This window comes from Saccharococcus thermophilus (assembly GCF_011761475.1).
GTDB lineage: Bacteria > Bacillota > Bacilli > Bacillales > Anoxybacillaceae > Saccharococcus > Saccharococcus thermophilus.
Genome location: NZ_JAASRS010000001.1, coordinates 287,114 through 517,799, shown reverse-complemented (window position 1 = coordinate 517,799; position 230,686 = coordinate 287,114). Strand labels below are relative to the sequence as shown.

Sequence of the window (230,686 nt, the reverse complement as noted above, 5' to 3'; positions counted from 1 at the left end):
TCTTTCTTTTAAATACGCTTTTACTTCTTTCACGGATGTTTCTTTATAGTGGAAAATCGAAGCGGCCAGCGCGGCATCTGCTTTTCCTTTTTCAAACACTTCAAGGAAATGTTCCGCCTTCCCGGCTCCGCCGGAAGCGATGACCGGAACCGGCACCGCTTCGCTTACTTTCCTCGTCAATTCGATATCAAAGCCATTTTTTTCACCGTCACAATCCATGCTTGTCAATAAAATCTCTCCGGCACCGCGGCGAACCGCTTCTTTTGCCCATTCGACGACTTCTAAGTCCGTCGCCTTGCGCCCGCCATGCGTATAAACGCGCCACGAACCGATCGCTTCATCGTATTTCGCATCAATCGCCACGACGATGCATTGCGAGCCAAAAAAGTCCGCGCCTTCCGTAATCAGCTGCGGATTGCGAACCGCGGCCGTATTGAGCGATACTTTATCGGCGCCGGCGCGCAAGATCGTTTTCATTTCTTCCAACGAATGGATCCCACCGCCGACCGTAAAGGGGATCGCCAGTTGAGCGGCAACTTTCTCGACGACTTCGACCATCGTTTTCCGCCCCTCGTGCGAAGCGGAAATATCTAAAAAGACAAGCTCATCCGCTCCTTGTTCATCGTAGAACTTCGCCAGCTCGACCGGGTCGCCGGCATCGCGAAGCTGCACAAATTGCACTCCTTTGACGACACGGCCGTCTTTCACATCTAAACATGGAATAATCCGTTTCGTAATCATTCGTCTTTCACCGCCTCAAGCGCCTCTGCGACGGTAAATTGTTTCGTATAGAGCGCTTTGCCGACAATTGCACCAACGACGCCATCACCGGCATGTCTTTTTAACGATACAAGATCGGAAAGCGAACTGACACCGCCGGAAGCGATAACCTGTTTTCCGGTTGCCCGCGCCATTTCAACGACTGCCGTAACATTTGGACCTGACAGCATTCCGTCGGTGGCGATATCGGTAAAAATAAACGTTTGCGCCCCAGCTGCGGCGAGCTCTTTCCCAAGGTCTGTCGCTTTGACATTGGAAGTGCGAAGCCATCCTTCCGTCGCCACCAATCCATTTTTCGCATCAATCCCGATGGCGATGCGCTCGCCGTATTTTTTCAGCATTTCTTTGACAAACGGCGGATCGGCGATAGCGGCGCTCCCTAAAATGACGCGGGATACGCCGTTTTCTAAATAATACACAATATCCTCTTCCGTGCGGATGCCTCCGCCAATTTGCACTTTCACCGGCAGCTGCTTTGCCACTTCGACGACGAACCGGTCATTGACACGTTTCCCTTCTTTCGCGCCGTCAAGATCGACCATATGAATCCATCGCGCCCCTTGCTCGGCGAATAAGGCGGCCATTTCGACCGGCGAATCGCCGTATACCGTCTCTTTCTCATAATCGCCTTGCAACAGGCGGACGCATTTGCCGCCGCGCATATCAATCGCTGGATAAACCGTAAACGCCGCCATCATCCGTTCCCCTTTCCTTCTACGATCGCCACATAGTTTTGCAATATCTTCATGCCTACCTCGCCGCTTTTTTCCGGATGAAACTGGGTGCCAAATATGTTTTCTTTGCCGACCACGGCCGGTACTTCGACATTATATGTGCTGCTTGCCAGCACCGCCTTGGAATCGTCTGTCACGACATAGTAGGAATGAACAAAATAGACATGCCCTTCTTCTACATGGTCAAGCAGCGGCGAAGCATGATGAAACTTTAGCCGGTTCCAGCCCATATGCGGCACTTTATAGCGCTCGCCGTTCGCCCCCGCCTCAGGAATGCGGACGACGCGGCCGCGCAGCAGTTTCAATCCTGCCGTTAACCCATTTTCTTCGCTCTCTTCAAATAACAGCTGCATGCCAAGGCAAATGCCAAGCAGCGGGGTGCCGCTGTCCGCAGCGGTGCGGATGAAGTCGGACAAACCTGTTTCCCGCAAAATATGCATCGCGTCTTTAAACGAACCAACACCTGGCAAAATCAGCCCTCGCGCCTGTTTCAGTTCATTTGGATCGCCGGAAATTATATACGGATAATCAAGACGCTCTAACGCCTTGCTGACACTGTATAAGTTTCCCATTCCGTAGTCAATAATACCGATCATCGTCACAACATCCCTTTCGTTGATGGAATGCCTTTGACGCGCGGGTCGATCATCGTCGCTTCATCGAGCGCGCGCCCCAGCGCTTTAAACACCGCTTCAATCATATGATGCGTGTTGCGCCCGTAATGGACGATGACATGCAAATTCATGCGCGCTTCGAGCGCCAATTTCCATAAAAATTCATGCACGAGCTCGACATCGAACGTTCCAACTTTTTCGCTTGGAAACTGTCCGCGAAACTCGAAATGCGGACGGTTGCTTAAATCGACGACGACTTGGGCGAGCGCCTCGTCCATCGGGACAAACGCGTTTCCATACCGCTTAATCCCTTTTTTATCGCCAAGCGCCTCGCGCAGCGCCTGCCCGAGGCAAATGCCGATATCTTCGGTCGTATGATGGTCATCCACTTCCGTGTCGCCTTGCGCCTTGACCGTTAAATTAAAATGTCCGTGCTTCGTAAATAAATCGAGCATATGCGTTAAAAATGGCACGCCGGTATCCAGCTCCGCTTTCCCTTCCCCGTCAATGACAAACTGCAGCTGAATATCCGTTTCCTTTGTCGTTCTCGAAATCGATGCATGCCTTACCATAACCTATGTCCCCCTTATTTTTTAAAACGTTCTTCAACGGCGCGCGCATGTGCTTCAAGCCCTTCAAGTCTGGCAAACGTCGCGATTTTTTCCGCGTTTTGCTTTAACGCCGGCTCGCTGTAAAAAATGATGCTCGATTTTTTCACAAATTCATCCACGCTTAATCCGCTCGAAAACCGGGCTGTACCGTTCGTTGGCAGCACATGGTTTGGACCGGCGAAGTAATCGCCAACCGGCTCCGAGCTGAAGCTCCCTAAAAAAATCGCTCCCGCATGGCGGATTTGGCCAAGAAGTTGCATCGGTTCAGCTGTCATTACTTCCAAATGCTCCGGTGCCAATTCATTGACGACTTCCACCGCTTCCGCAAGCGTTTCTGTGACGTAAATGGCTCCGTAGTTCTCGAGCGACGCAGCGGCAATCGCTTTGCGCGGCAGCGTCTCCAGCTGTTTTTCGACCTCGCGTGCGACTGCAAGCGCCAATTTCATCGATGGCGTGACAAGAATCGCGGAAGCGCGTTCATCGTGCTCGGCTTGCGACAACAAATCAGCGGCAATTTCGTTCGCCTTTGCCGTTTCATCCGCCAACACGACGATTTCGCTCGGTCCGGCAATCATATCAATCGCGACTTGCCCGAACACTTCGCGTTTCGCGAGCGCCACGTAAATGTTGCCTGGCCCGAAAATTTTATCGACCGGACGAATCGTCTCCGTTCCGTACGCAAGCGCGGCAATCGCCTGCGCACCGCCGACTTTATAGATTTCTTTCACTCCTAATTCGTTCGCCGCCACTAACACGCCGGCCGGAAGCGTTCCGTCTTTATTTGGCGGAGAGGTGATCACAATTCGTTTGACCCCTGCCACTTGAGCAGGAATGACATTCATAAGCACCGATGACGGGTAGGCGGCTGTCCCGCCTGGAACGTACAGTCCAACCGCATCAAGCGGCGTTATTTTCTGACCGAGCATCGTGCCGTCTTCTTTTGTCATGATCCATGACTCTCTCTTTTGACGCTCATGATAATCGCGAATGTTTTCCGCCGCCTCTTGGATGATCCGAAGCACTTCTGCGCTTACGTTCTGATACGCCCTTTTGATTTCTTCGTCTGTCACGCACAGCGAATCAAGGCGGACGCCATCGAATTTTTCCGTATAACTTTTTAGCGCTTCATCACCGCGAGCGCGCACATCGGCAATAATCTCCAGAACCTTACTGCGCTGTTCTTCCGTCCCTGATTCAATCGTACGGCGCAGTGATACACGGTTTGTCACTCGTTCGATTTTCACGTTTGCTCTCTCCTTCATTGCGGAATGACTTCGGATAAACGATGAACTAGCTCATCAACCGCTTCGTCTTTCATGCGGTAGCTGACCGGGTTGACGATTAATCGCGATGTGACATCAGCGATTTTCTCCAATTCTACCAGCCCGTTTTCTTTCAGCGTCCGTCCGGTTGAGACAATATCGACAATGCGGTCGGCAAGACCGATTAACGGCGCCAGCTCAATGGAGCCATTCAACCGAATAATTTCGACTTGCTCGCCTTGTTCGCGAAAATAGCTAGAGGCGATATTTGGGTATTTCGTCGCTACGCGCGGCGCGATTTGATTCATGCGCACACCCGGCAATCCTGCCACCGCTAAATGACATTTGCTAATCTTTAAATCTAACAGCTCGTACACATCGCGCTCTTCTTCCATCATCACGTCTTTACCGGCAATGCCTAAATCGGCCACCCCATGTTCCACATAGGTGACGACGTCCATCGGCTTGGCGAGAATAAAGCGCATGTTTTCTTTCGGAACTTCAATCATTAGTTTTCTTGACTCGGCAAATTCCGGAGGGAGCGTGTAATCCGCTTTGCGAAGCAGATCGACCGCTTCTTCGAAAATACGCCCTTTCGGCATCGCAACAGTGAGCATCGTTTGTCACTCCTTATGAGTGTTGATTATCAAGATATAATAGTGTAGCAATAAGCCTAACAAAGAATGAACTCAGCTTTTCTGCCAGCATGCTACACTTGCCTAGCCGGTAAGCATTAGCTTGCCGACTCCGGCAGAAAAGCTACATATAGACCAATGGCAACTGTTTTTTTGCTGGTCAATCATCGCGCCTGATTACTCTTTTTCTTTGCTTCCAAGCAAATACGTCATCGACGGATACCGTTTGCTGTAGGCATCAATATCCCGAATCCCGGAAATGTGCTGCAAAACGACGCGTTTCCCTTCGCGGCGCTTGGCGACAGCCAATTCAATCGCCTCGGCAAACCGCTCTTGGCTAAATACGATGCACTCGATGTTCGGCTCCGCTTCTGATTCGCCAAGTGCTTCGATAAGCCGATCGACGCGAATGCCGAAGCCAGTCGCCGGAGCTTTGCGGGCAAACTTCTCCAATAGGTCGTCATAGCGGCCGCCATTTCCGATCGGAAAACCAACCTGTTCGGCGTACACTTCAAATAAAATGCCCGTATAATAGCTCATATGGCTGACAAGCGTCAAATCGAATTTCACCTCATCGGCGACTCCGTACATGTTCAGCGCGCGAAGCAGCGAGTCGAGCTCCTCTGCAGCGCGCTTTCCTTCTTCGCAATGGATCACTTCTTTCGCCTCTTCCAGCATCATGCCGCAGCCACGCAGCGAAAGAAGCTGAAGCAGGCGTTTTTGGTCAATGGAGGAAAGCGGCAGTGATTGGACGTGTTCGCGATAGCCAACATAATTTTTTTCATATAAGAAGCGTCGCAACACGCTAGCCCGCTCTTCATTTCCTAAAATCTCTAAAAATAAAGCGTTGACATAGCCAATATGGCCGATCGTAACAGTAAAATGCTGCAGTCCGGCGCGTTTAAGCATGGCAATCATTAAGCTAATCACTTCCGCATCGGCCGCGATCGTCCCATCCCCGATGCATTCAACACCGATTTGTTCAAACTCCGCCGGACGCCCTCCCTCGTGCTGCTGGGCGCGGAACACGTTTGCGTTATAGGCAAGGCGGAGCGGATTGCCATCTTTGTAAAGCCGGGAAGCGGCCAGCCTTGCGATCGGCGCCGTCATATCCGGGCGAAGCACCAGCGTATGCCCTTGCTGATCGAGCAGTTTAAACAGCCGATGGTCCGCGATCGCCGAAACCGAACCGACTGTTTCGTAATACTCCAGCGTCGGCGTTTCAATAAACTCATATCCCCACTTTTCGATTTCATCCGCCATCGCTTGGCGGACACGTTTTTTCATTTCATATAAGAACGGCAACGTATCGCGCATGCCTAACGGTTTTTCAAACATAAACAACTTTTTTGACATGTTCACACGTCCTTTATAATAAATGCTTTAGTTTGCTAATATGGTAGAGAAGTGAAGTTATTAGTAGTTTACTCCTCATTGGCCGTGACGTCAACCATAAACTTTATGCCGACTGATTCAAAATGTTGGAGGAGAATTTTTGAAGGAAATGTTATTTACAGATTTAGTCAAGCGTTTTCCCTCACCAGTACCACGCTAAACCACGCCAAATGATCCCCATCTCCATTCATTTTGCGAAGCATTTCCGCAATAACCGGAACAATTCCCCTTCTTATTCTTTTAGGCTTGGCGACAGGCGGAGAACGGTATTATCTTTTTGCATAGGCATCTGTTACCCCCTGTTTGTTTTTTGCCATCTTACAAGAAGGGAGTCCTTTTTATGCGATTCGCTTTTACCCATCTCCTCCGATGAAGAAGGGAACGGATTTTCCCTAACAAACCTTTTACTCATACGAACAAAATAAAGCCCTACAGCATGCACAGATCCCCCATCCGAACTATCATTGGGCTGTTTGTTCGCATACGCATACCCATTCTGCATGAGGATATCGTCCACATCCCCTGAATCTCGATTCAAGGAAAGGAACACGCCATGCGTTGGATGATAGTATCGGGTAATTAAGTAATAGAGAGCCGCTTCTTGGTCATATTGGTATCCCACATATCGGTATGGGTTTTCCTCCGCCAAGGCGTCGGATTGGGAAAGAATGTTCCCCCACGAATCATATTGGTAACGGAACACAATGTTTCCTTGTTACTCATTTAGAGTGTGAATCGTCTATTTCTTTTGTTTCAATTTCTTTATTGTGATTTTGATATCGTCTAATAGTGCGCTTTCACTTAGCCATTTCCAAAATTTCTTTTTTGTTAAATACTTTTTTTCCTCAACAATTCTTTCAAGCCTTGATGCATCATCAGTATTTCCATATCTACCTATTGCAAGTATGGCATGATTCTTTAGTGTTGTATTAAAATCACCCGTTAAAATTTCAAAGAACTTATTTACTACATCCCTGGTAACTTTATCCTTAGGAAATTTTCCCGCGAAAGCAAGTAGAGTAACGGCACTAAAAATACGCTCAAATTCCTCACTAAAGAGATCTTCTATTATAACTTTTGATGCTTCTGGATGATCAAATGAATGATAAATAGCCTCTGCTAATGCTTTATGAGAATAACGGGAATCTGGTTTTCTGTACTCCTTGATTATTTCTTCTATTCCACACATTATTTGTAATTTTGCTACCTTGATTTGTTCCAGTACCTCTTTGTTATTCGTCTTGATTTTGTCTAATTCTCTTATAGCATTATAATTGCTAATTACTCCTATCATAGCTATGTCTGCGATTAAATTCGTACCACTTTTTTTAGATAAATTGTGAATCTTTCTTTTTAATTGAGTTTCCTTACCCTCTAAAAAATCCAATACACTTTCTGCATAAGCTTTAACAAAAAATATCTCTGTTTCATCTTCAAGAATAGTTTTCAAAAAAGGGATTACACTACTGTCATTTAATAATTTCAATGTTTCTAATATACCAATCTTGCCGATGATGTATAAAAGTTTGTGTAAAGCATTTTGCTAGAACAAAAGAAAAAAGGTAGGGTATTCTCTGATTGGACCAAAAATCTTAGAGAAAGGAGTACCCTACCTATGTCTAAAAGAAGTATACCGAATGTCGACTGGGCAAATCAACTGGAAAGTGTCATTCGTCAGTTTGTGAAGGAAAAATTAGAGCTGATTATGCGGGAAGAAATCAAACATTTCCTCGAAATCGAACAGGCTGGAACGCCGAATATGAGAAACGGCTACTATCAGCGAAATCTAGATACGCAATATGGCCGGATTGAGGGTCTTTTGGTTCCAAGAGACCGAAACGGGGAATTTCAAACACAGTTGTTTGCCCCTTATCAACGCCACACCGGCTGGCTGGAGGAAGCCATCATTAGGATGTATCAAAGTGGCATGAGTACACGGGAAATTGGCAAGTTTATCGAACGAATTCTAGGAAATGCTTATTCTCCAGCGACGATCAGCCGTATTACCGATGTCGTGAAAGAAGACATCGAGAAATGGCACCATCGTCCACTATCCAAACGTTATTCTGTCTTATATTTGGACGGCTTGTACGTGAAACTTCGCCGCGATACGGTAGAGAAAGAAGTCATTTATGTGGTGTTAGGAGTGAATGAAGAAGGGTATCGAGAAATTCTGGATTTCTTCGTGGGAGGACAAGAAAGCGCCTATGGATGGCAGGAAATTCTTCAACACCTCTACCAAAGAGGCGTCAAGGAAGTGCTTCTTGGCGTCTTCGATGGCCTTCCGGGGCTGGAGGAAGCCTTTAAGGCGGTGTATCCGAAAGCCGATGTGCAGCGCTGTGTCGTGCACAAAGTCCGCAACACCCTCAGCCGTGTTCGGAAAAAAGACCAATTCGAAGTGGCCGAGGATCTCAAGCTGATTTATCGCGCGCCGAATAAGGAGATGGCGTTACAAATGTTTCAACAGTTTGAGTCGAAATGGTCCAGCAAATATCCAAGAGAAGTTCAATCTTGGGCCAATGAGTTGGATGTCCTCCTTACATTTATGGATTATCCAAGCAGTATTCGAAGTGTGATTTACACGACGAATGTCATCGAACGAACGATCAAAGAGATTCGGAAACGTCTAAAGCCGATGAACAGTTTGAGCAGTTTAGAAGCCGCGGAAAAAGTCGTGTATTTGACCATCCAAGATTTTAATGAGAAATGGGCAGGGCGAAAGTTAAGAGGATTTGCCGAAGCGCAGGAAGCCCTTCAACGAATGTTTGAAGAACGTTATTGTTAACCAAATATTGTAAATAAACAAAATAAGGGGATTCTCCCTTTCCACACAAGAGACTGAATATTCAGTCTCCTGTGTGGAGAAAATCAGTCCCCTATCAATTCAAATCCATTTCAGAGAAACCCTACCCCATTTACATTACACAAAATTCTTGACGGTACCATCTTGCCAGTAGGATCTACTTTATAAAAGTATTTTTGTAGGATAGTAATTATGTCTCTTCCCATCTTAACTAAATCTTGAGCAACTATATCTATATTATGCTCATTAAAATTATTAACTCACATTTCGCACCCTCTCGACGAAAATCGGGAGGATTTTTTCGTTCCGATGTCGAATGAATCCTTGACACACAAGGAACGTAAAGGAGTTTTTCACTTATGAACGTTCAAGTCAAAAAGGTCTATCGCAATTCTTATTTGAATATAATAAGTGCCCTATTCAAGAAACTGGGTCTGCCTCAATTGATTGACCATCTCGTGCCCGTCGATCCGCAGTGCCAAACGCGAGTCAGCGATGCCGTTCAGGCCATCCTCTACAATGTGTTTGACGGCCGGCAAGCCCTTGTTCACTTGGAACATTGGGCTCAGGAGGTCGATTGTGAGAAACTCATCCGTCCCGATCTCCATCCTTCCTGGTTGAACGACGATGCGTTGGCCCGTCATCTCGATCGCCTGTATGAGGCTGGCATTCACAACGTCATCAGCACTTGCTTGATTCATATTTATCGAAAAGAAGGCCTTTCCCTCCGAGCCTTCCACGCCGATACGACGGACAAGACCGTTTACGGCGCGTATGAATCGGCCTCGTTAGAGGCCTTACAAATCACACATGGCTACAACCGCCATCATCGTTGGCAAAAACAGATCGGTTTCGGACTGGTCGGCAACGAGGACGGCATCCCGTTTTACGGCGATGTGCACGATGGCAACCTGCCCGATAAAACATGGAATCCCGAGGTGCTGTCTCGTGTCCATGAACAGCTGAAGCAGGCCAAAATCGAAGACGAATGGATTTACGTGGCCGATTCCGCCGCGATGACGAAAGAGACCCTGGCGCAAACCAAAGCGGCCAACGCCTTTTTGATCACCAGAGGCCCTTCGTCGCTCCGGATCGTGAAAACCGCGCTGGCCGAAGCGGATGCTGAGGACACGACATGGAGCGATCCCTTTACGTTGGCGGAGAGAAACGGCGCCACGTACCGGGTATGGGAAACGGCCTCGACGTATGAAGGCCACCCCGTTCGGCTGATCGTTGTTGAATCGAGCGCGCTCGACCAGCGAAAAGGAAAGACGCTTGAAAAAGAACGAACCAAAGAAGCGGAGCTTCTTCGCGAGGAACAAGCCCGTTGGGAGCGTCACCCCTTCTCCTGCCGGGAAGATGCCGAACAAGCCTTGGCGTCCCTCAAGGCGTCCCTTCGCCCCCGGTTTCATCGGGTTGAGGCCGCGGTCGAAGAGATCGTACGCCTGAAAAAACGGCGCGGACGGCCGAAAAAAGGGGCGGAACCCGAGGTGGAGACGCTGTATTTCTTGCACCTTGACGTCGAATTCGACCAAGACGCGTGGGAACAGGCGAGACGGAAAGCGTCCCGGTTTGTCCTTGTCACGACCGTTCCGAAGGAATGGAAGGGCCAACCCATGGATGCCCAAGAGATCTTGAAGCTGTATAAAGGGCAGATCTCGGTGGAAATGAACTTCGCTTTTTTGAAAGATCCGTTTTTCACGGATGAGATTTACGTCAAAAAACCAGAACGGGTCGCAGTATTAGGCTATTTGTTTCTGTTGGCCTTGGCTATTTACCGCGTTTTTCAGCGCCGAGTGCGTCAGTTTATTACTCCAGAACACCCGTTGAAGGGTCCTGGAGGCCGCAAGCTGACCCGGCCGACGGGACAGGCGATTTTTCAGCTGTTTCAATATGTGAACGTCGTCCTGTTCAAGCTGCCGGATGGGCGCATCCAACGCTCACTGGATCGCTCCCTTACCCCTGATCAGCGAAGGATTCTGCAGGGATTGGGCATGGATGAGAGCATCTACGTGTAACGTGATACGGAACGACCAGCGATGGTAAAAAAAGGATTGCCATCGCTCGTTGTGTTGGTCAAAAAGTTATTCTGAAAAACTAAATAAAAAATCCTTTGTTTTGACCTTGTTAGGGTGCGAAATGTGAGTATTAACTAAATTTCTAACCGTCTCCTCATATTGATTCATATTTTTCACCCCTAAAACTATCAAAGAGGGACACACTCTGAGTGTGTGTCCCAAAATATCTTTAATAACTTGCCTAATTATAATCCATGCGCCGGCTTTCTTATAATTCTTGAGTTGCCTTTTTACATTGCTTCTTTTCCAAGAATCTTTTGGTTTTAATTCAACGTCTAAAATTTCTTTTCCGTCCGCCGTACCGACCGAAACGCTTTCCACTAAGCCACGGTCATCATACGTAAAGGTCGAACCGGCTCCGTTTCCTGTCGTGAAGGTGCGAACGTTTCCTCTCTCGTCATAATCAATGTTTTTTGTTTGGCTACATTTCTTTATTAGTTGTTATTCTTTCTCACTCTGAGATAATAAAAGCTCACAAACCTTAAAGTAGGTCGTGAGCTCTAAATAAAAATTTTTCATAAAAAGGCTTCATCAATATTCTGTGTTTCTGTCAAGATAGGTTTGAAAAATTCTATCTTTAAAGTACCCCCACGTTAACCAGACGACATGTTAGGAAAATAGATTGGATTTATATATCTAAAAAATTTCCAATTATACTTCGATTTAGTTTTCATACTCCCAAATAGCGTACCGACTAATAGCTAAAGCTGTTTCGTTCCAGGTTTTTCTTGAACAATGGGCAAGTATTTTTTTGAGACGATCCTCTACACTTTTTATATTAAAGTCTTTCATTATAAACAATCCCCTAGCTATCTCCAATCCTGACTTTTCCACCATATCCCCTAACCTTCTTGGACTTGTAACATAGATAGTAAATACTTCAGCAGAATCTGAGTCCCCCTTGATACCAATATCCGCTTCAATTTCTATCCAAAAATCATCAACCTCCTCTCCCCAGTCTTCATCCATTATCGTTAAACAAAATAATTCAGGAATTATCATTTATATAGCTCCCTCCATGCTAAAAATTCAGGTGTGCATTTCGTAACTTATATGTCTTTTTGTTGATAGGACTCTTATAAAATTCCTCATAATTCGCTTGATATATCCTGCTTGTTTTCTTATACTGCATTCTAAATACTTTAGATTTATCTTTACTTCTATATCCTATCCATTTACCATTTTTGTAAAGTGGCTTAGCCCCTGATCCAACCCATGCTTTCCCAGCCTTTTTGGCTAGTCTCTTACTTACTCTACCTACTTCTATAGTAGTGTTACCTTTTCCATGCTTAGCCGCCAATAAAATCCTCATAATCTTGGCTGTTTCTTTCGCTTTATAAATTCTATACGCTTTAAAAGCAGCACCACCAACAAGCCCTACACCTACCGCAATCGCCGCAGCCTTCCATCCACCTTTTTTAAATGCCTTATATCCATTATAAACCGCAACCCCTGCATTGATGGCCAGCCAGACCCAATGCCCATCTGGATCCACCAACATCACTGGATTGTTGTTCGCATACGCATACCCATTCTGCGTGAGGATATCGTCCGCATCCCCTAGGTCTGGATCCAAAGAAAGGAACACGCCATGCGTTGGATGATAGTATCGGGCAATTAAGTAATAGAGACCCGTTTCTTTGTCATATTGATATCCCGCATATCGGTATGGGTTTTCGTCCGCCAATGCGCCGGATTGGGAAAGAATGTTCCCCCACGCATCGTATTGGTAACGGGCCACGATGTTTCCTTGCGCATCCGTTAGGGCGATGACATCGCCATGGGCGTTATAGTGGTAAAAATACGTCGCTGCGCCTTTTTTCATGGCAAGGAGCTGGCCATTCGCTCCGTATATATAAGATTTTGCCACATTTCCACTTGCGTCCGTTTCATACAGGACGTTTAAGCTGTCGCCTTAGTAATGGTCATTCGTAATGACGCCATTCACATTCTTTTGGATGCGCCCGCTGTCTTCACTGTACAATAAAAAGAGGCTGACTCAAAAGGTCGTTAAACCGACCTTTTGGGGACAGCCTCTGTTTCTTTTCTTTACTATTTGGTTATTTATTCCTTTTTTGAAACGAGAATTTCTCCTTATTTCTGAATTTTATCCTGTTTTTTCTTTGTTGGATCGGTTGTGGCCGCCCACTTTCTCAAATTGTGAGCAACACAAATAAGCCCCCATTCCAAGGTAATTTTGGGAGCCCTCTTAACAAAAAGCGCTGAAATTGCTGGTTGTGCTTGATTTGCCCAAACACCGGCTCGTTTTCGATTTGTCGTTTTCGGTACGTCGCCGCCCCTTCTTCCGTGGACAGCCGTTTACGGATCTCTTGCCGTTGTTGTTGATTTCTCAAGGAAACGCGGATGGTTTTCGTGTCTTTGCCTTTGGCGCATGTCGCCTGAAACGGGCATCCGGCACAAGCCGTACAACGATACGTCCGTTTGACGGTAACGTACCCGTTGTCGGTCGTTTCCTTCCGTTCATACACAAACACCAACCGTTCCCCTTTGGCGCAAATCCACTCATCCAGCTCCTCATCATACGTCATGTTCTCGATTCGGCCGATCTCCTTCGCCCACGCTTTCGTTTGTTCCCGATCCAACGTGTTGTACTCGATCAGGGCGACTATCTCCTTTTTCTCACAGTACGTGTAGTTCTCCTCACTCCCATAGGCGGAATCCGCAATGGCTTGTTTAGGCATTGGACGCCCATAGGCGGCCAATTGCTCCAAATGCGGAATGAAACATCCGGCATCCCCTGCCCGTTGATGCACGCTAAATCCAGTGATGAATTGGTTCTCTGTCCCAATCTGCACATTGTACCCCGGTTTGAGCTGGCCGTTTTTCATATGGTCGTCCTTCATCCGCATAAACGTGGCATCCGGATCCGTTTTCGAAAAACTGTTCCGTTCGCCTAATCTTTTTTTGTATTCTTCATATTTTTTCTTACGGGGGAGAAGATCTTGTTCCAATTGCCGTTTGGCTTTCTTTAACGTACGATTCTTCGGCTCTTTCTTTAGGCGCTCTTCCACTTGTTCGATGACGGCTTCGATCCTTTCGGACGTGATCGGTGAAGCTTCCAGCTTTTCTTGAAAATCCCCCTCTTGTTCCGCCTCTTCATCTTCTTTCGTCACCTGTTCGATCGAGGCAACGATTTTCCGGAATTTCTCCTCCAGTTTCTGATCGTACTTTTCCGTTGATTTGCGCCAAACGAATGTATATCGGTTGGCATTGGCTTCGATTTTCGTTCCATCCAGAAAATAATCCTCTAACTTGACCAGCCCTTCTTGACGCAGAAGATCGACAATAGAGAAAAACGTTTCGTAAATGACGTCCTTCATCCGTTCCGACCGAAATCGGTTGATCGTGCGAAAATCCGGTGTTTGATGGCCGGATAGCCACATAAAGTAAATGTTTTCTTTCAACTGCTTGGCGATTTGGCGAGAGGAGTAGATCCGATTGGCGTAGGCATACAGGATGACTTTCAACATCATTTTCGGATGATAGGCTGGACGCCCTCCGCCAGGATAGAGGGAAACGAACAGAGCCGGATCCATTTTTTCCACTGCCAGATCCACAATCCGGCAAAGATGATGTTTGGGAATGAAAATTTCAAGATCCATTGGCAAAATGAGTTGATCTCGGTTATAATAAATGTACATAAGAAAACCGTCCTTTCTTTGGTAGGGTTGTGGTGACTCTATTATACCAAAAGAGGAACGGTTTTCTTCTTTTTTATCCAAAAAAGTGTCCCAAAAGCGAACGCTATGCGAACACTTTTGAGACATCCTCTTTTTGCGTATGCCTCTATTAAACATTTGTACTTCCAAAGTATGCAGAGCATCTTCAGAAACACTGTATACAGGCATTTTTATCATCATATGAGATATGAATGTTCGATATTTAAAAAATACCGGTAATTTGAATTTGAGATACAATGTCTTTTAATTTTTCTTCACCAATCAACGCATTATTTATAAAATCACTTACATTTGTATATTCTTGATGATTTAAATTATAGTACTTTGTAAGGCAAATGCCTACTTGAGTATTAGTTATTGAATAACGTTCACCCTTATAGATAAATTCTATATCATGTCCAATCTCTATAAGCTCTATTAATTTTTCTAAACTCATATTTTATCTTCCTACTTTCTTCTACCTTTATTCATTGGTTCTGCTTTCCCTCTTTTAGGTTTTTTCCCATCCCATTTCCATTTATGTCGATGTGGTCCCCAAGGATGATGTTTCGGATTTCCGTGATCGCTATAGTCCATGTCTTTTTTCGCTCTTCCCGCACTATCATAATATCTTCGTTGTATTACTTTTCCTTTCTCATCCCTTAAAGTTAAGCTTCCTTTTCTAGGGCCTGTTAGAGGTAAAGAACCTTTACTAGTCAAACTTTTTACTTTCTTTCCTAAATACCACGCTCCATAGGCCCCGACAACAGCAGCAGTACCAATTAACATTACTTGTCCAACACCAGGAACAAAATAAAGCCCTACAGCATACGCAAACTTCCCATCCGGATCCACCAACATCACCGGATTGTTGTTCGCATACGCATACCCATTCTGCGTGAGAATATCATCTGTATCCCCTGGATCTGGATCCATCGAAAGGAACACGCCATGCTCTGGATGATAGTACCGGGCAATTAAGTAATAGAGACCCGTTTCGTTGTCATATTGGTACCCTGCATATCGGTATGGGTTTTCGTCCGCTAAGTCGCCAGATTGGGAAAGAATATTTCCCCATGCATCGTATTGATAACGGGCAACGATATTTCCTTGCTCATCCGTCAGCGCGATGACATCTCCATGCGCGTTATAGTGGTAAAAGTATGTCGCATTGCCTTTTTTCATCGCAAGGAGCTGACCGTTTTCTCCATATATATACGATTTTACCACATTTCCACTCGCATCGGTTTCGTATAAGACGTTTAAACTGTCACCTTGATAATGGTAATTTGTCACGACGCCATTTACATTCTTTTGGATGCGTCGGCCGTCTTCATCATATTTGTATGTGACAAACGGCGTGCTTTCTCCTTTTCTCGTAATAGAAACCAATTGGTCCGCTTCGTTCCATTCGTATTGATATTTTCCATCTTCGAGACGGTTGCCGTTGGCATCATACGTGATCGTCTCGGTTCCAAAACGAATGAGCTGATTGGCGGCATTATAATCGGCATCGGTGGTCGTCGACTGCCCATCCTTGGTTTTCACGATTTGCTTCCGGTTTCCGAATCCGTCATAGGCATACTCGATTTTCGTGCCATCTGGAAGCTGCTCTTCCACTAATTGGTCTAGGGCATCGTAACGGTAGACGGTCGTTTCCCCCGTTGGGGATTCCACTTTCGTCCGGTTGCCGTTTTCATCGTAATGGTACGTTTCCGATAAAATTTCTTTTCCGTCCGCCGTACCGACCGAAATGCTTTCCACGAGGCCGCGGTCATCATAGGTAAAAGTCGAACCGGCTCCGTTTCCTGTCGTGAAGGTGCGAACGTTTCCTCTCTCGTCATAGTCAAAGCGATACGTATACGTTCCATCTTGGACGACCGTATTTTGATCCAAGGCATTGTATTGGTAATTGATCGTTTGGCTAAAGGACCCATGAGAGAACATGAACTGCTGCAATTTATCCGATGTGGTTGGGTACAGCCATTTTTGCAGCCCACCACGGTCTGACAGTTCCGTCAGCCGGTTTGCTTTATCAAATGTTCTTGTTTTGGTGGTGCCGTCTTTTAGATATTGAACAGAAAGTTCGTTCCCATTTTTATCATAACTAAATTCGTAATACGGGACGTTGTTGTAGGAAATGGTTTTTACTCTTTCCGTTCCGTCATACGTCCATTGAATCGTGTTTCCTTTCGGCAGAACCGTTTTGATTTTATTTCCGTTGGCATCATATTCATTCGTTGTCACATCATTCAGCGGACCGACAGTTTTAATGAGTTTTCCAGTCTTATCATAAGAATAACTAAACCCTTGTGACTGACCGCCACTAGTTTGAATGACTTTGGAAGTCATGTTGCCGTTCAAGTCATAATCATAGTTGACGGACGTTCCATTCGCCAATAGGAGCTGTTTTAAACGATTTGATGCGTCATACTTGTACTCTTTCTTATTTCCTTTCTTATCGTACTCGCTTAACAGGTTTCCTACGGCATCATAATTCTTTTTCGCCACATAGCCTTCTTCATCCACTTCTTCCGTGACATAATTTCCGCTTGCATCATACTTGTTTTTCGTCACCACGTTTCCTTCCATTAAACGGATTGCGTCAAACCATACCGTTCCCGTATAATTGCCGCTAAAGACAGCGGATACATCAATTTTATCGATTGGCTTGGAAGGCTGAATCGAAACGGCGGCACGGTTCCAATCTTGCTTGCCAGTAGGGAAACCGGCGGTATACGTTTGGGTAGTTCCATCCACAAAGTATACTTTAGCCGTAATGGAATAATCGCTTGCGCTCACTGTGCCATTGGCTTTTACATTTTCAGCTTTCGAAACCCCAGTAAGCGTAAGGTTAATTGGTGCATCACCAGATGTTTGGCCAACGATGATGGTCTGCTTATATTCACTAGCCGACTGCGTGGTACTTGTTCTCGATACTTTGAGAGAGTAAGCCCCATCAAACGATTCTGCATTATCTACGCTTCCGCCTGTTCCGCTCCAGTTCGTGACGGTTCCTTCAAAGCTGCTATTTAAAACCGGGTTGTAACTAGAAGAAACCTGCGCTTCTTCCAATTGAACATTATCAAACCAAGCTTCTCCTGAAGCATCTGAAGACTTATGATCGACTTCTAAATAGACGCGAATTTTAGCTGCGTTCGAAGGAGTGGTAAAAGTGACTTGTCGTTCTGTCCAAGGTCTTGTGCCTGTGAGTTGGCTATAACGATTATCCGCCCAAGAAATCGTTTGATTTTGACTATTCATGAATTGAACATTGAAAAAGGCATTGGCTTTGGTCAAATTCGTTTTGATCTTCCCACTTAACGTGTACGTGGTATTTGGTTTCACCGCGATTTCTTGGGTAGCCGCCACATAGCCAAGTTCCGTGCTAGGCGAAGTAGAGTCCGCAATGACTTTTAACGTTTTTCGTCCGGTCAATCCATTATATACATTCGTGTCTTCCTGTAATTGCCCAGTATCATAATGACTGAGCAGATTCCAAGCGGCGATTCCTTGTTCAAAGCCACTATTAGAGAGTAAATTCGTGGCACTGCCTAATGTATCACTTTCCTCAATAATGTTCCCATAGGAATCGTACTTCGATACAGAAGACGTCTTCCCAGATTGATCCGTTTCGGATACAGGATTTAAGCCATCGTAGGCAATCGTGGTGGTATCGCCTTCCGTATCTTTCATAAAGATAACATCATTATTTTGATTATACTGATACTCTTCTGTACCGTAACTATCCGTCGCTGTTTTCACATTTCCATTGGCGTCATACGTATACGATTCAGTAGGATTCGCTGCATTTTGATCATTCGGATCTCTGGATTCTACTAAATTATTTCCCTCATAAACGTAGCTTGTCGTAATTTTTAAGCCATCTACGTCCTCAATGATTTGAATAGGATTCGCTGCTTCATTAAAGGTATACTGAATTTTACGGCCATTCGGTTGCGTTACGACAAGTTGTCGTTTTGTTTGGTCATAGTTCATCGTATAGATGCGGTTTTCAGGATCAATCGCTTGGCTTAGCCTGTCGCCATTATAAATGAACTGATTAACGACCGGTTTTTCTTCCGTATGCGTCGGTTCAAATACTTTCTCTAACCGACCAAGTGCATTATATTGGTATCTCGTTACTTCCCCGCTCGATTGAGTCACTTTGGTTAATAAATCATTGTCATAATCATACTGGATTACTCGATTCATTGGGTCGGTAATTTTCTGGATTCTGCCGCTTGCGTTATACTCAATACTCAGTTTTCTGCCTGATGCATCGGTAATGGACACTAGCTTTCCGTTAGAATAACTATAGGTAGTTGCATTCCCATGTCCATCCACGATTTTCGTTAACTTGCCATCACTTTTTTGAAAGTGGATTTTCGTTTGATCTTTTGTCGTCAGTATATATTCATCGGCTGTTTCGCTTAACTCCAGGTAAACACCTGTCGGGGCTTTATACGTGCCATCGGATAATTTCGTGAATATATGGAGCGTGCCATCCTCATCCGTAAATCTTGCTTCATTTCCTTGGGCAACGATATTCATTTCCGCATCGCTATGCCATCCTTTTCCGAACAATCCAACCGATGTGGATAAACTATTGTAGGTTCTTGTGATTCCAAGCTCCGGGCCTCTTCCGGAAATCGAAACATCGTCTTCGTCTATAATCAGATTACCTGTAGCGGCATTCACGCTACCATAAGGAACATCAATAATGGACCAGTAATCTTCCTTTCCTAAATACTCATTCGCCTCAGGAATTTTCACCGTCAATGCATTGCTGGAAAATACCGTTTCCCCATCCGCATTGTATGCACTGAGTCGGAACCAATAACTGGTGCTTGTGGCGTAGTTTGTCCCCATTTTCGCATACATTGGGGAAGGATCTTTCGGGAGTTCCAATCCTTGTCCATCATGATGCAACGTTAAGGTACTAGAGTTCTCTTGTTGGATTTCCTCCGGAGTTGGCCAAATTCCTTTGTTTTGTGTGGTCCAATGATCCACGTCTCCTACATCAAATGCTTCATAGTAAAGTCCATTGAAAATCCATACTTTGTATCCTGTTGCACCAGGGATTTTCTCCCAGTCTAACATGACATAACCAGAGTTGCTTCCTAATTGGTTGCTGTAAGCAAACCCCGAAGGCGCTGGCGGCACTGGCAAATCCGGAATACTAGGCATATACGCATCCGAAAAGACGGTTTCCCCTTGAGAGTTATAGGCACTTACTCGAATCCAGTAGTTGGTAGCCGTTGCGTATTTTGTTCCTGCATTGGCATAGACCAGGGACGGGTCAACAGCTAATTCTGTGCCAAGACCATCGTTTAAATGCAACTTATATCTACCTGCATTAATTTCCGTGGATGTTGGCCAATACTTTTTGTTTTTCGTTGTCCAAGAAGTGACGTTCCCGACATCTAACGATTCATAGTAGGAACCGTTAAAAATCCAAATTTTATACCCCGTCGCTCCACTCACAGGATTCCATTTGAAATCGATATATCCTGTTCCATTTCCGGTTGTATAACTTACCCCCGTCGGAGCAGATGGTTTTGCCAAATTCGGAATGGTCGGCATATACGCGCCTGACATGGCGCTTTCGCCTTGAGGAAAAATCGCACTGACTCGGAACCAGTAGTTCTTGCTATTCGGATAGCTTCCGCCTGAATTTCGATAGACCGGGGAAGGATCGACAGCAAGCTCCGTCCCTAACTGATCTTGGTGCAGGTCATATCTTCCGGCACTAATTTCAGAAGGGGTCGGCCAGATTTTTTTCCCTTTTGTACTCCAAGAAGTGACATTTCCTACATCAAACGCTTCATACGATTTCCCGTTATAAATCCAAACCTTATAACCCGTAGCGCCAGGAACCGGATCCCATGATAAATTTATATATCCTGTGCCATCCCCATTACTGTAGGCCGTTCCTGTCGGTGTATTTGGAACTGGTATCGTATACGTGACAGACAAATATGGTTTATAATTACTGTTCGTGGAAGAGACAACTTTTTTCCAATACGTTTGTCCATTGCCATTCGTATGAAGTTTAAATCCGTAATTCGGTTTTGTACCAGATGCCCATTCTTTTACCGTATTCGTTACATCAAATTGCGCCCATTGGTCTCTTGCGACATCGACCTTGCCAATGTTGGTGGAGGAAGGTTGATTATTCCATGTTAACGTACTCGCTGACCATGGACCGTTGACAGCATCTAGCCATAACCCTGTTGGTGTCGTTGCATAGTACGAATGGGTGACATAGACATGGAATGTGGCACTCGTCACATTCATATTCCGGATGGCGGATAGATCCGGGTTTAAAAAACCGTAACATGTGCCGGTCGTTCCGTCGTAATAGCCCACTTTTAACACGTATTGCCCTTGCCCAGCATCCCATTTACTTGATGAAGAACTATAGTTCGTTGTCGGATAGGCACTCATGACAAATGCGTCGTTAGACACATTAATAGAAGTACTCGGGTCAATATAGACAGGGTATACACGTTTAGAATCTTTCAGCCATTCCGGATCGGCTTTAACCGTTAAAATATATCCTTGATCATCCTGTTGTAATTCATACGTTACATTCTCTGAGCGTTGCACTTCACCAGAGTGTTCATCGACATTCGAATCCACCATAAACGGCTTCGGCAGCTCAAAAACCTTTTCATTTTCTTTATTTGTAAATAAAATGGAGCCATCGTCTTGAATATCTGCATGTAAATCCGTTTTCAGACGAAATTTGAAAATATGATAGCCAGTAAAAGAATGAAGAACTAAATCCTCTTTCGTTGACTCGTTAAATGTAATATTTTGCAGGTCTATGCTCGGAAAAATGTTTTTATGGAGAATTTTGTTGTCTTTTTTCTTATAGGTGGCGGTAACATCCTTGGCCTTTATCGGTTGTACGTCATTACCCGATGCTTCTAAAATAGAGTAAGAAATCGAATATCCATTGTAACGGAAAGTGGCGTATTCTCCATCGACCATTTTTTTATTAAAGTTTGTCTCCAAAATGGTATTCTCTGTTTCAACGTAATTCGTATTATTGGTACTATCCGTTAGACTAGAAGATACTTCCTCAAATATTTTTTGTCCCTTTTTCTTCACATGAATAGGCTCAAAGTAAATCTTCTTGGTAAACGTGCCATCGCCGTTGTAGTAAACCTTTGTATTCTCGGTCCTTTCTTCTATGATTTCTCCTTTCTGCAGATTCATAGATGGTGCTTCCGGTACTTCTAATGAGCGTTGATTCTTTTCCTCATGGTTCGTCCCCTGAGAAGGAAACGTTCCCGCAAGTCCTTCGAGAGGAACACTAGAGAAAACTAGTAAACAAACCAAAATCCAGACAAACCACTTTTTCCAACAAGCTTGTTTCATATAATCCCCCTTTTTTCTTGATTCAAAAAAATTTTATGGGATGGGGGGAGTGTAAACAACATATTTTGACAAATAAATTTTGATAATTTTCGACAATAACCAACCAAATTTTACCTTATTAGCAAATTATATAACTGCCTAACCGCACATCAACAATCGGATGTAAAGCAGATTTCACACTATTGATGCAGACTTTTTCACTATCACAGCCACTGTTAAGAAAAACGAAGCGTCCTTTCCCCGCTAACATCGGGGAAAGGACGCGGTTTGGTAACTCTTTTTTCATGGCTCTTTTCTAAAAAATTGTTGCTATTGGCCACAAAAGAAATAGAGAGAAATAACATAATAAAAAGGGAGAAATTAACGTAATGATAGGGATTGTAATTTGACTTGCAGGATTGTATTTATATTTTATGGTTCATCACCAAATTTTGTGATTTAGTGACAAAAAAGAGAAAGCACTGACGAGATCCTGGCAATAATGTTAGCGGTGAAATAAACATTAAGGAGGTCTCGTAAGTGCTTTCTATACCACTAGGATTGCCAGAATTTAAAGTTATTAAACAAGAACTTCTTTCCTATGGTTATGCGATTCATGTAGAGAAAACAGAGACACAGGAACGTTGCCCTCATTGTGGGTTTGCCACTTCCTCTGTCCACGACAGACGGACAAGAAAAGTACGGGATTTGGCGATTTTCCATCAACCGGTGTACTTGTTCGTAAAGGTAAAGCGCTATCGGTGCTGGAATTGTTCCCAAGTGTTTTCCGCCTCTTTGGAATCGATTCCACCCAATCAACACTACACCAATCGATTTTGTGAGTACTTGTATGAACTTTGTGAAGGCTCCACCATTCAAGAGGTTAGCCGAAAGCACCGCATCCCATATACGACATTGGAACGCATCTATTACTCCATCGCATCGAAAAAAGCAAAAGAGCGCCAAGCAGCAAAGGGGGCATCTTTTCAGGAAGGGATGGTGCTTAGCTTAGATGAAATCGCGGTAAAAAAGGGACATCAGTATGAAACCGTATTGATGGATGCCAAAGCCGGATCGGTCATGGGAATGCATGCCGATCGCCAATGTGACTCCGCCATCAACTTGTTGAGCCAAAATGTCCTGTCGAAAGAAATGGTCCAAACGGTGATTCTTGACATGTGGGAACCTTATCATAAGGCGGTTCGTGCCCTGTTTCCATCTGCTTCGATTGTCATCGATAAGTACCATGTGGTTCAAAAAGTGACACAAGCCTTGGATCAAGCAAGAAAGGAATTTTCTCCATTGAAAAAGGCTCGATATCTTCTCTTAAAAGGATGTGAAAAGCTTCGTAAGGACCAACGGCTTCGATTAGACGATATCTTGGAGGAGTATCCGGCACTTTCCATTGCTTATTATCTGAAAGAGTTGTTTCGGGATTTTTACCGAACCGATGGATATAACGAAGCAAAGGAACGCTTGGAAGAATGGATTAAGTTAGCCAAACAGAGCCCTTTTGCTTCTTTTCAGGAAGCAGCCAACACGCTTGAAAGGTGGAAGGAGCCTATTCTTTCCTACTTTTTGTGCCCATATACAAATGCCCGGATCGAGGGGACGAATCACAAGATCAAAAACATCAAACGCCGGGCATATGGCTATCGAAATCTAGAACGGTTTCGTTTGCGTGTATTTCTGGAGTGTACAGGGAACACTACAGGTAGTCAGGCTGCTTAAGCGCTCCCTTCTTCCGCTATCGGTATGATAGTTGGTAGAATGGAACCCGTCAAGGAAAGCACTTGACTGTTTCCATTCTACCAACTTCGTGGTCTGTATGCGGAAGAAGGATACTGACTGATGAACCTATTTCATCCAGCTAACATGTTTCTAGGATTGAGTAGAAATCACAGAAAATGGTGAAGACCCTAAAAAAGTAACCCATCCTCTTGAAACAGCAATTCCACCAAGCATCACTTTAGAATGATCAAACAATGGATTTAATATTCCAATTCCGATGATTAAAGGCTCAATAAGCAATATCATTTTTAGAATTGGCGCAATTGGTATCTCTGCAAAGGCAAAAATTAGTATAGGATAAAAAATAAAAGGCAAAAGACCGCTTATTTCATATCTTCCAAATGACACAACCACAGTCAAATAAACGACTGTGATCAACAGCTTTATTAGTGGATGAATTCTGTGTATAAAGGTCTCTTTCCGCGCCAGGTCATCCAGAAGCCTTATATTAGATATTGAATTTATCATGTTCGCCATTTAAATCAATTCCTCTTAAAAACTAAAGGTAGTTTTTTACATCGTCATAAAAATAATTAAACAATTAAATGGTAATTTTTCTCTTTTTCCTTTTAACCACAATGATGATCCAACCCGTAAATACGGCCAGTGCAAGGGTCAATGCTCCTCCTACTATACCCGAAACACTTGTTCCGACACTAACAGCAGGCCACGCATTTTCAGCTTGTGCAGCTGTTTTTTCTTTATTTTCACCTTTATTTGTCTTAAAGTTATAATCAGGTAATAACTCACATTTCGCACCCTAACAAGGTCAAAACAAAGGATTTTTTATTTAGTTTTTCAGAATAACTTTTTGACCAACACAACGAGCGATGGCAATCCTTTTTTTACCATCGCTGGTCGTTCCGTATCACGTTACACGTAGATGCTCTCATCCATGCCCAATCCCTGCAGAATCCTTCGCTGATCAGGGGTAAGGGAGCGATCCAGTGAGCGTTGGATGCGCCCATCCGGCAGCTTGAACAGGACGACGTTCACATATTGAAACAGCTGAAAAATCGCCTGTCCCGTCGGCCGGGTCAGCTTGCGGCCTCCAGGACCCTTCAACGGGTGTTCTGGAGTAATAAACTGACGCACTCGGCGCTGAAAAACGCGGTAAATAGCCAAGGCCAACAGAAACAAATAGCCTAATACTGCGACCCGTTCTGGTTTTTTGACGTAAATCTCATCCGTGAAAAACGGATCTTTCAAAAAAGCGAAGTTCATTTCCACCGAGATCTGCCCTTTATACAGCTTCAAGATCTCTTGGGCATCCATGGGTTGGCCCTTCCATTCCTTCGGAACGGTCGTGACAAGGACAAACCGGGACGCTTTCCGTCTCGCCTGTTCCCACGCGTCTTGGTCGAATTCGACGTCAAGGTGCAAGAAATACAGCGTCTCCACCTCGGGTTCCGCCCCTTTTTTCGGCCGTCCGCGCCGTTTTTTCAGGCGTACGATCTCTTCGACCGCGGCCTCAACCCGATGAAACCGGGGGCGAAGGGACGCCTTGAGGGACGCCAAGGCTTGTTCGGCATCTTCCCGGCAGGAGAAGGGGTGACGCTCCCAACGGGCTTGTTCCTCGCGAAGAAGCTCCGCTTCTTTGGTTCGTTCTTTTTCAAGCGTCTTTCCTTTTCGCTGGTCGAGCGCGCTCGATTCAACAACGATCAGCCGAACGGGGTGGCCTTCATACGTCGAGGCCGTTTCCCATACCCGGTACGTGGCGCCGTTTCTCTCCGCCAACGTAAAGGGATCGCTCCACGTCGTGTCCTCAGCATCCGCTTCGGCCAGCGCGGTTTTCACGATCCGGAGCGACGAAGGGCCTCTGGTGATCAAAAAGGCGTTGGCCGCTTTGGTTTGCGCCAGGGTCTCTTTCGTCATCGCGGCGGAATCGGCCACGTAAATCCATTCGTCTTCGATTTTGGCCTGCTTCAGCTGTTCATGGACACGAGACAGCACCTCGGGATTCCATGTTTTATCGGGCAGGTTGCCATCGTGCACATCGCCGTAAAACGGGATGCCGTCCTCGTTGCCGACCAGTCCGAAACCGATCTGTTTTTGCCAACGATGATGGCGGTTGTAGCCATGTGTGATTTGTAAGGCCTCTAACGAGGCCGATTCATACGCGCCGTAAACGGTCTTGTCCGTCGTATCGGCGTGGAAGGCTCGGAGGGAAAGGCCTTCTTTTCGATAAATATGAATCAAGCAAGTGCTGATGACGTTGTGAATGCCAGCCTCATACAGGCGATCGAGATGACGGGCCAACGCATCGTCGTTCAACCAGGAAGGATGGAGATCGGGACGGATGAGTTTCTCACAATCGACCTCCTGAGCCCAATGTTCCAAGTGAACAAGGGCTTGCCGGCCGTCAAACACATTGTAGAGGATGGCCTGAACGGCATCGCTGACTCGCGTTTGGCACTGCGGATCGACGGGCACGAGATGGTCAATCAATTGAGGCAGACCCAGTTTCTTGAATAGGGCACTTATTATATTCAAATAAGAATTGCGATAGACCTTTTTGACTTGAACGTTCATAAGTGAAAAACTCCTTTACGTTCCTTGTGTGTCAAGGATTCATTCGACATCGGAACGAAAAAATCCTCCCGATTTTCGTCGAGAGGGTGCGAAATGTGAGTAATAATGCTGTTTTGCTTTGAATTTCAGAGAGTATTTTATGAATGCCATCAGGAGCTTTCAGTTCTGTCGTACCTGCTATTTTTTCGATAGACCATTCCAGGCCGTCAGGATTTGCGGAAGCAAACCAAGAAAACAAACCGCCAACCACAACTACTGCGATGGAAAGGCCTGTCAATACTTTCTTCATGGATATATTGCCAAGGGCTTCCCCATTCACTGCCTTTTCCAAAATTTCAGGTCTGGCTCTCCATACGAAAGTAACAATTGCTGCGGTTACCAGCCCTTCAACTATCCCAATTGCAAGATGTATCGGCAGCATCAGCAGTACGAATTTTCCAAAAGGCAATTCGGTCTTTCCTGATAAAAGAGTCTCAAGGACAACGCTAAAAGCACCCAATTGGAGAGCAACCAGCGCTGAAGCCATTGAACCTGCAAAAATCCTTTTGGAAGTAACCCCTTTACGTATAAACCATTTATATATTAAAGGGTATGCTATAAAACAGGTATAAAAACCAAGATTAAATACGTTGCAGCCATAAGCAAGCAATCCGCCGTCACCAAAGAACAATGCTTGTATCAACAAAATTGAAGCCATCGTCAAAAATCCAGCATAAGGGCCCAATAATATTGCAAGCAACATTCCTCCCCCGAGGTGTCCGCTTGAACCAGTACCCGGTATTGAAAAATTAATCATTTGTGTTGCAAAAACAAATGCCCCCATAACCCCCATTAAAGGAATTTTCTTTTCATCCATCTCATTCTGGAGTTTTTTGATTGAATAAGCTGCAACTCCAGTAGTGGCTGCCAGCATAGTTCCACCAACAGCTGGTGAAATCAAGGCATCAGCCATGTGCATAATATTCACTCCTCGCATAGTATTTTTTGAATCCGCTTTCAAGGTAATTCCAGTTAGATTTTTGTTCTTTGATAACTTCATAGGATTCGTTCAGATAGTGGAGGCTAGCCCCACTATCTGAAAAATCTCATCTTTAGGGGCGTACTTTTCGTGATGTCTCTAGATAATGGTCTTACGATCATTTGGGGAAATCCTTATCTCTCCTGTAGCTTTGACTACTATTAAAGTAAAGTATGTTTCCCCATCTCTTGTTTGAACTTCTAACCCGCAGACTGTTCCCTCTGGCAACCCTTGCTGAAAGTGGCAGCTTCCAGGTAGCTCATGGAAGTGATCGATCAACAAGCGCGCTGGGGGCATAAATTTTACTAGATTTCTTTAGTATTGCCCTTTTTAGAACTTTTGAGGATTAGAATTTCCAATTCCTTTGATTTTGGTATTTGACATATTACCGCAGGACTTTACAAAAAATTAAAATAACCCTATTGTTGGAGAAACCATGGTTTCTATTCCAAGTCGAGCGTATCACTGCTTATCAAGAATGGTCAAGTGAACGTTATGTTACAGGATTTTCGTCGGTTAGCAACTTTCAACTTCGCAGGACGCGATGTGCCTTTGTTCAGTCATAATAATCCCTTGCTATCCAACCCTTCCCCACCCCGCATTCTACCATTCATATTAAAGTCATTTACGAATCGCTCATTTTTTCGATTTTTGCTTCGATTTTTTCTGCCAAAACTTTATTTTTGTTCAAATAATCTTTTGGCATAAAAAAAGGGAAAAGGCTTGTGGGAAAACGATTCCTCCTTTTCCCCTAAACCCTTTCCCCTGCCCTTTTGCACCACTTTATTTTGGCAAGAGTTTATTTACGCTCTACGTCTTTAACGCTAATCGCGCCACACTTTCCACATGCGCCGTATGCGGAAACATATCGACCGGCTGGATGTAGTCGACATGATAACGCTCTGCAAGCATATCGATATCGCGCGCGAGGCTGGACGGGTTGCAGGAGACGTACACGACCGTTTTCGGCTGGACGCGGAGAATTGTTTGCAGCAGCTCGTTGTCACATCCCGTGCGTGGCGGGTCGACAACGATGACGTCCGGCTTCCAGCCTTCCTTCACCCATTTTGGAAGCAGCGTTTCCGCTTTGCCAACGACGTACATCGTATTGGCAAACCCATGTTTTTTCGCGTTTTTCTTGGCATCTTCAATCGCTTCTGGAATGACGTCCATGCCGCGCACTTCTCGGGCGTCTTTGGCGAGCCAAAGCCCGATCGTGCCGACGCCGCAATAAGCATCGACGACTTTTTCCGTTCCTGTTAAAGCGGCGGCGCGCTTCACTTCATCGTACAATTTGACCGTTTGAATCGGGTTTAACTGGAAAAACGCCCGCGCCGACAGTTCAAACGATAAATCCCCTAACACTTCTTGAATGTATTCTTCTCCTTCTAAAAGCAGCGATTCTTCCCCAAAAATAAGCGATGTTTTTTCTCCGTTAATATTTTGCACGATCGACTTTACTTCAGGGAGACGGCGCTTGATTTCAGCGATGAGCAGCTCTTTGCGCGGAATTTCTTTTTTTGTGGTAATAAGCACGAGCTGGACGTCTCCTGTATGAAAGCCGACTCTTGCGACAATTGTACGGACAAGCCCTGTTTGTGTCCGTTCATTGTAAATCGGAATCCGCAAATCTTGTAAAATCATTTTCACGATGTTGGTAACGCGGTTTGTGGCCGGGTGTTGGATGACGCATTCGGGAATATCGATTAATCGATGAGAGTTCAATCCATACAAACCGGCGATGACCTCCCCTTTTTGGATACCGACTTGAAACTGGCTTTTATTGCGGTAATGCCACGGGTCATCCATCCCGATCGTCGGGCGAATCGACAGCGTTTCCACCGGCAGCCGGCAATGCCGCTCGAGCGCCTGAATGACGATATCACGCTTTTCGCGAAGCTGCGCTTCGTAATCAAGATGTTGCAACTGGCAGCCGCCGCATTGCTCGTAAACAGGGCATCTTGGTGTGACGCGGTACGGGGAGCGCTTGCGAATTTTTTTGATTTTCGCTTCCGCGTATTTCGGATGAATATTCGTCGCCTCTACAACGACTTCCTCCCCAGGAAGCGCTCCGGGGACAAACACCACTTGCTTTTTAAAATAGCCGACTCCTTCCCCGTTAATGCCAAGCCGTTTGATCGTGAGCGGAAACTGTTGCCCTTTCTTGATGGTGATTGTCTGCTTCGTCATTGTTTGCCACTCCTCTATTCGATGCTTCTCCATAAATATAAGGACGCATAGCTTAAATACGGCTCCCAGCGCTTGCTTAGCTCTTCCATTTGTTTTATCGACGGCTTTTGTGAAAGGCCGAGCAGCCGCTGGATCGCCCGCTGCAAACCGATATCTGCTTTTGGAAACACGTTCGGTTTCCCAAGCCCGAACAGAAGAAAATTTTGCACCGTCCATGGCCCGATGCCGCGAATCGATAACAATGCTTCCATCACTTCCGCCTCGCTTTTGTGCGCAAGTTCCTCTAATGAAAGCTTCCCTTCGGCAATAAGCCGTGATGTATCAATGATATATTCCGCTTTTCGTCCGCTTAACTGCAACTGTTTCAGTTCATCATAGGAAAGAGCGGCAATGTCTTCCGGACGCGGATAAAACCAGACGCCATCGATTTGCGTTCCGAACGTTTTCACAAACCGCTCTGTCAGGCGATAAGCAACTGTAGATGAGCAAATTCACTAACATAAATTTACATCCATACAAAAAAGGAGACATGAACCCGATTCCTTGATTAGAATAGATGTGTCACCAAACCATTCTCAAGGAGGTTCATGTCTCATGAATAGACTACCACATCACCAAGGAATCGACAAGTTTTTCGCAATGTTGGGGCTGGCCCTTTATTTCTCTAAGCCGGTCATGAAGCATCTCATTCATATTATCGATGCGCTGACAACGAAAGGATTTGCGGGAACCTTGACCGATCTGCATCACGAGAGCTTTCATCCCAACCATCGAACGACACTGAGCCATTTTTTCACGAAAAGCCCTTGGGATGAAGAAATCTTGCTTCGCAAACTCCAGCAGTGGATGCTTCGTCATGTGGAACGAACGGCCAAGCGAGAGAATCACCCCATTTTTGTTTCGATCGATGATACGATCTGCCGAAAAACGAAGCCTTCGTCACAGGCGAAACACGCTATTGAAGGGTGTAATTGGCATTATTCTCACGCGGACAAAAAGTCGATTTGGGGACACTCTCTCGTCTGGCTCATGGTTCATACGATGACGCAAGCCTTTCCCTTTGCGTTTCGCCTCTACGACAAGGCGGATGGGAAAAGCAAGGGTCAATGGGCCATCGAGATGCTTTCTTCTTTGGATGTGCACGGTTCTGTTTATGTGCTGATGGATTCTTGGTACCCATCGAAAACACTCGTGGAAGCCTGCCTGAAAAAAGGATTCCACGTCATTGCGATGCTCAAGACGAATCGGGTTCTCTATCCAAAAGGCATTGCGATCCAAGCCAAGCAGTTTGCACGCTACATCGAACCGGAAGACACCCATCTCGTCACGGTGGGAGAAGAGCGTTATCGCGTGTATCGCTACGAGGGAGCGCTGAAAGGTCTCGATGATGCCGTTGTGTTGTTGGCTTGGAAAGCCGATCAGCCGATGACACCTGAACATCTTCACTGCGTCTTGAGCACCGACCGGGAGCTAAGCGATGAAGAGATCTTGCGCTACTATGCCCAGCGTTGGTCGATCGAATGCTTTTTTCGACAAGCGAAAGACCAGCTGAAGCTCGATGGGTACCGCGTTCGTCAACGTCGGGCGGTGAAACGGTATTGGATCTTGGTGCAACTCGCTTATGTGTACAGTATGGTCGAATCCAACAGCGATTTCTCTACCGGGCTTGACTTCCTTCGAAAGAAGAAAGGACATAGCCTCGTGGAGTTTATTTACGATGCAGCCAAACAAGATATTCCCATTGATGTCGTTAAAAAACAGCTTCATGTGGCATAAGGGGTACTCCGTTTGTCTCTTTTTACATGGTAATTATTGTAATGAAAATTGCTCAACTACAGTAAGCAACTTTCAAATGCAATTGCTGGTGAATGAGACATTTCATTAAACAAAAATAAAGGTCAAAATCTAAAATAAGCGGCATTCCTTGATATTCAGCAAAAAGCGGTTGTAATTCGGTCCGCTGAAAATGTTCATGAATCGGAGCAAGCGGCGTATTCCATTGAAATAGATGGGAAATCCGCTCCATAATTTCATTTTTTCGTTCTGGATATGGCGCCGTGACAAGAAAACTCGGCTTATCCTTTGTCCCAATGCTTTCGACCGTAACAGCGGCCGGGATCTGTTGAACATAAAACGGAACAATGACTTTCTGTTGCGCTATATCCACCGATGTAAGAGGATCGAGCGCAAGCCGCTCCAGCGCGTGGGAAAAATCATACGGAGGGGCGACCTCAACTCGCTGTTGCCACATAACTATCACCTTTTTGCCATCGTTAATACCCACATTATAACGAAAAATACCCCTTTGAACAAAACTTTCAAGGGGTAAAAAGCCATGGATGCAAATTCATTTTTTCGACCATCAGATCATCAAGGCTTTTAAACGTGTAGCCTTGCTTGCGCAAATCGTCAATCACTTTCGCCAAGGCGTCGGCGTTATCTTTCGAGACAGTATGAAGCAATAAAATCGCGCCTGGATGAATTTGTTTCATAATGTTATCGTATGCGTACTTCCACCCTTTTTGATTGTTCGTCTGCCAATCAACAAACGCAAGCGACCAAAACACATGGTAATAACCAAGCTTGCGGGCGACCGCCATCGTCCGTTCGCTGAAAATCCCTCTTGGTGGGCGAAGATACATCATTCCTTTTTGCCCCGTCAGCTCTTCCGTTTTTTTACGGACAGATTCCAATTCCTCTCGCAGCTTTTCATTGCTCACTTGCGTCAAATCAGGATGATGCCATGAGTGATTGCCGACAATATGCCCTTCTTTTGCCATTCGTTTTACTAAATCAGGAGCCGTATTTAAATAGTGCCCCGTAACAAAAAACGTCGCCGGCACTTTTTTTTCTTTTAAGACATCTAAAATTTTCGCTGTATAGCCGTTTTCATAGCCGTTATCAAACGTTAAATAAATTTCTTTTTTGTTTGGATTTCCTAAATAAAATGCGTCATATTTGGCAAGCAGTTGATCCAGCTCTTTTCCCGCGGAAGGAGGCTCGTGGTTCTCGCTTCGCTTAAACCCCCAATGAATCGCTTTATTGCTTACGGCTTCAGCGGGAGCAGGAACAAACGATAAGATGACGACACATATAAACAGCCATATTGTCCATTTTTTCATCCGTCTTTCCTCCTTGTCGTGCTGCTAACCATTAGTTTTTTCCACCATTGCCGCTTTAACCGCGCCATTTTTTGCATAAAAAATCACCGCCAGCATCTAGCTGACGGTGATATGCTTTTCTTATTTAAAAACTGGCTCTTTAAATTGCGCGAGTTTTTCTAATGACGATTTTTCTACATCTTCATGCAGGCTGTTGCCGTGAGAGTCCATCGTGACGACGGCGGTAAAGTTTTCGACGCGCAAGTGCCACATTGCTTCTGGAATGCCGAATTCCAATAAATCGACTCCTTCTACCGACTTAATACAGTCCGCATAATATTGCGCCGCGCCGCCGATCGCGTTCAAATAGACGCCGCCGTGTTCTTTTAGGGCTTGCAGCGTTTTCGCGCCCATTCCCCCTTTGCCGATGACCGCGCGGACACCGAATTTTTTCATAATGTCGCCTTGATAAGGCTCCTCGCGAATGCTTGTTGTCGGACCTGCCGCTTTAACTTGCCAATTGCCGTTCTCATCTTTCAGCATCACCGGACCGCAGTGGTAAATAATTTGTCCGTTCAGATCGACAGGCGCATCATGATCCATTAAATATTTATGAATCGCGTCGCGGCCGGTATAAATAACGCCGTTAATGCGCACGACATCGCCGACTTTCAGCTGGCGGATTTGCTCTTCTGTAATCGGCGGCTCGAGTACAATTTCGCGCACTTCGCCAAGCTCCGCTGTCGCGGCTGTTTCCGCTTTTTCCAGCTCTTTTTCAAAGTCGACGTCTTCGCCTTCCTGATACAGCCATTCGATAATCTCGCCGGTCGCTGGATCAATTTTTACGCCAAGGCGGCGGAACGCCCAGCAGTTATAGGCGACAGACACGAAGAAGCTGGCCGGAATGCGGTGCATCACGCCGATTTTACAGCCTAACAGCGTCGATTCGCCGCCAAATCCCATTGTGCCGATACCAAGCTTATTGGCGTTTTCCATAATATATTCTTCTAAACGGCGCAAATCTTCATTCGGATTGATATCGTCGACGGAACGGAAAAGCTGGTCTTTCGCCAGTTCATAACCGGAAGCGCGGTCGCCGCCGATGCCGACACCGATAAACCCAGCGCTGCATCCTTGTCCTTGTGCTTGGTATACCGCGTGCAAAATACATTTGCGGATGCCGTCTAAATCGCGGCCGGCGCGGCCAAGACCTTCTAGCTCGCAAGGCAGGCTGTACTGAATGTTTTTGTTTTCACAGCCGCCGCCTTTTAAAATAAGACGGACATCAATGTAATCGTTTTCCCATTGTTCAAATTTAATAACCGGTATGCCAACGCCAAGGTTGTCGCCGCTGTTTTTGCCGGTTAGCGAATCAACGGAGTTCGGACGGAGCTTGCCGTCTTTTGTCGCCTGCACTACCGCGGCATAAATTGCTTCCTTCATTTTAATTTGGTTGACGCCGACCGGCACTTTAATTTTAAATGTCGGCAGCCCGGTATCTTGACAGATTGGCGACACATTTTCTTCCGCCATTTTGATGTTGCCGGCAATCGTCGTCAGCGCCATCGCCGCGCGCGTTCCCGCATTTTCCCGCGCTTTTGCCCGAGCGATCGCTCGACGCACGTCCTTTGGCAGTTTCGTGGACGTTTCCACGATAAGTTGATACATGCTCTGTTGGAACTGTTCCATGTTCAACGCCCCTTCCCCTTTTGGTCGTCCTATGTAGTTGGCTATCACTACAATCTTTATTTATTATACTCCTTTTCACTCTCTTGTGTAAAAACAAAAAGTTGTTACCATATTATTTATTCGTAAAATTCCACTTATTTTTAATACTTTTATTTCCTGTTCCTTTCTAGCGGAATTTTACATATTCCCGTACAATGATAAATAAGTTAATTTTAAGGAAAAACGAGATTTGTTATTTCTTAAAATGAATGACGGGACGCAACTTCGATGAAGGAAGAGGAGAAGGCTATGAATTCACTTACACTTCAACCGATTACCCCATCCTTTGATCCGTGGGAAGCGTATTTGGATGTCGAACAATACGGAGAACTTCAGTTGACAAATGTGGAATTCACCACAACTACATTATGCAATATGCGCTGTGAACATTGCGCTGTCGGCTACACACTGACAACGAAAGATCCGAAGGCACTCCCGCTTGACTTGCTTATCAAGCGGCTCGAGGAAATCCCGCATTTGCGTTCGTTGAGCATCACCGGCGGCGAGCCAATGCTATCGTTGAAATCGGTAAACGACTACGTCGTTCCCCTGTTAAAATACGCCCGCGAGCGCGGGGTGCGGACACAGCTCAACTCTAATTTGACGCTTGATTTAGAGCGCTATGAAAAAATTATTCCTTATTTGGACGTCTTGCATATCTCCCATAACTGGGGAACGATCGAAGATTTTATCGAGGGCGGGTTTGCGATGATGGAGCGCAAGCCAAGCATCGCCCAACGCGAAAAGTATTTTCAACACATGCTCGATAACGCAAAAGCATTGGCGAGGGTGGGAGTAATGGTTTCCGCAGAAACCATGCTAAACAAACGGACCGTCCCTCATTTAGAAGCGATTCATCGGCAAGTGGTTGAGGAAATGCAGTGCAAGCGCCATGAAATCCACCCGATGTACCCGAGCGATTTCGCTAGCGCGCTCGAGGCGTTAAGTTTAGATGAATTGCGTCAGGCGATCCATCACCTTTTGGATATTCGCAATGAAAATGTATGGATGCTGTTTGGAACACTGCCGTTTTATCCTTGCAGCAGCAACGAAGAGGACTTAGCATTATTACAACGGCTTTACGCAAGCAAAAACGTCACGGTCCGCAACGATCCGGACGGACGGTCGCGCCTAAATGTCAACATTTTTACCGGCGATATCATCGTCACCGATTTCGGCGACGAGCCGGCACTTGGCAACATCAAGCATCATACGCTGCTTGAAGCATACGAAAAATGGCGGAAATCTTCGCTTGCTAAACAGCTGCTCTGCCATTGCCCAGCCGCTCAATGCCTAGGACCAAACGTGCTCGTCAAAAACGCTTATTATAAAGATGTCGATTTTACAAAACGGAAAGCGCGGATCAAAAAATAAAACGTCAAGGGTCTCCCCTTGACGTTTTATCTTGGCTGCTCGCTGACAATGTATGAAAAATAAAGGCGGTCTTGAACAGGAATCCATGCGCCAACACCACGCGTCGTTACGTTTTTCACGACAATTTTCTTTTTATTGCCTTTTAGCACGATATACACTTCGCCGTACGTTACTTTTCCTTTTTCATTGACCGCTGGCGCATATGCATATAAATAGCCGATCTTTTTCGCCGGCACTTGATATGGTTTATCTTTTTTCGTTCCAATCCCTACTACCGTACTAAACGCTAACGGTAAATTCGTCTTTTCCATCGCCTTATTTAGCATCATTTTTTGCACCGCTTCTTCGTTTGGAATTTGCGCCGTCAGCCCGCCGCGTACATGTTTTTGTGTTTCCTGTTTATAGTACAGTCTTTGTGAAGCATTCCCGCCGCGGTTATCGAGAAAATTCGTATTGACTTTTTGATATTCCCAATTCGTTGACGTTTCGAATGACTGATAATTGAGCGGCCATTGGCCTAAATAAATCGTCGCCCGGTACCCGATCGCAAATGGCGTGCTCGAAACAGAAGATTCGTTAAGAAGATGAATCAATTCTGGGTTTTCAATTTTTACGTTAGCTGAACGAAGGAGCTCCTTTGTGAACTTGCTTGGCTCTAGGTGCGGCAAATCTTGCGCTGGATTTGGGTACGTATTTTCTTTTGTAATATCCACCACCGTGCTTGGCTGCATCGGTTTCGAAACGGCATCAGCGGTAAAAGCGGCTGCATATATGATCAATACGCTAATAAAAAGGGAGAGACTCCATTTTTTCATCCTATTAACTCCTTTCCATTACTATCTTCACTGTTATTTTCTTCCCAAAAAATAAGTTTATCCGCATAGAAAAATTTATTATTTTTGTTCAGAATATTTATAAATTTATAATAAAATGGTATACTAATATTGCGCTAATTTGTTCATGACATTCTGCATATGTTTTTCCTCCTGCTATGTATGTTTTGTCAAATGGAAAAGGCTCTGCAACCAAGCAGAGCCTCTTTTTTATCTCCCACTAAAGCAAATAAAATCCAATTCCCATAATCGTATAAGCGGCAATCAATGTTGCCCCTTCAAACCAGTTCGTATCCCCGTCGTTAGAGAGGATAATCATGAGCAACACCGATGTCACCATGGCAATCAATTCCGGAAGCGAAAAAACAAGCGGCATCTTCTCCGGAAAAAGCAGGGAAACCAACACAAGCACCGGCGCCACAAACATCGCGATTTGCAAAGTGGAACCGACCGCGATTTCGACCGCAACGTTCATTTTGTTTTTATATGCCATAATAACAGCAGAAGCATGTTCCGCCGCATTGCCGACGATGGCGACAACAATAATCCCGATAAACAATTCGCTCCAGCCGAACGATTTTGCCACCGTTTCAAACGTATGAACAAGCCTTTCCGATATGTAGGCCACCGCAACTGTGGCCAACGCTAAAATCAAAATCGATTTTCCTTTCGTCCATTCCGGTTCCTCATGTTCCTCTACGGTATCCGATTTTTGCTGATAGACGCCGCGATGCGTGACAAGCTTAAAGTATAAGGCAGCTAAGTACAAAATCACCATAATGATCGAAATGCCGACGCTAAGCGCCAGCTTGTTTTGATGGGACATGTTCATCGTAAACACTTCAGGAATGACAAACGCTACCAAAATGGCAAACGTAAGCAGTCCCGCGTTATGGCGGGCATCATATATGTTAAATTCCTGCCGTTTGTACTTCAAACCACCAATAAAAAAGGACAACCCTGCGACTAACAGTAAATTGCCGAGCACCGAACCGGTGAGGGAAGCAAGCACTACTTCCACGAGCCCCGCTTTTAACGCGAAAATGGAAATGATGAGCTCCACCGCGTTGCCAAACGTCGCATTCAACAGGCCGCCTATGCGCGGGCCGGCCACAATCGCCAAACTTTCCGTAGCGCGACCCATATAGCTGGCAAGCGCAATAATCGTCAAGCAATAGACCGCAAACATCATCACCTCCGGCCAATGGAGGAAACTCCCCGCGACAGATAATGGAATGCCAACCCATGCCATCAGCGCAAATACTTTATTCATTTTCCACTTCTCCACCTTTCTCCTCTGACGTTTGTCCAATAAATTATGAAACCGTTAGTATAAGAAAAAACGAGCGATTTTTTCTTCATCATTTTTTGGCTTGCCTTACGCATGCATCCTATGTACCATGAATACGGATACTTATGTTCGGAAACGAGGTAAACACGATGCGCTTTTGGATTTTAATCACCATTGTTGCCATTTCCGGCCTTTCGCAAGGGATGCTGCTGCCATTGCTTTCGATGTTGCTTGAAAAGCATGGCGTTTCTTCTTCGGTCAATGGTATGCACGCAGCGGCGCTGTACATTGGTGTTTTATTCATCTCGCCGTTTTTGGAAAAACCGCTGCGCAAATATGGATATCGTCCTATGATTCTCCTTGGTGGTTTTATTGTAATATTATCCCTCGCTTTATTTCCAGTTTTTCATTCATTTTTTCTTTGGTTTTTCTTGCGCCTTTGCGTTGGAATTGGCGACCATATGCTTCATTTTGCCACACAAACATGGATTACTGATTTTTCGCCGCCAGAACGGCGCGGGCGTAATCTTTCCTTATACGGATTCTCTTTTGGCATCGGTTTCTCAGCAGGGCCACTGCTGGCATCCCTCGCTTCCTTGCACGAATCGCTGCCTTTTTACTTATCATCGCTATTTAGTCTTGTCAGCTGGTGCGGTGTCTTTTTCCTGCAAAATGAACAGCCAAAGGAATGGCAACGATCGGATTCGACGAATGTTGCTCAACGTTTGCTCCATGTGTGGAAATACGCATGGATGGCCTTACTGCTTCCGCTTACTTACGGTTTTTTAGAAGCAACGATCCATACGATTTTTCCGGTGTACGCTTTACGGGAACATATTACGGTAGAACATGTAGCGTTTATTTTGCCCGCCTTCTCATTTGGAGGAATCGCATTCCAGCTGCCGCTCGGGGCATTAAGTGACCGCTTCCCGCGGAAACGGGTGATTGCCGCTGCCTTGTTTATCGGCAGCGCCAGCTTTTTTAGCGCTTATCTGTTCCATCATTCCCTCATTGCGATTGCCATTTGCTTTTTTATTGCCGGTATGTTTGTTGGCTCTTTGTTTTCCCTTGGCATCGCCTATATGGCCGACTTGTTGCCGAAAGAGCTGCTTCCCGCCGGGAATTTGCTATGCGGCATGCTATACAGCCTTGGCAGCATGACCGGCCCGTTTACGACCGGCCTAGCGATTCAGATCGGCACCAATCACAGCTTTTTCTTTATGATGTGCAGCCTTCTCTTTCTTCTTTTTCTTATCATGCTTTCAAAGCAGCCAATGAAGCAGAGCGATTGATCTTCTTCTTTTTTATTTTTCAAAAAATTATTGACCTTTTTCTTTGTTCTGTTATATAATAATACCAACAAATAAACATTCTGTTTTAAAACAGAGTAAACATGAAGAGGAGTGTTTGTTTATGATTAGAGCAGAACGGAAAAATATGATCGAATTTATTGAGAAAGTGAGAGGGATTACAAAAGAACAGCTTGCGTATATGACGGATGCGGAAATCGAGTATATTTACGAACTGTACTACTACAATCACGAAGAAATCGCCGAGTAAACAGAGCCGCTGCTGGACCGTCCTTTATTTTCATCTCATCGACTTCGTCCATCATCGAAAAATCCTCACCAAGAATCCCAAAAGTAAGTGCAAAAAGGTTCTCGCCTTCGCGAGAACCTTTTTTGTCAAAACCGTCCTGCTTTCCATGCTAATGATACCCGTTTTGGCCATTAGCACTGCTGCTTGTTTTATGCTTCGGCTTATTTTTTCCTTTTTGTTTGGTGCCTCCGTCTTTTTTTGTATGTTTGGTCATGGAAATCCCCCTCTCATCCTCAGTAATCCCCCTTACAATCGTTACTATTTCCCCACTGCTTCTGTTTATGAAAGGAAGTTTATGCATCATTAACGCTCTCGTCTTCTTCCTTCCCGCTCGCAATCAAAAATCGCGTTCATTTCTCCGCCTAACACAATAATCATCCCTGATAAATAAAACCACACCATTAAAATAATCATTCCACCAAGACTTCCGTACATCGCGGTATAATACACAAAATTGTTGACATAGTAAGAAAAAGCGAGCGACGTGATAATCCAACCAACCGTCGCGAAGGTTGCACCGCGGACGACATTTGCACAACGCAGTTTCTTATTTGGCGCAAAATAATACAATGCAGTAAACACAACAAACAAAATTAATGAACTGTAGTTGAGCAATTTTAATTACAATAATTACCATGTAAAAGAGACAAACAGGGTACCCCTTATGCCACGTGGAGCTGTTTTTTCACGGTATCAATGGGAATATTTTGTTTCGCTGCACGGTAAATGAACTCCACGAGGCTATGTCCTTTTCTCTTGCGCAGAAGATCGAGCCCATCAGAAAAATCGCTGTTCGACTCGAACATGCTGTACACGTAAGCAAGCTGCACCAAGATCCAGTAGCGTTTCACCGCCCGACGTCCGCGAACGCGGTATCCATCGAGTTTCAGCTGGTCTTTCGCTTGACGGAAAAAACATTCGATCGACCAACGCTGGGCATAGTAGCGCAAGATCTCTTCATCGCTTAGATCCCGGTCGGTGCTCAAGACGCAGTGAAGATGTTCCGATGTCATCGGCTGATCGGCTTTCCAAGCGAGCAGCACCACGGCATCATCGAGACCTTTGAGAGAGCCTTCGTAGCGATAAACCCGATAACGCTCTTCTCCCACCGTGACGAGGTGAGTGTCTTTCGGTTCGATGTAGCGGGCAAACTCCCTCACCTGAACCGCAATGCCTTTTGGATAAAGAAGCCGATTGGCCTTGAGCATTGCGATTACGTGGAATCCCTTTTTCAGACAAGCTTCCACGAGCGTTTGCGATGGATACCAAGAGTCCATCAGCACATAAACAGGACGGTGTACATCCAAAGAAGAAAGCATCTCGATCGCGAGTTCCCCCTTGCTTTTCCCAGCCGCCTTGTCGTAGAGGCGGAACGCAAAGGGAAAAGCCTGGGTCATCGTATGAACCATGAGCCAAACGAGAGAATGTCCCCAGATCGACTTTTTCTCTGTGTGAGAATAGTGCCAATCACACCCTTGAATGGCGTGCGTTGCCTGTGACGAAGGCTTGGTTTTTTGGCAAATCGTATCATCGATCGAAACAAAAAGGGGTTGACTCTCCTGTTTGGCGATGCGTTCGACACGACGAAGCATCCACTGTTGAAGTTTGCGAAGCAGCGTCTCTTCATCCCAAGGGCTTTTCGTGAAAAAATGGCTGAGTGTCGTGCGGTGGTTCGGATGAAAGCTCCAATGATGAAGATCGGTCAATGTTCCCGCAAATCCTTTGGTGGTCAGCGCATCCACGATATGAACGAGATGCTTCATGACAGGTTTTGAAAAATAAAGGGCCAACCCCAACATCGTGAAAAACTTGTGGATTCCTTGATGATGTGCTAATCTATTCATGAGACATGAACCTCCTTGTGAATAGTTTTGGTGACACATCTATTCTAATCAAGGAATCGGGTTCATGTCTCTTTTTTTGTTTGGTTGTAAATTTATGTTAGCGAATTTGCTCATCTACAGTAATGAACTAATGACCCAACGCAACGCATTCCAAACCGTTAAAAACGTTTTGGAAAAACCAAATGCAGAAAATAAAAATAGTCCTATCATTTTGCCGAATACGGGTAAAACTAAAGCGACGATAATGACAAAAATCATCCCGATTGTAAGTAATACAGATACCCCACGAGCGATAAAAAAGGGACGATTTTCCTCGACATCATAGGCGCGGTTAAACGCCCGGACAATCGCATTCATTCCGTTCGAGGCTGACCAAATCGCACCGATAATACTAAACGATAACAATTTCCCGTTTTGGTACCCCATCACTCGATGAATGCTTGCCTCAATTAAATGAAGTGCTTCTTTTGGAGCATATTGGCGTACTACCGAAAGAATATCTTCATGTGGAATTGGTAAATAGGCAAGTAATGTAAATAAAAAAATAAGAAATGGAAACAGGGAAAGGAGAAAATAATAAGCTAATTCCGCTGATAGGCGAGGAATTTCATCCTCTTGAAAACGCCGCACCATTTCACGAATAAACATTAAATTGATTATCATTTATCGTTTCCCCTTTCATTATTTTATTCGGGGACGATCATCCTTTTTCCAGTTATATACTTCTTTTGCAATTTCGATAACTTCCGGCGTTTTTTCTGCAATATCTTTTATTTTTTTCATAATAAACCCTACATCTTCTTCCATCTCTTCTATTGATTGGCGCCATTGTTTAAGCTTCATTGGAAATGAAAGGCGGTCTTGTTTCTCTTCCTTTTTGAACAGTAAGGAAAATGCAGCTCCTGCTGCCGCTCCAATCACCACACCTTTCCATACATTTCTTCTCTTCACTTATTGTTCCCCCTTTTTAAAGTTTTTTCTCTTTTATAATCGTTTCTAATAAATGTTCGCACCCTTTTCGGATAAGCTCATATACTTCTGTAAAATTCCCTGTGTAATACGGATCAGGTATATCAGCCATTTCACTATCTGGAACAAAATCAAGAAGCCGGCCAATAAAGCCTGTTTGATCATATCCAGCTAATCGCCGCAGATTCCCGACATTTTCCGCATCCATGGCAATAATGTAATCAAACGCTTGCAAATCCTCTTTGCAAATTTGCCGAGCGCGAATTCCTGAAAAATCGATGTTATTTTTCTTTAATATCGTCCGTGTCCCTTCATGTGGCGGTTCACCAACATGCCAATTCCCTGTTCCTGCTGAATCAACGATGATTTTTCCTTCCAATCCTCTCTCTTTTACTAAATGTCGAAAAATCGCCTCCGCCATTGGAGAACGGCAAATATTCCCTAAGCAAACAAATAATACTTTTACCATTGTTTCACATCTCCCTTCGACCCCATTATATACAAAAATATTAGCGCAATGTATTCCTCTATGTGTTACAATACATGTAAACTTTACAAAGGAAGGAGCAAAAAAATGGATTTATCCAAAAAGTCGGCAGAAAACGTAGAGTACATGGTGGAAAAAATAAAAGAAAAGCTAAAAGTATTAAATTTTGAGGCGATTAAACCTTCCCACTTCTCTGAGGATTGGTATGATGAGTTAAAAGACATTTATGAAATGGTGATGAGAAAAAATACGTTCAGCCCAAGCGAGATGCAGGCAATCGCCGAGGAGTTAGGAAACTTGCGCAAAAAATAAAGGGCACCGTCTTTAAGCGATGTACAGCCCATTCTTCTTTGTGTATATTTTCATTTGATTGGAGGATGGGGGTTCCCATCCTTTAAACAAACGATGCAGGCATCGAGTGGAAGGAGGCCGCCTTCTTCTGCGCAGAAGCTTCTTCGATGGAAGTGGTAAGAAACTACCGTCTCTCAACGAAATATAGGTAAGAGGTTCATTTGGTTCTACTCAATTTGTCTTTATTTTCGTATAATTTAAACTAGACTAGAGATAGAACTAAACCAACTATGAATTTATACATATTTTTGTTTTGAGGTCGGAGAGGAGAAAAAAATGTTTTATGGCAGTATTGATCACTCATTATTTATCATTTTGTTGTTCTTCATTACTGCTATCATTTCCTACACATTACTGAAAATACTATTCAACCGTACACACCCTATTTACATCGTAGCGGGCATATGCATCATCAGTCTTGCATCTTGGTCAATACATTTCCTCCTTTCATTAGACACGCTCCATATGTCGAAAAAGACAAACGTTTTGTTTAACCCTATCGCTGCTGTGCTCAGCGCCTTATGTGTTACAACGATCGCACTTACCATTAGACACTTATTAAAAGAAAATAAACAATATGATAAATGTCTCTTTTTCCAACATCCTGATATGATCTTTCTGTTAGACATAAATGGGGTATTTCTATCTGGTAACCCTGCAGTGGAAAAAAATGCTGGATACAAACCTAGCGAATATATTGGCAAACATTTTACCCAGCTTATCGTCCCAGACCAAATTGAAAAAGCAAAAAAATATTTGAACGAACATTAAAAGGAGAAACTTATGAATGTGATTTACAAGCATGGCATAAAAATAAAAAAATTATTGATATACATATCAAAACCGTCCCATTGATTCGTGGCAATCGCTTAAAAGGAATTTATGTGATTATCCAAAACCTTACGGAACTCAATCGATTCCGAAAAGAGCTGGAACACTTATATTATAAACATACACTCATATTAAATTCTATCGCGGAAGGAGTTTGCGGGATCGATCAACATCAAAATATCGTTTTCTGGAATCCAGCCGCAGAACGAATGACGGGATATAAAGCGGAAGAAGTCATTGGAAAAACATCGCATGCGATCATTCACCACACGAAAAAAGATGGAACTCCTTACTCTTTTGGTGAATGTCCAATTGATCGCGCCATTCATGATGGGAAAACGTATCATATTTGTGAAGATATTTTTTGGAAAAAAGATGGTACCTATTTCCCTGTTTCCTATACGGTAACACCTATTTTGGAAAATGGGGCCGTTGTTGGCGGAGTATTGACGTTCACCGATATTACCGAGAAACAAAAAACAGAAGAATTCATTCGAACATCGGAAAAGCTCTCAGTTGCCGGCCAGCTAGCGGCTGGGATCGCCCATGAAATTCGCAATCCGCTTACAGCCATAAAAGGATTTATACAACTATTGCAATCCGAACTTGACGAGAAAAAACCTTACCTTCACATTATTGAATCAGAAATTCAGCGCATTGAACTTATTTTAGGCGAACTATTAGTGTTGGCAAAACCACAAGCAACCAAATTTACAAAAAGTGATATTGGCGTTTTGCTTCAACATGTCACCACTTTATTAGAAACACAGGGTATTTTGCATAACATCCAAATTATTACAAAAACTGATCCATCTCTTCCTCTCATTGAATGTGACGAAAACGGATTAAAGCAAGTATTTATTAATTTCTTAAAAAATGCAATGGAAGCGATGAAAAATGGCGGACATATTTTCATTGAAGCACAAAAAAAGGATGAACATTCCGTTCTTATTCGCTTTATCGACGAAGGTTGTGGAATTCCAAAAGAACATCTAGAAAAAATAGGAAATCCATTCTTTACAACTAAAGAAAAAGGCACTGGTCTTGGGATGATGATCAGCAAAAAAATTATCGAAGACCACGGCGGAACGATGTCGATTATGAGTGAAGTGAATAAAGGAACAACAATCGAAGTAATATTGCCAATCCGCGTTTCTGCCTCACCTGTTTTACATACCTCTTCGTCATCCCATTTACATGCATAGAAAAGGGCGGAATAGCAAGCCGCCCTTTTCTCTTCTTCTCCGATTTCGTTATTCCTCTAACATGTTACTCACATTTCGCACCCTAACAAGGTCAAAACAAAGGATTTTTTATTTAGTTTTTCAGAATAACTTTTTGACCAACACAACGAGCGATGGCAATCCTTTTTTTACCATCGCTGGTCGTTCCGTATCACGTTACACGTAGATGCTCTCATCCATGCCCAATCCCTGCAGAATCCTTCGCTGATCAGGGGTAAGGGAGCGATCCAGTGAGCGTTGGATGCGCCCATCCGGCAGCTTGAACAGGACGACGTTCACATATTGAAACAGCTGAAAAATCGCCTGTCCCGTCGGCCGGGTCAGCTTGCGGCCTCCAGGACCCTTCAACGGGTGTTCTGGAGTAATAAACTGACGCACTCGGCGCTGAAAAACGCGGTAAATAGCCAAGGCCAACAGAAACAAATAGCCTAATACTGCGACCCGTTCTGGTTTTTTGACGTAAATCTCATCCGTGAAAAACGGATCTTTCAAAAAAGCGAAGTTCATTTCCACCGAGATCTGCCCTTTATACAGCTTCAAGATCTCTTGGGCATCCATGGGTTGGCCCTTCCATTCCTTCGGAACGGTCGTGACAAGGACAAACCGGGACGCTTTCCGTCTCGCCTGTTCCCACGCGTCTTGGTCGAATTCGACGTCAAGGTGCAAGAAATACAGCGTCTCCACCTCGGGTTCCGCCCCTTTTTTCGGCCGTCCGCGCCGTTTTTTCAGGCGTACGATCTCTTCGACCGCGGCCTCAACCCGATGAAACCGGGGGCGAAGGGACGCCTTGAGGGACGCCAAGGCTTGTTCGGCATCTTCCCGGCAGGAGAAGGGGTGACGCTCCCAACGGGCTTGTTCCTCGCGAAGAAGCTCCGCTTCTTTGGTTCGTTCTTTTTCAAGCGTCTTTCCTTTTCGCTGGTCGAGCGCGCTCGATTCAACAACGATCAGCCGAACGGGGTGGCCTTCATACGTCGAGGCCGTTTCCCATACCCGGTACGTGGCGCCGTTTCTCTCCGCCAACGTAAAGGGATCGCTCCACGTCGTGTCCTCAGCATCCGCTTCGGCCAGCGCGGTTTTCACGATCCGGAGCGACGAAGGGCCTCTGGTGATCAAAAAGGCGTTGGCCGCTTTGGTTTGCGCCAGGGTCTCTTTCGTCATCGCGGCGGAATCGGCCACGTAAATCCATTCGTCTTCGATTTTGGCCTGCTTCAGCTGTTCATGGACACGAGACAGCACCTCGGGATTCCATGTTTTATCGGGCAGGTTGCCATCGTGCACATCGCCGTAAAACGGGATGCCGTCCTCGTTGCCGACCAGTCCGAAACCGATCTGTTTTTGCCAACGATGATGGCGGTTGTAGCCATGTGTGATTTGTAAGGCCTCTAACGAGGCCGATTCATACGCGCCGTAAACGGTCTTGTCCGTCGTATCGGCGTGGAAGGCTCGGAGGGAAAGGCCTTCTTTTCGATAAATATGAATCAAGCAAGTGCTGATGACGTTGTGAATGCCAGCCTCATACAGGCGATCGAGATGACGGGCCAACGCATCGTCGTTCAACCAGGAAGGATGGAGATCGGGACGGATGAGTTTCTCACAATCGACCTCCTGAGCCCAATGTTCCAAGTGAACAAGGGCTTGCCGGCCGTCAAACACATTGTAGAGGATGGCCTGAACGGCATCGCTGACTCGCGTTTGGCACTGCGGATCGACGGGCACGAGATGGTCAATCAATTGAGGCAGACCCAGTTTCTTGAATAGGGCACTTATTATATTCAAATAAGAATTGCGATAGACCTTTTTGACTTGAACGTTCATAAGTGAAAAACTCCTTTACGTTCCTTGTGTGTCAAGGATTCATTCGACATCGGAACGAAAAAATCCTCCCGATTTTCGTCGAGAGGGTGCGAAATGTGAGTTATAACCTGACTCGAGCATAAACTTTAAAATTCCGATTCTATTACCGACAAACAGATATTTTTTCAATCACTAGTCGACTCCTTTTATAAATATTTTCGGTATTCTAATATAATATTCGAGTAGTACTTAACTTACAAATTAGATGGTGTTACAAAATTATCGTTTGCATAAATATACATAATTGCACATGCAGTAAATAGCGGTTAAACCCATACCAATGTAGCTGTTCTAATCTGTCACTCTTTAACCTTTAACTGATTGAACGTCTGTTCAATCGTGTTGTGGAAATGAAACAGCCATTTTCCCAATTCTGTCTTTAGAAAACCAAGGAATCATCCGATCGTAGCATCTTTTCACGATTCGAGAATAGAGCAGCAAAACGAAAAAGATATTAGCTTGTTCGATCACTTTCAATTCGCAGTAATACAGACGTGAGACAAAATAATCCCCTCCACGCTTGTACAAAGATGCAATTTATAACCTCTCAACCAGTTGTACAGAGTGGAAATTCTTCATCTAGCTTGAGAATCATAGAAACTGCTTTGGAGAGCCATGCTATCAATCATGACAATTTCGGGATACTAAGTCCCTAAATTATTCAAAAGTTGGGCATTAAAAATGGTAAATCCTTTTTCTCGAAACCATTTACCCACACATAAAAAGTAGAAAAAAAGTAGAAAATATGAAACTTTATTGAATTCGTAAATACAGCAGAAATAGCCAATTGAATATGTTGATTAACTGACACAAGGACTCAATGGAAAAATAAGTATTTAAAAACGAACATCTCAATAGCATTTTTTCAAAATAGGCGAACGACCTGTCACATAAAATTCTTCTGCTAAAGAAAGTCGACCAATATACTGAAATAGAGCTTGTAAAAGTGGGACACTTTCGCTATTATTGCATGTTCGATAACTAAATTGGAAATCATGGTAGTGTCCCCCTTGGAATTGTATTTTTAGTCATAATTCCAGGGGGGATTTGTTAGTGCAGTCATTATAAATTTTGAAATATTATACAAAAGTATACTGCTTTTTATAAAAAGAAACTATATTTTTCACATACATATCGTAACTATACAAGCCATTTAAAATCTGTAATTGTTTTTTATGATACTTTTTAACTCACATTTCGCACCCTCTCGACGAAAATCGGGAGGATTTTTTCGTTCCGATGTCGAATGAATCCTTGACACACAAGGAACGTAAAGGAGTTTTTCACTTATGAACGTTCAAGTCAAAAAGGTCTATCGCAATTCTTATTTGAATATAATAAGTGCCCTATTCAAGAAACTGGGTCTGCCTCAATTGATTGACCATCTCGTGCCCGTCGATCCGCAGTGCCAAACGCGAGTCAGCGATGCCGTTCAGGCCATCCTCTACAATGTGTTTGACGGCCGGCAAGCCCTTGTTCACTTGGAACATTGGGCTCAGGAGGTCGATTGTGAGAAACTCATCCGTCCCGATCTCCATCCTTCCTGGTTGAACGACGATGCGTTGGCCCGTCATCTCGATCGCCTGTATGAGGCTGGCATTCACAACGTCATCAGCACTTGCTTGATTCATATTTATCGAAAAGAAGGCCTTTCCCTCCGAGCCTTCCACGCCGATACGACGGACAAGACCGTTTACGGCGCGTATGAATCGGCCTCGTTAGAGGCCTTACAAATCACACATGGCTACAACCGCCATCATCGTTGGCAAAAACAGATCGGTTTCGGACTGGTCGGCAACGAGGACGGCATCCCGTTTTACGGCGATGTGCACGATGGCAACCTGCCCGATAAAACATGGAATCCCGAGGTGCTGTCTCGTGTCCATGAACAGCTGAAGCAGGCCAAAATCGAAGACGAATGGATTTACGTGGCCGATTCCGCCGCGATGACGAAAGAGACCCTGGCGCAAACCAAAGCGGCCAACGCCTTTTTGATCACCAGAGGCCCTTCGTCGCTCCGGATCGTGAAAACCGCGCTGGCCGAAGCGGATGCTGAGGACACGACGTGGAGCGATCCCTTTACGTTGGCGGAGAGAAACGGCGCCACGTACCGGGTATGGGAAACGGCCTCGACGTATGAAGGCCACCCCGTTCGGCTGATCGTTGTTGAATCGAGCGCGCTCGACCAGCGAAAAGGAAAGACGCTTGAAAAAGAACGAACCAAAGAAGCGGAGCTTCTTCGCGAGGAACAAGCCCGTTGGGAGCGTCACCCCTTCTCCTGCCGGGAAGATGCCGAACAAGCCTTGGCGTCCCTCAAGGCGTCCCTTCGCCCCCGGTTTCATCGGGTTGAGGCCGCGGTCGAAGAGATCGTACGCCTGAAAAAACGGCGCGGACGGCCGAAAAAAGGGGCGGAACCCGAGGTGGAGACGCTGTATTTCTTGCACCTTGACGTCGAATTCGACCAAGACGCGTGGGAACAGGCGAGACGGAAAGCGTCCCGGTTTGTCCTTGTCACGACCGTTCCGAAGGAATGGAAGGGCCAACCCATGGATGCCCAAGAGATCTTGAAGCTGTATAAAGGGCAGATCTCGGTGGAAATGAACTTCGCTTTTTTGAAAGATCCGTTTTTCACGGATGAGATTTACGTCAAAAAACCAGAACGGGTCGCAGTATTAGGCTATTTGTTTCTGTTGGCCTTGGCTATTTACCGCGTTTTTCAGCGCCGAGTGCGTCAGTTTATTACTCCAGAACACCCGTTGAAGGGTCCTGGAGGCCGCAAGCTGACCCGGCCGACGGGACAGGCGATTTTTCAGCTGTTTCAATATGTGAACGTCGTCCTGTTCAAGCTGCCGGATGGGCGCATCCAACGCTCACTGGATCGCTCCCTTACCCCTGATCAGCGAAGGATTCTGCAGGGATTGGGCATGGATGAGAGCATCTACGTGTAACGTGATACGGAACGACCAGCGATGGTAAAAAAAGGATTGCCATCGCTCGTTGTGTTGGTCAAAAAGTTATTCTGAAAAACTAAATAAAAAATCCTTTGTTTTGACCTTGTTAGGGTGCGAAATGTGAGTTTTAAACTCTCTATCATCATCTAAAAATTCTATGTCTTTACATATTTCATTTAATAAATAGGTATAATTCTGATAAACGGTCTTCATAGATTTAAATTCACTCGTAAAAAAGTTCGAATTATATACAGCAAAACTTATGCCTCCACTAAATACAGTTTCAACAAAATATCCATCTAATCCTTCACCAAAAGTTAAAGCCCATTTTGCTCGTGAAATAATATCCTTATATTCCTCGTATTTCAAATTTCTTATTATAACTATTTCTAATGAAGGAAACCTTTTTTTGATTCTATTCAGTATCTCTTCTTTTAAAGGATGCGGATCTGGAGATACAACCATTAAGTTTTCTTTATCCTCGTAGTTTTTAAATTTATACTGTTCTTGACTTACCCAAACCGATAAATAATGTAAAGGTATTCCGAATCTTTCCCTATATTCTCTAGTTGAATACTGTCTATGTGCAGTTGTACAAGTAACATCCCTAGTATATTCAAAAAGTTTAAAAATTATATTTCTAGCAGGTGCTAAATCAACATTTTGGATTAAAAGATTTATTTGTAACGATGGAATTTTCTTTAGTTTTTTTTGGTGAACCGCTGATATATTGTTTAGAAAATTGACAGTATAACATTCTGGAATGTGAATTATACATTTTTCAATATGTTCAAAATAATTCATAACTAATTCAAAAGGATAGATTGATACATTATTTTCAAAGTTTGTATTCTTCAATAGAATTGAATCATTGGGAAGTGTACACATAATAGTTTCACAGTTATGAATATGTTTTAACTTTTTCGTCTCCTCGTATATTGAATAAATGGATAGTATTCCACCTGTTATTCCATCTTCTCCTGGTACAAAAAAGATGATTAAATTTTTTTCCTTTGAATCATACGTATTCTGTAGCGTTTCAAGAGCTACAGATACCTTAGGTTGAATAAGCTTATTATATTCTTCTTCCATTAGTAAGTAATAATTTTGTAATTCATTAATTCTATCTATATTGTTTGAATTTATTATGCTATTTGCAATTGTTTGTGTATAATTAAACCAATTCTTTAACGTTAATTCATAGTCTCTATCTTTTTGCAATAAGCCTTTTTTTCTAGATTCCATAATCATATGCGCATAATCTATTGTTCCATTTAACAACATCTCAGCTGACTGCAACTGTTGATTGTCGTGGATTCTAAAATAACTTAGTGTTTCACTAATATAAACTGCTTTTCCTTTAAATAAAAGGTTAAACCATGATGCTAAGTCTACATTACATAAATATTCCCTTCCACTAAAAGTACCGAAAGGCTCATCCAAATCACGTTTTCTAAACAATACAGTAGTTGGTTCACCGATACAATTTATTAACGTTTTTAATATATATTCCCCCAACACTTTCCCATCTATAATAGTGTCGGTTTCAAAAAGCCTTTTAGTACTTGCAAAATCCTTTAATAAACTTCCATTTCCATCTATTAATTGTCTATGAGATGTAACTAACGTTATTTCATTTTTTTGATCATTTAGGTAATAATTCATCATTTTTTCAATTTTTTGAGGATGAAATAAATCATCATCCATTAAATAATTAATATACTCTCCTTTAGCAAGGTTAAATAACTTAATATCATTTTCAAATTGTCCCAGCCTAGTTCGATTTTTAATATAGGTTAAATTATCATATTTAGAAGTATATTTTGTGACTAACTTTTCTGTTTCATCATTCGTACTATCATCACATACAATAATCTCAATATTTTCATAAGTTTGATTCAATGCACTTTGTAAAGCAAGCTCAAAATAATGCGGGCGATTGTAAGTAGGAATTAGTATGCTTACAAGAGGAAGAAACTTCTTATTTAATCTCTGAACATTTTCCCCATAAACATCAATAAATTTTTTTCGATCATCATCAAATCCGTTTTTCACATTCACTATACCACAGTCATGAACACACCACGGTTCGTTTTGGCACACAACTCCTACATCATAACCGGTTAATAAAAATTCTTGACACTGGGAAAGATCATAAAAATGCCAACCAGTAAACAAATCTTCTCGCCAAGGAATATCGTATTGAGTAATCATTATTAACCCGTCGATAGCTTGAACGGGTTCATAGTCTAATTCTGTATCCTTAAAGCTTAATAGTTTCATTTCTCCAGTATGACTGTCATAAACCTTTCCAAATCGTTGAGTGCTCTCCCACCAAATTCCATTTTTTGGGATTGTTTTAGCTCCAGCTACTCCAATCATCCCTAATTTAGGATACTTTTCAAAAAGTGCAATAATATCATATAAGAAATTTTTGTTAACTATAAACACATCCTGATGCAAATACACTTTATACTTTGCGTTAGTCTGCCTCATTCCTTGGTTGTACCCTGAAGTAATACTTGAAGCACCTTCAATAGCAATCAATTCAATTTCATATCCCTCTGGCACATGAAGAGATTTCACATACCGTACAGATTCTTCATATAAAGCCCGATTATTAACACAATAAATAAACGCAATTTTTTTGTCATTCATCACAAAGACTCTCCTCTTGCAACCTTTAACAAATCTAATACTTCTTCGTCAGGTTGCTGAATTTGCTGTAAAAATCTTTCTGCCAATTCGTTTTCTCCGTAATATAGCAATACATAACCGAGATTATAGAGAGTATCCTCGTCAGTTTTATCGAGTTCATAAGCCGCTTGCAAATATGGTAATACTTGTTCATGAAGTCCCTGCTCAAAACAGATAATAGCTAGCGATTGCAGTGCTTTGATTTTGTCAATGATACTTGCATTGATCACTTCTTTAATTAATTGTTCTTCTATTTCATTTTGCGCAAGTTTATGAACAATCATCTGTTTTGTTTCTTCTAAATCTTTGTCGAATTCTAGTCGACGCAATAAAAATTTTAGCTCTTGAATCTTTTTTAATGGCCTTTCATTTATTTCTTCAAATAATTTTTGAACTTCATCGTCCGGATTTTTAATTAGAGAAAGATATCGGTTAGCTAATTCTTTCTCACCATATGCATTTAACACAAACGCTAAGTTATAAAGAGTATCTGTATGATCTGGTTCTTCCTCAAAAGCAGCTTGCAGATAAGGAAGAACGTGTTCATGATATCCTGCCGCAAAATTTTCAATAGCAATTTGATTAAACATGGTAACAGATGAATGATAATTTTCTTTAACTGTAGTGATAATGTGTTCAGTTGGATAATGATTCAACTCTTCTAATACTTTTTGATTATTACTTTGTTCTGAAGCTAATTTATTTAGTAAAGACAAAAGTTGCCCATTCTCTAATTGACCAGAAACTAAAAAGTAGCTTGATTCTAACATCGGGCGAATAGCATCTCCACGCACAGAAATGAGTTGATTGATAAATTGCTGCTGATCATCGTTAATAAAAGGTTTTAAGCCAGATATTGAAATTTTAAAACCAGCATCCTTTAGTAAATTTTCAATTTGTGAAAAACTATACATATTACGTTTCACAAAAGGATTATGACCATTTAATAAGTCTTGAATCACTAAATAGTGACCGATATTGGGAACTTTAGCAATAAATATCCCATTTTTCTTAAGATGTTCTTTAACGAATTTTAATAACGATTCATCTAGCTTAACGTCATTATCACTAAATAAAATTACGTCAAACTTTCTTTCCCGTATTTCTTCATCCTCAAAACTGCTAGTAACTTTAGCAAATCTACTTGCTTCTTCAATTGAAAATGGATTGTTCTCTATACCATATAATTGTGCTAAAGGATATTCATATTTCACTTTTAATAAAGTGCCGCCCGATCCACAGCCAATATGGAGAACTTGAATGGCTTTTTCTTTAGAAGCAGTAATCAACCCAATCATTTCATAATCAATTCTGTATGAATTTGAGTCTGTTCCCCATTTTTTCTTAAATTTCTTTTCATTTTCAGTCAAAACTTTGGAATATGCATTTACGTCTTTTTTCCAAGATACACTCCCATAATGATGAATAAACGTATCTTTACAAAGCATCAAACGGTATCCAGCTTTACGCAAACGGACAGAATAATCGTCATCTTCAAAATTCCCTGGTGTAAACCGTTCATCAAGTAAACCGACTTTATCAACTGCTTCTCTTTTAATCAGCATGCAAAAACCAATGAGTTTTAACCGTTCTTCCCATTTATCCGGATTTGAAACATTATAATTTGCGGCAAATTGGTGCATTTCATCAATAGACGTATAGTTTACAGGAATGGTTGAATAATAAGCTGCCGAATTGGTTACTGGTCCTACTGCTCCAATATCATCAGAGCTATATAAACATGCCAATAAATTATCCAACCAATTTTCCGTTACTATTGTGTCATTATTTAAAAGAAGAATGTTTTCTCCTGTTGCAATCTCAATTCCCTGATTACATCCTTTTGGAAAACCGAGATTTTCATTATTAAAGATTACCTTTATGTTATTTTGTTGTTTTAACCATTCTACCGTACCATCAGTAGAGTGGTTATCGACAATAATAATTTCGTAACTTCCTTCTTTTGTATATTTAGCAATACTTTCTATGCACTGTTTTGTATAATCCAGTTGATTATGAGTGAGAATAATAATACTAGTTTTCATGTAAGTCTCCCTCTTAATTCCCCTGTTGCATCAACCATTTACTATCAGGGTAAATATTTTTTGCTTTTTCCAATATATTGTTTCTTTCCGATGTCATTCCGTTTAGTTTCATTAACTCTAATACATATTTATATAATCGAAAATCGTTATGACCAAAATGAATCCCTAATAATCCGTACTGAATCGCTTCTGTAATTTGGTTTCTTATTGCTAATCCTTCGATAATATTTGCAAAACCTTGTGCATCTAAATCCTTAAAATCCTCAACACTTTGATAAAAGTCTAGAGCGACCTCAATAAACTCGTAACGATGGAGCAGATGACCGAGATAAAGATTAATTTTATTTTCAAACTTATCTTTCAGGGATATTAATTGTTCGAATAAATCATATTTTTTAAGCTGGAGCGTTCGTTCAATCAACTGCAAATAAAAAGTCTGTTCTGGGATATAATCTGATTCATTTATGACAAATAATAAAAATTCTTTTTCTTTATCATTACGAACAATATTGGTTAACAGCCGGATAACCTCTGATTTGTCAGCACTTAAAGGATGATGTATAAAAGTTTGTGTAAAGCATTTTGCTAGAACAAAAGAAAAAAGGTAGGGTATTCTCTGATTGGACCAAAAATCTTAGAGAAAGGAGTACCCTACCTATGTCTAAAAGAAGTATACCGAATGTCGACTGGGCAAATCAACTGGAAAGTGTCATTCGTCAGTTTGTGAAGGAAAAATTAGAGCTGATTATGCGGGAAGAAATCAAACATTTCCTCGAAATCGAACAGGCTGGAACGCCGAATATGAGAAACGGCTACTATCAGCGAAATCTAGATACGCAATATGGCCGGATTGAGGGTCTTTTGGTTCCAAGAGACCGAAACGGGGAATTTCAAACACAGTTGTTTGCCCCTTATCAACGCCACACCGGCTGGCTGGAGGAAGCCATCATTAGGATGTATCAAAGTGGCATGAGTACACGGGAAATTGGCAAGTTTATCGAACGAATTCTAGGAAATGCTTATTCTCCAGCGACGATCAGCCGTATTACCGATGTCGTGAAAGAAGACATCGAGAAATGGCACCATCGTCCACTATCCAAACGTTATTCTGTCTTATATTTGGACGGCTTGTACGTGAAACTTCGCCGCGATACGGTAGAGAAAGAAGTCATTTATGTGGTGTTAGGAGTGAATGAAGAAGGGTATCGAGAAATTCTGGATTTCTTCGTGGGAGGACAAGAAAGCGCCTATGGATGGCAGGAAATTCTTCAACACCTCTACCAAAGAGGCGTCAAGGAAGTGCTTCTTGGCGTCTTCGATGGCCTTCCGGGGCTGGAGGAAGCCTTTAAGGCGGTGTATCCGAAAGCCGATGTGCAGCGCTGTGTCGTGCACAAAGTCCGCAACACCCTCAGCCGTGTTCGGAAAAAAGACCAATTCGAAGTGGCCGAGGATCTCAAGCTGATTTATCGCGCGCCGAATAAGGAGATGGCGTTACAAATGTTTCAACAGTTTGAGTCGAAATGGTCCAGCAAATATCCAAGAGAAGTTCAATCTTGGGCCAATGAGTTGGATGTCCTCCTTACATTTATGGATTATCCAAGCAGTATTCGAAGTGTGATTTACACGACGAATGTCATCGAACGAACGATCAAAGAGATTCGGAAACGTCTAAAGCCGATGAACAGTTTGAGCAGTTTAGAAGCCGCGGAAAAAGTCGTGTATTTGACCATCCAAGATTTTAATGAGAAATGGGCAGGGCGAAAGTTAAGAGGATTTGCCGAAGCGCAGGAAGCCCTTCAACGAATGTTTGAAGAACGTTATTGTTAACCAAATATTGTAAATAAACAAAATAAGGGGATTCTCCCTTTCCACACAAGAGACTGAATATTCAGTCTCCTGTGTGGAGAAAATCAGTCCCCTATCAATTCAAATCCATTTCAGAGAAACCCTACCCCATTTACATTACACAAAATTCTTGACGGTACCACTTAAAGAAGCAATTAAAACATCATATAAATCTAAACAGCCATTTTTTATATAAGTTTCTAACAAATATAAAGAACTACTCATTAATTGTTTAATTGCTTCTTCGTATTCCCCTTTTAGAATATTTAGTTTAATTTGAAATCCTTTTCTAAAAGCTTCTTCTTTTAAGCTTGAAATATAATACTCAGCAATCGTTTCCAGACCCAGGCTTAGAACGATTCTTAACAACAGTGATATATCTCTTTCATTAATAAACCAATTTCTTTTTTCCAGGAATTGAATAATCTCATCTTCAGAATGAAATTTAGCCAATAATCCCAAAACATTATATAACGCTTCATAGCTCTTATTATTTATAGACAAAGCACTAGTATAATGATGAACAGCCTCTTGGATATTTCCTTTATATTTGTAAATATGCCCAAGTAGAATGTGCGGGTCATACTCTAAATACTCAATACTCTTTATAAATTTTTGATACTTATGTTTATTGTTCACTAGCTCTGTTAAAACTTCTAAGGCGTCATCATATCTATGCTGTAAATAATAAATTTCCCCTCTTAAATATTTGAAATCAGGAGTTTCACTATAAATATGCTCGGCATCGCTTATAACTTTTAACGCATCATTAAATCTTTCCAAATATTTCAGACATAAAATAATTTGAACAATACAAATTGAAACCCAGCTAAATCTAAAATCAGGCTTTAACTTATAGGCCTTTAAGTAATATTTTAGCGCTTCTTCTACTTCCGCTTTAGAAAGGTACTCATTCGCTAAATTAAAGTAATCAAACCCTTTACTATTAGAAGAATTCAATTCCTTTTTAATTAATTCCGCATTACGTTCATTCTTATTCTTTTCTTTGACTGTTTGAGTCATATACCCCGAATGGTAGATGATAAAAGGAATCGTTTCTGTTGTTAACTCTTGGTTTTCATTTTTTCTTAGTTGTTCATGAATGGAGCGATAATAGCAAATATTAGGGTCATTTCGATATATCCTTGTGCTTCTATGTTGAAGAACGCGCTCTCCATACGTTCCCATAAAGTTATAGATTGTTACATCATAACCATCTATATCTTCTTTTGAATTTTTTAATATCGTTACTAATTGTTGCAAACTTTCCCTATCGACATACTCATCTGCATCAAGAATTAAAATCCATTCCCCGTTTGCCTGCTTCTGTGCGTAGTTTCTGGCATCTGCAAAGCTATTTGTCCACTCAAATTCATATATTTTATCTACATACTTTAGAGCAATTTCTTTTGTGGAATCAGTTGACCCAGTATCAACAATAACGATTTCATCAACAATACCATATACAGAATCAAGACAACGTTTTAATACTCTTTCTTCATTTTTCACAATCATACATAACGATAATAACGGTTTCATGGTACACATCCTTTTTTTAATTAACTCGCTTAAAAAAATATCGTGTCATTCTTATCGCGGGAAAGACACGATACTTTTTTAAACGTCCCTCTTCTAAGAAGAGGGACTTGATTATATTATCGGAGTAATTGAAGAACTGCTTGTGGCTGCTGATTTGCTTGAGCCAACATAGCTTGTGCTGCTTGAGTAAGGATGTTGTTCTTCGTGAACTCCATCATTTCTTTGGCCATCGTGCCACCCTCACTTTCGTGATGGGACCAGACTATATCTTCACCTGCTAGCTTATCCGCTAGTGAAGGGCCGGGCGCTTCGAATGATACAGGACGATGGAGAAATCCTGTTCACCCTACGGACTTCATCGCCATAGCTTCTGGCCTTAGGCGGTATGTCCTAGTCGTTGAACCTTCTCCACCCTTTCGGGACAGGAGCTTGGCTGCTGGTTGCCCAATCCTTTGGCTTTTCCAGCCATCACGCTTGCCGTTTCCAGCTACGTTGTGGCGTCAAAGGCTCTAAGGGGTTTCCAGCAATTCACCCGGTGATACTCCTAACCGTTTCCGGCTAGGACGACTGTGCCTGTCACTGCTTATGCAGCTAAGGCATAATCTACGTCACGGATACGAGATTCAGCAGCAGTTAGGTTTTCAGATGAAGTTTCTAAGTTATTAATAGTATGTTCTAGGCGATTTTGATATGCACCAAGTTTAGAACGTTCTTGAGATACCAAGCTAATTGCGTTATCAATGGATGCAATGGCTTGACTTGCTAAATCGTTCGTAGCAACAGAAATGCCAGCCACGTTAAGAGCGCCTGAACCAGTACTCATTGCATTAATAGACAACGTAATAATTTGACCATCGTTTGCGCCTACTTGGAATGTGCCTGTGAATGAACCGTCTAGCAAGTTTTTAGTGTTGAATTGTGTCGTTGTAGAAATACGGTCAATTTCAGACAGCAATTGGTTTAACTCGTCTTGAATGTTATTGCGGTCTGCAGTAGTGTTTGTGTCGTTAGCACCTTGAACAGCCAATTCACGCATACGCTGAAGGATTGCGTGTGTTTCGTTTAAAGCTCCTTCTGCTGTTTGGATCAATGAGATTGCATCTTGTGAGTTTTTGCTAGCCATTTCTAAGCCACGAATTTGCCCACGCATTTTTTCAGAGATGGCAAGACCTGCTGCATCGTCACCAGCACGGTTAATGCGAAGACCGGAAGAGAGTTTTTCCATGTTTTTCGCAGCTGCGCTTTGACCGATCGTTAGTTGACGGTACGTGTTCAACGCTGCAATGTTGTGGTTAATTCTCATCTTCTTTTCCTCCTTGAAAATTTTTTCTTCCACATCCCTGTGGAATGGTAGATTTCGCGGATAGGAAGAAAGTCGGCCGCCTTTCTTCGCTATGCCGCGTTCATTTTTTATATCGGTTTGTTTTTTGGAAGTTTAATAGGTTAGCGCAAATTTTTTAGATTTTAATGTCGAGAAATTGGGAAAATGGCGAAGGCTGCTGGATTTCTTTAATGATATGGGCTGGGTCGTCTTTATGCTTGTTGATCATTTCGTTTAGAGCTTGTTCAGCAATTTGCTTATTGTCTTGAACAATGCGAGCGACGACGCCTTGGACTGGCACTCCGCCGATGCTGACGCTCATGCTTGTTTCCCCCCTTTCCAGTGTTTCAATTGCTCGTTCAACCGCTCGAGCGATGATTTGGAAGCGTGGGAGGCGGCGTTGTTTTCGGCTTGGATGGCGAGGTAAATTTCTTTGCGATGGATTTCGACGTGTTTCGGTGCGTTGATGCCTAGCTTCACTTGATCGCCTTGGATGGCGAGGACGGTGATCTCGATGTCATCTCCGATTTGAATTGCTTCTTTTAGTTTGCGCGTGAGTACAAGCATGCTTGCCGCCTCCTTTATTTCGCCACTTTTTCGGGAAAGAGGCGATGTTTTGTTTTGTAGTTCGTGTTTGTTAAAATGACTTGCTTTCCAAGGCGTTTATGAACGTTAATGACAATCGGTGCCTGCAAATTCGCCGTCGTGTCGTCGAACGGGTCGGCGACGGTCAAAATGACGTATAAGGCGACGTCTTGCTCGTCAGTGATTTGCAGCTGCTCGAGCGTGTTATCATCGAGGTCGATTTCGTATGATGGGAAATATGAAAACGGTTCAATTAGCACAAATCCAAGCGCAGGGGTTTTTACCGACTGCATAATGACAAACGGCGTATCAGCAAGCGGCAACAACACGAATTGTTTTTCTTCCAAAAACCCTGGAATTCCTTGTTCAAAACGGACGATATCCTTTTCATCAATGTCGATGTCTCCGTGATATTTTGTCGCGATTTTCATTCGTTCATCCCTCGATTCGTATTTATGTGACTACATCGATGTGGAGCGAGTTGTGCTGCGCCAAATCGATGTGCACCGCTCCTGGCTGGTAATGAATGACTGGGCGGTGTGGTTTGATGTCAATCAGCGGCTTATGCATTTTCCAATCCATCATTAACTTGCCCGGTTCGTAGTCGATTTTGACACTAAATGGAGATGGTACGAATCCAATGTTAAATTCGAGCGGCGGACCTTCGCTGTTTGCTTGCGCCTGCTCGGCAATCACATCGCCGCCATTTTCGATTTTCATCAGCTCGTCTCCTTGCGCAGAAACAGTCTCTATGTACGTCAGCCATGTTTCATATCCATCCTTAGCCGCGTCCTCGATAAGCCGAAACACATGTTTTAAATTCATCTCTGCCCACGCCTCCGACTGGTCGATCGTCAGTCGCGGACGGATGGCGTTGATCTCCAGTTCTGGCTTTGGCTGTTCGATCGTCATTTCGGCTGGCGGCTGGGTGATTTCCAGTTGCGCGGGTGCGGTCGAAATCGCGAGTTTCGCGAATGTCGCTTCCATGCGCAGCTGTGGAATGCGCATCAACAGTTCCTCCTTATCAAAACCGCTATATCAGGCTGGCGGAGTCGAAACATGATAAGAAAAAAGCCAGCTAAAAAGCTAGCTTATCGCAAAAAGTCGACCAACGTCGGCTGGATGATGCGCGCACCGACGGCCAGCGCCGCGCGGTGAACGCTTTCTTGCGTTTTTAAGTCGGTAATGACCTTTTCCATATCGACATCTTCATTATCGGACAACATTTTTTCCGCAATGACTTGTTGGGAATCGATGCGATCTTCCATTAATTCGATACGGTTCATGCGTGCTCCTAATTCGGCACGAGCGCTTAGTAAATTGTTAATATGTTGGTCAATATAACCGAGATATTCGTTAATATCTTTTCCCGTCTTGGCCGGGTTGTCCAAATCATTGGCAAGCGACTGCAAATCGCTGAACAATCCTTTCCCTTTTTGCGAAGCGTCATAATGGAACACTTTTGTCGGATCCACGTTGACACCGATGTAGATGCCTTTGGCTAATTCGATTTTCACTTCTCCCGTATTGTCCGACGTCGTGATGGAAGTTCCGTTCATTTGCACGGGTGGCTCGAGCGTGTTGGTACCGTTAAAAATATATTTGTCTCCCACTTTCGTATTGGCGATCGTCACCAACTGTTCGGTCAGCTGCTTAATTTCTTGCGAGATGGCTTGGCGCTGCGTTTCTTCATACGTATCGTTGCTTGCTTGAACGACGAGCTCGCGAATGCGTTGCAACGCCTGCGTTGCTTTATCAAGCGCCGCATCGGAGTTTTCTACCCAGTTGTACGCTTCGGAAAAATTGCGTTTAAACTGTTCGACTTCCGTTAAATTCGTCCGATACGCGATTCCTTTCATTGCCACGACGGGGTCGTCCGATGGGCGGTTAATTTTCTTCCCTGTGGAAAGCTGTTCTTGATATTTTCCTAAGTTCGCGTAGCTAGTGCTTAAATGTTTCAACATATTGTTCGCTAGCATATTTTGCGTGACGCGCACGTTCCATCACCTTACCTTCCGACGATTCCCATGCCGTTGATGATTTTATCGAGCATTTCATCCACGACGGTAATTTGCCGTGCCGCCGCGTTATAGGCGTGCTGGAATTTAATCATGTTCATCATCTCTTCATCGAGAGAGACGGAACTGACCGATTGACGGCGTTCATCCACCGATTGGAGGAGGACATCGCTGTTGTTTTTCATCCGATTCGCCTGCTCGCCATCGACGCCAATTTTGCCGATCCAGCCTTGGTAGTTCGTTTGAATCGTACCAGAAGTCAACGGCAGATGGAGCGAGCTGATCTGGATCGTGTTTGTTGTACCAATTAAACTGATCGTATCCGCAGAGAGCAACATGCCGCCGACATTCGCAAGGTTAATCGCATTATTGCCGTTTCCTGATTGTTTTTGCTCCGTAGAAGCAGCGATATTAGCGAGATCGTTGATATCATCAGAAAGTCGAATCGTTTTGGCGGCGTCTGTCACTTGTCCAATGCCATCAAAAAAAGCAACTCCATGTGAATTATCCTTAAGCCCGTATCCTTGCTTATGTACTTCGTTAAACAATGTGCCAAACGTATAAGCAAGCTTATCCAAGTTATTTAACATATCTGGATAAATGCCTGTCACGATTGGCTGACCGTTGCTATCTTGACCGTTTACGTAGCCGTATGCTTCGATAAGACCGCGCAGTTTGCCCATCGGAAATGTGACTTGGTTGTTACTAGTGAAGGAAACGGACGTACTACCTACTTGGGACGTACTACCTACTTGCAATTCTGTGACTCCCGTAGCTGGCGGCATTTCTTTTATACCGTCTCCATCCACATCTTGACCGTTTGGAAACGAAATCGATTGAAAATTCCCGCCTTGGACGAGATAAATTTTCGTATTTCCGTTCATGAAATAAATGTTATACGCCCCTTCTGCGGTAGCTAATGCGTTGCCGCCGCTTGGTACTTTTTCGACTTGCACATTGACAAGTTTGGACAGCTCATCAACCAGGCGATCGCGTTCATCGTATAAGTCGTTTGGCAAATAGCCGTTCGGTTCGACACTCGCAATTTGTTGGTTAATCTCGCTTATTTGTTTCGCAAGCGAGTTGATTTGCGTCACCGTCACACCAACTTGTGTACCGATGTCCGTCTGAATTTGTGATAACGAGTTTGCTAAATAATGGAACGTTTCAACAACGGCGAGTCCGCGCTGGCGTACGACGGACCGCGCTCCTTCGTTTTCCGGGTTGGTGCTTAAATCTTGAAGTGCCTGCCAAAACTGATCCATCGTTTTTGCCAATCCGTTATCCGATGGTTCGTTCATAATGTCTTCCATCTTGGAGACGGCGTCCGCACGCGCTTCCCAATAACCGAGCTTGTTGTTTTCCTCGCGATATTGAATGTCTAAAAAGTATTCGCGTACACGTTCAATAGAGCCCGCTGTTACACCTGTTCCCATCTGCCCAGGAATTTGCGGGCGGTTGAGGGCAGGGGCGGGAAATGGCTCCGTCGTCACAAAATTGACGCGTTGTCTCGTATATCCAGGAGTGTTCGCGTTCGCAACGTTATGCCCTGTGACATACAGAGCGGCCTGCTGGGTCATCATGCCGCGCTTGACGACTTCTAATCCATGAAATGTCGAAAGCATCATTCTCCTCCTTACGCCTTGGACTCAAAGATCGAACGATTGGGCGGCGTTTCATATTCGTTCGCCTTATTGTAAGCAATCGGCTGGGCCGATGGCATCATGACATCGAGCATTGCGGTGACAAACTGCAAAGACTGCTCGAGCAGCTGCTTATTTAGCTCATTGACTTGCCTTAGTCGCGTAATCGCTTCGGCCAGCCGCCCGTGCCATTGGCGAAGTTGTTCCCGCTCCGTTTCGTCAGCCAGCTCCAAACAGCGCGTGATTGTCACCGTTTCGTTTGGAAATGTTTTTTTCAGCCAGCCGATGCGCTGTTCTTCCAATTGCCGAATGGCGAAAATGTGTTTTTGTTCATCCTTCATCAACGTCGACAATGCATCGATATCGTTCTTTTTCAACGCTTCCGTTTTCCGCTCGGCAAGCTTGTATAAACTTTCGTGCAACTTGGCATGCGCCTGCAAGATCGAAATAAGCTCCGCGAATTTCATCATCGTTCGCTCCATGTTTATTGGTTTCGATAATATCGAATCATGCTTTTGGCGATTGCTTTTGGATCAATCGTATACGTGCCGTTTTGTACTTGCTGCTTTAGCTTTTCCACTTTTTCCTGGCGCGCGCTTTCCCATTTAGCCGCTTCCTGCAGTTCTTTCGCCGCTTCGGAAATTTCGACTTGGTCTTTTTTATTTGCGGACGATGCTTGCTTTTCGAGCCTGTTATATTGCCGTTGATACGGATTGACGTTCATCGGGCCGACATGATGAATTTTCATTTCGTTCACCTCGCTTTTTCACTTAAACGTTCTACCTTTGCCTATTCTTTATATCGGAACGATATCGCGAATGTTTAGCGTCCTTCCCCTTTTTGTGTGTAATAAGTCTTGAATTTTAACCGCTCCCGCTGTTTTTCTTCTTCGGCCCGCTTCAACTCTGTTTGCAGCTTCGTTCGGCATTTCGGACAAAGTTGCCCTTCGCGGATCATTGCCCCGCATGATTCACAAGGATAACCGAGATTCGGAAAAAGAACGAGCTGGAGGCGCCCCATTCTAATCCACTTCGTGATCAGCGACTCGCTCACTCCCGTCGCTTCGACCACTTGTGCCATTGTCGCGGTGCGGTTTTCGCGTTTACGGAGAAACGAATATACTTTTTCAAACAATTTCTCTTCTTCCTTATAACACTGGTCACACACATCACGAATGGACGACTGCTTGACAAACAGCCGCCCGCATTTTGGGCAATTGGTCAGTTCTGCCACCGTGCTCTCCTCCCTATACGCCTTATGTGTAAATGTTAATGATCAGCCCCTGAATTTCCCCAACAAGCCGCAAGATGTCCAATCTTTTTTGTTCTTTTTGCAGCACCTCGTTCGTTAATTCAATTAATTTCCGATCTACTTCTTTGACAATTTTATAAATGCGCGCCCGTCCGCCGCGGCTGAATCCGCGCTGTTCCTCAAGCTGCAGCCCGTTTTGAACGGCGTCATCTAAAAATTGCTTCACAAGCCGTTTATATTTTTTCAAATCCTCGATCGTGCGCGATTCAGCCAGCTTTTTTCCCTGCTCTTCGATTTGCTGGACTTGTTGCCGCACGCGTTCCCAGACGATGTCGCTGCGGGTTTTTGCCATCACTTCGGTAAATGACACCGATTCCATCGCCGTTTCTTCTTTACGGCTGACGCTTGCTACGTTCGCCCTTGTTACTTTTTGCACTTCCATCACGATCCCCCCTTGTTACCACCATTATCGCACAACTACAAAAAAAGGGCGAGGCCTTGTGGACCCACCCCTTCATCAACGAGCGTATTAGCTTTTCAACAGTTGCAAAATTCCTTGCGGCAGCTGGTTTGATTGCGCTAGCATCGCTTGTGCTGCCTGGGTTAAGATGTTGTTTTTCGTAAACTCGGTCATCTCGAGCGCCATGTCGGTGTCACGAATGCGCGATTCCGCAGACGTTAAGTTTTCGTTTGCCGTTGTCAAGTTGTTGATCGTATGTTCGAGGCGGTTTTGGATGGCGCCTAGTTTTCCGCGTTCGGTAGAGACTAATCTGATTGCGTTGTCAATTACCGTAATTGCTCGACTTGCCGATTGAGCATCAGAAACGTTAATGACATACTCAATTTTATCTCTATTTTTAACAGTATTTGTAGAGTAATACGCAGTAATATTGCTGCCATCTGCCCCGGTATACGTATACGAACCGGAAGACTCGCTTGTAATTCCTAACGCTTTTGCTCTCATATCAGCAATACTAAACGACAAACTCTGGCCTTCATTTGCTCCAATTTGAACACTAATATCCGCGTTTAGAGCATCCTGTCCTTTTGCTTCACGTGTTGCCAATCCTAAGTCTGCATTGGCAGAGGTAATTTCAAACGTTTCATTTGCACCAGCAGAACCCGTTTCAAATACGAAATAGTTACCCGCTGCCTTTACAGTTATATCTGCTTCTCCATTATTGGTAGCATTATTAATCGCATTTTGAATCGTTAATGCCAACACATTGCGATCAGTATAAGTACCATCAGGAATTGTGACTGTATATGGATTGCCATTTAATTTAAAGGAAATTTGGTTGTTGGCATCCAGCCCCTTTATTTCTTGGGCGTTAATTAACCATAACGGAGCAGCAGCAGAACCTCTTACGTTTGTAATGGAACTATCCGAGCCAGCATCATTTGCTTGAAGCACAATTTTCCCATTATCGTTTAGTGCAGTAATGTTATAATTTCCAGAAGCTAGTTGATTGTTTATTTCCGCAACAATGTCATCTACTGTATTATATACCTTATTTGTAAGGGTAATGGTAACTGTACTGCTACTTCCACTAGCACCATCAGTAAAATCAAAAGTAAGAGTATTATTTTTTGGAATTCCGTCTACTTCTGTCGCTGTGCCAATTAATGTTCCTAACGCATTTCCTCCGTTAACTTTAACGTGACTACCATTACCAGCGCTAGATAAATCGGTAAACATTAGGTGGCCATTGGCATCAACACTTGCTGCTACCTTTCCATTTAAATTAGAATTTGCAATAGCATTGTTAATAACAGCCAGTAAGTCTGCTTGGCTTTGATTTGTCGACGCATTACCATTAAATGTTAATTTTGTCCCTCCTTGAGCCGTTATATCTAAAACAATTGTGCCAATGGTTCCGTCTCCCAATTCTAGAGTCAATTCATTATTTGAGCTATCAATAGTAATTGGTGAGGCCGCTAAAGCACTATCAGATAAATTGATACTACCCGTAACATATCCTGGTTTATCATCATGGATTTCAACAGCTTCCTCAATTGGTTTTCCAACTACTTTTGCGTTTGTTTCTGTACTTCGAATTTCAATATTTCCCGCAACAGGATCACTAATATACTTTGCAGGTAGCGCCTCCGTTTTATAAATACTGCCATCCAGCAAAGTTATTTTGTTAAATTCCGTACTATTTCCAATACGATTTAACTCATCTGCCAACTGATTGATTTCACTTTGAATATGTGTGCGGTCTTCGTCAGTGTTTGTATCATTCGCCGCTTGCACCGCCAACTCTCTCATGCGCTGCAAGATGCTGTGAACTTCGTTTAAAGCTCCTTCCGCCGTCTGAAGGAGGGAGATGGCGTCCATCGCATTGCGCTCGGCCATTTCCAGTCCGCGAATTTGTGAGCGCATTTTTTCCGAAATCGCGAGTCCCGCCGCATCGTCGGCCGCACGGTTAATGCGCAATCCAGATGATAGTTTTTCTAGGTTTTTGGAAAGGTTAGATTGGTTGGCTGCTAAGTTACGATACGCATTTAACGCTTCAATATTATGGTTAATTCTCATTTATATTTCTCTCCCTTTCTATTATTCTTCGTAAGCCGTAATGAATTGTTCATATGCCGACAATTTTTTCATCAATGGCGAAGAAGGCTGGGCAGAAGTTTGTTTTTTCATCGCGACATTCCAGGCTTCGGCGATTTCGGTTGCGATTTTTAATACCGTTTCCATGATCGCGATGTCTTTTTTGATGTTTGCTTCAATGAGTTGTTCCGCCATGTAGTTATATAGCGCGTCTAGCTGGTGAGCGATAATTCCCGCGTCGTATTTCAAGCCAACGCCAAGGCGGCGCAGAATGTCATTGCCCTTCTGCAATCGTTTATTCGCTTTTATATAATCTTTTTGTTTCGTGTAATGAATGGCCTCTTCTATACTTTCTATTAATCCTTCATATAAAAGCGCGGTTAATTGCTGCGAGGTTTTTTGATAGACCGCTTCTTCGGTAAGAAAATCCATCTTCCTTCCCACCTCTAATGTTCATCTACTTTACTTATCGACACATTTCTCGTGATGTTTAATAATTTTTTTCTATTTTTTCAATTAACACTAAAATCTCGGCAATGACCGCATATAATTGCGGCGGAATATGATCGCCTAAATCAATATCGAGTAACTGTTGGACGAGAGAAACATCTTCTTCGATCGGAATATCGTTTTGTTTTGCCAGTTCAATAATTTTTTCGGCGATGTAACCGTGCCCATGGGCGATTACTGTCGGGGCACGGTCTCCTTCCTCATAGCGGATAACTGCGGCCGATGGTCCGTTCCACTCTTTTTTCCGTTTTTGGTTAAAGTACATCATATCGTGATATCATATCCTTTCTCCGTCAATATCGGGTGCGTTTCCTTTACAATTGATTTTTCTTCTTTCTTTTCGGACAATGGCGCAAACTGAATGGATTGGACGTTATATCCGATTTCCTCCATATTTTGTTTGGCTGCTTCCAAAAGTGGAGATACTTTCTCAGAAAAATCGGGACGATCATTGCGGAGTGTAATTGATAAATTCCGTTCATTGGCAGTTAATAAAATGCCAATGTCGCCTAGCTTCCGTGTTTCTAATAGAAAATAGAGGCTGCAATTCTCCCAATCTATCCGTGTGCCGCTATTGCGGGCGTTGACGTAGATTTTCACGTCTTTTACTTGGTTCTGCAGTAAAATCGGAATCGTAAAAAACAGTGTCTGCATCGCATTGGCGCCGTCCCATTTGTTTAACAGCTGTTGTCCCGTTATGCTCATCGCTGCTTGTTCCGCTTGTTTCGCGGCAGGATTTCCTTCCGTCTGCGCCAACTTCAGCAGCCATTCTTTCGCCGTTTGCTCTGCCTCCCCCTGTTTTTCATCTTTAAACACAAGCGCGTTCGCTACATCTGATTCATATGTAAGCCCTAGGCGGCGAATCGTCTCCAATACGTGGCGGGCAGACGGCTCCGGATGGATCGTTTCACTCCATTTGTTCCAAAACGCATGTGCAGGATCATTCGACTTCATGCTTTCTTGGGAAACAAAATGTTTTATTTTCACATCGGATGGTTTAAATTGCAGTTGCGCAAGCATATTTTTCACTTCTTGCACCACTTTCCGCGCTTGTTCGTAGTCACCTTTATCAAGAAACTTCTTCGCTTCCGCAAGCTGCGAACTCGCTTGCAGCAGCCGCTTTTCTGTCACCATATCGGCAAACAGCATCATATCGCTTTTTAATATCGCCTGATCCAACATTTTAATTACCGACTCTACCAGCTGTTTCGCCTGCGGGCGGGCGGACTGGCGGTACTGTTCAATTAAATGGTCTACTGTATTCAAATTGCGCATCATATCCCGCTTCGCTCGTTGAAACTCGAGCGCCGCTTCCGCCATTCGTTTCGTGACCGTTTGCACCATGATATCTTTCGTGTTGAGTTGTATAGGCATCATTCCGTCGATGTCCATCGCTGGCACATCTTTTGGAAGCGCAGTTTCGATTTTCTCCAGCTCCATGACCACCGTTTGCCGCGCTTTCATTTCGCGTCCTTTCTCGGAAAGCTGTTCCGCTTCGGAAATCGCTCGCATCATGTTTTGCTTTTGATGATCTTCCCGCAGCTTTGGAACCACTTCTGTCTTTACAATCTCAAGCGCTTTTGTAACATCCGGTTCTCTCTGTATGGCCTTCAGAGCACGCCGAATCCAGTCGCGAAGCAAAGAAATTTCTTCTGTGTTATTCACCATTGGCGACTCTGTTGGCACTCGGTCTGAAAACGCCTCCGATGCGGCCATCGGTGCAGCGGATGTTGCTGAGACCGTCCTTGTGTCGGTGCTGCCTGTTTGCAAGGATAGTTGGAAATGATGCATCAACTGCGCCAAATCCTTTTCGAGCGAAGATAATGCTTGCATAAGCCGCAGGCGTGCCGATTGAGCCAATCCTAGTGTTTCCAACCGCAAAGCTTGGTCTAATGCCTGCACTACCTTTTCCCCCAGCTCAGCGGGAAGTTCCCGCGCCGCTGTACGTATGGCTTCCTGTACGTAGCGTACACTAGGTGCACTCTCCACCTGACGATGAATTTCTCGAATCTGGCTTAAGCTTGGAGATTCCACTGCTTCCGGATGCATGCCTCTTGTTACTTTTGCCGCTCCTATGGACAGCTCGTTTTCTATCTCAGTCAGCACCTGAACCAACTGATGTCGCCCTTCCGCACTGCGTTCGATGCTCTCCAACCGCTGCGCTTGATTCAATGTACGCAATACTCTCTCCCTCAACTCTAACGGAAGCTCTTGTACTGCCATGCGGATCGCTTCCTCCACACTCCGAACATTCACGGCATTCTCCACTTGACGACGGACAGACGAAACCAGTTCGATCCCATTGGACCGTTCGCCCACTGCTTCCTTTTCTGCCTGCCCGCTAGTACGCTCCACCTCTTGTCCTCTTTCTTGAAAAACAACCGCTTCGCGGGCAACACGATCTATCGTTGGATTCTTCGTTTCTGCCGCATATGGCTTTACTCGCTCCATATCGGCTTCCGCCTGAAACTCAACGCGCAAGTCGGCAAGGCGTTCTTGGCTTGCTATTGGCAAATGTAGTTGTTTTGCGATGTCTTCGAGCGCCGCACCGAGTGGTTTTCCATGCAGTGCTTCATGAATCGCGGTTAACTCTGGAAGGCGGATGGCAATTCGTTTATTTGCTGCCGCTTGAATCGTTTCTAGTTTTTGTTCTACGGTCCCCGTTCCTTTGTGGAAAAACGTCCGCAACGCTTCAAGCGCTTCTTCTGTGAGTGGAATGCTTTTTTCCGCTAGTATCGCTGCCGCTTGACGAAGCTCTGGCGTTTCTGGCTTTGGAGATGATGCGCTTGGTGGTTTCGCAACGATGCGCCCCTCTACCACGCCGTCTTGCACATGGTCGATTTCCAACATAATTTTTCCTTCGTTTGGGAGGCGTTGATCGACTCGTACATGTACTTCCATCCCACGCAGCTGCACGATCGCTTCTGTATCACTGATTTTCTCTTTTACCAGCGCTTCGTAAATATCTCCTTGTTTCAACACCGTCGGATTACTAGAGGAGAAAATGACTCCTTGGCTGCTTCCATACCCTTTAATCTCCATCACTTCTCACTCCGCTCTTCGTTTTTCTACTTTATATATCGGCGCGAATTGTCGATCTATCAATGGAACTTTCTTACTAATCACGCCCGAATTAACGTAAAAGAAGAGACGGAGCTGGCGCCATATTGGCGGAGCTGCGCTGCGGCGTGGTACACCGTGGAGCCGGTGGTGTAAATATCATCGATTAATACAATATCTTTTCCTTGGATGGCGGACGCATCTTTCACGCGAAACTGCGGGGCGCTCATTCTCTCCTTTTTTTGTTTTTTCGATTGTTGATGATGATCAAGTCTCTCTAACACGTTTTGCATGGGCAGCGGGAGAAGAGAGGCAAGCGCTTCGGCTTGGTTAAATCCCCTATCTCGCAAGCGGGCTTCGCTTAACGGAATGGGGACGATGAGGACATCGCGGGAAAAATGGCGGAAAAAGGCGGCGGGAAAAACCGAACGGAACGCTTCTACCATCGCGTAGTCGCCGCGGAATTTAAAGCGGGAAAACAATTCCTGCATCCATTCGTTGTATTGATAAACGGAGCGGTTTTTCTCCAATACGCCGCCAGTCTCCTGCCATCGTTGGCAGTCATCGCAAAGGCTGGTGGAATGCGGACGGCCGCATCGTTCGCAAATTGGCTCCTCAATGAGGGAGAAGCGGCCACGGCAGCGTGGACAAACGGGATCTACCTCATCCAATGTTAGCAACAGTCGAAAAGTAAACGGCGGGTCAAATGATTCATGACAAACCAGACACCTCATCGTCGGATCATCCCCCTTTCCGCCGCTTCTTTATTCATTCTCTCAATGTGCCGTTTCGCCGCAACCATCTCCCGCGTCTTTCCGTAATGGAAAAAGCGGATGTCACCGCTCGGATGCTGGGCGCTCCTCCCGACGCGGCCCGCGATTTGCACGAGCGCGCTTTCCGTAAAAATACGGTCTTCAGCGCCAAGCACGGCGACATCGATGTTCGGCACGGTCACGCCGCGCTCTAAAATCGTCGTCGTGACTAAAAGCGGAAGTCGTCCGTCGCGAAACGCCTGCACTTTTTCGGCGCGCTGTGGATCTTCGGCGTGCACGCCTTCTATCCGTTCATCTAGCTGCTTGAATATACGTACGACTGGATCGATAACTTCAATATGGGGAATAAAGAAAAACGCTTGTTTGCCTGCTTCGATGCGGGATTGGACCCAGGCGAGGACATTGCGGGGAAGGCGCCTTCGCTTTAGCTGTTTGCGCCAGTTGCCGCACCATTCGAAAGCGGGAACGGGGAGCGGAAAGCCGTGATAGCGGGCGGGAATCGTCACCGCTTGGCGTTTGCCATGGCGGACGTCCCGCTGCCAGGAGCGCTTCGGAGTCGCGGTTAAATAGATAAGGCTGGACGTTTCTTTGCGCGCCTTGGCGACGGCGTATTCGAGCATTGGTTCGACAGAATACGGAAACGCATCGACTTCATCAATGACCATCACATCAAAAGCGCGGGAAAACCGGAGCAGCTGATGGGTGGTGGAAATAACAAACGGGGCGAATTTGCCGCGGTCGTCGCTGCCGCCGTATAAGGCGATCAATGGGACGCTTGGAAACGCTTGTTTCAAACGCGGAGCCAGCTCGCGGACGACATCGGTTCTCGGTGTGGCAATGCATACGCGTTTCCCGATCTCGAGCGCCCGCGCGATTCCTTGGAACAATACTTCCGTCTTGCCCGCACCGCAAACTGCCCAAACGAGCAATTCGCCATTTCCCATGATCGCCTTTTCCACCGCTTCCGCCGCCCGCTTTTGCCCTGGCGAAAGCGTCCCGCTCCAGGCAAGCGGATTCGGATAAGACACAGACGGAAAACGAACACGGGAAGTGACAAGCGGCGTGCATTCACTGACGCGCCCCATTGTAATGCATTTGCGGCAATACGTGCACATCGCCTGGCAGCGGGCGCAAGGGAACGTTGCGAAAAAATGCGGGTCTTCGTTGCCGCACCGCGCGCAGCGCCATCCATGCTTGGTTTTCGTCAGTCCTTTTTCATAGGAAAGGTAGCCATGTTCATGATGCGCTTGAATGAGATCACTTGGAAAGGGAATTTCTTGCGGGAGAAGCTGTTTTCCGTCTAAAAAAGAGAGAAGTTCGCTGGAGTAGGAAAAATCGGTGTGGAATAAAGCGGAAGAGGAAGCATCAAGATGGGCGGTCGGTTTTGCCTCATGACCATGATAATGGGGGTGTGCCTTGGGAACACCTTTTTTGCCACTCGGCATACGCATTGGATCCCTCCTTGTCTAGCTGGGCATTCCCATGCCCACGGCACGGGAATGCGCCATTACGGCTGGTACCATGTTAATCCTAACGCGCCTTCGCCAAGATGGGTGCCGATCACTGGACCGAAGTAGCTCACCATCCATTCGACATGGGGATACTTGCTTGCTAGCTCCTGTTTCCATTGCTCGGCTTCATCAGGACGGTTGGCGTGAATGATCGCCGCTTTGAGCGGCACTCCTTTGGCAGCGTCTTCGGCAAACAGCTCTTCAATGCGTTTCACTGCTTTTTTGCGCGTGCGAATTTTTTCGAACGGAACGATCACTTTGTTTTCAAAGCAAAGCAGCGGTTTAATTTGCAGGAGTCCACCGATAAACGCCTGCGCACCCGTCAGCCTGCCGCCGCGCTGCAGATGGGATAAATCGTCAACCATAAAATACGCGCGCAGCGTTTTTTTCACTTCATCGAGCCGTGCGATAATTTCCTCGGGCGTCTTTCCATCGAGCGCCATTTTCGCTGCTTCGATCGTGTAAAAGCCTTGGGCCATGCAGCTGATTTCGGAATCGTAGGCATACACCTTCAAACCTTCGACCATATTTCCCGCCGTCAGCGCGCCTTGATACGTGCCGCTAATACCGCTGGAGAGATGAATGCTGATTACCGCGTCATACCCTTCATCGCGCAACGCTGTAAACAGTTCGACAAACTCGCCGACAGGAGGCTGGGACGTGGTCGGCAGCTCTTTTTGCCGCCTTACCTCTTCGTAAAACTGCTCGGCCGTCATATCGATTTCCTCGCGGTACGTCTCGCCGCCAAACGTTACGCTCAGCGGAATCATATGAATCTTGAATCTATCGCGCACTTCTTTCGGGATATATGCGGTGCTATCGGTGACAACGGCTGTTTTCATCCATTTCCTACCTTCCTCGTCCATCATAGTCTTTAATGCCTATTATATCGAAAAATGGAACGAATTTCATTATCATCTATCGATAAAAATGGACAATCTTTGCTGCATGTTTACCCATTTCGACGAACGCAAGCAGCGAAAAAGACACGATGTTTACGCATTAACGAACTTCGACCCATCCGTTTTTGATCGCCACAACGACTGCTTGCGTACGATCGTTTACATTTAGTTTTTGCAAAATGCTGCTTACATGGTTTTTCACCGTTTTCTCGCTAATGTATAGCGCTTCACCGATTCCACGGTTGCTTTTTCCGTCTGCGAGCAGCTGCAGTACTTCGCACTCGCGGCGCGTTAGCAGATGGAGCGGTCGGCGCACTTCCTGCTTCCCAACTTTGCTTTCTCCTTTTCCGGATGCGAGACGGCGGTATTCACGAATCAAATTATGGGTCACTTTCGGATGTAAGTACGAGCCGCCTTCTGCGACAATTTTCACCGCTTCAATCAACGTGTCGGCATCCATCTCTTTTAATAAATAGCCCGTGGCACCGGTTTGCAACGCGCGCATGACATAATTTTCATCATCATGAATGGAAAGAACGACGACTTTTGTATCAGGATATGCTTCAATCAGCTGTTTCGTCGCCTCGACTCCGTTCGTATTTGGCATGTTAATGTCCATTAGGACGATGTCCGGCCGATGCTGTTCGACAATGGAAAGTGCTTCACATCCATCCGCGCCTTCGGCAACGACTTCAAATTCTTCTTCAAATTCTAAAATGCGTTTAATCCCTTCACGGAATAGTTGATGATCATCAATGATCGCGATGCGAGTTTTCATTCATGCCTCTCCTCCCTTTTTTGGTCATGTACATGCACGTTCAATGGAATGCGGATGAAAACCGTCGTGCCAAATCCGACTTTGGAACGAATCGTTAACGTTCCTTCGAGCAATTCGACGCGTTCTTTCATGCCAATCAGTCCAAAGGCGTTCTCTTTTTTTACGGTGGTGTCAAATCCCTTGCCATCATCTTTTACCATAACGAGCAGCTGATTGTTGTTGGTCTCCACCTTTACCTCAATGTTTGTCGCTTCCGCATGTTTGAGGGCATTTTGCACTGATTCTTGAACGAGGCGAAATACCGCCACTTCCATGCGGGACGGCAGTCTCATTTCTTCGCCGATGTATGTGAAGGAAACAGTAACCCCTTTATTATACTCTTCGATCGTTTGTAGGTATTTTTTTAGTGTAGGCACTAAACCTAAATCGTCAAGAGCCATTGGTCTTAAATCATAAATAATCCTGCGCACTTCATAAAGGGCGGAACGAACCATTTTTTTAAAATCGCGAATTTCGGCAATCGCGGCATCGATGCCGCGGTCTTTTAACACTTTTTCCACTAAATCGGAACGGATAATGACATGCGCCAGCGTCTGCGCGGGACCGTCATGAATCTCGCGCGATAACCGCCTTCTTTCCTCTTCTTGTGCCTCAATGATTTTAAGGCCAAACTCCTGTTTTTGTTTCGCTCCTTGAATAAACTCGCCAACTTGGCGGAAATCGCTGTTTAAATAATGAAGCACAACGGTAATTTGTCCGACTAAATGCTCGGCACGTTCAATGATCGCTTTCAATCCTGCTAAGCGCCGCTCAAGCTCATCTCGCCGCAATCGCAGCTGCTTTTCCCGCTCGCGAACCATCGCCAGCTCCATGTGCAATGCATGCGCCTCTTCGTATGCCTTGCGAATTTCTTCCTCGGAGTGGGAAGAAAAATTTTGGCTCACCTCGGAAAGACGACGGCGGGAAAAGCGCGCTTTTACTTCGAGCTTGTCCGCTTCTTCTATCGTCTGCTGGGTCAGCCGTTTAATTTCCATTAGTTCTTGCAGCAACTTTTCGTGTTCCTGACGCGATTGTTCGCCGATTTGGAAAATTTCATCCTTGCTATGTTGAACGGTGTCGATCATTTTTTCGACAATTTTATCTAATTCTGTCGCATCTAGCTTTTTGCTTACAGACATATCAATCCCCCGTAAATGCCTCGTTCTGGCGTCGCCCAGTTTTATGTATCCGCGCCAAAAAAATTTATTTGAAGGAAAAATGTTGTCGATTTATAATAAGAAAAGCATCCACTATTTTTATGGATATAGATATAAATCTATAAAATTAGTATAACATGTTTTGGTCATAAATTAGCTAAACTTTTGTTAAAAAGTAAAGCCCGTTTCTCTTCCAGCGAGGTGATTTTTGTTTTGTTACAAAAATATTACACTGTAAAAGGATACGGGGAAAATGAAATAGTTATTGAAAAATCCCGTTTTATCTGCTATATCAATAGAGCAACGACGGAAGAAGAAGCCGTTCAGTTTATTCAACAAATCAAAAAAAAGCATTGGGATGCGACCCATAACTGTTCCGCTTATATTATCGGCGAGCACGATCAGATTCAAAAAGCGAATGACGATGGTGAACCGAGTGGAACGGCGGGCATTCCAATGCTCGAGGTGCTGAAGAAAAAAGGGCTAAAGGACACGGTTGCCGTCGTCACCCGCTATTTTGGCGGCATTAAGCTCGGAGCCGGTGGCCTTGTCCGCGCGTATGGAAAATCCGTCTCCGAAGGCCTGAAAGCAGCGGGCATTGTCGAACGCCGCCTTATGCGCATCATGCATGTGGTCATTGACTACACATGGCTTGGAAAAGTGGAAAATGAATTGCGTTCCTCGGTGTATACTATAAAAGATATCCATTATGCTGAAAATGTGGAACTAGAAATTTTTGTAGAAGAAGCAAACAAGCAACTGTTTGTGGAATGGATGACAGAACTCACCAATGGAAGAGCGGAAATAAAAGAAGGCAACACGGAGTATTTAGAGGAATTAATCGAAATATAAATGATATAAAAAGCCTGTTGGGACGGTAATATTTTGCAAAAACTAACTGAAAAGAGGGTTACTGTATGATGGAACCACGAAATACAAGAAGATTAGTAAAAAAGAAAAAGAAGAAAAAGAAAAAAATCCGCCTACTTTTACTCATGATATTTTTCCTGTTCATCGGGTCAATAAGTGTGTTCGGATACAACATATATTCGGCAACAAAAAAAGCTTCAGAGAAAATATACCAGGCGCTCGGTTCGTCAAAACGCACTCAACACATTGAAATACGAAAAGACCCTTTCACCGTTTTATTGGTTGGGGTAGAAAATCAGTATCACGATGAAGAGGGCCGTTCAGATGTCATTATGCTTTTAACCGTAAACCCAAAAACAAACAAAGTTTATTTGTTAAGCATCCCTCGTGATACGCGCGTTTATATTCCTACAGAAGGCAGAAAAGATAAAATCACGCATTCCTACAGCCATGGTGGTATAGAGTCCACCATCGCTGCGGTCAACGAATTAATTGATGTCCCAATTGACTATTACATTACCACCGACTTCGATGGTTTCCAAAAAATTGTCGACTCCATTGGCGGAATCACAGTGGATGTTCCGTTTACGTTTAAAGCTCAGTTGACCGGCTCATTAAAATGGCACACCTTCCATAAAGGGAAACAAAAACTGAACGGAAATGAAGCACTTGCTTATGTACGAATGAGAAAATCCGACCCAAGAGGCGATTTTGGAAGAAACGAACGTGAGAAACAGGCAATCAAAGCAATCATTGAGAAAAGCACTTCTATCACTTCCTTGACGAAACTCGACGATATTATTTCAGAGTTAGGCGATCACGTGCGTACAAATATTCCGCCTTCCGATTTGTTATCTTTTATTTATTTTTACCAAGAAATGAATAAAGCGCATGTCGAAAATCTCCATCTAAAAGGCTACGATGACACGATCAACGGAGTATATTACTATATCCCAGACGAAGAATCTGTCAGCACCATTACAAAAACGTTGCAACAAGCGCTTGGCGAAGCAAACACTTCTTTGACTAAAAACGACTCAGCTGCCAATACTGCTGCGTCAAATTAATGACAAAGCTTCTCTCATGGCATAAGCTTATGAGAGAAGCTTTTTTATTTCATCGTATCCCCTCGATAAATCCCCCCTTTTCCAATACGTAAGGGAAATATCTACAAATATCTTCCCATAATTCTTTAAATCTCCATAATTGTTCAAATTCTAGCGTATTCCTCCATTTTCTTTCATTCTCTTAAATTATAGCACTTAATTCGTATTGGAAATTACGACAAAATTCGCTATCATAGTATAGAAAATACCAAAGCACGGGGGGATACCATTCGTGAAAAAACTCATCATTTCTACTATTCTCCTCACATTTCGCACCCTAACAAGGTCAAAACAAAGGATTTTTTATTTAGTTTTTCAGAATAACTTTTTGACCAACACAACGAGCGATGGCAATCCTTTTTTTACCATCGCTGGTCGTTCCGTATCACGTTACACGTAGATGCTCTCATCCATGCCCAATCCCTGCAGAATCCTTCGCTGATCAGGGGTAAGGGAGCGATCCAGTGAGCGTTGGATGCGCCCATCCGGCAGCTTGAACAGGACGACGTTCACATATTGAAACAGCTGAAAAATCGCCTGTCCCGTCGGCCGGGTCAGCTTGCGGCCTCCAGGACCCTTCAACGGGTGTTCTGGAGTAATAAACTGACGCACTCGGCGCTGAAAAACGCGGTAAATAGCCAAGGCCAACAGAAACAAATAGCCTAATACTGCGACCCGTTCTGGTTTTTTGACGTAAATCTCATCCGTGAAAAACGGATCTTTCAAAAAAGCGAAGTTCATTTCCACCGAGATCTGCCCTTTATACAGCTTCAAGATCTCTTGGGCATCCATGGGTTGGCCCTTCCATTCCTTCGGAACGGTCGTGACAAGGACAAACCGGGACGCTTTCCGTCTCGCCTGTTCCCACGCGTCTTGGTCGAATTCGACGTCAAGGTGCAAGAAATACAGCGTCTCCACCTCGGGTTCCGCCCCTTTTTTCGGCCGTCCGCGCCGTTTTTTCAGGCGTACGATCTCTTCGACCGCGGCCTCAACCCGATGAAACCGGGGGCGAAGGGACGCCTTGAGGGACGCCAAGGCTTGTTCGGCATCTTCCCGGCAGGAGAAGGGGTGACGCTCCCAACGGGCTTGTTCCTCGCGAAGAAGCTCCGCTTCTTTGGTTCGTTCTTTTTCAAGCGTCTTTCCTTTTCGCTGGTCGAGCGCGCTCGATTCAACAACGATCAGCCGAACGGGGTGGCCTTCATACGTCGAGGCCGTTTCCCATACCCGGTACGTGGCGCCGTTTCTCTCCGCCAACGTAAAGGGATCGCTCCACGTCGTGTCCTCAGCATCCGCTTCGGCCAGCGCGGTTTTCACGATCCGGAGCGACGAAGGGCCTCTGGTGATCAAAAAGGCGTTGGCCGCTTTGGTTTGCGCCAGGGTCTCTTTCGTCATCGCGGCGGAATCGGCCACGTAAATCCATTCGTCTTCGATTTTGGCCTGCTTCAGCTGTTCATGGACACGAGACAGCACCTCGGGATTCCATGTTTTATCGGGCAGGTTGCCATCGTGCACATCGCCGTAAAACGGGATGCCGTCCTCGTTGCCGACCAGTCCGAAACCGATCTGTTTTTGCCAACGATGATGGCGGTTGTAGCCATGTGTGATTTGTAAGGCCTCTAACGAGGCCGATTCATACGCGCCGTAAACGGTCTTGTCCGTCGTATCGGCGTGGAAGGCTCGGAGGGAAAGGCCTTCTTTTCGATAAATATGAATCAAGCAAGTGCTGATGACGTTGTGAATGCCAGCCTCATACAGGCGATCGAGATGACGGGCCAACGCATCGTCGTTCAACCAGGAAGGATGGAGATCGGGACGGATGAGTTTCTCACAATCGACCTCCTGAGCCCAATGTTCCAAGTGAACAAGGGCTTGCCGGCCGTCAAACACATTGTAGAGGATGGCCTGAACGGCATCGCTGACTCGCGTTTGGCACTGCGGATCGACGGGCACGAGATGGTCAATCAATTGAGGCAGACCCAGTTTCTTGAATAGGGCACTTATTATATTCAAATAAGAATTGCGATAGACCTTTTTGACTTGAACGTTCATAAGTGAAAAACTCCTTTACGTTCCTTGTGTGTCAAGGATTCATTCGACATCGGAACGAAAAAATCCTCCCGATTTTCGTCGAGAGGGTGCGAAATGTGAGATTTTAAAGGTGCAAAAGTTTCTTATTAAAAGACGGAGCATGCTTGGCGCTATTTCATAACATTTAAGGCAAAAAAAGAAACCAGTGTGACCAATATGGACACGCTGGTTTCTTTTTTATCTTTTATTCGGAAAGATGTTTTAATAAATCATCGACAATACGACTCCACGAATATTCCTCTACCGCCAATTTTCTTCCATTTTCCGACATAGTACGGTATTCCTCTTCGGAAATTTGCATTAGCTCCCGTATGACGGCAGCAATTCCTTCTGGTTGCTCTGGAGGTGCGATTCTCCCACAGTGATACGTTTCCAAAATTTTGGCGCTCTCTCCGGCTCCACAATAAAGAACCGGCGTTCCTGTAGCGATAGCCGGAAAAATTTTGGATGGCCGCGCCCCTTTAAATAAATCAATATTACGCAGCGACACAATACTGTAATCCGATATGGAAAAAATGTCAGGCATTTTCGATACAGGCACGGAACCGTAAAACGTAACATTATCAAGACGCAGCTCTTCTTTTAACTGGATTAGCTTTTCCCGCTCCTGGCCATCGCCGACAAAGAGAAAGTGAACATTTGGATATTCGTCTTTAATTAAAGCGGCCGCCTGCAAAACAGAGTCCAATCCTTGTGCATATCCCATCGTTCCGGCATAAGTAAACACCACTTTGTCTTCTAATCCTAACTCCCTTAATAGCTCTTGATTTTTTGGCAAAGGTTTGAATACATCTGTGTTTACCCCGTTTGGCAATAAAAAGACATCCTGCGGCGCTTTCCCTTGTTCAATCATATAATCACGAATGCCTTCTGTCGCTGCTGCGATTTTCCATGACTTTTTGTATAAAAACAACTCAAGCCATCTTGCCATCCGGATAAATGCTTTATTTTTCAAAATTCCTAGCTCTACCGCGGATTCCGGCCAAATATCGGCGACATTAAATACAAATTTTGCCCTTTTTAGCTTTGCCCCAAGATAGCCGGTAATTCCTAAAAACAAAGGCGGGGAGTTGCAAATAATCACATCTGTCGGCTTCGATTTAAAAAGGGAATAAAACGAGCTGAATGTAAAAGAAAAGTAAGAAGCCAGCCTTTTCCAAAAACTCCCTTTTGGGGACGGATAAATCCATGTACGGTGAACAGGAATACCATCCCATTCTTCAAATAAATAAAACATTCCGCGATATTCTTCTGGAATGACTCCTTTCGGATGATGCGGAAACGCCGTCAACACTTCCACTTGATGACCTCTTTTGATCAGTTCCTTGCTCACTTCGTATACTCGAATTTGCGGTGCGCCCGTCTCAGGTGGAAAGTGTTGGCACAAATAAATGATTCTCATAATTGTTTCAGCTTTTCCTTTAAGTATTGTTGCAATTTATCTTTTAAATCCGGGCGCTTTAACGCAAAATCGATGGAAGCTTGGAGAAATCCAAACTTATCCCCCACATCGTAACGCATCCCTTTAATAATGTAGGAATATACTTTTTCCTTGGACAATAATCGGTCAATCGCATCCGTTAACTGGATTTCCCCTTTCGAATCAGGAGACACTTGTTCTAGCATATCAAAAATGGTTGGGGTTAAAATATACCGGCCAATGATCGCTTGGGTGGACGGCGCTTTTTCGATGGCTGGCTTTTCTACTAATCCTTTTACCGCAAACAATTCACCATTTTGTTCGGCATAGTCGACAATCCCATATTTGTTTACTTCCGAACGCGGTACTTCTTTTACGCCAAGAATGCTTGATTGCACCTCATTATATTGTTCAATCATTTGCCGCAATGCTGGAACATCGCTATCAATAATGTCGTCTCCTAAAAGCACGGCAAATGGTTCGTTACCGATAAATTTCTTCGCACATAAAACAGCATGTCCAAGACCAAGCGGTTCTTTTTGGCGAACGTAATGAATATCGACTAAATTCGAAATCGACTCAACGATTTTCAGCATATCATGCTTTCCGGTCCGTTCCAAAAGCAATTCTAACTCGACAGATTTATCAAAATGGTCTTCAATCGCCCGTTTGTTTCTCCCTGTCACAATGATGATGTCTTCAATGCCTGAATGGACAGCCTCTTCTATAATATATTGAATAGTCGGTTTATCAACAATTGGCAGCATCTCTTTCGGCTGCGCTTTTGTAGCTGGTAAAAAACGAGTACCAAGACCTGCTGCCGGAATCACTGCTTTTTTAATCATCCTTCACACCTCGTTTAATGTTTGCTTGTATAAGCGAAGCATCTTCATTGCATTTTCAATCCAATTGTAATGTTCTTTCACATGAAGAACCCCGTTTTCTCCCATTTTCGCGCGTAACTGTGGGTCACGCAAAAGTGTTTCAAACGCTTCCGCCAACTTTTCCGGGCTCTCTTTCGGTACGACGAATCCAGTTATTCCGTCTTTCACCACTTCCGGCAATCCCCCTACATTGGATACGACTACCGGAACCCCGCAAGCCATTGCCTCTACCGCTGCCACGCCAAAACTTTCGCTATCTTCCGTTGACGGTACAGCGAAAATGTCCATTTTGTTAATATAAGTTGGTACGTCTGTATTCGGAACTCGTCCGGTGAATGTCGTCACACCGCTAATCCCCAATCTTTCTGCCAATTCCTCGTATTCTTGACGCTGCGGACCGTCACCGACAATGACTAATTTCGTATTCGGATAACTTTTATGAACGATCGCAAACGCTTTGATCAAATCAGCGATACCGTATTTGTCGGAGAGCGCTTTGACCGTGCCGATTGTGACAACGTCTTTTTCGCGCTTTTCCAGCGGTTTAAACTTTGTTAAATCAACACCAAACGGAGTTACTTCAATATGCTTATTCGTGTATTTTTTCGTTTCCATCGCCATGACATGGCTCGTCGAGCAAATCATATCTGCTCGCTCCAAAGCAAACTCGACAATACGTTTATTCATATTGTTTTGTTGCGGAAATTGATAAATATCTCTTCCCCACACGGAGACATAAAATGGATGATAATTGGAAAGAGCACCGACAAACCCATAACTCGACACATAATGAGCATGTAAAATGTCAGGTTGAAACGATGTCAACAGTTTTTTTATGGCGAATATGCTCGAAATATAGGATAATTTCCCGGGTAACAATTTCGGTAACACTATTGTTTCGACTTCTTTCGCGTTTTCTGGCGAATAATGGTCTTTAAAAGTGACCACTTTGACATCGATGCCGTTTTCTTTATAAAACAATGCCCATTTATGGGTGTGAATCGATTTGCTCGGGGCCAACAGCAATACTTTCATTCGTCTTCCCCCATTAACGTCTTTTTCACTTTTTCTACTCTTGCCACCCATGAATGCTTTGCCACAAACGTTTGTGCAATATTGTCACGGTATCCATCCAGCGATTCCATCATCGTTTGAATGGCCTCCGCCATCGAATGTTTATTATCATCACAAATAATACCGTATCCATCCGCTTCAATAAAACGCTTCTGCGCCAAGCAGGACGTTGCCACCACCGGCAGTCCGTTGGATAAATATTCGACAAGCTTGACAGGTACGGAAAAATCGTTATATTCGCTGCGAATTCTTGGAATAAAAGCAAAATCCATCTGTGCATACAAGCGATCTAATTCTTCTCCGCTCACATGCTTTACCTCTGCTTGCAGCTGTTGGATTCGTTCTTTTTTCGAAACAGGCAAAGCATCATATTCATCCTTACGGCATACGACCGTTAAATGGACAAAACGTTGATGGCGGTTGACGACTTCCAATGCGTCAAGAAGCAACGGCAATCCATAGTCATCATTATTAATACCGCCGACATAAATTGCTTGGAAAGTACTGTCATGATGCCGTTTAGAAGGGAGCGCTTTTTTCTTTCCCCCAGGCGGCAAGTCGACCATTGGCCGCCGGATGGAAACATATTTTCCCATTTCTAAACTAGGCAAAAAAATGACATCACAATATTTTTCATAAAACCGCTCTTCCCACCGATAAATCGTTTGCATGATCTTTTTCTTCCACCCTTTAAGCGGGTAGAGCTCATCAAATTTCCAATACACATCACGATAAAAAACCCCTACAGGAACATGGCGCTCCTTTAAATAGCGCAGCACTTTCCAATCAACCAATGGCCGTTGCGGTTTATGTCCCGGATCGGTCAACCATAAAGGAATGGTTTGATTCTCCATATAGCAAAACAAAAGATTTGTCAGCTTCCCTTCGTTCCGGAGCTGACAAAATTGCTTCTCTCTTTCCGCTGAGGTTCCGGAAATAAGAATCACTTCTATTCCCTCTTTTGCGCCCCATTCACAAAACGCGTTGTACATTTCATGCGGCCTTAATTTCGAGCCGCTATTCCGTTGTGCAGCGAGCGGAAAAGGATAGTAAACAAGCACCTTTTTCATCGTAAACCCCTCATTGAGCATTTAATTTTTAAGTATGCCGCGCTTTCGTATGAATGACATGAAATCCCCTTTTACGCGCAAGAATAATACCATTCCGCCAAACAACACCATAAGCAATATCCAAATTGGGTTGAATAGAAAATCGGTAAAACCTCCGACAATCGTGCGCGGAATATTCACTGAAAAATAGACGAACAAGCTAAGGAAAACTGGATTTTTTGGTAAACGAATAAAGCAAATATAGAGAAGTTGAATGATCATTCCCACATAAAACGTGCCGATGATAATGCCTAAGTAACCAAAATTGGCATATGCTTCCGCGACAAAGAGCGTATTTAACACGCCGCCTGTTCCATCCTCGATCCGCTCTGGAAATACATGGGCCATTACCATCCGCGCAGAACGAATATTCTCTAAATCAAATAAGCCCGTAATGAACGTAGGCAGACTTCTTCCATGCAGAAACGGAAGCGCTTCGCCAAATAAATTCAAATGCAAAAAGGTTGGGGTAATTTGGGCAAAAAGGATCCGTCCAAGCGGTCCTTTATTGTATGACAGAAATGCCCCTACGTCATTAACACCTTGAATGACGACATACATTCCAATTAACAAAATACTTCCTGCCAGTCCATATATTAATACTTTGGCAGAAGACAATCTCGTTTTTCCGATGTAAATACGCACAAGCAAAAACATAATCAAGTAGAAAAAAATAGGCGATTTTGCCAAATCATATATATTAATAAACACCGCTGCGGCAAACAGCACGAGAAACAATAATTTCCAGCGCGCTTCATTCGTCAATACAGTAAAAATATAAGCAATTATTGATAAAAGAGGAGTTAACGAAATCGCAAAAATATTACGAAACAGTACATTTCCCTTAAAATAGCGAGATGCTTCAATGCGCAATTCCGCTAAACTGGTATGTCCATGCCCTTTTAATAATGCAAAAATCGGAACATGAGGCGTTTTCCAGATAGTATAGACAATCGCCAATAAGCTTACGCCTGAAAGAAGTAAAAACAAATAAAAAAACTCATTACGATTAGCGGTGATGTGCTTAATCGGGCTTTCTAAATAACGGTGAAATTCCTTTTTTGCCTCAAACCCGCATAACCTGGAAACCAACAGCATCGAAAGCGGCAAGAAAACCATCACAAAACAAACAACGGCAAAGCCAATCACACGATATTCTTCTGGCCTAAATAGTTTCTTCGTCATATAATAATCATCAATGCCCAACACAATAAACAGTGAACCAATAAAGCTAGAGACAAGCAATGAATAGTAATAGACAATGGAAACAAGATTCGGTTGGACAATCGAAAGGCTTCCTGAAACATAACGAAACAATGCCGTCGATATCAACAGTACAATAATCCAGATTAACACATATAACATCGGACTACACCCTTATGCGCGTTCAATAGCCTCAACGATTTTCTCAGCGGCTTTGCCGTCACCAAATACGTTAGAGTACACAGGATGTACTTCCTTCTTGACCGCTGCAACAATTTTTTCTACATCCGTACCGACAAGAATATTTGCTTCTGTCTCAAGCGTTTCCACCCACTCGGTTTGTTCGCGAACCGTAACACATGGTACTTGCATAAAGTATGCTTCTTTTTGAACACCGCCTGAATCCGTAATAATCTTCTTCGCGTTGCTTTCAAGCGTCAACATGTCAAGATATCCGACAGGTTCAATCACTTTTAAGTTTGGAATGTTTTCCACGCTTAAACCGTATGCCGCCAACTTATTTTTCGTACGCGGATGAATTGGCCAGACTTTCATCTCTTCAATTTGCGCAAACGCTTCTAAAATATTTTTCATGTTTTGGACATCATCCGTATTTTCGGCGCGATGAATCGTAATAAGATGGTATTGCTTTGACTCTAAGCCAAGATCTGAGAGAATCGTTGATTTTTGTTTAGCCAGCTCTTTATTGTACAACACCGCGTCATACATCACATCGCCAATATTGATGACATTTCGCGTGATGTTTTCCTTTTTCAAGTTTTCAACGGCCGTATCCGTCGGGCAGAATAAAAACTCAGAAACGTGGTCCGTCATAATACGATTAATTTCTTCTGGCATTTTTTTGTTAAAGCTGCGTAATCCCGCTTCAACGTGAATGACTGGAATATGCAGCTTTGCCGCCACGAGCGCGCCGGCAAGCGTTGAGTTCGTGTCGCCATACACGAGCACATAATCTGGCTTTTCTTTTAACAAGATTTCTTCAATTTTGATTAACATTTCTCCCGTTTGCTTTCCGTGACTGCCAGAACCGACGCCAAGGTGATAATCCGGCTTCGGTATATTTAACTCTTCAAAGAAAATATCAGACATATTCGCATCATAATGTTGTCCAGTATGAATAATAATCTCCGTATGTTTTCGTCTCAATACGCGCGACACTGGAGCCGCTTTAATAAACTGTGGTCTTGCCCCTAAGATTGTTGCGATTTTCATACTATCAACCCTTTACATTTTTGATATAGTCTTTTACCAAAAAAGAATTAATATTGTATGGATTATAGTAGTGAGTACCATTAACTTTAAAGGATAAATTCTTTAAATAATTTAGATAGTTGCCTTGGATTCCAAACCACTCCATCGGGTCTTGATAATATTGCAACAAAACCCTTTTCTTATTATATATTTTTTTCAAAAAAGGATAAAGGATACCGTATTTCTGCTTTAAGGACACGTTTTGATGCCCAGGCATTTTCGGCTCATGAAAGTAATCAGGGAACATTTTATAAAGCGTGTAATTATACAAATATTTTTTATAACGAAGATGAACAGGAATCTTAAGGAAAAATTGAACGATCTCATCATCCCAAAGAGGGATTTCCCAAGATTGTCCATAGTATTCATACACTCTCACTGAATTGATAATAAATTTTCCTTGACGTTCCTTCCAATCCCAATATTCAAATAATGCACTAGCTTCTTCTTTCGTCTCGTAAGGAAAGTCCTTAATCGCAGCAACGATTTCTTCCTTCACGGAATTTAGCGCTTTCTCATCATCTGTCATCCACAAACGATGATGTTTTTTCATAACTTCTTGAGTGATGTCCTTTAACTCATATTTTTTGTCCAATGTTAACTCATAAGAAAGATGGCTCCCAGCTATAAAATCTCCTGAATGTCCCGGAATAAACACTGAAAAATCATGTTCGTTTTGTAAAATGAATTGTTTAACCGCAGGCCAATCTTGTAAATGAGGAATCGCCGCATAATTCGCGGCATATTTCACATAGTCTTCCCACTCTTCTGAGCTATACCATGCCTTCCATGCTTCTCGTGTATACGGATATATCGTCCATTTCAAACCAAGTCTTTCAGCAATGCTTTTACTTACTTGAGCTTCAGGATTATTGATATTTCCGTAAGTAAATGCTTGAATATTTTCAAGCCCAAATTCCTTAAGCATTAAGGCAATAATTCGAGAATCATATCCTCCACTTAAAGGGATTACAATATTCTTATTTTTGACCCGTTCATATAATCTTGAGAATACACTTTGAAAAACTTGCTGTAACTCTTCGGATGCCGTTTGTAGATCTATGTTAACTGGGCTATGGAAAAAGGAAAAATATCGTTCCTTTTTTAAATTTTTATTTTTCACTTGTACAAGTTGGCCAGCTTCGATTTGATAAACTCCTCGAAGCAATGTTCTTTCATTTGCCACATAACCGGTTAAAAGCATTTCCACAATGGAAGTATCATCTAAAGGAGACAAAGGCTCCGATATTTTATCTGTAAAAATCCATTGTTCATTCGCCTGATCATAATAATAAAAAATAGGAATACTTCTTTTTCTATCTACTGCGGCGATTGCTTCAGAATCCTTTAAGTAAATAAATGCAAAATCTCCTGTTAATGCTTCCAGTTGCCTTGGTTCAAATCCATTAAATAATTCGTTAATATTGTCCAATCTCTTTCCGTTGTAATAACAATAACCCGCAAAATAAAGTTCTGCTTCGGCCAACTCGTATTTTTTCCAAACAGATGAGTTTTTTATATTTACATGAACAGGTTTCAATATAATCACCCTAATTTGTTTGTGTGATTGCCTTTTTAAAGTCTTTATCCACTCTGCACACGCCTATGGTTCCTAAGTAACCTAGCCAAATTGCCGCAATATACAACCAAGAGAAATGATGTTCCTGAATATAAATAATCAAGAAAACCGCTATTAGCATCGTGACAAACAGCGTCGACATTTTCCCAAAAGAAACTGGCACATAGTATATTTTTTGGCTTTTAAAAAATATATAAACAAAAGCAACGACATAAGAAATTAAATATGCTGCTACACTTCCCCAAATGGAAAATAGCGGTATAAGAGTCAAGTTTAAAATCACATCTAATACTGCCGCAATCCCAAAAGCGTATGAAATATATTTTGTTTCTTTCTTAATAAAAATTCCTACAGAAACAATCATATAAAAGAAATTTAAGAATGTAACGGCTGAAATTGGAGCGACATATTCATAGGCATCATAATAATTTTTATGTAAAAGCAAAATAACTTTCGGCATAATTGTTGCAACGATTAAAACACCGATCATTCCTAAAAGCCAAATCGCCATAAAAATTTTGGCAAAAATATCTTTACTGTTTGGCTTATCTTTCATCGACATGGAATATGGTCTCCAAGCCATTTGGACACCGCTTGTTAACAGAGTAATTAGTGATGCAAACCTCGTTGCCGCACCGTAAATACCCACTTCCCACGATGAAGTAAATTTTTGCAAAAACATGCTGTTGGAGTTAACAATAACCCAAAAAGCAATGGAAGCAGGAACGGATGGCGCCGCATATACCAAAATTTCTTTAATAATTTCCTTATCAAATGTAAACTTGATGAACTTAACCGTTTCCCTCAGTATAAATACAGAAATAATAACGGCAGCAACCCATCTTGAGATAAGAATTCCTTTAATAGACGGATCTAAAAAGCGAAGAAACAGATAAGATAAAACGGCAGTCAGCAGCATTTTTGCTAATGTAAGAGTAACTACTTTCACTGTCTTAAATTCATAACGCAAAACAGTTAAAACAAGTGTAGTTACTGTATCAAACAGCAAGGTAAACATGCTCCAACTCACATTTCGCACCCTCTCGACGAAAATCGGGAGGATTTTTTCGTTCCGATGTCGAATGAATCCTTGACACACAAGGAACGTAAAGGAGTTTTTCACTTATGAACGTTCAAGTCAAAAAGGTCTATCGCAATTCTTATTTGAATATAATAAGTGCCCTATTCAAGAAACTGGGTCTGCCTCAATTGATTGACCATCTCGTGCCCGTCGATCCGCAGTGCCAAACGCGAGTCAGCGATGCCGTTCAGGCCATCCTCTACAATGTGTTTGACGGCCGGCAAGCCCTTGTTCACTTGGAACATTGGGCTCAGGAGGTCGATTGTGAGAAACTCATCCGTCCCGATCTCCATCCTTCCTGGTTGAACGACGATGCGTTGGCCCGTCATCTCGATCGCCTGTATGAGGCTGGCATTCACAACGTCATCAGCACTTGCTTGATTCATATTTATCGAAAAGAAGGCCTTTCCCTCCGAGCCTTCCACGCCGATACGACGGACAAGACCGTTTACGGCGCGTATGAATCGGCCTCGTTAGAGGCCTTACAAATCACACATGGCTACAACCGCCATCATCGTTGGCAAAAACAGATCGGTTTCGGACTGGTCGGCAACGAGGACGGCATCCCGTTTTACGGCGATGTGCACGATGGCAACCTGCCCGATAAAACATGGAATCCCGAGGTGCTGTCTCGTGTCCATGAACAGCTGAAGCAGGCCAAAATCGAAGACGAATGGATTTACGTGGCCGATTCCGCCGCGATGACGAAAGAGACCCTGGCGCAAACCAAAGCGGCCAACGCCTTTTTGATCACCAGAGGCCCTTCGTCGCTCCGGATCGTGAAAACCGCGCTGGCCGAAGCGGATGCTGAGGACACGACGTGGAGCGATCCCTTTACGTTGGCGGAGAGAAACGGCGCCACGTACCGGGTATGGGAAACGGCCTCGACGTATGAAGGCCACCCCGTTCGGCTGATCGTTGTTGAATCGAGCGCGCTCGACCAGCGAAAAGGAAAGACGCTTGAAAAAGAACGAACCAAAGAAGCGGAGCTTCTTCGCGAGGAACAAGCCCGTTGGGAGCGTCACCCCTTCTCCTGCCGGGAAGATGCCGAACAAGCCTTGGCGTCCCTCAAGGCGTCCCTTCGCCCCCGGTTTCATCGGGTTGAGGCCGCGGTCGAAGAGATCGTACGCCTGAAAAAACGGCGCGGACGGCCGAAAAAAGGGGCGGAACCCGAGGTGGAGACGCTGTATTTCTTGCACCTTGACGTCGAATTCGACCAAGACGCGTGGGAACAGGCGAGACGGAAAGCGTCCCGGTTTGTCCTTGTCACGACCGTTCCGAAGGAATGGAAGGGCCAACCCATGGATGCCCAAGAGATCTTGAAGCTGTATAAAGGGCAGATCTCGGTGGAAATGAACTTCGCTTTTTTGAAAGATCCGTTTTTCACGGATGAGATTTACGTCAAAAAACCAGAACGGGTCGCAGTATTAGGCTATTTGTTTCTGTTGGCCTTGGCTATTTACCGCGTTTTTCAGCGCCGAGTGCGTCAGTTTATTACTCCAGAACACCCGTTGAAGGGTCCTGGAGGCCGCAAGCTGACCCGGCCGACGGGACAGGCGATTTTTCAGCTGTTTCAATATGTGAACGTCGTCCTGTTCAAGCTGCCGGATGGGCGCATCCAACGCTCACTGGATCGCTCCCTTACCCCTGATCAGCGAAGGATTCTGCAGGGATTGGGCATGGATGAGAGCATCTACGTGTAACGTGATACGGAACGACCAGCGATGGTAAAAAAAGGATTGCCATCGCTCGTTGTGTTGGTCAAAAAGTTATTCTGAAAAACTAAATAAAAAATCCTTTGTTTTGACCTTGTTAGGGTGCGAAATGTGAGATATAAACATAAAGATATATATATGCTCATTGAAAAGTTGGTACCGTCAAGAATTTTGTGTAATATAATGGGGGTAGGGTTTCTCTGAAATGGATTTGGAATGAATAGGGAACTAGTTTCCTCCACACAGGAGACTGAATATTCAGTCTCCTGTGTGGAAAGGGAGAATCCCCCTATTTTGTTTATTTACAGTATTTGGTTAATGATAACGTTCTTCAAACATTCGCTCGAGGGCTTCCTGTGCTTCGGCAAATCCTCGCAACTTTCGCCCTGCCCATTTCTCATTAAAATCTTGAATGGTCAAATATACGATTTTTTCAGCGGCTTCTAAACTATTCAAACTGTTCATCGGCTTTAGACGTTTCCGAATCTCCTTGATCGTTCGTTCAATGGCATTCGTCGTGTAAATCACACTTCGAATACTGCTTGGATAATCCATAAATGTAAGGAGGACATCCAACTCATTGGCCCAAGATTGAACTTCTCTCGGATACTTGCTTGACCATTTCGACTCAAACTGTTGAAACATCTGTAACGCCATCTCCTTATTCGGCGCGCGATAAATCAGCCTGAGATCCTCGGCCACTTCAAATTGGTCTTTTTTCCGAACACGATGGAGCGTGTTACGGACTTTGTGAACGACACAACGCTGCACATCGGCTTTCGGATAAACCGCCTTAAAGGCTTCCTCCAACCCTGGTAGTCCATCGAATATGCCCAGAAGCACTTCCTTGGCGCCTCTTTGGTAGAGGTGTTGAAGAATTTCCTGCCATACATAGGCGCTTTCTTGTCCTCCCACAAAGAAATCAAGAATTTCGCGATATCCTTCTTCGTTCACCCCTAACACCACATAAATGACTTCTTTCTCCACGGTTTCGCGACGAAGTTTTACGTATAAACCATCCAAATATAAGACGGAATAACGCTTGTGCAGTGGACGAGTGTGCCATTTCTCGATGTCTTCCTTCACGACATCGGTAATACGGCTGATCGTCGCAGGAGAATAGGTGCTTCCTAGAATTCGTTCGATAAACTTGCCAATTTCCCGTGTACTCATGCCACTTTGGTACATCCTAATGATTGCTTCCTCCAGCCAGCCGGTGTGCCGTTGGTAAGGGGCAAACAACTGTGTTTGAAATTCTCCGTTTCGGTCTCTAGGGACCAAAAGACCTTCAATCCGGCCATATTGCGTATCTAGATTTCGTTGATAGTAGCCGTTTCTCATATTTGATGTTCCGGCCTGTTCTATTTCGAGGAAATTCTTGATTTCTTCCCGCATGATCAGTTCTAATTTTTCCTTTACAAACTGACGAATGACACTTTCCAGTTGATTTGCCCAGTCGACATTCGGTATACTTTTAGACATAGGTAGGGTTCTCCTTTCTCTGGAATGTTTGGGTTCAATCAGAGAATACCCTACCTTTTTTATTTTGATCTAGTAAAATGCTTTACACAAAATTTTATACATCATCGAAAAGTTAACCTTCGTATAAGTGGTGCCCACTCCGGTTATACTGCTCCTAAGGAAAAGAATGGAAAAGGAGCGGAATTCTGCATGAAACGTCTCAAAATCACCAACGATCACGGATGGACACCTCGGACACTTCGCAAACAGGAACGGAAAATCAAAAACACCCTTCTTCGCCAACGGGTGATGGCGGTTCGCCTGGTCATGGAAGGCTATTTGGGCAAAGAGGTGGCCTCCATGGTCAACGTGTGCCGACAAACCGTTTCCCATTATGTGTCGCTGTTCAACGAAGGCGGTCTGGAGCTCTTGCTTCATCGGGATTTCGCCCCCGGGCGGGAGCCGTTTCTCACCGAAGAACAGCAGGAAGAGATCAAACAGCTTGTGTTGACCACCACTCCCGCGGAACTGGGCTGGGACGTCGCTTCGGCGTGGAACACCAAACTCCTGCAATCCTATGTCGAAAAGCACTTCGGTGTTTCCATTTCCCGCGAAGCGTTGCGAAAACTCCTGCACCGCAAAGGGCTGTCGTGGACACGGCCGACCTACACATTGGCGAAAGGCGATCCGGATCGACAAAAGAATTTTGAGAAACAGATCGACTTCATAAAAAAAACTTAATGGATCCTGATTCGGTCTTGTTGTACCTTGATGAAACACATATCCGCTCTTACCATGTCTTGCGGTCCACATGGTCGGAAGTCGGCCGCCAAAAACAAGTGCCGACGTTCGGCCATCATGCCCACGTATCGCTGTTTGGCGCGGTCAACATCCACGATGGCGAAACGGTGCTTCATCAAACGACCGCTGCCAATGCCGCGACGTTCTTGGATTTCTTGAGAATGCTCAAAGAGCGCTATCCGGACCGTCTCATGGTCTTGGTGTTGGATAACGCCCGCATTCACCATGCCAAAATGGTCAAGGAGTTTTTGCAGGAAGAAGGGCAGTGTTTTCACTTTATTTACCTTCCTCCCTATTCGCCACAGCTGAACCCGATCGAACGCTTATGGAAATGGCTGAAAGATACGGTGATTGCCAATGTATTTCACAAGGATCGCAACGATATCATTCAAGCCATTACTCGGTTTGTCAACTACATCCACGAACGTCCGGAGGAAGTGCTGCAGCGCTTAGGGTGTGCAGGATGACTGAGAAGTTAACTCTTCATGTTGCATGTATATAGATTTGTTTAAAGAAGATTGGTGTTAGAATTATAGAAAATGGGGGTGTGGTAATGAGTAAAGATAAAGAAACTCCTGAAAGAAGAAGAGAAAGACTAAGGCAAGAAGAATTAAAAAGAAATCCAACTGGAAATATGAACGATGCGTTTAATAGGGCTGAAAATGGAAACCTTGCTGATTTAGTAGGTAGCTTAGGTTGGAAAGGCACTGGAATACTTATTCTTGTAATCATAATAGGTTTTATAGTTGCATCGATATTCTTAAAGTAAGGAGACCTCTTTTTATGCACTTCTTAACATTTCAACTGTTGTATTATTCGATTTCTGATACACTGAAATAAGCATTTGTTCTGTTCTACTCGTTTGTCAAATGCTAAATTCTTTTTTAAACAGCCAAAATAAAAAAGCGCACCGTCAGTGGTACGCTTATCTTGCTTACTTGCTCTATGAATTCGGAAAAAGGGGCCGTGAGGATATCCCTGCCGCTGCAACACTCCGAAGCAAGCCGCTTCACGCATCGCGTGTGCTATTCAAAATAATTCCGATTACCAGACATCACTTTGCCTATATATTTGATTTTCCTTTCTATCAATCAATTTAGTTAGAAAAATTAAAATCGAATTGTCTTTTCCCACGATATTACCGCATTCTGTCTCTTCGCTTTTAAATAATAAAACAGGCTGTGGAAAAACAACACAATAAACAATGCGTACGAGTAAGCGAATTTTTTGCTCATTTACCGTTCTGACGTAACCAACCACACCCACTGCTCTTTTCGTTCGTTATTCAAAATAATTCCGAACCCCATTCACAATCGCATCGGTGACTTGCTGCTGGTAGGAATCGGTGGCAATGATGCTTGCCTCGGTCGGATTGCTTAAATATCCAAGCTCCATCAGCACCGACGGCAGTTTGTTTTCGCGAATGACGTAATAGTCCCCGAAGCTGATGCCGCGGAACGGAATCGCCATCATGTGCGAAAACGGCTCACGAAACGAACAGGCAAACAAGTAATCAGAAAACAGATCGTAATAATAGATCGTCGTTCCCGCCACGTTCGGGTCTTTTGCGCTGTTGTAGTGAATGCTGATAAACGCATCGGCGTGATAGCGGTACGCCGTTTCCACCCGCTCTTGCAAGGTGAGGTAACGGTCGTCGGTGCGCGTCAACACGACATTCGCTCCGTATGGTTCGAGCTTTTCCTTTAATAGCTGCGCCGTTCTTAATGTCAACGTCTTTTCCATCAATCCTGTTTTGCTGATCGTGCCGCTGTCTTTGCCGCCGTGGCCCGCATCGATCACGATCGTTTTTCCTTCCAATGTTTTCGAGTCGCGTTGATCCCCCGTACTAGCGGAAACAAGCCAGCCGGCAATATAGCCTGTCGTCCCGCTTGGCAGTTCAATTTCATACCAATTGCCGATTTTCCCAAGCACGCGGTAGCGCTCACCGTTTTGCGCTATCGCCTGGACAGGGCTTTCGAGGGACGGAAGCGCACGGATGTTTACATTAGGATACAATACGGTCACAAAAGAAGACGCCGTCTTCGAAGCGGTAGAAATGTATTCGCTCGCCACCCAGCCGACCTTGCCGTCGTCCGTCCGAATTTGATACCATTTTCCTTGTTCCGCTGTAATGGCGACTTGCTCACCGTAAGCCACTTTTCCAACCGGTTCCGCCGCAAGTGACGGCTGCGCCCGAACATTGAGCGAATCTGCCGTGATCCAGCCAGTTTTCGTTGTTGTTTCTTGGTGCTGATACGAGGAAAGATAAGAAGAGGAAACCCAGCCAATAAGCGAAGAGGTGACGACTTTCACCCAGTCATCCTCGGTTTCTACCACATAAACAAGCTGGCTTTGAGAAAGACGGCCAATAACATCTCCACTAAGGCTTGGGGCAGTCCGCGCCCGCAGCCCATCCTCTGCCACTACAGCCTGCTTGCGGACATAAGCTATATATGGTTTTGCTACCCATCCTGCTTGATTTGGCTTTACCTGTACTTTCACCCATCCATCTTTTTCCTCAACGACACGATACGTTTCTCCTTGGTCAACCTTCATGATAACGCGATAGGGCGTTCCCGGACCTTGGCGAACGTTCACTTCCTTTTCTGTCACGACTACCGTCTGTCTCTCATCTTTTGCCGCGAGCGCCGGCAGCGCCAACCCCGCCATCATAGCGAGGCAAAACAAAAATAATAGCAATCTTATCCGCCGTAAACGCAACAACGATCCCCTCCAGCTCGTCTATGTTTCTACTAAATAGTTCGAGGGGGCAAACTGTTTTCCTGTCTATGCGTCCGGAAAACCTATCGACAGAAATAGCGCTCCCTCTTGTACAGAAGAAGCGCTTCTCGCGCCGCCAAAGCCGTTTCTTTTCGCTTTAGTGGCGGGCCCGCCGTTATCGCCAAAAAGCGACACGAAATGGACTTTCACACATTTTTAGTAATTTGATTGATTTCACGAACGCAGCCATACATCTAAAAAAAATAAAGGGACGTCCCTTTTTTGGGATATCCCTTTTCCTTTGTTTATAATTCAGTTACAAATTTCAGCAACCTTTCTAGCTGTTCCTTCCTGGCCAACACATAGCCATTCCCTTTTTCATCATAACGTCTCGGCAGCCCTTTCGTCTGCCGCGCTATCCTGTCAAACATCGCTTTTCCATCGTCCATGCGCTCTCGATTTCGGCCGCGGCTAGCCTTTGTGTTGCGCCCGTATCACCTCGAGCGCCAGCGCTTGCATCGCCTCACAGACTAGCTCGGCATCAGCTTCATCGATCTCCCCTGCATCGACCCATTCGGCCACGAGGTTTTCGGTTAATTTCATCACCTTTTTCTCATCCCAGCCTTCCCGCTCGAGCAGCTCCTCCATTTTCGCCATCAGCTCGTCAAACAATAAGTCGATTTCGTCCTCTTCCATATCGTCATCAAAGAGCCACCCGTCCTCATCGGAAAGGTCCCAATAATCATTAGCAGAATCATCCTCGTCATCAACCAGCTCCCAGTCGTCATTATCAAGAAAATCCAAATCTTTATCGTCCCATTCGTCGTCATCATCGATCATGCTGTCGAAAGAAAAGAGCATCAGATCGTCCACTCTGGCGGACATCTTGTCAAGCGGCACTTCGTATAAGAAGGCGACCTCCTCTTCCTCCAACTCTTCCCCGCCCGCTATGGCGCAGACGAAATAATGGAGGGCGGCCGCATATACTGCTGGATGGCCGATACGCGGATGCTCCTTATTGCAATACGCGCGCCAGATGACATGCGCCCGCACTAGCGCCTCCTCCTGGTCATTCGGGAAACGGCTCCTTAGCTCCTGCATCACCGCCTCGTACTCCGGCTTTTCCCATTCCATTTGCCGCACGAACTCCCAAATAAGCTGGCTCACCGCAAGATCCATCGCTTCTGGAAAAGCGTGGCGCAAAAACGCGCGGCCATCGGTTTCCCCGTGCTGCTCCTGCTCCTGGCGCAGTGTAGCGATCAACCGTCCGGCACCAGCGTGCGGAAACACAAGCAGCGTTGTGAAATACGTATACGCTTGTCCATATGGCACTAATAAACCGATAAGGATATCCCCTTCTTCCATCTCCGGCACTTTATCGGCCTCGAAAATATGGACCTGCTTTTCTTCCCCGGTCAGCACATCCCGGACGAATAAATTCCGTTCCCCATCGCGGCCGATGAGTTCGTCGAACGACGGCACCGCGCCTTGCCACGACTCAATTTGCGTCCGCACCGACGGACGCCAGCGCGCACTGCGACGGTCTTGCAAATAAGAGGCAAAAATCGTTGTGTCTTCGCTTTCTAGCGGTAGGCAGAAAATCGCCCAGTTGGTGACAAACAGTTCGATTCCGATCGCCAGCGTTTCCGGTAGCCCTTCCGTCTGCCGCTCTTCGAGAAACGGAACGATCTCATCTTCATAACGGTCTGTTGCATACGCCAATACATCGCGCATACATTCCCCTAACTCCCGTTCCAAAACCGACTGCAGCGAAACGGTTTTTTCCTTGCCGCAGCAATGCTTATACTTTCTGCCGCTCCCGCACGGGCACGGAGCATTCCGCGAAATCGTTGCCAATAGTTTCACCTTCTTTACAAATTCGGCCATGCCGTTATTTTCTTAATTGTACCATAAACACCAATTGTTCTATAGCATAGAAAATGAAGTCACACCGTATCGATTTCTTGCGGTCTCGCTCCTGTTTGTCCTCAAGCAAAAATGAGAGTGGGCACGAACATCGCGGCTTGGCTTTTCCTTTTTGCACCAGTGATACAAGCCAATCCCATGTCCTATAAATCGCACCGAAACACGTTATATCCATTTCAATACGGATATTGCAGCTTGTCGACAAAGTCGGCAGGCTTATGATGTTGACAAAAATGAACATGTGTAATATTATTCTTACATGTAAAATATTTATTACACGTGTTATCAAATTTTTAACTATTAAATGTCCCAAAATGAAAGGAGGGTGCTGAGTACCGTAAAAAAAACACTTGAAACTTAAAACGGGGGTTATAGCAGTGAAAAAGATTTTGTAAGATGCGGAATCAAAAGGGAGAGACATAGAGATGGTCAATAAAAATTCGAGCTTTTCTGGAGATGAATTGTCTGGAGATGAATTGCTTGCTATATTAGAAGCTCTGTCGAACCCTCATCGCTTAAAGATTATTTCCATATTGGCGAAAGAGAGGCAGTATGTGAGCCAATTAGCAAGAGCCGTCCAGATGAGCCGGCCCTTACTTTATATGCATTTACAGAAACTAGAGGCAGCAGGGGTGGTAACGAGTGAATTAGAGCTGTCGGAGGACGGCAAATCCATGAAATATTATGAATTGAAGCCCTTTGATATTCGTTTAACGAAAGAATTGATTGCAAAATCGGTCAGCACACTGACGATTAAGAAGAAAGGAGAATGAACACGATGCATACGGATATATTTTATGGTTTAACGGTAATGACATTAGCAGTAATCATTATCGTCTATTTGATCAAAACATGGCAGATCAAAATACAAGCAGGGAAAGAACAAGCTTATCAAAAAATGTCCGAAGAATTGCTTGCTTTACAACGAAACACAAGCGAACATCAAAAGCAAATTCTCCAAGAACTTCAAGATCTGAATAACCGAATGAAAAATGTTGAAAAAATACTTCGAGAGGTAGAATAAGGGCAGAGCAAAGCGTTTGAACCAATCACTTTATATTTTAAGAACCATCTATAAGAAATGCCAAAACCAGGGGGAACCCTAGTTTTGGCAACAACCTTTAATAGTAAGTAAGGGAATTCAAAATTTCGCTTAAACGAAGTTCCGCGCAAGCCATGGAAGTGTCCGCTACCCCATAGTACATTTTCACCATATCTCCTTCGACAATTGCCCCGCATGAAAACACGACATTGCCGAAAAATCCGTTCGTTTCATAATCTGCTTCCGGCTCTAAAATCGGCTGTTCCGAACGGGCGATCACTTTGGTCGGGTCATGCAAATCGAGTAAAACCGCTCCCATACAGTAACGGTTATCTTTCGAAGCGCCGTGATACAATTCAAGCCAGCCCCGATCGGTTTTAATCGGAACCGCTCCGCCGCCGATGCGGCCACTGTCCCACTTATCTTCCCGCAATCCTAGCAAAAACTGATGGTTCCCCCAATACAGCAAGTTATCCGACTCGGCGATCCATATTTCTGGTGCACCATTGCTCTTCGGTACCGGGCGATGCAATGCATAGTATTTTCCATTGATTTTTTCCGGAAAAATCAACACATCTTTATTCTCTGGCGCAAAAATCATCCCATGATGCGTGACTTGCTGAAAATCTTTTGTCGATACCATCGCTTCTCCTACCCCGTTCGGAGAAACCGCGCTGAAGTAAATATAATACGTGTCGTCAATCAACGTAATGCGCGGGTCTTCTATTCCGAATACTTCGAGTTTATTAGATGGATAGACAAACGGTTTATCCTCTACCGTAAAATGTCTTCCATCCTTGCTGCGGGCAATGCGCAAATAAGACAAGGACGTTAAGTAAGCAAACTGCCCTGTCGAAGCGTTCTGAATCACTCGCGGGTCGGAAAAATCATATCTTGGATCATCTTTTCGAAATTCGTATATTTCTACTAATCCTGTATCGGGATTAAAAACAGGCGCTTGTACGATATTCTCATCATGCGACACCGGCCGTTCCGCCACGCGAAGCAACAAAATAATCTCGTCTCGAAACTTCGTTACTCCTGCATTAAATGTTCCGATTACTTCAAACCCTTCATGATAGGGCGGAACATCTTCCGGCGTAATGAGCGGATTTTCTTCATACCGATAAACGTGCATGCCTATCTCTATCCCTGCCTTTCGTATTTTATGAATGGGTCGACAACGGTAATTTTTTGTGCTTCCGCATCGCTAATTCCCGCATAAAGCTCCGCCGTTCCATCCTCTTTTCGAATTAACCCGCCGCTAAATACGACATCGACAAGGTCTGGCCGCTTTGCGGGACCTTCGAGGAAATGCGAACGCGTCGCGATCAACTCGATATTCGAAATTTCCATCGTATCCGGATTCAACACAAACACCATCGGATAATAATGGCGGTTTCCATCCTTATCGAAACGGGCAATATGCCCGAGAACACCGACAAGACCGTTAGAAAGCAAGTGCGGTTCATTGACCCCGCCCCATTCCTCATCGATGAACTGATTATCCAAGAGCGGAGCGCCTTCGATGACCTCCATCGTCAAATCGTCCAGTGACGTGATGCGGGTAAATCCAATTTTCCCACGTCCTCCTTTTTCTCCTTGCGGGCGCGTAAACACGCCAATCGACCCGTCTTTCAGCTCGACTAAGCGAATATCTTTCATTCCATCCGGGCCTTTCGCAAACTCTGCTAAACTAGCAATATTCTTCCCTTTGTAAAAAACCGTTCTCCAGCCTAAAGTGTTCTCGATGCTTGGATGGGAGAAAGTTTCCACCCCACCGAAAACTAAATCGCCATGAATTTTCGAAACAAACGGATCCTGCAGGGCAAAAACAGGCGCACCTTCCCTTGGCGTCCATTTTCCATCCCGATGGACAAAGAAATATACTTCCGATTGCTCGCTATCTCTCGACTCTACTCGGCCGGCAATGACCATCTCTCCCTCATCTTCAAACGGCGCGGAAATATTATACACATCTCTTTCCCCTACGCCCGTGAACACTAATTTTTCCGCCTCAAACGGCTGCGCCGCATATCGGAACTCTTCCAATAACGCCTCGCATGTCTTGATCGTAGGTGTCCTAAATAACATAAAAACCAAAATCCTCCCTAAATCTATATGATGAACGCCTCATACGGTTGCAAAGTGATCTGTTCCATTAAAAGAATGTTCTAACATTGACTAGATGCCAAAAGGCGAGAAGGTGGAGCCAAATCCTTTTTACATCCCCAGACAGCCTCCTGCCCGCTGAAATTTAACACCACCAATTTTTCTTCCTGATCCTTGTACCAAATATAGTAGATGACTTCCCCATCCTTTTCAAGCATCCAATATCTCCCTAAATAGAAAGCACGATATGTCTTTCTTAACCGAAATGCTTCCTAAATGAAGGATATCTCCGAAGAACGGATAAGTCTTCGGAGCCAACTTCTCCCGTCAAAAATCGGTCAGGGTAACGCCGCACTATGGACGCAATGCCCCTGATCACATCTTTTCTGATCTTTGTCATACAGATGAACTTGTTCGTTTTTTCATTATAATATGATATGGATTGTCAGGAAATATGCCATCGACTTTCAAGAAATTCTTCTTTCAACGAAACTGATCAAGCGGGAATCCACCGCCTTAGCTCCGAACAAGCGCGAATAAACATATCAAAGGAGCCGAGCACCAAAGAAGATGCTCGGCTCCTTTTAGTCAACATTGCCGCTTCCAGTGAATAAGGCGATAAATTCTTCGTCAATATCAACAACGATAAATTCAATATCTTTCACCGGTTCCAACACTTCTTTGAAGATGGCGGCGACTTTTGCTTTATCCAAATTTCCTACCCCTGTTCCCAACGCTGGAAGGGCCACCTTGTCAATTCCATGTTTTTGACAGTAAGCGACTAAATTGTTTAAGCATGTTTTGACAATGTCATAAGAAGTCGCCCCTGCTGGCTCTTTCATCGTCACTAGATGAATAATGCGTTGAAACGGAAGGGTTCCCGCATGGGTGACATAAAGGTCGCCTGGCATCGGATTTTGCTCCTGGCAAACTTTGATCGCTTCCGTCTCAATCTCTTTGCCGCCGGCTTTGCGAATCGCGGCCGCCACTCCCCCTCCCATCGGACCGATTCCGTTTGCCGCGTTGCAAATGTACGAAACATCTTGAAGCTTGGTAATGTCTCCACGCACGGCTTTGATCATAACGATTCCCTCCTCCTATGTCATCAGTGGTGACAGGCGCCGAGCCCATCTAGACCTCTCCCCTTATCCGGCAGGGAGAAGGCCTTTTCTAGCGTTCGCCTATTAAAAAGTTTCGTAACACAACGGCATGATTGCATTCTTGATCCTTAGCCCCGTAAAGGAGGGTTACTTTTTCTTTTTTTGCCATCGCAATCAGTTCCCTGACAAGCATTTGTTTTTGTTCCTCCGTTTCAAGCTCCGTCACATAACGCTTTGAAAATTCTTGAAACCGCTCTCTTTTATGATCAAACCATTTTCTAAGTTCGGGGCTTGGGGCAATCTCTTTCATCCACAGATCAATTTTTGCTTCCGTTTTAGAGATGCCTCTCGGCCAAATCCGATCGATTAAAATTCGTTTTCCATCTGCTGAATCATACGGTTCATAAATTCTTTTTAAAAAATAATCTCCGGCCATTCCACCCACTCCCTCTTGAAACCCTCTTAAAATTATCATAGCGCATCTTTCCCAAAACAAAAAGGGAAGCAATCTCTCTGTTTTGCCGGGTCGCACTCCGGTATTTTTAATCTGGCTGACAAGTGACAGGCACCAAACCTAAAGGCTGCACATCATTTTCATATTCAAATGACAGAGATGACACGCACTAAGACGGGGGAATATAATAGTAAAAACAAGTGAGGATGGAAAAATGGCAGGTGGTATATCGTATCATGCGAAAGACGAAATGAAAAAATAGATAATGACACGATTATGGACCACATTAATAACTGTCGTTGGTTATCCTCTATATCAAAACTGATTGAATCAATTAAAGAAAGAAGTTAAGATATAAAAAAGGCTGCTTTTAGATGGAAAAATCTCAACTAAAAGCAGTCTTCATTTTAGCTCAACATCGTGATGAACTGTTATGAAGAAGCGAAACGAGTTGTTCAAACGAAACAGGAGGGCTAAATAAATAGCCTTGGATTTTATCGCAATGGTGCTGCTCTAAGAAGCCTAACTGTTCTGCTGTTTCTACTCCCTCGGCAACCACTTGCAAGTTTAAGTTATGCGCGAACGTGATCAGCGCAGACGTCAAATGAGCGGTATTTGGATTGGTTGTTACATCGAAAATGAATGATTTATCAATTTTCAATGTGTCAACGGAAAAGGTTCGTAAATATCCGATGGAGGAACGGCCGATTCCAAAATCATCAATCGCGATGCGGACACCTATATCTTTTAATTTCTGAATGCTATGGATGACGTGTTTTTCGTCGCATAGGGCAATATTTTCCGTAATTTCTAGTTCTAAATAGTTTGCTTGTAATTTATTCTTTTGTAATAATTGACTGATCAACGCGGCAAAGTCATGATGCCGTAATTGCCGTAAGGAAAGGTTCACGCTGACGTACAAATGATCAAATCCGATTTCGTGCAAATGTTTTAAATCTTGAAGAGCGGTTATTAATATATGCTTGCCAAGCGATACAATGAGACCGTTTTCTTCTGCAACCGCGATAAATTCATTGGCCGGAATCTCCCCGATCTCTGGATGGTGCCAACGAACGAAAGCTTCTAAGCCGATAATCCGTTTGGAAACCGTGTCAACGATCGGCTGATAACATAAAGAAATCTCTTCGTTTTCTAATGCGGTACGAAGCAGCTGTTCAATTTTTGATTTTCTTGTTCTCTGTTGTTCTAGTTTGGTCGTATAGAATGAAAATTGGTTTTTTCCTTTCTTTTTCGCATCATACATTGCCATATCGGCGTGTTGGATTAAGGTCATTTCGTCATCCCCGTCTTTTGGATACACGCTGATACCTATGCTTGTCGTAATAAAGACTTCTTTATTTTCAAGCTTAATCGGCTGGGTTAATATTTGAATGGTTTTGCAGGCTATTTCCTCGACATTGAGATCATTTCCGGATAAAAGAACGGCAAATTCGTCTCCTCCCAAACGGGCGATAAAGCAATCAGGATGAATCATTGTCAAGCGTTGCGCCACGTTTTTTAATAATAAATCTCCCATGACATGGCCAAATGAATCATTAATGTTTTTAAAGTTGTCTAAATCCAAGTACAGTATAGCGATTTGGCTGTTATGTTTTTCTGCCCTTTTCAGTTCGTTCTTTAGCTTCTCAATCAAGTAGCGGCGATTTGGCAAATCAGTTAATGCATCATGGTAGGCTTGATACTTAATTTTTTCATTGTATTTTTTTCGCTCAGTAATATCACGAAAGACAACGACAGAGCCGATTATTTCTCCGTTATCGTCGATCATCGGCGTAGAGACATAAGCAATTGGCAACAGCGTCCCATCTTTTCGAACACAAAAATCCTCTTCTACGCGATATGCTTTTTTTAATTCCATCGTCTGATAGATCGGGCATTCACAAAGAGAAGCGCATTGATTTTCATTGCCGCAATGAATTTTTTGGAACAATGCTTTTCCTAACAATTCGTTTTTTTGATAACCGAGTAAACGTTCCGCTTCTTGGTTCATAAAAGTTATTTTTTTGTCTTTGTCTAATACGATGACCCCCTCACCTAATGACGAGGTGATCGTTTTTAGATGTTTCTCTCGTTTTTTCAATTCTTCCTCTGCCTTTTTCCGGGCATCGTATGGTTCTTTAATCGTAGCAATGTATATTCCTTTCATAAAATAAATGTAACTGATTCCTTTGTACAAATGACCTAAAAAATTTTGTACGTCGTACACGTTTTTATACAATGTAAACAAAAGTTCGCTTAAAACTAAAAATACAAACGCCAATATGAGGTCAAGATAGGATTTTTTGGGCTGTTTTTTGTAAGAAAGCAACGTCATAAAAGCGGTGAAAGCATAAAAAAGGATAACAATATATTCTAAGAAATTTTTTAAATTCGTTGTGCCTTTCCCATCGATAACGAGAAGCGGAAGTTTTTGTTCATAGCGAACGATAATATAAGAAATAACAAATACATAGAGAAGAGAAAAAATAAACACCGTCTTTTTCTGTGAAAATCCATAAAACCCGGTCAACTCTGTATATCCTGTGATCAGTTTGGGTACACTACAAATGGCCAAAAAAGACAACAGGAAAGCAGAGGTGCCTTATTTTTAGGCATCTCGTATATTCTGTATTCATTTTGGCTATACTAACTTACTTGTGGTCCTCGAAACGGTTCTTTTCGGGAAAGCATGCAGTAAATGGTGACAAGCATTCGGTGCGCGATCGCAACGAGTGCTTTTTTCTTTCCCCGGCGAGCCGCCAATGACCAAAATTTCGCCGCCAACGGTTGATTCCTGCATCGGGATAACGCCCATGCCGCCTCGCATAACGCGGATTTAATATGTGGATTGCCCTTTACCGTTCGTGTACTTTTGCGTTTTCCAGCGCTTTCGTGATTTCCCGGGGCCACTCCAGCCCAAGAAGCGAGGCGCTGCGGCGTCGGGAACTGTCCCATATCCACTCCGATTTCGGCGATGATGACGGCGGCGGTTTCCTTTTTCACTCCAGGGATCGTCATCAGAAGATCCATTTCCTGTTGATACGGCTGTAAGAGATGGTCGATGCGTTGGTCCATCTCCTGAATCAAGCTTTCCAAATACTCGATATGCTTCCACGATTGGCGAATCATGAATAACTCATGTTCGGTTAATGTCCCAAAGAGCGATTCCTGAATTTGTTGCTTTTTCCCTTTCATTCTCCCGTGAAGGCAAGCGTCGATGTCGGCTTCTTCGATATACCCCTGCTCCATTAAACGGTTCAAGAGTTTTCGGCCCGATACTCCGAAGATGTCGGAAATCACCGTACCCAGCTTGATATTGGAACACTCTAATACTTTATGGATTCGGTTTTTTTCCGCGGTCAATTGCCCCACCCACTTTTTGCGCAAACGGGTCAAGTCCCGCAATTCCCGAATTGGCGCGGGTGGCACAAAACTCTTTTCAATCAGTCCATAACGCAATAATTTAGCGATCCATTCCGCATCGGATACATCCGTTTTTCTCCCTGGGACGTTCTTGATACGCTGAGCGTTGGCCAAGGTAATGTCAAAGTAGTCTTCTAAAATGTTAAAGACCGGTTTCCAGTAAACTCCCGTGCTCTCCATCGCTAGATGAGTGATTTTTCGATCCTCGAGCCATTTCAGGAGACGAAACAAGTCTTTGGTGAACGTCGAAAACGTCTCGATCTCCTTTTGAATGTGGTCTTCTTCTCCCCAAAGCGCACAAACGACAATCGTTTTGGCATGGATATCTAACCCTGCGCAACGATGATAAAGCACATCCATGATCCTGACTCCTTCCATTGATGAATTCGCAAACAGTGAGTCCACTTGTACGTTAGGCATTTTTCTGTTCGTAGTCACCTTTTCACAGGAAAAGGGCTCACAATGGGTGGAACACCAAATGGACTCAAACAGTTTTTTGTACAGGGTCGAACCACCATTAAAAAGCACGTCTTTTCAAACTGTTTGCGTTCATCATTCATTATGGGAAGGAGAGATGGATTTTCATGCCTGGGTGGGGAGTAAAATTTACTCATGGATGTTTTTTGTCTGCTTTGTACTTGTTTATCTGGAAAAAATATGATTAGAAACAGCATGCACGCTTGCGTTAATCTAGCGGCAATCCAAAACCATGTAGCTTTTTGCGCAGAACTTTCAGTAATGATTAAGCCAGGCATGCCTTTATATGAAAGCGTGTGCAATAAATCGATGATGCCGACTATGAGAAATACACCCGAATACCATAAGCGATATCTAGATAAATGTTGCGGAAAAATCATCCACCCTTGAATCGCGATGGACAACGAGACGGTGATGCTGAGGAATTCCAAGATGGTGTGTATGGATAAATATTGTTTTGCTTGGGCGACAAAATACAGTTCATCACGAAACAAAATGGTGGCCAAAAAAAATAAGGTGGCAATGCCTGCAATCATTATCGTTTTTTTCTCTTGCTGATTTAACATGCCAGGACTGTTCGTCATCGCTATCTCCCCTCCCCTTTTTAATATTTAACTATGACAATTTTACTATATATAGATAGTGTTGCAAAACTAGAGTAAAAGTTATGTATAAGGAAACAGCATCACACATGCAGTAAAATCGATGAAATCCATACCATCGCGGCTGTTCCACCCCTCCACTCTTTTACTTTAAATCCCCCTCCCATTTCGCGGCGAAGTTCAAACACAACCATCGAGCCAGGAAGAACCCGGCCATAGGCATCTTTTCGTTCCCCGCTATTGCAGCGGTTGATGGGGGAGATGAATAGGATTCCTGCTTGTCCGACTGTTTGTCGAACCTAAAAACTGCCTTGTGAAAAAGTTCCTCACTTCTACTCATACTTTTGTCACCTAATTTTCTATTTTTCCCATCCAAATAAGTATATTTTAACCAATGAAATCAGAGGATTTTGTCGAAATTAGTCGTATTAGCAAAATTTTTGGTATATATTTTTTATTTAAATAGCCTAATAGAGTGAACATCGGCCGAAAAAATCGATCCACAAAAAAAGCTTCTCCCTGTTTCGCGGTGAGAAGCTTTCCTAACAAATCATTATTCGATCCACATTTTCATTTCACTGGCAACGCAACTGACATGAACAACGCACTCACTCACCAAATGAATGATTCTAAACGGCCACAACTCAACGATCCATGTGCCCTTTTACCCGATTACCTCATCAAGCGGGGAGAAAAATAAAGCATCTTGCTTCGTCTCATGTTCTTTATGCCAATATAACAGTACCCGCCGCAGGACAAATTGTAGTATCTTGCTTACTATATTCCATACTGCCTCCAATGCCCTTAAAGCAAATCCTAATAATTCCGTTAATACTATATACGCTTTCGATGATTGGTTCCAACGAATATTCCGCTTTCCAACCAAAGTTCTTCGTAAATTTTTTTATGATGCGACAGGCCGCGCCGGGGCGCCCAGCGGCGGTCAGTGTGTCAATGACGCTTTGCTTCATATGTTTCAATGACTTCTTTCACGGAACAGTCTAAACCGCTTCCAAGATAGTAAAATTTCAGGCTGGCAAGTGACAGGCACCAAACCTAAAGGCTGCACATCATTTTCATATTCAAATGACAGAGATGACACGCACTAAGACGGGGGAGTATAATAATAGTAAAAACAAGTGAGGATAGAAAAATGGCAGGTGGTATATCGTATCATGCGAAAGACGTTTTGTTTAAGTCGTTAAGCGAATTGTACCAAAATCAAGCGCTCGATGTGTACGGACTACATGGACTGCCGAAAATTAAGACACTGTTGCCTAATGAATATCCAGCTGTACGAGCGGATGAAAAGCGTTCAGACACCTTGTTTCTTCTCGAAGACGATTCGATCCTTCTCCTTGAATACGAAAGCAACCAACGATTTATTGAAAACCATTTAAAGTACCTCGATTATGCTTACCGAATTTTGCACACATACTATAGACAGCAGAAACAAATCAGGCCTATTCATATCGTTGTCATTTATACGAGCGAAGTCACAAGCGCTCACGAACAATTGCACGCTGGAGATGTGTTGATTTCTTCGAAAGCCGTATTGCTTTGCGAATACAACGGAGATGCGATTTTCCATGCCATCGAAGAAAAAATTCTCAACAACGAACCGTTAACAGCGGAAGAAACGATGAAACTCATTCTCGTTCCACTTATGAATAGTCGTTTCGACCGGCAAACGATGATTGAAAAAACGATCGAGCTCGCAAAAGAAATTCGTGACGAACCAACGCAACTACACGTCATCGCCGGCATCTTAACCGCTACCGATAAGTTTATTGACGAAGAATATGTCAAAAAAGTAAAGGAGTGGATCAAAATGACAAAGGTCATTCGGCTTTTCGAACAGGAAAAAGAAGAAGCAGTGAAAGAAGCAGAAAAACAGAAGGCAATTGAAATCGCAAAAAACTTACTAGATGTCCTGCCTATTCATGAGATTGCGAAACGGACCGGATTAACCGTTGCTGAAGTGGCAGACTTAGCGAAAGAAATGGGCAAATAATCTGTCGCGCGACACGACCATCCCCAACAAAGAGCCGTAACGAACAGGGGCGGCTCTTTTCATCGGCCAGCGGCGACAGGCTCTCTCCGTCATTCGATTGGGCGAGGCTGTTTGGCGCTGAGGAAATGAGTAGTAGCCGGGATTTTATCATGATGCCCCTTGTACTTTTGCTGCTAACAATGGACGCGCTGATAACTTGTTTGCCCCTATTCGGCATGCTAATGGCCATAAAACACCCGCAAAATGAATTCTCGCACGCGGCACCTTTTTCTGCTCAAAAGCCAGCAGAAAAGAACACGAATCATACGGTACTTGGCGAAACGCCACATGTATTGCCGGGTGATCGATATGTAAAACCTTATACGGGACGAGCGGTTTTGTATTACATCCTAACGGCTGCCTATCCAACCAAAAATGATGAAGCGGGTGATGATGGCCAAAACAATCCATATCTTGATATTGCTCATCCAGCTTTTCAGCTTAACAGCGCAACGGCAGCAAGGCTACAGCACCGAGAGATCTATCGACCATTCTCGGCGCTTCACAGAACCTGACCCTTTTCCTTGTCTAACAAATGATAAAGACGTTCACGCAGTTGCTTATAGAGAAGCGGACCCTCTATTTGTGTCTTTTTCGGAACTCCTTTTAACGAAAACGGAACACTCATGTACTTTTCCGGATGCAACCGAAGTTCGTGGCTAAATGCATCTCTTGGCTCTGAACCGACCAATATGACCAGTTGGGGATTTAATAAATGTATTTCGTCCATTAACAGTTCCTTGCACTTTTTCATATCCCGGATCCCTCTATGATTAGCTACTCTAGCAAAGTCCGTCACATATGCCGACAAGTGACAGGTACCGAGCACAGCGCTTTCGATTTCGGCCGCGGCTAGCCTTTGTTTTGCGTCCGTATCACCTCGAGCGCCAGCGCTTGCATCGCCTCACAGACTAGCTCGGCATCAGCTTCATCGATCTCTCCTGCATCGACCCATTCGGCCACGAGGTTTTCGGTTAATTTCATCACCTTTTTCTCATCCCAGTCTTCCCTCTCGAGCAGCTCCTCCATTTTCGCCATCAGCTCGTCAAACAATAAGTCGATTTCGTCCTCTTCCATATCGTCATCAAAGAGCCACCCGTCCTCATCGGAAAGGTCCCAATAATCATCAGCAGAATCATCCTCGTCATCAACCAGCTCCCAGTCGTCATCATCAAGAAAATCCAAATCTTTATCGTCCCATTCGTCGTCATCATCGATCATGCTGTCGAAAGAAAAGAGCATCAGATCGTCCACTCTGGCGGACATCTTGTCAAGCGGCACTTCGTATAAGAAGGCGACCTCCTCTTCCTCCAACTCTTCCCCGCCCGCTATGGCGCAGACGAAATAATGGAGGGTGGCCGCATATACTGCTGGATGGCCGATACGCGGATGCTCCTTATTGCAATACGCGCGCCAGATGACATGCGCCCGCACTAGCGCCTCCTCCTGGTCATTCGGGAAACGGCTCCTTAGCTCCTGCATCACCGCCTCGTACTCCGGCTTTTCCCATTCCATTTGCCGCACGAACTCCCAAATAAGCTGGCTCACCGCAAGATCCATCGCTTCTGGAAAAGCGTGGCGCAAAAACGCGCGGCCATCGGTTTCCCCGTGCTGCTCCTGGCGCAGTGTGGCAATCAACCGTCCGGCACCAGCGTGCGGAAACACAAGCAGCGTCGTGAAATACGTATACGCTTGTCCATATGGCACTAATAAACCGATAAGGATATCCCCTTCTTCCATCTCCGGCACTTCATCGGCCTCGAAAATATGGACCTGCTTTTCTTCCCCGGTCAGCACATCCCGTACAAACAAATTCCGTTCCCCATCGCGGCCGATGAGTTCGTCGAACGACGGCACCGCGCCTTGCCACGACTCAATTTGCGTCCGCACCGACGGACGCCAGCGCGCACTGCGCCGGTCTTGCAAATAAGAGGCGAAAATCGTTGTGTTTTCGCTTTCTAGCGGTAGGCAAAAAATCGCCCAGTTGGTGACAAACAGTTCGATTCCGATCGCCAGCGTTTCCGGTAGCCCTTCCGTCTGCCGCTCTTCGAGAAACGGAACGATCTCATCTTCATAACGGTCCGCTGCATACGCCAATACATCGCGCATACATTCCCCTAACTCCCGTTCCACAACCGACTGCAGCGAAACGGTTTTTTCCTTGCCGCAGCACTGCTTATACTTTCTGCCGCTCCCGCACGGCACGGAGCATTCCGCGAAATCGTTGCCAATAGTTTCACCTTCTTTACAATTTCGGCCATGCCGTTATTTTCTTAATTGTACCATAAACACCAATTGTTCTATAGCATAGAAAATGAAGTCACACCGTATCGATTTCTTGCGGTCTCGCTCCTGTTTGCCCTCAAGCAAAAATGAGAGTGGGCACGAACATCGCGGCTTGGCTTTTCCTTTTTGCACCAATGATACAATCCAATCCCATGTCCCATAAATCGGATGGTGACAGGCACCGAAAAAATGAAGAAATAGATAATGACACAATTATGGAACAAATTAATAACTATCGCTGGTTATCATCTATATCAAAACTAATTGAATCAATTAAAGAAAGAAGTTAAGAAAACATATTTGAACAGCCTCCCGCTAAACGCCATTCAGCAGGAGGCTGTTTTCTTCACATTTCGACTATGCCATTTCCACGCGCTTTCAACGATTTGTTCCAAAGAATATTCCGCTTTTTATGCGAGTTCTTCATAAATTTTTTGCGATGAGGCGACAAGGGGCGCCGGGTCGTCCGGGCGGCGGTCGGTGTATTCAATGACGCTTTGCGACCGATTACTTTTTCATCTGTTTCAATGAATTCGTTGACGGAATAGCCTAAGCCGTTGCCAAGATTGTAAACAGGTATCGATTTAGCTGTCGACCGGCTGCCAAGGGACAAGCACCCATAAAACCTCCCGTCAGCTTTCCGTCTCGGCAAGCGCCTGCGGCTCTACCTTCCTCAAAAAGAAAATGCCAAGGAGCACCATCACTAGCAGCGATCCCATCGCCAACCGATTAGCAATGTTACCATACGAATGAAGAAGAAGGGTAATGCTTCCGTAAATCCCCGGGCCGATGATGGCCGACACTTTTCCGGAAAAAGCGAACAGCCCGAAAAATTGCCCTTGCTTATCTTTCGGCGAAAGCTCGACAATATATGTTCTCGAAGTAACCCACATCGCTCCTAAACTAACGCCGAACAAGCTTCCAGCGATCCAAAAAGAAAGCTTGGAAAAAGCAAGCGACCCTATCGCCAGTGCGATGCACATCATGACGCCGACATACAAAACCGCTTTTTTTGCCCCTTTGCTTCTTGTAATATAGCCAAAAAGAAAGGAACCGATAATGCTAGAAACGGTGGAAACTAAATATAAAAGGATAAATTCTCCCGCCGTAAACCCGGCAATCGCCTTGGCATAAACGGACATGATAGCGATTGTCGTCGCCACCGCATCATTTAAAAAGAAATAAGCAATCATGAAAGTAAAAATGTGTTGATACTTTTTCATTTCTTTCAACGTCGCATAAATATCCCGATAGCCCGCCAAAAATCCGGCCTTTCGCTTTAGCAGAGCGGCTTCTTCTTTGACAAAGAAAAAAAGCGGTAAAGAAAAGAGGAGAAACAAAAGGGCGCTTGGAATAAAAGCCCGGTAGTAATCCTTTTCGCCAACAAACGGATACACGGCAAGCCCGACAAGCGTTCCGACATATCCGACGGCAACACCAAAACCGGAGATGAGCGGAATTTCCTGTTTATTCCCCAAAATAGAAATCATGGAATCGTAAAACACGAGGCTCGAATGATAAAAAAACTTTGCCGCGACAAATAAAAGCACGGTGATGATAAAAGATGCCGGCAATCCAAAAATGAAATTCGCAGGATTCGAATATCCGGCAACGCCCATAAGCAAAGTCGCCGCAACCGAAAGAGCCGTAAAGATCCCAAGCCATTTCTTTCTTCTCCCAGTCCGGTCAATCCATGTGCCGTATAAAGGAGAAAATACAACTAAAAAGAAAGAGGCTAACGCATTCGCATAAGAAATAAATGTACTGGCTATCTGGTTCAAGCTCTCGCTTTTTCCCACCGCTTCCGAAACATAAAGCGGGAAAAAAATCGTATTCACATTCGAGGAAAAAATCGTATTCGCAAAATCATACAACGCCCACGATAAAATCGGCAAAGAAACATACAGTTTCCAGCCCGGCCGCCTCTTTGTTTCATACGAAGGCAAGGCATCTTCTAACTTCTCCACTGCCCTCTCCCCCATTCTTTCAGTTATGGAACGGTCGGCAAACCGCTTATTCTAATATATAGATTACTTTACTTATTTAGTCATTTTGTTTCGTTGATGTAAATTTTTATGAAAGAACACCTCTCCGACTTCCGAAAAACAGCGGTTTTAATTTTACAGAATATACATAAAATTTTAACAAATTTTCACGCATTTGTGTATCATCATCGTTTTCCTGAATGGGTGAAGATTCAGCCGGCAATTGCCCCATCACACATATGCATCCTTCCTTATAAAAGGAAACCGCCAAACGCTCGATAGAAAATACCCGCCTAATATGCACAAACCGGCTAAAAAACGAGTAAACGAGGGACTATATTTTCTCCTTCTCCATTCTCGGAATTCCGCAGGGCTGTCAAGTGCTTCTCCTGACAACTTCTTTGGGGCCTGAGACAATTGAAAAAAGAAAAGGAAGCAGAGCCGTTTAGCCCTGATTCCTCCTGCTTAACCGATTTTATACTGTCCGCAACGCAACAGGAACCGACACAATCCCAAAGGAGAAGAACAATAAAAAACGGAGCCCCTACCAGCTCCGTTTTTTAGCACTTTTTCCCCATCATTTTCGAGCGATGGATAAGCGTCCCGATTTCATCCAATACACCGCTGCCTAAGACGACGCCAATCACAATCAAAACAAATCCCACCATTTGTGTAAAAGAAATAGATTCTCCGAGAAATAAATAAGCTCCCAGCAAAGAAAACAAAGGATTCAAATTAATGAAAATCGCCGATTCCACCGCACCAATATGCTGAATCGCTTGGTTGTAAAACATATGACCCAGCGCAGTGGCAAATACAGCAGAAGCAAGGAAGATTATCCATAGAGATGGCGTACCGTTGGCCAAGCTGGATAAGCCGTTCGGTTCCATCCATAAACTAATGAAAAATAAAAGCAAAGACCCAAACAACAACATCCAACCTGTCATCACACGCGCATCGATCGTTGCCTTTTTTATCATGATAAAACTGATTCCTTGAGATAATACGGCCAGAAATACATAAAAATCGCCAATGGACACATGGTGAATGCCGCTTTCGCCGTTTAACACAACAAACACCACGCCGGTAAACCCGAGGAAAATCCCGACAAACCGAAACACTGTAAACCGATCGCCCAAAAAGATGACCGCTAACACCGATGTCACCAGCGGAACAAGACCTAAAATTAAGCCAGCGTTGGACGCTGTCGTTTTGGTTAATCCAAGCGCAAGAAAAAGGTGATGGGCAACGACGCTAAACAAAGCGGCTATGCCAATATACATAACTTCCTTCCAAGTCAATTTCCGCAACTGCCCCATGAATAGCAAAATCAGAATCACAACAATCCCTGCTGTAAAAATCCGAAACGACGTTAACATCACCGGCGAAAAATGTTCGACTAAAATCTTGATGGCAGTCACGTTGAATCCCCAGATCATCATAATCAAGACGAGGGATATGTAAACGAACAGTTTCGACATGCCCGAACTCCTCTCACGCATAAATTTCTTTTTCTATCGTTTCAGCGCGTTTTTTGGCAATAGCGTTATGTCTTATGCCACCGTTTGCTGATGGGCTTCGGCGGATTGCGACAATTTGGTACCCTTTGATGGCTACCGGTCTCGTGGAAGAATACAGGCAGCGATTAGCCCCGGAAAGAACGACAGAATGCGGCAGCGAATGTGGCTGGAATTTCTGTCGGGGTGGTGATTCCTCTTTTCATTCACTGGATCCGGCGGTATCCACATCATCATGATGTATTGATCATTGGATCACCGTATGGCTTGTTTCCTTTACCTAAATATTGGATAACATAAATGATGAAAATGTTTCACGATATAGAAGGTAAAGGATGGATCAAATCGTGTCAACATATGCGAACAAGAAACACGTTATTATAATTGCCAAGACTGCTGACATTTTTCACTTCTTGGAATAAGGAGTCGAAAACAAAAGGAAGCCGACTGTTTACATATGGATCCTTTTCGAAACTCAGTCCTTTGAAACGAAACGGGCATTTCTGGCAAAAATTTAGGTTTAATGATCGATTTTCTGCCCAAGAATTAAAATACCTTATTGAAACCAATTCTCTACCTTCGTTTACCATTGTTTATTTTCCTGATATGGACAAAATCGTCCATAAAAATGGCCCGATGGATATAAAGGGAATCCGCAAAGTAGACCAACAGCTGCAAAACATATTGGGTTGCTACGATTCTTGGGAGGACGCTTTAAAGGACAATTATTGGATTATCATGGGAGACAACGGCCAAGCTCCCATTGACTCTGATCGGAACAAAGCCTTAATTGATTTAAGAGAATCCCTTCGTTCTTATCAAATCAAGAAATTAAAAGATGGGGTGAAAGATAGGGATGAAGTGGTGCTTGCGATGAATGAACGAATGGCCTTTATTTATACATTAAATCCTGAGCGTGCGCCACTTCTGGATATCGCGAAAACGTTGCAAAAGGACGACAGAGTGGATGTCATTGCTTGGATGGAAAAAGAATCCGTGCACGTCCTATCTGGAGTTCGGCCGGGAAGACTCATTTTTCAACCGAATGGGCCATTGGTGGATGAGTATGAACAATCGTGGGATCTAGCAGGAGATGTAGGAGTTTTGAATCTTACGGTAAAGAACAATAAGATTTTTTATGATGAATATCCGGATGCGCTGGCCCGATTGTACAGCTCGCTTACTTCTCATCGAGGAAATTATCTTGTCGCAAGTGCTAAACCAGGATTTGAATTTATCGGTGAAGGCTCTCCCACTCATGTTGGATGAGCAAGCCATGGGGGACTTCATAAACAAGATTCACTAGTGCCGATGATTGTAACTGGTACAGATTCGTCCCCAAAACATTTACGTATTATTGACTTAAAAGATTGGATTTTAACACTGATTGATTGATGAAGACGGGCAATTCAGCCTCCCGCTGACAACACTCCTTCAGCAGGAGTCTCTGTATTTCCTTCACATTTCCACTATGCCGCTTCCATGCATTAAAGATAATATCTTCAAGCGCATATTCCGCTTTCCAGTCCAGTTCCTTATCAAATCTTCTCCGAGGAGGCGACAAGGCGCGCCGGGGCACCCGGGCGGCGGTCGGTGGATTCAATGACAGCTTTGCGGTCGATGACTTTTCCACATGTTTCCATCACTTCTTTAACGGAATAGCCTAAGCCGTTGCCGAGGTTATAAAGAGCTTTTTTTCGACAAGTGACAGGTGCCCATACGATCAGCCCCGCTCCTCCTTGTTATTCGATCTAACTAAATTATGTTAACATAAAAAGCGATACTATCATTAGTGCATTTTGTATAATTAGGAATATCTTTTTATGTTTTTTAGTAAAATTATGGTTACTATATAAAAAATTACTAATTATTGTATCTCTTCTAGTTGTATAGCAAAAAAAAACACTCTATAATCTTAATAGTTGCATGCAAATTTGATACTAAAAGGAAGGTTACACATGAGAGCAAAACGTCGAAAAAAGAAAAAATGGCTGCGCTGGATCGGCGGGATTGTCGCCGTACTTCTCATTGGTACGGGAGCATTCGCCTATTCAGTGTATCACAACGTCAAACAGACATTGAATCAAATGCATGAAGATGTGAACTGGAAATCGGAGAAGCGAAATGATGAGGTATCGTTTGAGAAGAAGACGCCGATTTCAATTTTGCTCATCGGGGTGGATGAGCGGAAAGGAGATCGCGGCCGCGCCGATTCATTAATTGTGATGACGGTCAATCCGAATAAAAAATCCATAGAAATGGTCAGCGTTCCACGCGACACAAGAACGGAAATTGTTGGCAAAGGAACGAAAGATAAAATCAACCACTCCTATGCGTTTGGCGGGGTGGAGATGACGATGGCGACCGTCGAACATTTTTTGGATATTCCGATTGATTATTATATTAAGGTCAATATGGAAAGCTTCCGCGACATTGTCAATGCGGTCGGCGGAGTGACGGTGGACAACCCGTTTGCGTTTACGTATGAGGGGACGACCTTCCCGAAAGGAAAAATTACGCTAGATGGCGACAAAGCGCTCAAATATTCGCGCATGCGCAAAGAAGACCCGCGCGGGGATTTTGGCCGTCAGGATCGGCAGAAGCAAATTATTCAAGCGATCATCGAAAAAGGAGCAAGCTTTTCGTCGCTCGCTAATTATAGCGATGTGTTAGCGGCGATTGGGAAAAATATTAAAACAAACTTAACGTTTGACGAGATGAAAGAGATTCAGGCGAATTACAAAGACGCCCGCCAGCACATCGAGCAGCTGCATATTACCGGACAGGGGACGAAAATTAATGGCATTTACTACTTGCTTGTTCCGGAGAAGGAGCGGCTCGCCATTTCGAATAAATTAAAAGAACATTTGGAGCTGAAAACCACGTCGTAATGGAAAAAGCGTACCTCCAATATTTGCGGGGTACGCTTTTATTTGCGATAAAATAGTCGGCTAAATAGTCCGCCCAGCGCTTTTGGCCGTCTTTCATGGACAAGTCGGTGTCCGGGCGAATAGTTCACGCAGGCTGATGGTTTCTTCCATGATGGTAATTGTACCTCCTAAAAAATAGCTGCCAAATATAATACCGTACTCATTATAAACGATACCAATCGATATATCTAGACAAAATCCGTTGGTCATCATTTCCTCCATCACAGAAACGCCTTGGTTGCAACGATGGAGCGATGAAAAAATCACCATTTTTGTCCGTTATAAACAGAAAAAGGTTGCCCCATTTGTTCGTTGAGGCAACCTTTTTCCTTATTCGTCTTTGTTATCTTTATCTCTTGTATCTTTTGGGTCTTCGATTGGATCTTCGCGATCAGGAACTCTATCGTTTTCATCGTCGCCAGGTCCGTTGTTCGTGTCGTTGCCCGGCATCAGGCGATTGTTTTTATTGTCGTTCAAATCGCCTTTATTCTTGTTGTTGGCGTCATCTCTTTGATTAATATCGTCCGCCGGGTTCATATCCTTATCGTTGATGTTATTTTTGTTATTCCGATTGAAGTTGTCATTTCGATCGATGTTGTTATTTCGGTCAACGTTGTTGTTTGGCGGCGGCGGATTTTGATTGTCATTGTTTAGGTTGCAGCCTGCCGCAACCATCATGGCGACGAACGCGCAAAACAGCTTCAATAAAAGCCATTTTTTCTTCATTGTTGTTTCTCCTTTCTGTGAATATTGTGACCTTTATGTAAAGACCGGTCCTTGCTTATGTTTCCCAGAAAGGAGAATTTCATGCATTTGATCAGGAATGTTGCATCATTCGTTTGAGGTCTTTGAGTTCGGTTTCTTGGGAGAGGGAACGATAGGAGAGGGTTTCGATCATCCGCTCGTGTTAATGTAATTTGTCATGGATCTCTTCATACCGTTCATCGATATGCTGGGTAATTTGGTCAAAATAAGGAGCTAAGCTGTCAATGATGCTTTGTGAAAGCCTGCCGATCGTTTGTTCGACCCGCGCTTGTCCCTCCTGTAGTTCGGCAGCCGCCTCCTGTAGCGTGCGGACATCGGACTCCAGCTGCTTTTGGCTTTGTTTTACTTCGTTTAGGTCCACCCGCATTTCTTTTAACTCAAAAAGAATTTGTTCCATCAACCGTTCCATTGTCTCACCTCCTTCTTGACGTTTATTTTACCATACACAAAACAAACAGGCTCTCCTTTCATCGGTGAAAGGAGAGCTTCGTTTCATTCGCCTTGCTTATCGCCAAGGGCAAACATCAGCTCTGTTTCGCAGACGAGTTCGCCGTCAACGGTAGCGACACCTTTGCCTTTGCCGATCGTGCCGCGGGCGCGGATGATTTCGACTTCGAGGCGGAGCTGGTCGCCTGGTTTGACTTGCTTTTTAAAGCGGCAGTTGTCGATGCCGGTGAAAAAGGCGAGGCGTCCGCGGTTTTCTTCTTTTTTCAGCATCGCGACCGCGCCGACTTGGGCCAACGCCTCAACGATTAAGACGCCAGGCATGACGGGATATTCAGGAAAATGGCCGGCGAAAAACGCTTCGTTGGCGCTGACGTTTTTGATGCCGACGGCGCGTTTTCCTTCTTCGATTTCCAGGATGCGGTCCACTAATAAAAACGGATAGCGGTGCGGAATGATCGCTTGAATTTGTTGAATGTCGAGCATATGTATACCTCCTTTCGGTTACGGTGATGCAGAAAAGGAAGGCAGCCGCCTCCCAACGATCGTTATTTGCGCTGCGTGCCTTTTTCGACGAAGTCGATGATATGTTGCCATGTGGAGCGTTGGAACACCTCGAACGGGTTTCGGCCGCCGATGGCGCCATAGCCGATCATCGCTCCGGCGGCAAGGCTGATCGCCATCAGCACGGCAACAATAATCAACCGCAGCCAAATCGGGATGAGACGGGTGCGTTGGAAACGGAAGCGCCGTTCGGTCCGCGTTTCATCTTTCTGCACTTTTTCTTTTGATTCTCGGTTTTCCTCGCGCTGTTGTTCATTCATATGAATGTCTCCTTATGAGGAACGGATTCCGTTAATCAAGCCGAGCATTTGCTCGGAAAGCGAAATGGCGCGGGCGTTGAGCTGATACGCGCGTTCAGCGATCATCATGTCGGTCATTTCCGTACCAAGGTCGACGTTCGACCGCTCGAGCGCCCCTTGTGTCATGGCGATTTGCGCGCGCGCATTGCCGGTCATGTTGACCGCCACATCGGCGGCATTGACGTTTAACGCGTTCAAATTCGGAAGCGTAAATACGTTGTCTCCCGCCGACTGCAACAGCTGCGGCCGCAGCATCGTCGTAATTCCGAGATTGGCGCGTGCCAGGACGCGGCCATCGGGAGCGGTAGCCGTCAGCGTGCCGTTATTGGAAATGCGGATGTCTTTAAAGCCGTCCGGAAGCAAAATCGGTCGGTTGTTTTCGTCGAGCACCGGGTTGCCGTCGCTCGTGACCAGCATCCACTCATTGGGGGTTGCGGTGGACGGCGTTAAGTAAAACGCCCCCGCTCTTGTATAGCCGATCTCCTGTGCGCCGTTTTCGCCATGGAGAAGGACGCGAAAAAACTGGTCTTCCTTTGTCAGCGCCACGTCTAAAGCGCGGCCCGTTTGCGTCAGCGCCCCTTGCGTTAACACGACATTTGTCTCGGCAAGGCGCGCGCCGACGCCGAAGCGCACGCCGGGTGGCGTCAGGCGGTTGGCGCTGTCATTCGGCAAATCGTTAAACTGCTGGGCGAGCAGCTCGGCGAAATTCGTGTCGCGCCGTTTAAAGCCGGTCGTGTCGCTGTTGGCAATGTTGTTGCTGATGACATCGAGCTGCTTCTGGAGCTGATTCATCGTATTGGCGGCGGTAAGCATCGATCGTAACACATGCATGTCCCCCTCATTGTTATTTCAGACGGCCGATTTCGTTGACGGCTTTATCCATGCTTCGGTCATAGGCTTGTACAATTTTTTGGTTCGCTTCAAAGGCACGGTACGCGGACAAAAGCTCCGTCATAGTGCGGTCCAGATCGACATTCGAGCGTTCGATAAAGCCTTGTTTGAGTGTATAGGTCACGTTTGGATTGCCAAGCGCGCTCGGCAGTGTGCCGTTATTGCTGCGGAATAGGCCGTTTCCTTCTTTCACGAGCGTATTCGGATTGGCGGCAAACGCGATGTTGATTCTCGCAATGCGGCGGTTGGCCACAGTGATCGTCCCGTCGGCGCTGACGGTGAAATTCGTGCTTGGCAGCTGGATGCGCCGGCCGTTTTCATCTAATACGTACCAGCCGTCGTTTGTCGTGAGAAACCCTTGCGGATTGATGGTGAAATTGCCGTTTCTTGTGTAGCGGATGTCGCCGTTTTCATTTTGCACGACGAAAAAGAGCGCGCCTCGCTGTCCCGTCGCCGCGTCAACCGGAAGCGTTCCGTTGACTAAGGCGATGTCGGTCGGCTGCCCCGTTTTTTTTATGTCGCCTTGGCTAAAGTTTGGAATCAGCTCCTGCATGTAAACCCCTGTGTTGAACGACCCGACCGCCGGCTGCAATGGAAACGAACGCGGTGGTTTTGCCGGTACGGTCTCTTCGTCCAAACGGGAAAGGAGCAGTTCGGGAAACGCGCGCAATGCCGCTTGGTCGGCTTTATACCCAGGCGTATTGGCGTTGGCGATGTTGTTCGTTAACATTTCCACGCGGCGCTGCTGCGTCAGCATGCCGCTCGCCGCTGTATACAATCCCCGCAACAAGGACAGTCACCTCGCTTATTGGTGGCATTTTACTATCATTATAAGACAATAAAGCCAAAGAAACGAATAGGTACCATTTCCTAACGGTAGCTATTCGTCTTGTTTCCCAATCTCGTTACACGAGCTGCTGTCCTGGAGCGCGGTCGATGTTTTCAAGCATGATCCCCGTTCCGAGCGCGACGCAGTCCATCGGATTTTCCGCAATAAACACCGGCACTTTCAGCTCTTCGGCGAGCAATTGGTCGATGCCGTGCAACAGCGCGCCGCCGCCCGTTAAAATGACGCCACGGTCAATAATATCAGCCGACAGTTCCGGCGGGGTGCGCTCTAGTACGCTTTTGGCAGCTTGTACAATCATCGCCACTGGCTCGCGCAGCGCCTTTTCAATTTCCGCGGAGCGGATCGCAATCGTGCGCGGCAGTCCTGTGACAAGGTCACGACCGCGAACTTCAATTTCTTCGTCACGTGCGCCTGGGAATACAGTTGCGACTTTGATCTTGATTTCTTCCGCGGTCCGTTCGCCGATGAGCAGCTTATATTCCCGTTTGATATAATTCAAAATTTCCATATCGAACTTGTCCCCAGCCATTTTAATGGAGGAGGCGGTGACAATGTCTCCCATGGAGAGAACCGCCACATCGGTCGTGCCACCGCCGATATCCACCACCATGTTTCCGCACGGCTGGAAAATGTCCATTCCTGCGCCAATGGCCGCTACTTTTGGCTCTTCCTCCAAGTACACTTTTTTGCCGCCGCTTTTTTCCGCTGCCTCTTTGATCGCTTTCCGTTCTACCGATGTCGTGTTGGTCGGGCAACAAATTAAAATGCGCGGTTTGGCGAAAAAGCCTTTGACATCGAGCTTGCTTAAAAAGTGTTTCAACATCGCTTCCGTAATGTCGAAATCAGCAATTACCCCGTCTTTGAGCGGCCGAATGGCAACGATATTCCCAGGAGTACGTCCTACCATTCGCCTTGCTTCTTCGCCGACAGCGAGCACCCTGTTCGTGTTTTTATCAATCGCGACGACGGACGGCTCATTGAGCACAATTCCTTTTCCTCTGACAAAAATGAGTACGTTCGCCGTGCCCAGGTCAATGCCAATATCTCTAGAAAACATATAGATCCTCCTTGCCTCTGCCCTCAAATTACTCCTAATTGATTATTTTACCATATTTGATTAGGAGAATGATACTATTTTTATCACAAAGGCAGACCGCAAGGAAAAAAAGTTAATTGTTTTTAACGGCTTGTTTTTTGTACTTTTTCTTCGTCGCTTCTCCTCCGCGTAAATGACGAATGGATTTATGATAATCGAGAATTTGTTTGACTTCCTGGGCCAGCTCCGGATTAATTTCCGGGAGCCGCTCGGTTAAATCTTTGTGAACTGTGCTTTTGGAAACACCGAACTCTTTCGCGATCACGCGAACGGTTTTCCTCGTCTCCACGATGTACTTTCCAATCTTGATCGTACGCTCTTTGATGTAATCGTGCACACCACTCGCCCTCCCTAAGTTGGATGTGAGGAGTGTGAAATGAGACTCGCCTCGTGGATGATGAAAACCACTTCTACTTGTGCATTTTGGAAACATCTCGAGCATGCATCCGTGCTGTTATGGAACGATCCCCACCTCAAACACTCTCGTTGTTGTTCAATTTGTAACATTTTATTAGACAAATCGGGCATATATACCAGAAATATCAAGGAGGACAAGGATTTTTTTCATAATTTTTTTGTTTCTTGTAACAAGATGAAAAATGGGAACGACTATAATAGAAAGGAGTGGACAACGTTGGGAAAAGGACGGATCATCGGGCTAATAGGCCTCGCTGTGGGGGTGACGGCAATCGGTATGCTTTTTTCGGGCAATGGAGAGGAACGGCCAAAGGCAAAAGATGATGTTTCACGAGCAAAATCGCAAGTAGAGCGAGGGATGATCGCCGGGGCGCTCGAACCGTCATTAACGTACGAGAAAAAAGATGGAAAATACGTCGTGACGTTTAAAGTAAAAAATCAAACCGAACGCATGCAGATAGTGACATTTACCAGCGGGAAAAAATATGATTACATTTTGTATCGTGACGGCAAAAAAGTGAAGCAGTTCAGCGAAGGAAAATTGTTTACGCAAATTTATGAAGAACGTCCGTTAAAACAAGGGGAAGCGCTCGTTTTTAAGGAAACGTTTACCGATTTGCCGCCGGGCCATTACACGCTCGAATGGTGGCTTGCGGATAAAAACTGGCCAAACGCGAAAGCGACGATTACGTTTACGGTCGAATAGACGCGCAAAAAACCTGCCCATTACAGGCAGGTTTTTCACTTACGTTGGCCTTCCCTAATGGAAGCGGGGGCTGATCATCCATCGCTTTCCGCTGGCAGCCGACAATTACCAAGCGGCGACAGCGCCGTCGGTGCGCGGCTCGGTTCCGCCGATCAGCACGCCTGAACGCGGGTCGCGCCAAATGATTTGTCCGCGCCCAAACGTGCCTGCATCGAGGGAAACGTGGATGTCGTGCCCTTTTCGCGCCAGCGCTTCGGCGATATGGCGCGGAAAATGCGGCTCGACGAGCACGTTTTTGCCTCCTGTCCATTGCCATCTTGGCGCATCGAGCGCGGCTTGCGGATTGAGATGGAAATCGATCGTGTTCATGATCACTTGCAAATGCCCTTGCGGCTGCATAAATCCACCCATGACGCCGAACGGTCCGACCGGCTCGCCGCCTTTTGTCAAAAATCCCGGAATGATCGTATGGTACGGTTTTTTCCTTGGTGCCAGCCGGTTGACATGATGTTCGTCAAACGCAAAGTTATGGCCGCGGTTTTGCAGGGCGATGCCGGTGCCTGGCACGACCAGGCCGGAGCCAAAGCCCATATAGTTGCTTTGAATAAACGAGACCATATTGCCTTCCCCGTCCGCCGTTGCTAAATATACGGTTCCTCCTTTTGGCGGCGTTCCCGGCGCCGGAAACAGCGCTTCTTCGCCAATCAGCGCTCGTCTCGTTTCGGCAAACGTCTCGGACAGCAATTCCTCGACGCGATGTTGCATACAACGGCGGTCCGCAATATACGCCTTCCCGTCGGCAAATGCCAGCTTCATCGCCTCGATTTGCTGGTGGTATGTTTCCACTGTCGGAACTTCCGGAACGGCGAATCCTTTCATGATATTGAGCGCCATTAAAGCGACAAGGCCTTGGCCGTTTGGCGGGATTTCCCACACGTCATAACCGCGGTAATGGACAGAGATCGGCTCGACCCATTCCGGCTCATACTCGGCTAAATCATCGAGATCTAAAAAACCGTTGTATTGTTTGGAATAGGCGGCGATTTTCTCGGCTAATTCGCCGCGGTAAAAGCTTTCCGCGTTCGTTTCGGCAATGAGGCGGAGCGTGTTGGCATGGTCTTGCGACGCCCATTTTTCGCCGATTTTCGGTGCGCGCCCGTTTGGCGCGAACGTTTCAAACCAGCTGGCAAACTCCGGACCTTTTAATGTTTTTTGATAGGTTTGAAAGGCAGCCTTCCAGTACTTCCCTAACGTCGGGGACACCGGATAGCCGTTTTCCGCATACTCGATTGCCGGTTTTAATACTTCCGTAAGCGGCAGCTTGCCAAACCGCTTGGACAGCGCCGCCCACGCTGCCGGCGCTCCGGGCACGGTGACCGGAATCCAGCCGTGTTTCGGTATTTCTTGATATCCCCGTTCTTTTACCGCCTCGATCGAGATCGACTTCGGCGAATGGCCGCTGGCGTTTAATCCGTACAGCTTGCCGTTCGTCCACACGATGGCAAACGCATCGCTGCCAATGCCGTTCGAGGTCGGCTCGACGACCGTCAGGCAGGCGGCGGTCGCAATCGCCGCGTCGATCGCGTTTCCGCCTTTTTTTAAGATGTCCAACCCGGCCTGGGCAGCGAGCGGCTGTGAGGTCGCCACCATGCCATTGGACGCGAATGTCGTCATCCGCTGCGACGGATATGGATAATATAAATAGTCCATCGTACTCCCCTCCTGATCCTCACTCTATCGCTAACTATTCGCTTTCCGAAATGTTTTTCCTTTTCTGTTTCCACAAAAAAATCGCTTGTCTCCTTCCGCGTAGTGAGAAGGAAACAAGCGATCGCTTGTTACGTTCTTGCCATCCCGATCGAGGCATCTGGCGTTTTGTAGGAAGAGGCATCATTTTGTTTTTCCTCGCTTGGTGTCGTGGTGCCTTCATCGGTTGATGGTGCCTCTTCATTGGATTTCATCTGTTGATCCGAGGATGGCTGTTGATTGGACTTCGTTTGGTCATCGGTGGATGTCGCGTTGTTTTGTTCGGATGTATTGGCATTTCCAGTTGCATTGTCATTTCCAGCTTTTTGTTCCGTCAGCGCCGTAAGCGGTTTGTCGATGTAGTCGATTGGATTAACCGGCTTGCTGTCCTTGCGGATTTCGAAGTGGGCGTGGATGCCAGCTTCTTGGTTGAATTGGCTTTGCCCCGCTTTGCCGATGATCTCTCCTTGTTTGACGCTGTCGCCCGCTTTTACTTTGACGTCGGCAAGCGATTGATAAACGGTGGTGACGCCATTTTCATGGTTGATTTCTACAACGTATCCTAAAATTGGGTCTTTTTCCGCTTTCGTGACCGTGCCGCTTAAAGAAGCGGTAACATCAAACGTTTTGCCGTCTTTGCGGATGATGTCAATTCCGCGGTTTGGATGATACGTATTATCATAAAAGACGAGAGCTGCTTCCTGTTCTTCTTGCGATGCTTTGTCATCGTAGAACGGTGTTTTAATCTCCACGGAATTTGGATCAAGGACTGGCATGGTGAATTTTTCTACCGCTTCGTTGACTGGAACAGCCGGCTCATTGTGTTGCGAAGTTCCGCTTTGGCTATATTCGGATTCATCTTTTCCTGTTTTTCCGTTATGCTTGTTTTGGAACCAAAGCGCTCCTGCTAAAATAAGAGCGGCGCAAGATAAATAAATAGCTGGAAATACCCAACGCTTTCTCCACCAACGCTGTAAACTTGGTTTTTTGATCAAATTTGGTTTCTTTTCTTCCTCTCTCATATTCATCACCTCAGCAACCATTTTGAACAGAAAGAGGAAAATATATACACGTAAAAACAACTTTTTTCATTTATTTTTTGAAAACATTTGTGATTTTATGCAAAAAAATAGAGACGGTTTCCGCCTCTATTTTTTTGCGGTCATCTTATTTAAAAACGCGGTCGCCGAAGAGATTTTCACTCCGCGGTAATAATATTTGACGATTTGGTCGTACGTCTTTCCTTCCTGCGCCATAAAATTGGCTCCGTACTGGCTCATGCCGACGCCATGGCCGTATCCTTTCGTCGTAATGATAATTTCATCGCCTTTGCGCACCCATGTAAAATCGGTCGAGGTTAAATCGAGCCTTTCGCGTATTTCTCTTCCTTTAAATTTTTTGCCGTTGATTTCGACGACATCGACACGTTTCCCCGGCGTGCGCGATAAAATGACGCCGACTGAACCGTCTTCCGGCAGTTTCACTCCTAGTTTGCGTTCAAATTCCGCCACCGACATGACCTTTTGGTGATAAAATTTCGGCGATTTTTTATCCCACGGGCTGGCTACGCTTTTTAAGTAAGGAAATTCGTTTTCCCAATATGCTTCCGAGTTTTCCGTATAGCCGTTGCTTGTCGAAAAAAACGACGCTTCGATCGGCTGGTTGTCATACGTTAAAATTTGTCCGCGCGTTTCTAGCACCGCTTTCGTAATCTTTTTTATTTTCCAGTCGTAGTCGCTGCCCCATAAACGTTTTAGTTCGTCATTGCTGTAGTAGACTTGATGCATCACCGTATCGGTCACATTCGCTCCCTTTGGCAAGCTGATCGGCTGGTCGTTTAACAGCTGTCTGACGATGTACGTTCTTGCCGTAAGCGCTTGTGCCTTTAATGCTTCGAGCTCGAATTCGGCCGGCATTTCCGCCGCAACGACGCCGATGACATACTGTTCGAGCGGAATATGATCAATGCGCTTTTGTTTGCTGCGATATACAGCGACTTCGACGGTCGGCCCGCTTTCAACTGTTTTGGGATGTTGCACCGTTTCTTGCTGGCGCAGCTCTTCTGTTAATGTTGCGACTGTCCCTTCATGGAATGGAAGGACTAATATCGTTGGAACGAGTAGTACGACGGCAAATAAACACGCAAGAAGTGCCATAAGTGGTTTTATCCGTTTCATATAGCCGAGCCTCCAACTATTCATTTTTCCAGCACAAGCGGACATCGTTCCCATCCAGGCGCGGTCCGAGATTCATGTTCGCCTTGGGAGTGCCTGCGTTTGCTTCTGTTCGTTATATAGTTATGGGCTCGGACAAGTATATATGACAACTTCTTTTAGCAGGGGCTTGTTTAGCAGAAAAAATAGAGGGCTGTTTCGATAGCCTCTCCTTTTTGTCGATGTATGTTTCGAATCGTCATCAAAAAAACAGAAAAACTATTTTATATGTACGGGGAAACACGGTGACAGGCGCTGCACCGAAAATATAAAAACGACCATTCACTACATGATGTAGCTAACGGTCGTTTTTTCGGCTTATACGTTCAAATCGTTTACTTTTGCTTCTTTGTGCGCCGCTTCCGCTTCTTCATTGACGCGTTCGATGTCGGCTCCAAGCGCTGCTAGTTTTTCATGGAAGCGGACATAACCGCGGTCGAGATGTCTTAATTCCGTTACGCGCGTATAGCCTTCCGCCGCCAAACCAGCTAAGATCAACGCCGCTGCGGCACGCAAATCGGTCGCCGCTACTTCCGCGCCTTGCAAATGACAAGGACCGTTAATAATGACAGAACGGCCTTCAATTTTAATGTCGGCATTCATACGGCGGAATTCTTCGACATGCATAAAGCGGTTTTCAAATACCGTTTCGGTCACCATGCTCGTGCCTTCCGCTTTCAAAAGCAATGCCATCATTTGCGATTGCATATCTGTCGGAAAGCCTGGATACGGCATCGTTTTAATGTCGACCGCTTTTAATTTTTCCGGTCCGATGACCCGTAATCCGTTTTCTTCTTCGATAATGGTGACACCCATTTCTTCCATTTTGGCAATGAGCGAACTCAAATGTTCCGGAACGGCACCTTGCACAAGGACGTTTCCACCGGTAATCGCCGCTGCTACCATAAACGTACCTGCTTCAATACGGTCCGGAATGACGGTATGTGTCGTACCGCTTAATTCGTCTACTCCTTCGATGCGAATCGTACCGGTTCCAGCCCCGCGCACTTTGGCGCCCATTGCGTTTAAAAAGTTGGCTAAATCGACAATTTCCGGCTCTTTGGCGCAGTTTTCAATGACGGTGGTGCCTTCTGCCAGCACGGCGGCCATCATAATATTTTCGGTCGCCCCAACGCTTGGGAAATCCAAATAAATTTTTGACCCAATCAATCTTCCTTTTACCTCGGCATCGATAAACCCGTTGCCTACTTTCACGGTCGCTCCCATCGCTTCGAATCCTTTTAAATGTTGGTCAATCGGACGCGAACCGATCGCACAGCCGCCAGGAAGCGCGACGCGGGCCCGGCCATTTCGCGCCAAAAGCGGGCCCATAACGAGCACCGATGCTCGCATTTTCCGCACATATTCAAACGGCGCTTCTACTTTCAATTCTTGTGTTGCATCCACCGTGATCGTATTTCCTTCTATGTTTACCTCTGCACCTAGATAGCGAAGCACTTCACTGATTGTATATACATCGGAAAGAGCAGGCACATCATGAATGACACTTTTTCCCTTTGTCGCTAATAATGTTGCAGCGATAACAGGCAAAACGGCATTTTTCGCTCCTTCTACTTTCACGGTGCCGCTCAACCGGTTTCCGCCACGGACGATAATCTTTTCCAAGGTATTCCCCTCCGCGTCCAATTTCTCTATATTAATATTCAATCGTAATGATTGGGGTTCCTACAACGACACTCGTCGTGCCGCCCAATCTCTTTCGTAGGGCTAGTTGTAAGTTCATTGGATGATCACTACTGGTTGGAAGAACGTTCTCCCACTGCCCAGTATATGCAGACAGGGAAACGAGTGACTCTTCCTGTAATGACTCAACTGGTTTTGCTTGAAATTCACGTAATAGATGTAAGGCGTAATCGAACAAACCACCTTTCATATTATCACTGAAATCGCCTTGAATACAAGTGAAAAATGTAGGTTGTTTCACAAATAGTTGATTCGACTTTTTCCCTATTTTTTCGACCACTTCTTTCCATATTTCGTCATTCCAATTTAGCCCTTTGACTTCATAGAGGATATACGTTTGTGGTTGGTTGTTTACGACCGTCATGATGAGCTGAATTTTTTCTTGAAAGAAGGGGTGTTGGTACGTGCCGGTTGCTTTTTTCAGATGGTGGTTTGTGTCGAAAGACCAACGAAACGCGCGGTTTGCTTTTTTTAATTCCGCCAGCTTTTTGAAGAATGCTGCATCATTTTCAATATCGTGGGCATACTCTCTTGTGTAAACGGTCCATTGTCGAATGGTAACGCCATGATTCTCGAGGACGTGCGCGATCGTTTTTAATGGCTGAAGCGACCCGTTCCCCATTGCTTCTCCCGATCGGTATTGACACATGGCAACGATGGCGAACAACGCCAATAAAAAAGTGAAGGCGTAAGCTTGTCTCTTTTTCATATCCGTTTCCCTTCCTCTCCTTACCTGTTATTGTTGCCAGATCGAAAGTGAACATACATAAAAAAAATCGACAAAATCAAAAATGTAAGCGTTATCAAACAAGACAAAAAAAGACGAGTAATGAAGTTTACTCGCCTCGGAAGAGAAACGGAAGTTGTGTCGACCATGATAAATAGTCGAGGAAAAAGTTAGCGACCGTCGAACCGATCGCAATCGTCAATAAAATGTAAAGCAGGCGTCCTTGAAAGACGCGATTTGGCTTGATCATCGCCTCGAGCCGCACCCCTTGCAGCGTCCACCACGTGACGGCAATAAAGGCGAGATGGACTACAATGCTCACTAGCGCCTGCTGGCCCAGCATTGGCATCATCGTTTTTCACCTCTTTCTGCCGCTAAATTGGCTGTTTGTTTAGCGGACTCATCATCATCGATAAAAAAGAAGGGGAAATCCCCCTTCTATTGTAACGTTATTGCAGGAAATCGCCAAAGTGCTGGAACTGGGCGAGAACATGGTACGCCAGACTCGGGACGATGCCGAACAACAGGGTGCCAAGCGCGCAAAGCACGACAGTAATCGCCAGTCCGACCGGCAGTTTGACCGATGCGGCTTCGCCGGCGGGGCGGAAGAAAATTTGCACAAACACTCCGAAATAGTAGACGTACGATATTACCGTGGTCGCGATCATCACCGTTGCGAGCACGTAATGGCCCGGCTCGGTCATCAGCGCGCCAAGGAAAATGTTCAGCTTGCCGATGAAACCGGCTGTACCCGGAATGCCGGCCAGCGACAGCAGGAAAATACCCATGGCCACCGCCAGCAGTGGATTGCGCCGATACAAGCCGGCAAAATGGCTGATATCGTCGGAATCCGCTTCATCGGCTATGCGCTGGATGACGGCAAACGCGCCAACATTCATCAGCACATAAGCGAGCAAATAAAACCAGATCGAGTCGAGCATCACCCAGGACATCGCGGCAAATCCGACAAGGAGATAGCCGGCGTGGGCGATGCTTGAATACGCAAACAAGCGCTTCACACTCCGCTGTCTTAACGCGACCGTATTGCCGATGATCATCGTCAGGCCGGCTAACACGGCGATATAATTTTGCATCGACAACAAAAGCGATGACGGATCTTTTCCGTGCGCCGGTGCCGCGGCAAAGATGGCGATAAACAACCGCAGCAGGATGACAAAACCGGCCGTCTTCGAAACGACGCTTAAAAAGGCGGCCACCGGTGTCGGCGCTCCTTGATAAACGTCCGGTGTCCACATATGGAACGGAACGGACGAAATTTTAAACGAAAGCCCGACAAGCAGCATCAGGAAAGCGAGTGCCAATAGGTATTGGTAGTTGCTGTCTGCCAGCTTCTGCACTTCGGCCGCCATTTCTTTCAAATTCGTCGTGCCGGTTAGGCCGAGAATATAGCTCATGCCAAACAGTGTGATCGCTGTCGCGATGCCGCCGTTAATGACATATTTCAGCGCCGACTCGTTCGCTTGCGCCGACGTTTTGCGGATTCCCGCCAAAATATACGAGGAAACGGATAACAGCTCCAAGCCGACAAACATCGTAATCAAATCTCCGCTCGAAGCCATGATCATCGCGCCAAGCAGCGCGCAAAGGAGCAAATAATAAAATTCCCCGCGATGCAAGAGCCCCTCTTTTGGGCGGTAATCGAGCGCAAGCAACAGGCAAAGCATTCCCCCGGCTAGCATCAGCAGCTTAAACGCTTTGCTGAAAGAATCGAGGTGGAACGTATCGTACAAAATCGACACTGGTTTTGCCGGAATGAGCCCTGCGGTCGCGATAAGCGCGAGGACAACGCCGACCACCGCGATCCACGCAAGCGGGCGCCGGTTTTTATCATTTGGCATCCATAAATCGGCCAGCGAGAGAATGAGCGCCGTGATCAAAATGATAAACTCCGGTGTCATCGTGCTCCAATTATATTGCAATAATGTATGCATGCTCATCTCTCTCACCCTCCTAACCCGTTCAACATCATTTCAATCGCCGCTTGCAATGGCTTCGCTAACATGTACGGATAAACGCCGACAGCGACAATGAGCGCGAGCAAAACGAACACCGGAACCGCTTCAACCGTGCTCATATCGAGCGCTTGTACGTCCTCGCGCATAGACGGGCCAAACGTCATATTCAATACGGCACGCAGCAAGTAAGCGGCGGCCATGATAATGCCAAGCGTGCCAATCGCGGCGACCACCGGTTTCGTTTGGAACAATCCTAGAAAGGCGGTAAATTCGCTGATAAATCCCGACATTCCCGGCAGACCGAGCGATGCCATCGCACCTGCGAGCAAACATCCCGCCGTCAGCGGCATCACTTTCGCAAGCCCGCCTAAACGATCGATCGTCGTCGTATTCGTCCGTTCGTATAAAATACTGACAAGCAGGAACATGAACGCGGCAATCAACCCGTGAGAAACCGCTTGGAAAATGGCGCCTTGCATTCCTGCTTCATTCAGTGCCCCCAGTCCGATCAATATAATCCCCATATGCGAAACGCTCGAATAAGCGAGCACCATTTTGAATTCCTTTTGCACGAACGCTAAAAATGCTCCATACAATAGATTGATGACCCCTAGCACGGCAATCCAAAAGGCGAAATGACGAAACTGATCAGGAAACAGTCCGATGCCAAAACGGATGAGACCGTAAGCCCCGATTTTTAACAGTACACCAGCGTGCAACATGACAATCGATGGCGGCGCCTCCACGTGGACGCGCAGCATCCAGCGGTGAAACGGAACGATCGGCAATTTGATGCCAAAGGCGATCAATAGCGCTACAAACAACCATAAACGCATCTCGCCGGAAATCGGCGCAATCAGCTGCGCTTGCGCCACCGGATTGTACAACATTTCTTTTAATAGCGCGAGATTCGACGTTCCGGCGCGGGCGAATAAAACAAGGATGACGATGAGTAAAATCGCTGAACCAAGACCGTTGTACAGCAAGTAGCTGTAGGCGGCGCGCTCCCGGTCAAACCCGCCCCATTTGCCGACTAAAAAGAACATCGGGACGAGCGTCATTTCCAAAAAGATAAAGAACAAAATCATATTTCCTGCCGCAAATACGCCAAGCATGCCGATCTCCAGCAAGAGAAAAAGCAGAAAATAGCCTTTCCATTCCTTTTTAATATGAATAGAAGCGGCGGCGGCAAGCGTCGCCAATAACGATGTCAACACGATCATCACGAGCGAAAAGCCATCGATATTCAGCTCATAGCGAATCAAGTATGTCGACTCCGTAAGAAACGGAAAATCGGCGAGGCGAACCCAGTCATGCTTTTCCGCCAAATGCTCGAGATGATAGCCTCGCAAATATTCCCAAAAGGCAAATAGCGATAAAAGAAGCGGCGGCAGCGTCGATAAAAAGCCGAACAGTTTGATCGTCCGCTCCTGCGTTTTTGGCACAAACGCAAGCAGAATCATGCCAAGCAGTGGGGAGAAGATTAAGAGTGACAGAAAATACGTTCCGTTCATTATAAGTACCCCCCTGTAAACGCGAGAATGACTACGAGAAGCGCAAGGCCGACGAACGTGACCGTGCCGTACGTTTGCACTTGCCCGTTTTGCATGCGCGACCCGAGCGATGCGACCGTATGGACTGCCGCGGTGATGAAACGGGCAATCCCTTCGACGACAAAGCGGTCGATATACGAGAATAATAGACTGATTGCTGTCGCCGCGTAGCCAACAGTGTGCATATACAATTCATCGATGTAATACTTATTCCACAGCAAATGGTACGTATGCGGAATGCGCGAACTGAGCCAATCCCGCGCAAGCGATCGTTTTCCGTACATGAGCCACGCCAAGAAAATGCCGAGCAAGGAAACTGCCGTCGCCACCACCATAATCCATCCTGGCGCTGTTTCATGCGCATAAGCGCCGTCTGTCAACCAATCGCCAAGAAAGGTGCCAAACCAAGGGGTATGAAGGTATCCAGCAAAAACGGCGAGCACGGCGAGCACGATCATCGGCAGCGTCATCACTGCCGGCGCTTCATGAACGTCTTTTGCCTCATGCCGCTCTTCCCCGCCAAAGACGAGGAAAAAGAGGCGGAACATGTAAAACGAGGTGAAAAAGGCGGTCACTACCGCGATCCAGAACAAGACGACATGCCCGTGCGTCCAGGCGGCAGCCAAAATTTCGTCTTTGCTGAAAAATCCGGAGAAGAGCGGGACGCCGCTAATCGCTAACGTGCCGATGAGAAACAGCGGTGCGGTGAGCGGCATTTTCCGCCAAAGCCCGCCCATTTTTTCAATGTCTTGCGTATGGACGGCATGAATGACGCTTCCCGCCGCTAAAAACAAGAGCGCTTTAAAAAACGCGTGGGTCGTTAAATGAAAGATGCCTGCCACATAACTGCCGGAGCCAAGCGCCAGCATCATGTAACCGAGCTGGCTCACCGTCGAATAGGCGAGCACCCGTTTAATGTCGGTTTGCACCAGGCCAATCGTGGCGGCAAAAATCGCCGTAAATCCCCCGACCACGGCCACCGTCATCATTGCCGTTTTGCTCGCTTCATATAGCGGGAACAAGGCGGCGACTAAATATACCCCGGCGGCGACCATCGTGGCGGCGTGAATTAATGCCGACACCGGCGTCGGGCCTTCCATTGCGTCCGGCAGCCACGTATGGAGCGGAAACTGGCCCGATTTTCCGATGGCGCCGATGAAAATCAAGATCGCCGTTAATGTCACCATCGTCTGCGACAGCGTGCCGTTTCTTGCTGCTTGGAAAATATCATCGTATGCAAAGCTGCCAACTTGCCAGAATAATAGAATCATGCCGATGAAAAAGCCGACGTCGCCGATGCGCGTCATGATAAACGCTTTTTTGGCGGCTGCCTTTGCTTCTTCTTTATAGAAATAAAATCCGATTAATAGAAACGAGCCGAGGCCGACGAGTTCCCAAAAAATATACGTCTGCAGCAAATTCGGCGAAAGCACCAGGCCAAGCATCGCAAAAGTGAACAGCCCTAAATACGCATAGAAAACGGAAAACCGCTCATCCCCATGCATATACCCTTTCGAATAGATATGTACGAGAAAGCTAACGAGAGAAACAATGACGAGCATCCATGCGTTTAGCGCCGTCACCTCAAACCCTGCCGTTAATTTGATTCTGCCGACGGTCAGCCATACATGTTCGGCTTTGTACGTCGAACCGCCGATCCGGTCAAACAGCACGGCGAGCGAGACGAGGAAGGAAAAAAGCGTCATGAGGATGCCAACGTATGCACTCGTTTCTTTCATTTTCTTCCCTATGGCCAACAGGGAGAAAAAAGAAAATAGCGGAAAAAGCGGTACGATCCAGGCTATTTCCATCATGGTATCACAGTCCCCTTTTATGAAGAGCTTTTTTCGGCAAAAGCTCTTTTCATTTTCCATCCTAATTCATCAATGCTTCAGCGAATCGATCTCATCGATATGCACCGTTTTGCGGTTGCGGTAAAGCGCCATTAACACCGCCAGGCCCACAGCCGCTTCGGCAGCCGCCACCGCAATGGTAAACAGCGCGAAAATCTGCCCGGTAATGCCGGGATGGGCTCCGTATTTGGCAAACGCCACTAAGTTAATATTGACCGCATTCAGCATCAATTCAATGCAAATAAGGACAATGACGGTGTTTCGTTTCGTCAGCGCACCGTACAGCCCGATGCAAAATAAAATGAGCGCTAGCACAAGATACGCGGATAAAGAAACGGAGCTCATGGTTTTGGTGCCCCCTCATCATCTTTTTTCGCCAGAATAATCGCCCCAACAAGCGCGACAAGCAAAATCACGGACGCAATTTCAAACGGGATCGCATAATGGGAATATAGCGCCATACCGATTTGCTCCGTATTGTTTTCATGAAGGTGGACGGTTTCCTCGCCAAAATCAAGGTGATAAACACCGAGATAAACGGCGATGCCAAAGGCAAAGACGGCGATGGCGGTAAGCGCTTTGCGCCAAAATCCGCCCGTTGTCGTTTTTTCTCCCTCTTCCTCCTGATGGCGCGTCAGCATGATGCCAAACAGCATCATAATGGTGACGGCCCCGGAGTAAATGAGCACTTGCACGACAGCGACAAACTCCGCCGATAACAGCACATACAGCCCCGCGATGCTGATGAAGGTGAATACGAGCGCGATAACCATATGAACGACTTTCGTTAAGTTGAGCATCAACACCCCGCCGGTAATGGCAACGAGGGCGAGCGCTAAAAAGGCGAGATATTCTCCGCTCACGGCTTATTCTCCTTTCGGACGTTGGTATCATTCTCATCGAGCCATGCCAAATCTTTATAAAGCGCATCGCGGCTGTATTCGGCCAGCTCGAAATTGTTGGTCATGACAATCGCTTCTGTCGGACATACTTCGGTGCACAAGTCACATAAAATGCAGATTTCAAAGTTAATGCTGTACGTATCGATGATTTTCCCTTTTTTCGTCGGATCCGGATGCTTTTTCCCTGTCAGCTGAATACAGTCCGTCGGACAAATATTGGCACATTGGTTGCAGACGATGCACTTTTCCGGATAAAATTTTTGAATGCCGCGGAAACGGTCCGGAAGCGGAAGCGGTTCGTTTGGATAGTCGTATGTGACTTTCTCCCGCGCCAAATGTTTCAACGTATACGCCAAGCCTTTTGCCAGCCCTTTCATGCCTGTCACCCCATTCCATTAGAAAAATAGTCCTTTTACCAGCGCCGTCACAAAGATGTTGGCGAGCGCGACCGGAAACAATACCTTCCAGCCTAATTCCATGAGCTGATCGGCCCTTAAGCGCGGGAACGTGGCGCGGAACCAAATGAGAACAAATACAACGACGCTGAATTTGAGCGCAAACCACACCGGTCCCGGAATAAAATCGAGAAACATGACGGGATGCCATCCACCTAAAAATAATATCGTTGTGAGCGCTGCCATCGCAAACATATATACATACTCGGCAAGCATAAAGAACGCCCAACGGAAACCGGAATACTCGACGTGGAATCCGGCGACCAGTTCGGACTCCGCTTCTGGCAAGTCGAACGGTGTGCGGTTTAACTCGGAAACGGCCGCGACGAGAAACACGATAAAGGCGATTGGCTGGATAAAAATATACCATACATGTTTCTGTGCTTCGACAATATCGTTCAAGTTTAAACTTCCCGTCAGCAACACGATGCCAAGCACCGACATGACGAGTGGAATTTCGTAGGAGATCATTTGCGCCGCCGCGCGCATGCCGCCGATGAGCGCGTATTTATTGTTCGAGGCCCATCCGCCGGTGACGACACCGATCGTCGTCAGTCCCGAAACGGCGATATAATAAAGCAGCCCGACGCCGATATCTGCAAGCCGAAACGCATCGGTAAACGGCAGCACCGCCAATACCATAAACGCCGGCGCAAAGGCAAAGATCGGCGCCAAAATGAACAATGGACGGTCCGCCGCTTTCGGAATCGTATCTTCTTTTAGCAACAGCTTCAACACATCCGCTACCGTTTGCAATAGTCCCCAACGGCCCCCGACTTGGTTCGGACCATAACGGCCTTGCATAAAGCCCATCACTTTCCGCTCGGCCAAAATGCCGTATGTCACAAAGGCAAGCACCATCAATAGCAGCGCGGCGCCAAGCCCAAAAAAGATTGCCACGTTCGTCCAGCTTGGGACGGAATGCAACAGTTGTTCCATTATCCGTCGACCTCCCCGAGCACGATATCAATCGAGCCAAGAATGGCAATGACGTTCGCGATATTTTCGCCTTTCAGCAGCTTCGGAAGTATTTGCAAATTGTAAAACGACGGCCGACGGAATTTGAGGCGGTAAGGCTCTTTTTTGCCGTCGCTGGCGATATAGCAGCCGATTTCGCCGCGCGGCGATTCAATTCGGACGAACGTTTCCCCCGGCGGCGCTTTAATGATGCGCGGGACTTTTCCCATAATTTCCCCGCCTTTTGGAAATTGCTCACATGCTTGCTCAATAATTTTCAATGATTGTTCGATTTCTGCCAAACGGCATTGATAGCGGGCAAAACAGTCTCCTTCCTCGGCGACAGGGATGTCGAAATCGAAGCGGTCATAAATGGAGTACGGCTCGTTTTTCCGCAAGTCCCATTTGACGCCGGTGCAGCGCAAGTTTACGCCGCTTAATGAATAGTCGAGCGCGTCTTCTTTCGTATATTTGCCGACGCCGATGACGCGGTAGCGGAAAATTTCGTTGCCCGTCACCAGGTCGTGGTAGCCGGCAAGCTTGTCGCGCATATACGGGACGAACTGCTTCACTTTTTCGATCCATCCGTCCGGCGCATCCCATTTCACGCCGCCGATGCGCATATAGTTGAAGGTCAAACGCGCTCCCGACAGTTCGTTTAATAGATTAATAATCATTTCCCGCTCGCGGAACGCATACAAAAACGGACCGGTTGCGCCAAGGTCGAGCAAATACGTCCCCCACCAGACAAGATGGCTGGCGATTCTCCCAAGCTCCATCGCCAAAACACGCAAATATTCTGCCCTTTCCGGAACTTCGATGCCCATCATCGTTTCGACGGCATGGCAAATGACATAGTTATTCGTCATCGCCGACAAATAGTCCATCCGGTCGGTATACGGGATGATTTGCGTGTATTGCAGGCCTTCTGCCAACTTTTCCGTTCCGCGGTGGAGGTAGCCGATGACCGGCGTCGCTTCTTGAATGATCTCGCCATCCACTTTTAAGATGAGGCGGAAAACCCCGTGTGTGCTTGGGTGCTGCGGTCCTACGTTTAAAATCATTTCTTCCGTTCGAAGCATTGGCTATACCTCCACGTCGTATGGTTCATAATCTTTGCGAAGCGGATATCCGACCCAGCTTTCGCCTAAAAAGATGCGGATTAAGTTCGGATGCCCTTTAAAGCGGATGCCAAGCAAGTCGTACGCTTCGCATTCCGGCCAATTGGCCCCTTGCCAAAGCGGAACGAGAGAATCAATTTCCGGCTCGTCTCGGTCGATTTTTACTTTTAAGGCAACCGATTGGCGATTTTTATAAGAATATAAGTGCACGTATACTTCCATATGCGTTTGAAAATCGGTCCCGTGCAATTCCGACAAGTAGTCAAACCCTAGCTGCTCGTTATATTTGAGAAACTCGGCGATTTTGTAATATGTATCTTTTTTGGCGACCAACGTCGGAACGTCTTTGGCAAGACGGTTAATATAGGCATCCTCTAGAACATCCTCGCCGAGATGTTCGCGAATCACCTTGACATATTTGTCAAGCAGCGGCTGATTTGGCGATGGGGCTTCTTCCTTTGGCGCCGTTGTTTCGGCTCCCGCCGCCTTCGCCTTGGCTGCCGCCGCGGCTTTTGCTTTCGCTGCCGCAATCGCCTTTGCCTTGGCGAGCTCGTCGCTGTCAGCGGATGCATCTGCGCCTGCTTGCTGCTTGGCGAGCGCGGCTGCCTTTGCTTTTGCCGCAGCTGCGGCTTTGGCTTTCGCTGCCGCGATTGCTTTTTGTTTTGCCAGCTCGTCATCCGTTTCGCTGCCCGCCGCTTCCTTCGCTTTTTGTTTGGCGAGCGCCGCCGCTTTCGCTTTCGCTGCGGCCGCGGCTTTTTTCTTCGCCAAAGCGATGTCGTCCGCTGGCGCCTCCACTTTCTCTTCCGCTGCCGCTTCTTTTTGTTTCCGCAATTCCGCCGCTTTCGCCCGTGCCGCTTCTGCCGCCTTTTTCTTCGCTAAGGCGATGTCGTCCGCTGGCAGCTCCACTTTCTCTTCCGCTGCCGCTTCTTTTTGTTTCCGCAATTCCGCCGCTTTCGCCCGCGCCGCTTCCGCTGCCTTTTTCTTCGCTAAAGCGATGTCGTCCGCTGGCGGCTCCGTTTTTTCTTCCGTTACGTCTTTTTTCGCATCGTCAGATGGCTGTTCCGACTGTTCGGCAGCCCGCTTTGCTGCCAGCCGTTCCTTTGCCAGCTGTTTCGCGCGCTCAGCCGCCTCTTTTTTCAGCTGCTGTAAATCTTTTTCCTCGCTCATCGATTACAGCACCTTCTTCCCTGTCTTCGCTTCATAACGAATCTTTTCTTTTAATTTATTAATCCCGTAAATCAACGCTGCTGGATTTGGCGGACAGCCAGGGATATAGACGTCGACCGGCACGATTTGATCTACTCCCTTGACGACGCTGTATGATTTCACATACGGTCCGCCCGCCGTCGCACAGGATCCCATGGCGATCACCCATTTTGGCTCCGGCATTTGGTCATAGAGACGGCGCAGAATCGGCGCCATCTTTTTCGTCACCGTTCCAGAGACGATCATGACGTCGGACTGCCGCGGCGAGGCGCGAAAAAACGAGCCAAACCGGTCTAAATCGTAATGGGCGCCGCCGACCGCCATCATTTCAATCGCACAACAGGCAAGACCGAACGTTAGCGGCCAGAGGGAATTGCTGCGGGCCCATGCCTTTAACTGATCGAGCGTCGTCAAAAACACATTGCGCTTTACCTCTTCCATCTCCCCTTCAGGGACGTCGAGCCATTTTACATCCATTGTAACACCTTCTTTTTCCAAGCATAGATCAGGCCTAAAACGAGCATTAGTACAAAAACAAACATTTCCACGAAAGCGAATAATCCTAGTTTGTGATAAGCGACAGCCCATGGATATAAAAACACGGTCTCCACATCAAAAATGACAAACAATAGTGCAAACATGTAATAGCGAACTTGAAACTGAACACGCGAGTCATGAAACGGATTGTTACCGCTTTCATAAGTGGTTTGCTTCGCTTCGCTCGGAACATGTGGACGCAATAACTTTCCGAGCGTCAACGCCCCAACCGGAAGCAAAACGCCGATACATAAAAACACCAACACAATCAAGTAGCTATTGGCGTATACGTTCCCCAAATGCGATACGCTCCCTTCATTTATATCTTACTTTTTAAAATATTTCATAATTACAAACTATTTCACCTCCATTATAACATTTTACATTCAGCAGTGTCGACAAAATCTGGAATTTTACATATCGACATCGTGGCAATAAAAAAAAGACGGAGGAAATAGATTTCCTCTCGTCTTTATTTCATTTCCGCTACGTTTAAGCGGTTAATCGCTCGTTTTAGTGCCAGTTCCGCACGTTTAAAGTCAATATCATCGTCTTTGCTTTGCAGACGGCGTTCTGCGCGTTCTTTTGCCGCTTTCGCGCGGGCCACATCAATATCTTCCGCTTTTTCCGCCGCTTGTGCCAAAACCGTTACTTTGTCAGGGCGGACTTCCAAAAATCCGCCGCTGACCGCGATATATTCCGTTTTCCCCTCTTTTTTCAGGCGAACGGCACTGATCTCCAGCGGTGCGACAAGCGGAATATGCCCTGGCAAAATGCCAAGCTCTCCGCTTTTTGCTTTCGTGCTAACCATCTCTACGTCCGCTTCGTATACCGGGCCATCAGGAGTAACGACACTGACTTTGATCGTTTTCATCATAAAATCCTCCTATGTCCCTCAATTAAACTTCTACGCCCATTTGCTTCGCTTTTTCCACAACTTCTTCAATGCGCCCTACTAAGCGGAAAGCATCTTCTGGAATGTGGTCGTATTTTCCTTCCAAAATTTCTTTAAAGCCGCGTACCGTTTCTTTAACAGGCACATAGGAACCTGGCTGGCCGGTAAACTGTTCGGCGACGTGGAAGTTTTGCGATAAGAAGAATTGAATGCGGCGAGCGCGAGCAACGACCAGTTTATCCTCATCGGATAGCTCATCCATACCGAGAATCGCGATAATATCTTGCAATTCTCTATAGCGTTGCAATGTTTGTTGCACTTTGCGCGCTACTTGGTAATGCTCTTCGCCGACGATTTCAGGCGCAAGTGCGCGAGATGTGGACGCAAGTGGATCCACTGCTGGATAAATACCCATTTCCGCAAGTTTCCGTTCTAGGTTCGTCGTTGCGTCTAAGTGAGAGAACGTTGTTGCTGGCGCTGGGTCTGTATAGTCGTCCGCTGGTACGTAAATCGCTTGAATCGATGTGATAGAACCAGTGGCTGTAGAAGTAATCCGTTCTTGTAATTGACCCATTTCTGTCGCAAGCGTTGGTTGATAACCTACGGCAGAAGGCATGCGGCCTAATAGCGCCGAAACCTCGGAACCAGCTTGTGTGAAACGGAAAATGTTGTCGATAAAGAGCAATACGTCTTGTCCTTGTTCATCACGGAAATATTCCGCCATCGTTAACCCTGTCAACGCAACGCGCATCCGTGCACCAGGCGGCTCGTTCATTTGTCCGAATACCATCGCTGTTTTGCTGATAACGCCAGAATCTTTCATTTCATGGTACAAGTCGTTTCCTTCACGCGTACGTTCCCCTACACCGGCGAATACCGAAATACCGCCGTGCTCTTGCGCGATGTTATGGATAAGTTCTTGGATTAAGACCGTTTTTCCTACACCAGCACCGCCGAATAGACCGATTTTTCCACCTTTAATGTATGGAGCAAGCAGGTCAACGACTTTAATACCTGTTTCCAAAATTTCTACTTCTGTTGCAAGCTCTTCAAATTTTGGCGCTGGGCGATGGATTGGATCACGACGCGCATCAGCCGGAATTTCCCCTTGCATGTCGATCGGTTCCCCTAATACGTTGAATACGCGGCCAAGGGTGACTTCTCCGACCGGAACGGAAATTGGCGCACCTGTATCAATGACTTCCATTCCACGAATCAATCCGTCTGTCGATGCCATCGCGATCGTACGGACCGTATCGTCGCCAAGGTGAAGTGCTACTTCCAATGTTAAGTCGATGTCGACTTCGTTTTCATTGCGCGCTTTATGTTGAATTTTCAGAGCGTTGTAGATCGCAGGAAGATGCCCGTTTTCGAACTTTACGTCTACAACCGGACCCATAACTTGAATAACGCGTCCTTTTGTCATCGTTTTCCCTCCTAACTTGCTAGTTGGACAGCAGTACCTATATATCTTGAAAATTCTACTTTTGTGATCTATTTTTTCGGCCACGCTTATGCGTGACGAAGGCAAGTCATCGACTTGCCTCCGACAGTCGAAAAATCTTTCGATAAAAAGTGAAAAAGATGAAATATCAAGTTGCGTTTATATCATTGCCACTTTCGGCTTACTGTTATTGCAACGCGTTTGCTCCAGCCACGATTTCCGTGATCTCTTGGGTAATCGCTGCTTGACGAGCACGGTTGTAGGAAAGAGTAAGCGTACGAATAAGCTCGTGTGCGTTGTCCGTCGCGTTTTTCATCGCCGTCATCCGAGCGGCATGTTCGCTTGCTTTCGCATCTAACAGCGCACCGTAAATAAGGCTTTCGGCGTATTGCGGCAACAGCACATCTAAAATTTCTTCTTGAGAAGGTTCAAATTCATACGTTGTCCGTTGTTTATTATCGACTAAATCCGTTAACGGCAACAGCTTTCTTTCCGTCACCTCTTGTTGGATCGCACTGACGTAATGGTTGTAGTACATATACAACTCATCAAACGTACCATCGGCAAACAAACCGACCGTCTTATTTGCAATTTTTTTAATATCCGCAAAAGAAGGTTGATCCGGCAACCCAGTAATATTTAGTACAACAGGCATATTTCTTTTTTTGAAAAAACTTAAACCGACACGGCCAATGACAATAATCGCATATTCATCCGGCGATTGATGGCGCTGTTGAACCGTTTGGTACACGGTGCGAAGAACGTTGCTGTTATACGCTCCCGCCAAGCCGCGGTCCGATGTGATCACTAAATAGCCTGTCTTTTTCACCGGGCGCGAAACCAGCATCGGATGGGTCGCGTTGCCGGCACCAAGCGCGACGTTCGCCACGACCTCTTGTATCTTCTCCATATATGGAACAAACGATTTCGCGTTCATTTCCGCATGGTTTAATTTCGCAGCGGAAACCATCTCCATCGCCTTTGTAATTTGGCTTGTTTTCTTCGTCGAGTTGATGCGCTTCTTAATATCGCGTAAGGATGCCAAAGGTTTCACCACCTTTTTTCTGCACGAAATCTAAGAATAGAGGGGAACAGAAGCCGTCATTCCTTCTGTTCCGCCCTCTTTTATTGGGAAACGACAAACGTTTTCTTGAACGCTTCGATCGCTTTGTTGAAGTCTTCTTCGTTTGGAAGCTCTTTTGTTGTACGAATATGTTCAAGCAAGTGCTGGCCGTTTTGATCGAGCCATAAGAAGAATTCTTTTTCAAAGCGGCGAATATCTTCGACTGGAATGTCGTCTAAGAAACCGCGAGTAAGCGCGTAAATGATCGCCACTTGTTTTTCTACTGGAATCGGTGCGTGCAAGTCTTGTTTTAACACTTCTACCGTACGAGCACCGCGCGCGAGCTTCGCTTGTGTCGCTTTATCAAGGTCTGAACCGAACTGTGCGAACGCCTCAAGTTCACGATACGCCGCTAAGTCCAAGCGAAGCGTACCCGATACTTTTTTCATCGCTTTAATTTGCGCCGCACCACCGACGCGGGATACGGAAAGACCAGCGTTGATCGCCGGGCGAACGCCGGAGAAGAACAAGTCTGATTGCAAGAAAATTTGTCCGTCTGTGATGGAGATGACGTTCGTTGGAATGTAGGCGGAAATGTCACCCGCTTGCGTTTCGACGAACGGAAGCGCTGTTAACGAACCGCCGCCTTTGGCATCGCTTAATTTTGCCGCACGCTCTAAGAGGCGAGAGTGCAAGTAGAAAATATCCCCTGGATATGCTTCACGGCCTGGCGGACGACGAAGCAAGAGCGACAATTCACGGTAAGCTGCCGCTTGTTTCGATAAGTCGTCGTAAACAACAAGCACGTGCTGACCTTTATACATGAAATATTCGCCCATCGCCACGCCCGCATATGGCGCAAGGAACAATAGCGGCGCTGGCTGGGATGCCGATGCAGTGACAACGATCGTATAATCGAGCGCACCGTGTTTTCGCAACGTTTCGACAACTGTACGAACCGTGGATTCTTTTTGCCCGATCGCGACGTAAATACAAATCATATTTTGGTCTTTTTGGTTGATGATCGTATCGATGGCAATCGATGTTTTCCCTGTTTGACGGTCCCCGATGATAAGCTCGCGCTGACCGCGGCCGATTGGCACCAACGCGTCAATCGCTTTAATCCCCGTTTGCAGCGGTTCATGTACCGATTTCCGGTCCATAACACCTGGTGCTGGGCTTTCAATTGGGCGAGTTTCTGTCGTTTCGATTGGACCTAAACCGTCGACTGGTTGTCCTAGAGGGTTGACGACGCGGCCAATCAACGCTTCACCGACAGGCACTTCCATAATCCGGCCTGTACGGCGCACTTCATCGCCTTCTTTAATCCCTGTATACGGACCTAAAATAACGATACCGACGTTGTTTTCTTCTAAGTTTAGCGCCATTCCCATGACACCGTTGGAAAACTCGACAAGTTCTCCAGCCATTACGTTGTCCAAACCATGGGCGCGCGCGATACCGTCACCAATTTGAATAACGGTGCCGACATCGCTTACTTGAATTTCAGACTCGTAATTTTCGATTTGCTGCTTAATGAGCGCGCTGATTTCTTCCGCTCTGATGCTCATGCCTTTCACCCCTATCTTCGAATCTTAGCCGATAAGCTGTCGTTGAATTCGTTCTAATTTTCCGCTGATGCTGCCATCGTAAATGCGGTTGCCGATGCGCAGCTTCACGCCGCCAATTAAGCTTGGGTCGACGATATTTTCAATGTGAAGCGTCGTTTTGCCGATTTTTTTCGCAAACACTTCGGAAAGCGCACGTTTTTCCTCTTCCGTTAGCGGACGAGCCGAATAGGCAGTCGCTTCAGCGACACCGCGCGCTTCATTCACTAACTCAATAAACTGCTCCGCCATCTCTGGAACGAGGTCGATGCGGTGGCGTTCCAACAAAAGCAGCAATGTATTTCGCAACGGAGTGGAAACGGCCGCAAACGTTTCTCGAATCAGTGCTTTTTTCTTTTCCAACGATAGCTTCGGATACGCCAATAACGATAAAAATTCGTCATTTTCCGCCAACACTTGGCGCACGACGCGAATTTCTTCTTCTAACTGGTCCAAAAGCTGCTTTTCGAGCGCAATTTGAAAAAGAGCTAACGCATACCGCTTCGCTATAACTTCTTTGTTCATCGACCTTCTCCTACCTCTTGAATATACTCGCTAATCAGCTTCGCTTGGTCTTGCTCCGTTAACTCTTTTTCAATGACTTTCGACGCAATCAATACGGACAAGGAAGCGACTTGCTCGCGAAGCGCAGCCATCGCTTGCTCTTTTTCGCGTTCGATTTCTTTTTTCGCCGCTTCTTTTAACCGCTCTGCTTCCGCACGGGCAGATGCGATAATTTGTTCTTTTTGCTCTTCCGCCATCTTGCGCGCATTTTCGATCAATTCTTGCGCTTCCTGACGGGATTGTTTCATTAATTCACGCTGCTCCTGAAGCAGTTTTTCCGCTTCTTGGCGATGCTTTTCCGCTTGGTCAATTTCATTGGCAATATGCTCTTCACGCTGTTTCATGATATTCATTAACGGCTGCCAAGCGAATTTGCGCAACAAGGCTAGCAAAACGATAAACCAAAGCAATTGATAGATAATATCACCGCTGTTAATATGCGCGGCTTCGCCTAGCGCCAATAGTTTTGCATTGAATAACACCGCGTTTCACTCCTTTCGACAGCTATGCGCAACGATCGTAACGACGAATCATGCTTCCATTGCAAAAATACATACATAAAGGAATGGCGAAGGTGATCGTCGACACCAACTTCGCCATCATCAAAAAGGTATTTCGTTATTTGTTCATGAGGATGAAGGAAATAACGACGCCAATGATCGGCAATGCCTCAACTAACGCAACCCCGATAAACATCGTCGTTTGAAGTGTAGGGCGCAATTCTGGCTGACGTGCAATCCCTTCTACTGTACGACCTACGATTAAACCGTTACCAATACCAGCACCAAGTGCTGCTAAACCTACTGCAATCGCAGCTGCAATTAAATTCATGGTAAATATCCTCCTTCTAATTTATTGATTTCGTTTATTTTTTGATAGATAATTCCTATCATTAATGGTCTTGGCTGACTTTATGGGCCATATAAACCATTGTTAACATTGTGAAAATGAACGCTTGGATACAGCCGACGAAAATACTGAATGCTTGCCACGCCATCATCGGAATCGCACCGCCGATCGCGCCAAGCACCCCGTGTTGGGTTCCAAGCCCTGCTAGCAATTTCAGCAAAATTTCACCCGCGAAAATGTTTCCGTAAAGACGGAGACCCAACGTTAAGGTATTGGCAAATTCCTCAATGATTTTCAGCGGGAACAAGAAAGCCATTGGCCGCGTATAATCGCGCATATATTCGGATACGCCCTTCATTTTCACGCCGTAGTAATGGGTGAGTCCCACAATCATGACGGCGAGCGTGAGCGTAATCGTGGCATCGGCCGTCGGCGACTTCCACCAAAGTTCATCGTTTACGCGCACGGAAAACGGCAAACCGAGCATATTGGCAACGAAGATGTACATGATGAGCGTAACACCTAGCGTTAAAAAGCGGCCACCCGTTTGCCAATCCATGGTGCTATTGATGATTCCTTTGACGAAATCAAACACCCATTCGATGAAGTTTTGCATCCCCGTCGGGCGCAGCTGCAAGGAACGCGTCGCCGCGATCGCGATGGCCAGTACGATCAAGCTGGTGATCGTAATCATTAAAACATTGGATAAATTAAATGTAAGTCCTAAAAACTCGCGAATCGGTGCTTCGTGTTGCAACCATCCCTCACCTCTCTTTCATACATGTTCCCCATTATTTTTCAATCTTTGCAAAAGGAAATCTATTATAATGACAATATAGGATGTCATTAATCCCAGCACCACAGGCACGATGGCGAAATATTGCGGATATTTGAGGGCGATTGCCGCCGCCAGCGCCGCTAACGCCAAGCGGGAAAGCGTCCCGATCGTGCGCACTTTTTTGCGTTCCAACACGGCTTGTCCCAATTTAGCGATTTTCCGCGTTAAACTCCAAAGCATCAAGACGCTAATCACAGTTCCAAGAATTAAGCTTAAAAAAAATGTCTTATACGCCGTAAACCCCCACCCTAACGTATAAAGCGAAAGCAAATACAATATGTATTTGAGCTGTCGCAAAAACATTTGCTGGAATTTCTCCATGTGGCTACTCCTCTGAGAAATATTGGCGAATTAGGCGCAACATCGCATATACCCCAGCCGCTAAGCCGAGCAACAGACCGATAATTAAAAAAATGGGGTCTGTATGAAATTTCTTGTCAATCCATTTTCCTCCAAATACCCCTACTAAAATAGAACCAACCAGCTGGGATATGATCGCGGACATGAGCGCCATTGCTTGAAACGGGTGGCGTTGTTTCGGACGCATACACATACATCCTATCATTTTTTTCTCATTTTTTATCGTATGAAAACCTTATCATATATCCCCTGTAAAGCATACAATACCATATGGTCAATGTCAATGTGTTTCAGGGAAAAACTATATTATAACAGATAAAATATTAAAAATTTGTGACATTTATTAATTTCCTTTTCACTGTAATAGTGTATAATGATATATTTACTTTTTTAGACACAATTTATAAAAAAAGACGGTATCATTTCTTGGAAATGATACCGTCTTTGCATGTATCGTTATTTGGTTCCGAACAAACGGTCGCCGGCATCGCCAAGCCCCGGGACGATATAACCGTGATCGTTTAGTTTTTCATCGAGTGCAGCAATGTAAATATCGACGTCCGGATGCGCGTTTTTCACCGCTTCCACCCCTTCTGGAGCGGCAATTAAACACATAAATTTAATGCTTTTCGCACCGCGCTTTTTCAAAGCGTTGATCGCTTCTATCGCCGATCCGCCAGTAGCCAGCATCGGGTCGACGATAATAAAATCGCGTTCTTCGACATCGGTCGGAAGCTTCACGTAATATTCGACCGGCTTTAACGTTTCCGGATCGCGGTACAAGCCGATATGGCCGACTTTCGCGGCAGGAATTAATTTTAAAATACCGTCCACCATGCCCATTCCGGCACGCAAAATCGGGATGACGCCGAGTTTTTTCCCAGCGATGACTTTCGCTTTCGCTTTGCTGACAGGGGTTTCGATTTCGACTTCTTCAAGAGGGAGGTCGCGCGTAATTTCAAACGCCATCAGCGTGGCTACTTCTTCTACTAGTTCTCGGAACTCCTTCGTGCCAGTATTTTTGTCGCGGATATAGGTCAGTTTGTGCTGGATGAGCGGATGATCGAATACATATACTTTTCCCATTTTGCACTCTCCTCTTTGTAAACAGTTTACACTTCCATACATTCTACCGAAAAACAAAAGTATATTCAACTGCCAACAAAAACGCACCTCTAAAGGCGTTCCTTCGAGGTGCGTTTTTGCGTTTATTCTTGGTATAACGGGAATTTTTCTGTTAAAGCCGCGACGCGTTGGCGCGCTTCTTCGAGCTTTGTTTCGTCTTCGTGATGTTTTAAGACGAGGCTGATGATGCTTGCGATTTCGTCCATTTCTTCCAAACCAAATCCGCGCGTCGTCACCGCGGCGGTGCCAATGCGGATGCCGCTTGTCACAAACGGGCTTTCCGGATCATACGGAATCGTATTTTTGTTCACCGTAATGCCGACTTCATCGAGCACTTTTTCCGCTACTTTTCCGGTTAATCCTTGCGGGCGCAAATCAATGAGCAATAAGTGGTTGTCTGTTCCGCCGGAAACGAGGGTAAAACCTTCTTTCTTCAATGCTTCCGCGAGGCGTTTTGCATTGTTGACGATGTTTTGCGCATACGTTTTAAAGCTGTCTTGTAACGCTTCCCCAAGCGCCACCGCTTTCGCCGCAATGACATGCATGAGCGGTCCGCCTTGAATGCCTGGGAAGATCGCTTTGTCAATTTGTTTCGCAAACTCTTCTTTGCAAAGGATCATCCCGCCGCGTGGCCCGCGGAGCGTTTTATGCGTCGTTGTTGTCACAAAATGCGCATATGGCACCGGGTTTGGATGAAGACCTGCCGCAACAAGACCTGCAATATGCGCCATGTCTACCATCAAGTACGCTCCTACTTCATCAGCGATTTCACGGAAACGTTTAAAATCGATGACGCGTGGATAAGCGCTTGCCCCAGCTACAATCAGTTTCGGCTTATGTACGCGCGCTTTTTCAAGCACATCATCATAATCAATCACATGCGTTTCCGGATCCACACCATATTCGACAAAATTATATTGAATGCCGCTAAAGTTGACTGGGCTGCCGTGCGTTAAATGGCCGCCGTGTGACAAATTCATTCCAAGCACTGTATCGCCATGTTCCAAAACAGTAAAATATACTGCCATGTTCGCTTGTGCGCCGGAATGCGGCTGTACGTTGGCGTGCTCCGCGTCAAACAGTTTTTTCGCCCGTTCGCGTGCGAGATCCTCAACGACATCGACATATTCGCAGCCGCCATAATAGCGACGACCTGGATATCCTTCGGCGTATTTATTCGTTAATACCGACCCTTGCGCTTCCATGACCGCGCGACTGACAAAGTTTTCCGAAGCGATTAATTCAATTTTTGATTGTTGCCGTTTTCGCTCGTTTTCAATCGCTTCAAATACTTGCGGATCTTGTTGTGGCAAGTAATTCATCACTAGCTCCCCCTCATTTCGAAATAATGAATATTCTTTTTTATTTTACCAGCTTTTTGCGGGTTAATTCAAAGAAAAAATGAACAAAATCATTAAGAGGTGCAAGAAGTATTCGGATTTTCTAAAGAATAGACCGCGCGGGCGCCGCCGATCAGTTTCGGTCTCGTTTTTGCCAATGTGACATGGGCATGTCCAATTTGCTTTAACGACACGCGCACAGGAACAGCGACATGTTTTAAATGCATGCCGATGAACGTATCACCGATATCAATGCCGGCATCTGCTTTAATAAATTCAACAACAACGGGATCGTTCATATGGCGATACGCGTATTCGGCCATTGCTCCGCCGGCAGACCGGACAGGAACGACTGAGACGATTTCAAACTGGCGGGACAGGGCGGTCTCTCTTTCCACGACAAGCGCGCGGTTCAAATGTTCGCAACATTGAAACGCGAGCTGTACCCCGGTTTCGTCATGCCACTTTCTCAATTCAGTAAAAAGCATTTCGGCGACTTCCGTTGAGCCAGCTGTTCCAATCTTTTCGCCGATCACTTCGCTTGTGCTGCAACCGATGACAAGGATGTGCTCGGATGAAAGCGGGACTTGCTGGCGAAATTCGCGCAAAATCGTCTGCCATTGCTGCTTCCATTCGGATAACGGGGAAAGCATTTGGCGATTCCTCCCATTTTATAAATGTTTGTTTTCGTATTGTGTAATTTTTTCCACACGTCGTGCGTGACATCCGCCTTCAAATTCCGTTGTCAGCCAAACTTTTGCAATTTCACGCGCCAGTCCTGGCCCAATCACACGTTCTCCCATCGCTAATATGTTGCTATCATTATGCTGGCGCGTTAATCTGGCGCTATATACGTCGTGGCAGAGCGCACAACGAATGCCTTTTACTTTATTGGCGGCAATCGTCATGCCAATTCCGGTGCCGCAAATTAAAATGCCGCGATCCACTTCCCCATTTGCGACTTTTTCCGCAACCGGAATCGCGTAATCAGGATAGTCGACCGATGTTTCACATTCACATCCTAAGTCGATGTACTCTATCCCCATTTCGTCCATTAATTTTTTAATTTCTTCACGAATATGAATTCCGCCATGATCAGATGCAATTGCTACTTTCATGTTTGTTTCCTCCTCGTTTTGTCATATAGAAAAAGGTCGCCTTTCTATTCATTTTACATGTTTCTGATACAGAAGGCGACCTTTCTACTTTTATCTTGTACCAAATTGGTCAATCGTTTCTTTTAATTTTTTTGCTTGCTCCGCCAATTCTCCCGCCAGCTCGTTTACATGCTGAATAACAGAAGTTTGCTCCTGCGTTGCCGCCGTTACTTCCATTGCCCCAGCCGACGTTTCTTCGGCAATCGCCGCAACTTCTTGCGACTGAATCGACGCCTTTTCAATATGTGTCGTTTGTTCTTTCACTAATTCGGCAATTTCATGGACGGCGCGGACGACTTCGTGAATCGATTCGGTCATTTCCGCAATCGCGTCGTTCGTATTGGCGCCTTTTGCGGCTTCTTCATTCGCTGATTTTACTTGCTCATGAATTTGTGCTACAACATGTGCGACTTCTTTTTGAATGTTTTGAATCAGTTCGGAAATTCCTTGAACCGCTTTCGCGCTTTCATCCGCAAGCTTGCGGACTTCTTCTGCGACAACGGCAAACCCTTTTCCATGCTCACCGGCGCGCGCCGCTTCTATGGAGGCGTTTAAGGCAAGCAAATTCGTTTGTCCGGCAATATCACCGACAAGCGAGATAATGTTTTCCACTTCTTTCGCATGCTGCTCTAACCGCTGGACTGCACTTAAAGCCGTTTGATTATTGCTCGCCAACTGTTCGATCCCGCTGACAAGCGAACCAATGACTTCACGGCTTTTATGCAATGTTGACACCATTTCTTTTGCCAATTGTTCGGACTGATTCGCCTTTTGCTGCACTTGATTCGCAATGCGCAATACATCTTCCACCGACTCCGCGGCCGTTTGCATCGATACAGCCGCGTCATTCGCACCTTTAGAAATTTCTTCAATCGTGTGAGCAATGTCTTTCGAGCGCTCTGACGCAACGTGAGAAGCGTTCGTAATTTCGACGACTTTCTCATTCGTACGGGAAAAGTTATCTTCAATGTTTTGCACGATCGCTCGCAAACTCCGCAACATTTCATTGAAAGCGATCCCTAACGAACGAATTTCATCGTCTGATTTGGATAATGGAACGTCTTCGTTAATTTGCCCGCTCGCCGCTTTCATCGCCGCCTGTTCAAGACGGTGCAGCGGCTTCGTAATAAATCCGGATGCCATGTAGGCGAGCACGCCGGACCAAAAAATCCCAAGCATCAAGGTCAAAATGGTGAACACGTTTTTGGCGATCGAGGAGAAAAATACATCATACAAAACGTAAAGAAAAAACGCGCTTGTAGAGTAGGTGATCAGTGCTAATATGGTAGTAAATACAACAAGCTTGAGGCGCAAGCTAAATCGATATCGCTGTTTGCTCTTTTCCATATCCCTTCCCCCTATGAATTTCCCCCTAATTTCTCGATAAGACCGTCAATTAATGCGGTCAGCTCGTCCCTTGTCTGGCGGTATATTTCTATCGGTCCGCCAAACGGATCGAATACATCGCCTTGCTTCCCGGAAACAAATTCTTTCAACGTAAACGTTTTTGTTTTCGCCTCCGGAAACCGCTCGACAACGAGCTGCTTATGCCCCGCGGTCATCGTCAAAATATGCGTCGCCCAATCGACATCTTCCTTTTTTAACAGCGACGAACGGTGGTTGGCATCAATCCCTTTTTCTTTCAACACCGCTTTGGCGTGAGGCGAGGCATCGCACCCTTCTGCGGCAAATACTCCCGCTGATTTCACCTCCACATTCGGCAGCTGCTTATGCGCCAAAAGCGCGGCCGCCATCGGGCTTCGGCATGTGTTTCCCGTACAGACAAATAAAATGCGGTACGACATGGCAACACCTCTTATTTTGTTTGATCACTTCCATCCACAAATTATATTAAAATTATATAATAAAATTTAAAATTTACCATCGAAATATAGCATCGCATCAAAAAAGCTGTCCCAAAAAGTTGGCTCTCACTTTTTGAGACAGCTTTTTTGTCTTTCCGCTTATCAAAAGGAGAACAACAGCTTTAAGCCGAATGCGAGCAAAATGCTGCCGCCAAGCGCTTCGCTGTAAACGCCAAGCCATTGCTGAAAATGGCGCCCCAGCATCAGTCCACCCCATGTCAGCACCATGCTAAAAAAGCCGAACAATAAGATCGTCAGCATCGTTCTTGCTCCGAAAATGCCAAGGCTGAGCCCGACGGAAAAGCTGTCAAGACTCACGCTAAACGCAAAAAAAATAAGTCCTATCCCTCTTGGCGAAATCGATGAATCGCCTTCCTTTTTAAACGACGCGACAATCATTTGAATTCCCAACAGCAGCAATAACGCCCCGCCGATATACGAGGCGATGCTGCCAAACTGGCGGGATAAAAAACGGCCGACGAACATGCCGAACAGCGGCATGATAATGTGAAAAAGACCGATTGTAACGCCTATATAAAAAATTTGTTTTAAGCGCAAGCGAAGCAAGCCCATGCCTAAGGCGACGGAGAATGCGTCCATTCCTAACGCAAACGCCATCATCGATAGCGCTATGATTTCGCCGATGAACATGTTCATTTGCTTTCCCTCCCCGGACTGGCCTTACTGCTAACATATGCGCGTCCGGGAACGTTTAGAAGTGTGTTTACCTTTCCACAATCACTTGATGGCCAGCCGCTTTTTGCAGCCGGTTCATGATCGCTACCCCGATTCCTTCCGCCGGAAACGATTCACTGTAAATAATATCGACATCCGTTTCATCGAATTTGCGCAGCGTGTCGTATAAATGGCTCGCCACCGTATGCAAATCGCGCCGCCATCCACACGCCAACACGACATCTGCTTGATAGCATGCACGGTTCTCTTCCGTCGTCATCACGCCAACCTTTTTGCCAAGCGCCCGCTGCTTATCGACGAGCGTCTGCAAAAAGGAAGGGGAGCCTTGAACAATCGCCATTGGCGATTTTGGCGCATAATGTGTATATTTCATTCCCGGCGCTTTCGGCGCTTGCTTGTCATCCGCAAAGGTGCTGCCATCGGCGACCGTGCCGATCACTTCTGCGAGCGCTTCTTTTGTAATGCCGCCAGGGCGCAAAATCGTAGGTACTTTCGCCGTACAATCAAGCACTGTCGATTCCACACCGATGCCTGTTTCACCGCCATCAACCACGCCGGCAATGCGTCCGTCTAAATCGACAAGCACATGCCCCGCCGTCGTCGGGCTCGGACGGCCGGATCGATTGGCGCTTGGGGCCGCCAGCGGCAGGCCGCTTTCTTCAATAAGCGCAAGCGCGACCGGATGTGCCGGCATGCGCACCGCTACCGTCGATAAGCCGGCGGTCACTCGATCCGAAATGACGCCTTCTTTTTTCGGCAAAATAAGGGTCAGCGGTCCCGGCCAAAACCGTTCGATCAGCATAGCGGCGATATCGGGAACATCGGAAACGATCGCTTCTAACTGTTCGCGGCGGGCGATATGAACAATAAGCGGATTGTCGCTTGGACGGCCTTTAGCCGCAAAAATTTTCTCGACCGCTGCTGTATTGGTGGCATCCGCCCCTAATCCATAGACCGTTTCCGTCGGAAAGGCGATGACTTCTCCACATTGCAACAGACGGGCAGCCTCTTTTATTTGTGGATAAATATGTTGTTTATCAACAATATTATCCACAATCCACACATCGGTTTTCACTTTATTCACCTCTACCATGTCATTGCTTTCTAGTAAATTCAAAGAAAAAAGAAAAACTTTCATTATAGTTATCAACAATATGTGAATAAATATGTTATTTATGTGGACAACTTTGTGGATATGTCCGTTATTTTTCCCCACTTATCCACCATTGTTATGGAATAAGACGCTTGATCAGTTCTACAAAGAAAAATTTTACTTCCACCGGTTGTTCCTGTTCGGCAACAAATGGAGATGCTGTTGTCGCAATGCCTGCTTGTTTGATTTCCTTGTTGGCCGCTTCGCTGCCAGCATCTTGTTGTTCGTCGGTTTCATTTGTTGCATTTGTTTCGTTTATTTCGCCTGTTTTTTTTATTTCCTTCGTTTCATTCGTTTCGTTTGTTTCCTTCGTCTCCTTATCCGCTTCGTCTGTTACAGCAACATCCGACTGGCTTTGCTCACCTTTCGAATCCGTTTTTCTTTTCTCTTTCCCGGCGGATCGCGCCTCGCTCATTTGCACCGCATCGCTATTGGAAAAATCAAGGAAACAAAGCGGCGGGAATAAAACGCACCACCAATTGGCCCCTTTCCCTTCGCCAAGTGTAATTAACACCGCTTCATACTTGCCTGCTGGATATACGTAATTGCCGTAAATTTTCGTCGGAAAATCCACTTGGCCAAACTCGACTTTATACGACTGATCGCTATGTTCTTTCCGCAATACGTCAGCGACCGTTTGTTTAATCTCAGGGAGATGGGAGTGAATGACCCGCTTTGCCTCCGCAAAAGACGTCAAATCAGCAACCCATTTCGTAATTTTGGCATTGACCGCATCGCGGACTTTATGCTTCAGCTCCTGATCTTTAGCGGAATCACTGTTGGCTAAAATACGCAGGCGGATGGCTTCATTCGGAATCGCCACCGTGGCGTTGACCCCCGCCTCTGTTTGATGGCCATATACATTGACAAGTACACCGATCATTAATAGCAATATATATAAAACAATGGCAATCTTTTTTTGACTCATTGGTTGACACCGTCCTTTCACTCTTCATTGTGGACAGTGTGAACCAATTTTAAACTCTATCAATCTAAAAAAATTACTTTTTCCATCGATTAGATGATAGAGAGGCAGCCTCAGCCATCGGTATCCGCGTTCTAGCGACGAGCAGACAATGCCAAGCTGACCGCATTAGCCGATGACTTGCCTCCGTTCATCCCAAACGATAAAAAAAGAAGAAGCGAGTTGCACGATAGGATGGTTATGACAGCGTCGCATATACCATCCGGTCTTTTCCGTTGATGTCGAAAGCAACTTCAACGTTCGCTAGCGGAAATGCCTCCTTCAGCAATGAGGCGACCGCTTCCCCTTGCCCGGCGCCCACTTCAAACGCCACAAGCGCCCGTTCTTTTAGCACAAGGGGCAGTTCGCGGGCAAAGCGGCGGTAAAAAGCAAGACCATCCTCACCGCCGGCAAGGGCCTGTATCGGTTCGTAATTTTTAACAACAGGCGAAAGGGAAGGGATGTCCCGTTCTGGAATATATGGCGGGTTGGATACGACAACATCGACTTTGCGGTTCGCTTCGATAAGCGGCTGCAACAAATCGCCGTGTAAAAAAGCGACCTCGGCGCCAAGACGTTCTGCATTTCGCGCTGCCATTTGCAGGGCTTCCGCAGAAATATCGATCGCCGTCACACGCAACGCCGGATTTTCTAAGGCAAGCGTCACCGCAATCGCCCCGCTTCCCGTGCCGACATCGATGACATCCAACCGTTGACTGTCTGGAAATAAATATGAAATTCTTGTTAACACGCCTTGTACTAATTCTTCCGTTTCCGGGCGCGGAATGAGCACGTGGCGGTTGACAAGAAATTCCCGTCCGTAAAAATATTCATAGCCGAGCAAATGCTGTACCGGGACGTGTTCGTACACATGTTGATAAACATCCGCCAAAAACGATTGGCGCACGCTTTCTGCGAGCGGATCGCGCAGCCGCGCCAACAGCTGGGCTCTCGTCAGCCGCAAATGGTGGCAAAGCAACAGCTCCGCTACCTTTTCTTCTTTTCCATGCTGCTTTAAAAAAGAAGAAGCCCATGTGAGGACTTCGTAAATTTTATAACGCATCGTTCGCCTGCTCCAATTTTTTCGCTTGATCATCTAAGATCAGCGCTTCAATGATTTCATCGAGGTTCCCATCGAGCACTTGGTCGAGCTTTTGAATCGTCAGCCCGATGCGATGGTCAGTGACTCGGTTTTGCGGGAAGTTGTACGTGCGGATTCGTTCGGAACGATCCCCGGTTCCAACCGCCTGCTTGCGCGTCTGATCGTATTCGGCGCGCGCTTCTTGCTGGTATTTGTCATAAATGCGGGCGCGCAATACTTTCATCGCTTTTTCTTTGTTTTTAATTTGCGATTTTTCGTCCTGGCAGGTGACGACAATGCCGGTTGGAATATGGGTCAAGCGGACGGCCGACATCGTCGTATTGACGCTTTGCCCACCCGGGCCGCTTGAGGCAAACGTATCGACGCGAATATCTTTTTCGTTGATTTCGACTTCGATTTCTTCCATTTCCGGCAAGCAAGCGACCGTAGCCGTGGAAGTGTGAATGCGGCCGCCTGATTCGGTTTCCGGGACGCGCTGCACGCGGTGCGCGCCGTTTTCATATTTCAGTTTCGAATAGGCGCCTTTTCCGATAATCGTAAAAATAATTTCTTTATATCCGCCAAGCCCGGTCGGACTCGCTTCAATGACTTCCGTTTTCCAGCCTTGCGATTCGGCGTAGCGTGTATACATCCGGTACAAATCGCCGGCAAACAGCGCCGCCTCCTCGCCGCCTGCCGCTGCGCGGATTTCCATAATGACGTTTTTCTCATCGTTCGGATCTTTCGGCAACAGAAGCACTTTTAGCTTACTGACGAGCTCTTCTTCACGCTGCTCCAGCTCATCAATTTCTTCTTTGACCATTTCCCGCATTTCCGGATCAAGCTTCTCTTCTAACATCGCTTTTGCCTCATCAAGCTGCTTGCGGACCGATTTGTATTCGCGATAAGTCTGTACCGTTTCTTCTAAATCAGATTGTTCTTTCGAATAGTCACGAAGTTTTTTTGGATCGTTAATTACTTCCGGATCCATTAGCAGTTGATTTAATTTTTCATAGCGTTCTTCTACTGCTTCCAGACGATCAAACACGTTTTTCACCTCTGTTTTTTCCATACACAGTCTGATTTATTATTATATCCCAAATATATGAAACAGAAAAGTGTATGCAGTAAAAGAGCTTAACAAACCAAATGAAATCATATTACGAAAATTAGTAAAAAAGCTACCGAGATTTCGTTCAATTTTAACAAAAATTCGGCACAACATGTGTATTGTCCATAGAAAAATCGTTTTTTTCTATTGGCACAGTTTTTGCAGGATAAACTAGTGAGACTTTTTGAAAATTAGAAAGGGGTAGGGAGAATGAAAGCAGCCGTTGTCAATGAATTCAAGCAAAAATTAGAAATTAAAGAAGTGGAAAAACCGAAACTAAACTACGGAGAAGTACTGGTCAAAATTGAAGCTTGCGGGGTTTGCCACACTGACTTGCATGCGGCGCACGGAGACTGGCCAGTCAAGCCAAAATTGCCTTTAATTCCTGGACATGAAGGGGTAGGGATTGTTGTTGAAGTAGCAGAAGGAGTAAAATCCGTTAAAGTAGGAGACCGCGTCGGTATTCCATGGCTATACTCCGCTTGCGGTGAATGTGAATATTGCTTGAGCGGGCAAGAAACACTTTGTCCACATCAATTAAACGGCGGATATTCCGTCGATGGGGGATATGCGGAATACTGCAAAGCACCTGCCGATTATGTCGCAAAAATCCCAGAAAACTTAGATCCAGTAGAAGTCGCGCCAATTCTCTGCGCGGGAGTAACCACATATAAAGCGCTAAAAGTGTCTAACGCCAAACCAGGAGAATGGGTAGCTATCTACGGAATCGGAGGATTAGGGCATATTGCTCTTCAATACGCAAAAGCAATGGGATTAAACGTTGTCGCGGTCGATATTAGCGACGAGAAAATAGATCTTGCCAAACAATTAGGGGCGGATATTGCCATTAATGGACTCAAAGAGGATCCAGTAGAAGCTATTCATGAAAAAGTAGGCGGGGTGCACGCTGCCATTAGTGTGGCTGTAACGAAAAAAGCGTTTGAACAAGCCTATAAATCCGTAAAACGCGGCGGATGTCTAGTTGTTGTTGGATTGCCTAACGATGAACTGCCAATTCCTATTTTCGATACGGTATTAAATGGGATTACGGTGAAAGGATCGATCGTCGGTACGAGAAAAGATATGCAAGAGGCGTTGGATTTCGCTGCGAGAGGAAAAGTGCGCCCTATTGTAGAAACTGCTCCGTTAGAAAAAATCAATGAAGTATTTGACAGAATGGAAAAAGGGAAAATTAACGGCCGGATCGTTTTGACACTCACATTTCGCACCCTCTCGACGAAAATCGGGAGGATTTTTTCGTTCCGATGTCGAATGAATCCTTGACACACAAGGAACGTAAAGGAGTTTTTCACTTATGAACGTTCAAGTCAAAAAGGTCTATCGCAATTCTTATTTGAATATAATAAGTGCCCTATTCAAGAAACTGGGTCTGCCTCAATTGATTGACCATCTCGTGCCCGTCGATCCGCAGTGCCAAACGCGAGTCAGCGATGCCGTTCAGGCCATCCTCTACAATGTGTTTGACGGCCGGCAAGCCCTTGTTCACTTGGAACATTGGGCTCAGGAGGTCGATTGTGAGAAACTCATCCGTCCCGATCTCCATCCTTCCTGGTTGAACGACGATGCGTTGGCCCGTCATCTCGATCGCCTGTATGAGGCTGGCATTCACAACGTCATCAGCACTTGCTTGATTCATATTTATCGAAAAGAAGGCCTTTCCCTCCGAGCCTTCCACGCCGATACGACGGACAAGACCGTTTACGGCGCGTATGAATCGGCCTCGTTAGAGGCCTTACAAATCACACATGGCTACAACCGCCATCATCGTTGGCAAAAACAGATCGGTTTCGGACTGGTCGGCAACGAGGACGGCATCCCGTTTTACGGCGATGTGCACGATGGCAACCTGCCCGATAAAACATGGAATCCCGAGGTGCTGTCTCGTGTCCATGAACAGCTGAAGCAGGCCAAAATCGAAGACGAATGGATTTACGTGGCCGATTCCGCCGCGATGACGAAAGAGACCCTGGCGCAAACCAAAGCGGCCAACGCCTTTTTGATCACCAGAGGCCCTTCGTCGCTCCGGATCGTGAAAACCGCGCTGGCCGAAGCGGATGCTGAGGACACGACGTGGAGCGATCCCTTTACGTTGGCGGAGAGAAACGGCGCCACGTACCGGGTATGGGAAACGGCCTCGACGTATGAAGGCCACCCCGTTCGGCTGATCGTTGTTGAATCGAGCGCGCTCGACCAGCGAAAAGGAAAGACGCTTGAAAAAGAACGAACCAAAGAAGCGGAGCTTCTTCGCGAGGAACAAGCCCGTTGGGAGCGTCACCCCTTCTCCTGCCGGGAAGATGCCGAACAAGCCTTGGCGTCCCTCAAGGCGTCCCTTCGCCCCCGGTTTCATCGGGTTGAGGCCGCGGTCGAAGAGATCGTACGCCTGAAAAAACGGCGCGGACGGCCGAAAAAAGGGGCGGAACCCGAGGTGGAGACGCTGTATTTCTTGCACCTTGACGTCGAATTCGACCAAGACGCGTGGGAACAGGCGAGACGGAAAGCGTCCCGGTTTGTCCTTGTCACGACCGTTCCGAAGGAATGGAAGGGCCAACCCATGGATGCCCAAGAGATCTTGAAGCTGTATAAAGGGCAGATCTCGGTGGAAATGAACTTCGCTTTTTTGAAAGATCCGTTTTTCACGGATGAGATTTACGTCAAAAAACCAGAACGGGTCGCAGTATTAGGCTATTTGTTTCTGTTGGCCTTGGCTATTTACCGCGTTTTTCAGCGCCGAGTGCGTCAGTTTATTACTCCAGAACACCCGTTGAAGGGTCCTGGAGGCCGCAAGCTGACCCGGCCGACGGGACAGGCGATTTTTCAGCTGTTTCAATATGTGAACGTCGTCCTGTTCAAGCTGCCGGATGGGCGCATCCAACGCTCACTGGATCGCTCCCTTACCCCTGATCAGCGAAGGATTCTGCAGGGATTGGGCATGGATGAGAGCATCTACGTGTAACGTGATACGGAACGACCAGCGATGGTAAAAAAAGGATTGCCATCGCTCGTTGTGTTGGTCAAAAAGTTATTCTGAAAAACTAAATAAAAAATCCTTTGTTTTGACCTTGTTAGGGTGCGAAATGTGAGTTGACAATTGGTACAGACCGTTAATGGAACATACGATAAGGGACTGCTTTTCGTTTATTCTTTTGAAGCAGTCCCTTTTTCTTTCAATAAATAGCGAAGCTGGCGCACCGTAATGTTTAACCGTTCTGCCGCTTCTTTTTTGTCTCCCAATGTTTCCTTCAACGTTTTCCAAACGAAAAATCGTCCGATCTGTGTTTCTAAATCTTTTACGGCATCTAAAATATGTTTCAGATCGAGCCGCTCATTGTTTTCTTTCCATAATGATAAAATATAGCTGGTCCAGTTTTGCAAGTAAGATTCTAAATCCATTTCTTTGTGGTTTTTCTCTTCATCCGATGGAGTAGAAAGCATATTCGTTTCCGTTCTTATTTTTTCTGGAAGATAATCAGGAGTGATTACCATCGTTTCGCCTTCCGCCAACGTCACCGCTCTTTTTACGACGTTAAAAAGCTCTCTTACATTTCCCGGCCATGGATATTGTTTCATTTGCAAAATGGCATCGTCGGAAAAAGTAAGAGTAGAATTCAGCTTTTTTAAAAAATGTTTGATCAAAACAGGTAAATCCTCTATTCGTTCTCTTAAAGGAGGGAGCGTTAATTTTACTACATCTAGCCGATATAATAAGTCTTCACGAAACGTTTTCTCTTTTACCGCCTGACTGAGATCAACATGAGAAGCGGCGATGATTCTGGCATTGGTTTTACGGACGGTTTCGCCACCGACGCGAATATACTCTCCCGTTTCCAACACACGCAATAATTTTACTTGTGTAGCTAAGGATGCTTCCCCTATTTCGTCCAAAAATAATGTTCCTCTGTTCGCTATTTCAAAAATACCTTTCTTTTCTTTTAACGCTCCGGTAAACGCCCCTTTTTCATGGCCAAACAATTCGCTTTCAAGCAGCGTTTCCGACAGCGCTCCGCAGTTAATTGCAATAAAAGGCTGGTCATAGCGCATGCTTGCTTGATGAATAAAATGCGCGAGCACTTCTTTTCCCGTTCCCGTCTCTCCTTCAATTACCTAACTACAAAGTCACTCTAAAAGACATTTTCGACACCATGATAAGTATTCCTTTTACTAAATTTAGATGTGTTCTCGGCATATCCTATCATGAATTGGAGGTCTCTTTTCTGTCGAAGTTCGCAACGCTTTTACCTTATTAAAAAAGCATCACTCACCGTCGAATTACAATCATCATATGTGATGAAAAAAAAGATTCATCTTCTCAGAAGATGAATCCTTAATGTAAACGCACGTGAATATCGTACGTCGGAATGGCTTTTGTCAACAGTTTGTGAATCCGCTTCCGCTCTTTTTCCCGCTGCTCGGCTGTCAGCGATGAAGGAACGTGAACGGTCACATACATGTCGCTTCCATTCATCCAAATCGATCCCGGTCTGTAATCGGTGTATGTTTCGATCACTTGCACCGCTTTGCGAATGTCGGCACGATGGTTCTCACTTCCGTCAGTGATGCTGATAAAATTCGGGTTTTGCCGCGTTTTTTCCGGGTCATCAAAGTTGTTATATAAATAGCGATCATAATCGCTTTGCGCTTTATTCTCCGTAATAAGCCTTGTCCCGTTGCGGTCTACGCTTTGCTGACGGTACGAAGGATGATCGGGATTTAAGGAACAAGCGGAAAGCAAAAGAACAAAACCTAACAGCAGTATGCTTCTCATTTTTTTCGCCTCCCTGCTGTTAGGTTTTCCCGCATTCCCAAAAATATAGATGGTAGGATTCACCGGTTATCGGGCGAAATAATGGTTTATTTTATCCGTTTTCCCCGGTTTGCCAGGAACTTCATGATGATGGCGGCAGCGCGGTTCGTATGCCTCGCTGGCGCCTACTAAAATCACCGGATCATCATAAGAAGCCGGAACACCGTTAATGAGCCGCTGCGTCCGGCTCGCCGGAGAGCCGCACACCGTGCACACCGCTTGCAGTTTTGTTACCGATTCGGCAATCGCCATTAATGTTGGCACCGGTCCGAACGGTTCGCCGCGGAAATCTTGGTCCAACCCCGCGACGATGACGCGATAGCCGCGGTCGGCCAGCGTCTGCACGACATCGATAATGTCATCGGAGAAAAACTGCACTTCGTCGATGGCAATAACGTCTGTTTTTTCTGAAATATGCTCAAAAATTTCTTGCGGCGAGGAAACAGGAATGGCAATTACCGAATTGCCGTTATGCGATACAACCGCTTCTTCACTGTAGCGGTTGTCGATCGTCGGCTTGAATACTTTTACTTCCTGTTTGGCAAACTTAGCACGGCGCACGCGGCGGATTAATTCTTCCGATTTTCCAGAAAACATGCTTCCACAAATGACTTCCAACCAGCCGGACTGCTTCATAATATACATGACAAACGCCTCTCCCTTCGTTCTCGTCTGCCGGCGTATGTACGTTTTATTGTACCTTGTTTTCACATAAAAAAACAGGCAAGTAGCAAGTCGCTTGCCTGTTTTTTTTATTTTATTGCGCTAGGACGTGATGGCTTCTGTCGATGGGCAGGCGCCATCGGCTCGCCTTCGCTTTTCTTATTGTCCAGCTCGGCTCGCAACCGCTCGGGGTCAAATAACCTTCGCCTTCGGGGTGACAAGCACCCCTGCAGGCGAAGAACATTTGCCCGTCGCGGTTAAGCAGCTCGCCTTCGCTTTTCTTTCTTATTTCAAGCCGTATTTTTTGTTGAATTTATCGACACGTCCTGCAGCAGAAACAAATTTTTGACGTCCTGTATAGAATGGATGGCATTCTGAGCAGATTTCTACGCGCAATTCATCTTTTACAGAACCGCTTTCGAATTCGTTTCCGCATGCGCAGCGTACAATGACTTTTTTGTACTCTGGATGAATTCCTTGTTTCATTCTTTTCCTCTCCTTCCGCCCTGTATCATTTCGAAACAGAGTTGATATATGAGCAACATGAATTGGCGTTTACCAAAACACACATGCTAAAATTATAACAACTTTCATGTTTCTTTGCAACTAGTGATTTGCTCCAACTTCTTCCTGGAAGGCATTCGTAGACAGGCTGTTTCCGCGGCCGGAAGAAAAGGACTGGCCTCTTTTTATATGCGGCCAGTGCCGCCATTTTTCCATTCTTCATCCAACATAGCCAAAAACTCTTCGTTCGAATTTGTTTGGCGGAGCTTATTTAAAAACCGCTCGATAAAATCAGGGGAATCGGACATTGTTTTGCGAATCGCCCATAGTTTTTCCAAATGTTCTTTTGGAATGAGTAGTTCTTCTTTGCGCGTGCCCGAACGGCGGATATCGATGGCTGGAAAAATGCGGCGCTCTGCCAATGAACGGTCAAGGTGCAGTTCCATATTTCCTGTGCCTTTAAATTCTTCATAAATGACATCGTCCATGCGCGACCCGGTATCAATGAGCGCGGTCGCTAAAATCGTCAAGCTGCCGCCCTCTTCGATATTGCGGGCTGCCCCAAAAAACCGCTTCGGGCGATGGAACGCTGCCGGGTCAATTCCTCCTGACAGCGTGCGGCCGCTCGGCGGAATGACTAGGTTATAGGCACGCGCCAACCGCGTGATGCTGTCCATCAAAATGACGACATCGCGTTTATGCTCGACAAGGCGCATCGCGCGCTCTAGCACTAATTCGGCCACTTTAATATGGTTTTCCGGCACTTCATCAAATGTCGAACTGACGACATCGCCTTGCACAGACCGTTCGATATCGGTTACTTCTTCCGGGCGTTCATCAATGAGGAGGACGATCAGCTCTACTTCCGGGTGATTGGTCGTAATGCTGTTAGCGATTTCTTTTAACAGCATCGTTTTTCCGGCTTTTGGCGGAGCGACAATCAACCCGCGCTGCCCAAATCCGACCGGGGCAATTAAGTCGATAATTCTTGTCGACAGTTTGTCCGGAGTCGTTTCCAACTTCATTTGCCGGTTTGGATATAGCGGCGTTAGCGCCGGAAAGTGAACGCGTTCTTTCGCGACTTCCGGATCTTCGCCGTTGACCGCTTCGACATGAAGCAGGCCGAAATAACGCTCATTTTCTTTTGGCGGGCGCACTTTTCCTGATACTTTATCGCCGTTGCGCAAGTCAAAACGGCGGATTTGCGACGCGGAAATATAGATGTCTTCCGAACTAGGAGAATAGTTGATTGGGCGCAGAAAGCCAAATCCTTCCGATGGAATGATTTCCAATACGCCTTCCATAAAAAATAATCCGTCTTGTTCCGCACGCGCTTTCAAAATAGCAAAAATAAGCTCTTTTTTTGTTAGTTTACTGTAATACGAAATTTTATATTGACGGGCGAGCTCGTAAAGCTCTTTCAATTTCATGTTTTCTAATGTAGCAAGCGTTAACTCCATTTCGACACCACACTTTTGCAGTTTTTCGTTTTCTCCCATATGTTACTCCGAGCGTTCCATATTTTACGAAATTCAAACGGATGGGATAAAAAAGAAGATGATGAAGGCTGAAATAAAGAAGTAGAATGGCAGAGCTTATTTTTATGCACATGCAGCATGACTATTTTACCCTTTTTGCCGTTTTTTAATCAATAGTTTTTTTATTTCTATAAAAATAAGCGGGGGGCGGCAAGTTTTTTCCTTCTCCCCCGCTCTGGCAACACATTTATTTAATAACTAAATTCGGCTTTTTCTTTAAGCTGTGGCGGCCTTCAATAAAGCGAACCGTACCTGATTTGGCCCGCATGACAACGGAATGGGTGAGACCGTATGCTCCTTTAAATTGCACGCCGCGCAACAGTTCTCCGTCCGTGACGCCGGTAGCGGCGAAAATCGCATCGTCCCCTTTGACCAAGTCTTCCATGCGCAACACTTTATTGACATCAATGCCCATTTTCTTGCATCGTTCTAATTCCGCATCATTTTGCGGCAATAGTTTGCCTTGAATTTCGCCGCCGAGGCATTTCAGCGCGACTGCCGCCAATACTCCTTCCGGCGCCCCGCCGGAACCGAATAAAATATCGACGCCAGTATGATCAAACGCCGTATTAATGGCAGCGGCGACATCGCCGTCATTAATCAGCTTGATGCGCGCTCCCGCTTCGCGCAGCTCAGCGATCAACCGTTCGTGGCGAGGCCGATTTAATACGATGGCGACGACGTCTTCAATGTCTTTGTTCTTCGCTTTCGCCACCGCTTTTAAATTGTCAATGATCGGAGCCTCGATATCAATCATCCCGACCGCCTCCGGACCAACGGCAATTTTATCCATATACATGTCCGGTGCATGCAGCAAATTGCCGTGATCGGCGACAGCAACGACAGCCAAGGCGTTCCATCCACCGGATGCGACGATATTGGTGCCTTCGAGCGGATCAACGGCGACATCAACGCGCGGATCGTAACCGTTACCAAGTTTTTCGCCAATATATAGCATCGGCGCTTCATCCATTTCTCCTTCTCCGATCACCACGGTCCCTTTCATTGGAACCGTATCAAATACATTGCGCATCGCTGACGTAGCGGCATCATCCGCTTCATTCTTTTTGCCCCGCCCCATCCATCTGGCGGCAGCCAGGGCGGCCGCTTCGGTGACGCGGACAAGCTCCATCGATAAACTTCTTTCCATTGAAACTTCTCCCCTTCCCTTTGTTGCCTGAATCATCATGCATGTTTCATTTGTTCGATTTCTTCGTCCGTCATTTTTTCCCGCCAAATCGTCGCTCCGATAGCGGTCAGCTTTTCGACCAGATTGCTGTAGCCGCGGTCAATATGCTCGACTCCGGCAATTTCCGTCAATCCTTCCGCCATCAAGCCGGCAACAACCAGCGCCGCGCCCGCGCGCAAATCGCTCGCTTTTACCTTTGCCCCTTGCAGTTGAACCGGACCGGTGACGATGGCCGAACGGCCTTCGACTTTGATGTTGGCGTTCATGCGGCGAAGCTCATCAACATGTTTAAAGCGGGCGCTATAAATGGTATCGGTAACGACGCTCGTGCCATGCGCTTTGCATAAAAGCGCGGTAAACGGCTGCTGCAAATCAGTTGGAAAACCTGGATATACATGCGTTTTCACGTCGACGGCTTTTAATGAAGGAGCACCGGAAACGAGGATTTGATCGTCGCTTGTTTCCACACGCACGCCCATTTCGCGCAATTTTGCCGTCAACGACTCGACGTGCTGCGGAATGACGTTATCGATGATCACTTCTTTTCCCATCGCCGCGGCAGCAATCATATACGTGCCGGCCTCAATGCGGTCAGGAATAATGGAATGGCGGCATCCCGATAATTTTTCGACGCCGTCGATGCGAATGACATCCGTCCCGGCACCTTTAATTTTCGCGCCCATATTGGAAAGTAATGTCGCCACATCAATAATTTCCGGCTCTTTTGCAGCGTTTTCAATAATCGTCCGACCTTTGGCGAGCACCGCCGCCAGCATGATGTTAATCGTCGCTCCAACGCTGACGACATCCAAAAAAATACGGGCACCCCGCAATTCTTCGGCGCGCAAATAAATTGCGCCCTGCTCGTTCGTCACTTTTGCTCCTAACGCCTCAAAGCCTTTAATATGCTGGTCAATCGGACGCGGACCTAAATGGCAGCCGCCCGGCAAGCCGACGACCGCTTTTTTGAAACGGCCGAGCATCGCTCCCATTAAATAATACGAAGCGCGTAATTTTTTTACTTTCCCATTCGGCAGCGGCATCGACACCATATTTCTCGGATCGATGACCGCCTCTTTGCCGTCAAAATGAAATGATCCGCCAATTTCTTCAATTAAGCTTCCCAAAATGCGCACGTCAGAAATGTCCGGCAGTCCCTCGATCGTAACCGGTGAATCGGCGAGAATCGTCGCAGGAATAAGGGCAACGGCGCTATTTTTCGCGCCGCTTACCTTAATGGTCCCTTGCAACGGATCCCCGCCAATAATCTTGATTTTTTCCATTATAGTCTCCCTTCTTTGATGAGAAGTTGACTTCTATGTTTGCTTGGTTGCCGTTCACTGCTGTTTTTGCCGGTTCCAGTCAGCCAAAAACTTTTCAATCCCTTGGTCTGTCAGCGGGTGGTTAAACAATTGCATTAAGACTTTGTACGGAACCGTCGCAATATGTGCTCCTCTTAGCGCTGCTTCCGTCACATGGAGCGGATGGCGAATCGATGCTGCGATAATTTCCGTGTCAATTCCGTGGATGTTAAAAATGTCGGCGATCGTGGAAATCAATTCGAAACCGTTATGACCAATATCGTCTAAACGGCCGAGGAACGGGGATACGTACGTTGCTCCGGCACGCGCCGCCAGCAGCGCTTGGTTGGCGGTGAACACTAATGTTACATTTGTCTTGATGCCTTTTTCGCTAAATACTTTTACCGCTTTCAATCCTTCCGGTGTCATCGGCACTTTAATCGTAATGTTTGGCGCAATTTTCGCCAGTTCTTCGCCTTCTTCAATCATTCCTTTCGCATCGGTGGAGATGACTTCCGCGCTCACCGATCCTGATACAATGGATGTAATTTCGCGAAGGCGGTCGTGAAAGGAAACGTTTTCTTTGGCGACAAGGCTTGGATTGGTCGTCACTCCGGCTAAAATGCCAAGCTCATTCGCCTTTTTAATTTCTTCCAAATTGGCTGTATCGATAAAAAACTTCATGGCGATATCCTCCCTTATCCTTGATGGAACAAGAAAGAGAAACCGCAATGACGTCATCCGTCAAGCGGTTTTTCTTTCTTGCTGTTTATTGCACTGCTTTTCCAGAAGAGCCGAATTCGCGCATTTTTCCGATGACCGTCGCTTTAATCGCGTCGCGGCCTGGGCCGATAATTTTGCGCGGATCATATACTTTTTCGTCTTTCGCCAACAATTCACGGACGACTTTCGTAAATGCGATTTGGTTTTCCGTATTGACATTGATTTTCGATGTACCAAGGGAAATGGCGCGTTGAATTTGTTCAGTCGGGATGCCTGTACCACCGTGAAGCACAAGCGGAATGCCAGTTAAATCGCGAATTTGTTCCATTTCGGCGAACCCTAATTTTGGCTCTCCTTTGTATGGACCGTGCACCGAACCCAAAGCAGGGGCTAAACAGTCAATGCCTGTCCGTTTGACTAACTCTTCACATTCTTTCGGATCCGCATAAATAATGCCTTCACCGATGACATCGTCTTCCTGTCCACCGACCGTTCCTAGCTCCGCCTCCACCGACACGCCGCGCGCATGTGCGTATTCGACGACTTGCGAAGTGATTTTGACGTTTTCTTCAAATGGATGGTGAGAGGCGTCAATCATGACGGAAGTAAAACCAGCGTCAATGGCTGCTTTACATTTTTCAAAGCTGGAGCCGTGATCGAGATGGATCGCCACTGGAACGGTAATATTCATGTCTTCCATCAAACCTTTAACCATATTCACGACCGTTTTAAAACCGCTCATATAACGCGCCGCACCTTCAGACACGCCGAGGATGACCGGCGATTTTTCTTCTTCTGCCGCTGCTAAAATCGCCTGCGTCCACTCTAAGTTGTTAATGTTAAATTGGCCGACAGCGTACTTTTCACGCAACGCTTTGTTCAGCATTTCTGTCATTGAGACTAAAGGCATTGTAAAATCCTCCTTATGCTCTAACGTTATCGCCTTTCCCAAACATAGCTATGCGTCATTCCAACGGGGGATATGTACGAAAGGCGTAAAATTGTCCTACGTTATAAGCATACCAACTTACAAAGAAAACAGCAACATTGTCACTCTTTAGACAAACAACTGTACTTTTTATGACACTAAATGTTTCTTAACCGCCGTACGCAAATCGTCGATATCAAATGGCTTGGCAAAATGCATAATCGCCCCCAGTTCCTTTGTTTCCTGAATCATATCAAGCTCTCCATAAGCGGTCATAATAATGACCTTAATATCGGGATCAATTTCTTTTAACCGTTTTAATATTTCAATGCCATCCATGCCAGGTATTTTCATATCCAATAACACTAAATCAGGGCGGTGTTTGCGGACAATTTCGAGCGCCTGCATGCCGTTTGCCGCCTGATATGTCGTATATCCTTCTCTCTGGAACACCTCATTTAATAAAATGCGAATTCCGTATTGATCGTCGACAATCAAAATTTTGTTGCCCATCTATATGCACCTCAATTCGTTTGTTTTTTCTTCCACCTTAATAGTTTCGCATTTCCCTATTAATTTCCTGCCGCTTTTTTCGCGATTTCGCCAAATTCCCATCCGTTCCTTGTTTTTTGTATAATAGGCAACGAAAGGAGGACAAACTAGTGAAAATTTTTACGACGCAAATGATCGGCATTTTGCAAAAAATTGCCGCGGAAGAAGAGCTGGCGCTCGAAGACGGAGCACGTTTGCTCGCACAGGCGATAATCGGAGACGGCCGCATTTTTCTTCACGGGTTTCATGAAATGGAGGCAGTGGTCATCGAAGCTCTCTGCGGGCAAGACAAGCTGCCAAAAGCGGCGCGCTTAATGGAAAATGGGCATCTTCGCCATGATATCGACAAAACGGATCGCGTTTTATTGGTTACGCGATTTTCCAATGATAAAGACGCCATTAACCTTGCCGAACAATTAAAAGAAAAAGGTCTTGAAATTGCCGCTATTTCCGCTGTTGTCAAAGACGAGCAACCGTCACTCGCTGACATTGTCGATGTCCATATCGATAGCAAATTGCTAAAACCAATCATTCCGAAGGACGACGGCAGCCGCATCGGCTTTCCAACGGTGATCACGGCCTCGTTTGCATACTATTGTCTGTTGCTTACCATTTATGACATTTTAGAAGAATACGAGTAATTAAAAAGGACTATCTAGCCTATGCGGAAGATAGTCCTTTTCTTGTGTAAATACGATTATTGTTTTAATGATGCTTTAATAAACTCACGGAACAACGGCTGCGGTCTTGTCGGCCGCGATGTAAATTCCGGATGGAATTGGGCGGCGACAAACCATGGATGGTCTTTCAACTCAATGATTTCGACAAGCCGGCCGTCCGGGCTTGTTCCGGAAAAGATGAAACCATGCTGTTCCATGATTTGACGATAGTGATTGTTGAATTCATAACGATGGCGGTGGCGTTCGTAAATCACTTCATCTTGATATGCTTCGTAGGCAAGCGTTCCTTCTAGCAATTTGCAAGGATAAAGACCTAGTCGAAGCGTTCCTCCTAAATCTTCGATGTCTTTTTGTTCCGGCAACAAATCGATGATCGGATGCGGCGTATTCGGATCAAATTCTGCGGAATGCGCTTCTTTTAACCCAACAACATTGCGGGCAAATTCAATGGAAGCAAGCTGCATGCCGAGACAAATGCCAAGGAACGGCACTTTTTGTTCACGCGCGTAGCGAATCGCTTCAATTTTTCCTTCAATGCCGCGGTCCCCAAATCCGCCTGGCACAAGAATGCCGTCCGCATCTCCTAACAATTCGGCGACGTTTTCCTTATTGACGTGTTCGGAGTTAATCCATTTAATGTCAATATCGGTGTCAAACGCATAACCAGCATGGCGCAGCGCTTCGACGACGGAAATGTACGCATCTTGCAGCTCCACGTATTTTCCGACCAGCGCGATTTTTGTTGTCCGCGACAAATTGCGTACTTTTTCCACCAGCGCTTTCCATTCCGTCATGTCCGCTTCTTTGCAATTGAGTTTCAAATGTTCGCACACGATTTGGTCGAGTTTTTGCTCCTGAAGCATCAATGGAACAGCGTATAACGTATCGGCGTCGCGCGCTTCAATGACCGCTTTCGGATCAATATCGCAAAATAGCGCGATTTTCTCCTTCATTTCTTGCGGCATCGGCATTTCCGTGCGGACGACGATAACGTTTGGCTGAATGCCGAGGCTGCGCAGTTCTTTGACGCTATGCTGCGTCGGCTTCGTTTTCATTTCGCCAGCCGCTTTAATATACGGAACGAGCGTGCAATGAATGTACATCACGTTTTCGCGGCCGATATCGCTTTTAATTTGGCGGATTGCTTCTAAAAACGGCAACGACTCGATATCGCCGACCGTGCCGCCGATTTCCGTAATGACGACATCGGCGTTCGTTTCGCGGCCTGCACGAAATACCCGTTCTTTAATTTCGTTCGTAATGTGCGGAATGACTTGCACGGTGCCGCCCAAATAGTCGCCGCGGCGCTCTTTTTTGATCACAGCGGAATAAATTTTTCCCGTCGTGACGTTGCTGTATTTGTTTAAGTTAATATCGATAAAACGTTCATAATGCCCTAAATCAAGGTCCGTTTCCGCGCCGTCATCCGTCACAAACACCTCACCGTGCTGATATGGACTCATCGTTCCCGGGTCGACGTTAATATACGGGTCAAATTTCTGAATCGTCACATTTAATCCGCGGTTTTTTAACAGCCGGCCTAACGATGCCGCCGTAATCCCTTTTCCTAGCGAAGATACGACACCGCCAGTCACAAAAATATATTTTGTCATCTTGTCTTCCCCCTTGCCGAAATTACATATACAGTGTGTACTAATTCCACAAATAAAAAACGCTCCACTTACGTATATGTAAGGGAGCGATATATTTTCCGTCTGTTTTTAAGAGCCCAAGCAAAATTCTACCTAGTTCTATTCGTAAAGTCAAGAGAATATTACGCGTCTTGTTCATCGTCATCGAGCTCTAACTCTTCGTCCAGCTCGTCGTCGCCCAAGTCAAATTCATCCTCGTCAAGAATCTCATCATCAAACGCGACATCATCGTCCAAATCGAATTCGTCATCCTCGAGAAGCTCGTCTTCATCAAGGTCAATCTCATCCTCGTCAAATTCGTCAAGATCATCGTAATCGATATCTTCTTCATCAAGAAGATCATCGTAGTCATCATAATCGTCATCAAGCGCTTTTTTCTTCTTCTTCGGCTTCGTCGCCACCATAACTGTTTCGTCTTCGGTTTGATCAAACGGATACCAAGCACGCAGCCCCCAGACGTTTTCCCCGACGCAAATAAAACGGCCGTCGATATTTAAGTCTGTATAATACTGAGCAAGCCGCTGTTTTACTTCCTGCTCCGATAAACCAATTAGCGCAGCAACTTCGTCAACAAGTTGTTGGAACGATAACGCTTCTCGTTTTTCTGATAAAATGAGACTAGCGAGTTCCACAAATGACATTTCCCGCAATTCCTCTTGAGAGTATTGCTGCAGACTCAAATTCGGCACTCCCCTTCTATGTAATAAACTAACAAATGAATGCGAGTTGAATACATACCATTCATTATAAACAAATTCTCGCTGTTTATGCTAGATATTTGCAGAAAAAAAATGTACATTTCCAGCTTGGATGTTTGATAGGGTAGCGGACGCTGCCCATTTTCATTTTATGGCAAGAAAAAAGGAAATCGGCAAGCGATTTCCTTTTCTCGTATTACATGTTGCGGCGGTATTGTCCGCCCACTTCATAAAGGGCGCGCGTAATTTGTCCGAGGCTGGCGACTTTTACTGTTTCCATTAATTCTTCGAAAATATTGCCGCCGCTTACCGCCACTTGTTTGAGGCGCTCGAGTGCTTCATCGACTTTATCTTTATTTCTCTCTTGGAATTCACGCAAGTTTTTAATTTGCAATTCTTTTTCTTCGTATGTGGCGCGCGCGAGCTGGATGTTGTTCAACTCCTCTTCCGATGGCGGATTCGGATTGAGGAACGTATTGACGCCGATGATCGGAAGTTCGCCGCTATGTTTTTTCATTTCGTAATACATCGATTCTTCTTGAATTTTTCCACGCTGATATTGCATTTCCATCGCGCCGAGCACGCCGCCGCGGTCGTTGAGGCGTTCAAATTCCCGCAATACTGCTTCTTCCACTAAGTCGGTCAGCTCTTCAATAATAAACGACCCTTGCAGCGGATTTTCATTTTTCGCGAGACCCAATTCTTTCGTGATGATAAGCTGGATCGCCATCGCGCGACGGACCGACTCCTCGGTCGGTGTCGTGATTGCTTCGTCATAGGCGTTTGTATGGAGCGAGTTGCAGTTATCGTAAATCGCCATTAACGCCTGCAATGTCGTACGGATGTCGTTAAAATCAATTTCTTGCGCATGAAGCGAACGGCCGGATGTTTGGATATGATATTTTAATTTTTGGCTTCGTTCGTTTGCCCCGTATTTTTCGCGCATGACGATCGCCCAAATGCGGCGCGCCACACGGCCGATCACCGAATATTCTGGATCTAGGCCGTTGCTGAAGAAGAAGGAAAGGTTTGGCGCGAAATCATCGATTTTCATGCCGCGGCTTAAATAATATTCGACGTACGTAAAGCCGTTGGCGAGCGTAAACGCCAGCTGGGTAATCGGATTGGCACCCGCTTCGGCGATATGGTAGCCCGAAATCGATACGGAATAATAGTTGCGCACTTTATGCTTAATAAAATATTCTTGAATGTCGCCCATCATTTTTAAGGCGAAATCGGTCGAGAAAATACACGTATTTTGCCCTTGGTCTTCTTTTAAAATATCGGCCTGAACCGTGCCGCGCACCGTTTGCAGCGTGTATGCTTTTACTTCTTCGTATTCTTCTTTCGTCAGCGGACGGCCTAGTTCTTTTTCCCGCTTTTCGACTTGCTGGTCGATCGCCGTGTTCATAAACATCGCTAAAATAATCGGCGCCGGACCGTTGATCGTCATCGATACGGATGTCAGCGGGTCACACAAGTCAAAGCCTTTATACAGCTTTTTCATATCATCGAGCGTACAGACGCTGACGCCGCTTTCGCCAACTTTGCCGAAAATGTCTGGGCGGTAGTCTGGGTCTTGACCATACAGCGTGACCGAATCGAACGCTGTGCTTAACCGCTTCGCTTTATCTTCTTTGCAGAGATAATGGAAGCGGCGATTCGTCCGCTCTGGCGTGCCTTCGCCGGCAAACTGCCGTTTCGGATCTTCGCCTTGCCGTTTAAACGGAAAGACGCCGGCTGTATATGGAAACGAGCCTGGAACATTTTCTTTGTACACCCAGCGCAAAATTTCGCCGTAATCTTTAAATTTTGGCAGCGCCACTTTCGGAATATCGAGCCCGGACAAGCTTTTCGTTGTTAACTCGGTGACAATTTCCTTATCGCGCACTTTTGTCACAAACTGTTTCGCGGCATATTTCGCTTTCAAATCTTCCCATGAGGCAAGGATTCGTTTCGATTCCGGCGTTAGTTCATTTTCGTAATGCTGCTTGAGCTCCTCGAGCGCCGCGATCACTTCTTCGCTTTCGCCGCGTTCTTTTGCCGCTTCGATCGCCCCTTCAATTTGGAAAAGACGGCGCGCGAGTTCGGACTGTTGTTCGACGCGCTTATGATAGTTGCGGACCGTTTCCGTAATTTCCCGCAAGTAATGGCGCCGCTCACTTGGGATGATAACGTTATGCTTTTCGACGTTCGCTACCGTTTTCAAATTCGTTTTCCAGTTTGTTCCCATTTTTTGGTTGATCAGGTCGATCAGCGCGACAAACAGCGTGTTCGTTCCCGGATCGTTAAATTGGCTGGCGATCGTGCCATAGACCGGCATTTCCGAAAGGTCTTTATCAAATAGCTGGTGGCTGCGCTGATATTGTTTTTGCACTTGGCGTTTCGCGTCTTCCGACCCTTCGCGTTCAAATTTGTTGATGACGATTAAATCGGCGTAGTCAATCATATCGATTTTCTCAAGCTGCGTTGGCGCGCCGTATTCGCTCGTCATCACATACATCGAGATATCACATACTTCCGTGATCGCCGCATCTCCTTGGCCGATTCCGCTCGTTTCGACGATAATTAAATCAAAGCCCGCCGCTTTGACGACAGAAATGGCATCGCGAATCGCAAGCGACAGCTCCGAGCGGGAATTGCGCGTCGCCAGGCTGCGCATATAGACGCGCGGCGAGTTGATCGCATTCATGCGGATGCGGTCGCCAAGCAGGGCGCCGCCCGTTTTTTGTTTCGTCGGATCAATCGATAAAATCGCGATTTTGATATCCGGAATCTCGTTTAAGAAACGGCGCACTAACTCATCGGTCAGCGAGCTTTTCCCCGCTCCGCCCGTGCCGGTAATACCGAGAACCGGCACCTTTTTGGTCATCGTTTTCACCTTTTCTAGCGCCGCCTCCGCCGCTGCCGCTACTTCGCTCGAAGCATCGACACGGCTTTCACATAACGTGATTAACCGCGCGATTGCTTGGACGTCTCCACTTGGCAGCCGTTCTAATTCATCGGTAATTTCGGTAACGGTCGGAAAATCGCATTCTTCGAGCATAATGTTAATCATGCCTTGCAGCCCGAAACGGCGGCCGTCCTCCGGCGAAAAAATGCGGGCGATGCCGTATTCATGCAGCTCTTTGATTTCACGCGGAATAATGACGCCGCCTCCGCCGCCGTAAATGCGGATATGGGAAGCACCGCGCTCTTGCAACAGGTCATACATATATTTGAAAAATTCCATATGCCCGCCTTGATAAGAGGAGACGGCAATTCCTTGCACATCCTCCTGGATCGCGGCATTGACAATTTCATCGACGGAACGGTTGTGCCCCAAATGAATGACTTCCGCCCCGCTTGCCTGCAAAATGCGGCGCATGATGTTAATCGATGCGTCGTGGCCGTCAAATAAGCTTGACGCCGTCACAAAGCGAATGTGATGCTTCGGACGATAAATATGTGCCATCCTTTCCTCCCCCTTTAATCATGTGACCGTTTTTTCATAATCCCCTTTAGCAGCAATTCCGTCTGCAGTTCAATATATTCATCAAGCGTATACATTTTTTTCAGCGCCCAGCGGCGAAACGCCCACATTTGTCCCAACACGAAAATGTCGTGAGCGAACAGTTTAATTTCATCCTCCATCAGCTGAAATACACCGTTGTTGACGCATGTCTGCAAAATGTTTTCAAACATGCCGACCATTTGGATTTCCTTGTTGAGCACGTATGGCAGCGATTCTTTGCTGAGCGATTTCACTTCCTGATACATAACAAGCACTTCATCTTGTAAATCGTCGATGACTTTGAAATAGCGGGCGATCGCTAACTTAAAGCTTTCGATCGTGCCGTGGTGGGTTTCGATATCTTTTTCCATTCGTTCTCGCACTTCATCATAAATGCGGTCGCAAACGAGATAAAGGATGTCTTCTTTTTTGCGGATGTATTCATACAGCGTCCCGATGCTAAATCCCGATGCTTTCGCAATTTCCCTTGTTGTCGTCTGGTGAAATCCTTTTTGTTTAAACAGGGAAATCGCTCCTTTAATCATTTGGTTGCGGCGCTTTTTGACAAGCTTTTCATCTTTGACGGATGCGATCACTTCCCGTTTTTTCATCTTGACCACCTGCAATGACGCGGATGCTTATCTAGTAAGCATCCGCGAAATAACAAGACGTTGAATCTCTTGCGTTCCTTCGTAAATTTGCGTAATTTTCGCATCGCGCATAAACCGTTCGACCGGATAGTCTTTCGTATAGCCGTTGCCGCCGAAAATTTGCACGGCATCGACCGTTACTTTCATCGCCGTATCGCCGGCAAACAATTTGGCCATCGCCGATGCTTTGCCGTACGGCAGGCCGTTGGACTCCAGCCATGCCGCCTGATACGTGAGCAGTCGCGCCGCTTCAATCGCCGTTGCCATGTCGGCCAATTTAAAGGCCACACCTTGCTGCTCGGCGATCGGCTTGCCAAATTGTACCCGTTGTTTGGCGTACTCAACCGCTGCGTCTAACGCTCCTTGGGCGATGCCGACCGCTTGCGCCGCGATACCGTTGCGACCGCCGTCAAGCGTCATCATCGCGATTTTGAAACCTTCCCCTTCTTGCCCGAGAAGATTTTCTTTCGGAATGCGGCAGTCTTCAAAAATAAGCTCGGTTGTCGGCGAGGAACGAATGCCGAGTTTTTTCTCTTTTTTGCCGATTGAAAATCCTGGCGTACCTTTTTCAACGATAAATGCGCTGATGCCTTTATGGCGTTTTTCCGGATCAGTAACGGCAAATACGACGTAAATTTCCGCTTCGCCGCCGTTGGTGATCCATACTTTGGAGCCGTTTAATACGTAATAGTCGCCATCCCGCACCGCTCTCGTTTTCATCGAAGCGACGTCCGAACCGGCACCCGGCTCGGAAAGACCGTACGCGCCGAGCTTTTCCCCTGTCGCGAGGGCGCGCAAATATTTTTGCTTTTGTTCTTCGGTGCCAAATTTATAAATCGGCCAGCTCGCAAGGGAGATATGCGCGGAAAGCGTAACCCCGGTAGACGCGCATACTCTTGACAATTCTTCGACAGCAATCACATACGCCAAATAATCGCTGCCGATGCCGCCGTACTCTTCCGGCCACGGAATTCCGGTCAGGCCTAATTCAGCCATTTTATTAAAAATTCCGCGGTCAAACCGTTCTTCTTCATCCCGTTCCGCCGCTGTCGGCGCCACTTCGTTTTCGGCAAACTCGCGCACCATTTTTCGTATCATTTCATGTTCTTCACTTAATTGAAAATTCATATCCCGATCCCCCATTTAATATATGCTTAACGTTGCCTTACTCTTTCGTTAAGTACTTGCTAATGACTAAACGTTGAATTTCGCTTGTTCCTTCGTAAATTTCGCAAATTTTCGCATCGCGGAACAGCCGCTCGACCGGATAGTCTTTCGTATAGCCGTTGCCGCCGAAGATTTGCACCGCTTCAATCGCGTTTTCCATCGCCGTTCTCGAAGCGAACAACTTCGCCATCGACGCTTCTTTTCCGCATGGGAGGCCTTGCGCCCGCAAAAATGCCGCACGATAGACAAGCAGCTTCGCCGCTTCGACCGCCGTCGCCATATCAGCGAGCTTAAAGGCGACGCCTTGCTGCTCGGCAATCGGTTTGCCAAACTGGATGCGTTCTTTCGCATAAGCGGTCGCATGTTCGAGCGCCGCTTCAGCAATGCCTAGCGATTGCGCGGCGATGCCGATGCGTCCGACATCGAGGTTAGCCATCGCGATTTTAAAGCCTTGCCCTTCTTCACCAAGCAAGTTTTCCGCCGGCACTTTCGCGTCTTCCAGCGTAATTTGTACCGTCCGCGAACCGTGTAGCCCCATTTTTTTCTCGTCTTTGCCGATGATAAACCCCGGCGTATCTTTTTCGACGATAAAGGCGGAAATGCCGCGGCTGCCTTTTTCATTCGGGTCGGTGCGGGCAAAGACGATGTACGTATCCGCCTCGCCGCCATTGGTGATAAAGATTTTCGATCCATTTAAAATGTAATAGTCGCCTTGGCGGACCGCTTTCGTTTTTAAACTTTTCGCATCCGACCCAGCGCTCGGTTCGGTAAGGCAAAACGCGCCTAAATACTCGCCGCTGGCCAGCTTCGGTACATATTTTTTCTTTTGCTCCTCCGTTCCGAAGTATAAAATCGGATTCGTGCCGACCGACGTATGCACCGATAAAATGACGCCGACCGTGGCACTGACTTTAGAAATTTCATGGATGGCGATAATGTAGGAAACAAAGTCCATACCGGCGCCGCCGTACTCTTCCGGAACGGTAATGCCCATCAGACCGAGCTCGGCCATTTTGTTTAAAATCGGGCGCGGAAATTCGCCTTGCTCCATGCGTTCCACAAACGGGGCGATTTCCGCCTGCGCGAACTCGCGCACCATGTTCCTCATCATTTCTTGCTCTTCGGTAAAGTGCAGATTCATGTATGCCACCTTCTTTGCTGATTACTCGTATGTGTAAAATCCTCTTCCTGTTTTGCGGCCGAGCCAGCCGGCTTTCACGTATTTGCGCAATAACGGGCATGGACGGTATTTATCGTCGCCAAACCCTTCATGAAGCGTTTCCATAATGTACAGACACGTATCCAAGCCGATGAAATCGGCCAATGTCAGCGGTCCCATCGGATGGTTCATGCCAAGCTTCATTACTTCGTCGATCGCTTCTTTTGTCGCGACCCCTTCATATAACGCGTAAATCGCTTCGTTGATCATTGGCATCAAGACGCGGTTGGAGATAAAGCCCGGAAAGTCGTTGACTTCAACTGGTACTTTATTCAGCTTGCGCGTAATCGCTTCAATCGTCTCATACACCTCATCCGCCGTCGCCAGTCCGCGGATAATTTCGACGAGCTTCATGACCGGAACCGGATTCATAAAATGCATGCCGATCACTTTTTCCGGCCGTTTCGTCGCCGCGGCGATTTCCGTAATCGGCAGCGAAGACGTATTTGTCGCCAAAATCGCATGCGGCGGAGCAATTTGATCGAGTTCGGCAAACAGCTTTGTTTTTACATCCATGTTTTCGACGATCGCTTCAATGACTAAATCGACTTGCGCCGCGTTTTGCAAATCGGTGGAAGGGGTGAGGCGCGACAGTGTCGCCGCTTTTTCTTCTTCCGTCATTTTTCCTTTTTCCACTTGGCGCGACAATAATTTTTCGATATTGGCAAGCCCTTTATCGATTTGCGCTTGGCTAATGTCGTGCAAGAAAACATGATATCCCGCCATCGCGCATACTTGGGCAATGCCCGAACCCATTTGTCCGGCACCGACAACCATGATCGTTTTTACATCCATGTTCCCACATCCCCTGTCTTTTGTTGTTTCAAAGTAAAGTGCAATGATTTATCTGATGGAAATAGCGCGCCGCCTCCGCTTTTTTTCCTGTCTAGCTCCAGCGGCTAGCCTTCTTCTGCCAAATAACCTTCCCCCTCGGGGTGACAAGCACCCCTGCGGGTGAAGAACATTTGGCTTCGAAGGCTAATCGCGCCGCTTCCGCTTTTCTATACTTGTACCATGATGGCGTCGCCCTGGCCGCCGCCGCTGCAAATCGCGGCAATGCCGATGCCGCCGCCTCGGCGTTTTAATTCGTGGATCAGGGTAATGATAATGCGCGCGCCGCTGGCGCCGATCGGATGGCCTAATGCGACCGCGCCGCCGTTGACGTTCACTTTTTCCGGATCAATGTCGGCGATTTGGATGCTCGCCAGCGCTACGGCGGCAAACGCTTCGTTAATTTCGAATAAATCGATGTCATGGACCGTTTTTCCGGTTTTGCGCAACAATTCGTTAATGACAAGCCCCGGCGTTTTCGGAAAATCTTTTGCCTCTACGGCAATCGCCGTATGCGCCAAAATCGTCGCAAGCGGTTGAATTCCTTCACGGACGGCGCGCTCTTCGCTCATCAGGACAAGCGCGGCGGCTCCGTCATTGACGCCCGGCGCGTTTCCGGCTGTCACCGTTCCTTGCGGGTCAAAAACAGGTGGAAGTTTGGCCAGCTTTTCGAGCGACGTATCTTTTCTTGGCGCCTCATCGTGCTCGACAAGTATTGGCTCGCCTTTTCGCTGCGGCACCGCGACCGGTACGATCTCTTCGGCTAGTAATCCCGCTTCCATCGCGGCGATTGCCCGCTGATGGCTGCGGTACGCCCACTTGTCTTGTTCCTCGCGGGAGATACCTAATTCTTTCGCCGTTTCACCGCCATAAACCCCCATATGCACACCGGTAAAACTGCATGTCAGCCCGTCATACACCATTAAATCTTTGACAGCGCCGTCGCCCATCCGCAGTCCCCAGCGCGCTTTCGGCAATATATACGGTGCGTTGCTCATTGATTCCATGCCGCCGGCGACGACTACCTCCGCTTCGCCGAGGCGGATGATTTGGTCGCCAAGAGTTACCGCCCGCATACCGGAAGCGCATACTTTATTAATCGTTTCCGTGCGTACTTCCCACGGAATTCCGGCATGACGCATCGCTTGGCGGGATGGCAGCTGTCCTTGTCCGCCCTGCAGGACAGTCCCTAAAATAACTTGATCGACTTGTTCTCCGCTAATGTTGGCGCGCGCCAGCGCTTCTTTTATCGCAATGCCGCCAAGTTCGGCAGCCGTCAGCGACTGCAAGGCGCCGCCAAATTTGCCAAACGGTGTCCGTACAGCGCTTACAATCACCGTTTTTCCCATGAAACCTCTCCCCCTTTGTGATCTCCCTTTGTAACAGGAAAGCGATTACAACAATACAGACTGAACGCTCGCTCGATAATGGTGGTAAAGAGAAGGTGTACACGAGCGCACACCCTCTTAATCTATTATACTAACTATTTTAAAAAATAGGAATTGTATATTCAATTTTTTTTTAAGAGGCTGCTTCTTTTTCTTCGCCAAAGACCGATTTCGCCAGCAATTCGGCGACATCGTAAGTCGAGACCCTGTCTTCGACTTCTTTTGCTTTTGTCCCGTCCGTCAGCATTGTCAAGCAGTACGGACAGCCAGAGCTGATCACCGTCGGATTGACGGCAAGCGCCTGTTCGGTGCGGGCTACGTTGATGCGGTTTCCTGTTGTTTCTTCCATCCACATCAAACCGCCGCCGGCCCCGCAGCACATGCCGCGTTCGCGGTTGCGTTCCATTTCAACGAGCTCGACGCCCGGAATCGCCTGCAAAATTTTGCGCGGCGCGTCATACACATCGTTGTAACGTCCTAAATAACAGGAATCATGGAACGTCACTCGTTCTTTCACTTCATATTTCGGCACCAATCGGCCTTCGTCAATCAGCTTCGCGAGCAGCTCAGTATGATGGTATACTTCCGCTTCGAAGCCGAAATCTGGATATTCGTTTTTAAACGTGTTGTAGGCGTGCGGGTCGATCGTCACAATCTTTTTCACGCCTGCTTTTTCAAATTCCGCGATATTGTTGGCCGCAAGTTCCTGGAATAAAAACTCGTTTCCTAAGCGGCGCGGCGTGTCACCTGAGTTTTTCTCTTTATTTCCTAAAATCGCAAACTTCACGCCCGCTTCATTTAACAATTTCGCAAACGCCAAGGCGATTTTTTGGCTGCGGTTGTCAAACGAGCCCATCGAGCCGACCCAGAATAAATATTCGAACTCCTCGCCGGCTTTGTTCATTTCTTTGACCGTCGGAACGTGCACATCCTCGCGAAGCTCGCGCCAGTTTTCTCTCTCTTTGCGGTTCAGTCCCCATGGGTTTCCTTGGCGCTCAATATTGGTCATCGCCCGCTGCGCATCCGGGTTCATTTTTCCTTCTGTCAGCACAAGGTAGCGGCGCAAGTCGATAATTTTGTCAACGTGCTCGTTCATGACCGGGCATTGGTCTTCACAGTTGCGGCATGTTGTACAAGCCCAAATTTCCTCTTCCGTAATGACATCGCCGATGAGGCTTGGCATCTCCAGTGTCGCCGCTTGTTCCTGCGCGCCTTGCGCGGCAAACGCTATTTGGTTTCCTCTCGTGTTTTTAAAGGCAAACGTCGGCACCCACGGAGCCCGGGACGTAACGGCTGCCCCTTTTTCGGTCAGGTGGTCGCGCAATTTTAAAATCAAATCCATTGGCGACAACATTTTCCCTGTTCCAGTGGCCGGACACATGCTTGTGCATCGTCCGCACTCCACACAGGCATATAAATCGATGAGCTGCTTTTGCGTAAAATCTTCAATTTTCCCGACACCAAATGATTCCTGCGTTTCATCTTCGAAATTGATGGTTGATAATTTCGGCCGCGACAAACGGCTGAGAAAGACGTTAATCGGCGCAGCAATCAAGTGAGCGTGTTTCGACTGCGGTACGTATACTAAGAAGGTAAGCAAAATCAATAAATGGACCCACCAAGCGATAAAGAATAAGACCACGGCACCCGTTTCGCCAACCCAATGGAACGCGCCGGCGATGAGCGACGCGACCGGTTCGCTCCACGAGGCTTCTTCCCCGTGCCAAATCATGGCCATTCCGTTGCCAAACAAAACGGAAAGCATTAGCCCACCGATAAAGATGAGTACTAAACCAGCTTTAAAATCGCGTTTTAAGCGAACGAGCTTTTCAATATAACGACGGTAAAACGCGGCAAATACGACAATCAAAATAAGCAAGGTGACAATTTCTTGGAAAAACGTAAACCCCGGATAAAGCGGTCCTAGCGGCAGATGTGCCCCGGGAACGAGACCTTTAATAATAAAGTCAATCGCTCCGAATTGCACCAGAATAAAGCCGTAGAAAAAGATGACGTGAATGAGGCCGCTTTTCTTATCTTTTAAAAGCTTTTTCTGGCCAAAGACGTTGACCCAAATTTTTTGCAGGCGCTCCTTTACTTTTTCATCAAACTCGACTTTTTTGCCGAGCTTAATGTATATCGCCCGCGTTTTTACAACGTAGGCAAACAAGTAAACGGCGTAAGCGGTTACAAGCAAAAACGCAAGAAAGTTGATCACTAATAGCGGATTCATGCCTCTCTCCCCTTCCCCCTTTGAATCGATGAGATGCCAATCAAAAATATTAACAACAAAATAAATTTTCAGAATTATGCCCTTGCGTCTATTTTACATAATGAATGAGCATTCAGTCAATAATGTTTTTACATAATGTCCTGCTATTTTTTGTGTGCGCCGGGTACATTAATAACTAACGATGCAATCAGGAGGGGAAGAAATGATTGTGCTTTTCATTATTGCTATTATATTAGCGTTAATTTATCTCGATGGCAAGCTCGGAATGTTTGCTTTCCAGCATAAAAACAAAAAAATCGTCTATCCGCGGCGCCTTAGCGACATTTCTTTTTTCATCAACGGAACGCATCTTTTTTCCGATTATTTTGCGGAGATTCGCCAGGCGAAACATCATATTCACATTTTGTTTTACATCATTAAGGATGATGAGACGAGCCAGCCGTTTTTCCAATTGCTAAAACAAAAAGCAAAGGAAGGGGTTCGCATCCGCCTTCTCGTCGATTGGGTGGGAAGCTTTAGCTTGCCAAAATCGTTGATTCGTTCCTTAGAGGCAAGCGGCATCGAATTCGCCTACACACGTAAACCGCGATTTCCGTTTTTCTTTTACCGGCTCAATCGGCGCAACCATCGAAAAATTACGGTGATCGACGGAAAAATTGGGTATATCGGCGGCTTTAATATCGGTAAGGAATACGTTGGGAAAGATCCGAATTTCGGAGAGTGGCGTGATTATCATTTAAAAATTACCGGCGAAGGGGTTCATGATTTGCAAACACAGTTTTTGCGCGACTGGGAAGAGGCGACGAAAACTGCCATTGCCAAAGGCGAATATTTTCCTCCTCTTCAAGCAGGCACAATCACCCACCAACTGATCGCAACGAACGGTCATGGGCTAGAAAAGCACTTTATCGATGTCATCGGCCGCGCCAAAAAAGAAATTATTATCGGCAGCCCCTATTTCATTCCTAGCCGCTCGGTAATGAACGCGCTGCTCGATGCCCTTCGACGCGGCGTCGACGTGACGGTTCTCGTCCCGCTAAAGGCAGATCACTTATTTGTCAAAGAAGCAGCCTATCCTTATTTTTACCGTCTATTGAAAGCCGGAGCACGTATTTACCGCTTTTATCAAGGATTCTATCACGCGAAAACGATGGTGGTGGATGCGGAATGGTGCGATATCGGCACCGCCAACTTTGATAAGCGAAGCCTGTTTTTGAATTGCGAAATCAATTGTTATATATACGACCGCCATTTTGTTCACAAAGTCAAAAAAGCGATTAAGCACGATCTAGCCCGCTCGGAAGCACTGACGCTCGATTTTTGGAAAAAACGCACGTTATGGGACCGCGGCAAAGAATCGATATCGACTCTGCTTTCCGCTTGGCTGTAAAAAACAATGTTGAGGGGACCGCCCTCAACATTGTTTTATTTCCAAAAAATGCTTATCCATTCAAATATTTTCATCCCTAAATATACTCCAACGATTCCAGCAATGCCGGCTAAAGCTGGCGGAGCAGGAATCGGCAAACGGAACAGCGTAAATAAAAAGCCGACCACTGCCCCAGTCAACAGCGATAAAATCACTTCTTTCATTCTCTATTTCCTCCATGTTGTCTTTTTCATCATTATGCCCATAAGAAAGAGGGGTCACACCGCCCCCTCTGTTATTGTAGAAAAATATCTTTCATCGTGATGACATTTTTGCGGCAGAATGGATGCGCTCCTTCCCGCCGGGATGGGCGCCTTTTGTTCACCGCCATCGTTTCTTACATTTTTTCCGGAGCCGATACGCCGATCAATGCCAAGGCGTTTTGCAGCGTGATTTGCACTGCCTTCATGAGCGCCAAGCGCGCCCGGCTTTTTTCGACGTTTTCCGGATCTAATACTTTTTCCGCATTGTAAAAGCTGTGCAGTGCCGATGCGAGCTCGAACACATAGCCGGTCACGCGGTGCGGCATCCGTTTCAAGGCTGCTTCTGCCACTACGCTTGGAAACTCGCCAAGCTTTTTCAACAGCTCGATTTCTTTTTCCGTTTGGATATAATCGAGCTGCAAATCCCCTTCATACGACAAGTTTTGCTCTTCGCCTTGGCGGAGAATGCTAGAGACGCGGGCATGGGCGTATTGCACATAGTACACCGGATTTTCATTCGATTGCGACACGGCCAGATCCATATCAAAATCCAAATGCGTGTCGCTCGAGCGCATCGCAAAGAAGTAACGGGTCGCATCCAAGCCGACCTCTTCCATTAATTCGCGCATCGTCACCGCTTTGCCGGTGCGCTTGCTCATTCTGACCCGTTCGCCGTTTTGGTACAAGTTAACTAATTGGATAATTTCCACTTCTAATGCATCCGGGTCATAACCGAGCGCCGCAATCGCCGCTTTCATCCGCGGAATATAGCCATGATGGTCCGCGCCCCAAATGTTAATGATTTTTTCAAATCCGCGGCGAAGCTTATCTTGGTGGTAGGCGATATCCGGCAGCAAATACGTATACGTACCGTCTTTTTTGATTAACACGCGGTCTTTATCATCGCCAAATGTTGTCGAGCGGAACCATGTCGCCCCGTCTTTTTCATAAATATGGCCGCGCTCGCGCAGCACCGCCAGCGCTTCGTCAATTTTCCCGCTCGTATATAAGGAGGTTTCCGAATACCATACGTCGAACGAGACACGGAAATCAGCCAAATCTTTTTTAATCTTTTCTAATTCATATTTGAGTCCGTATTCGCGGAAAAAGGCAAGCCGCTCTTGTTCGTCGGTATGAACAAATTTATCTCCGTACTCCTCGGCCAGCTTTTTCCCGATCTCCACAATATCTTCGCCGTAATAGCCGTCTTCCGGCATGGCTTTCTCGATGCCGAGCGCCTGAAAGTAACGGGCTTCGACTGATTTGGCCAAGTTGTAAATTTGGTTGCCGGCATCGTTAATATAATATTCGCGCGTTACGTCAAATCCGGCTTTTTCTAAAATGTTGCATAGCGAATCACCGACCGCGGCGCCGCGGGCATGGCCTAAATGCAAATCGCCGGTCGGATTGGCGGAAACAAATTCAACTTGCACTTTTTGCCCGTTTCCGACATTCGTCTCCCCGTAGGCCTGCCCTGCTTGAATGATCGCTGGGATCAGCTCTGTCAAATAACGGTTATCCATATAAAAGTTAATAAACCCTGGACCGGCAATGTCAATCTTGGCGATGGACGCTTTTGTCCGGTCAAAGTGCTGTACGATTGCTTCCGCGATCACCCGCGGCGGTTTTTTGGCAATGCGGGCCAGCTGCATCGCCATATTCGTGGAATAGTCGCCGTGCGCTTTTTCTCTAGGCACTTCTAAAATCACATCCGGCATTTCTTCCGCTTTTGCAAGCCCGGCGCTAATGACAGCGTGTTTAATTTCCTCTTTAATCCGTTCTTTCATCTGTTCAACAATGTTCATCATCTATACCCCCTTAAACATAATCGTCATCGCGTGGCGTCCTGTTTGTTCATTTTGCATCTGCAGTTGGTACGATACAAACAATCGGCCTTTTTTCCGCTTATCATCGTAATGAAACTCGATTTGATCCGTTTTTGTTTTCATCGTCCACTGCCCAAATGAAGTGCGGTAATGGCCGGTCGTTTCCTCCGTTTTGCGAAATGCATGGCGCATATGCACCGCACCGGAACGCATGACCAACACTTCGTCATTTGTTATTTTGACGACCGTGCGGATGCTGCCAATTTCTTGCTGTTCCTCAAAATGCAAATACATGGCGTTTTCTTTTATGTAGTAAATCCCTTTTGCTTCCAACACAACCGTTTCTTTGCGCACCCCGTCACGAATATCGGTAACTTGTTTCAGCTGCATCGGGATTCCGTTTTGTTTCTCCATCGAGAACACGCCCTTGCTAAAAAACAGTAATAACTTAATTAAGTATAAAGGAATTATTTCCGTCTATTCAAGAGGAGAAGAAAGTATGCTGGCATACGTCGCAAAGAAAATTGACCTCTAAGCGCGTTTTCTTCCGCTTTTTTGGCGCCAATCGGCTAGATTTTTTGCATAAGAAAGCGCCATCGCAAGCGGGATGGCGTTTTGAGCAAATATATTTATGATTGTTTTACATTTTGCAACACATTGACCGCAAAGACAATGACAGCGATGACGACAAGCGTTCCGCCAAGGGCCGTAACTGGTATCCATGCATTGTGTCTATAAACGACAAAAATAAGGCCGATCATCATGAGCGGCAAGCCGATATTATGAAGCCAAAAGTGGGTTTTTGCTAGTTTCGTTGCCGCTGCTTGCGGGAATAAATGATAAATAATTCCAGCCAGCGTTAACGCGGTCCAGCCAAGCAAGTTGATGTGGACGTGAACCGGGGTCAACGTAAACGAGTGGGAAATCGACATGTACAGTCCTAAACATACCCCAATCGTAAAATAAACGGCGGAAATTTTAATAAGTCGTATCCCCATTATAATCCCCCTAAAACTATGATAATGATACTACACTATATTATTCCATACAGGTCTATATTCCTAAAAAAATCCCGACTCCATTTCTAGAGTCGGGATTTGCCATTATCGGCGTTTTGGCACCCAGCCGAGAATCATTTCGCGAATGAGTTTGCTTGCGGTGTTAGCCGTTTGTTCGGAATGGTCATAAATCGGCGCCACTTCCACTAAATCAGCGCCAACGACACGGATATTGGAGTTGGCGATTTCATGAATGGCCGCTAATAGTTCTTTCGATGTAATGCCGCCGGCATCGACCGTTCCCGTGCCCGGCGCATGGGCAGGGTCCAAAACATCGATGTCAATCGTCACGTACACCGGACGCCCGGCCAGCTTCGGCAGTACTTCCTGAAGCGGCTTGAGCACTTCAAATTTCGCAATGTACATGCCGTTTTCTTTCGCCCATTCGAACTCTTCTTTCATGCCGGAACGAATGCCGAATGAAAAGACGTTTGTCGGACCGATTAAATCCGCCACTTTGCGAATCGGCGTCGCGTGGGACAGAGGCTCGCCCTCGTAATGCTCACGCAAGTCGGTATGGGCGTCCATATGGATCACCGCTAAATCCGGATATTTTTTATATACCGCTTTAATGACCGGCCAGGACACGAGATGCTCGCCGCCGATGCCAAGCGGAAATTTATCTGCGGCTAAAATTTTATCGACAAAGTCTTCGATGATATCTAAACTGCGCTGCGCGTTTCCAAACGGAAGCGGAATATCGCCGGCGTCAAAATATTTGACTTCTCCAAGTTCGCGGTCTAAATACGGGCTGTATTCCTCCAGCCCAATCGACACTTCGCGAATGCGGGCCGGACCGAAACGGGAACCGGGACGGTAGCTTACCGTCCAGTCCATCGGCATCCCGTAAATCACCGCTTCGCTTTCCTCAAAATTCGGGTGGCTTCCGATAAACACATTGCCCGAATACGCCTCATCAAATCTCATGATGCCATCCCCCTCATTTCAATAAATCAGCGACAAATTTCGGCAATACAAAGCAGGCTTTATGCAGCTCTTTTGTATAGTATTTTGTCTCAATATCATGAAAGCGCTCATCGCTTACTTCCAGCGGATCGTATTTTTTCGAACCGATTGTAAACGTCCAAAGCCCGCTTGGATAGGTCGGGATGTTTGCGGTATATAGACGCGTAATCGGGAAAATTTCACGAACGTCGCGGTATACGTTGCGGATTAAATCCGCCTTAAACCAAGGGTTATCAGTCTGGGCGACAAAAACGCCGTCTTCTTTCAACGCTTTGGCGATACCGGCATAAAAGCCTTTCGTAAATAAATTTACCGCTGGGCCGACCGGTTCTGTCGAATCGACCATAATGACATCGTATTCATTTTCGCTTTTTGCAATATGCATAAAACCGTCATCCACTTTGACTTCGACGCGCGGATCATCAAGCTTTCCGGCGATCTCCGGCAAATATTTTTTCGAGCATTCAATGACTTTGCCATCAATTTCGACAAGCGTCGCTTTTTTGACGCTTGGATGTTTCAGCACTTCGCGGATGACACCGCCGTCACCTCCGCCGACAACAAGCACATTTTTCGGATTTGGATGGGTGAACAGCGGAACGTGCGCCACCATTTCGTGGTAGACAAACTCATCCCTTTGCGTTGTCATTACCATTCCATCCAAAATAAGCATGTTGCCGAACTCTTCTGTTTCGACCATATCTAGCTTTTGGAATGGGGTTTGTTCTGTATGTAAAGTACGTTTAATTCTCGCTGTAATGCCGAAATGCTCCGTCTGTTTTTCGGTAAACCATAGTTCCATATCGGTAACATCCTTTCTTCCAACTTTACTTCAGCTATTTTCATCTTTCCCTGGTAAAGAAAAACTAAACATGAAAAAGTATAGAGCAATCTAGCAAAAATGCAAGGGGAACTTGATAGAAAAACGTTTAAAATAAAAAAAATTTTTTCATACTAATACAAATACGGTTATAACATTATGAGGTGATGAGCGTTGGAAATTATTCCAAGCAGCCGGTTTCGTGGAACATGGAAATACATTCGGGCGTTCGCCTTTATTAGTATCATCCTAGCAATCTTGTCGGCCGTTATGCTTGGCGGCTTCATCTTATTTGCGAAAATCCAAGGCGCTCCTCCGGTAGCGGTGCCGCAAACAACGATTTTTTATGCGGATGACGGAACAAAGATCGGTGAAAGCGACAACGGCCAAACGCGCTACTGGGTCCATCTCGATGACATCTCTCCTTATGTCGCGCAGGCAACGATTGCCGTAGAAGACCGCAAGTTTTACGAACATCACGGCTTTGACATCAAGCGGATTATCGGCGCCGTCGCCGCGGATATTAAAGCGATGGCGAAAGTGCAAGGAGCGAGCACGATCACCCAGCAATACGCGCGCAATTTATTTTTAACTCACGATAAGACATGGACAAGAAAATTGCAAGAGGCGCTGTACACGATCCGCCTTGAAGCCAATTACAGCAAAAAGCAAATTCTCGAAGGATATTTGAACACGATTTACTATGGCCATGGCGCTTATGGAATCGAAGCGGCGGCCCGTTATTATTTCGGCAAGCATGCCAAAGACCTTACGCTAAGCGAAGCGGCGATGCTGGCGGGCATCCCGAAAGGGCCGTACTATTACTCTCCGTTTGTTGATGAAAAACGCGCCAAGGCACGGCAAAAAACGGTGTTGCTGTCGATGGTACAGGCCGGATACATTAGCAAAAAGGAAGCGGAGCAAGCATATAAAGACAAGCTGGTCTATGCGGACCATCACGAAATGAAACAAAAAAATATCGCACCTTATTTTCAAGACGTTGTCAAACATGTGCTGCACAATCAATTAGGACTTGACGAACGAACCATTGAGCTGGGCGGCCTGCGCGTGTATACATCGCTCGATCCGCACATGCAGAAAATCGCGGAACAGGAAATAAAAACGATCATTGACCCGCACTCCCAAATTCAAGCCGCGCTCGTCGCGATGGACCCACGCACCGGAGAAGTAAAAGCGCTCGTCGGCGGCAGGGACTATGAAAAAAGCCCGTTTAACCGCGCTGTGCAGGCAGAGCGGCAGCCGGGCTCCACCTTTAAACCGTTTTTATACTACGCCGCGATTCGCGAAGGTTTCACCCCTTCGACGCAAATGCGCAGCGAGCTGACGACGTTTAAGTTTGATAACGGCAAGTCTACCTATACCCCGCATAACTATAACGATTACTATGCGAATGACGCGATTACGCTCGCACAGGCGATCGCCTTATCGGATAACGTATTTGCCGTTAAAACCCATTTATTTATCGGTGAAAACAAGCTCGTGGAAACGGCGAAAAAGCTGGGGATTACGAGTAAATTAAAGGCGGTCCCATCGCTGGCGCTCGGCACCTCGCCGGTTAAAGTGATCGATATGGTCAAAGCCTACTGCGCCTTTGCCAATTACGGCAAAGAAGCCGAGCCTGTTTTTATTAAAAAAGTCGTCAATCAGCAAGGAGAAACCATTTACGAATACAAACCGTCTAGCAAACAAGTGCTTGATCCTGACGCCGCTTACGTCACGACCCAGCTGATGACGGGCATGTTTGACCCGAAATTAAATGATTACACGACGGTGACCGGCGAATCGATTCGCAAACAGATTACACGTCCGTATGCGGGCAAATCGGGAACAACGGAAACGGATAGCTGGATGATCGGATTTGCGCCGCAGTTAGTAGCCGGAGTATGGACCGGTTATGACCGCGGGGAAACGATAAATAGCATTACCGAAAAACAGTACGCCAAGCAAATTTGGGTGCAATTTATGGAAAAAAGCTTACAAGGAAAGCCAAAGAAAAAGTTTAAGCCGACCAAGGGCGTCGTCGGTGTATACGTCGATCCGGATAACGGCAAACTTGCGACCAACTCATGCCCAGTAAAGCGGCTTACTTATTATATTGCCGGCACCGAACCGACCGAATATTGCACAGATCATTTGTCTGACAAGAAAGGGAAGAAAAAAGAGAAAAAGAAACATTGGTTCGAAAAATGGTTCCCTTGGTTCTAGAAGAAAACCCCTCAAGCGTGATTCGCTTGAGGGGTTTTCTCGTCCTAGTTTTCTTGTGTTATACATTTAGGTTTAGTTTACCCTTTTTCCCTATAAACTACAAGTACCCGCCATAATACGTTCACAAAACTGTCACATATACAGAATTTGCGCATCCCCTCGCCTCTTTTTCGTCGCAAGTAGGACGAATCATTTCTAAAGCGCCTTATTCTCCTTCCAAACCTTTTTTCAATTCGTCGCTGGAACGATTCCACATTTCCATATCATGCTGTTTTAAAAAGTCAGCAAGCACCCGTTTCGATTTCTCATCCATATGTTCCACGATAATGTGGCGTTTTAGCGATTTGTCCAAGCGATTGACATGCTCAGGCAGCAATTTATAACCGCGGCGCGTTTCCCTATCGACCGTCATTTCGCAGGCGGTCACACCGGCATAATATGGTCCGTCTTCTCTCCACTCAATCGTGACCCAAACGATCCAGTACGGCTTTCCGTTTGGCACTTCGTCGCGGTTCGGTAAAAATTTAATGCCCCGCTCCACCGCGCTGCGGGCATGCATCGCTCCCATATCGACAAACGCCTCGCCCGCTTCGACATCAATAATTACCGGAGAAACGTTTTCCAAACTTAGCGCCCCTGCGCCAAAGCCGCGGTGGCCGTCGGTCGGATCGTCTTTAATAATATTAAACCCGATGTTTTTCTTCTTTTTTTCCATCAAAAAACCTCCTTATACCTTACATGAACAATGCGGCAAAAAATGATTGCAAATTTTCCAGGACAAATGGAACCGCCACTTGAAAAATCGGATCAATCGTATAACGGTCAAGCGGAGTTATGACCAAAATCAAAAACAGAAGCGTCCCGTAGCTTTCCCATTGCGTCATTTTCGCGCGAACGCCTTGCGGGGCTAAATCTTCGATGATCCTATACCCATCGAGCGGCGGAAACGGGAGTAAGTTAAAGATGAGCAATACCGTATTTAAGCTGATAAAAACTTGAAAAAAGAGGTCAAATCCGGCGGCAAACCAATCGGGAAGCACCCGCATGACGCCGAAATAAATCATGCTATACCAGACAAGAAACCCAAGCGCGGCAAGCAATAAATTGCTTAGCGGACCGGCGACGGATACAAGGATCCCGGCAAGACGCGGGTATTTAAAGTGAAAGCGGTTGACTGGGACGGGCTTTGCCCAGCCGAAACCAGCAAGAAAAATGAGCAACGTACCAAGCAAATCCAAATGGGCGAGCGGCGATAGCGTCAGCCTTCCCTCATTTTTGGCCGTCGGATCGCCAAATTTATAAGCGACGTAAGCGTGAGCGAATTCATGCACCGAAAAAGCGATCACCAGCGTCATTAATACATATGGAATTTCGCTTAATGAATAAGGCAATAAATGTTCCACTCTGTTTTAACTCCTTTTTCCAACATTTATTATCTAGTATACATGATTTACTGGAAAAAGTGGACTGAAGTCCTTTTTTTCATGATATAATAAACGCGACAAAGGATGACAAAAAGGAGGACCAACCCCGATGCCTTACGTAACGATCAAAATGCTCGAAGGGCGCACGGAAGAGCAGAAAAAGGCGCTTGTCGAAAAAGTGACAGAGGCCGTTGCCGAAACAACGGGCGCTTCGAAAGACAAAATTGTCGTTTTTATTGAAGAAATGTCGAAAAACCATTACGCTGTCGGCGGAAAACGGTTGAGTGACGAATAATAAGCATGCGGGCAAGGAACTTTTAGCATTGTTCCTTGCTTTTTTTATTGCGGACTTTTAAAAAAACGAATATTATTATATATGCATTTTAAAATGTTCGTTTTTTGGAGGTAAATGATGTTTAATTTAGCGAAACATAACACAAATTTAAAAACAGAAATCATTGCCGGATTTACGACGTTTTTAACGATGGTGTATATCATCGTCGTCAATCCGGTCGTATTATCGGATGCTGGCGTTCCGTTTGCGCAAGTGTTTACTGCCACGATTATCGCCACTGTCATCGGAACGCTATGGATGGCGCTTTGTGCGAACTATCCGATCGCCATCGCGCCGGGAATGGGATTAAACGCCTATTTTGCCTACTCCGTTGTCGGCTCGCACGGCAATATTTCCTATGAAGTAGCGTTCTCGGCCGTATTCGTTGCCGGAATCTTTTTCATCATTTTGTCGCTGACGCCGCTTCGCAGCAAGCTGATCGAAGCGATTCCGGAAAACTTGAAGCACGGCATCACCGCCGGCATCGGCTTGTTTATCGCCTTTATCGGCATGCGCCTCACCCACATCATTCAGGCGCATCCGCAAAACTTAGTGGCGTTAGGCAATTTGCATTCGCCATCGGTCGTTCTTACCTTGATCGGTTTGGCGGTTACACTCGTACTGATGTCGCTCGGCGTCAACGGCGCGCTCTTTTTCGGGATGGTCATCACCGGAGTGATTGCTTATTTCACGGGACAATTGAAATTTAACAAAGGCTTTGTTTCCGTGCCATCGCTTCCGGAAGGGCTTGTTGTCGCCAATCCGCTTACCGCGATCGGCGATGTCATCCATTACGGATTGTATGCCGTTGTGTTTTCCTTTTTGCTCGTGACGATTTTTGATACGACAGGAACGATGATCGGCGTGGCCCAGCAAGCCGGGCTGATGAAAGGGAAAACGATGCCGCGCGTCCGCGAAGCGTTGCTCGCTGACTCGATCGCCACAACGATCGGTGCCATGTTCGGCACAAGCCCGACATCGGCGTATATCGAATCTTCTTCCGGTGTCGCCGCCGGGGGACGCACCGGTGTTACGGCACTGACGGTCGCTATTTTATTCATGCTATCCGCCTTTTTCGGACCGCTTGTTGGCGCTGTGTCCGGCATTTCAGCGATTACGGCGCCGGCGCTCATTATCGTCGGCAGCTTAATGATGGGAAACATCGCCCGCATTCAATGGGATCAGCTCGATGAGGCATTCCCGGCGTTTCTCATCATTTTAAGCATGCCGCTCACATCGAGCATCGCCACCGGAATCGCGCTCGGGTTCATCTCGTACCCACTGCTAAAAATCACGCGAGGCAAATGGCGCGAGGTGCACCCGCTCGTATATATTTTTGCCGTTCTCTTCTTCTATCAGCTTGCCTTTCTGCCTCATTAACGCAACGAAAAAAACGAAGTCCCGCTCAGGCGTGGACTTCGTTTTTTACTTTAGCGCGCAATTTTTCGATGTAGGCATACGCCTGTTCCACTTCTTCTTCTGTGTAGCGCTGCTTGCTTTTTAATAAAAATACTTTTTCTTTTACTTCTTCCTTCGGTAAATGTTCAAAATAGAGCACCGTCGATACAAGCTCTAAAAACCGCGAATTTTGCTCATTCATCTCTTGCATGCATTCGCTTAAATGGGGCATGTCCAACTCGTAATGGTTTAAAAACTGCATGCCCGCTTCCGTCAGCGTGTAGCGATATTGAAAATAACCGCCTTTTTTCTCTTTTACTTCGTGCAAAAACCCTAAATCACAAAGCTCCTCAATCCGGCATGTTAATTCTTCCGAATACGGTCCGTAAAAATGAAAGTCAAATTTTTCATAAAACGGAAACTGCAATTTTTTCGCGATGTAAATCATTTTTTGCAGCTTTTTGCGACCGACGATTTCCCCAGCTGCCGCCAGCGCCTTCATCACTTTCGCATGCTCTGTGAACACTCCCCGTCATCTCCTAACCCTCTAAAATTTCGATAATTTTTTTCTTTGTCGTCCGCTTTGTGGAAAAATCATAAATGAAATCAGCTGGAAAATATAGCTTGTGATCGGTTCTGCGCTTGCCGGAAATCGCGTCGACAAGCACCGACTCCCGCGACAGCTCACGAAGCTCTCCGTTCGGCATCAATAAATAAATCGGCAGCCGCTCCCCTTCTTCGCCGGGGCGGTAAAAGTCATACGGCAAATCGGATGAAGAATCAACCACTAAGTAATATTCCGGATCAATGCCCGCTTTTTTAAATAGGCCGGTCAGTTCGATCAGTTTGGTCATCTGCTCGTTCGTTGGATTAAATTCGACATATTTAAATAAATGGCGGTTGACAAAACGGCGGCACAGATCGCTTAAAATCGCATCGCGTTCGTGTTGCCACTGTTGAAAATAAAACAAGATCACCGCCTCATCGAGCTGCAAATAATCTTGCAGCTCTACCGTCCCGGTAAAAAACGAATAAAAATGAACCGGCTTCGTCTGGAACTCATACCCTTCTTCAAACAGCTTTTTTGCCCGATGCAAAATTTTCGTCAAAATGACTTCGGCGCTGCGCGTCACCGGATGAAAATAAACCTGCCAATACATTTGATAGCGGCTCATAATATAGTCCTCGACCGCGTGCATGCCGCTGCGTTTAATGACGACTTGGTCTTCGCGCGGACGCATGACGCGCAAAATCCGTTCCATATCAAAATTGCCGTAGCTGACGCCGGTGTAGTACGCATCCCTAAGCAAATAATCCATCCGGTCGGCGTCGATTTGGCTGGAAATCAAGCTGACAACAAGCTTATTCGGATACGTTTTGGCGATGACTTCCGCCACTTTTTTCGGAAAATCGTCGCTGACGCGGCGGAGCACGGCGTTCACTTCCGTATCCCCTAAAATAATGGCCTGGGTGAAATCTTCATGATCGAGCCGAAACACTTTTTCAAAAGAGTGAGAGAACGGCCCGTGGCCTAAATCGTGCAACAGCGCCGCGCATAAGCAAAGTAGCCGCTCGCTATGGTCCCAATGTTCGCGGCCAACAAACACATCATCGATAATACGGCGAATAATTTCATAGACGCCAAGCGAATGGTTAAAGCGGCTATGCTCGGCGCCATGAAACGTCAAATACGTCGTGCCGAGCTGTTTAATGCGGCGCAATCGCTGAAATTCTTTCGTTCCGATCAAATCCCAAATCACTTTATCACGAACGTGTATGTACCGATGCACTGGGTCTTTAAATACTTTTTCTTCACTCAGCTGCCCGCCGGGATATGCCATGTTATCCCCTCTTCCATTTCTAACATGAATCTATTATAAGCCGTTTTCTTTTATAAAGAAATACTTGATTTCTCCTTCTTTACTTCTCATTATTTCCTAAAAATAGAAACAAAAAATCACCTTCTCGTCAAAAAAGAAGGCGATTTTTTAGCTTTTCTTTAATTTTTCAGCAATTTTCTCAATCAGCTCATCCTCTGTCAACGCTGCGACCGGGCGGTTATTGACAAAGGCAAACGTTTTTTTGCGGCCTGGACCGCAATACGACTGGCAGCCGATTTTAATCGTCGCATTAGGATCCAACTTTTTCAAACGCGGAATTAACGTTTTCAAATTTGGCGCTTTGCAGTCATCACAAACGCGAAATTCATTTGCCATGCTGGCTCACCTCTTCTCTGCGCTCGCTTGCGTTTGTTTACACTATCGTGTATTCTAACGCTTCTTTTTGCCTATTGCAAGTTTGTTGACTTCCGACCTCCCTTCCATTTACTTCCCCTATTATGCTTCCATCATGCGGTTCGTTTGCAATTCTTGCAATTTTTGATTCATCGAAACTAAAAAATGTATAAGATTTACTATTTTTGTCTATGCTTCTACTACCAAACAAGAAAAAAAGGGAGTTGAGAATGATGAAGCAACGACAAGATGCATGGACAGAAGAAGATGATTTGCTATTAGCGGAAACGGTGCTGCGCCATGTGCGAGAAGGAAGCACACAGCTAAACGCCTTTGAAGAAGTCGGCGATAAATTAAACCGGACATCGGCGGCCTGCGGGTTCCGCTGGAATGCGGTCGTCCGGCGCCGTTACGAACAAGCGCTGCAGCTTGCCAAACGGCAGCGCAAAGAAAGACAGCGGCTTTTAGGCAAACAACAAGGCGGGAAGAAAAAGTTGCTGTACAATCCTCCCGCTCCTTCGCTAGCAGAAATCGGGGAGATCGCCCAATTGCCGGCGGTTGTACCTTCTGCTAGTGGATCATCATCGATTACATTAGACCAAGTGATTTCCTTTTTGCAAACGTTAAAAACGGCTCACCGCCGGCACGAAGTATTGACAAAAGAAAATGAACGTCTGCGCAAAGAAAATGAAGAAATGCGAACGAAAAATAAAGAATTAGAAAAGAAAATTGCCAAACTAGAAGAAAACTCTTCCACGATTCAAGAAGATTATGAAACATTAGTAAGAATTATTAATAGAGCCCGCAAGCTTGTTTTGCAAGAAGAAGAGGAGCGCCAGGCGCTCAAATTCCGCATGGACCAAAACGGGAATTTGGAAAAAATCGCAGAATAATAACGGCTGCCCTGGGCAAACGGGCAGCCGTCATCATGTAGCGAACGCTTTTTCATTGCGGCGGACGATGCGTTCCCAATAATACTCGTATAAAGACAGCTCTTCTTCCGTCAGCGTCGAGGAGTACAGCTTTCCGCCAAACGACTGGAGCGTACGCAATAAAAGAAGCATCACGGCCGGGATGGTCAGCTCGTCCCCAAGCAATTCCGAAAGCGACGCCATTGTGCTTGGAACAATGATCGGATAAGAAAACTTCGTCGCCTCTCCTTGCAATCCAAGCTCATAAAAACGGCGGATTAACTCGGCGCGCGCCGAGCCGCTTCCATTGATGCATAAATAAATTTGCACCGCCACGCCGCCGCGCACGCGCCGCTGCGAAATGCCCGCGAATTTTTTGCCGTCAATGCTGAGATCGTAACTGCCCGGACAATACGAACCGACGATTTCCCGCGCTTCAATCACTTTACCGTAAGACGAAAACATCGCCTTGATGAGCTGCCACATCGCTTCATATCCTTGATGGATATCAATCGCTTTCGCCGTTTCCGGAAAAATGAGCGATATATTGAGCACCCCTTCATCGAGCACGACGGCAAGCCCGCCGGAATTGCGGACGATCACCTTGTATTCGTTTGCTTCTAAAAAAGACACCGCTTCCTGCAGATGGGGAAGCTTTGTATCTTGAATCCCTAACACGACCGTATTGTGATGCACCCATGTGCGGGCGACGGCATCAGACTGTCCCGTTCCCACCGATGTGCAAAGCGTATCATCGATGGCAAACGATTGTTTTGCGTCAAACATCGGGCCGAAATGCGATTGGTCGATAATGCGCCATTGCGCCTGCTGCAACAATTCATGGACCATTGCGCTTTTTCTCCTTAGCAAGTAATCTGAAAAAAATTATATCATATACGGAAAAAAGGATGACGGTCATTGTCATCCTTTTTCCGCGTCACAGCGATTGCGCTGCGGTAATGAGCGCCAGTTTGTATACATCTTCGGCGTTGCAGCCGCGCGACAGGTCGTTCACCGGCTTATTCAGCCCTTGCAAAATCGGGCCGATCGCTTCAAAGTTGCCAAGGCGCTGGGCGATTTTGTAGCCAATGTTCCCCGCTTCTAAGCTTGGGAAGATAAATACATTCGCATCGCCTTGAATGACAGAATCCGGCGCTTTCTTTTTCGCCACGGACGGAACGAACGCTGCGTCGAATTGAAACTCGCCGTCTAACACTAAATCCGGCGCCATTTCTTTCGCGATTCGCACCGCTTCAACGACTTTTTCCGTTTCCGGCGATTTTGCCGATCCTTTTGTCGAAAAGCTTAACATCGCCACGCGCGGTTCGATATCGAACATTCTTGCCGTATTGGCGCTCTCAACGGCGATTTCCGCTAAATCTTGGCTGTCCGGGGCAATGTTAATCGCACAATCGGCAAACACGTATTTCTCGTCGCCGCGCGCCATAATAAATACGCCTGACGTTTTACGGACACCTGGTTTCGTTTTAATAATTTGCAATGCAGGTCTTACTGTATCGGCAGTCGAATGGGCAGCACCGCTCACTAATCCGTGCGCCTGATCCATATAGACAAGCATCGTGCCAAAATAGTTTTCATCAAGAAGCAATTGCCGCGCCGTTTCTTCGGTCGCTTTTCCTTTACGGCGCTCAACAAACGCGGCCACAAGCTCGTCCATTTTCTCGTATTGCCGAGGGTCGATGATTTCAACATTTTCAAGCGTCAAGCCGAGCTCATTCGCTTTTTGTTTTACCGCCTCTTTATTGCCGATGACAATCGGTACGACAAGCTGTTCTTGCACCAGGCGGCTGACCGCCGTTAAAATGCGCTCATCAAGACCTTCCGGAAAAACAATTTTCCGTTGTTTTCCTACTAATTTTTCTTTTAAGGCAGAAAATAAATCGCTACTCACGAACGAATCCTCCTCAATGTATGAAATCCCTATATACTAGGATACTCTTATTATGTAGAAACGCAACCGAGTTAAGCACTTACAATAAATAGTCGCTTTATTAAAATAATTCAGTTTACGGATTTTCACATAATTTTAACAATGCGACATGCAAGCGTTTCATGGCTAAACTATGGTATAGTGAAACTGTAAACTACATAAAACAAGGAGTGAACGATATGAGCGAAGCGGCACAAACACTCGATGGCTGGTATTGCCTTCATGATTTCCGCACCATCGACTGGAGCGCGTGGAAAACGTTAACAAGCGATGAGCGTGAAGCAGCCATTCATGAGTTTTTATCATTAGTCGAAAAATGGCAAGAAACAGAAGATAAACAGGAAGGAAGCCACGCTATTTACACGATCGTCGGGCAAAAAGCCGATATTATGTTTATGATTTTACGTCCGACGATCGAAGAATTGAACGACATCGAAACGGCGCTAAACAAAACAAGACTGGCCGAATTTTTGGTGCCGGCCTATTCTTACGTTTCCGTTGTCGAGCTAAGCAACTACTTAGCGTCCGGCAATGAGGACCCTTATCAAATTCCGGAAGTGCGCCGCCGCCTCTATCCAATTTTGCCAAAAACGAAGCATATTTGCTTCTATCCAATGGACAAGCGCCGGCAAGGCAATGACAACTGGTATATGCTTTCCATGGAAGAACGGCGCAATTTAATGCGCGCCCATGGCATGACTGGCCGCAAATATGCCGGCAAAGTGACGCAAATTATCACCGGCTCCGTCGGCTTAGATGACTTTGAATGGGGCGTTACATTATTCTCCGATGACGCTTTGCAATTTAAAAAACTTGTTTACGAAATGCGCTTTGATGAAGTGAGCGCCCGCTATGGAGAATTCGGGTCGTTCTTTGTTGGAAACCGTTTAACAGTAGAAAAAGTGCCGTTATTTTTACATGTGTAACCCCGACGGGGATGCATGCTTTAAGCATCCCCGATTTTTTTTTGGACAATCCCCGTTTTTCTGTCATATCCCGTTTTTCTTTCCCATAAATATAAAATCAGAAATTCGTTTATAAATTTGTCACCATTTCCCGCTTCCGCAATAGCCTATTATTGTCGAGAAAAAAGACAGTTGAGGTGACGACATGGCTGTTGTTGCACATACAGAGGAAGACGTAAAACTGTTGGCAAGGCTGATGCGGGCAGAAGCAGAAGGTGACGGACGGCTTGGCATGTTAATGGTAGGAAACGTCGGAGTAAACCGTTGCATCGCTGATTGCCTTGACTTTCGGGGGATACGCACCATCCGCCAAATGGTGTTTCAAAGCCCAGGCGGTTTTGAAGCAGTTCAAAAGGGCTATTTCTACCAAAGAGCAAGAGACATCGACATTCAATTAGCCCGTCAAGTGATTCGCGGCTGGCGATACCATCCGGCCACCAATGCGCTATGGTTTTTTAAACCTCCAGAGGGCGCAGATTGTCCACCGCAGTGGTTTGGCCAATGGAACACCGGTCGTTATAAGTCGCATTGTTTTTATGCGCCAACACCGAGTGATTGCCCAAGAGTATATTAAATTTTCATGGAGGAGGTTCCCCTATGTCCACAAATTCATATGAAAACGCATTTCACCCGCTAGATGATGAACGACAACAACCATATCAACTTTATCAACCTTATCAGCCGTATCCATATGGCTATATGTATCCACAAGCCTACTATCCAATGGCTTATCCATACTACCAACAACCAATGATGACACCAACTCCTGCGTTTGGCTTGCAGCCGCCTTCGTTCGCAATGCAAACACCGACAACGGTGAGCCAGCCGTCCATTCCGGGGATGCTGCCAATTGAAGAGTCCTACATTGAAAACATTTTGCGCCTCAACAAAGGAAAAATGATTACCGTATATATGACGTTTGAAAACAACCGGGAATGGAACGCAAAAATATTCCGCGGCAACATCGAAGCCGCGGGGCGCGACCATTTGATCTTAAGCGATCCGCAGACGGGAATGCGCTACTTATTGCCGATGATTTATCTTGATTACATCGTGTTTGAAGGGGAAATTGCCTATGAATATCCGTTTGCTGGAGCGACGGCGCAATTGAGCAGCTATTCCCCGCGATAACCGCAAAAAATAAGGTTGCTAGCCGCAACCTTATTTTTTATGCCATCCCCGTGCTGCCCCGCCTTTGAAAAAGCTTCAACCTGGACGCACATTCTCCCGATTATGTGATGCCAATCACACTTAGCCCGCATCCCACATTGTATAATGGTCTCGAACAAAGCAAAAGAGGTGACCCGGCATGGCCTGGGTAGTTCATAAAATTCTATTGGGAATGCATATTATCCTCGCGATGATTTGGGTAGGAGGCATTTTCTTTATCGGTTGGGGGATCTATCCCGCAGCGAAAACGATGCCGGCTTCCCAGCAGCAGCTATTTTTTCGTTCTCTTATGCAATGGACGCATTGGCCGCTTACATTGGCAGGCTCCGGAGTGATCATAACCGGCATTTTGCTCGGCACCGTCGCTGGACCAATCCGCCATTGGCATGACTTGTGGAACACGACATACGGCCATATATGGCTGGCCGCCCTTCTCATCGGTCTTGTTACCTTGGCATGGGGAGTGTTTGTCGGCTATCGGCAGGCAATAAACATTTTTACCGACGATTCCCTTTGGCAACAAGCAGAAAGCGGTGACTCCGTGCCGTTGGCGAAGGCAATGGCGACCGTCGTCGCCGTAGAGTCGGTAGAAGTCATCGGCTTTGTCGCTTTGATCATCTGTATGCTTTTGCTGCGCTGATAGAAACGTACTTACGCTGCAAGGAGGTGAACAGATTGGGCATCACGAAGGAACATCGTTCTGGTTATCGTCATCATAACTGGTCCTATCGCTTTTCGTGGGTTCACCTCATGCGGCCGCTGACTTTCACTGGCACGCTCAGTCCGGTGCTGGCCGGCACTGTCTTAGCCGCTAAAAAGGGGCACGTCCGCGCCGACATGTTTGCGGCAATGCTTGTCGCCGCCCTATTGGTACAAGCGGCGACAAATATGTTAAATGATTATTTTGACGTCCTGCGCGGCCAAGACCGCGACAAATGGGCGGCACCCGGAGATCCGTCATTCGGCCGCGGCCCCGCCCATCATGTTGTTCCTGCTGTCGCCGGCGTCATGCTCTCTGCGGCGGTGCTGCTTGGCGCATACCTAGCCTGGTACAGCGGTTTATGGATTGCCATCGCCGGCACTTTAGGAATCTTGTTCGGTTACGCCTACTCGGCCGGCCCACGTCCTTTATCGTCGCTAGGCTTAGGAGAGCTTGTCGCTGCTGTATTCATGGGACCGGTGGCCACTTCCCTCGCCTATACCGTGCAAGGCGATCCACCCGATGCCCAGGTTTTTGCCGTCTCTTTTCCTTTCGCCCTGCTGATCGCTTCCATGATTTTATCTAACAATATACGCGACATCGAAAAAGACCGGACATTTCGCCGCACCTTGGCGATCGTTCTCGGACGCGCGGGCGCTGTACGTTTTCTTGCCGTTATACTCGCCCTCGCCTACTTGTCCATGATTAGTTTAATCGCTTTCCATATCGTTCCATGGACAGCGGGAATAGCCTTGCTTGCTCTGCCGCTAGCCATTCGGCTTCGCTGGTGTTTCCGCTGTGGAGCCGAACGGATGGAAGAAATCAGCGGCATGAAATGGGCTGCCTGGCATCACTGGGCCTTCGGATTGCTCTTTGTTTTTGGCATATGGTTATCCCCGTAAATGAACGTCAGAAAAACTTTCGGCCATTTGCCACCCGCAAAGAACCGTTTATATTCGAAAAAAGAAAGAAGGAGCGCTTCATGGAAACGCTCCCTTCAACCTATTTTCATTGCCGCATAACCGATCAGCACCCACGCGATTAAAAACGCAACGCCACCAAACGGGGTGATCGCTCCAAGCGGTTTAATTTGCGTCACGCTTAACACATACAAGCTTCCGGAAAATAAGATGATGCCGATAAACATCATCCAGCCCGCCGCGCTGATCAAGCCTGCTTGCGGAAATTTGCCAAGCAGCAATCCAACGACCAACAGGCCAAGCGCATGAAACATTTGGTACTGCACCGCTGTTTTCCATATTTCAAAATAACGGTCGGGAATTTTCCCTTCGAGCCCATGCGCCCCAAACGCCCCAAGGGCAACGGCTAAAAAGGCATTCAGCGCTCCAAGAAAGACAAACGTTTTCATGATATCTCCGCCCTCTCCTGCACAATTTTCATCCCTATCATAACGCATTTCGACAACAAAGAAAAACCCTTCTGCTCAAGAAGGGTCTTCCACGCTACCATAAATGCAATTCCCTAGAAATCGAACAGCGATGGGCCGTTTGCGTCGTCGCCGATGTCAACTCGCTCCCCTTTTCCTTGCTGAATCAAAAGCGTCGCCGCCTCCGGCAAAGACACCGACGGCACTTCTCGTTTTTCCTCTTCTTCCAACACCAAGTCACATAAAGCGCGCACGGCGGCGACATGTTCCCGCACGCGCTGCGGACTGTCCGCCGCCCTTGCTTTTCGCAGCTCTGCCTCCATTTTTGCCAAAATCGTCGCAATCGAAATCGTCAATGTGTTCACTCCTCATCCAATCATATCACTCAAGCTTTGTCTCCTATGTTCTCAATCTGCCAGTCAATCGGGTCGTACCCGCATTGTTGCAAAAACGCGTTCGTCCGCGAAAACGGACGATGGCCAAAAAAGCCGCGCGCCGCCGAAAACGGACTTGGATGCGGCGCTTCGATAATGCAGTGGTGCGGATTCGTAATCAGCTCTTTTTTCTCTTGCGCATGCCGCCCCCACAAAAGAAAGACGACCGGATCTTGTTTTTCATTTACGAGCTCAATGACGCGGTTGGTGAAAAACTCCCATCCTTTTCCTCGATGAGAATTGGCCTGCCCGCGGCGCACCGTCAACACGGTATTTAATAACAACACTCCTTGCTTCGCCCATTTTACTAAATATCCATTGTCTGGAATATAACATCCTAAATCATCATGAAGCTCTTTAAAAATATTGACAAGCGACGGCGGCAGCGGCACTCCCGGTTTGACGGAAAAGCTCAGTCCGTGCGCCTGCCCCGGTCCGTGGTACGGGTCTTGTCCTAAAATCACGACTTTCACTTGCGCATACGGCGTATAGTGAAGCGCATTAAAAATATCGTACATGTCGGGATAAATTGTCCGTGTACGGTATTCCTCTTTCAAAAATTCGCGAAGTTTTATGTAATATGGCTTATGAAACTCTTCTTCCAATAGTGGAGCCCAGTCATTTTTCAAAATAGCCATCTTGCTAACCCCTTTTTATTTACTCATTATATTAATGTACCAAATCGAGCGTCCTAAAATTAGATGAAAATAAACACATAGCTCGTCCCTTTATAAAACGGCATCAACTGTTCGTACCCAATGCAATGCAAAAGAAAGAAACAGAGGGCAAACGCCGCGAGCGATACATGAACGCGTTCAAAACGATATAAATTTTTCAGACTCGCAAACGGATCAACACTCATGCCTGTTTACATTCTATGTTTTATTATAACATAGCACTTTTGGCCAAACCTATAAGCACATTTTCGGGAGCTTTTTGCTCACATTCGCTTCGTTCCGTTTGCGGACGGTTTGTAAAACACGAAAAAGCTCCCCTCTCAGCAAGAGGAGCTTTTTTACGTTTCATTCCATTTATCCTTGCCTTAAACTCCCACTTCTAAACAAAGTGTTCATTTCCGCATGCTTTTGAAAATCAGCCCAAGCAAAAAGACAAAAATTGCCGCGCCGATGATGGCAGGTATAATGGCGAAACCGCCAATGACAGGCCCCCATGTTCCGAACAACCAATGTCCAATCCAGCTGCCGACAAAACCAACAATCATTGATCCAATGATTCCACCGGGCATATCCGCTTTCACAAGCGCATCACCAATGGCCCCGATAATGGCGGCAATCACGATGGATATAATAAGTGACAACATGTAGCTAAACCTCCTTTTTCTCTATTACCTATAGTTTTCCCCTCTTGAAACAAAAAAACCAGCGCATGCAAAAAAGCGCTGGTTGTTTACGTGCTTAAAATTGTATTTTTTCTTCTAAAAAGCGTTTTAGCTCGGCAATCGGGATGCGTACTTGCTCCATCGTGTCGCGGTCGCGCACCGTCACCATGCCGTCCTGTTCGGAATCAAAATCGTACGTGATACAGAACGGGGTGCCGATTTCGTCTTGGCGGCGGTAGCGTTTGCCGATCGAACCGGACTCATCATAATCCACCATGAAATATTTCGATAGGTCTTCATAAATGCGGCGCGCGCCTTCCGATAGTTTTTTCGACAACGGGAAGACAGCCGCTTTATAAGGGGCAAGCGCCGGATGCAAGTGCATCACCGTCCGCGTCGTGCCGTCTTCGAGCTTCTCTTCGTCATAGGCGTCGATCATAAACGCGAGCGTGACGCGGTCCGCGCCAAGAGACGGCTCAATGCAGTAAGGAACGTACCGTTCATTTGTTTCTTGATCGAGATAATGGAAATCTTCGCCGGAATATTCCATATGCTGTTTCAAATCGTAATCGGTCCGCGACGCGATTCCCCACAATTCTCCCCAGCCGAACGGGAATTTGTACTCGATATCCGTCGTCGCGTTGCTGTAGTGCGACAGCTCTTCCTTCGCATGGTCGCGGAGACGGATATTTTCCTCCTTCATCCCTAATGACAGCAGCCATTGCTTGCAAAACTGTTTCCAGTAATCAAACCATTTCAACTCTTCGCCAGGCTTGCAGAAAAATTCGAGCTCCATTTGTTCAAATTCGCGGGTGCGGAACGTAAAGTTGCCCGGCGTAATTTCATTGCGGAAGCTTTTGCCGATTTGCGCGATGCCAAACGGCAGCTTCTTTCTCATCGTGCGTTGCACGTTTTTAAAGTTGACGAAAATGCCTTGCGCCGTTTCCGGACGCAAATAAATTTCGTTGGCGCTCGATTCGGTGACGCCTTGATAGGTTTTAAACATTAAGTTAAATTGGCGCACGTTCGTGAAATCATGGCTGCCGCATTCCGGACAAGCGATATGATGCTCTTGAATGAGCTCTTCCATTTTCTCAAACGGAAGTCCGTCAACCACGATTTCGATTCCTTTTTCTTGTAGCGCATTTTCAATCAGCTTGTCGGCGCGGTGGCGCGCTTTGCACTGTTTGCAGTCGATCATTGGGTCGTTGAAGTTGCCTAAATGGCCGGACGCTTCCCACGTTTTCGGGTTCATTAAGATTGCCGCATCCAAGCCGACGTTATACGGGGATTCCTGAACAAATTTTTTCCACCATGCCCGCTTAATGTTATTTTTTAATTCCGTTCCTAATGGGCCGTAATCCCATGTGTTCGCCAAACCGCCGTAAATTTCCGAACCAGGAAAGACAAAGCCGCGATGTTTGGCGTGGGCCACGATTTCTTCCATTGTTGCTGCCATCTTCGTTTCCTCCTTCAACTTGCTTTTTTCGAAAACAAAACGCTCTCGCCACTAGGCCTTTCGCCTAGGGACGAGAGCGTGACTCCCGCGGTTCCACCCTAGTTGATGCGATCGTCTCGCATCCACTTTTCGAACAAGCAACTCCGGACTGCCGTTTCATTAACCATCTTCACCGGGCTTCCACCGTCCCCGGCTCGCTAGCGAAGAGAGGGTTAACTACTATTGATCCATCATCGTTACAGCGTATTTCATTTTGCTAATTATGATAGCAAAATCGCAAAACGCTCGTCAATGGCCGGCGGCATTTTTTACACACGATTTTGCAATTGCGCCAGCCTTGATACGATCGGAGACCCGTCCCAAATTACTTCGCTTTTGGCGCGCCGCTTTTTCACTTCTGGCTCCTCAAGGAGCAGCCAAAAGTTTTTCATCGGCAAGTCGCCAAGCCCATGCTTTTCACTTAACCGGTTTAAGTACATGCGCCGCTTGTCACTCATCTGTCGCGACAAGTTGTCGCCGCTTTCCGCAAAAGCGTACAATACGCTCGCCGTCGCGACACGTTTGACGCGACACGTCGTGGACACACGTAAAAAAAAGTCCCAGTCCCAATAATGGTGAACATACGGGTCGAAATAACCGAGACGGTCATGCATCGCTTTTCGATACAAACTCCCTGACGGCACATAGGTTGAAAATTTCCGCATCGCTTCCCGGTCATATTCATAGGCGAATAAAAAGCGGGCCGTCGGGATGCGTTGGTTATTTTCCACTCGATAATGAAAAATTTCCACATCGGAATAGACAAAATCGGCATCTGCGACTTCCGCGACCATCCGCTCTATATGAGGCGGAAGCAGTAAGTCATCGTCATCGCAAAGCATGATCAGTTCCCCTTTTGCCGTTTTCACGCCAATGTTTCTCGCCTCGACATGTCCGACATTGTCGTGACAATGAATGAGGCGGACATCGAGCTCCGGATACAGCGCGACAATGTCGTCGACGCGCTCGCCTCCATCATTGACAAGGACGACTTCAAAGCGCTGATATGTCTGTCTGCTTAATGACTCTAATAGCTCCGCAAGCGGGAGCGGACGATTATAGGTAGGAATGACAACCGATACAAGGGGATCCAAAGCCTGTTCACCGCCTCTCTTTTTCTCCCCACAAAAAAGAAGGAGCAATTACCATTAAGGGTATAGCTCCTTTCCTGTTTTGTCAATCGCTATGCCAATTCTTGCTGCTTCGTTTCTTTGCCTAGTACCCAGACAGCAATCACGCCGATAAACACCGACAGGCAGAACACCGCGAAAATCGTGGTGATGGCAGTGTGCTGAGCGACAAGATAGCCAACAAAAAGCGGACCTAAAATGCCGCCGAGTCGTCCAAATGACGCGGCCATCCCCGCTCCTGTACCGCGAATCGACGTCGGATATTGCTCCGGCGTGTAGGCATATAGCGCCCCCCACGCGCCAAGGTTGAAAAAGGAAAGCAAAATACCCGAAGTCATCAGCAACGCAAGAGAATCGGCATTGCCAAAGAAGTAAGCACTCAAAGCAGTGACGATTAAGTACGTGACGAGTACAAACTTCCGCCCCGCTCGTTCAATGAGCCACGCGGCACTGAAGTAGCCCGGCAGCTGCGCGAGCGTCATCATCAGGACATATTCAAAACTTTTAATGAGACTGAACCCTTTCATCACCATCACGCTTGGCAGCCATAAAAACATGCCATAGTACGAGAAGACGACGCAAAACCAAAGCACCCACAGCATGATCGTTTCTTTCCGGTACGGGGACGACCAAACTTTCACGATATTGTCCCATACCGTCTCTTCTTTCCGCGCGCTCGCAAACCGCGGCGAGTCCGGCAAGTTCCAGCGCAAATAGAGCGCGTACAGCGCCGGGACAGCCGCAAGCAAAAGCGCCGTTTGCCATCCGTATTTCGGAATGACAAAGTACGAAATTAAAGCCGAGACAAGCCAGCCTCCAGCCCAAAAGCTTTCTAGCAAGACAACGACCCGTCCTCTGTCTTTCGCCGGGACGCTTTCCGCGACAAGCGTCGAAGCGACCGGCAATTCGCCGCCCAATCCCATGCCGATAAGAAAGCGCAGCACTAAAAACGCCGTCAATGTCGTCGTCAAAGCAGATAGCCCGCTACCGACAGAAAACAATAAAAGCGTCACAATGAACACATTTTTTCTGCCAATCCGATCCGCCAACAAGCCAAATAAAAGCGCTCCGACCGCCATCCCGATCGAGTTGACGCTGCCAATCCAGCCCATTTGTTCCACCGTTAAGCCCCAATCTTTTTGCAGCGCCGCCATAATAAACGACAACATGCCGACGTCCATCGCGTCAAACAACCAGCCAAACCCGGCCACTCCTAACAGCTTCCGCAGCGAAATTGCCTTTTGGTCCATGTCAATCCTCCTATTATTACAAGTGTAAAGACACTTTCTTACCTCATTATATGGGGTTTGAGTCATTTATTCAATAAAGATTCGGTTGGTTTTATTCAGCTTTTAATTTATAGATGTTTGAATATGATGTTCTGCATAAGCAAAAACATTCTCCCATTGTCCTTCGTTTATATCACCCGTCATGGCGCTGTTACCTCCCGTTATAACACTGATACGTTAATCATTTTATTGGTGATGGATATCCTGTAACGGAAGTATTCTTCCTGTTTATCCAAAAAATGAATAAACAAAGCAAGGAATGTTTAAAATGAAACAAAAATAGCTTTTTGTTTCATAAAATGATAAAATATTCAGAAAGGAGGTGCGAATATGATTCCTCTGCAAGATGTCAATGCAAAAACATCTGATGTTCGCGAAGAAATTTGCATGAAACTGGTTGAAAAGCTAAATGAATACCCTGATATTAGCTCAGCCGAATTAGTTGCGTCCTATGCCTATGCGATGCAAATGAAATTTTTTTCTTATCTAATTGCTGTTACTCCGAGTGAAAACAGTATTTTCAAACAAGAAAACGCTCAGTATAGCGAATGGACAGAGAATTTAAACATCGTATTAGCAGACAAGGAAGCACCTCTAGTTGAATCATTTGCTAAAGCTAAATACTACTTAGATCAATTGTTTTTTGACATTACCGAGCGCGGTGTTCTTGAGTACACGTACCATAAGGAAGCATTAATAACTTCTCGTCAGCTACAAGAACATTTAGGTGTTTCACGCTCTACCATTAGCCGCTATGTCGATTGCGGTATGGAGAAGGTGCCAGTCCCTAGTCAGCACTGTTATCCTTTACACAATGTTTTTTACTGGAGCGATGGCATTTGGGCATCTAAAATTCAAGAGCTGTATCAGTACTACAAACTCCGTAATCAAACAAAAACAGATTTAATTAAGGAAATTAAAGATGAAATCAAACGATTTGAAGAAAAATATGAAGGAACATTTGAAGACGTTTTTAAAGATGTAACCGACCCGTATGAACTTGATGAACCAGATGATTATTTTGATTGGCGCGACGCACTTGAGGAGTTAAGAAAGCTTGATGAATCAACAATGTAGGGTTCGATATATCCATGAACTTTTTAGATCGAACCCAGATCTTTTTAATCATAAACTAGTCCCTGAGATCAAGACCAAAGGACAAAGTAGAGTCGTCGCGACATTACCATTAAATAATCACAACATATATGGGGAAGCGGTTTTGTTTATTAACGAAAAATTGGACGAGAATGGTCATATCGAGGAATATCATTATGGTTGGGAATTATCCCAGAGGAAGAAACCAATCGGAAAATCGACAAGACATATCACAGCTTTCGGTAAGCAAGATCATCCAAAACCACCTCATCAAGTCAGTACAAATCCTTATCATCATCACCATGTCCCAGGAGACATTGTTCCGCGAAAAGCAACTTCCGTAAAAGATTTAGAAACAGTAGTTGCTATCATTCGTGAATATATTGTAAGACACGAAGAATACAATGAAAATCACTCATTTTGAGTGTCTATTCCTTCCACGGCTAAGGAACATGGGCTTCATTGTCGCAAAATCTGTGAAGCAATGTTGACGTGGGAACAGTTTATGAAACGTGTAGAAACAAGTATCAAAGTTGAGTAAAAGAGAGGTAGGTCCTGTTTTAGGTGGTACTATTCCCTACAAGTAGACAGCGAAAAAAGAGGACATTTGATATGATGTTCTTAAATGTCTACTTGGGAGGGATTTAAATTGCCATGATCATGAAGCTTTTTCTCACATTTAAAGACAGAGAAGTTGTATTTAGTGCGCCTAAAAACAATTGAACAGGCGTATCAGCGACTGAAGACTTTTTACAATCACAGTCGTTTCCAGGAAAAACGGAACGGTCTTTCCCCGGTTGAATACCGAGAAAAGACCGCAGCTTCATATACTCTTTTTTCAACGTCTACTTGACAGAGTTATGTGCACGTCCTCTTCTTCCATTACCGCTGCTTTTTTATTTCGCAAATACTTCTTTCATCGTATACTCCAACCACGCTTTCACCGTTTCAAACGCAAACCGGACGTTGAGGCGTTCTGTCCATTGATGGGCGTCGCGTCCGACCGGGCCGACATTGAGCACCGGAACTTGAAATTTCGCCAGCGCGTCAAGCGGCAAACCATAGTCGCGGTTCCAGAGCGGCATATTGTCAGTAATCGCTCGCAAGGAGGCGGGCGATTGCTGTAGACCGACGTAGCTTAAGTCGGAAATGCCGCCGAAATAATGCTGCTCTACGAGCGAAACTCCATGTGTTTCTTGCGCATACGTTTTTAGTTTGGCAACAAGCTGCCCAATGAGCGGATCGGCGCTGGAATTGACGGCAGGATAATATGGCGGCGCGTAAAACAGGACGATCATCGGCGCGAAATCTTTGCAAAGCATCGCCAGCTGATCGATGAGCGCGATCGTCTTTTCACGTTCGTCTTTGTTCATATTCTCCGCTAAAATGCTGGCTTCCAACTCCTGTACTTTTGTCGTCCCAAACATCTCTACCGCTTTTTTTCTTAGCTCGGCAAACGTCCATACGTGGACAGAAAGCGATTTTGGCGTCGATTGTTCCAGCTTGGCAAAGCGGGATGCCTGAACGTAGTAATGTTCTTCGATTCGTTTCGCCGCGCGCTTCGCCACTTCCACAAGCGAGCTCGTCACGTCATCGAGCGGTTTTTGCTTCAAGAATAAATTAAATAACGTTACGGCGCGATGCGGTATTTGTACGGAGTAATCCTCTTTCAAATCGGTTTGCCACAAATTCGTCGGCGGCGGGCTGACTTCCCCGCTAAACACTTCGCAAAAGTCGGTGTTTAGCTCTAGTTCATTGGCGATTTGCGCCACCATGAAATTGGCATTTAACCCTGCGAACGGTTCGCCGACATGTGTTTCTTTTCCGTAACAATAAAAGCCCGGCAGCACTTTTCCAATCGAGCCGGTGTAAATGTAATTCGTTTTGTCCCCTGGATAGCGCGTAAACATTGGTTCGGAATTGATTACGAGCCGATAGGTTAATCCGTATTTTTCCGCGATTTCGACAAGGACCGGCACCGCCGTGCGCATTCCAACCGAATTTACCTCCTCATCCGGCACGGTAAGGAGCAGTAAATTCCCATCAAACTTTCCGTGGCACGCTTGCTCGATCATCGCCATATGAAGAGCAAGACCGCATTTCATATCCATCACGCCGCGGCCAAACAGCCATTCTCCTGCTTGCATGTCCGCCTGCACGTCCGCAGGAAGCTGCGGCTTCTGTTCGTAAAATCGCTTCGTCAGCTCCTCTGGCGAAAAGGCGGCATCCTTCCACGCTCCGTAATCTTGCACATCGACGACATCAAAGTGGCTGAGAAGAATGACGGTGTCGCGCACTTGTTCCGCTTTTTTTACAAGCGCTGTTACAAAATAGCGTCCGTCCCCAGTCGGATGCAATTGGACAAGCTCATTATTTCCCCGGAAATAATCAAGGGTGTGCAGTTGGTCCGCTATATATTGCGCGAGCCGCACTTCCGCTTCTGTCCCGCTGATGCTTGGATATTGGACTAAGCGACAAAGCAATTGTTTCAACTGCTCGGTTGTTTGCCATTTCATACCCATCCCCCATTTGCTATCATTATTTCTTTTATTTTAGCAAAAAAATAACGCCGCAACTTATCGTCATTGCGGCGTTACAAACTCCATTTTTGGATGTCAAAAACAAATCGTTTTTTATAAAATCCGAGCAATAACGTTGCGATCAACATGGAACCTATCCGCAACCCCAATCCGATTAATTAGTGGTTACGCATTGTTCGTTTCGATATGAAAAATGACGGTTTCTCCTTTTGTCGCCTTCGTTTCTGACGTTTTTTGCAAGCTTGCCACTACATCGCCGTTCGTCACAATAATCGGAGTGATCGTACTTTTCGCTTTTTGTTGGACAAGTCCGAAATCGACCGTTAATAAGCGCTGGCCTTTTTTCACACGGTCCCCCGCTGCGACATGAGCCGTAAAGCCTTCGCCGTTCATGGAAACCGTTTCTAATCCAACATGAATCAACAGCTCGACGCCCGCTTCGGAACGCAATCCGACAGCGTGTTTTGTCGGGAATACTTGCACGACCTCGCCGTCCACCGGCGCCACGACTTCCCCGTCTGTCGGCTCAATCGCGATGCCATCGCCCATCATTTTTTGCGCAAAGACGGGATCGGGAACTTCTTCAAGCGGTTTTATTGTTCCTGTCAATGGAGCGACAACGTCTTCATGTGTCGTTTTTTCTTTTTTGCCAAACCATTTTTTAAACATGGTGTTCATCCCTTTCTTATTCTTGCTCTTCCACTTTTTATCCTAAAACGCCACGACAGTGCTCGTCTTAGGCCTTGCCTGCATGCACAGTCACCATCCCTGCGTACTGGCTTTTCCATATTCAGAGTAGCTACAAGCGGCACACTTGTCAAAGAAAAACGCCTATTCTTTCACGACCATAAGCTAAATCTCATCAGTTGCTTCCCGTGCCGCTTTTCCGCCGATGTCAGGCGTTTTCACGCCGTCCGCGGTCATGTCTTCGATCGTCTTCCACAGTATATTGCCCATTTCCTCTTTTCCGATGAAAACATTTTCCTATTGTTATTCGATATAGGTTGCGTCCATTCCTATATCACGCAATATTTGTCATCGAAAAATCGTTTCATGATAGAATAGAAATACACGATGTTCGTATGGAGGAAACGAGGGAAACAATATGTCTCATTATGATGACCCTTTTCGCGGCAACTTTGACAGCCTTGAAGAGTTTGCCGACCATATTAGCGAGTTGCTGCAATGCCCGATTACGATTGAAGACGCGAACCATCGGCTGATCGCCTATAGCGCTCATGACGACTATACCGACCCAGCGCGGACGGCGACGATCATTAGCCGTCGCGTGCCGGAAAAGGTGATTAATAGTTTGTGGAAACAAGGAGCGATTCCAGCGCTGCTAAGCAGCCGCGAGCCTGTCCGCGTCGCCTCCATTTCCGAAGTCGGCCTTGGCAGCCGCGTCGCCGTCTCCATTTGGAAAAACGATGAAGTGATCGGATTTATTTGGGCGCTCGAGACCGACCGCACGTTATCGAAAGAGGATATGGAACTGCTAAAACAAGCAGCCAAAGCGGCGAAAAACAAAGTATTGCAGCTGTATATGCGCAAAAATAAAAAAGAAGAGCGGGTTCAAGAATTGTTTTGGAAGCTGTTAACCGGACATATGGCGACAGAGGAAGAAATTAAAGAAAGCTTTGAGATGATGCAAATTCCGACCGCTCCGTTATTTTCGGTGATCATTTTCCGCTTGGCCACCGAAATGACACGGGAAATTGAAAAGCAAATTTCCTACTTATTGCAAACGACCCAGCAAATTCAGCTTCTTCTCTATACGGTCGACCGTCATGACGTCATCCTGTTGGCCGCTCCAAAAACGACGAACCAGCCGTTAAAAGAGCTGCACACGTTTATCGAATCGTTCGCGCTCAAAATGAAAGAGCGTTTTCATATCAACAGCGTCCAAAGCGGCTTCGGGGGCATTTACGAAACGTACACATTGATTGAAAAAAGCTATCGGGAAGCGTTGACCGTGCTGAAAATGAAAGAAAAGTTTCCGGAACAAATTCGCTCTATTTATGGATATCAACAACTTGGCATTTATCAATTTTTTGATTTATTGTTGGAAAAAAAGCGGAACGGAGAGCTAATCAACCCTGCTTTAACGAAATTGCAAGCTTATGATCAAAAACATCATAGCGATTTAGTGAAGACGTTTGAAGTCTTTTTCGATCACGACAGCAATGTCAATGAAACGGCAAAAGCGCTGAACATTCATCCGAATACCCTCTCTTACCGGCTGAAGCGCATCGCCGAGATCGCTGAAATGGACTTACATGATATGAATCAAAAAGTAAAATTGTATATTGATATTAAACTGGCCAAATATGAAGCGCTTCATTAACTTTGTGGAAATCCACAAAAGGATGGCGCTTCTTTCTTTTTTCCTAACAAAGCCAAAATGGAAACAACCATTTATACTGTAATTAAGGTCATTTTATAGAGGAGGAATTTTGCTGATGATTATCGGGGTACCAAAGGAAATAAAAAATAACGAAAACCGTGTCGCGATCACGCCGGCGGGCGTTATGTCGTTCGTTCAAGCAGGACATACGGTATTAGTGGAAAAAGACGCAGGAATTGGAAGCGGTTTCACCAATGAAGATTATGCCAGCGCTGGAGCGCAAATTATTGAGCAAGCGCAGGACGTATGGACAAATGCAGATATGATCATGAAAGTAAAAGAGCCACTGCCAAGCGAATACGGCTACTTCCGTCCAGGGTTAATTTTATTCACCTACTTGCATCTTGCCGCTGAACCGGAATTGACACAAGCGCTAAAAGAAAAAGGAGTCATTGCTATCGCCTATGAAACGGTGCAAGTCGGACGCACACTTCCGCTGCTTACACCGATGAGCGAAGTCGCAGGACGGATGGCGGCGCAAATCGGCGCGCAATTTTTAGAAAAACCTTACGGTGGAAAAGGAATTCTTCTTGGCGGCGTTCCGGGAGTAAGCCGCGGCAAAGTGACAATCATCGGCGGCGGTACCGTCGGAACGAACGCGGCAAAAGTCGCTGTCGGGCTTGGCGCGGATGTCACGATCATTGATTTAAACGCCGATCGTCTCCGCGAATTAGACGACATTTTCGGCCACCAAATTACGACGCTAATGTCGAACCCAATGAACATCGCGCAAGCAGTCGCAGAGGCGGACCTCGTCATCGGCGCTGTATTAATCCCTGGCGCGAAAGCACCAAAACTCGTCACGGAAGACATGGTCAAAGCGATGAAACCAGGCTCTGTCATCGTCGATGTCGCGATTGACCAAGGCGGTATCGTCGAGACAAGCGACCACGTCACGACGCACGACAACCCAACATACGTGAAACACGGTGTCGTTCACTATGCGGTGGCCAACATGCCAGGGGCAGTGCCAAGAACATCCACGCTTGCCTTAACGAACGTGACGCTTCCGTACGCTCTGCAAATTGCCAATAAAGGCGTTCACCAAGCAATCGCCGACAACCACGCGCTCAAACTGGGCGTCAACGTCGCCAATGGCGAAATTACGTACGAAGCGGTCGCCCGCGACCTAGGCTACAACTATGTCCCAGTCGAAGAAGCGTTAGGGAAACAACTAGCCGCAAACTAATCCATCATACCGGTGCTGTGCGCTTGCCGCAGCGCCGGTTTTTTGCTTTGTCACAAGCACTTTTCTACCTTATCGAAGTGATTTGTGCTATGATTAAATAATACATTATCACCGATACATAAGAAGGAGGATGCATCATGGCAATGCCTAAAGCACTGACGATCGCCGGTTCCGACAGCAGCGGCGGCGCTGGTCTTCAAGCGGACTTAAAAACGTTTCAAGAACTTGGCGTATATGGAATGACCGCCATTACAACCATCGTCGCAATGGATCCGCATAACAACTGGTTCCATCAAGTGTTTCCGGTCGATCTCGCGACGATTGAAGCACAGCTCGAAACGATCATCGTCGGCGTCGGAGTCGACGCGATGAAAACGGGGATGCTGCCGACGACAGATATTATTGAACTCGCGGCAAAAACGATCGAAAAACATCAATTAACGAATGTCGTCATTGATCCTGTCATGGTGTGCAAAGGAGCCGATGAGCCGCTCCATCCAGAAAATACAGTATGCTATCGCGAAGTGCTTGTGCCAAAAGCGACAGTGGTCACGCCAAACTTGTTTGAAGCGGCGCAGTTAAGCGGACTTCACCGCATCGAAACGGTGGAAGATATGAAAGAAGCGGCAGGCCGAATTCATGAGCTTGGCGCCAAATACGTCATCGTCAAAGGCGGGCGCAAAATTCCGCATGAAAAAGCGGTCGATGTGCTATACGACGGCCAAACGTTCGAATTGTTAGAGTCCGACCGCATCGAAACGACCTATACACACGGCGCCGGCTGCACGTTCTCGGCAGCCATCGCGGCTGAGCTGGCAAAAGGCAAACCGGTAAAAGAAGCGATTGCTACGGCAAAAGCGTTCATTACCGCAGCCATCCGCCATTCGTTCCCGCTCAACCAATACGTCGGCCCAACGAACCATGCCGCGTACCGCCGCTATCAACAACAATAAGGCAGGAGAAGGCATCTCCTGCCCTCTTTTTTTGCTTTATACCAAAAAACAAACGTGATAATATAAAAACAAAAAATTACAAAAGAAGGATGTGTGATACGATTGCGGGTATCTGCTGTACAATACCATTTGCATACGATTGACTCATTCCAGCAATTTGCCGATCAAGTAACCCATTATGTGAAAACGGCGCAAGAGTTTGAAGCGGAGTTTGTTTTGTTTCCGGAATTTATGACAACACAGCTTTTGTCCATTCCATCCAACACAGGCAAAACACCAACGATCGATGACTTGCCAAATTATACAGAACCGTATTACGAACTATTTACTTCGCTGGCGAAAGAAACCGGCATGTACCTTATCGGCGGCACGCACGTCATCCGCAAAGACGGAAAATTGTACAATGTCGCCCATTTATTTACTCCAGACGGACAAATCCATCAGCAAGCGAAACTGCACATTACCCCAACGGAAGTAAAGGAATGGGGCATTGCTCCAGGAGAAAGCGTCAATGTGTTCGAAACGGAAAAAGGAACGATCGCGCTGTTGACGTGCTATGATATTGAATTTCCGGAGATCGTGCGCATCGTGCGCGCCAAAGGAGCGGACGTCATCTTCTGCCCATCGTGCACGGACGACCGCCATGGGTTCCATCGCGTCCGGTATTGCTGCCACGCGCGCGCCGTCGAAAATCAAGTGTATGTTGTCACGACAGGCACGGTCGGCTCGCTGCCAACCGTTGACTTCATGCGCGCCAACTTCGGCCAAGCCGCGGTCATTACGCCAAACGATATTCCGTTCCCGCCGCGCGGCATTCTAGTCGAAGGAGAAATTAACGACGACATGATTGTCACCGCCGACCTCGACTTGTCGCTGTTATACAAAGTACGGGAAAAAGGCGCGGTGACGACATGGCGCGACCGCCGCACCGACTTGTACCCGGACTGGAAATAAGGGAGAGGGGTGAACCGATGAAATACGTACGAATTACAAGCATTGACAACCCGCTTTTTGCAAAAATGTATGAGTTGCTACAAACGGTATTTCCAGAAGAAGAAGTGCTCGAATTTGAGCTGTGGAAAGAACCGCTCCAAGACCCGAATTTGCGCGTCTGTGTTGCCGTACTAGACGACCATGTCGTCGGCGCGACCGAATACCGCTACTACCCGGACATGAACGTCGCGATGACGGACTTTACGATCATCGGCAAAGAAGGGCTTGGCATCGGCCGCTTTTTAATGGAACACCGCGAGAAAGATTTGCTAGACATGGCCGCCAAGCACGGCAATAAGCTATTGGGCATGTTTGCGGAAATTTACGATCCTTATCGCGTGCAAGACCATTCGTTCGGCGGCATTAAGCCGATGGACCCTTATGTCCGCCGCGAAGTGCTGTCCCATATCGGCTACCGCAAGCTTAACTTTCCATACGTCCACCCTTCATGGAAAAATGATGGGGAAGCGGTATCGGCCCTTGATTTTTGTTTCCTGTCCTATAGCCATAAGGGAGACTCGCTGCCGGCCGACCTCATCGTCCGCTTTCTTCAGACGTACTACGCGATTTTGCCAAACAAGTCAGACGCCTGGCATGACATGATCAAAAACTTAAAAACGAAAACGGAAGTGGAATTGCTGCCGATTTAAACGAAAAAACCCGGACACGACAACGTGTTCGGGTTTTTTCTTATCTCCCTTCCTTTGTTGTCCTTCCTGCCATCACAACGAAAGAATATTATTTTTACAATAATAATCATAATTCCCCAATTGTTTAAAACATAAATATAACTGCAGATTTCCCAAAAATAAAATTGAATATTCAATTAATTTATAATATAAAAATAAACCAACTGCTTCTACTACATTATTTTATAAAAATGAATATTCATTTATTTCAAGAATATTATAAATTATAATTCATCTAATAGAATATAATAATAAAGAGGTTTATTCGTGCATTATATATTAACCAAAATATTCAAATAATTATTTTTATAAATAGTATTGCATAAACGTAAAAATGTTGATAGATTGATAATATATAATCATCTATTAACAATGGCACAAAGGGGGATGTTTATCATGATAAAAAAAGGAACAATTATCGCTGTAGTGATTGCATTGCTTACAGCGTTGGCTGCATGCGGAAAATCAGCGGAACCGAGTTCTTCGTCTTCTGCGGGAGGAGAAGAAGCAAAGAAAAAAGTCATCGTCGGAACAGACGCTGCGTTTGCACCGTTTGAGTATATGGATAAAGGGAAAATCGTCGGTTTTGACGTTGATTTGTTAGATGCGGTAATGAAAGAAGCAGGCATTGACTATGAATTAAAAAATATCGGCTGGGATCCGCTATTTGCCGCATTGCAAAGCAAAGAAATCGACATGGCGATCTCCGGCATCACGATCAATGATAAGCGGAAACAAACATACGATTTCTCCATTCCTTATTTTGAATCCACTCATATGATTATGGTGAAAGAAAATAGCCCAATCAAAAACGCGCTTGACTTAAAAGGAAAAGTCATCGGCGTCCAAAACGCTACGACCGGGCAGGAAGCAGTCGAGAAATTGCTGGGCAAAGACAATAAAAACATTAAAAAATTCGAAAACACAGTTGTGGCAATTATGGAATTATTAAACGGCGGTGTGGATGCGGTTGTCACGGACAACGCAGTGGCAAACGAATATGTGAAAAACAATCCGGATAAAAAAATCAAAACCATCGCCGATCCAGACCATTTTGAGTCTGAGTTTTACGGGCTGATGTTCCCGAAAGGAAGCGACTTGAAGCCAAAAGTGGACGAAGCATTGAAAAAACTGATAAAAAGCGGCAAATACGCCGAGATTTATAAAAAATGGTTTGGAACAGAACCAAAGGTCGATAACTTATTGAAACAACAATAACCGCGCAAACATTCAAAAATGCGTAACTACTTATTTAGTTACGCATTTTTTATAAGAAAGGTGAGGGCTATGGATTTTCGTTTCGATATTATTCAAGAATATGCCCCGTTTTTCCTAAGTGGGGTGTTATTAACGATTGGGGTTTCGATCGCTGCTATCATTGCCGGCTTGATTCTCGGTCTTATGATCGGCCTTGGCAAAATGTCCGCGAAGCGGCTCATCCGCCTTCCGTTTGAATGGTACATTAACTTTTTCCGCGGCACGCCGCTTATCGTACAAATGTTGCTTGTACACTTTGGAGTTATGCCGCTGTTTTTTGCCCAGCCAAGCGCGACCGTCTCGCTGATTGTATCGCTGTCCTTAAACTCGGCAGCATATGTCGCAGAAATTTTCCGCGCCGGCATTCAATCGATTGACAAAGGGCAAATGGAAGCGGCCCGCTCGCTCGGTATGACGCATGCTCAAGCGATGCGCTATATTATTTTGCCGCAAGCATTAAAACGGATGATCCCGCCGTTTGGAAATGAGTTTATCGTTTTAATTAAAGACTCGTCCCTCGGCCTTGTCATTGCCGCCCCAGAGCTTATGTATTGGGGAAAAGCAGCTGCAGGAGAGTACTACCGCGTTTGGGAACCATATTTAACCGTGGCGTTTATTTATTTGCTTTTAACCCTTTCCCTTAGTAAACTACTACATTATTTGGAAAGGAAGTATTCAAACCAATGATTAACTCACATTTCGCACCCTAACAAGGTCAAAACAAAGGATTTTTTATTTAGTTTTTCAGAATAACTTTTTGACCAACACAACGAGCGATGGCAATCCTTTTTTTACCATCGCTGGTCGTTCCGTATCACGTTACACGTAGATGCTCTCATCCATGCCCAATCCCTGCAGAATCCTTCGCTGATCAGGGGTAAGGGAGCGATCCAGTGAGCGTTGGATGCGCCCATCCGGCAGCTTGAACAGGACGACGTTCACATATTGAAACAGCTGAAAAATCGCCTGTCCCGTCGGCCGGGTCAGCTTGCGGCCTCCAGGACCCTTCAACGGGTGTTCTGGAGTAATAAACTGACGCACTCGGCGCTGAAAAACGCGGTAAATAGCCAAGGCCAACAGAAACAAATAGCCTAATACTGCGACCCGTTCTGGTTTTTTGACGTAAATCTCATCCGTGAAAAACGGATCTTTCAAAAAAGCGAAGTTCATTTCCACCGAGATCTGCCCTTTATACAGCTTCAAGATCTCTTGGGCATCCATGGGTTGGCCCTTCCATTCCTTCGGAACGGTCGTGACAAGGACAAACCGGGACGCTTTCCGTCTCGCCTGTTCCCACGCGTCTTGGTCGAATTCGACGTCAAGGTGCAAGAAATACAGCGTCTCCACCTCGGGTTCCGCCCCTTTTTTCGGCCGTCCGCGCCGTTTTTTCAGGCGTACGATCTCTTCGACCGCGGCCTCAACCCGATGAAACCGGGGGCGAAGGGACGCCTTGAGGGACGCCAAGGCTTGTTCGGCATCTTCCCGGCAGGAGAAGGGGTGACGCTCCCAACGGGCTTGTTCCTCGCGAAGAAGCTCCGCTTCTTTGGTTCGTTCTTTTTCAAGCGTCTTTCCTTTTCGCTGGTCGAGCGCGCTCGATTCAACAACGATCAGCCGAACGGGGTGGCCTTCATACGTCGAGGCCGTTTCCCATACCCGGTACGTGGCGCCGTTTCTCTCCGCCAACGTAAAGGGATCGCTCCACGTCGTGTCCTCAGCATCCGCTTCGGCCAGCGCGGTTTTCACGATCCGGAGCGACGAAGGGCCTCTGGTGATCAAAAAGGCGTTGGCCGCTTTGGTTTGCGCCAGGGTCTCTTTCGTCATCGCGGCGGAATCGGCCACGTAAATCCATTCGTCTTCGATTTTGGCCTGCTTCAGCTGTTCATGGACACGAGACAGCACCTCGGGATTCCATGTTTTATCGGGCAGGTTGCCATCGTGCACATCGCCGTAAAACGGGATGCCGTCCTCGTTGCCGACCAGTCCGAAACCGATCTGTTTTTGCCAACGATGATGGCGGTTGTAGCCATGTGTGATTTGTAAGGCCTCTAACGAGGCCGATTCATACGCGCCGTAAACGGTCTTGTCCGTCGTATCGGCGTGGAAGGCTCGGAGGGAAAGGCCTTCTTTTCGATAAATATGAATCAAGCAAGTGCTGATGACGTTGTGAATGCCAGCCTCATACAGGCGATCGAGATGACGGGCCAACGCATCGTCGTTCAACCAGGAAGGATGGAGATCGGGACGGATGAGTTTCTCACAATCGACCTCCTGAGCCCAATGTTCCAAGTGAACAAGGGCTTGCCGGCCGTCAAACACATTGTAGAGGATGGCCTGAACGGCATCGCTGACTCGCGTTTGGCACTGCGGATCGACGGGCACGAGATGGTCAATCAATTGAGGCAGACCCAGTTTCTTGAATAGGGCACTTATTATATTCAAATAAGAATTGCGATAGACCTTTTTGACTTGAACGTTCATAAGTGAAAAACTCCTTTACGTTCCTTGTGTGTCAAGGATTCATTCGACATCGGAACGAAAAAATCCTCCCGATTTTCGTCGAGAGGGTGCGAAATGTGAGGATTAAAGTAAATAATTTAAAAAAATCATTTGGCGACCTAGAAGTGCTGAAAGGAATTAATGCCCATATTCGCGAACGGGAAGTCGTCGTCGTCATTGGCCCATCCGGTTCCGGGAAATCGACCTTTTTGCGCTGCTTAAACCTTTTAGAAGACTTCGATGAAGGGGAAATCATCATTGACGGAGTCAACATAAAAGAAAAGCAGACAAACATTAACAAAGTGCGCGAAGAAGTCGGAATGGTATTCCAGCGCTTTAACTTATTCCCGCATATGACCGTGCTCGATAACATCACACTCGCTCCAATAAAAGTGCGGAAATGGCCGCGTGAAAAAGCAGTAGCAAAAGCAATGGAGCTGCTTAAAAAAGTCGGACTGCAAGAAAAGGCAAACGTCTACCCGGATTCGCTATCGGGCGGACAGGCGCAGCGCGTCGCGATCGCTCGCGCCTTGGCGATGGAACCGAAAGTGATGCTGTTTGACGAGCCGACATCCGCCTTAGACCCAGAAATGGTCGGAGAAGTGCTGGCCGTCATGAAACAGCTCGCAAACGAAGGAATGACCATGGTTGTCGTGACACACGAAATGGGCTTTGCCCGTGAAGTCGGCGACCGCGTCCTGTTTATGGATGGCGGCTACATCGTCGAAGAAGGTACGCCGAGTGAAATTTTTGATAATCCAAAACATGAACGGACAAAATCGTTTTTGTCGAAGGTGCTGTAACCTCGTATTTGCCTTGTTGCCGCAATGAAGCGACAAGGTTTTTTATGGACCACAGCAGCAAAGGCGCTGGCACGCTGCTTCCATGCGCAAACACATAGCCCTGGTTTTTGCGCCTGCAAAAGGCTGGAAACCAGGGCTATATTTATTATTTATACCGAAGCGGTTTGAATCCGCTTTAATTCCTCGCCTAAAAACTTGGCCACCTCTAACATGCCAAACTTGCCGGCGCGCGCCTCCGCCTCCGAGTTGTAATTCGTATTGGTGTTGACATCATAAGTAAAAATCGTGCCGTTTTGATCGCGAATAAACTCGATGCCGGCGATGTGAATATCATTGGCGCGCAAAAACTGCTCATATTTCTCAAGTATCGGATCGGAAAAGCCGTCTATAATTTCAAATTTCGGACGCATTGCCGTTTCACCGACTGGACAGAACAAATCGCCGATTTGGCAAGCATCCGCCGGGCAAAGTTCAAACCCCTCCGATGTGTCTACGCGCACGGCGTACATGAATTTTCCGCCGACAAATTCACAACGGGTGATGAACGGCTCCGGCGCTTGAATATATTCTTGCACCAGTGTAATGCCGTCGACCGAATCCTCAAAAGCAGGGCTTTCGAGATACTGCCCAAGCGCTTCAATGGAATGGAACAGCTGCACACCAAGCCCTTTTCCAGCGCGGTTATGTTTCGTAATGAACGAAGGCGCGCCAAGCTGTTTCGCCGCTTCCATAATTTGTTCCTTGCCGACGGCGGCAATCGTTTTCGGCGTGCGGATTCCATGCGCATTTAACGCCGTATATTGATTTACTTTGCTCACTTCTAAACGCAGCGCCCTGCTTCCGTTAAACACCCGGCGCCCATGGCGCTCGAGCCAGGCGAGCACCGCTTCCGTGAATTCCGGAGCAAAACGATGCCCCCGCGTATGGGAAGAGGCGCTCATCCGGTTGTAAAATACCCCTTCCGGCGGCGTCGCCGATAAATCGATCGTCCCCTTGTCTAAAAACCATTCTTCATAAGGCAGACCAAGTTCATCCAACCGCCGCGTTAAATGCACGGTCCATTCGCTATTTTCATGAATAATGTAAATTTTGCTCATCTTATTTTCCCCCTTTTGCCGCAAGCGAATTCCGTCGCTCCTCGACAAGCGGCATTACTTGTTTGGCAAACTGCTCCATTTCCTCCAATTGCGGAGAAAATTGTAATAATAATAAATCAACCCCTGCAGCTTCATACGCCAAAATGCGATCGGCAATTTGCTCCGGCGTGCCGATGAAGTTTGGCCGCAGTCCACGATTCGATACGGAATAGTCTTGCAATTTTAACTGCAACTCAAGCTGGGATTTATTGACGAAATCCTTATATCCTGCATAGCCGCTCGATAATTTGACGTCGGTAATGCGCTTTAATTCCGCCTGCGCTTCCTCCTCGCTGTCGCGGCAAATGACAAACGCCGCCATGCCAAACGAGCGAAACGGCTCTTTTCCCGCCTGTTTGCGTCGCTGCTTCATATCAGCAACTTTGCGGGCGATTTCTTCGACTGTTCCGCCATGCATCACATACGCATCGCAATGCTCCACAATCGCTTGTTTTCCCCGTTCGCTCTCGCCGCCGGCGTACAAAACCGGATACGGCTTTTGTACTGGTTTCGGTGCTAAATGGGCACCTTTTACTTCATAAAATTTTCCCCGGAAATCAAATACATCGTTCGTCCACATCCCTTTTAACACTTGAACGAATTCTTCCGTGCGGTCATAGCGCTCATCATGTTCGGTAAAAATGCCGCCATATTGACGTGCTTCTTCTTCCCACCATGCTGATACGACATTCAGCGTGAAGCGGCCGTTGCTGATGTGGTCAATATTGGCCGCCATTTTCGCCGTAACAGCCGGATTATGGAAACCGGGACGGACTGCCGCCATAATTTCCAATTTTTCTGTCACCGCCGCCAGCGCCGCCGCGGTCGACCATGCTTCCAGCGAATCGCTCTCCGGTCCTTTTATATCATTTAAATACAGCTCGGCGACTAATGTCGTGCTATATCCCCATTGTTCCGCTTTTTGCGCCACCGTTTTGGCATATTCAAACGTCGCCGGCATCATTTCATCATCAACATTGCGCAGCCATCCTCCGAAAATCGGCAGCCAAAACCCGTATCTCATCTTGCTCCTCTCCTCCCCCATGAACCGGAAAAATAAAAAACTTCTTCGATAAGAAGAAGTTTTTGCTTCATCTTATCCTCCAGAACCAACCGTTCTGCTGGAATTAGCACCTTTCTGACGAACATCAGGGGCTGCTGGGCTTCATCGGGCCAGTCCCTCTACCTCTCTGGATAAGATTTACTATTTCGTTTAATCTCCGTTTTTTCCGCTTTATTTTATCTTCTTTCTTGGATTTCTTTTATCCTATCATAGCGTTATATTTGCCGTCAATATATAAAAAAGCTGGCTCTCCTACATAGAGAGAGCCAGCGATTCCGCATTACAATACGAATGACATCGTCCAAACCGACCCGGCAACAACCACTATCGCAATAAAAAAGGCATACGCCATATTGATCGTTTGAATTTTGCCGCTGTCGCTTTCCGTCATATGCATAAACATAAATAGCTGCAAGCTTGCTTGAATGATCGCAAAAATGACGATGACGCCAATAATCGCCTTCACCGTTAATCCCGAAGATAGCGCGACCCAAAGCGCAGCGAACGTCAGCACAAGCGAGAGAATAAATCCAATGATATGTTTCCAAGGAAATGATTCATGGTGATTGTTTGCACCCATCCTAGATCACCATCCCGGTCAAATAAACTAATGTAAAGATAAAAATCCACACGACGTCAAGGAAGTGCCAATACAAGCTGACGATAAACACTTTTCTTGCCGTCCGCGGCGTAAATCCGCGCTGCAGCAGCTGAATGATAATTAAAATCATCCAGCCAATCCCAAGGCTGACGTGCGCCCCGTGCGTTCCGACAAGCACGAAAAAGCTAGAGAGAAACGCGCTTGTCTGTATCGTTGCCCCTTCATGGACATAATGAATAAATTCGCGAATTTCAAAGGTAATAAACCCTGCGCCTAAAAGAAGCGTCACCAACAGCCATGCCAACAGCCCGCTCATGCGGCCGCGGCGCATTTCAAAAATGGCGAGTCCGCACGTAAAGCTGCTTGTTAATAGAAGCAACGTTTCGATTAAAACATCTTTTACCTCAAATAGGTCTTTCGCGGTCGGGCCGCTTCCCGTACGCTGAAATAAAACAAGATAGGTGGCGAACAAGGTCGCAAACAACGCGACCTCGGCGCCAAGGAAAATCCAAAATCCTAAAATATTTAAACGGCTTTCTTCCGTCCGATACTCGAGCGGCATCGTTTCATCATATCGGTGAGCTGCTTCTGCCATCCGTTACGCCCCCTTCCGTGCCAAACGCTCCGTGCGTTTAATCTCGTCCACGCTAATGTAATAGCCGTCATCATCGTCAAACGAACGGAGAATTAAACCGAGAATAATGAAGATCGCAGCGATAATCGCCAGCGTAAACCATTTAAAGACAAGACCAAAGCCCGCGAAGAAAAACGCAATCGAAATCAAGAACGGGCGGCCTGAGTTGCTTGGCATATGAATCGGCTTTAATTGTTCTTCTTTTACTTCAAATCCGTTGCCGTTTTTCTTCATCACCCAATAAGCGTCCAAATCCGTTACTTCCGGAGTGATTGGGAAATTGTAGTGCGCTGGCGGTGAAGCAGTCGCCCACTCGAGCGTGCGTCCGTCCCACGGGTCTCCGGTC

The 230,686-nt window shown here is 46.1% G+C and carries 217 protein-coding genes, 14 pseudogenes and 1 riboswitch (2 of these 232 cut by a window edge); of the genes and pseudogenes, 49 read left to right on the top strand and 182 right to left on the bottom strand.

The window, feature by feature from the left end:
• The 9 genes and pseudogenes from hisF to BDD39_RS02720 form a co-directional block, all read right to left on the bottom strand.
• Positions 1-741, bottom strand: partial view of an imidazole glycerol phosphate synthase subunit HisF gene (hisF, locus tag BDD39_RS02760; RefSeq protein WP_166907908.1) — the 5' portion only. 18 nt of this gene lie to the left of the window's left edge; 741 of the gene's 759 nt are visible here — the first part of the coding sequence; the start codon lies at positions 739-741; the stop codon falls past the left edge of the window.
• The gene (gene hisA, locus BDD39_RS02755) at positions 738-1,475 is read right to left on the bottom strand and encodes a 1-(5-phosphoribosyl)-5-[(5-phosphoribosylamino)methylideneamino]imidazole-4-carboxamide isomerase (protein ID WP_166907906.1); all 738 of its coding nucleotides are present in this window, start codon (positions 1,473-1,475) and stop codon (positions 738-740) included. Before hisA ends, hisF begins: the two co-directional genes overlap by 4 nt.
• Positions 1,475-2,116: an imidazole glycerol phosphate synthase subunit HisH gene (gene hisH / locus BDD39_RS02750; RefSeq protein WP_341801434.1), complete on the bottom strand. Its 642-nt coding sequence runs from the start codon at positions 2,114-2,116 to the stop codon at positions 1,475-1,477. The genes hisA and hisH overlap by 1 nt, the downstream gene beginning before the upstream one ends.
• Positions 2,113-2,700 (bottom strand): imidazoleglycerol-phosphate dehydratase HisB, encoded by a 588-nt coding sequence (hisB, locus tag BDD39_RS02745; RefSeq protein WP_166907902.1) that lies wholly within the window; start codon positions 2,698-2,700, stop codon positions 2,113-2,115. The genes hisH and hisB overlap by 4 nt, the downstream gene beginning before the upstream one ends.
• Positions 2,701-2,714: 14 nt before the next feature.
• On the bottom strand, positions 2,715-3,983 hold the full coding sequence (hisD, locus tag BDD39_RS02740) for a histidinol dehydrogenase (RefSeq protein WP_166907900.1): 1,269 nt from the start codon (positions 3,981-3,983) through the stop codon (positions 2,715-2,717).
• A 14-nt stretch (positions 3,984-3,997) separates the two neighbouring features.
• Entirely contained in the window at positions 3,998-4,618 is a 621-nt protein-coding gene (hisG, locus tag BDD39_RS02735) for an ATP phosphoribosyltransferase (RefSeq protein ID WP_166907898.1), read from the bottom strand.
• Between the two features lie 195 nt (positions 4,619-4,813).
• Entirely contained in the window at positions 4,814-5,992 is a 1,179-nt protein-coding gene (locus tag BDD39_RS02730) for an ATP phosphoribosyltransferase regulatory subunit (RefSeq protein WP_166907896.1), read from the bottom strand.
• Between the two features lie 331 nt (positions 5,993-6,323).
• Positions 6,324-6,746 (bottom strand): annotated as a pseudogene (locus BDD39_RS16815) (RHS repeat-associated core domain-containing protein); the annotation flags it as partial.
• Between the two features lie 24 nt (positions 6,747-6,770).
• A complete protein-coding gene (locus tag BDD39_RS02720) occupies positions 6,771-7,517 on the bottom strand; it encodes a hypothetical protein (protein WP_166907894.1) in 747 nt (248 codons plus the stop codon).
• 129 nt (positions 7,518-7,646) lie between these two features.
• Between BDD39_RS02720 and BDD39_RS02715 the strand changes: the two genes are divergently transcribed.
• Positions 7,647-8,816, top strand: a complete 1,170-nt coding sequence (locus BDD39_RS02715) for an IS256 family transposase (protein WP_166907073.1) — start codon at positions 7,647-7,649, stop codon at positions 8,814-8,816.
• Between the two features lie 377 nt (positions 8,817-9,193).
• Positions 9,194-10,852 (top strand): IS1634 family transposase, encoded by a 1,659-nt coding sequence (locus BDD39_RS02710; protein ID WP_015863777.1) that lies wholly within the window; start codon positions 9,194-9,196, stop codon positions 10,850-10,852.
• 66 nt (positions 10,853-10,918) lie between these two features.
• Here BDD39_RS02710 and BDD39_RS16720 read toward each other — a convergent pair whose 3' ends face one another.
• The 6 genes and pseudogenes from BDD39_RS16720 to BDD39_RS02680 form a co-directional block, all read right to left on the bottom strand.
• Positions 10,919-11,233, bottom strand: coding sequence for a hypothetical protein (locus BDD39_RS16720; protein ID WP_243845976.1), 315 nt, complete (start codon positions 11,231-11,233; stop codon positions 10,919-10,921).
• Between the two features lie 342 nt (positions 11,234-11,575).
• Complete coding sequence (locus BDD39_RS02700) at positions 11,576-11,914, bottom strand: Imm8 family immunity protein (protein WP_166907892.1); 339 nt, start codon at positions 11,912-11,914, stop codon at positions 11,576-11,578.
• Between the two features lie 19 nt (positions 11,915-11,933).
• Positions 11,934-12,893 (bottom strand): annotated as a pseudogene (locus tag BDD39_RS16650) (RHS repeat domain-containing protein); the annotation flags it as partial.
• A 113-nt stretch (positions 12,894-13,006) separates the two neighbouring features.
• Positions 13,007-14,574 (bottom strand): annotated as a pseudogene (locus BDD39_RS02690) (IS1182 family transposase).
• Positions 14,575-14,815: 241 nt separating this feature from the next.
• Positions 14,816-15,049: a hypothetical protein gene (locus tag BDD39_RS02685; protein ID WP_033843279.1), complete on the bottom strand. Its 234-nt coding sequence runs from the start codon at positions 15,047-15,049 to the stop codon at positions 14,816-14,818.
• Positions 15,050-15,060: 11 nt separating this feature from the next.
• Entirely contained in the window at positions 15,061-21,981 is a 6,921-nt protein-coding gene (locus BDD39_RS02680; protein WP_243845975.1) for a DNRLRE domain-containing protein, read from the bottom strand.
• A 519-nt stretch (positions 21,982-22,500) separates the two neighbouring features.
• On the opposite strand from BDD39_RS02680, the gene BDD39_RS02675 reads away from it, so the two are divergent.
• Positions 22,501-23,691, top strand: coding sequence for an ISL3 family transposase (locus BDD39_RS02675; RefSeq protein WP_166907890.1), 1,191 nt, complete (start codon positions 22,501-22,503; stop codon positions 23,689-23,691).
• 150 nt (positions 23,692-23,841) lie between these two features.
• On the opposite strand, the gene BDD39_RS02670 is transcribed toward BDD39_RS02675, so the two are convergent.
• From BDD39_RS02670 to BDD39_RS02645, 6 genes and pseudogenes are all read right to left on the bottom strand, one after another.
• Positions 23,842-24,228: an energy-coupling factor transporter transmembrane protein EcfT gene (locus BDD39_RS02670; RefSeq protein WP_243845974.1), complete on the bottom strand. Its 387-nt coding sequence runs from the start codon at positions 24,226-24,228 to the stop codon at positions 23,842-23,844.
• Positions 24,229-24,292: 64 nt separating this feature from the next.
• Positions 24,293-24,490 (bottom strand): annotated as a pseudogene (locus BDD39_RS02665) (PDGLE domain-containing protein); the annotation flags it as partial.
• Positions 24,491-24,624: 134 nt separating this feature from the next.
• On the bottom strand, positions 24,625-26,283 hold the full coding sequence (locus BDD39_RS02660; protein WP_015863777.1) for an IS1634 family transposase: 1,659 nt from the start codon (positions 26,281-26,283) through the stop codon (positions 24,625-24,627).
• 31 nt (positions 26,284-26,314) lie between these two features.
• Complete coding sequence (locus tag BDD39_RS02655) at positions 26,315-27,241, bottom strand: energy-coupling factor ABC transporter permease (RefSeq protein ID WP_166907888.1); 927 nt, start codon at positions 27,239-27,241, stop codon at positions 26,315-26,317.
• A gap of 870 nt (positions 27,242-28,111) precedes the next feature.
• Positions 28,112-29,491, bottom strand: coding sequence for a 23S rRNA (uracil(1939)-C(5))-methyltransferase RlmD (gene rlmD, locus BDD39_RS02650; protein WP_166907886.1), 1,380 nt, complete (start codon positions 29,489-29,491; stop codon positions 28,112-28,114).
• 14 nt (positions 29,492-29,505) lie between these two features.
• Positions 29,506-29,967, bottom strand: a pseudogene (locus BDD39_RS02645) (DNA-3-methyladenine glycosylase family protein); the annotation flags it as partial.
• Positions 29,968-30,085: 118 nt separating this feature from the next.
• Between BDD39_RS02645 and BDD39_RS02640 the strand changes: the two are divergent.
• Entirely contained in the window at positions 30,086-31,267 is a 1,182-nt protein-coding gene (locus tag BDD39_RS02640; RefSeq protein ID WP_081189990.1) for an IS701 family transposase, read from the top strand.
• 52 nt (positions 31,268-31,319) lie between these two features.
• Here BDD39_RS02640 and BDD39_RS02635 read toward each other — a convergent pair whose 3' ends face one another.
• The 3 genes from BDD39_RS02635 to BDD39_RS02625 all read right to left on the bottom strand — a co-directional run bounded on the left by BDD39_RS02635 (position 31,320) and on the right by BDD39_RS02625 (position 34,281).
• A complete protein-coding gene (locus tag BDD39_RS02635) occupies positions 31,320-31,742 on the bottom strand; it encodes a hypothetical protein (protein WP_243845973.1) in 423 nt (140 codons plus the stop codon).
• 67 nt (positions 31,743-31,809) lie between these two features.
• The gene (pdaA, locus tag BDD39_RS02630; protein WP_166907884.1) at positions 31,810-32,613 is read right to left on the bottom strand and encodes a delta-lactam-biosynthetic de-N-acetylase; all 804 of its coding nucleotides are present in this window, start codon (positions 32,611-32,613) and stop codon (positions 31,810-31,812) included.
• A gap of 120 nt (positions 32,614-32,733) precedes the next feature.
• The gene (locus tag BDD39_RS02625) at positions 32,734-34,281 is read right to left on the bottom strand and encodes a fumarate hydratase (RefSeq protein WP_166907882.1); all 1,548 of its coding nucleotides are present in this window, start codon (positions 34,279-34,281) and stop codon (positions 32,734-32,736) included.
• 288 nt (positions 34,282-34,569) lie between these two features.
• Here BDD39_RS02625 and yfkAB point away from each other — a divergent pair, with 288 nt between their 5' ends.
• The gene (yfkAB, locus tag BDD39_RS02620; RefSeq protein WP_166907880.1) at positions 34,570-35,694 is read left to right on the top strand and encodes a radical SAM/CxCxxxxC motif protein YfkAB; all 1,125 of its coding nucleotides are present in this window, start codon (positions 34,570-34,572) and stop codon (positions 35,692-35,694) included.
• 26 nt (positions 35,695-35,720) lie between these two features.
• On the opposite strand, the gene BDD39_RS02615 is transcribed toward yfkAB, so the two are convergent.
• Together BDD39_RS02615 and cax are read right to left on the bottom strand one after the other, a co-directional pair.
• Positions 35,721-36,509, bottom strand: a complete 789-nt coding sequence (locus BDD39_RS02615) for a YfkD famly protein (protein ID WP_166907878.1) — start codon at positions 36,507-36,509, stop codon at positions 35,721-35,723.
• A 238-nt stretch (positions 36,510-36,747) separates the two neighbouring features.
• On the bottom strand, positions 36,748-37,800 hold the full coding sequence (gene cax, locus BDD39_RS02610; protein ID WP_166907876.1) for a calcium/proton exchanger: 1,053 nt from the start codon (positions 37,798-37,800) through the stop codon (positions 36,748-36,750).
• 167 nt (positions 37,801-37,967) lie between these two features.
• Between cax and BDD39_RS02605 the strand changes: the two genes are divergently transcribed.
• Positions 37,968-39,110, top strand: a complete 1,143-nt coding sequence (locus BDD39_RS02605; protein ID WP_166907874.1) for an MFS transporter — start codon at positions 37,968-37,970, stop codon at positions 39,108-39,110.
• A gap of 121 nt (positions 39,111-39,231) precedes the next feature.
• A complete protein-coding gene (locus BDD39_RS02600) occupies positions 39,232-39,378 on the top strand; it encodes a BH0509 family protein (protein ID WP_017436077.1) in 147 nt (48 codons plus the stop codon).
• 342 nt (positions 39,379-39,720) lie between these two features.
• On the opposite strand, the pseudogene BDD39_RS02595 reads toward BDD39_RS02600, so the two are convergent.
• The 5 genes and pseudogenes from BDD39_RS02595 to BDD39_RS02575 all read right to left on the bottom strand — a co-directional run.
• Positions 39,721-40,020, bottom strand: a pseudogene (locus tag BDD39_RS02595) (YihY/virulence factor BrkB family protein); the annotation flags it as partial.
• Between the two features lie 59 nt (positions 40,021-40,079).
• Positions 40,080-41,261: an IS701 family transposase gene (locus BDD39_RS02590; protein ID WP_166907872.1), complete on the bottom strand. Its 1,182-nt coding sequence runs from the start codon at positions 41,259-41,261 to the stop codon at positions 40,080-40,082.
• 117 nt (positions 41,262-41,378) lie between these two features.
• Positions 41,379-41,924: pseudogene (locus tag BDD39_RS02585) on the bottom strand (YihY/virulence factor BrkB family protein); the annotation flags it as partial.
• A gap of 18 nt (positions 41,925-41,942) precedes the next feature.
• A complete protein-coding gene (locus tag BDD39_RS02580) occupies positions 41,943-42,212 on the bottom strand; it encodes a hypothetical protein (RefSeq protein ID WP_166907870.1) in 270 nt (89 codons plus the stop codon).
• A gap of 16 nt (positions 42,213-42,228) precedes the next feature.
• Complete coding sequence (locus tag BDD39_RS02575) at positions 42,229-42,699, bottom strand: low molecular weight protein-tyrosine-phosphatase (protein WP_166907868.1); 471 nt, start codon at positions 42,697-42,699, stop codon at positions 42,229-42,231.
• Between the two features lie 105 nt (positions 42,700-42,804).
• Here BDD39_RS02575 and BDD39_RS02570 point away from each other — a divergent pair, with 105 nt between their 5' ends.
• From BDD39_RS02570 to BDD39_RS02560, 3 genes are all read left to right on the top strand, one after another.
• Complete coding sequence (locus BDD39_RS02570; RefSeq protein ID WP_166907866.1) at positions 42,805-43,029, top strand: DUF1128 domain-containing protein; 225 nt, start codon at positions 42,805-42,807, stop codon at positions 43,027-43,029.
• A gap of 315 nt (positions 43,030-43,344) precedes the next feature.
• On the top strand, positions 43,345-43,839 hold the full coding sequence (locus BDD39_RS02565; protein ID WP_166907864.1) for a PAS domain S-box protein: 495 nt from the start codon (positions 43,345-43,347) through the stop codon (positions 43,837-43,839).
• 113 nt (positions 43,840-43,952) lie between these two features.
• Positions 43,953-45,104: an ATP-binding protein gene (locus BDD39_RS02560; RefSeq protein ID WP_166907862.1), complete on the top strand. Its 1,152-nt coding sequence runs from the start codon at positions 43,953-43,955 to the stop codon at positions 45,102-45,104.
• Positions 45,105-45,299: 195 nt separating this feature from the next.
• Here BDD39_RS02560 and BDD39_RS02555 read toward each other — a convergent pair whose 3' ends face one another.
• Together BDD39_RS02555 and BDD39_RS16715 are read right to left on the bottom strand one after the other, a co-directional pair.
• On the bottom strand, positions 45,300-46,958 hold the full coding sequence (locus BDD39_RS02555) for an IS1634 family transposase (RefSeq protein WP_015863777.1): 1,659 nt from the start codon (positions 46,956-46,958) through the stop codon (positions 45,300-45,302).
• A gap of 250 nt (positions 46,959-47,208) precedes the next feature.
• Positions 47,209-47,994 (bottom strand): annotated as a pseudogene (locus BDD39_RS16715) (ISNCY family transposase).
• A gap of 292 nt (positions 47,995-48,286) precedes the next feature.
• On the opposite strand from BDD39_RS16715, the gene BDD39_RS02545 reads away from it, so the two are divergent.
• Entirely contained in the window at positions 48,287-49,945 is a 1,659-nt protein-coding gene (locus BDD39_RS02545) for an IS1634 family transposase (protein WP_015863777.1), read from the top strand.
• A gap of 66 nt (positions 49,946-50,011) precedes the next feature.
• Here BDD39_RS02545 and BDD39_RS02540 read toward each other — a convergent pair whose 3' ends face one another.
• The 3 genes from BDD39_RS02540 to BDD39_RS02530 are packed head-to-tail and all read right to left on the bottom strand — an operon-like array spanning position 50,012 to position 55,117.
• Positions 50,012-52,606: a glycosyltransferase gene (locus BDD39_RS02540; RefSeq protein WP_243845971.1), complete on the bottom strand. Its 2,595-nt coding sequence runs from the start codon at positions 52,604-52,606 to the stop codon at positions 50,012-50,014.
• Positions 52,606-54,690, bottom strand: a complete 2,085-nt coding sequence (locus BDD39_RS02535; RefSeq protein ID WP_166907859.1) for a glycosyltransferase — start codon at positions 54,688-54,690, stop codon at positions 52,606-52,608. The genes BDD39_RS02540 and BDD39_RS02535 overlap by 1 nt, the downstream gene beginning before the upstream one ends.
• 13 nt (positions 54,691-54,703) lie before the next feature.
• The gene (locus tag BDD39_RS02530) at positions 54,704-55,117 is read right to left on the bottom strand and encodes a hypothetical protein (protein WP_166907857.1); all 414 of its coding nucleotides are present in this window, start codon (positions 55,115-55,117) and stop codon (positions 54,704-54,706) included.
• Positions 55,118-55,347: 230 nt separating this feature from the next.
• On the opposite strand from BDD39_RS02530, the gene BDD39_RS02525 reads away from it, so the two are divergent.
• The gene (locus BDD39_RS02525; RefSeq protein ID WP_166907073.1) at positions 55,348-56,517 is read left to right on the top strand and encodes an IS256 family transposase; all 1,170 of its coding nucleotides are present in this window, start codon (positions 55,348-55,350) and stop codon (positions 56,515-56,517) included.
• A gap of 135 nt (positions 56,518-56,652) precedes the next feature.
• Here the strand turns inward: BDD39_RS02525 and BDD39_RS02520 are convergent, their stop codons facing one another.
• The 22 genes and pseudogenes from BDD39_RS02520 to BDD39_RS02410 all read right to left on the bottom strand — a co-directional run bounded on the left by BDD39_RS02520 (position 56,653) and on the right by BDD39_RS02410 (position 76,161).
• Positions 56,653-58,074, bottom strand: a complete 1,422-nt coding sequence (locus BDD39_RS02520; protein WP_243845970.1) for a glycosyltransferase — start codon at positions 58,072-58,074, stop codon at positions 56,653-56,655.
• Positions 58,075-58,190: 116 nt separating this feature from the next.
• A pseudogene (locus BDD39_RS02515) lies at positions 58,191-58,307 on the bottom strand (flagellin); the annotation flags it as partial.
• A 350-nt stretch (positions 58,308-58,657) separates the two neighbouring features.
• Complete coding sequence (locus BDD39_RS02510) at positions 58,658-59,377, bottom strand: flagellin N-terminal helical domain-containing protein (protein WP_166907853.1); 720 nt, start codon at positions 59,375-59,377, stop codon at positions 58,658-58,660.
• 154 nt (positions 59,378-59,531) lie between these two features.
• Positions 59,532-59,717 carry a hypothetical protein gene (locus BDD39_RS02505; RefSeq protein ID WP_166907851.1) on the bottom strand — a complete coding sequence of 62 codons (186 nt, stop codon included), beginning with the start codon at positions 59,715-59,717 and terminating at the stop codon, positions 59,532-59,534.
• Positions 59,714-59,962 (bottom strand): carbon storage regulator CsrA, encoded by a 249-nt coding sequence (gene csrA / locus BDD39_RS02500; RefSeq protein ID WP_166907849.1) that lies wholly within the window; start codon positions 59,960-59,962, stop codon positions 59,714-59,716. Before csrA ends, BDD39_RS02505 begins: the two co-directional genes overlap by 4 nt.
• Positions 59,963-59,976: 14 nt before the next feature.
• Positions 59,977-60,411: a flagellar assembly protein FliW gene (gene fliW / locus BDD39_RS02495; protein WP_166907847.1), complete on the bottom strand. Its 435-nt coding sequence runs from the start codon at positions 60,409-60,411 to the stop codon at positions 59,977-59,979.
• 22 nt (positions 60,412-60,433) lie between these two features.
• Positions 60,434-60,988 carry a DUF6470 family protein gene (locus BDD39_RS02490; protein ID WP_166907845.1) on the bottom strand — a complete coding sequence of 185 codons (555 nt, stop codon included), beginning with the start codon at positions 60,986-60,988 and terminating at the stop codon, positions 60,434-60,436.
• An 83-nt stretch (positions 60,989-61,071) separates the two neighbouring features.
• Positions 61,072-61,977, bottom strand: a complete 906-nt coding sequence (gene flgL, locus BDD39_RS02485; RefSeq protein WP_166907842.1) for a flagellar hook-associated protein FlgL — start codon at positions 61,975-61,977, stop codon at positions 61,072-61,074.
• 11 nt (positions 61,978-61,988) lie between these two features.
• The gene (flgK, locus tag BDD39_RS02480; protein WP_166907840.1) at positions 61,989-63,623 is read right to left on the bottom strand and encodes a flagellar hook-associated protein FlgK; all 1,635 of its coding nucleotides are present in this window, start codon (positions 63,621-63,623) and stop codon (positions 61,989-61,991) included.
• Between the two features lie 11 nt (positions 63,624-63,634).
• Positions 63,635-64,111 carry a flagellar protein FlgN gene (locus BDD39_RS02475; protein WP_243845969.1) on the bottom strand — a complete coding sequence of 159 codons (477 nt, stop codon included), beginning with the start codon at positions 64,109-64,111 and terminating at the stop codon, positions 63,635-63,637.
• Between the two features lie 14 nt (positions 64,112-64,125).
• Complete coding sequence (gene flgM / locus BDD39_RS02470; protein ID WP_166907838.1) at positions 64,126-64,389, bottom strand: flagellar biosynthesis anti-sigma factor FlgM; 264 nt, start codon at positions 64,387-64,389, stop codon at positions 64,126-64,128.
• Positions 64,390-64,463: 74 nt separating this feature from the next.
• The gene (locus BDD39_RS02465) at positions 64,464-64,874 is read right to left on the bottom strand and encodes a TIGR03826 family flagellar region protein (RefSeq protein WP_166907836.1); all 411 of its coding nucleotides are present in this window, start codon (positions 64,872-64,874) and stop codon (positions 64,464-64,466) included.
• Between the two features lie 22 nt (positions 64,875-64,896).
• Positions 64,897-65,334: a YaaR family protein gene (locus BDD39_RS02460; RefSeq protein ID WP_166907834.1), complete on the bottom strand. Its 438-nt coding sequence runs from the start codon at positions 65,332-65,334 to the stop codon at positions 64,897-64,899.
• An 87-nt stretch (positions 65,335-65,421) separates the two neighbouring features.
• Positions 65,422-67,431 carry a flagellin N-terminal helical domain-containing protein gene (locus BDD39_RS16260; RefSeq protein ID WP_243845968.1) on the bottom strand — a complete coding sequence of 670 codons (2,010 nt, stop codon included), beginning with the start codon at positions 67,429-67,431 and terminating at the stop codon, positions 65,422-65,424.
• Positions 67,432-67,452: 21 nt separating this feature from the next.
• Complete coding sequence (gene fliS / locus BDD39_RS02445) at positions 67,453-67,881, bottom strand: flagellar export chaperone FliS (protein ID WP_166907832.1); 429 nt, start codon at positions 67,879-67,881, stop codon at positions 67,453-67,455.
• 58 nt (positions 67,882-67,939) lie between these two features.
• A complete protein-coding gene (locus BDD39_RS02440) occupies positions 67,940-68,227 on the bottom strand; it encodes an EscU/YscU/HrcU family type III secretion system export apparatus switch protein (RefSeq protein WP_166907830.1) in 288 nt (95 codons plus the stop codon).
• The gene (locus BDD39_RS02435) at positions 68,224-71,001 is read right to left on the bottom strand and encodes a hypothetical protein (RefSeq protein ID WP_166907828.1); all 2,778 of its coding nucleotides are present in this window, start codon (positions 70,999-71,001) and stop codon (positions 68,224-68,226) included. Before BDD39_RS02435 ends, BDD39_RS02440 begins: the two co-directional genes overlap by 4 nt.
• A gap of 80 nt (positions 71,002-71,081) precedes the next feature.
• The gene (locus tag BDD39_RS02430) at positions 71,082-71,753 is read right to left on the bottom strand and encodes a ComF family protein (protein WP_166907826.1); all 672 of its coding nucleotides are present in this window, start codon (positions 71,751-71,753) and stop codon (positions 71,082-71,084) included.
• Positions 71,750-73,237 (bottom strand): ATP-dependent helicase ComFA, encoded by a 1,488-nt coding sequence (locus BDD39_RS02425; RefSeq protein ID WP_380630382.1) that lies wholly within the window; start codon positions 73,235-73,237, stop codon positions 71,750-71,752. The genes BDD39_RS02430 and BDD39_RS02425 overlap by 4 nt, the downstream gene beginning before the upstream one ends.
• Before the next feature lie 62 nt (positions 73,238-73,299).
• Positions 73,300-74,145 (bottom strand): DegV family protein, encoded by an 846-nt coding sequence (locus BDD39_RS02420; protein WP_166907822.1) that lies wholly within the window; start codon positions 74,143-74,145, stop codon positions 73,300-73,302.
• 160 nt (positions 74,146-74,305) lie between these two features.
• On the bottom strand, positions 74,306-74,983 hold the full coding sequence (locus BDD39_RS02415; protein WP_166907819.1) for a response regulator: 678 nt from the start codon (positions 74,981-74,983) through the stop codon (positions 74,306-74,308).
• Positions 74,980-76,161: a sensor histidine kinase gene (locus tag BDD39_RS02410; RefSeq protein WP_166907817.1), complete on the bottom strand. Its 1,182-nt coding sequence runs from the start codon at positions 76,159-76,161 to the stop codon at positions 74,980-74,982. Before BDD39_RS02410 ends, BDD39_RS02415 begins: the two co-directional genes overlap by 4 nt.
• 231 nt (positions 76,162-76,392) lie before the next feature.
• Here BDD39_RS02410 and BDD39_RS02405 point away from each other — a divergent pair, with 231 nt between their 5' ends.
• Complete coding sequence (locus tag BDD39_RS02405; protein ID WP_166907815.1) at positions 76,393-77,031, top strand: YigZ family protein; 639 nt, start codon at positions 76,393-76,395, stop codon at positions 77,029-77,031.
• Positions 77,032-77,096: 65 nt separating this feature from the next.
• A complete protein-coding gene (locus tag BDD39_RS02400) occupies positions 77,097-78,116 on the top strand; it encodes an LCP family protein (RefSeq protein ID WP_243845967.1) in 1,020 nt (339 codons plus the stop codon).
• A gap of 429 nt (positions 78,117-78,545) precedes the next feature.
• On the opposite strand, the gene BDD39_RS02395 is transcribed toward BDD39_RS02400, so the two are convergent.
• From BDD39_RS02395 to BDD39_RS16645, 9 genes are all read right to left on the bottom strand, one after another.
• Entirely contained in the window at positions 78,546-80,204 is a 1,659-nt protein-coding gene (locus tag BDD39_RS02395; RefSeq protein WP_015863777.1) for an IS1634 family transposase, read from the bottom strand.
• A gap of 223 nt (positions 80,205-80,427) precedes the next feature.
• Complete coding sequence (locus BDD39_RS02390; RefSeq protein ID WP_166907813.1) at positions 80,428-81,645, bottom strand: glycosyltransferase family 4 protein; 1,218 nt, start codon at positions 81,643-81,645, stop codon at positions 80,428-80,430.
• Positions 81,642-82,508: a UTP--glucose-1-phosphate uridylyltransferase GalU gene (gene galU / locus BDD39_RS02385; protein ID WP_166907811.1), complete on the bottom strand. Its 867-nt coding sequence runs from the start codon at positions 82,506-82,508 to the stop codon at positions 81,642-81,644. The genes BDD39_RS02390 and galU overlap by 4 nt, the downstream gene beginning before the upstream one ends.
• 3 nt (positions 82,509-82,511) lie before the next feature.
• Positions 82,512-83,582: a glycosyltransferase gene (locus BDD39_RS02380; RefSeq protein ID WP_166907809.1), complete on the bottom strand. Its 1,071-nt coding sequence runs from the start codon at positions 83,580-83,582 to the stop codon at positions 82,512-82,514.
• Positions 83,579-84,691: a glycosyltransferase gene (locus BDD39_RS02375; protein WP_166907807.1), complete on the bottom strand. Its 1,113-nt coding sequence runs from the start codon at positions 84,689-84,691 to the stop codon at positions 83,579-83,581. The genes BDD39_RS02380 and BDD39_RS02375 overlap by 4 nt, the downstream gene beginning before the upstream one ends.
• A 21-nt stretch (positions 84,692-84,712) precedes the next feature.
• The gene (locus BDD39_RS02370) at positions 84,713-86,095 is read right to left on the bottom strand and encodes an O-antigen polymerase (protein ID WP_166907805.1); all 1,383 of its coding nucleotides are present in this window, start codon (positions 86,093-86,095) and stop codon (positions 84,713-84,715) included.
• Positions 86,096-86,107: 12 nt separating this feature from the next.
• Positions 86,108-87,166: a non-hydrolyzing UDP-N-acetylglucosamine 2-epimerase gene (wecB, locus tag BDD39_RS02365; RefSeq protein ID WP_166907803.1), complete on the bottom strand. Its 1,059-nt coding sequence runs from the start codon at positions 87,164-87,166 to the stop codon at positions 86,108-86,110.
• Positions 87,167-87,170: 4 nt separating this feature from the next.
• Entirely contained in the window at positions 87,171-88,745 is a 1,575-nt protein-coding gene (locus BDD39_RS02360) for an asparagine synthase family protein (protein WP_166907801.1), read from the bottom strand.
• Positions 88,746-88,755: 10 nt separating this feature from the next.
• Positions 88,756-89,814 (bottom strand): oligosaccharide flippase family protein, encoded by a 1,059-nt coding sequence (locus BDD39_RS16645; protein ID WP_166907799.1) that lies wholly within the window; start codon positions 89,812-89,814, stop codon positions 88,756-88,758.
• A gap of 95 nt (positions 89,815-89,909) precedes the next feature.
• Between BDD39_RS16645 and BDD39_RS02350 the strand changes: the two genes are divergently transcribed.
• Positions 89,910-91,568: an IS1634 family transposase gene (locus BDD39_RS02350; protein ID WP_015863777.1), complete on the top strand. Its 1,659-nt coding sequence runs from the start codon at positions 89,910-89,912 to the stop codon at positions 91,566-91,568.
• Positions 91,569-91,895: 327 nt separating this feature from the next.
• Here the strand turns inward: BDD39_RS02350 and BDD39_RS02345 are convergent, their stop codons facing one another.
• Positions 91,896-93,062 carry an IS256 family transposase gene (locus BDD39_RS02345; RefSeq protein WP_166907797.1) on the bottom strand — a complete coding sequence of 389 codons (1,167 nt, stop codon included), beginning with the start codon at positions 93,060-93,062 and terminating at the stop codon, positions 91,896-91,898.
• A gap of 189 nt (positions 93,063-93,251) precedes the next feature.
• On the opposite strand from BDD39_RS02345, the gene BDD39_RS16545 reads away from it, so the two are divergent.
• The 3 genes from BDD39_RS16545 (at position 93,252) to BDD39_RS02330 (ending at position 94,611) form a co-directional block, all read left to right on the top strand.
• The gene (locus BDD39_RS16545; protein ID WP_166907794.1) at positions 93,252-93,782 is read left to right on the top strand and encodes an IS630 family transposase; all 531 of its coding nucleotides are present in this window, start codon (positions 93,252-93,254) and stop codon (positions 93,780-93,782) included.
• A complete protein-coding gene (locus BDD39_RS16540; RefSeq protein WP_166907792.1) occupies positions 93,782-94,309 on the top strand; it encodes an IS630 family transposase in 528 nt (175 codons plus the stop codon). The genes BDD39_RS16545 and BDD39_RS16540 overlap by 1 nt, the downstream gene beginning before the upstream one ends.
• An 86-nt stretch (positions 94,310-94,395) precedes the next feature.
• Positions 94,396-94,611, top strand: a complete 216-nt coding sequence (locus BDD39_RS02330) for a DUF6366 family protein (RefSeq protein ID WP_166907790.1) — start codon at positions 94,396-94,398, stop codon at positions 94,609-94,611.
• Positions 94,612-95,123: 512 nt separating this feature from the next.
• Here the strand turns inward: BDD39_RS02330 and BDD39_RS02325 are convergent.
• From BDD39_RS02325 to BDD39_RS02320, 3 genes are all read right to left on the bottom strand, one after another.
• Entirely contained in the window at positions 95,124-96,563 is a 1,440-nt protein-coding gene (locus BDD39_RS02325) for an N-acetylmuramoyl-L-alanine amidase family protein (protein WP_166907788.1), read from the bottom strand.
• Positions 96,564-96,868: 305 nt separating this feature from the next.
• Positions 96,869-97,012: a hypothetical protein gene (locus BDD39_RS16205; protein ID WP_208404320.1), complete on the bottom strand. Its 144-nt coding sequence runs from the start codon at positions 97,010-97,012 to the stop codon at positions 96,869-96,871.
• Positions 97,013-97,034: 22 nt separating this feature from the next.
• A complete protein-coding gene (locus BDD39_RS02320) occupies positions 97,035-98,420 on the bottom strand; it encodes a YecA family protein (RefSeq protein WP_166907786.1) in 1,386 nt (461 codons plus the stop codon).
• A 494-nt stretch (positions 98,421-98,914) separates the two neighbouring features.
• Here BDD39_RS02320 and BDD39_RS02315 point away from each other — a divergent pair, with 494 nt between their 5' ends.
• Together BDD39_RS02315 and BDD39_RS02310 are read left to right on the top strand one after the other, a co-directional pair.
• Positions 98,915-99,262: an ArsR/SmtB family transcription factor gene (locus BDD39_RS02315; RefSeq protein WP_166907784.1), complete on the top strand. Its 348-nt coding sequence runs from the start codon at positions 98,915-98,917 to the stop codon at positions 99,260-99,262.
• A 5-nt stretch (positions 99,263-99,267) separates the two neighbouring features.
• A complete protein-coding gene (locus BDD39_RS02310; RefSeq protein ID WP_166907782.1) occupies positions 99,268-99,513 on the top strand; it encodes a hypothetical protein in 246 nt (81 codons plus the stop codon).
• A gap of 97 nt (positions 99,514-99,610) precedes the next feature.
• On the opposite strand, the gene BDD39_RS02305 is transcribed toward BDD39_RS02310, so the two are convergent.
• The 9 genes and pseudogenes from BDD39_RS02305 to BDD39_RS16710 form a co-directional block, all read right to left on the bottom strand.
• Positions 99,611-100,669: a BtaManbiosPhlase gene (locus tag BDD39_RS02305; RefSeq protein ID WP_166907780.1), complete on the bottom strand. Its 1,059-nt coding sequence runs from the start codon at positions 100,667-100,669 to the stop codon at positions 99,611-99,613.
• 8 nt (positions 100,670-100,677) lie between these two features.
• Complete coding sequence (locus BDD39_RS02300) at positions 100,678-101,625, bottom strand: MTP-1 family protein (RefSeq protein WP_166907778.1); 948 nt, start codon at positions 101,623-101,625, stop codon at positions 100,678-100,680.
• An 80-nt stretch (positions 101,626-101,705) separates the two neighbouring features.
• Positions 101,706-101,861: a hypothetical protein gene (locus BDD39_RS02295; protein WP_166907776.1), complete on the bottom strand. Its 156-nt coding sequence runs from the start codon at positions 101,859-101,861 to the stop codon at positions 101,706-101,708.
• Between the two features lie 366 nt (positions 101,862-102,227).
• Positions 102,228-102,725, bottom strand: coding sequence for a macro domain-containing protein (locus BDD39_RS02290; protein ID WP_166907774.1), 498 nt, complete (start codon positions 102,723-102,725; stop codon positions 102,228-102,230).
• A gap of 88 nt (positions 102,726-102,813) precedes the next feature.
• Entirely contained in the window at positions 102,814-103,179 is a 366-nt protein-coding gene (locus BDD39_RS02285) for a DUF488 domain-containing protein (RefSeq protein ID WP_166912222.1), read from the bottom strand.
• Positions 103,180-103,609: 430 nt separating this feature from the next.
• Positions 103,610-105,727 (bottom strand): bifunctional diguanylate cyclase/phosphodiesterase, encoded by a 2,118-nt coding sequence (locus tag BDD39_RS02280; protein ID WP_243845966.1) that lies wholly within the window; start codon positions 105,725-105,727, stop codon positions 103,610-103,612.
• A 116-nt stretch (positions 105,728-105,843) separates the two neighbouring features.
• Positions 105,844-106,980: an IS110 family RNA-guided transposase gene (locus BDD39_RS02275; protein ID WP_166907772.1), complete on the bottom strand. Its 1,137-nt coding sequence runs from the start codon at positions 106,978-106,980 to the stop codon at positions 105,844-105,846.
• A gap of 74 nt (positions 106,981-107,054) precedes the next feature.
• Positions 107,055-107,681, bottom strand: a complete 627-nt coding sequence (locus BDD39_RS02270; RefSeq protein WP_243845965.1) for a membrane-associated sensor domain-containing protein — start codon at positions 107,679-107,681, stop codon at positions 107,055-107,057.
• A 20-nt stretch (positions 107,682-107,701) separates the two neighbouring features.
• Positions 107,702-107,998 (bottom strand): annotated as a pseudogene (locus tag BDD39_RS16710) (hypothetical protein); the annotation flags it as partial.
• 854 nt (positions 107,999-108,852) lie between these two features.
• On the opposite strand from BDD39_RS16710, the gene BDD39_RS02260 reads away from it, so the two are divergent.
• Together BDD39_RS02260 and BDD39_RS02255 are read left to right on the top strand one after the other, a co-directional pair.
• A complete protein-coding gene (locus BDD39_RS02260; RefSeq protein WP_166907770.1) occupies positions 108,853-109,713 on the top strand; it encodes an RpnC/YadD family protein in 861 nt (286 codons plus the stop codon).
• Between the two features lie 125 nt (positions 109,714-109,838).
• A complete protein-coding gene (locus tag BDD39_RS02255; protein WP_166907768.1) occupies positions 109,839-110,267 on the top strand; it encodes a hypothetical protein in 429 nt (142 codons plus the stop codon).
• Here BDD39_RS02255 and BDD39_RS02250 read toward each other — a convergent pair.
• The 6 genes and pseudogenes from BDD39_RS02250 to BDD39_RS02225 form a co-directional block, all read right to left on the bottom strand.
• The gene (locus tag BDD39_RS02250) at positions 110,255-110,506 is read right to left on the bottom strand and encodes a hypothetical protein (RefSeq protein WP_166907766.1); all 252 of its coding nucleotides are present in this window, start codon (positions 110,504-110,506) and stop codon (positions 110,255-110,257) included. The genes BDD39_RS02255 and BDD39_RS02250 overlap by 13 nt on opposite strands.
• Before the next feature lie 98 nt (positions 110,507-110,604).
• Positions 110,605-111,957 (bottom strand): SEC-C metal-binding domain-containing protein, encoded by a 1,353-nt coding sequence (locus BDD39_RS02245; RefSeq protein ID WP_166907764.1) that lies wholly within the window; start codon positions 111,955-111,957, stop codon positions 110,605-110,607.
• 407 nt (positions 111,958-112,364) lie between these two features.
• A pseudogene (locus BDD39_RS16245) lies at positions 112,365-112,624 on the bottom strand (UDP-glucose 4-epimerase GalE); the annotation flags it as partial.
• 46 nt (positions 112,625-112,670) lie between these two features.
• Positions 112,671-114,020, bottom strand: coding sequence for an MFS transporter (locus BDD39_RS02235; RefSeq protein WP_208404319.1), 1,350 nt, complete (start codon positions 114,018-114,020; stop codon positions 112,671-112,673).
• Between the two features lie 91 nt (positions 114,021-114,111).
• Positions 114,112-114,258, bottom strand: coding sequence for a hypothetical protein (locus BDD39_RS02230; RefSeq protein ID WP_166907760.1), 147 nt, complete (start codon positions 114,256-114,258; stop codon positions 114,112-114,114).
• 325 nt (positions 114,259-114,583) lie between these two features.
• Complete coding sequence (locus BDD39_RS02225; protein ID WP_166907758.1) at positions 114,584-115,504, bottom strand: DMT family transporter; 921 nt, start codon at positions 115,502-115,504, stop codon at positions 114,584-114,586.
• A 519-nt stretch (positions 115,505-116,023) separates the two neighbouring features.
• On the opposite strand from BDD39_RS02225, the gene BDD39_RS02220 reads away from it, so the two are divergent.
• Positions 116,024-116,809: an alkaline phosphatase family protein gene (locus tag BDD39_RS02220; RefSeq protein WP_243845964.1), complete on the top strand. Its 786-nt coding sequence runs from the start codon at positions 116,024-116,026 to the stop codon at positions 116,807-116,809.
• Between the two features lie 187 nt (positions 116,810-116,996).
• Here the strand turns inward: BDD39_RS02220 and BDD39_RS02215 are convergent.
• A pseudogene (locus BDD39_RS02215) lies at positions 116,997-117,240 on the bottom strand (UDP-glucose 4-epimerase GalE); the annotation flags it as partial.
• A gap of 258 nt (positions 117,241-117,498) precedes the next feature.
• Here BDD39_RS02215 and tagU point away from each other — a divergent pair.
• Entirely contained in the window at positions 117,499-118,431 is a 933-nt protein-coding gene (gene tagU, locus BDD39_RS02210) for a polyisoprenyl-teichoic acid--peptidoglycan teichoic acid transferase TagU (protein ID WP_166907756.1), read from the top strand.
• A gap of 93 nt (positions 118,432-118,524) precedes the next feature.
• Here the strand turns inward: tagU and BDD39_RS02205 are convergent, their stop codons facing one another.
• The 9 genes from BDD39_RS02205 to spoIIID form a co-directional block, all read right to left on the bottom strand.
• Positions 118,525-118,692: a hypothetical protein gene (locus tag BDD39_RS02205; protein WP_166907754.1), complete on the bottom strand. Its 168-nt coding sequence runs from the start codon at positions 118,690-118,692 to the stop codon at positions 118,525-118,527.
• A gap of 108 nt (positions 118,693-118,800) precedes the next feature.
• Complete coding sequence (locus tag BDD39_RS02200) at positions 118,801-119,196, bottom strand: hypothetical protein (RefSeq protein ID WP_166907752.1); 396 nt, start codon at positions 119,194-119,196, stop codon at positions 118,801-118,803.
• Positions 119,197-119,377: 181 nt separating this feature from the next.
• Positions 119,378-119,644 (bottom strand): hypothetical protein, encoded by a 267-nt coding sequence (locus BDD39_RS02195; protein WP_166907750.1) that lies wholly within the window; start codon positions 119,642-119,644, stop codon positions 119,378-119,380.
• Positions 119,645-119,727: 83 nt separating this feature from the next.
• Positions 119,728-120,165 carry a 3-hydroxyacyl-ACP dehydratase FabZ gene (gene fabZ, locus BDD39_RS02190; protein WP_166907748.1) on the bottom strand — a complete coding sequence of 146 codons (438 nt, stop codon included), beginning with the start codon at positions 120,163-120,165 and terminating at the stop codon, positions 119,728-119,730.
• A gap of 62 nt (positions 120,166-120,227) precedes the next feature.
• Positions 120,228-120,503: a DNA-directed RNA polymerase subunit beta gene (locus BDD39_RS02185; RefSeq protein WP_166907746.1), complete on the bottom strand. Its 276-nt coding sequence runs from the start codon at positions 120,501-120,503 to the stop codon at positions 120,228-120,230.
• A gap of 12 nt (positions 120,504-120,515) precedes the next feature.
• Complete coding sequence (locus BDD39_RS02180) at positions 120,516-121,367, bottom strand: flagellar hook-basal body protein (RefSeq protein ID WP_341801431.1); 852 nt, start codon at positions 121,365-121,367, stop codon at positions 120,516-120,518.
• 19 nt (positions 121,368-121,386) lie between these two features.
• On the bottom strand, positions 121,387-122,223 hold the full coding sequence (locus tag BDD39_RS02175; protein ID WP_166907743.1) for a flagellar hook-basal body protein: 837 nt from the start codon (positions 122,221-122,223) through the stop codon (positions 121,387-121,389).
• Positions 122,224-122,338: 115 nt separating this feature from the next.
• Complete coding sequence (mreB, locus tag BDD39_RS02170; RefSeq protein ID WP_166907741.1) at positions 122,339-123,340, bottom strand: rod shape-determining protein; 1,002 nt, start codon at positions 123,338-123,340, stop codon at positions 122,339-122,341.
• Positions 123,341-123,452: 112 nt separating this feature from the next.
• Positions 123,453-123,716 (bottom strand): sporulation transcriptional regulator SpoIIID, encoded by a 264-nt coding sequence (gene spoIIID / locus BDD39_RS02165; protein ID WP_008880665.1) that lies wholly within the window; start codon positions 123,714-123,716, stop codon positions 123,453-123,455.
• Positions 123,717-124,013: 297 nt separating this feature from the next.
• Here spoIIID and BDD39_RS02160 point away from each other — a divergent pair, with 297 nt between their 5' ends.
• Positions 124,014-124,502, top strand: a complete 489-nt coding sequence (locus tag BDD39_RS02160) for a BsuPI-related putative proteinase inhibitor (protein WP_166907739.1) — start codon at positions 124,014-124,016, stop codon at positions 124,500-124,502.
• 105 nt (positions 124,503-124,607) lie between these two features.
• On the opposite strand, the gene BDD39_RS02155 is transcribed toward BDD39_RS02160, so the two are convergent.
• From BDD39_RS02155 to prfA, 38 genes are all read right to left on the bottom strand, one after another.
• A complete protein-coding gene (locus BDD39_RS02155) occupies positions 124,608-126,212 on the bottom strand; it encodes a gamma-glutamyltransferase family protein (protein ID WP_166907737.1) in 1,605 nt (534 codons plus the stop codon).
• A gap of 128 nt (positions 126,213-126,340) precedes the next feature.
• Positions 126,341-127,270 (bottom strand): stage II sporulation protein SpoIIQ, encoded by a 930-nt coding sequence (gene spoIIQ / locus BDD39_RS02150; RefSeq protein WP_166907735.1) that lies wholly within the window; start codon positions 127,268-127,270, stop codon positions 126,341-126,343.
• 126 nt (positions 127,271-127,396) lie between these two features.
• A complete protein-coding gene (gene spoIID, locus BDD39_RS02145; protein WP_166907733.1) occupies positions 127,397-128,425 on the bottom strand; it encodes a stage II sporulation protein D in 1,029 nt (342 codons plus the stop codon).
• Positions 128,426-128,779: 354 nt separating this feature from the next.
• On the bottom strand, positions 128,780-130,087 hold the full coding sequence (gene murA, locus BDD39_RS02140) for a UDP-N-acetylglucosamine 1-carboxyvinyltransferase (RefSeq protein WP_166907731.1): 1,308 nt from the start codon (positions 130,085-130,087) through the stop codon (positions 128,780-128,782).
• Between the two features lie 31 nt (positions 130,088-130,118).
• Positions 130,119-130,874: a YwmB family TATA-box binding protein gene (locus BDD39_RS02135; protein WP_166907729.1), complete on the bottom strand. Its 756-nt coding sequence runs from the start codon at positions 130,872-130,874 to the stop codon at positions 130,119-130,121.
• Between the two features lie 127 nt (positions 130,875-131,001).
• The gene (locus BDD39_RS02130) at positions 131,002-131,244 is read right to left on the bottom strand and encodes a DUF1146 family protein (protein WP_166907727.1); all 243 of its coding nucleotides are present in this window, start codon (positions 131,242-131,244) and stop codon (positions 131,002-131,004) included.
• A gap of 97 nt (positions 131,245-131,341) precedes the next feature.
• On the bottom strand, positions 131,342-132,850 hold the full coding sequence (gene nuoN, locus BDD39_RS02125) for an NADH-quinone oxidoreductase subunit NuoN (RefSeq protein ID WP_166907725.1): 1,509 nt from the start codon (positions 132,848-132,850) through the stop codon (positions 131,342-131,344).
• A 5-nt stretch (positions 132,851-132,855) separates the two neighbouring features.
• Complete coding sequence (locus BDD39_RS02120; protein ID WP_166907723.1) at positions 132,856-134,382, bottom strand: NADH-quinone oxidoreductase subunit M; 1,527 nt, start codon at positions 134,380-134,382, stop codon at positions 132,856-132,858.
• On the bottom strand, positions 134,382-136,235 hold the full coding sequence (gene nuoL, locus BDD39_RS02115; RefSeq protein ID WP_166907721.1) for an NADH-quinone oxidoreductase subunit L: 1,854 nt from the start codon (positions 136,233-136,235) through the stop codon (positions 134,382-134,384). The genes BDD39_RS02120 and nuoL overlap by 1 nt, the downstream gene beginning before the upstream one ends.
• Positions 136,236-136,304: 69 nt before the next feature.
• Positions 136,305-136,619, bottom strand: a complete 315-nt coding sequence (nuoK, locus tag BDD39_RS02110; RefSeq protein WP_166907719.1) for an NADH-quinone oxidoreductase subunit NuoK — start codon at positions 136,617-136,619, stop codon at positions 136,305-136,307.
• Entirely contained in the window at positions 136,616-137,137 is a 522-nt protein-coding gene (locus BDD39_RS02105; RefSeq protein ID WP_166907717.1) for an NADH-quinone oxidoreductase subunit J, read from the bottom strand. Before BDD39_RS02105 ends, nuoK begins: the two co-directional genes overlap by 4 nt.
• Positions 137,134-137,553, bottom strand: a complete 420-nt coding sequence (gene nuoI / locus BDD39_RS02100; RefSeq protein WP_166907714.1) for an NADH-quinone oxidoreductase subunit NuoI — start codon at positions 137,551-137,553, stop codon at positions 137,134-137,136. The genes BDD39_RS02105 and nuoI overlap by 4 nt, the downstream gene beginning before the upstream one ends.
• An 18-nt stretch (positions 137,554-137,571) precedes the next feature.
• Entirely contained in the window at positions 137,572-138,570 is a 999-nt protein-coding gene (nuoH, locus tag BDD39_RS02095; protein WP_208404318.1) for an NADH-quinone oxidoreductase subunit NuoH, read from the bottom strand.
• Positions 138,570-139,670, bottom strand: coding sequence for an NADH-quinone oxidoreductase subunit D (locus tag BDD39_RS02090; protein WP_166907712.1), 1,101 nt, complete (start codon positions 139,668-139,670; stop codon positions 138,570-138,572). Before BDD39_RS02090 ends, nuoH begins: the two co-directional genes overlap by 1 nt.
• A 3-nt stretch (positions 139,671-139,673) precedes the next feature.
• On the bottom strand, positions 139,674-140,876 hold the full coding sequence (locus tag BDD39_RS02085) for an NADH-quinone oxidoreductase subunit C (RefSeq protein ID WP_166907710.1): 1,203 nt from the start codon (positions 140,874-140,876) through the stop codon (positions 139,674-139,676).
• A gap of 3 nt (positions 140,877-140,879) precedes the next feature.
• Entirely contained in the window at positions 140,880-141,392 is a 513-nt protein-coding gene (locus tag BDD39_RS02080) for a NuoB/complex I 20 kDa subunit family protein (RefSeq protein WP_017436864.1), read from the bottom strand.
• Positions 141,383-141,751: an NADH-quinone oxidoreductase subunit A gene (locus BDD39_RS02075; protein WP_166907708.1), complete on the bottom strand. Its 369-nt coding sequence runs from the start codon at positions 141,749-141,751 to the stop codon at positions 141,383-141,385. Before BDD39_RS02075 ends, BDD39_RS02080 begins: the two co-directional genes overlap by 10 nt.
• A gap of 173 nt (positions 141,752-141,924) precedes the next feature.
• On the bottom strand, positions 141,925-142,326 hold the full coding sequence (locus BDD39_RS02070) for a F0F1 ATP synthase subunit epsilon (protein ID WP_166907706.1): 402 nt from the start codon (positions 142,324-142,326) through the stop codon (positions 141,925-141,927).
• A gap of 25 nt (positions 142,327-142,351) precedes the next feature.
• Positions 142,352-143,773, bottom strand: coding sequence for a F0F1 ATP synthase subunit beta (gene atpD / locus BDD39_RS02065; RefSeq protein WP_166907704.1), 1,422 nt, complete (start codon positions 143,771-143,773; stop codon positions 142,352-142,354).
• Between the two features lie 205 nt (positions 143,774-143,978).
• On the bottom strand, positions 143,979-144,836 hold the full coding sequence (locus BDD39_RS02060) for a F0F1 ATP synthase subunit gamma (RefSeq protein ID WP_166907701.1): 858 nt from the start codon (positions 144,834-144,836) through the stop codon (positions 143,979-143,981).
• A gap of 80 nt (positions 144,837-144,916) precedes the next feature.
• Positions 144,917-146,425: a F0F1 ATP synthase subunit alpha gene (atpA, locus tag BDD39_RS02055; RefSeq protein ID WP_166907699.1), complete on the bottom strand. Its 1,509-nt coding sequence runs from the start codon at positions 146,423-146,425 to the stop codon at positions 144,917-144,919.
• 24 nt (positions 146,426-146,449) lie between these two features.
• A complete protein-coding gene (locus BDD39_RS02050; RefSeq protein ID WP_166907697.1) occupies positions 146,450-146,986 on the bottom strand; it encodes a F0F1 ATP synthase subunit delta in 537 nt (178 codons plus the stop codon).
• Positions 146,983-147,507, bottom strand: a complete 525-nt coding sequence (gene atpF / locus BDD39_RS02045) for a F0F1 ATP synthase subunit B (protein ID WP_166907695.1) — start codon at positions 147,505-147,507, stop codon at positions 146,983-146,985. The genes BDD39_RS02050 and atpF overlap by 4 nt, the downstream gene beginning before the upstream one ends.
• A gap of 136 nt (positions 147,508-147,643) precedes the next feature.
• Entirely contained in the window at positions 147,644-147,856 is a 213-nt protein-coding gene (gene atpE / locus BDD39_RS02040; RefSeq protein WP_166907693.1) for a F0F1 ATP synthase subunit C, read from the bottom strand.
• Between the two features lie 61 nt (positions 147,857-147,917).
• Positions 147,918-148,631 carry a F0F1 ATP synthase subunit A gene (gene atpB, locus BDD39_RS02035; RefSeq protein WP_166907691.1) on the bottom strand — a complete coding sequence of 238 codons (714 nt, stop codon included), beginning with the start codon at positions 148,629-148,631 and terminating at the stop codon, positions 147,918-147,920.
• An 18-nt stretch (positions 148,632-148,649) separates the two neighbouring features.
• Positions 148,650-149,033 carry an ATP synthase subunit I gene (locus tag BDD39_RS02030; protein WP_166907689.1) on the bottom strand — a complete coding sequence of 128 codons (384 nt, stop codon included), beginning with the start codon at positions 149,031-149,033 and terminating at the stop codon, positions 148,650-148,652.
• Between the two features lie 4 nt (positions 149,034-149,037).
• A complete protein-coding gene (locus tag BDD39_RS02025; protein ID WP_166907687.1) occupies positions 149,038-149,259 on the bottom strand; it encodes an AtpZ/AtpI family protein in 222 nt (73 codons plus the stop codon).
• Between the two features lie 269 nt (positions 149,260-149,528).
• Positions 149,529-150,158, bottom strand: a complete 630-nt coding sequence (gene upp, locus BDD39_RS02020) for a uracil phosphoribosyltransferase (RefSeq protein ID WP_166907685.1) — start codon at positions 150,156-150,158, stop codon at positions 149,529-149,531.
• 122 nt (positions 150,159-150,280) lie between these two features.
• Positions 150,281-151,519 carry a serine hydroxymethyltransferase gene (gene glyA, locus BDD39_RS02015; protein ID WP_166907683.1) on the bottom strand — a complete coding sequence of 413 codons (1,239 nt, stop codon included), beginning with the start codon at positions 151,517-151,519 and terminating at the stop codon, positions 150,281-150,283.
• A gap of 92 nt (positions 151,520-151,611) precedes the next feature.
• Positions 151,612-152,190: a TIGR01440 family protein gene (locus tag BDD39_RS02010; RefSeq protein ID WP_166907681.1), complete on the bottom strand. Its 579-nt coding sequence runs from the start codon at positions 152,188-152,190 to the stop codon at positions 151,612-151,614.
• Positions 152,191-152,208: 18 nt separating this feature from the next.
• The gene (gene rpiB / locus BDD39_RS02005) at positions 152,209-152,655 is read right to left on the bottom strand and encodes a ribose 5-phosphate isomerase B (RefSeq protein ID WP_166907679.1); all 447 of its coding nucleotides are present in this window, start codon (positions 152,653-152,655) and stop codon (positions 152,209-152,211) included.
• A 90-nt stretch (positions 152,656-152,745) separates the two neighbouring features.
• On the bottom strand, positions 152,746-154,041 hold the full coding sequence (locus tag BDD39_RS02000) for a methyl-accepting chemotaxis protein (protein WP_166907677.1): 1,296 nt from the start codon (positions 154,039-154,041) through the stop codon (positions 152,746-152,748).
• 11 nt (positions 154,042-154,052) lie between these two features.
• Complete coding sequence (locus BDD39_RS01995) at positions 154,053-154,499, bottom strand: low molecular weight protein arginine phosphatase (RefSeq protein WP_166907675.1); 447 nt, start codon at positions 154,497-154,499, stop codon at positions 154,053-154,055.
• A 162-nt stretch (positions 154,500-154,661) separates the two neighbouring features.
• Positions 154,662-155,216 carry a manganese efflux pump MntP gene (locus BDD39_RS01990; protein ID WP_166907673.1) on the bottom strand — a complete coding sequence of 185 codons (555 nt, stop codon included), beginning with the start codon at positions 155,214-155,216 and terminating at the stop codon, positions 154,662-154,664.
• A gap of 67 nt (positions 155,217-155,283) precedes the next feature.
• On the bottom strand, positions 155,284-156,348 hold the full coding sequence (locus BDD39_RS01985; RefSeq protein WP_166907671.1) for an L-threonylcarbamoyladenylate synthase: 1,065 nt from the start codon (positions 156,346-156,348) through the stop codon (positions 155,284-155,286).
• Positions 156,349-156,484: 136 nt separating this feature from the next.
• Positions 156,485-157,336 (bottom strand): stage II sporulation protein R, encoded by an 852-nt coding sequence (gene spoIIR, locus BDD39_RS01980; RefSeq protein WP_166907669.1) that lies wholly within the window; start codon positions 157,334-157,336, stop codon positions 156,485-156,487.
• Between the two features lie 235 nt (positions 157,337-157,571).
• On the bottom strand, positions 157,572-158,435 hold the full coding sequence (prmC, locus tag BDD39_RS01975) for a peptide chain release factor N(5)-glutamine methyltransferase (RefSeq protein ID WP_166907667.1): 864 nt from the start codon (positions 158,433-158,435) through the stop codon (positions 157,572-157,574).
• Positions 158,425-159,501, bottom strand: coding sequence for a peptide chain release factor 1 (gene prfA, locus BDD39_RS01970; RefSeq protein WP_166907665.1), 1,077 nt, complete (start codon positions 159,499-159,501; stop codon positions 158,425-158,427). The genes prmC and prfA overlap by 11 nt, the downstream gene beginning before the upstream one ends.
• A gap of 273 nt (positions 159,502-159,774) precedes the next feature.
• Between prfA and adhP the strand changes: the two genes are divergently transcribed.
• Entirely contained in the window at positions 159,775-160,848 is a 1,074-nt protein-coding gene (gene adhP / locus BDD39_RS01965; protein ID WP_166907663.1) for an alcohol dehydrogenase AdhP, read from the top strand.
• Positions 160,849-160,879: 31 nt separating this feature from the next.
• Positions 160,880-162,538 carry an IS1634 family transposase gene (locus BDD39_RS01960; RefSeq protein ID WP_015863777.1) on the top strand — a complete coding sequence of 553 codons (1,659 nt, stop codon included), beginning with the start codon at positions 160,880-160,882 and terminating at the stop codon, positions 162,536-162,538.
• A 182-nt stretch (positions 162,539-162,720) separates the two neighbouring features.
• Here the strand turns inward: BDD39_RS01960 and BDD39_RS16640 are convergent.
• The 10 genes and pseudogenes from BDD39_RS16640 to BDD39_RS01910 form a co-directional block, all read right to left on the bottom strand.
• Positions 162,721-163,686, bottom strand: a pseudogene (locus BDD39_RS16640) (sigma-54 interaction domain-containing protein); the annotation flags it as partial.
• Positions 163,687-163,906: 220 nt separating this feature from the next.
• A complete protein-coding gene (locus tag BDD39_RS01950; protein WP_166907661.1) occupies positions 163,907-164,347 on the bottom strand; it encodes a hypothetical protein in 441 nt (146 codons plus the stop codon).
• A gap of 66 nt (positions 164,348-164,413) precedes the next feature.
• On the bottom strand, positions 164,414-165,031 hold the full coding sequence (locus BDD39_RS01945; RefSeq protein WP_166907659.1) for a thymidine kinase: 618 nt from the start codon (positions 165,029-165,031) through the stop codon (positions 164,414-164,416).
• A gap of 303 nt (positions 165,032-165,334) precedes the next feature.
• Positions 165,335-165,535 (bottom strand): 50S ribosomal protein L31, encoded by a 201-nt coding sequence (rpmE, locus tag BDD39_RS01940; protein WP_003253704.1) that lies wholly within the window; start codon positions 165,533-165,535, stop codon positions 165,335-165,337.
• Between the two features lie 203 nt (positions 165,536-165,738).
• On the bottom strand, positions 165,739-167,013 hold the full coding sequence (rho, locus tag BDD39_RS01935) for a transcription termination factor Rho (protein WP_166912218.1): 1,275 nt from the start codon (positions 167,011-167,013) through the stop codon (positions 165,739-165,741).
• A 265-nt stretch (positions 167,014-167,278) separates the two neighbouring features.
• Positions 167,279-168,241, bottom strand: coding sequence for a class II fructose-bisphosphatase (glpX, locus tag BDD39_RS01930; protein ID WP_166907657.1), 963 nt, complete (start codon positions 168,239-168,241; stop codon positions 167,279-167,281).
• Positions 168,242-168,276: 35 nt separating this feature from the next.
• Positions 168,277-169,563 (bottom strand): UDP-N-acetylglucosamine 1-carboxyvinyltransferase, encoded by a 1,287-nt coding sequence (locus tag BDD39_RS01925; protein WP_166907655.1) that lies wholly within the window; start codon positions 169,561-169,563, stop codon positions 168,277-168,279.
• Positions 169,564-169,617: 54 nt separating this feature from the next.
• Complete coding sequence (gene fsa / locus BDD39_RS01920) at positions 169,618-170,265, bottom strand: fructose-6-phosphate aldolase (protein WP_017436899.1); 648 nt, start codon at positions 170,263-170,265, stop codon at positions 169,618-169,620.
• An 85-nt stretch (positions 170,266-170,350) separates the two neighbouring features.
• On the bottom strand, positions 170,351-171,214 hold the full coding sequence (locus BDD39_RS01915) for a class II fructose-bisphosphate aldolase (protein WP_166907653.1): 864 nt from the start codon (positions 171,212-171,214) through the stop codon (positions 170,351-170,353).
• Positions 171,215-171,382: 168 nt separating this feature from the next.
• Positions 171,383-171,745, bottom strand: a complete 363-nt coding sequence (locus BDD39_RS01910; RefSeq protein WP_166907651.1) for a response regulator — start codon at positions 171,743-171,745, stop codon at positions 171,383-171,385.
• Between the two features lie 149 nt (positions 171,746-171,894).
• Here BDD39_RS01910 and BDD39_RS01905 point away from each other — a divergent pair, with 149 nt between their 5' ends.
• Positions 171,895-172,425 carry a DUF2529 family protein gene (locus BDD39_RS01905; RefSeq protein WP_166907649.1) on the top strand — a complete coding sequence of 177 codons (531 nt, stop codon included), beginning with the start codon at positions 171,895-171,897 and terminating at the stop codon, positions 172,423-172,425.
• Between the two features lie 56 nt (positions 172,426-172,481).
• On the opposite strand, the gene BDD39_RS01900 is transcribed toward BDD39_RS01905, so the two are convergent.
• The 9 genes from BDD39_RS01900 to BDD39_RS01860 all read right to left on the bottom strand — a co-directional run bounded on the left by BDD39_RS01900 (position 172,482) and on the right by BDD39_RS01860 (position 185,795).
• Positions 172,482-174,077, bottom strand: a complete 1,596-nt coding sequence (locus BDD39_RS01900) for a CTP synthase (RefSeq protein ID WP_166907647.1) — start codon at positions 174,075-174,077, stop codon at positions 172,482-172,484.
• A gap of 161 nt (positions 174,078-174,238) precedes the next feature.
• Complete coding sequence (gene rpoE / locus BDD39_RS01895) at positions 174,239-174,805, bottom strand: DNA-directed RNA polymerase subunit delta (protein WP_166907645.1); 567 nt, start codon at positions 174,803-174,805, stop codon at positions 174,239-174,241.
• Positions 174,806-175,010: 205 nt separating this feature from the next.
• Positions 175,011-178,268 carry a fused isobutyryl-CoA mutase/GTPase IcmF gene (gene icmF / locus BDD39_RS01890; RefSeq protein WP_166907643.1) on the bottom strand — a complete coding sequence of 1,086 codons (3,258 nt, stop codon included), beginning with the start codon at positions 178,266-178,268 and terminating at the stop codon, positions 175,011-175,013.
• A gap of 14 nt (positions 178,269-178,282) precedes the next feature.
• Positions 178,283-178,918, bottom strand: coding sequence for a TetR/AcrR family transcriptional regulator (locus BDD39_RS01885; RefSeq protein WP_166907641.1), 636 nt, complete (start codon positions 178,916-178,918; stop codon positions 178,283-178,285).
• A 27-nt stretch (positions 178,919-178,945) separates the two neighbouring features.
• Positions 178,946-180,085 (bottom strand): acyl-CoA dehydrogenase, encoded by a 1,140-nt coding sequence (locus tag BDD39_RS01880; protein ID WP_166907639.1) that lies wholly within the window; start codon positions 180,083-180,085, stop codon positions 178,946-178,948.
• 37 nt (positions 180,086-180,122) lie between these two features.
• Positions 180,123-181,265: an acyl-CoA dehydrogenase gene (locus BDD39_RS01875; protein ID WP_166907637.1), complete on the bottom strand. Its 1,143-nt coding sequence runs from the start codon at positions 181,263-181,265 to the stop codon at positions 180,123-180,125.
• A gap of 21 nt (positions 181,266-181,286) precedes the next feature.
• Entirely contained in the window at positions 181,287-182,138 is an 852-nt protein-coding gene (locus BDD39_RS01870) for a 3-hydroxybutyryl-CoA dehydrogenase (protein WP_166907635.1), read from the bottom strand.
• Positions 182,139-182,344: 206 nt separating this feature from the next.
• Positions 182,345-183,523 carry an acetyl-CoA C-acetyltransferase gene (locus BDD39_RS01865; protein ID WP_166907633.1) on the bottom strand — a complete coding sequence of 393 codons (1,179 nt, stop codon included), beginning with the start codon at positions 183,521-183,523 and terminating at the stop codon, positions 182,345-182,347.
• A gap of 172 nt (positions 183,524-183,695) precedes the next feature.
• On the bottom strand, positions 183,696-185,795 hold the full coding sequence (locus BDD39_RS01860) for a (Fe-S)-binding protein (protein ID WP_166907631.1): 2,100 nt from the start codon (positions 185,793-185,795) through the stop codon (positions 183,696-183,698).
• A 202-nt stretch (positions 185,796-185,997) separates the two neighbouring features.
• On the opposite strand from BDD39_RS01860, the gene cls reads away from it, so the two are divergent.
• Entirely contained in the window at positions 185,998-187,185 is a 1,188-nt protein-coding gene (cls, locus tag BDD39_RS01855; protein WP_166907629.1) for a cardiolipin synthase, read from the top strand.
• A 35-nt stretch (positions 187,186-187,220) separates the two neighbouring features.
• Here the strand turns inward: cls and BDD39_RS01850 are convergent, their stop codons facing one another.
• The 6 genes from BDD39_RS01850 to speE form a co-directional block, all read right to left on the bottom strand.
• Positions 187,221-187,388 (bottom strand): XapX domain-containing protein, encoded by a 168-nt coding sequence (locus BDD39_RS01850; RefSeq protein ID WP_166907627.1) that lies wholly within the window; start codon positions 187,386-187,388, stop codon positions 187,221-187,223.
• A gap of 173 nt (positions 187,389-187,561) precedes the next feature.
• Positions 187,562-189,232, bottom strand: a complete 1,671-nt coding sequence (argS, locus tag BDD39_RS01845) for an arginine--tRNA ligase (RefSeq protein ID WP_166907625.1) — start codon at positions 189,230-189,232, stop codon at positions 187,562-187,564.
• 3 nt (positions 189,233-189,235) lie between these two features.
• Positions 189,236-189,667 carry a YwiB family protein gene (locus tag BDD39_RS01840; protein ID WP_166907623.1) on the bottom strand — a complete coding sequence of 144 codons (432 nt, stop codon included), beginning with the start codon at positions 189,665-189,667 and terminating at the stop codon, positions 189,236-189,238.
• A 215-nt stretch (positions 189,668-189,882) separates the two neighbouring features.
• Positions 189,883-190,251 (bottom strand): cytochrome-c oxidase, encoded by a 369-nt coding sequence (locus BDD39_RS01835; protein WP_166907621.1) that lies wholly within the window; start codon positions 190,249-190,251, stop codon positions 189,883-189,885.
• A 105-nt stretch (positions 190,252-190,356) separates the two neighbouring features.
• Positions 190,357-191,238, bottom strand: coding sequence for an agmatinase (speB, locus tag BDD39_RS01830; protein WP_166907619.1), 882 nt, complete (start codon positions 191,236-191,238; stop codon positions 190,357-190,359).
• Positions 191,239-191,251: 13 nt separating this feature from the next.
• Positions 191,252-192,079, bottom strand: coding sequence for a polyamine aminopropyltransferase (gene speE, locus BDD39_RS01825; protein ID WP_166907617.1), 828 nt, complete (start codon positions 192,077-192,079; stop codon positions 191,252-191,254).
• Between the two features lie 192 nt (positions 192,080-192,271).
• Between speE and BDD39_RS01820 the strand changes: the two genes are divergently transcribed.
• Entirely contained in the window at positions 192,272-194,323 is a 2,052-nt protein-coding gene (locus tag BDD39_RS01820) for a transglycosylase domain-containing protein (RefSeq protein WP_166907615.1), read from the top strand.
• Positions 194,324-194,528: 205 nt separating this feature from the next.
• Here BDD39_RS01820 and BDD39_RS01815 read toward each other — a convergent pair whose 3' ends face one another.
• Positions 194,529-195,038 carry a YwhD family protein gene (locus BDD39_RS01815; protein WP_166907613.1) on the bottom strand — a complete coding sequence of 170 codons (510 nt, stop codon included), beginning with the start codon at positions 195,036-195,038 and terminating at the stop codon, positions 194,529-194,531.
• A gap of 19 nt (positions 195,039-195,057) precedes the next feature.
• Positions 195,058-195,726, bottom strand: a complete 669-nt coding sequence (locus BDD39_RS01810) for a site-2 protease family protein (RefSeq protein WP_166907611.1) — start codon at positions 195,724-195,726, stop codon at positions 195,058-195,060.
• A gap of 130 nt (positions 195,727-195,856) precedes the next feature.
• Here BDD39_RS01810 and BDD39_RS01805 point away from each other — a divergent pair, with 130 nt between their 5' ends.
• Together BDD39_RS01805 and BDD39_RS01800 are read left to right on the top strand one after the other, a co-directional pair.
• A complete protein-coding gene (locus tag BDD39_RS01805) occupies positions 195,857-196,042 on the top strand; it encodes a 2-hydroxymuconate tautomerase (RefSeq protein WP_166907609.1) in 186 nt (61 codons plus the stop codon).
• Positions 196,043-196,159: 117 nt separating this feature from the next.
• Positions 196,160-197,461, top strand: coding sequence for an NCS2 family permease (locus tag BDD39_RS01800; RefSeq protein WP_166907606.1), 1,302 nt, complete (start codon positions 196,160-196,162; stop codon positions 197,459-197,461).
• Positions 197,462-197,486: 25 nt separating this feature from the next.
• Here the strand turns inward: BDD39_RS01800 and BDD39_RS01795 are convergent, their stop codons facing one another.
• From BDD39_RS01795 to BDD39_RS01785, 3 genes are all read right to left on the bottom strand, one after another.
• A complete protein-coding gene (locus BDD39_RS01795) occupies positions 197,487-198,005 on the bottom strand; it encodes a YwgA family protein (RefSeq protein WP_166907604.1) in 519 nt (172 codons plus the stop codon).
• Positions 198,006-198,018: 13 nt separating this feature from the next.
• Positions 198,019-199,320, bottom strand: a complete 1,302-nt coding sequence (locus BDD39_RS01790; RefSeq protein ID WP_166907602.1) for an HD domain-containing protein — start codon at positions 199,318-199,320, stop codon at positions 198,019-198,021.
• Positions 199,321-199,467: 147 nt separating this feature from the next.
• On the bottom strand, positions 199,468-199,695 hold the full coding sequence (locus BDD39_RS01785) for a YuzB family protein (RefSeq protein ID WP_166907600.1): 228 nt from the start codon (positions 199,693-199,695) through the stop codon (positions 199,468-199,470).
• A gap of 251 nt (positions 199,696-199,946) precedes the next feature.
• On the opposite strand from BDD39_RS01785, the gene BDD39_RS01780 reads away from it, so the two are divergent.
• A complete protein-coding gene (locus BDD39_RS01780) occupies positions 199,947-200,606 on the top strand; it encodes an RsfA family transcriptional regulator (protein ID WP_166907598.1) in 660 nt (219 codons plus the stop codon).
• Between the two features lie 33 nt (positions 200,607-200,639).
• On the opposite strand, the gene lipL is transcribed toward BDD39_RS01780, so the two are convergent.
• The gene (gene lipL, locus BDD39_RS01775) at positions 200,640-201,473 is read right to left on the bottom strand and encodes an octanoyl-[GcvH]:protein N-octanoyltransferase (RefSeq protein ID WP_166907596.1); all 834 of its coding nucleotides are present in this window, start codon (positions 201,471-201,473) and stop codon (positions 200,640-200,642) included.
• Between the two features lie 88 nt (positions 201,474-201,561).
• Positions 201,562-202,536: a phosphate acetyltransferase gene (gene pta / locus BDD39_RS01770; protein ID WP_166907594.1), complete on the bottom strand. Its 975-nt coding sequence runs from the start codon at positions 202,534-202,536 to the stop codon at positions 201,562-201,564.
• A gap of 218 nt (positions 202,537-202,754) precedes the next feature.
• Between pta and hemQ the strand changes: the two genes are divergently transcribed.
• From hemQ to BDD39_RS01745, 5 genes are all read left to right on the top strand, one after another.
• A complete protein-coding gene (gene hemQ / locus BDD39_RS01765) occupies positions 202,755-203,501 on the top strand; it encodes a hydrogen peroxide-dependent heme synthase (protein WP_166907590.1) in 747 nt (248 codons plus the stop codon).
• A 184-nt stretch (positions 203,502-203,685) separates the two neighbouring features.
• Entirely contained in the window at positions 203,686-204,114 is a 429-nt protein-coding gene (locus BDD39_RS01760; protein ID WP_166907588.1) for a cell wall hydrolase, read from the top strand.
• A 23-nt stretch (positions 204,115-204,137) separates the two neighbouring features.
• Entirely contained in the window at positions 204,138-204,671 is a 534-nt protein-coding gene (gene gerQ, locus BDD39_RS01755; protein WP_166907586.1) for a spore coat protein GerQ, read from the top strand.
• A 178-nt stretch (positions 204,672-204,849) separates the two neighbouring features.
• Positions 204,850-205,350 carry a hypothetical protein gene (locus BDD39_RS01750; protein WP_166907584.1) on the top strand — a complete coding sequence of 167 codons (501 nt, stop codon included), beginning with the start codon at positions 204,850-204,852 and terminating at the stop codon, positions 205,348-205,350.
• Positions 205,351-205,496: 146 nt separating this feature from the next.
• Positions 205,497-206,312, top strand: coding sequence for a UbiA family prenyltransferase (locus BDD39_RS01745; protein ID WP_341801428.1), 816 nt, complete (start codon positions 205,497-205,499; stop codon positions 206,310-206,312).
• Between the two features lie 95 nt (positions 206,313-206,407).
• Here BDD39_RS01745 and BDD39_RS01740 read toward each other — a convergent pair whose 3' ends face one another.
• From BDD39_RS01740 to BDD39_RS01705, 8 genes are all read right to left on the bottom strand, one after another.
• Positions 206,408-206,779, bottom strand: coding sequence for a DUF423 domain-containing protein (locus BDD39_RS01740; RefSeq protein ID WP_166907582.1), 372 nt, complete (start codon positions 206,777-206,779; stop codon positions 206,408-206,410).
• A 113-nt stretch (positions 206,780-206,892) separates the two neighbouring features.
• On the bottom strand, positions 206,893-207,153 hold the full coding sequence (locus BDD39_RS01735; RefSeq protein WP_166907580.1) for a YwdI family protein: 261 nt from the start codon (positions 207,151-207,153) through the stop codon (positions 206,893-206,895).
• A 29-nt stretch (positions 207,154-207,182) separates the two neighbouring features.
• Positions 207,183-207,869 (bottom strand): uracil-DNA glycosylase, encoded by a 687-nt coding sequence (locus tag BDD39_RS01730; protein WP_166907578.1) that lies wholly within the window; start codon positions 207,867-207,869, stop codon positions 207,183-207,185.
• Between the two features lie 59 nt (positions 207,870-207,928).
• On the bottom strand, positions 207,929-208,093 hold the full coding sequence (locus tag BDD39_RS01725) for a hypothetical protein (protein WP_166907576.1): 165 nt from the start codon (positions 208,091-208,093) through the stop codon (positions 207,929-207,931).
• 207 nt (positions 208,094-208,300) lie between these two features.
• Entirely contained in the window at positions 208,301-208,552 is a 252-nt protein-coding gene (locus BDD39_RS01720) for a GlsB/YeaQ/YmgE family stress response membrane protein (RefSeq protein WP_166907574.1), read from the bottom strand.
• 94 nt (positions 208,553-208,646) lie between these two features.
• The gene (locus BDD39_RS01715; protein WP_166907572.1) at positions 208,647-210,029 is read right to left on the bottom strand and encodes a glycine--tRNA ligase; all 1,383 of its coding nucleotides are present in this window, start codon (positions 210,027-210,029) and stop codon (positions 208,647-208,649) included.
• Between the two features lie 308 nt (positions 210,030-210,337).
• Positions 210,338-211,162 carry a glycosyltransferase family 2 protein gene (locus BDD39_RS01710; protein WP_166907570.1) on the bottom strand — a complete coding sequence of 275 codons (825 nt, stop codon included), beginning with the start codon at positions 211,160-211,162 and terminating at the stop codon, positions 210,338-210,340.
• Between the two features lie 89 nt (positions 211,163-211,251).
• On the bottom strand, positions 211,252-212,448 hold the full coding sequence (locus BDD39_RS01705) for an MFS transporter (protein WP_166907568.1): 1,197 nt from the start codon (positions 212,446-212,448) through the stop codon (positions 211,252-211,254).
• Between the two features lie 369 nt (positions 212,449-212,817).
• Between BDD39_RS01705 and BDD39_RS01700 the strand changes: the two genes are divergently transcribed.
• From BDD39_RS01700 to BDD39_RS01690, 3 genes and pseudogenes are all read left to right on the top strand, one after another.
• Positions 212,818-213,564 (top strand): HTH domain-containing protein, encoded by a 747-nt coding sequence (locus BDD39_RS01700; protein ID WP_166907566.1) that lies wholly within the window; start codon positions 212,818-212,820, stop codon positions 213,562-213,564.
• Positions 213,548-214,006, top strand: coding sequence for a toxin-antitoxin system TumE family protein (locus BDD39_RS01695; protein WP_243846051.1), 459 nt, complete (start codon positions 213,548-213,550; stop codon positions 214,004-214,006). Before BDD39_RS01700 ends, BDD39_RS01695 begins: the two co-directional genes overlap by 17 nt.
• A gap of 240 nt (positions 214,007-214,246) precedes the next feature.
• Positions 214,247-214,435, top strand: a pseudogene (locus BDD39_RS01690) (IS3 family transposase); the annotation flags it as partial.
• Between the two features lie 43 nt (positions 214,436-214,478).
• Here BDD39_RS01690 and BDD39_RS01685 read toward each other — a convergent pair.
• Entirely contained in the window at positions 214,479-216,098 is a 1,620-nt protein-coding gene (locus BDD39_RS01685; protein ID WP_166907560.1) for a M20/M25/M40 family metallo-hydrolase, read from the bottom strand.
• A 189-nt stretch (positions 216,099-216,287) separates the two neighbouring features.
• The gene (locus BDD39_RS01680; RefSeq protein ID WP_166907558.1) at positions 216,288-216,791 is read right to left on the bottom strand and encodes a PTS sugar transporter subunit IIA; all 504 of its coding nucleotides are present in this window, start codon (positions 216,789-216,791) and stop codon (positions 216,288-216,290) included.
• Positions 216,792-217,227: 436 nt separating this feature from the next.
• Here BDD39_RS01680 and BDD39_RS01670 point away from each other — a divergent pair, with 436 nt between their 5' ends.
• From BDD39_RS01670 to BDD39_RS01640, 7 genes are all read left to right on the top strand, one after another.
• The gene (locus BDD39_RS01670; protein ID WP_166907556.1) at positions 217,228-218,466 is read left to right on the top strand and encodes a PucR family transcriptional regulator; all 1,239 of its coding nucleotides are present in this window, start codon (positions 217,228-217,230) and stop codon (positions 218,464-218,466) included.
• Between the two features lie 115 nt (positions 218,467-218,581).
• The gene (ald, locus tag BDD39_RS01665; protein WP_166907554.1) at positions 218,582-219,715 is read left to right on the top strand and encodes an alanine dehydrogenase; all 1,134 of its coding nucleotides are present in this window, start codon (positions 218,582-218,584) and stop codon (positions 219,713-219,715) included.
• Positions 219,716-219,852: 137 nt separating this feature from the next.
• Positions 219,853-220,668 (top strand): pyridoxine/pyridoxal/pyridoxamine kinase, encoded by an 816-nt coding sequence (pdxK, locus tag BDD39_RS01660; RefSeq protein ID WP_166907551.1) that lies wholly within the window; start codon positions 219,853-219,855, stop codon positions 220,666-220,668.
• A 96-nt stretch (positions 220,669-220,764) separates the two neighbouring features.
• A complete protein-coding gene (locus BDD39_RS01655; RefSeq protein WP_166912214.1) occupies positions 220,765-221,622 on the top strand; it encodes a nitrilase-related carbon-nitrogen hydrolase in 858 nt (285 codons plus the stop codon).
• 17 nt (positions 221,623-221,639) lie between these two features.
• Positions 221,640-222,311, top strand: a complete 672-nt coding sequence (locus tag BDD39_RS01650; RefSeq protein WP_166907548.1) for a GNAT family protein — start codon at positions 221,640-221,642, stop codon at positions 222,309-222,311.
• 435 nt (positions 222,312-222,746) lie between these two features.
• Entirely contained in the window at positions 222,747-223,568 is an 822-nt protein-coding gene (locus BDD39_RS01645) for a basic amino acid ABC transporter substrate-binding protein (protein ID WP_166907546.1), read from the top strand.
• A 69-nt stretch (positions 223,569-223,637) separates the two neighbouring features.
• Entirely contained in the window at positions 223,638-224,294 is a 657-nt protein-coding gene (locus tag BDD39_RS01640; RefSeq protein ID WP_166907543.1) for an amino acid ABC transporter permease, read from the top strand.
• A gap of 132 nt (positions 224,295-224,426) precedes the next feature.
• On the opposite strand, the gene BDD39_RS01635 is transcribed toward BDD39_RS01640, so the two are convergent.
• On the bottom strand, positions 224,427-226,085 hold the full coding sequence (locus BDD39_RS01635) for an IS1634 family transposase (protein ID WP_015863777.1): 1,659 nt from the start codon (positions 226,083-226,085) through the stop codon (positions 224,427-224,429).
• A gap of 95 nt (positions 226,086-226,180) precedes the next feature.
• Between BDD39_RS01635 and BDD39_RS01630 the strand changes: the two genes are divergently transcribed.
• A complete protein-coding gene (locus tag BDD39_RS01630; RefSeq protein WP_380630423.1) occupies positions 226,181-226,906 on the top strand; it encodes an amino acid ABC transporter ATP-binding protein in 726 nt (241 codons plus the stop codon).
• A 149-nt stretch (positions 226,907-227,055) separates the two neighbouring features.
• On the opposite strand, the gene BDD39_RS01625 is transcribed toward BDD39_RS01630, so the two are convergent.
• From BDD39_RS01625 to qoxB, 5 genes are all read right to left on the bottom strand, one after another.
• Entirely contained in the window at positions 227,056-228,003 is a 948-nt protein-coding gene (locus BDD39_RS01625; RefSeq protein ID WP_166907541.1) for an ATP-grasp domain-containing protein, read from the bottom strand.
• 1 nt (position 228,004) lies between these two features.
• Positions 228,005-229,066: an LLM class flavin-dependent oxidoreductase gene (locus BDD39_RS01620; RefSeq protein ID WP_166907539.1), complete on the bottom strand. Its 1,062-nt coding sequence runs from the start codon at positions 229,064-229,066 to the stop codon at positions 228,005-228,007.
• A 69-nt stretch (positions 229,067-229,135) separates the two neighbouring features.
• Positions 229,136-229,243, bottom strand: a riboswitch (SAM riboswitch).
• 142 nt (positions 229,244-229,385) lie between these two features.
• The gene (qoxD, locus tag BDD39_RS01615) at positions 229,386-229,685 is read right to left on the bottom strand and encodes a cytochrome aa3 quinol oxidase subunit IV (RefSeq protein ID WP_166907537.1); all 300 of its coding nucleotides are present in this window, start codon (positions 229,683-229,685) and stop codon (positions 229,386-229,388) included.
• 1 nt (position 229,686) lies between these two features.
• Positions 229,687-230,301: a cytochrome aa3 quinol oxidase subunit III gene (gene qoxC / locus BDD39_RS01610; protein ID WP_166907534.1), complete on the bottom strand. Its 615-nt coding sequence runs from the start codon at positions 230,299-230,301 to the stop codon at positions 229,687-229,689.
• A 3-nt stretch (positions 230,302-230,304) separates the two neighbouring features.
• Positions 230,305-230,686: the final stretch of a cytochrome aa3 quinol oxidase subunit I gene (qoxB, locus tag BDD39_RS01605; protein ID WP_166907531.1), read on the bottom strand. 1,565 nt of this gene lie beyond the right edge of the window; the window shows 382 of its 1,947 coding nt (coding positions 1,566-1,947); its start codon lies beyond the right edge, outside the window; the stop codon is at positions 230,305-230,307.

What these genes read in the sequence shown, in the direction of transcription:
- BDD39_RS02520 (WP_243845970.1), bottom strand. Translation starts at nt 58,074, where the DNA reads ATGAAACCGTTATTATCGTTATGTATGATTGTGAAAAATGAAGAAAGA.
- BDD39_RS02535 (WP_166907859.1), bottom strand. Translation starts at nt 54,690, where the DNA reads ATGAAAACTAGTATTATTATTCTCACTCATAATCAACTGGATTATACA.
- galU (WP_166907811.1), bottom strand. Translation starts at nt 82,508, where the DNA reads ATGATTAAAAAAGCAGTGATTCCGGCAGCAGGTCTTGGTACTCGTTTT.
- BDD39_RS02390 (WP_166907813.1), bottom strand. Translation starts at nt 81,645, where the DNA reads ATGAGAATCATTTATTTGTGCCAACACTTTCCACCTGAGACGGGCGCA.
- nuoK (WP_166907719.1), bottom strand. Translation starts at nt 136,619, where the DNA reads ATGAGCTCCGTTTCTTTATCCGCGTATCTTGTGCTAGCGCTCATTTTA.
- BDD39_RS02300 (WP_166907778.1), bottom strand. Translation starts at nt 101,625, where the DNA reads ATGTTATTTAGGACACCTACGATCAAGACATGCGAGGCGTTATTGGAA.
- BDD39_RS01875 (WP_166907637.1), bottom strand. Translation starts at nt 181,265, where the DNA reads ATGAATCTGCACTTTACCGAAGAGCAAGAAATGATGAGGAACATGGTG.
- BDD39_RS02050 (WP_166907697.1), bottom strand. Translation starts at nt 146,986, where the DNA reads ATGAACAAAGAAGTTATAGCGAAGCGGTATGCGTTAGCTCTTTTTCAA.
- BDD39_RS02655 (WP_166907888.1), bottom strand. Translation starts at nt 27,241, where the DNA reads ATGCACATGGCTGATGCCTTGATTTCACCAGCTGTTGGTGGAACTATG.
- BDD39_RS02285 (WP_166912222.1), bottom strand. Translation starts at nt 103,179, where the DNA reads ATGGCCGGAGATTATTTTTTAAAAAGAATTTATGAACCGTATGATTCA.
- wecB (WP_166907803.1), bottom strand. Translation starts at nt 87,166, where the DNA reads ATGAAAATCGCAACAATCTTAGGGGCAAGACCACAGTTTATTAAAGCG.
- BDD39_RS16260 (WP_243845968.1), bottom strand. Translation starts at nt 67,431, where the DNA reads ATGAGAATTAACCATAATATTGAAGCGTTAAATGCGTATCGTAACTTA.
- atpE (WP_166907693.1), bottom strand. Translation starts at nt 147,856, where the DNA reads ATGAATTTAATTGCAGCTGCGATTGCAGTAGGTTTAGCAGCACTTGGT.
- BDD39_RS02565 (WP_166907864.1), top strand. Translation starts at nt 43,345, where the DNA reads ATGTTTTATGGCAGTATTGATCACTCATTATTTATCATTTTGTTGTTC.
- spoIIQ (WP_166907735.1), bottom strand. Translation starts at nt 127,270, where the DNA reads ATGAGAGAGGAAGAAAAGAAACCAAATTTGATCAAAAAACCAAGTTTA.
- BDD39_RS01750 (WP_166907584.1), top strand. Translation starts at nt 204,850, where the DNA reads ATGGCCTGGGTAGTTCATAAAATTCTATTGGGAATGCATATTATCCTC.
- BDD39_RS01870 (WP_166907635.1), bottom strand. Translation starts at nt 182,138, where the DNA reads ATGGATGTAAAAACGATCATGGTTGTCGGTGCCGGACAAATGGGTTCG.
- BDD39_RS01880 (WP_166907639.1), bottom strand. Translation starts at nt 180,085, where the DNA reads ATGAATTTTCAATTAAGTGAAGAACATGAAATGATACGAAAAATGGTG.
- BDD39_RS02475 (WP_243845969.1), bottom strand. Translation starts at nt 64,111, where the DNA reads ATGATGAAATTCGCGGAGCTTATTTCGATCTTGCAGGCGCATGCCAAG.
- BDD39_RS02710 (WP_015863777.1), top strand. Translation starts at nt 9,194, where the DNA reads ATGAACGTTCAAGTCAAAAAGGTCTATCGCAATTCTTATTTGAATATA.
- BDD39_RS01715 (WP_166907572.1), bottom strand. Translation starts at nt 210,029, where the DNA reads ATGGCAGCAACAATGGAAGAAATCGTGGCCCACGCCAAACATCGCGGC.
- BDD39_RS01925 (WP_166907655.1), bottom strand. Translation starts at nt 169,563, where the DNA reads ATGGAAAAAATCAAGATTATTGGCGGGGATCCGTTGCAAGGGACCATT.
- BDD39_RS02590 (WP_166907872.1), bottom strand. Translation starts at nt 41,261, where the DNA reads ATGAATAGATTAGCACATCATCAAGGAATCCACAAGTTTTTCACGATG.
- BDD39_RS02440 (WP_166907830.1), bottom strand. Translation starts at nt 68,227, where the DNA reads ATGATGTACTTTAACCAAAAACGGAAAAAAGAGTGGAACGGACCATCG.
- ald (WP_166907554.1), top strand. Translation starts at nt 218,582, where the DNA reads ATGATTATCGGGGTACCAAAGGAAATAAAAAATAACGAAAACCGTGTC.
- rpmE (WP_003253704.1), bottom strand. Translation starts at nt 165,535, where the DNA reads ATGAAACAAGGAATTCATCCAGAGTACAAAAAAGTCATTGTACGCTGC.
- speE (WP_166907617.1), bottom strand. Translation starts at nt 192,079, where the DNA reads ATGGAACTATGGTTTACCGAAAAACAGACGGAGCATTTCGGCATTACA.
- argS (WP_166907625.1), bottom strand. Translation starts at nt 189,232, where the DNA reads ATGAACATTGTTGAACAGATGAAAGAACGGATTAAAGAGGAAATTAAA.
- BDD39_RS02315 (WP_166907784.1), top strand. Translation starts at nt 98,915, where the DNA reads ATGGTCAATAAAAATTCGAGCTTTTCTGGAGATGAATTGTCTGGAGAT.
- BDD39_RS01705 (WP_166907568.1), bottom strand. Translation starts at nt 212,448, where the DNA reads ATGGACCAAAAGGCAATTTCGCTGCGGAAGCTGTTAGGAGTGGCCGGG.
- BDD39_RS02635 (WP_243845973.1), bottom strand. Translation starts at nt 31,742, where the DNA reads ATGTGGCAACAGCGAGTTGAGGTCGCCCCTCCGTATGATTTTTCCCAC.
- fsa (WP_017436899.1), bottom strand. Translation starts at nt 170,265, where the DNA reads ATGAAGTTTTTTATCGATACAGCCAATTTGGAAGAAATTAAAAAGGCG.
- BDD39_RS02670 (WP_243845974.1), bottom strand. Translation starts at nt 24,228, where the DNA reads ATGGCGAACATGATAAATTCAATATCTAATATAAGGCTTCTGGATGAC.
- BDD39_RS02505 (WP_166907851.1), bottom strand. Translation starts at nt 59,717, where the DNA reads ATGAGCGTCAGCATCGGCGGAGTGCCAGTCCAAGGCGTCGTCGCTCGC.
- qoxC (WP_166907534.1), bottom strand. Translation starts at nt 230,301, where the DNA reads ATGGCAGAAGCAGCTCACCGATATGATGAAACGATGCCGCTCGAGTAT.
- BDD39_RS01645 (WP_166907546.1), top strand. Translation starts at nt 222,747, where the DNA reads ATGATAAAAAAAGGAACAATTATCGCTGTAGTGATTGCATTGCTTACA.
- BDD39_RS02510 (WP_166907853.1), bottom strand. Translation starts at nt 59,377, where the DNA reads ATGAGAATTAACCACAACATTGCAGCGTTGAACACGTACCGTCAACTA.
- BDD39_RS02540 (WP_243845971.1), bottom strand. Translation starts at nt 52,606, where the DNA reads ATGAATGACAAAAAAATTGCGTTTATTTATTGTGTTAATAATCGGGCT.
- upp (WP_166907685.1), bottom strand. Translation starts at nt 150,158, where the DNA reads ATGGGAAAAGTATATGTATTCGATCATCCGCTCATCCAGCACAAACTG.
- BDD39_RS02680 (WP_243845975.1), bottom strand. Translation starts at nt 21,981, where the DNA reads ATGAAACAAGCTTGTTGGAAAAAGTGGTTTGTCTGGATTTTGGTTTGT.
- rpiB (WP_166907679.1), bottom strand. Translation starts at nt 152,655, where the DNA reads ATGAAAGTAGCAATTGCATCTGATCATGGCGGAATTCATATTCGTGAA.
- BDD39_RS01650 (WP_166907548.1), top strand. Translation starts at nt 221,640, where the DNA reads ATGAAATACGTACGAATTACAAGCATTGACAACCCGCTTTTTGCAAAA.
- BDD39_RS01640 (WP_166907543.1), top strand. Translation starts at nt 223,638, where the DNA reads ATGGATTTTCGTTTCGATATTATTCAAGAATATGCCCCGTTTTTCCTA.
- BDD39_RS02025 (WP_166907687.1), bottom strand. Translation starts at nt 149,259, where the DNA reads ATGCGTCCGAAACAACGCCACCCGTTTCAAGCAATGGCGCTCATGTCC.
- BDD39_RS02185 (WP_166907746.1), bottom strand. Translation starts at nt 120,503, where the DNA reads ATGAATGAACAACAGCGCGAGGAAAACCGAGAATCAAAAGAAAAAGTG.
- BDD39_RS01840 (WP_166907623.1), bottom strand. Translation starts at nt 189,667, where the DNA reads ATGGAGAAACAAAACGGAATCCCGATGCAGCTGAAACAAGTTACCGAT.
- prmC (WP_166907667.1), bottom strand. Translation starts at nt 158,435, where the DNA reads ATGCGTTATAAAATTTACGAAGTCCTCACATGGGCTTCTTCTTTTTTA.
- BDD39_RS02555 (WP_015863777.1), bottom strand. Translation starts at nt 46,958, where the DNA reads ATGAACGTTCAAGTCAAAAAGGTCTATCGCAATTCTTATTTGAATATA.
- hisB (WP_166907902.1), bottom strand. Translation starts at nt 2,700, where the DNA reads ATGGTAAGGCATGCATCGATTTCGAGAACGACAAAGGAAACGGATATT.
- csrA (WP_166907849.1), bottom strand. Translation starts at nt 59,962, where the DNA reads ATGCTTGTACTCACGCGCAAACTAAAAGAAGCAATTCAAATCGGAGAT.
- BDD39_RS01790 (WP_166907602.1), bottom strand. Translation starts at nt 199,320, where the DNA reads ATGGCATATCCCGGCGGGCAGCTGAGTGAAGAAAAAGTATTTAAAGAC.
- BDD39_RS02370 (WP_166907805.1), bottom strand. Translation starts at nt 86,095, where the DNA reads ATGTTATATGTGTTAATCTGGATTATTGTACTGTTGATATCGACGGCA.
- tagU (WP_166907756.1), top strand. Translation starts at nt 117,499, where the DNA reads ATGAGAGCAAAACGTCGAAAAAAGAAAAAATGGCTGCGCTGGATCGGC.
- BDD39_RS02070 (WP_166907706.1), bottom strand. Translation starts at nt 142,326, where the DNA reads ATGAAAACGATCAAAGTCAGTGTCGTTACTCCTGATGGCCCGGTATAC.
- BDD39_RS01680 (WP_166907558.1), bottom strand. Translation starts at nt 216,791, where the DNA reads ATGTTTAAAAAATGGTTTGGCAAAAAAGAAAAAACGACACATGAAGAC.
- BDD39_RS02525 (WP_166907073.1), top strand. Translation starts at nt 55,348, where the DNA reads ATGTCTAAAAGAAGTATACCGAATGTCGACTGGGCAAATCAACTGGAA.
- BDD39_RS01740 (WP_166907582.1), bottom strand. Translation starts at nt 206,779, where the DNA reads ATGAAAACGTTTGTCTTTCTTGGAGCGCTGAATGCCTTTTTAGCCGTT.
- BDD39_RS02425 (WP_380630382.1), bottom strand. Translation starts at nt 73,237, where the DNA reads ATGCCGAGTGGCAAAAAAGGTGTTCCCAAGGCACACCCCCATTATCAT.
- lipL (WP_166907596.1), bottom strand. Translation starts at nt 201,473, where the DNA reads ATGGTCCATGAATTGTTGCAGCAGGCGCAATGGCGCATTATCGACCAA.
- BDD39_RS02420 (WP_166907822.1), bottom strand. Translation starts at nt 74,145, where the DNA reads ATGAAAACAGCCGTTGTCACCGATAGCACCGCATATATCCCGAAAGAA.
- hisG (WP_166907898.1), bottom strand. Translation starts at nt 4,618, where the DNA reads ATGCTCACTGTTGCGATGCCGAAAGGGCGTATTTTCGAAGAAGCGGTC.
- BDD39_RS02295 (WP_166907776.1), bottom strand. Translation starts at nt 101,861, where the DNA reads ATGCTTGAAAAGGATGGGGAAGTCATCTACTATATTTGGTACAAGGAT.
- atpD (WP_166907704.1), bottom strand. Translation starts at nt 143,773, where the DNA reads ATGACAAAAGGACGCGTTATTCAAGTTATGGGTCCGGTTGTAGACGTA.
- rlmD (WP_166907886.1), bottom strand. Translation starts at nt 29,491, where the DNA reads ATGACGAAGCAGACAATCACCATCAAGAAAGGGCAACAGTTTCCGCTC.
- BDD39_RS02255 (WP_166907768.1), top strand. Translation starts at nt 109,839, where the DNA reads ATGAGTAGTAGCCGGGATTTTATCATGATGCCCCTTGTACTTTTGCTG.
- BDD39_RS01620 (WP_166907539.1), bottom strand. Translation starts at nt 229,066, where the DNA reads ATGAGATACGGGTTTTGGCTGCCGATTTTCGGAGGATGGCTGCGCAAT.
- BDD39_RS01700 (WP_166907566.1), top strand. Translation starts at nt 212,818, where the DNA reads ATGATTCCTCTGCAAGATGTCAATGCAAAAACATCTGATGTTCGCGAA.
- BDD39_RS02200 (WP_166907752.1), bottom strand. Translation starts at nt 119,196, where the DNA reads ATGAAGAAAAAATGGCTTTTATTGAAGCTGTTTTGCGCGTTCGTCGCC.
- fliW (WP_166907847.1), bottom strand. Translation starts at nt 60,411, where the DNA reads ATGAAAATCGCGACAAAATATCACGGAGACATCGACATTGATGAAAAG.
- adhP (WP_166907663.1), top strand. Translation starts at nt 159,775, where the DNA reads ATGAAAGCAGCCGTTGTCAATGAATTCAAGCAAAAATTAGAAATTAAA.
- BDD39_RS02570 (WP_166907866.1), top strand. Translation starts at nt 42,805, where the DNA reads ATGGATTTATCCAAAAAGTCGGCAGAAAACGTAGAGTACATGGTGGAA.
- pdxK (WP_166907551.1), top strand. Translation starts at nt 219,853, where the DNA reads ATGGCAATGCCTAAAGCACTGACGATCGCCGGTTCCGACAGCAGCGGC.
- BDD39_RS02660 (WP_015863777.1), bottom strand. Translation starts at nt 26,283, where the DNA reads ATGAACGTTCAAGTCAAAAAGGTCTATCGCAATTCTTATTTGAATATA.
- BDD39_RS02155 (WP_166907737.1), bottom strand. Translation starts at nt 126,212, where the DNA reads ATGGACTATTTATATTATCCATATCCGTCGCAGCGGATGACGACATTC.
- BDD39_RS02575 (WP_166907868.1), bottom strand. Translation starts at nt 42,699, where the DNA reads ATGGTAAAAGTATTATTTGTTTGCTTAGGGAATATTTGCCGTTCTCCA.
- BDD39_RS01995 (WP_166907675.1), bottom strand. Translation starts at nt 154,499, where the DNA reads ATGTCGTACCGCATTTTATTTGTCTGTACGGGAAACACATGCCGAAGC.
- BDD39_RS01900 (WP_166907647.1), bottom strand. Translation starts at nt 174,077, where the DNA reads ATGACAAAATATATTTTTGTGACTGGCGGTGTCGTATCTTCGCTAGGA.
- BDD39_RS02000 (WP_166907677.1), bottom strand. Translation starts at nt 154,041, where the DNA reads ATGGAAAAGAGCAAACAGCGATATCGATTTAGCTTGCGCCTCAAGCTT.
- BDD39_RS02310 (WP_166907782.1), top strand. Translation starts at nt 99,268, where the DNA reads ATGCATACGGATATATTTTATGGTTTAACGGTAATGACATTAGCAGTA.
- BDD39_RS01950 (WP_166907661.1), bottom strand. Translation starts at nt 164,347, where the DNA reads ATGAGAAGCATACTGCTGTTAGGTTTTGTTCTTTTGCTTTCCGCTTGT.
- BDD39_RS02395 (WP_015863777.1), bottom strand. Translation starts at nt 80,204, where the DNA reads ATGAACGTTCAAGTCAAAAAGGTCTATCGCAATTCTTATTTGAATATA.
- BDD39_RS02605 (WP_166907874.1), top strand. Translation starts at nt 37,968, where the DNA reads ATGCGCTTTTGGATTTTAATCACCATTGTTGCCATTTCCGGCCTTTCG.
- BDD39_RS01720 (WP_166907574.1), bottom strand. Translation starts at nt 208,552, where the DNA reads ATGTTGTCACTTATTATATCCATCGTGATTGCCGCCATTATCGGGGCC.
- rho (WP_166912218.1), bottom strand. Translation starts at nt 167,013, where the DNA reads ATGGAGTTAACGCTTGCTACATTAGAAAACATGAAATTGAAAGAGCTT.
- BDD39_RS02410 (WP_166907817.1), bottom strand. Translation starts at nt 76,161, where the DNA reads ATGTCTGTAAGCAAAAAGCTAGATGCGACAGAATTAGATAAAATTGTC.
- BDD39_RS02375 (WP_166907807.1), bottom strand. Translation starts at nt 84,691, where the DNA reads ATGAAAAAGGTGCTTGTTTACTATCCTTTTCCGCTCGCTGCACAACGG.
- BDD39_RS16205 (WP_208404320.1), bottom strand. Translation starts at nt 97,012, where the DNA reads ATGGACGATGGAAAAGCGATGTTTGACAGGATAGCGCGGCAGACGAAA.
- BDD39_RS02615 (WP_166907878.1), bottom strand. Translation starts at nt 36,509, where the DNA reads ATGAAAAAATGGAGTCTCTCCCTTTTTATTAGCGTATTGATCATATAT.
- BDD39_RS02435 (WP_166907828.1), bottom strand. Translation starts at nt 71,001, where the DNA reads ATGGAGATTAAAGGGTATGGAAGCAGCCAAGGAGTCATTTTCTCCTCT.
- glyA (WP_166907683.1), bottom strand. Translation starts at nt 151,519, where the DNA reads ATGAATTACTTGCCACAACAAGATCCGCAAGTATTTGAAGCGATTGAA.
- BDD39_RS01685 (WP_166907560.1), bottom strand. Translation starts at nt 216,098, where the DNA reads ATGAAATGGCAAACAACCGAGCAGTTGAAACAATTGCTTTGTCGCTTA.
- BDD39_RS02270 (WP_243845965.1), bottom strand. Translation starts at nt 107,681, where the DNA reads ATGACGAACAGTCCTGGCATGTTAAATCAGCAAGAGAAAAAAACGATA.
- pdaA (WP_166907884.1), bottom strand. Translation starts at nt 32,613, where the DNA reads ATGAAAAAATGGACAATATGGCTGTTTATATGTGTCGTCATCTTATCG.
- BDD39_RS01805 (WP_166907609.1), top strand. Translation starts at nt 195,857, where the DNA reads ATGCCTTACGTAACGATCAAAATGCTCGAAGGGCGCACGGAAGAGCAG.
- BDD39_RS01780 (WP_166907598.1), top strand. Translation starts at nt 199,947, where the DNA reads ATGAAGCAACGACAAGATGCATGGACAGAAGAAGATGATTTGCTATTA.
- BDD39_RS16545 (WP_166907794.1), top strand. Translation starts at nt 93,252, where the DNA reads ATGAAACGTCTCAAAATCACCAACGATCACGGATGGACACCTCGGACA.
- hisA (WP_166907906.1), bottom strand. Translation starts at nt 1,475, where the DNA reads ATGGCGGCGTTTACGGTTTATCCAGCGATTGATATGCGCGGCGGCAAA.
- BDD39_RS02135 (WP_166907729.1), bottom strand. Translation starts at nt 130,874, where the DNA reads ATGAAAAAGAGACAAGCTTACGCCTTCACTTTTTTATTGGCGTTGTTC.
- BDD39_RS02345 (WP_166907797.1), bottom strand. Translation starts at nt 93,062, where the DNA reads ATGTCTAAAAGTATACCGAATGTCGACTGGGCAAATCAACTGGAAAGT.
- cax (WP_166907876.1), bottom strand. Translation starts at nt 37,800, where the DNA reads ATGAATAAAGTATTTGCGCTGATGGCATGGGTTGGCATTCCATTATCT.
- BDD39_RS02430 (WP_166907826.1), bottom strand. Translation starts at nt 71,753, where the DNA reads ATGAGGTGTCTGGTTTGTCATGAATCATTTGACCCGCCGTTTACTTTT.
- BDD39_RS02205 (WP_166907754.1), bottom strand. Translation starts at nt 118,692, where the DNA reads ATGGAGGAAATGATGACCAACGGATTTTGTCTAGATATATCGATTGGT.
- BDD39_RS01800 (WP_166907606.1), top strand. Translation starts at nt 196,160, where the DNA reads ATGTTTAATTTAGCGAAACATAACACAAATTTAAAAACAGAAATCATT.
- BDD39_RS02685 (WP_033843279.1), bottom strand. Translation starts at nt 15,049, where the DNA reads ATGAGTTTAGAAAAATTAATAGAGCTTATAGAGATTGGACATGATATA.
- BDD39_RS02080 (WP_017436864.1), bottom strand. Translation starts at nt 141,392, where the DNA reads ATGGATGTAAAATGGCTCGACGTCCCTGAAGGGGAGATGGAAGAGGTA.
- BDD39_RS01695 (WP_243846051.1), top strand. Translation starts at nt 213,548, where the DNA reads ATGAATCAACAATGTAGGGTTCGATATATCCATGAACTTTTTAGATCG.
- BDD39_RS02700 (WP_166907892.1), bottom strand. Translation starts at nt 11,914, where the DNA reads ATGATAATTCCTGAATTATTTTGTTTAACGATAATGGATGAAGACTGG.
- BDD39_RS02490 (WP_166907845.1), bottom strand. Translation starts at nt 60,988, where the DNA reads ATGCGCATTCCACAGCTGCGCATGGAAGCGACATTCGCGAAACTCGCG.
- flgM (WP_166907838.1), bottom strand. Translation starts at nt 64,389, where the DNA reads ATGAAAATTCATCATGTCGGCCCGATGAACGTCAATCCGTATCAACGG.
- BDD39_RS01730 (WP_166907578.1), bottom strand. Translation starts at nt 207,869, where the DNA reads ATGGCTATTTTGAAAAATGACTGGGCTCCACTATTGGAAGAAGAGTTT.
- BDD39_RS02260 (WP_166907770.1), top strand. Translation starts at nt 108,853, where the DNA reads ATGGCAGGTGGTATATCGTATCATGCGAAAGACGTTTTGTTTAAGTCG.
- BDD39_RS02640 (WP_081189990.1), top strand. Translation starts at nt 30,086, where the DNA reads ATGAATAGACTACCACATCACCAAGGAATCGACAAGTTTTTCGCAATG.
- yfkAB (WP_166907880.1), top strand. Translation starts at nt 34,570, where the DNA reads ATGAATTCACTTACACTTCAACCGATTACCCCATCCTTTGATCCGTGG.
- spoIID (WP_166907733.1), bottom strand. Translation starts at nt 128,425, where the DNA reads ATGAAACGGATAAAACCACTTATGGCACTTCTTGCGTGTTTATTTGCC.
- BDD39_RS01635 (WP_015863777.1), bottom strand. Translation starts at nt 226,085, where the DNA reads ATGAACGTTCAAGTCAAAAAGGTCTATCGCAATTCTTATTTGAATATA.
- speB (WP_166907619.1), bottom strand. Translation starts at nt 191,238, where the DNA reads ATGAGATTTGATGAGGCGTATTCGGGCAATGTGTTTATCGGAAGCCAC.
- nuoH (WP_208404318.1), bottom strand. Translation starts at nt 138,570, where the DNA reads ATGGAACAACTGTTGCATTCCGTCCCAAGCTGGACGAACGTGGCAATC.
- BDD39_RS02715 (WP_166907073.1), top strand. Translation starts at nt 7,647, where the DNA reads ATGTCTAAAAGAAGTATACCGAATGTCGACTGGGCAAATCAACTGGAA.
- atpA (WP_166907699.1), bottom strand. Translation starts at nt 146,425, where the DNA reads ATGAGCATCAGAGCGGAAGAAATCAGCGCGCTCATTAAGCAGCAAATC.
- spoIIR (WP_166907669.1), bottom strand. Translation starts at nt 157,336, where the DNA reads ATGAGTCAAAAAAAGATTGCCATTGTTTTATATATATTGCTATTAATG.
- BDD39_RS02730 (WP_166907896.1), bottom strand. Translation starts at nt 5,992, where the DNA reads ATGTCAAAAAAGTTGTTTATGTTTGAAAAACCGTTAGGCATGCGCGAT.
- cls (WP_166907629.1), top strand. Translation starts at nt 185,998, where the DNA reads ATGATTGTGCTTTTCATTATTGCTATTATATTAGCGTTAATTTATCTC.
- BDD39_RS02250 (WP_166907766.1), bottom strand. Translation starts at nt 110,506, where the DNA reads ATGAAAAAGTGCAAGGAACTGTTAATGGACGAAATACATTTATTAAAT.
- BDD39_RS02010 (WP_166907681.1), bottom strand. Translation starts at nt 152,190, where the DNA reads ATGCTTTCCCCGTTATCCGAATGGAAGCAGCAATGGCAGACGATTTTG.
- BDD39_RS01860 (WP_166907631.1), bottom strand. Translation starts at nt 185,795, where the DNA reads ATGAATCCGCTATTAGTGATCAACTTTCTTGCGTTTTTGCTTGTAACC.
- nuoL (WP_166907721.1), bottom strand. Translation starts at nt 136,235, where the DNA reads ATGATGGAAATAGCCTGGATCGTACCGCTTTTTCCGCTATTTTCTTTT.
- BDD39_RS02090 (WP_166907712.1), bottom strand. Translation starts at nt 139,670, where the DNA reads ATGCTTCGAACGGAAGAAATGATTTTAAACGTAGGACCGCAGCACCCA.
- BDD39_RS02130 (WP_166907727.1), bottom strand. Translation starts at nt 131,244, where the DNA reads ATGATGCCAATGCTGGGCCAGCAGGCGCTAGTGAGCATTGTAGTCCAT.
- flgK (WP_166907840.1), bottom strand. Translation starts at nt 63,623, where the DNA reads ATGCTTTCGACATTTCATGGATTAGAAGTCGTCAAGCGCGGCATGATG.
- BDD39_RS02085 (WP_166907710.1), bottom strand. Translation starts at nt 140,876, where the DNA reads ATGAGCGAGGAAAAAGATTTACAGCAGCTGAAAAAAGAGGCGGCTGAG.
- BDD39_RS01670 (WP_166907556.1), top strand. Translation starts at nt 217,228, where the DNA reads ATGTCTCATTATGATGACCCTTTTCGCGGCAACTTTGACAGCCTTGAA.
- BDD39_RS01625 (WP_166907541.1), bottom strand. Translation starts at nt 228,003, where the DNA reads ATGAGCAAAATTTACATTATTCATGAAAATAGCGAATGGACCGTGCAT.
- BDD39_RS02545 (WP_015863777.1), top strand. Translation starts at nt 48,287, where the DNA reads ATGAACGTTCAAGTCAAAAAGGTCTATCGCAATTCTTATTTGAATATA.
- BDD39_RS01850 (WP_166907627.1), bottom strand. Translation starts at nt 187,388, where the DNA reads ATGAAAGAAGTGATTTTATCGCTGTTGACTGGGGCAGTGGTCGGCTTT.
- fliS (WP_166907832.1), bottom strand. Translation starts at nt 67,881, where the DNA reads ATGGATTTTCTTACCGAAGAAGCGGTCTATCAAAAAACCTCGCAGCAA.
- BDD39_RS01990 (WP_166907673.1), bottom strand. Translation starts at nt 155,216, where the DNA reads ATGAACATGTTCATCGGCGAAATCATAGCGCTATCGATGATGGCGTTT.
- BDD39_RS02350 (WP_015863777.1), top strand. Translation starts at nt 89,910, where the DNA reads ATGAACGTTCAAGTCAAAAAGGTCTATCGCAATTCTTATTTGAATATA.
- BDD39_RS01885 (WP_166907641.1), bottom strand. Translation starts at nt 178,918, where the DNA reads ATGAAAAAACGGGAAGTGATCGCATCCGTCAAAGATGAAAAGCTTGTC.
- BDD39_RS01985 (WP_166907671.1), bottom strand. Translation starts at nt 156,348, where the DNA reads ATGGTAGAGGTGAATAAAGTGAAAACCGATGTGTGGATTGTGGATAAT.
- BDD39_RS01760 (WP_166907588.1), top strand. Translation starts at nt 203,686, where the DNA reads ATGGCTGTTGTTGCACATACAGAGGAAGACGTAAAACTGTTGGCAAGG.
- BDD39_RS02290 (WP_166907774.1), bottom strand. Translation starts at nt 102,725, where the DNA reads ATGATCAAAGCCGTGCGTGGAGACATTACCAAGCTTCAAGATGTTTCG.
- gerQ (WP_166907586.1), top strand. Translation starts at nt 204,138, where the DNA reads ATGTCCACAAATTCATATGAAAACGCATTTCACCCGCTAGATGATGAA.
- nuoI (WP_166907714.1), bottom strand. Translation starts at nt 137,553, where the DNA reads ATGAAAGGGCTGGCAAAAGGCTTGGCGTATACGTTGAAACATTTGGCG.
- qoxD (WP_166907537.1), bottom strand. Translation starts at nt 229,685, where the DNA reads ATGGGTGCAAACAATCACCATGAATCATTTCCTTGGAAACATATCATT.
- BDD39_RS01945 (WP_166907659.1), bottom strand. Translation starts at nt 165,031, where the DNA reads ATGTATATTATGAAGCAGTCCGGCTGGTTGGAAGTCATTTGTGGAAGC.
- BDD39_RS02415 (WP_166907819.1), bottom strand. Translation starts at nt 74,983, where the DNA reads ATGAAAACTCGCATCGCGATCATTGATGATCATCAACTATTCCGTGAA.
- BDD39_RS02235 (WP_208404319.1), bottom strand. Translation starts at nt 114,020, where the DNA reads ATGGGGGAGAGGGCAGTGGAGAAGTTAGAAGATGCCTTGCCTTCGTAT.
- BDD39_RS02120 (WP_166907723.1), bottom strand. Translation starts at nt 134,382, where the DNA reads ATGAACGGAACGTATTTTCTGTCACTCTTAATCTTCTCCCCACTGCTT.
- BDD39_RS02305 (WP_166907780.1), bottom strand. Translation starts at nt 100,669, where the DNA reads ATGCACGTTTATCGGTATGAAGAAAATCCGCTCATTACGCCGGAAGAT.
- glpX (WP_166907657.1), bottom strand. Translation starts at nt 168,241, where the DNA reads ATGGAAAGAAGTTTATCGATGGAGCTTGTCCGCGTCACCGAAGCGGCC.
- BDD39_RS01865 (WP_166907633.1), bottom strand. Translation starts at nt 183,523, where the DNA reads ATGGGAAAAACGGTGATTGTAAGCGCTGTACGGACACCGTTTGGCAAA.
- BDD39_RS02225 (WP_166907758.1), bottom strand. Translation starts at nt 115,504, where the DNA reads ATGTCGAAACTGTTCGTTTACATATCCCTCGTCTTGATTATGATGATC.
- BDD39_RS02460 (WP_166907834.1), bottom strand. Translation starts at nt 65,334, where the DNA reads ATGGAAGTGCAAAAAGTAACAAGGGCGAACGTAGCAAGCGTCAGCCGT.
- BDD39_RS02330 (WP_166907790.1), top strand. Translation starts at nt 94,396, where the DNA reads ATGAGTAAAGATAAAGAAACTCCTGAAAGAAGAAGAGAAAGACTAAGG.
- BDD39_RS02275 (WP_166907772.1), bottom strand. Translation starts at nt 106,980, where the DNA reads ATGGATGTGCTTTATCATCGTTGCGCAGGGTTAGATATCCATGCCAAA.
- BDD39_RS02400 (WP_243845967.1), top strand. Translation starts at nt 77,097, where the DNA reads ATGATGGAACCACGAAATACAAGAAGATTAGTAAAAAAGAAAAAGAAG.
- fabZ (WP_166907748.1), bottom strand. Translation starts at nt 120,165, where the DNA reads ATGCTCGACATTCAACAAATTCAAGCGATCATTCCGCACCGCTATCCG.
- BDD39_RS02030 (WP_166907689.1), bottom strand. Translation starts at nt 149,033, where the DNA reads ATGGAGAAATTCCAGCAAATGTTTTTGCGACAGCTCAAATACATATTG.
- BDD39_RS01915 (WP_166907653.1), bottom strand. Translation starts at nt 171,214, where the DNA reads ATGCCTTTAGTCTCAATGACAGAAATGCTGAACAAAGCGTTGCGTGAA.
- BDD39_RS01785 (WP_166907600.1), bottom strand. Translation starts at nt 199,695, where the DNA reads ATGGCAAATGAATTTCGCGTTTGTGATGACTGCAAAGCGCCAAATTTG.
- hemQ (WP_166907590.1), top strand. Translation starts at nt 202,755, where the DNA reads ATGAGCGAAGCGGCACAAACACTCGATGGCTGGTATTGCCTTCATGAT.
- BDD39_RS01960 (WP_015863777.1), top strand. Translation starts at nt 160,880, where the DNA reads ATGAACGTTCAAGTCAAAAAGGTCTATCGCAATTCTTATTTGAATATA.
- BDD39_RS01910 (WP_166907651.1), bottom strand. Translation starts at nt 171,745, where the DNA reads ATGGGCAACAAAATTTTGATTGTCGACGATCAATACGGAATTCGCATT.
- BDD39_RS02380 (WP_166907809.1), bottom strand. Translation starts at nt 83,582, where the DNA reads ATGAAAGTATTGCTGTTGGCCCCGAGCAAATCGATTCACACCCATAAA.
- nuoN (WP_166907725.1), bottom strand. Translation starts at nt 132,850, where the DNA reads ATGAGCATGCATACATTATTGCAATATAATTGGAGCACGATGACACCG.
- BDD39_RS01835 (WP_166907621.1), bottom strand. Translation starts at nt 190,251, where the DNA reads ATGGGGATACGACTTATTAAAATTTCCGCCGTTTATTTTACGATTGGG.
- BDD39_RS02195 (WP_166907750.1), bottom strand. Translation starts at nt 119,644, where the DNA reads ATGGAACGGTTGATGGAACAAATTCTTTTTGAGTTAAAAGAAATGCGG.
- BDD39_RS02600 (WP_017436077.1), top strand. Translation starts at nt 39,232, where the DNA reads ATGATTAGAGCAGAACGGAAAAATATGATCGAATTTATTGAGAAAGTG.
- BDD39_RS02625 (WP_166907882.1), bottom strand. Translation starts at nt 34,281, where the DNA reads ATGGAACAGTTCCAACAGAGCATGTATCAACTTATCGTGGAAACGTCC.
- mreB (WP_166907741.1), bottom strand. Translation starts at nt 123,340, where the DNA reads ATGTTTTCTAGAGATATTGGCATTGACCTGGGCACGGCGAACGTACTC.
- BDD39_RS01815 (WP_166907613.1), bottom strand. Translation starts at nt 195,038, where the DNA reads ATGGAAAAAAAGAAGAAAAACATCGGGTTTAATATTATTAAAGACGAT.
- BDD39_RS16540 (WP_166907792.1), top strand. Translation starts at nt 93,782, where the DNA reads ATGGATCCTGATTCGGTCTTGTTGTACCTTGATGAAACACATATCCGC.
- BDD39_RS01725 (WP_166907576.1), bottom strand. Translation starts at nt 208,093, where the DNA reads ATGAGTGTTGATCCGTTTGCGAGTCTGAAAAATTTATATCGTTTTGAA.
- icmF (WP_166907643.1), bottom strand. Translation starts at nt 178,268, where the DNA reads ATGGCACATATTTATCGTCCGAAGCATCACATTCGCTTTGTGACGGCG.